This is a genomic window from Mycobacterium sp. NGS24, from assembly GCF_059813065.1.
Window position 1 is genome coordinate 1 of sequence record NZ_JCALDW010000002.1, and the last position, 230,686, is coordinate 230,686.

At 66.1% G+C, this 230,686-nt stretch carries 180 protein-coding genes, 2 tRNA genes and 4 pseudogenes (1 of these 186 cut by a window edge); 77 read left to right on the plus strand and 109 right to left on the minus strand.

Annotation, left to right across the window (positions count from 1 at the left end; all coding sequences use genetic code 11):
* Positions 1–591, plus strand: a 591-nt coding sequence (locus AC5Y6Y_RS03100) for a M24 family metallopeptidase (protein ID WP_499929362.1), incomplete at its 5' end; no start/stop codon positions are given.
* 176 nt (positions 592–767) lie between these two features.
* Here AC5Y6Y_RS03100 and AC5Y6Y_RS03105 read toward each other — a convergent pair.
* The 8 genes from AC5Y6Y_RS03105 to AC5Y6Y_RS03140 form a co-directional block, all read right to left on the minus strand.
* Positions 768–2,048, minus strand: coding sequence for a hypothetical protein (locus tag AC5Y6Y_RS03105; protein WP_499929481.1), 1,281 nt, complete (start codon positions 2,046–2,048; stop codon positions 768–770).
* Positions 2,049–2,074: 26 nt separating this feature from the next.
* Positions 2,075–2,839, minus strand: coding sequence for an SDR family NAD(P)-dependent oxidoreductase (locus AC5Y6Y_RS03110; protein WP_463825364.1), 765 nt, complete (start codon positions 2,837–2,839; stop codon positions 2,075–2,077).
* Positions 2,836–5,136: a CaiB/BaiF CoA-transferase family protein gene (locus AC5Y6Y_RS03115; RefSeq protein WP_499918654.1), complete on the minus strand. Its 2,301-nt coding sequence runs from the start codon at positions 5,134–5,136 to the stop codon at positions 2,836–2,838. Before AC5Y6Y_RS03115 ends, AC5Y6Y_RS03110 begins: the two co-directional genes overlap by 4 nt.
* A gap of 19 nt (positions 5,137–5,155) precedes the next feature.
* Positions 5,156–6,124, minus strand: coding sequence for an enoyl-CoA hydratase/isomerase family protein (locus AC5Y6Y_RS03120; RefSeq protein ID WP_463825362.1), 969 nt, complete (start codon positions 6,122–6,124; stop codon positions 5,156–5,158).
* Between the two features lie 36 nt (positions 6,125–6,160).
* The gene (locus tag AC5Y6Y_RS03125; RefSeq protein WP_463825361.1) at positions 6,161–6,997 is read right to left on the minus strand and encodes a mycofactocin-coupled SDR family oxidoreductase; all 837 of its coding nucleotides are present in this window, start codon (positions 6,995–6,997) and stop codon (positions 6,161–6,163) included.
* A 280-nt stretch (positions 6,998–7,277) separates the two neighbouring features.
* Positions 7,278–7,964 (minus strand): TetR/AcrR family transcriptional regulator, encoded by a 687-nt coding sequence (locus tag AC5Y6Y_RS03130; protein ID WP_499918652.1) that lies wholly within the window; start codon positions 7,962–7,964, stop codon positions 7,278–7,280.
* An 83-nt stretch (positions 7,965–8,047) separates the two neighbouring features.
* Positions 8,048–8,293: a hypothetical protein gene (locus AC5Y6Y_RS03135; RefSeq protein WP_463825359.1), complete on the minus strand. Its 246-nt coding sequence runs from the start codon at positions 8,291–8,293 to the stop codon at positions 8,048–8,050.
* A 99-nt stretch (positions 8,294–8,392) separates the two neighbouring features.
* Positions 8,393–9,610 carry an FAD-dependent oxidoreductase gene (locus AC5Y6Y_RS03140; protein ID WP_463825358.1) on the minus strand — a complete coding sequence of 406 codons (1,218 nt, stop codon included), beginning with the start codon at positions 9,608–9,610 and terminating at the stop codon, positions 8,393–8,395.
* Positions 9,611–9,712: 102 nt separating this feature from the next.
* On the opposite strand from AC5Y6Y_RS03140, the gene AC5Y6Y_RS03145 reads away from it, so the two are divergent.
* Genes AC5Y6Y_RS03145 through AC5Y6Y_RS03155 form a run of 3 tightly spaced genes read left to right on the plus strand, consistent with a single transcriptional unit; the run spans position 9,713 to position 12,827 of the window.
* Positions 9,713–10,339, plus strand: a complete 627-nt coding sequence (locus AC5Y6Y_RS03145) for a TetR/AcrR family transcriptional regulator (RefSeq protein WP_463825357.1) — start codon at positions 9,713–9,715, stop codon at positions 10,337–10,339.
* A gap of 17 nt (positions 10,340–10,356) precedes the next feature.
* Positions 10,357–11,940, plus strand: a complete 1,584-nt coding sequence (gene fadD1 / locus AC5Y6Y_RS03150) for a fatty-acid--CoA ligase FadD1 (RefSeq protein WP_499918650.1) — start codon at positions 10,357–10,359, stop codon at positions 11,938–11,940.
* Positions 11,941–11,957: 17 nt separating this feature from the next.
* Positions 11,958–12,827, plus strand: a complete 870-nt coding sequence (locus AC5Y6Y_RS03155) for an NYN domain-containing protein (protein WP_499918648.1) — start codon at positions 11,958–11,960, stop codon at positions 12,825–12,827.
* Here AC5Y6Y_RS03155 and AC5Y6Y_RS03160 read toward each other — a convergent pair.
* Both AC5Y6Y_RS03160 and AC5Y6Y_RS03165 read right to left on the minus strand, forming a co-directional pair.
* Positions 12,824–13,489 (minus strand): hypothetical protein, encoded by a 666-nt coding sequence (locus AC5Y6Y_RS03160; RefSeq protein ID WP_499918647.1) that lies wholly within the window; start codon positions 13,487–13,489, stop codon positions 12,824–12,826. The two genes, AC5Y6Y_RS03155 and AC5Y6Y_RS03160, sit on opposite strands and share 4 nt — an antisense overlap.
* A 20-nt stretch (positions 13,490–13,509) precedes the next feature.
* Positions 13,510–14,307 (minus strand): SDR family NAD(P)-dependent oxidoreductase, encoded by a 798-nt coding sequence (locus tag AC5Y6Y_RS03165; protein WP_499918645.1) that lies wholly within the window; start codon positions 14,305–14,307, stop codon positions 13,510–13,512.
* Positions 14,308–14,462: 155 nt separating this feature from the next.
* Here AC5Y6Y_RS03165 and AC5Y6Y_RS03170 point away from each other — a divergent pair, with 155 nt between their 5' ends.
* Positions 14,463–15,245, plus strand: coding sequence for an SDR family oxidoreductase (locus tag AC5Y6Y_RS03170; RefSeq protein ID WP_463825351.1), 783 nt, complete (start codon positions 14,463–14,465; stop codon positions 15,243–15,245).
* Positions 15,246–15,333: 88 nt separating this feature from the next.
* Complete coding sequence (locus AC5Y6Y_RS03175; RefSeq protein ID WP_499918643.1) at positions 15,334–16,911, plus strand: PE family protein; 1,578 nt, start codon at positions 15,334–15,336, stop codon at positions 16,909–16,911.
* 64 nt (positions 16,912–16,975) lie between these two features.
* On the opposite strand, the gene AC5Y6Y_RS03180 is transcribed toward AC5Y6Y_RS03175, so the two are convergent.
* From AC5Y6Y_RS03180 to AC5Y6Y_RS03190, 3 genes are read right to left on the minus strand one after another with little or no spacing between them, the layout of a single operon-like run.
* Positions 16,976–18,244: an amidohydrolase family protein gene (locus AC5Y6Y_RS03180; protein ID WP_499918641.1), complete on the minus strand. Its 1,269-nt coding sequence runs from the start codon at positions 18,242–18,244 to the stop codon at positions 16,976–16,978.
* A 33-nt stretch (positions 18,245–18,277) separates the two neighbouring features.
* A complete protein-coding gene (locus AC5Y6Y_RS03185; protein ID WP_463825348.1) occupies positions 18,278–19,051 on the minus strand; it encodes a class II aldolase/adducin family protein in 774 nt (257 codons plus the stop codon).
* Positions 19,044–20,672, minus strand: coding sequence for a class I adenylate-forming enzyme family protein (locus AC5Y6Y_RS03190; protein ID WP_499918638.1), 1,629 nt, complete (start codon positions 20,670–20,672; stop codon positions 19,044–19,046). Before AC5Y6Y_RS03190 ends, AC5Y6Y_RS03185 begins: the two co-directional genes overlap by 8 nt.
* 173 nt (positions 20,673–20,845) lie before the next feature.
* Here AC5Y6Y_RS03190 and AC5Y6Y_RS03195 point away from each other — a divergent pair, with 173 nt between their 5' ends.
* Together AC5Y6Y_RS03195 and AC5Y6Y_RS03200 are read left to right on the plus strand one after the other, a co-directional pair.
* A complete protein-coding gene (locus AC5Y6Y_RS03195; RefSeq protein WP_463825346.1) occupies positions 20,846–21,772 on the plus strand; it encodes a M48 family metallopeptidase in 927 nt (308 codons plus the stop codon).
* Between the two features lie 119 nt (positions 21,773–21,891).
* Entirely contained in the window at positions 21,892–22,584 is a 693-nt protein-coding gene (locus tag AC5Y6Y_RS03200) for a GAF and ANTAR domain-containing protein (RefSeq protein ID WP_463825345.1), read from the plus strand.
* Here the strand turns inward: AC5Y6Y_RS03200 and AC5Y6Y_RS03205 are convergent, their stop codons facing one another.
* Positions 22,585–25,155: an FHA domain-containing protein gene (locus AC5Y6Y_RS03205; protein ID WP_463825344.1), complete on the minus strand. Its 2,571-nt coding sequence runs from the start codon at positions 25,153–25,155 to the stop codon at positions 22,585–22,587.
* Positions 25,156–25,320: 165 nt separating this feature from the next.
* On the minus strand, positions 25,321–26,703 hold the full coding sequence (locus AC5Y6Y_RS03210; protein WP_499918636.1) for a serine/threonine-protein kinase: 1,383 nt from the start codon (positions 26,701–26,703) through the stop codon (positions 25,321–25,323).
* Between the two features lie 365 nt (positions 26,704–27,068).
* Between AC5Y6Y_RS03210 and AC5Y6Y_RS03215 the strand changes: the two genes are divergently transcribed.
* From AC5Y6Y_RS03215 to AC5Y6Y_RS03225, 3 genes are read left to right on the plus strand one after another with little or no spacing between them, the layout of a single operon-like run.
* Entirely contained in the window at positions 27,069–28,166 is a 1,098-nt protein-coding gene (locus tag AC5Y6Y_RS03215) for a ferredoxin reductase (RefSeq protein ID WP_463825342.1), read from the plus strand.
* Positions 28,167–28,194: 28 nt separating this feature from the next.
* Complete coding sequence (locus tag AC5Y6Y_RS03220; RefSeq protein ID WP_463825467.1) at positions 28,195–29,586, plus strand: fatty acid desaturase family protein; 1,392 nt, start codon at positions 28,195–28,197, stop codon at positions 29,584–29,586.
* Positions 29,587–29,631: 45 nt separating this feature from the next.
* Positions 29,632–30,462 carry an SDR family NAD(P)-dependent oxidoreductase gene (locus AC5Y6Y_RS03225; protein WP_499918635.1) on the plus strand — a complete coding sequence of 277 codons (831 nt, stop codon included), beginning with the start codon at positions 29,632–29,634 and terminating at the stop codon, positions 30,460–30,462.
* A gap of 5 nt (positions 30,463–30,467) precedes the next feature.
* Here AC5Y6Y_RS03225 and AC5Y6Y_RS03230 read toward each other — a convergent pair whose 3' ends face one another.
* Positions 30,468–31,973: a glycoside hydrolase family 183 protein gene (locus tag AC5Y6Y_RS03230; RefSeq protein ID WP_463825340.1), complete on the minus strand. Its 1,506-nt coding sequence runs from the start codon at positions 31,971–31,973 to the stop codon at positions 30,468–30,470.
* A gap of 319 nt (positions 31,974–32,292) precedes the next feature.
* On the opposite strand from AC5Y6Y_RS03230, the gene glgX reads away from it, so the two are divergent.
* From glgX to AC5Y6Y_RS03260, 6 genes are all read left to right on the plus strand, one after another.
* The gene (gene glgX / locus AC5Y6Y_RS03235) at positions 32,293–34,458 is read left to right on the plus strand and encodes a glycogen debranching protein GlgX (RefSeq protein ID WP_499918633.1); all 2,166 of its coding nucleotides are present in this window, start codon (positions 32,293–32,295) and stop codon (positions 34,456–34,458) included.
* Between the two features lie 73 nt (positions 34,459–34,531).
* Positions 34,532–35,686 carry an NAD(P)/FAD-dependent oxidoreductase gene (locus AC5Y6Y_RS03240; protein ID WP_499918631.1) on the plus strand — a complete coding sequence of 385 codons (1,155 nt, stop codon included), beginning with the start codon at positions 34,532–34,534 and terminating at the stop codon, positions 35,684–35,686.
* Positions 35,687–35,759: 73 nt separating this feature from the next.
* Positions 35,760–36,035, plus strand: coding sequence for a DUF4235 domain-containing protein (locus AC5Y6Y_RS03245; protein WP_463825337.1), 276 nt, complete (start codon positions 35,760–35,762; stop codon positions 36,033–36,035).
* A gap of 104 nt (positions 36,036–36,139) precedes the next feature.
* Complete coding sequence (locus tag AC5Y6Y_RS03250; protein WP_499918661.1) at positions 36,140–37,048, plus strand: DUF1295 domain-containing protein; 909 nt, start codon at positions 36,140–36,142, stop codon at positions 37,046–37,048.
* Entirely contained in the window at positions 37,045–38,169 is a 1,125-nt protein-coding gene (locus tag AC5Y6Y_RS03255; RefSeq protein WP_499918629.1) for an FAD-dependent oxidoreductase, read from the plus strand. Before AC5Y6Y_RS03250 ends, AC5Y6Y_RS03255 begins: the two co-directional genes overlap by 4 nt.
* Positions 38,170–38,181: 12 nt before the next feature.
* Positions 38,182–38,652, plus strand: coding sequence for a nuclear transport factor 2 family protein (locus AC5Y6Y_RS03260; RefSeq protein ID WP_463825335.1), 471 nt, complete (start codon positions 38,182–38,184; stop codon positions 38,650–38,652).
* Here the strand turns inward: AC5Y6Y_RS03260 and AC5Y6Y_RS03265 are convergent.
* Both AC5Y6Y_RS03265 and AC5Y6Y_RS03270 read right to left on the minus strand, forming a co-directional pair.
* Complete coding sequence (locus tag AC5Y6Y_RS03265) at positions 38,634–39,119, minus strand: SRPBCC family protein (RefSeq protein WP_463825334.1); 486 nt, start codon at positions 39,117–39,119, stop codon at positions 38,634–38,636. The genes AC5Y6Y_RS03260 and AC5Y6Y_RS03265 overlap by 19 nt on opposite strands.
* Positions 39,120–39,184: 65 nt before the next feature.
* Positions 39,185–41,002, minus strand: coding sequence for a serine/threonine protein kinase PknE (locus tag AC5Y6Y_RS03270; RefSeq protein WP_499918628.1), 1,818 nt, complete (start codon positions 41,000–41,002; stop codon positions 39,185–39,187).
* A gap of 369 nt (positions 41,003–41,371) precedes the next feature.
* On the opposite strand from AC5Y6Y_RS03270, the gene AC5Y6Y_RS03275 reads away from it, so the two are divergent.
* On the plus strand, positions 41,372–42,826 hold the full coding sequence (locus AC5Y6Y_RS03275) for a PPE family protein (protein ID WP_499918660.1): 1,455 nt from the start codon (positions 41,372–41,374) through the stop codon (positions 42,824–42,826).
* Positions 42,827–42,907: 81 nt separating this feature from the next.
* Here the strand turns inward: AC5Y6Y_RS03275 and AC5Y6Y_RS03280 are convergent, their stop codons facing one another.
* Positions 42,908–45,085, minus strand: a complete 2,178-nt coding sequence (locus AC5Y6Y_RS03280; RefSeq protein ID WP_499918626.1) for a glutamine synthetase III family protein — start codon at positions 45,083–45,085, stop codon at positions 42,908–42,910.
* Positions 45,086–45,276: 191 nt separating this feature from the next.
* Here AC5Y6Y_RS03280 and AC5Y6Y_RS03285 point away from each other — a divergent pair, with 191 nt between their 5' ends.
* The 3 genes and pseudogenes from AC5Y6Y_RS03285 to AC5Y6Y_RS03295 all read left to right on the plus strand — a co-directional run bounded on the left by AC5Y6Y_RS03285 (position 45,277) and on the right by AC5Y6Y_RS03295 (position 48,481).
* Positions 45,277–46,704 (plus strand): WS/DGAT/MGAT family O-acyltransferase, encoded by a 1,428-nt coding sequence (locus AC5Y6Y_RS03285; RefSeq protein WP_463825331.1) that lies wholly within the window; start codon positions 45,277–45,279, stop codon positions 46,702–46,704.
* Between the two features lie 7 nt (positions 46,705–46,711).
* Positions 46,712–47,962: pseudogene (locus AC5Y6Y_RS03290) on the plus strand (APC family permease); the annotation flags it as partial.
* Between the two features lie 96 nt (positions 47,963–48,058).
* Complete coding sequence (locus AC5Y6Y_RS03295) at positions 48,059–48,481, plus strand: pyridoxamine 5'-phosphate oxidase family protein (protein ID WP_463825330.1); 423 nt, start codon at positions 48,059–48,061, stop codon at positions 48,479–48,481.
* Positions 48,482–48,538: 57 nt separating this feature from the next.
* Here the strand turns inward: AC5Y6Y_RS03295 and ngg are convergent, their stop codons facing one another.
* Entirely contained in the window at positions 48,539–50,338 is a 1,800-nt protein-coding gene (ngg, locus tag AC5Y6Y_RS03300; protein ID WP_463825329.1) for an N-acetylglutaminylglutamine synthetase, read from the minus strand.
* Positions 50,335–52,140 (minus strand): N-acetylglutaminylglutamine amidotransferase, encoded by a 1,806-nt coding sequence (locus AC5Y6Y_RS03305; protein ID WP_499918625.1) that lies wholly within the window; start codon positions 52,138–52,140, stop codon positions 50,335–50,337. The genes ngg and AC5Y6Y_RS03305 overlap by 4 nt, the downstream gene beginning before the upstream one ends.
* 82 nt (positions 52,141–52,222) lie before the next feature.
* On the opposite strand from AC5Y6Y_RS03305, the gene AC5Y6Y_RS03310 reads away from it, so the two are divergent.
* The 7 genes from AC5Y6Y_RS03310 to AC5Y6Y_RS03340 all read left to right on the plus strand — a co-directional run bounded on the left by AC5Y6Y_RS03310 (position 52,223) and on the right by AC5Y6Y_RS03340 (position 58,153).
* Positions 52,223–53,239 (plus strand): TIGR03617 family F420-dependent LLM class oxidoreductase, encoded by a 1,017-nt coding sequence (locus tag AC5Y6Y_RS03310; protein ID WP_499918623.1) that lies wholly within the window; start codon positions 52,223–52,225, stop codon positions 53,237–53,239.
* A 105-nt stretch (positions 53,240–53,344) separates the two neighbouring features.
* The gene (locus tag AC5Y6Y_RS03315) at positions 53,345–54,901 is read left to right on the plus strand and encodes a succinic semialdehyde dehydrogenase (RefSeq protein WP_463825326.1); all 1,557 of its coding nucleotides are present in this window, start codon (positions 53,345–53,347) and stop codon (positions 54,899–54,901) included.
* Between the two features lie 44 nt (positions 54,902–54,945).
* Positions 54,946–55,641 (plus strand): VldE C-terminal domain-containing protein, encoded by a 696-nt coding sequence (locus AC5Y6Y_RS03320; RefSeq protein ID WP_463825325.1) that lies wholly within the window; start codon positions 54,946–54,948, stop codon positions 55,639–55,641.
* A gap of 83 nt (positions 55,642–55,724) precedes the next feature.
* On the plus strand, positions 55,725–56,324 hold the full coding sequence (locus AC5Y6Y_RS03325) for a cyclic nucleotide-binding domain-containing protein (RefSeq protein ID WP_463825324.1): 600 nt from the start codon (positions 55,725–55,727) through the stop codon (positions 56,322–56,324).
* A gap of 40 nt (positions 56,325–56,364) precedes the next feature.
* Positions 56,365–57,255: an SGNH/GDSL hydrolase family protein gene (locus AC5Y6Y_RS03330; RefSeq protein WP_499918622.1), complete on the plus strand. Its 891-nt coding sequence runs from the start codon at positions 56,365–56,367 to the stop codon at positions 57,253–57,255.
* Positions 57,252–57,509: a DUF3253 domain-containing protein gene (locus tag AC5Y6Y_RS03335; protein WP_499918620.1), complete on the plus strand. Its 258-nt coding sequence runs from the start codon at positions 57,252–57,254 to the stop codon at positions 57,507–57,509. Before AC5Y6Y_RS03330 ends, AC5Y6Y_RS03335 begins: the two co-directional genes overlap by 4 nt.
* A 95-nt stretch (positions 57,510–57,604) precedes the next feature.
* Positions 57,605–58,153 (plus strand): thioredoxin family protein, encoded by a 549-nt coding sequence (locus tag AC5Y6Y_RS03340; protein WP_463825321.1) that lies wholly within the window; start codon positions 57,605–57,607, stop codon positions 58,151–58,153.
* 3 nt (positions 58,154–58,156) lie between these two features.
* Here AC5Y6Y_RS03340 and AC5Y6Y_RS03345 read toward each other — a convergent pair whose 3' ends face one another.
* Entirely contained in the window at positions 58,157–58,705 is a 549-nt protein-coding gene (locus AC5Y6Y_RS03345; protein WP_499918619.1) for a dihydrofolate reductase family protein, read from the minus strand.
* A 75-nt stretch (positions 58,706–58,780) separates the two neighbouring features.
* Between AC5Y6Y_RS03345 and AC5Y6Y_RS03350 the strand changes: the two genes are divergently transcribed.
* Positions 58,781–58,924, plus strand: coding sequence for a hypothetical protein (locus AC5Y6Y_RS03350; RefSeq protein WP_499918617.1), 144 nt, complete (start codon positions 58,781–58,783; stop codon positions 58,922–58,924).
* Positions 58,925–58,985: 61 nt separating this feature from the next.
* Here AC5Y6Y_RS03350 and AC5Y6Y_RS03355 read toward each other — a convergent pair whose 3' ends face one another.
* The 13 genes from AC5Y6Y_RS03355 to AC5Y6Y_RS03415 all read right to left on the minus strand — a co-directional run bounded on the left by AC5Y6Y_RS03355 (position 58,986) and on the right by AC5Y6Y_RS03415 (position 78,860).
* The gene (locus AC5Y6Y_RS03355; RefSeq protein WP_499918616.1) at positions 58,986–60,137 is read right to left on the minus strand and encodes an iron-containing alcohol dehydrogenase; all 1,152 of its coding nucleotides are present in this window, start codon (positions 60,135–60,137) and stop codon (positions 58,986–58,988) included.
* Between the two features lie 70 nt (positions 60,138–60,207).
* Positions 60,208–61,359: an LLM class flavin-dependent oxidoreductase gene (locus tag AC5Y6Y_RS03360; protein ID WP_499918614.1), complete on the minus strand. Its 1,152-nt coding sequence runs from the start codon at positions 61,357–61,359 to the stop codon at positions 60,208–60,210.
* 133 nt (positions 61,360–61,492) lie between these two features.
* On the minus strand, positions 61,493–64,438 hold the full coding sequence (locus AC5Y6Y_RS03365) for an aminotransferase class III-fold pyridoxal phosphate-dependent enzyme (protein ID WP_499918612.1): 2,946 nt from the start codon (positions 64,436–64,438) through the stop codon (positions 61,493–61,495).
* Complete coding sequence (locus tag AC5Y6Y_RS03370) at positions 64,435–66,012, minus strand: sulfotransferase (protein ID WP_499918611.1); 1,578 nt, start codon at positions 66,010–66,012, stop codon at positions 64,435–64,437. Before AC5Y6Y_RS03370 ends, AC5Y6Y_RS03365 begins: the two co-directional genes overlap by 4 nt.
* Before the next feature lie 91 nt (positions 66,013–66,103).
* Entirely contained in the window at positions 66,104–67,441 is a 1,338-nt protein-coding gene (locus tag AC5Y6Y_RS03375) for a cytochrome P450 (protein ID WP_499918609.1), read from the minus strand.
* A gap of 95 nt (positions 67,442–67,536) precedes the next feature.
* Entirely contained in the window at positions 67,537–68,226 is a 690-nt protein-coding gene (locus tag AC5Y6Y_RS03380; protein ID WP_463825312.1) for a type 1 glutamine amidotransferase domain-containing protein, read from the minus strand.
* A gap of 59 nt (positions 68,227–68,285) precedes the next feature.
* Positions 68,286–68,783, minus strand: a complete 498-nt coding sequence (locus AC5Y6Y_RS03385) for a nitroreductase/quinone reductase family protein (RefSeq protein ID WP_499918608.1) — start codon at positions 68,781–68,783, stop codon at positions 68,286–68,288.
* Positions 68,784–69,025: 242 nt separating this feature from the next.
* Positions 69,026–69,325, minus strand: a complete 300-nt coding sequence (locus AC5Y6Y_RS03390) for a hypothetical protein (protein ID WP_499918607.1) — start codon at positions 69,323–69,325, stop codon at positions 69,026–69,028.
* Positions 69,326–69,403: 78 nt separating this feature from the next.
* Complete coding sequence (locus tag AC5Y6Y_RS03395; RefSeq protein ID WP_463825309.1) at positions 69,404–69,679, minus strand: hypothetical protein; 276 nt, start codon at positions 69,677–69,679, stop codon at positions 69,404–69,406.
* A gap of 82 nt (positions 69,680–69,761) precedes the next feature.
* Positions 69,762–70,619, minus strand: a complete 858-nt coding sequence (locus AC5Y6Y_RS03400) for an ABC transporter permease (protein WP_463825308.1) — start codon at positions 70,617–70,619, stop codon at positions 69,762–69,764.
* Complete coding sequence (locus AC5Y6Y_RS03405) at positions 70,616–71,470, minus strand: ABC transporter ATP-binding protein (protein ID WP_499918605.1); 855 nt, start codon at positions 71,468–71,470, stop codon at positions 70,616–70,618. Before AC5Y6Y_RS03405 ends, AC5Y6Y_RS03400 begins: the two co-directional genes overlap by 4 nt.
* A 14-nt stretch (positions 71,471–71,484) precedes the next feature.
* Positions 71,485–77,016 carry a type I polyketide synthase gene (locus tag AC5Y6Y_RS03410; RefSeq protein WP_499918603.1) on the minus strand — a complete coding sequence of 1,844 codons (5,532 nt, stop codon included), beginning with the start codon at positions 77,014–77,016 and terminating at the stop codon, positions 71,485–71,487.
* A 74-nt stretch (positions 77,017–77,090) separates the two neighbouring features.
* Entirely contained in the window at positions 77,091–78,860 is a 1,770-nt protein-coding gene (locus AC5Y6Y_RS03415) for an NAD(P)/FAD-dependent oxidoreductase (protein WP_499918602.1), read from the minus strand.
* Positions 78,861–79,044: 184 nt separating this feature from the next.
* Between AC5Y6Y_RS03415 and AC5Y6Y_RS03420 the strand changes: the two genes are divergently transcribed.
* Both AC5Y6Y_RS03420 and AC5Y6Y_RS03425 read left to right on the plus strand, forming a co-directional pair.
* The gene (locus AC5Y6Y_RS03420) at positions 79,045–80,463 is read left to right on the plus strand and encodes a cation:proton antiporter (RefSeq protein WP_499918601.1); all 1,419 of its coding nucleotides are present in this window, start codon (positions 79,045–79,047) and stop codon (positions 80,461–80,463) included.
* A 375-nt stretch (positions 80,464–80,838) separates the two neighbouring features.
* On the plus strand, positions 80,839–82,095 hold the full coding sequence (locus AC5Y6Y_RS03425) for a plasmid pRiA4b ORF-3 family protein (RefSeq protein WP_499918599.1): 1,257 nt from the start codon (positions 80,839–80,841) through the stop codon (positions 82,093–82,095).
* Positions 82,096–82,634: 539 nt separating this feature from the next.
* Here the strand turns inward: AC5Y6Y_RS03425 and AC5Y6Y_RS03430 are convergent.
* A complete protein-coding gene (locus AC5Y6Y_RS03430) occupies positions 82,635–82,925 on the minus strand; it encodes a hypothetical protein (protein WP_499918598.1) in 291 nt (96 codons plus the stop codon).
* A 133-nt stretch (positions 82,926–83,058) separates the two neighbouring features.
* Between AC5Y6Y_RS03430 and AC5Y6Y_RS03435 the strand changes: the two genes are divergently transcribed.
* Complete coding sequence (locus tag AC5Y6Y_RS03435; RefSeq protein WP_499918597.1) at positions 83,059–83,919, plus strand: TIGR02391 family protein; 861 nt, start codon at positions 83,059–83,061, stop codon at positions 83,917–83,919.
* A gap of 410 nt (positions 83,920–84,329) precedes the next feature.
* On the opposite strand, the gene AC5Y6Y_RS03440 is transcribed toward AC5Y6Y_RS03435, so the two are convergent.
* Positions 84,330–85,328: an HNH endonuclease gene (locus AC5Y6Y_RS03440; RefSeq protein WP_499918595.1), complete on the minus strand. Its 999-nt coding sequence runs from the start codon at positions 85,326–85,328 to the stop codon at positions 84,330–84,332.
* A 173-nt stretch (positions 85,329–85,501) separates the two neighbouring features.
* Here AC5Y6Y_RS03440 and AC5Y6Y_RS03445 point away from each other — a divergent pair, with 173 nt between their 5' ends.
* Positions 85,502–86,440 carry a hypothetical protein gene (locus AC5Y6Y_RS03445; protein WP_499918594.1) on the plus strand — a complete coding sequence of 313 codons (939 nt, stop codon included), beginning with the start codon at positions 85,502–85,504 and terminating at the stop codon, positions 86,438–86,440.
* A gap of 486 nt (positions 86,441–86,926) precedes the next feature.
* Here the strand turns inward: AC5Y6Y_RS03445 and AC5Y6Y_RS03450 are convergent, their stop codons facing one another.
* Both AC5Y6Y_RS03450 and AC5Y6Y_RS03455 read right to left on the minus strand, forming a co-directional pair.
* Positions 86,927–89,173 (minus strand): hypothetical protein, encoded by a 2,247-nt coding sequence (locus AC5Y6Y_RS03450; protein WP_499918592.1) that lies wholly within the window; start codon positions 89,171–89,173, stop codon positions 86,927–86,929.
* Position 89,174: 1 nt separating this feature from the next.
* Positions 89,175–89,753 carry a hypothetical protein gene (locus AC5Y6Y_RS03455; protein ID WP_499918590.1) on the minus strand — a complete coding sequence of 193 codons (579 nt, stop codon included), beginning with the start codon at positions 89,751–89,753 and terminating at the stop codon, positions 89,175–89,177.
* A gap of 1,305 nt (positions 89,754–91,058) precedes the next feature.
* Here AC5Y6Y_RS03455 and AC5Y6Y_RS03460 point away from each other — a divergent pair.
* Positions 91,059–91,703 carry a hypothetical protein gene (locus AC5Y6Y_RS03460; RefSeq protein WP_499918589.1) on the plus strand — a complete coding sequence of 215 codons (645 nt, stop codon included), beginning with the start codon at positions 91,059–91,061 and terminating at the stop codon, positions 91,701–91,703.
* A gap of 148 nt (positions 91,704–91,851) precedes the next feature.
* Positions 91,852–92,907, plus strand: a complete 1,056-nt coding sequence (locus AC5Y6Y_RS03465; RefSeq protein ID WP_499918587.1) for a tyrosine-type recombinase/integrase — start codon at positions 91,852–91,854, stop codon at positions 92,905–92,907.
* A gap of 241 nt (positions 92,908–93,148) precedes the next feature.
* On the opposite strand, the gene AC5Y6Y_RS03470 is transcribed toward AC5Y6Y_RS03465, so the two are convergent.
* The 8 genes from AC5Y6Y_RS03470 to AC5Y6Y_RS03505 form a co-directional block, all read right to left on the minus strand.
* Positions 93,149–93,222: transfer RNA gene (locus AC5Y6Y_RS03470), tRNA-Pro, on the minus strand.
* A 76-nt stretch (positions 93,223–93,298) separates the two neighbouring features.
* Entirely contained in the window at positions 93,299–93,871 is a 573-nt protein-coding gene (locus AC5Y6Y_RS03475; RefSeq protein WP_499918585.1) for a hypothetical protein, read from the minus strand.
* An 84-nt stretch (positions 93,872–93,955) separates the two neighbouring features.
* Complete coding sequence (gene der, locus AC5Y6Y_RS03480) at positions 93,956–95,356, minus strand: ribosome biogenesis GTPase Der (protein WP_499918583.1); 1,401 nt, start codon at positions 95,354–95,356, stop codon at positions 93,956–93,958.
* Positions 95,353–96,030, minus strand: a complete 678-nt coding sequence (gene cmk, locus AC5Y6Y_RS03485) for a (d)CMP kinase (protein ID WP_499918582.1) — start codon at positions 96,028–96,030, stop codon at positions 95,353–95,355. Before cmk ends, der begins: the two co-directional genes overlap by 4 nt.
* Entirely contained in the window at positions 96,027–96,779 is a 753-nt protein-coding gene (locus AC5Y6Y_RS03490) for a pseudouridine synthase (protein WP_463825300.1), read from the minus strand. Before AC5Y6Y_RS03490 ends, cmk begins: the two co-directional genes overlap by 4 nt.
* Positions 96,779–97,468: an SMC-Scp complex subunit ScpB gene (scpB, locus tag AC5Y6Y_RS03495; protein ID WP_499918580.1), complete on the minus strand. Its 690-nt coding sequence runs from the start codon at positions 97,466–97,468 to the stop codon at positions 96,779–96,781. The genes AC5Y6Y_RS03490 and scpB overlap by 1 nt, the downstream gene beginning before the upstream one ends.
* On the minus strand, positions 97,461–98,273 hold the full coding sequence (locus AC5Y6Y_RS03500) for a segregation/condensation protein A (protein WP_463825298.1): 813 nt from the start codon (positions 98,271–98,273) through the stop codon (positions 97,461–97,463). The genes scpB and AC5Y6Y_RS03500 overlap by 8 nt, the downstream gene beginning before the upstream one ends.
* Entirely contained in the window at positions 98,270–99,133 is an 864-nt protein-coding gene (locus AC5Y6Y_RS03505) for a ParA family protein (protein ID WP_463825297.1), read from the minus strand. The genes AC5Y6Y_RS03500 and AC5Y6Y_RS03505 overlap by 4 nt, the downstream gene beginning before the upstream one ends.
* A 210-nt stretch (positions 99,134–99,343) precedes the next feature.
* On the opposite strand from AC5Y6Y_RS03505, the gene AC5Y6Y_RS03510 reads away from it, so the two are divergent.
* The gene (locus tag AC5Y6Y_RS03510; protein ID WP_499918577.1) at positions 99,344–100,096 is read left to right on the plus strand and encodes an O-methyltransferase; all 753 of its coding nucleotides are present in this window, start codon (positions 99,344–99,346) and stop codon (positions 100,094–100,096) included.
* An 81-nt stretch (positions 100,097–100,177) separates the two neighbouring features.
* On the opposite strand, the gene xerD is transcribed toward AC5Y6Y_RS03510, so the two are convergent.
* The 12 genes from xerD to AC5Y6Y_RS03570 form a co-directional block, all read right to left on the minus strand.
* On the minus strand, positions 100,178–101,092 hold the full coding sequence (gene xerD / locus AC5Y6Y_RS03515; RefSeq protein WP_499918658.1) for a site-specific tyrosine recombinase XerD: 915 nt from the start codon (positions 101,090–101,092) through the stop codon (positions 100,178–100,180).
* 23 nt (positions 101,093–101,115) lie between these two features.
* Positions 101,116–101,739 carry an NUDIX domain-containing protein gene (locus AC5Y6Y_RS03520; RefSeq protein WP_499918576.1) on the minus strand — a complete coding sequence of 208 codons (624 nt, stop codon included), beginning with the start codon at positions 101,737–101,739 and terminating at the stop codon, positions 101,116–101,118.
* Positions 101,732–103,495 carry a CTP synthase gene (gene pyrG, locus AC5Y6Y_RS03525; protein WP_463825294.1) on the minus strand — a complete coding sequence of 588 codons (1,764 nt, stop codon included), beginning with the start codon at positions 103,493–103,495 and terminating at the stop codon, positions 101,732–101,734. Before pyrG ends, AC5Y6Y_RS03520 begins: the two co-directional genes overlap by 8 nt.
* Before the next feature lie 116 nt (positions 103,496–103,611).
* A complete protein-coding gene (locus tag AC5Y6Y_RS03530; protein ID WP_463825293.1) occupies positions 103,612–104,556 on the minus strand; it encodes a copper transporter in 945 nt (314 codons plus the stop codon).
* A 12-nt stretch (positions 104,557–104,568) separates the two neighbouring features.
* A complete protein-coding gene (gene steA, locus AC5Y6Y_RS03535; RefSeq protein ID WP_463825292.1) occupies positions 104,569–105,750 on the minus strand; it encodes a putative cytokinetic ring protein SteA in 1,182 nt (393 codons plus the stop codon).
* 210 nt (positions 105,751–105,960) lie between these two features.
* Positions 105,961–107,700, minus strand: a complete 1,740-nt coding sequence (gene recN, locus AC5Y6Y_RS03540) for a DNA repair protein RecN (protein WP_499918573.1) — start codon at positions 107,698–107,700, stop codon at positions 105,961–105,963.
* 3 nt (positions 107,701–107,703) lie between these two features.
* Positions 107,704–108,627 (minus strand): NAD kinase, encoded by a 924-nt coding sequence (locus tag AC5Y6Y_RS03545; RefSeq protein WP_463825290.1) that lies wholly within the window; start codon positions 108,625–108,627, stop codon positions 107,704–107,706.
* Positions 108,624–109,433 carry a TlyA family RNA methyltransferase gene (locus AC5Y6Y_RS03550; protein WP_499918571.1) on the minus strand — a complete coding sequence of 270 codons (810 nt, stop codon included), beginning with the start codon at positions 109,431–109,433 and terminating at the stop codon, positions 108,624–108,626. Before AC5Y6Y_RS03550 ends, AC5Y6Y_RS03545 begins: the two co-directional genes overlap by 4 nt.
* Before the next feature lie 8 nt (positions 109,434–109,441).
* The gene (locus AC5Y6Y_RS03555; protein WP_463825288.1) at positions 109,442–109,618 is read right to left on the minus strand and encodes a hypothetical protein; all 177 of its coding nucleotides are present in this window, start codon (positions 109,616–109,618) and stop codon (positions 109,442–109,444) included.
* Between the two features lie 12 nt (positions 109,619–109,630).
* Positions 109,631–110,641, minus strand: a complete 1,011-nt coding sequence (locus AC5Y6Y_RS03560) for an HAD-IIA family hydrolase (RefSeq protein WP_499918569.1) — start codon at positions 110,639–110,641, stop codon at positions 109,631–109,633.
* Positions 110,634–111,455 carry a tetratricopeptide repeat protein gene (locus AC5Y6Y_RS03565; RefSeq protein WP_463825286.1) on the minus strand — a complete coding sequence of 274 codons (822 nt, stop codon included), beginning with the start codon at positions 111,453–111,455 and terminating at the stop codon, positions 110,634–110,636. Before AC5Y6Y_RS03565 ends, AC5Y6Y_RS03560 begins: the two co-directional genes overlap by 8 nt.
* Before the next feature lie 74 nt (positions 111,456–111,529).
* Positions 111,530–111,880, minus strand: a complete 351-nt coding sequence (locus AC5Y6Y_RS03570; protein ID WP_463825285.1) for a DUF732 domain-containing protein — start codon at positions 111,878–111,880, stop codon at positions 111,530–111,532.
* Between the two features lie 204 nt (positions 111,881–112,084).
* Here AC5Y6Y_RS03570 and AC5Y6Y_RS03575 point away from each other — a divergent pair, with 204 nt between their 5' ends.
* The 3 genes from AC5Y6Y_RS03575 to AC5Y6Y_RS03585 all read left to right on the plus strand — a co-directional run bounded on the left by AC5Y6Y_RS03575 (position 112,085) and on the right by AC5Y6Y_RS03585 (position 115,254).
* Positions 112,085–112,237, plus strand: coding sequence for a hypothetical protein (locus AC5Y6Y_RS03575; RefSeq protein ID WP_463825284.1), 153 nt, complete (start codon positions 112,085–112,087; stop codon positions 112,235–112,237).
* 321 nt (positions 112,238–112,558) lie between these two features.
* On the plus strand, positions 112,559–113,821 hold the full coding sequence (locus AC5Y6Y_RS03580; protein ID WP_463825283.1) for a YcaO-like family protein: 1,263 nt from the start codon (positions 112,559–112,561) through the stop codon (positions 113,819–113,821).
* On the plus strand, positions 113,818–115,254 hold the full coding sequence (locus AC5Y6Y_RS03585; protein WP_499918567.1) for a TfuA-like protein: 1,437 nt from the start codon (positions 113,818–113,820) through the stop codon (positions 115,252–115,254). The genes AC5Y6Y_RS03580 and AC5Y6Y_RS03585 overlap by 4 nt, the downstream gene beginning before the upstream one ends.
* Here AC5Y6Y_RS03585 and tyrS read toward each other — a convergent pair.
* Positions 115,251–116,531, minus strand: coding sequence for a tyrosine--tRNA ligase (tyrS, locus tag AC5Y6Y_RS03590; protein WP_463825281.1), 1,281 nt, complete (start codon positions 116,529–116,531; stop codon positions 115,251–115,253). The two genes, AC5Y6Y_RS03585 and tyrS, sit on opposite strands and share 4 nt — an antisense overlap.
* Positions 116,532–116,681: 150 nt before the next feature.
* Here tyrS and AC5Y6Y_RS03595 point away from each other — a divergent pair, with 150 nt between their 5' ends.
* A complete protein-coding gene (locus tag AC5Y6Y_RS03595; protein ID WP_499918565.1) occupies positions 116,682–117,584 on the plus strand; it encodes a bile acid:sodium symporter family protein in 903 nt (300 codons plus the stop codon).
* Positions 117,585–117,592: 8 nt separating this feature from the next.
* On the opposite strand, the gene AC5Y6Y_RS03600 is transcribed toward AC5Y6Y_RS03595, so the two are convergent.
* Positions 117,593–118,204: a DNA-3-methyladenine glycosylase gene (locus AC5Y6Y_RS03600; RefSeq protein WP_463825279.1), complete on the minus strand. Its 612-nt coding sequence runs from the start codon at positions 118,202–118,204 to the stop codon at positions 117,593–117,595.
* A gap of 61 nt (positions 118,205–118,265) precedes the next feature.
* Here AC5Y6Y_RS03600 and AC5Y6Y_RS03605 point away from each other — a divergent pair, with 61 nt between their 5' ends.
* The 3 genes from AC5Y6Y_RS03605 to AC5Y6Y_RS03615 are packed head-to-tail and all read left to right on the plus strand — an operon-like array spanning position 118,266 to position 120,416.
* Positions 118,266–119,045, plus strand: a complete 780-nt coding sequence (locus AC5Y6Y_RS03605; RefSeq protein WP_499918562.1) for an ABC transporter ATP-binding protein — start codon at positions 118,266–118,268, stop codon at positions 119,043–119,045.
* Entirely contained in the window at positions 118,973–119,797 is an 825-nt protein-coding gene (locus AC5Y6Y_RS03610) for an ABC transporter permease (protein ID WP_463825277.1), read from the plus strand. The genes AC5Y6Y_RS03605 and AC5Y6Y_RS03610 overlap by 73 nt, the downstream gene beginning before the upstream one ends.
* Before the next feature lies 1 nt (position 119,798).
* A complete protein-coding gene (locus AC5Y6Y_RS03615; RefSeq protein WP_463825276.1) occupies positions 119,799–120,416 on the plus strand; it encodes a TetR/AcrR family transcriptional regulator in 618 nt (205 codons plus the stop codon).
* Here AC5Y6Y_RS03615 and AC5Y6Y_RS03620 read toward each other — a convergent pair.
* Together AC5Y6Y_RS03620 and AC5Y6Y_RS03625 are read right to left on the minus strand one after the other, a co-directional pair.
* Positions 120,382–120,600, minus strand: coding sequence for a Trm112 family protein (locus AC5Y6Y_RS03620; protein WP_463825275.1), 219 nt, complete (start codon positions 120,598–120,600; stop codon positions 120,382–120,384). The two genes, AC5Y6Y_RS03615 and AC5Y6Y_RS03620, sit on opposite strands and share 35 nt — an antisense overlap.
* Positions 120,593–123,559, minus strand: coding sequence for an acyl-CoA synthetase (locus AC5Y6Y_RS03625; RefSeq protein ID WP_499927100.1), 2,967 nt, complete (start codon positions 123,557–123,559; stop codon positions 120,593–120,595). Before AC5Y6Y_RS03625 ends, AC5Y6Y_RS03620 begins: the two co-directional genes overlap by 8 nt.
* Before the next feature lie 265 nt (positions 123,560–123,824).
* Between AC5Y6Y_RS03625 and AC5Y6Y_RS03630 the strand changes: the two genes are divergently transcribed.
* Positions 123,825–125,597 carry an ABC-F family ATP-binding cassette domain-containing protein gene (locus AC5Y6Y_RS03630; protein WP_499918558.1) on the plus strand — a complete coding sequence of 591 codons (1,773 nt, stop codon included), beginning with the start codon at positions 123,825–123,827 and terminating at the stop codon, positions 125,595–125,597.
* Positions 125,598–125,778: 181 nt separating this feature from the next.
* Here AC5Y6Y_RS03630 and AC5Y6Y_RS03635 read toward each other — a convergent pair whose 3' ends face one another.
* From AC5Y6Y_RS03635 to argC, 13 genes are all read right to left on the minus strand, one after another.
* A complete protein-coding gene (locus AC5Y6Y_RS03635; protein ID WP_463825272.1) occupies positions 125,779–126,840 on the minus strand; it encodes a type III polyketide synthase in 1,062 nt (353 codons plus the stop codon).
* Positions 126,841–127,014: 174 nt separating this feature from the next.
* Positions 127,015–130,032, minus strand: a complete 3,018-nt coding sequence (locus tag AC5Y6Y_RS03640; protein WP_499918557.1) for a type I polyketide synthase — start codon at positions 130,030–130,032, stop codon at positions 127,015–127,017.
* Positions 130,032–136,337, minus strand: coding sequence for an SDR family NAD(P)-dependent oxidoreductase (locus AC5Y6Y_RS03645; protein WP_499918656.1), 6,306 nt, complete (start codon positions 136,335–136,337; stop codon positions 130,032–130,034). The genes AC5Y6Y_RS03640 and AC5Y6Y_RS03645 overlap by 1 nt, the downstream gene beginning before the upstream one ends.
* A gap of 15 nt (positions 136,338–136,352) precedes the next feature.
* The gene (locus AC5Y6Y_RS03650; RefSeq protein ID WP_499918556.1) at positions 136,353–142,631 is read right to left on the minus strand and encodes an SDR family NAD(P)-dependent oxidoreductase; all 6,279 of its coding nucleotides are present in this window, start codon (positions 142,629–142,631) and stop codon (positions 136,353–136,355) included.
* Positions 142,632–142,655: 24 nt separating this feature from the next.
* On the minus strand, positions 142,656–143,717 hold the full coding sequence (locus AC5Y6Y_RS03655; protein ID WP_499918554.1) for a type III polyketide synthase: 1,062 nt from the start codon (positions 143,715–143,717) through the stop codon (positions 142,656–142,658).
* A 122-nt stretch (positions 143,718–143,839) separates the two neighbouring features.
* Positions 143,840–145,252: an argininosuccinate lyase gene (gene argH, locus AC5Y6Y_RS03660; protein ID WP_499918552.1), complete on the minus strand. Its 1,413-nt coding sequence runs from the start codon at positions 145,250–145,252 to the stop codon at positions 143,840–143,842.
* Between the two features lie 79 nt (positions 145,253–145,331).
* Positions 145,332–146,528: an argininosuccinate synthase gene (locus tag AC5Y6Y_RS03665; protein WP_463825266.1), complete on the minus strand. Its 1,197-nt coding sequence runs from the start codon at positions 146,526–146,528 to the stop codon at positions 145,332–145,334.
* Positions 146,529–146,565: 37 nt separating this feature from the next.
* Complete coding sequence (locus AC5Y6Y_RS03670) at positions 146,566–147,072, minus strand: arginine repressor (protein WP_499918550.1); 507 nt, start codon at positions 147,070–147,072, stop codon at positions 146,566–146,568.
* On the minus strand, positions 147,069–147,995 hold the full coding sequence (gene argF / locus AC5Y6Y_RS03675; RefSeq protein WP_463825264.1) for an ornithine carbamoyltransferase: 927 nt from the start codon (positions 147,993–147,995) through the stop codon (positions 147,069–147,071). The genes AC5Y6Y_RS03670 and argF overlap by 4 nt, the downstream gene beginning before the upstream one ends.
* The gene (locus tag AC5Y6Y_RS03680; protein WP_499918549.1) at positions 147,988–149,181 is read right to left on the minus strand and encodes an acetylornithine transaminase; all 1,194 of its coding nucleotides are present in this window, start codon (positions 149,179–149,181) and stop codon (positions 147,988–147,990) included. The genes argF and AC5Y6Y_RS03680 overlap by 8 nt, the downstream gene beginning before the upstream one ends.
* Entirely contained in the window at positions 149,178–150,065 is an 888-nt protein-coding gene (argB, locus tag AC5Y6Y_RS03685; protein WP_499918547.1) for an acetylglutamate kinase, read from the minus strand. The genes AC5Y6Y_RS03680 and argB overlap by 4 nt, the downstream gene beginning before the upstream one ends.
* Positions 150,062–151,276, minus strand: coding sequence for a bifunctional glutamate N-acetyltransferase/amino-acid acetyltransferase ArgJ (gene argJ / locus AC5Y6Y_RS03690; protein ID WP_499918546.1), 1,215 nt, complete (start codon positions 151,274–151,276; stop codon positions 150,062–150,064). The genes argB and argJ overlap by 4 nt, the downstream gene beginning before the upstream one ends.
* Entirely contained in the window at positions 151,273–152,316 is a 1,044-nt protein-coding gene (gene argC, locus AC5Y6Y_RS03695; RefSeq protein WP_499918544.1) for an N-acetyl-gamma-glutamyl-phosphate reductase, read from the minus strand. The genes argJ and argC overlap by 4 nt, the downstream gene beginning before the upstream one ends.
* A 368-nt stretch (positions 152,317–152,684) precedes the next feature.
* Between argC and AC5Y6Y_RS03700 the strand changes: the two genes are divergently transcribed.
* On the plus strand, positions 152,685–154,298 hold the full coding sequence (locus AC5Y6Y_RS03700) for a PE family protein (protein WP_499929484.1): 1,614 nt from the start codon (positions 152,685–152,687) through the stop codon (positions 154,296–154,298).
* 101 nt (positions 154,299–154,399) lie between these two features.
* Here the strand turns inward: AC5Y6Y_RS03700 and AC5Y6Y_RS03705 are convergent, their stop codons facing one another.
* The 5 genes from AC5Y6Y_RS03705 to AC5Y6Y_RS03725 all read right to left on the minus strand — a co-directional run bounded on the left by AC5Y6Y_RS03705 (position 154,400) and on the right by AC5Y6Y_RS03725 (position 162,707).
* Positions 154,400–156,976, minus strand: coding sequence for a PE family protein (locus tag AC5Y6Y_RS03705; protein WP_499919160.1), 2,577 nt, complete (start codon positions 156,974–156,976; stop codon positions 154,400–154,402).
* 299 nt (positions 156,977–157,275) lie between these two features.
* Positions 157,276–159,765 (minus strand): phenylalanine--tRNA ligase subunit beta, encoded by a 2,490-nt coding sequence (gene pheT, locus AC5Y6Y_RS03710; RefSeq protein WP_499929390.1) that lies wholly within the window; start codon positions 159,763–159,765, stop codon positions 157,276–157,278.
* Complete coding sequence (gene pheS / locus AC5Y6Y_RS03715) at positions 159,765–160,808, minus strand: phenylalanine--tRNA ligase subunit alpha (protein WP_499929392.1); 1,044 nt, start codon at positions 160,806–160,808, stop codon at positions 159,765–159,767. The genes pheT and pheS overlap by 1 nt, the downstream gene beginning before the upstream one ends.
* A gap of 168 nt (positions 160,809–160,976) precedes the next feature.
* The gene (locus tag AC5Y6Y_RS03720) at positions 160,977–161,789 is read right to left on the minus strand and encodes a rhomboid-like protein (RefSeq protein ID WP_499929394.1); all 813 of its coding nucleotides are present in this window, start codon (positions 161,787–161,789) and stop codon (positions 160,977–160,979) included.
* Between the two features lie 9 nt (positions 161,790–161,798).
* Positions 161,799–162,707, minus strand: a complete 909-nt coding sequence (locus AC5Y6Y_RS03725; protein ID WP_499919157.1) for an adenylate/guanylate cyclase domain-containing protein — start codon at positions 162,705–162,707, stop codon at positions 161,799–161,801.
* A 204-nt stretch (positions 162,708–162,911) separates the two neighbouring features.
* Here AC5Y6Y_RS03725 and AC5Y6Y_RS03730 point away from each other — a divergent pair, with 204 nt between their 5' ends.
* Complete coding sequence (locus AC5Y6Y_RS03730; RefSeq protein ID WP_463825253.1) at positions 162,912–163,967, plus strand: oxygenase MpaB family protein; 1,056 nt, start codon at positions 162,912–162,914, stop codon at positions 163,965–163,967.
* On the opposite strand, the gene AC5Y6Y_RS03735 is transcribed toward AC5Y6Y_RS03730, so the two are convergent.
* The 4 genes from AC5Y6Y_RS03735 to infC form a co-directional block, all read right to left on the minus strand.
* Positions 163,920–164,735, minus strand: coding sequence for a TrmH family RNA methyltransferase (locus tag AC5Y6Y_RS03735; protein ID WP_499929396.1), 816 nt, complete (start codon positions 164,733–164,735; stop codon positions 163,920–163,922). The genes AC5Y6Y_RS03730 and AC5Y6Y_RS03735 overlap by 48 nt on opposite strands.
* A gap of 10 nt (positions 164,736–164,745) precedes the next feature.
* Positions 164,746–165,135 carry a 50S ribosomal protein L20 gene (rplT, locus tag AC5Y6Y_RS03740; protein ID WP_463825251.1) on the minus strand — a complete coding sequence of 130 codons (390 nt, stop codon included), beginning with the start codon at positions 165,133–165,135 and terminating at the stop codon, positions 164,746–164,748.
* A 79-nt stretch (positions 165,136–165,214) separates the two neighbouring features.
* Positions 165,215–165,409, minus strand: a complete 195-nt coding sequence (gene rpmI / locus AC5Y6Y_RS03745) for a 50S ribosomal protein L35 (protein WP_463825250.1) — start codon at positions 165,407–165,409, stop codon at positions 165,215–165,217.
* Positions 165,410–165,451: 42 nt separating this feature from the next.
* The gene (infC, locus tag AC5Y6Y_RS03750; RefSeq protein ID WP_463825461.1) at positions 165,452–166,042 is read right to left on the minus strand and encodes a translation initiation factor IF-3; all 591 of its coding nucleotides are present in this window, start codon (positions 166,040–166,042) and stop codon (positions 165,452–165,454) included.
* 349 nt (positions 166,043–166,391) lie between these two features.
* Between infC and lysX the strand changes: the two genes are divergently transcribed.
* From lysX to AC5Y6Y_RS03770, 4 genes are all read left to right on the plus strand, one after another.
* On the plus strand, positions 166,392–169,772 hold the full coding sequence (lysX, locus tag AC5Y6Y_RS03755) for a bifunctional lysylphosphatidylglycerol synthetase/lysine--tRNA ligase LysX (protein ID WP_499929398.1): 3,381 nt from the start codon (positions 166,392–166,394) through the stop codon (positions 169,770–169,772).
* Positions 169,773–169,818: 46 nt separating this feature from the next.
* Positions 169,819–170,067, plus strand: coding sequence for a hypothetical protein (locus AC5Y6Y_RS03760; protein ID WP_499929400.1), 249 nt, complete (start codon positions 169,819–169,821; stop codon positions 170,065–170,067).
* Complete coding sequence (locus tag AC5Y6Y_RS03765; RefSeq protein WP_499929402.1) at positions 170,060–171,769, plus strand: serine/threonine-protein kinase PknH/PknJ; 1,710 nt, start codon at positions 170,060–170,062, stop codon at positions 171,767–171,769. The genes AC5Y6Y_RS03760 and AC5Y6Y_RS03765 overlap by 8 nt, the downstream gene beginning before the upstream one ends.
* 71 nt (positions 171,770–171,840) lie before the next feature.
* Entirely contained in the window at positions 171,841–172,713 is an 873-nt protein-coding gene (locus AC5Y6Y_RS03770; RefSeq protein ID WP_463825246.1) for a DMT family transporter, read from the plus strand.
* Positions 172,714–172,769: 56 nt separating this feature from the next.
* On the opposite strand, the gene uvrA is transcribed toward AC5Y6Y_RS03770, so the two are convergent.
* Positions 172,770–175,679 carry an excinuclease ABC subunit UvrA gene (gene uvrA / locus AC5Y6Y_RS03775; protein ID WP_463825245.1) on the minus strand — a complete coding sequence of 970 codons (2,910 nt, stop codon included), beginning with the start codon at positions 175,677–175,679 and terminating at the stop codon, positions 172,770–172,772.
* Between the two features lie 136 nt (positions 175,680–175,815).
* Between uvrA and AC5Y6Y_RS03780 the strand changes: the two genes are divergently transcribed.
* The gene (locus AC5Y6Y_RS03780; RefSeq protein WP_499929405.1) at positions 175,816–176,493 is read left to right on the plus strand and encodes an MBL fold metallo-hydrolase; all 678 of its coding nucleotides are present in this window, start codon (positions 175,816–175,818) and stop codon (positions 176,491–176,493) included.
* A 6-nt stretch (positions 176,494–176,499) separates the two neighbouring features.
* Here AC5Y6Y_RS03780 and AC5Y6Y_RS03785 read toward each other — a convergent pair whose 3' ends face one another.
* Positions 176,500–176,940: a universal stress protein gene (locus tag AC5Y6Y_RS03785; RefSeq protein WP_463825243.1), complete on the minus strand. Its 441-nt coding sequence runs from the start codon at positions 176,938–176,940 to the stop codon at positions 176,500–176,502.
* A gap of 190 nt (positions 176,941–177,130) precedes the next feature.
* Here AC5Y6Y_RS03785 and AC5Y6Y_RS03790 point away from each other — a divergent pair, with 190 nt between their 5' ends.
* A complete protein-coding gene (locus AC5Y6Y_RS03790; RefSeq protein ID WP_499929407.1) occupies positions 177,131–178,702 on the plus strand; it encodes a mannosyltransferase in 1,572 nt (523 codons plus the stop codon).
* On the opposite strand, the gene AC5Y6Y_RS03795 is transcribed toward AC5Y6Y_RS03790, so the two are convergent.
* From AC5Y6Y_RS03795 to AC5Y6Y_RS03805, 3 genes are read right to left on the minus strand one after another with little or no spacing between them, the layout of a single operon-like run.
* Entirely contained in the window at positions 178,672–180,093 is a 1,422-nt protein-coding gene (locus AC5Y6Y_RS03795; RefSeq protein WP_499929409.1) for an MFS transporter, read from the minus strand. The two genes, AC5Y6Y_RS03790 and AC5Y6Y_RS03795, sit on opposite strands and share 31 nt — an antisense overlap.
* Complete coding sequence (gene uvrB, locus AC5Y6Y_RS03800) at positions 180,090–182,246, minus strand: excinuclease ABC subunit UvrB (RefSeq protein WP_463825239.1); 2,157 nt, start codon at positions 182,244–182,246, stop codon at positions 180,090–180,092. The genes AC5Y6Y_RS03795 and uvrB overlap by 4 nt, the downstream gene beginning before the upstream one ends.
* A 48-nt stretch (positions 182,247–182,294) precedes the next feature.
* A complete protein-coding gene (locus AC5Y6Y_RS03805) occupies positions 182,295–184,316 on the minus strand; it encodes a serine/threonine-protein kinase (protein ID WP_499919147.1) in 2,022 nt (673 codons plus the stop codon).
* A 267-nt stretch (positions 184,317–184,583) separates the two neighbouring features.
* Between AC5Y6Y_RS03805 and AC5Y6Y_RS03810 the strand changes: the two are divergent.
* The 3 pseudogenes from AC5Y6Y_RS03810 to AC5Y6Y_RS03820 all read left to right on the plus strand — a co-directional run.
* Positions 184,584–185,372, plus strand: a pseudogene (locus AC5Y6Y_RS03810) (FHA domain-containing protein); the annotation flags it as partial.
* A 126-nt stretch (positions 185,373–185,498) separates the two neighbouring features.
* Positions 185,499–185,996 (plus strand): annotated as a pseudogene (locus tag AC5Y6Y_RS03815) (ATP-binding cassette domain-containing protein); the annotation flags it as partial.
* A gap of 285 nt (positions 185,997–186,281) precedes the next feature.
* Positions 186,282–187,091 (plus strand): annotated as a pseudogene (locus AC5Y6Y_RS03820) (ABC transporter permease); the annotation flags it as partial.
* Here the strand turns inward: AC5Y6Y_RS03820 and AC5Y6Y_RS03825 are convergent.
* Positions 187,081–187,551 carry an Rv1443c family protein gene (locus AC5Y6Y_RS03825; protein WP_499919146.1) on the minus strand — a complete coding sequence of 157 codons (471 nt, stop codon included), beginning with the start codon at positions 187,549–187,551 and terminating at the stop codon, positions 187,081–187,083. The pseudogene AC5Y6Y_RS03820 and the gene AC5Y6Y_RS03825 sit on opposite strands and share 11 nt — an antisense overlap.
* Before the next feature lie 118 nt (positions 187,552–187,669).
* Between AC5Y6Y_RS03825 and AC5Y6Y_RS03830 the strand changes: the two genes are divergently transcribed.
* Both AC5Y6Y_RS03830 and AC5Y6Y_RS03835 read left to right on the plus strand, forming a co-directional pair.
* A complete protein-coding gene (locus AC5Y6Y_RS03830; RefSeq protein WP_499919145.1) occupies positions 187,670–188,335 on the plus strand; it encodes a TetR/AcrR family transcriptional regulator in 666 nt (221 codons plus the stop codon).
* A gap of 8 nt (positions 188,336–188,343) precedes the next feature.
* Positions 188,344–188,850, plus strand: a complete 507-nt coding sequence (locus AC5Y6Y_RS03835) for a ribonuclease FAU-1 family protein (RefSeq protein WP_499919144.1) — start codon at positions 188,344–188,346, stop codon at positions 188,848–188,850.
* Between the two features lie 26 nt (positions 188,851–188,876).
* Here the strand turns inward: AC5Y6Y_RS03835 and AC5Y6Y_RS03840 are convergent, their stop codons facing one another.
* From AC5Y6Y_RS03840 to AC5Y6Y_RS03850, 3 genes are all read right to left on the minus strand, one after another.
* A complete protein-coding gene (locus AC5Y6Y_RS03840) occupies positions 188,877–189,461 on the minus strand; it encodes a hypothetical protein (RefSeq protein ID WP_499919142.1) in 585 nt (194 codons plus the stop codon).
* On the minus strand, positions 189,458–190,018 hold the full coding sequence (locus AC5Y6Y_RS03845) for a hypothetical protein (protein WP_499919141.1): 561 nt from the start codon (positions 190,016–190,018) through the stop codon (positions 189,458–189,460). The genes AC5Y6Y_RS03840 and AC5Y6Y_RS03845 overlap by 4 nt, the downstream gene beginning before the upstream one ends.
* A gap of 88 nt (positions 190,019–190,106) precedes the next feature.
* Positions 190,107–190,262: a DUF6131 family protein gene (locus AC5Y6Y_RS03850; protein WP_463825233.1), complete on the minus strand. Its 156-nt coding sequence runs from the start codon at positions 190,260–190,262 to the stop codon at positions 190,107–190,109.
* Positions 190,263–190,375: 113 nt separating this feature from the next.
* Here AC5Y6Y_RS03850 and AC5Y6Y_RS03855 point away from each other — a divergent pair, with 113 nt between their 5' ends.
* Positions 190,376–191,044, plus strand: a complete 669-nt coding sequence (locus AC5Y6Y_RS03855) for a LuxR C-terminal-related transcriptional regulator (RefSeq protein ID WP_499919140.1) — start codon at positions 190,376–190,378, stop codon at positions 191,042–191,044.
* A gap of 3 nt (positions 191,045–191,047) precedes the next feature.
* On the opposite strand, the gene AC5Y6Y_RS03860 is transcribed toward AC5Y6Y_RS03855, so the two are convergent.
* The 4 genes from AC5Y6Y_RS03860 to AC5Y6Y_RS03875 all read right to left on the minus strand — a co-directional run bounded on the left by AC5Y6Y_RS03860 (position 191,048) and on the right by AC5Y6Y_RS03875 (position 195,795).
* A complete protein-coding gene (locus AC5Y6Y_RS03860) occupies positions 191,048–192,016 on the minus strand; it encodes a DUF2889 domain-containing protein (protein WP_499919138.1) in 969 nt (322 codons plus the stop codon).
* A gap of 7 nt (positions 192,017–192,023) precedes the next feature.
* Complete coding sequence (gene coaE / locus AC5Y6Y_RS03865) at positions 192,024–193,238, minus strand: dephospho-CoA kinase (RefSeq protein ID WP_499919137.1); 1,215 nt, start codon at positions 193,236–193,238, stop codon at positions 192,024–192,026.
* Positions 193,239–193,250: 12 nt separating this feature from the next.
* Positions 193,251–194,696: a 30S ribosomal protein S1 gene (gene rpsA / locus AC5Y6Y_RS03870; RefSeq protein ID WP_463825229.1), complete on the minus strand. Its 1,446-nt coding sequence runs from the start codon at positions 194,694–194,696 to the stop codon at positions 193,251–193,253.
* Positions 194,697–194,838: 142 nt separating this feature from the next.
* Positions 194,839–195,795, minus strand: coding sequence for a lysophospholipid acyltransferase family protein (locus AC5Y6Y_RS03875; RefSeq protein ID WP_499919136.1), 957 nt, complete (start codon positions 195,793–195,795; stop codon positions 194,839–194,841).
* Between the two features lie 84 nt (positions 195,796–195,879).
* Between AC5Y6Y_RS03875 and AC5Y6Y_RS03880 the strand changes: the two genes are divergently transcribed.
* Positions 195,880–197,847: a serine/threonine-protein kinase gene (locus tag AC5Y6Y_RS03880; RefSeq protein ID WP_499929414.1), complete on the plus strand. Its 1,968-nt coding sequence runs from the start codon at positions 195,880–195,882 to the stop codon at positions 197,845–197,847.
* 468 nt (positions 197,848–198,315) lie between these two features.
* On the opposite strand, the gene polA is transcribed toward AC5Y6Y_RS03880, so the two are convergent.
* The gene (gene polA, locus AC5Y6Y_RS03885; RefSeq protein WP_499919133.1) at positions 198,316–201,054 is read right to left on the minus strand and encodes a DNA polymerase I; all 2,739 of its coding nucleotides are present in this window, start codon (positions 201,052–201,054) and stop codon (positions 198,316–198,318) included.
* Positions 201,055–201,105: 51 nt separating this feature from the next.
* On the opposite strand from polA, the gene AC5Y6Y_RS03890 reads away from it, so the two are divergent.
* Positions 201,106–201,549 carry a Zn-ribbon domain-containing OB-fold protein gene (locus tag AC5Y6Y_RS03890; RefSeq protein ID WP_499919132.1) on the plus strand — a complete coding sequence of 148 codons (444 nt, stop codon included), beginning with the start codon at positions 201,106–201,108 and terminating at the stop codon, positions 201,547–201,549.
* Positions 201,546–202,748 carry a lipid-transfer protein gene (locus AC5Y6Y_RS03895; protein WP_499919131.1) on the plus strand — a complete coding sequence of 401 codons (1,203 nt, stop codon included), beginning with the start codon at positions 201,546–201,548 and terminating at the stop codon, positions 202,746–202,748. The genes AC5Y6Y_RS03890 and AC5Y6Y_RS03895 overlap by 4 nt, the downstream gene beginning before the upstream one ends.
* A 102-nt stretch (positions 202,749–202,850) precedes the next feature.
* Here AC5Y6Y_RS03895 and AC5Y6Y_RS03900 read toward each other — a convergent pair whose 3' ends face one another.
* Positions 202,851–203,468 carry an ANTAR domain-containing response regulator gene (locus AC5Y6Y_RS03900; RefSeq protein WP_463825224.1) on the minus strand — a complete coding sequence of 206 codons (618 nt, stop codon included), beginning with the start codon at positions 203,466–203,468 and terminating at the stop codon, positions 202,851–202,853.
* Between the two features lie 75 nt (positions 203,469–203,543).
* On the opposite strand from AC5Y6Y_RS03900, the gene AC5Y6Y_RS03905 reads away from it, so the two are divergent.
* The 3 genes from AC5Y6Y_RS03905 to AC5Y6Y_RS03915 all read left to right on the plus strand — a co-directional run bounded on the left by AC5Y6Y_RS03905 (position 203,544) and on the right by AC5Y6Y_RS03915 (position 205,374).
* Positions 203,544–203,617 (plus strand) — tRNA-Leu (locus tag AC5Y6Y_RS03905).
* A 98-nt stretch (positions 203,618–203,715) separates the two neighbouring features.
* On the plus strand, positions 203,716–205,044 hold the full coding sequence (locus AC5Y6Y_RS03910) for a tyrosine-type recombinase/integrase (protein ID WP_499919128.1): 1,329 nt from the start codon (positions 203,716–203,718) through the stop codon (positions 205,042–205,044).
* 132 nt (positions 205,045–205,176) lie between these two features.
* Positions 205,177–205,374, plus strand: a complete 198-nt coding sequence (locus AC5Y6Y_RS03915) for a helix-turn-helix transcriptional regulator (RefSeq protein WP_499919127.1) — start codon at positions 205,177–205,179, stop codon at positions 205,372–205,374.
* Positions 205,375–207,863: 2,489 nt separating this feature from the next.
* Here AC5Y6Y_RS03915 and AC5Y6Y_RS03920 read toward each other — a convergent pair.
* Entirely contained in the window at positions 207,864–208,280 is a 417-nt protein-coding gene (locus AC5Y6Y_RS03920) for a hypothetical protein (protein ID WP_499919125.1), read from the minus strand.
* Positions 208,281–208,296: 16 nt separating this feature from the next.
* Between AC5Y6Y_RS03920 and AC5Y6Y_RS03925 the strand changes: the two genes are divergently transcribed.
* From AC5Y6Y_RS03925 to AC5Y6Y_RS03950, 6 genes are all read left to right on the plus strand, one after another.
* Positions 208,297–209,775 carry a terminase large subunit domain-containing protein gene (locus tag AC5Y6Y_RS03925; protein WP_499919123.1) on the plus strand — a complete coding sequence of 493 codons (1,479 nt, stop codon included), beginning with the start codon at positions 208,297–208,299 and terminating at the stop codon, positions 209,773–209,775.
* Between the two features lie 11 nt (positions 209,776–209,786).
* Positions 209,787–211,160 carry a phage portal protein gene (locus AC5Y6Y_RS03930; protein WP_499919122.1) on the plus strand — a complete coding sequence of 458 codons (1,374 nt, stop codon included), beginning with the start codon at positions 209,787–209,789 and terminating at the stop codon, positions 211,158–211,160.
* Complete coding sequence (locus AC5Y6Y_RS03935; protein WP_499919120.1) at positions 211,157–211,750, plus strand: hypothetical protein; 594 nt, start codon at positions 211,157–211,159, stop codon at positions 211,748–211,750. Before AC5Y6Y_RS03930 ends, AC5Y6Y_RS03935 begins: the two co-directional genes overlap by 4 nt.
* Positions 211,743–212,153: a hypothetical protein gene (locus AC5Y6Y_RS03940; RefSeq protein WP_499919119.1), complete on the plus strand. Its 411-nt coding sequence runs from the start codon at positions 211,743–211,745 to the stop codon at positions 212,151–212,153. The genes AC5Y6Y_RS03935 and AC5Y6Y_RS03940 overlap by 8 nt, the downstream gene beginning before the upstream one ends.
* A gap of 84 nt (positions 212,154–212,237) precedes the next feature.
* Positions 212,238–213,116 (plus strand): phage major capsid protein, encoded by an 879-nt coding sequence (locus AC5Y6Y_RS03945; RefSeq protein ID WP_499919117.1) that lies wholly within the window; start codon positions 212,238–212,240, stop codon positions 213,114–213,116.
* 313 nt (positions 213,117–213,429) lie between these two features.
* Positions 213,430–213,777, plus strand: a complete 348-nt coding sequence (locus tag AC5Y6Y_RS03950; RefSeq protein WP_499919116.1) for a hypothetical protein — start codon at positions 213,430–213,432, stop codon at positions 213,775–213,777.
* Positions 213,778–214,135: 358 nt separating this feature from the next.
* On the opposite strand, the gene AC5Y6Y_RS03955 is transcribed toward AC5Y6Y_RS03950, so the two are convergent.
* The gene (locus AC5Y6Y_RS03955) at positions 214,136–214,852 is read right to left on the minus strand and encodes a hypothetical protein (protein ID WP_499919114.1); all 717 of its coding nucleotides are present in this window, start codon (positions 214,850–214,852) and stop codon (positions 214,136–214,138) included.
* A 431-nt stretch (positions 214,853–215,283) separates the two neighbouring features.
* On the opposite strand from AC5Y6Y_RS03955, the gene AC5Y6Y_RS03960 reads away from it, so the two are divergent.
* From AC5Y6Y_RS03960 to cydC, 7 genes are all read left to right on the plus strand, one after another.
* A complete protein-coding gene (locus tag AC5Y6Y_RS03960; RefSeq protein WP_499919113.1) occupies positions 215,284–215,859 on the plus strand; it encodes a hypothetical protein in 576 nt (191 codons plus the stop codon).
* A 123-nt stretch (positions 215,860–215,982) separates the two neighbouring features.
* Entirely contained in the window at positions 215,983–217,308 is a 1,326-nt protein-coding gene (locus AC5Y6Y_RS03965; protein ID WP_463825222.1) for an adenylate/guanylate cyclase domain-containing protein, read from the plus strand.
* 30 nt (positions 217,309–217,338) lie between these two features.
* On the plus strand, positions 217,339–217,944 hold the full coding sequence (locus AC5Y6Y_RS03970) for an HdeD family acid-resistance protein (protein ID WP_463825458.1): 606 nt from the start codon (positions 217,339–217,341) through the stop codon (positions 217,942–217,944).
* A 77-nt stretch (positions 217,945–218,021) separates the two neighbouring features.
* Entirely contained in the window at positions 218,022–219,476 is a 1,455-nt protein-coding gene (locus AC5Y6Y_RS03975) for a cytochrome ubiquinol oxidase subunit I (RefSeq protein ID WP_463825221.1), read from the plus strand.
* 9 nt (positions 219,477–219,485) lie between these two features.
* Positions 219,486–220,526 carry a cytochrome d ubiquinol oxidase subunit II gene (gene cydB / locus AC5Y6Y_RS03980; protein ID WP_499919111.1) on the plus strand — a complete coding sequence of 347 codons (1,041 nt, stop codon included), beginning with the start codon at positions 219,486–219,488 and terminating at the stop codon, positions 220,524–220,526.
* Positions 220,527–220,582: 56 nt separating this feature from the next.
* Positions 220,583–222,184, plus strand: coding sequence for a thiol reductant ABC exporter subunit CydD (gene cydD, locus AC5Y6Y_RS03985; protein ID WP_499919164.1), 1,602 nt, complete (start codon positions 220,583–220,585; stop codon positions 222,182–222,184).
* On the plus strand, positions 222,171–223,850 hold the full coding sequence (cydC, locus tag AC5Y6Y_RS03990) for a thiol reductant ABC exporter subunit CydC (RefSeq protein WP_499919110.1): 1,680 nt from the start codon (positions 222,171–222,173) through the stop codon (positions 223,848–223,850). Before cydD ends, cydC begins: the two co-directional genes overlap by 14 nt.
* Before the next feature lie 29 nt (positions 223,851–223,879).
* Here cydC and AC5Y6Y_RS03995 read toward each other — a convergent pair whose 3' ends face one another.
* The 7 genes from AC5Y6Y_RS03995 to trpB form a co-directional block, all read right to left on the minus strand.
* On the minus strand, positions 223,880–224,737 hold the full coding sequence (locus tag AC5Y6Y_RS03995; RefSeq protein WP_499919109.1) for an acyl-CoA thioesterase II: 858 nt from the start codon (positions 224,735–224,737) through the stop codon (positions 223,880–223,882).
* A 20-nt stretch (positions 224,738–224,757) separates the two neighbouring features.
* Positions 224,758–226,176, minus strand: a complete 1,419-nt coding sequence (pyk, locus tag AC5Y6Y_RS04000; protein WP_463825217.1) for a pyruvate kinase — start codon at positions 226,174–226,176, stop codon at positions 224,758–224,760.
* Between the two features lie 61 nt (positions 226,177–226,237).
* Positions 226,238–226,672 carry a DUF2752 domain-containing protein gene (locus tag AC5Y6Y_RS04005; RefSeq protein ID WP_463825216.1) on the minus strand — a complete coding sequence of 145 codons (435 nt, stop codon included), beginning with the start codon at positions 226,670–226,672 and terminating at the stop codon, positions 226,238–226,240.
* Positions 226,662–227,048 carry an NINE protein gene (locus tag AC5Y6Y_RS04010; protein WP_499919107.1) on the minus strand — a complete coding sequence of 129 codons (387 nt, stop codon included), beginning with the start codon at positions 227,046–227,048 and terminating at the stop codon, positions 226,662–226,664. Before AC5Y6Y_RS04010 ends, AC5Y6Y_RS04005 begins: the two co-directional genes overlap by 11 nt.
* 89 nt (positions 227,049–227,137) lie before the next feature.
* Positions 227,138–229,222, minus strand: coding sequence for a prolipoprotein diacylglyceryl transferase (locus tag AC5Y6Y_RS04015; protein WP_499929486.1), 2,085 nt, complete (start codon positions 229,220–229,222; stop codon positions 227,138–227,140).
* Positions 229,223–229,230: 8 nt separating this feature from the next.
* Positions 229,231–230,043, minus strand: a complete 813-nt coding sequence (gene trpA / locus AC5Y6Y_RS04020) for a tryptophan synthase subunit alpha (protein ID WP_499919105.1) — start codon at positions 230,041–230,043, stop codon at positions 229,231–229,233.
* Positions 230,040–230,686, minus strand: the 3' portion of a protein-coding gene (gene trpB / locus AC5Y6Y_RS04025; protein ID WP_463825212.1) for a tryptophan synthase subunit beta. It continues 607 nt past the right edge of the window; only the last 647 of its 1,254 coding nucleotides appear in the window; the start codon falls outside the window, past its right edge — the gene reads right to left on this strand; the stop codon is at positions 230,040–230,042. The genes trpA and trpB overlap by 4 nt, the downstream gene beginning before the upstream one ends.

Consider the following 230,686-nt stretch of genomic DNA (forward strand, 5'->3'; position numbering starts at 1 on the left):
CGACCGGGGGTTGCCGAGCAGACTTTGACCGGCGCGATGCTCGAGGCGATGGCCGCCGGTGGCGTCAGCACGCCGGCCACCCAGGACTGCACCTGGGTGACGTCGCACGAAGACCCGTGGCGTCGCGCCGGGACCGAGATACGCGCGGGAGACTTGGTCGCGTTCTCCGCCGGTGCGCTGGCCGACGGTTACGTGGCCGAGATCGCCCGGACCTGGCCGGCCGGCCAGGCTGCCGGTGAGCCCGTTCGCGATCTCTACCGACGCTCAAATGCCCTGCACGACAAGCTCATTGCAGGCTGTCGTGCCGGCGCTCCGGTGCAGGGGTTGCTCGCGGCTTATCCGGCCGTCGGCGAGCCGCTGCCGCCGATGCCCGTCGCGCACGGACTCGGGCTGGGTTTCGATCCGCCCGTGGTAACCGAAAAACTCTGTCTCGCAACGGACGACGAGTGCCTGGCGACCGGAATGGTGCTGGCGATCACCGGGTACGTGTGGCAGCGGGGGTTGGGCGGGGTATTGCGTCGCGACACCGTGCTGATCACTGACGGTGCCGCAGCGGTACTGTCCGACAGCCCGTCCTGGGCTGCGACGTAGGCCCTCCAGCTTGGCGTCCTGCGCCGAAAGAGATAAATCAGCAGGTATGCCGGCTTGGGGTCGGCCGAGCACGTCACCAGCGGCAGCTTCGGATCGTCGTTGCCGGACCTTCGGCACCGCGCCTGCTCACCGCGACGTCGGCGCGATCGTCGACTCGTCGAGGGGCTTGAATCGAGTCAGCGCTGAGCGTCTTCGGCGAGAAGTTCGTCCAGCAACCCGCCGACGCGGTGCTGCTCCCACAGGTTCAGCAGGTTCGACAACATCTGCAGCGGTGCGCGCACGCTTTCGTCGTCCCGGATGCGCGGATCCTTGCGGTTCTCCGGCACATCAGCACCGAAGCGGCGGAGGATCAACGCAGGCACGTCCAACAACCAGGCAACACCCATCACCGCCGCGTACAGCAGCAGGTGCCGGCGCAGCCGGTCCGGGTCCAGCCGTGGGCCTCCGCTGCCGACGAACTCCGCGACGAAGATGTCCAGCAGTTCGCCGAGATGACAGTTCCACACACCGATTTCGGCACCCGACATGGCTCCCCACAGGGCCATGCCCAGATTCATCTGACCGACGCAACCCCAATCCAGCAGACCACAGTTGAGGACACCGTCCGCACCCGTCCAGAACCAGGCGTTGTCCACGTTGGCATTCCAGTGACACAGTGCGATGTAGTCGGCGTCGCCGGCCAGTGCACGCAGCACGACCGCCTCATGTGCGGCGACCCGCGGCACGTCGTGGTCCAGGCGAGCCAGGAATTGCCGATCGCGGACGTTCGCGGGAAGCAACCCGGGATGGGTCCCGACGAATTCACGCAGTTGGACCAACCGTCGCTCCAGCTGTCCGGCGCGGTGGTCCGCACGCTCCCCCACGGTGGCCGACTGCACGTCCAGCGGGAAGCGTGCGGTCAGTCGGTCCGGTAACCGCCCGGAGCGGTGCGTGCCGGCCAGTCGGGCCAGCGCGGTGACCAGCGCCCGGTAGTGCTCGACGGGTGCCACCATGTCGTAGTCCAGGCATTTGTGGTAATGGCGTTCGATTCCATTGGCGCCGAACGGGATTCGTTCGGTGATCAGTATTCCCGTGCCGGTGGCCTGCTGGTAGTCGGCAAACAGCACGTCCGGCACGGCGATGGGGAAACCGGGTGTTCGCGATAGTGCGGCGAACCGAACTTCAGGCTCCATCTGGGTTCTGCCGCGGTCGCGAACGGGATTGTCGAGGTCGCGGGAGAACTTCACGAACAACTCGGTGTGCGCGCCCGGTTCGGGCCGGCGGTATTCGACTGAGAGCGCCGCCTTACGCCCGGTGCTGCCGCCGCCGATCTCGTTGCAGGCGACGATGCGGGTCACGCAGTTGTCCGGCGACAACGCACCCGAGGCCCGGAAGGCGTCGGTCAGAAAGCGCTGCCCGCCGGCACGCAACGCATCCGGGTGCACGGGGATCGGCAACGCCGAGCCGTCGCCAACCACCCACCGGTCGGCTGGCAGGCGGGGGGTCACCACGTCTGCTCGGCGGCCCGCACCAGCATGTGGTTGACGGCCACCCGCCGGTCGCGACTGACCATGTACAGCACCGCGTCAGCGATGTCCTCCGGCACCAGTTTGACCATATCGGCGGTCTGGCGTTCGAATGCGGCACGCGAGGGCTCAGTGAGGTGGGTGAAGATCTCGGTGTCGACGGTGCCGGGGCCCACCACTCCGACGCGGACCCGTTTGGCGATCATCTCCTGGCGGATGCCTTCGCTGAACGCGTTGATTCCGAACTTGGTCAGTGAGTAGACCGCCGTCCCGGGCCGGGCCACCCAGCCCGCGGTGGAGCTGATGGTAACCAGATCGGCGACTCCGCGCGGTGAATCCGCAGCGGCGGCAACAAGATACGGCAGGACCGTGCGGGCGACGTAGAGCACGCCCTGAATATTGACGGCCACCATGTCGTCCCAGTCCTGCAGCGCCGCCTCGGTCGCGGGTCCGGACTGCATCAGACCGGCATTGTTCACCACGATGTCCAGCCGCCCCAGTTCAACGACGGCCCGCTCGACGGCTGCCGCCACCTGCGCCGAGTCGGTGACATCGGCGGGTACCGCCAGCGCCGTGCCCCCGGCGGATTCGATCTCGGTCTGCAGGGCGCGCAGGCGATCGGCTCGCCGGGCCAGCAATGCGACTGCGACCCCTTGCGAGGCAAGGAGTTTGGCTGTCGCGGCGCCGATACCGCTGCTGGCGCCGGTCACCAGCGCCGCGGTGCCGGCCAGTGTCGCCGTCATGATCCGATCAGCTCGGTCAGCACGTCATCGGTGTCCTGCCCCAGACACGGCGCCCCGCGGGTGATGTCCGCCGGGCATCGGGCCAATCGCCACGACGGACCGACGATCGGCCGTTGACCTTCGCGGTGATCGCTGACGAACCGGTACAGCCCGCGATCCCAGAGTCGTTGGTCGCCGATCACGTCCGAGGACGTGGCACACTTGCACGCTGCGATGCCGGCTTCCCGCAATCGCTCGCCCAGGACGGCGGCGTCGTGATCGCGGGTGCGGCAGGCGAGTTCGTCGTCGAGGGCCCCGGCGTTCGCGAGCCGATCAGGCAATGTCGCGTATCGCACGTCGGTGGCCAGCAGGGGCACCTCGAGTACCCGGCAAAGTCGTTGCCACTCCGCCTCGTTGGCGACGGCGATGCTGATCCAGGCACCGTCTGCGCACGGATAGCAGCCGTGCGGGCACAGGTCGGGATGGTTGTTGCCGACGGGGCCGAGCCGTCTTCCGGTCAGGCTCTGTTCGAGCAGACTGTCCCCGATCATCGACGACAAGGTTTCCACGGCGGATACGTCGACGAACTGCCCGACGCCGGTTACCGTGCGATGCACCAACGCCACCACGGCTGCAAAGGCCGCTGCCGCACCGACGGTGGAATCCCCGTAGCGCATGCTGGCGCCGCGTGGTGGCCCGCCGGGATACCCGACCAGCGCGGCCAGGCCAGCCAGTGCTGCGAAACACGGCGCGTAACCGGTCTGGTGGCCCAGTGGGCCGTCATTGCCCCACATCTTGATCGACACCGAGATGATGTCCGGTTTGATCGCCACGAGTTGCTGATAGCCGAGACCTTGGCGCTCCATTGCGCCGGGACGCAGGTTGTTGAGCACGATGTCGCTGTGCGCGATCAGCTCGCGCAGTCGCCTCATGCCGCCGGGAGACTTGATATCGAGGTCGACGCTGCGGATCTCCGGGTTGATGCTGAGGAAATACGGCGCGTGGTCGATGTCGGTGCCGCCGTAGGCGCGCATCTCCTCCGGGTTGGTTGCGGTCTCGACCTTGATCACCTCGGCGCCCAGCAGTGCCAGCAATTTGCCCGCGTAGGGCCCGGCCCACACTTTGGTGAGCTCGACGACGCGCACCCCTTCCAGGGGGCCACCGCGCGGGTGCCTCGGTGACCTGAGTGGGGCGAGCGCCGGCCGAACTGCGCGCTGCGGGTCACGACCGGTGATCTGCTGTGTGTGTTGTCCGAGAGTTGGTGCAGCAGCGGCGATCTCGGCCGGAGAAGCGCTCAGCGTGTACGGGACGGTGGGATAGGAGCCGGTGCCCAATACCGGATGGCGCAGCTTTGTGAAATAGCGGCGGTGCCGGTACTGAGCGGATCGGTGCAGATCGCCGGCCTCGTTGACCGGGACCAGCGGCACGCCCAGGCGCTGAGCGCGGTCGGTGGCGACGTCTTTGTCCAGGACACGGACCCACTCGGCGAAGCCGCGCTGAAAGGCGGCGACCTTCTGCGCGGTCACCGAGAATTCCAGCCAGTCGTCGTCGAACGCGTCCAGCCAGCTCGGATGATCCAGCAGCGCCTTGACACCCAGCCAATGGGCTCGGCTGGTCACGTACAGGTAGACGTAACCGTCCGCGCACCGGAAGAACGATGCCGGACCGCGCTGGTCGTAGGCACTGCGGTCAGCGCCGGCCGCGTCCTCGCCCGCGACGAACCGCCCGACGATGCAGTCGGCGCGGGAGACCAGCACTGCCTGTGTGGAGATGTCGATCGATTCGCCCTGGCCGCCGTGCAGCCGCCGGAACAGTGCGGAGCCGATGCACAACGCTGCATCGAGTGCGGCTTCGTAGTCGGGGAGAAAGTGTCCGGGACCCTGCAGTGGCGGCTCGGCGGGGCCGGCGTGGCTGGGTGTGTGGTAACCCCAGCCACTGGCCTGAAATACGTTGATGCTCTTGGCATTGTCGAAGTCACCGGGGCCGAACGGGCTGATCGTGCAGAACACGGCCTCAGGGTGGCGTTCCGCCAGGTGCGCGGCCCCGAGGACGACATCGGCTCCGCGGAGCAGCTGGTGCAGCTGCGCGTCGTCGACATCGAGCGCGACCGAGTATTTGTTGGTGTTCAGATAGCCGAATAAGGCGCTGCCGTCGCACCCCTCGGCAAGTATCGGTCCCATCGCGCGGGTGCGGCTGCCACTGCCCGGCGCCTCGACCTTGATGACTTCTGCGCCGAAGTCGGACAGCAACTTGCCGCAGTACTCGGCAGCCACCGAGTCGTCGAGCTCGACGACCCGGAAGCCGCTCAGTGCCGACATGCCCTCGCCACCGACACGATCAGGGCTTCTTGCGTCCCGATCGACTGAGCCGCCACTCCGGCGGGAAGTTCAGGTCGTTGTCCTTGACTACGTTGTTGAGGCCCTTCTCGAAAGTGCCCGCGGTCAGGTCGACCTCCTGCGCGTCGTTGGCGATCATCGGCAGCATGCCCTCCACCATGCCGGTGAGCAGGCTGCCGAAGTACTCACCTTTGTGCTGTTTGTAGAGCTCCAGGAACGTCTTCTGCACCGCGACGGTGTCGGTCGGGCGGGAACGCGAACACGCCAGCGCGTACTTCTCGGTCTCGGCTTCCAGCTTGTCGCGGGGCACGACGCTGTTGACGAACCCGCACTCGTACATTTCCTTGGCGCTGAACGGCCTTCCGGTGAAAAGCATTTCGGAGAACTTACGCAGGCCCATCGTCTCGGCCCACCACCACAACCGCGGGCCCCAGCCGACGTAGCGGAACGCGGGGTGACCGAACAGTGCATCGTCGGAGGAGATCACCAGGTCGGCATCGCCGGCCTGATAGAAGTGCCAGCCGTAGCAGTAACCCTTGGCCTCGATGATGCTGATCTTGCGAAGTTCCTGCAGCGGACGGTTGCCGGCCTTCGCCTTGGCGTAGAAGTCGGTGACGGTGGACAGGTAGCGGTACGACCCGCCCGGTGGGTACTTCACGTCGTCGTCGTTGATCGCGAGTTCGTGCAGCAGCGGCATGCCCGGGTTCTCCAGCATGCCGCGCTGTTCGGGCAGGTCCCCGCCGCTGCCGAAATCCTCGCCCTCACCGCGGATCACCACCACCTTGACTTCGTCGTCCACGTTGCATTTGTGGATGATGTCGGCGTAGTTCTGCCGCATCCCCAGTGTGGTGGAGTTCTGTGCCTCGGGCCGGTCGAATGTGATGTACGCGATCCGGTTCTTGACGTCCTTTTCGAACCTGATGTACTGCTCGGCTTCTTTTTTCAGCTCTTCGTAGTCGTACTCGGGCATCAGTTCTCCAGTTCTGTTACTTGGTTGAGTCGGGGATCACTTGAGGAGCGCGCCGGCATCGACGGGCAGCGAAACGCCGGTGATATAACGAGATTCGTCCGAAGCGAGAAACAGCACCGCGTTGCTGATGTCGACGGCCTCCACCCACGGGACCGGCAACGTGTGCGTCATCTGCGAAAACGGGGCAAAGTCTTCGGGGCCGGGGTTCTCCAGATCCGGCCGGAACAGCCGAAACGTCACCTCGTTCATCGTCATCGGTGTGTTGACCTGGCTGGGGTGCACCGAATTGACGCGAATCATGTGCTGCCCCAGTTCGACGGCGAAGCTGCGCATCAATCCCATGACGCCGTGCTTGGCCGCGATGTAGTGGCCGGTGTAGGCAAGCGCCTTGTGTGATCCGACTGAGCCGGTCAGCACGATTGAACCGCCCCGTTTTCCGGCAATCACATGTGGCACACCGGCTTTCACAGTTTTCCAGACGCCGGAGAGGTTGACGTCGATCATGTCCTGCCAGATCTGCTCCGGGATCTTGTGCAGTTTGTTGCCGAAAGTGCCGATGCCGGCATTGGCGACGACGATGTCGAGTCGGCCGAGTTGCGCGACCCCGCCGTCCACCGCGGACTTCAGCGCGTCGTAGTCACGCACGTCGACCTGTACGGCCACGATGCGCCGACCCAGAGCCGTGACCAGGTCGACGGTTTCGTCCAGATCTGCCGGCGTGGAATGCGGGTAGGCCATGTTTTCGACCGGTCCGCAGATGTCGACCGCGATGATGTCGGCACCTTCCTGGGCCAGTCGCACCGCGTGGGAGCGGCCCTGGCCCCGCGCGGCCCCGCTGATCAGCGCGACCTTACCCGCGACCCGGCCGGTCATCGCCGCGCGAACATCGGGTACGGGTCGGCGATCAGACCGACCTGGTGGGGATCGAAGTGGACCTGAGTGTCGGTGCTTGCCGTCACGAAAACCCTCCTGCCGCCGACCCTTTCACCTGCCGGAGACGCCCGGAAGGTTGCGTGGCGCACTGCTTTGACAGGCAATCGGTCCGGGCTCTCACCGAGGCCGCCATAGGAATATTCTCTATACTCGTAGAGAACCACACGGCGGGTTCCGAGGCAAGACCCCGACACGGCGTGCCGCGCCGAAGCCGGGGCGCCTAGGTCTCGCGCCGGCCAGCCGGGGCCGGGTTGCCGGTGCCCGTCAGTCGTCCCTTCGCCGGGCTCTTGAGAATGCCGGTGGCTAGGGCCGCCAGGATTGTGTCGAGTTGTTCGGCGCTGTCGACGATCCGGTCGCCGTGGGCAAAACGCACCAACAGACCGTTGATGAAGGTCAAGGTTATGTTGCTCAGGTCTTCGATGACGGCGGATTCCATTTCGGCGCCGCGCGGCATCAGTTGCACCAGAATCTCCCGATGCAGTTTGGTGAAGGCGTCCGTCCCCTGCGCCAGGGTGGCTGCCAATTCCGGATCGCGGGCCGCCTGCATCGTCAGCTCGTACCTGGCCCGGGTCCGGGACAACTCCGGTTCGTGGCCGGACCGGATCACCACCTGCGCCAGCAGCGACGGCGAGCGCTGCGCCCGGCCGGTGTCGGACTCGTCCGCCACCGCCTGCAGGTTGGCGAGGTCCAACTCGGTCAGCCGCTCGGCCACCGCAAGCAACAGGGCTGATCGGGTGCGGAAGTAGAACGACGTGGTACCCGCGGGGACATTGGCCTTGCGGTCCACCTTCAGGTGGCTCAAACCTTTGGCACCGTCGTCGGCCAACAGCTGAATCGCCGCGTCGCACAGGTCGCGGCGGCGCTCGCCGGAGTTCGGCTTACGGCGCTTATCCCTGACTGGGGGCACGAACGAACTCTACATTGATAGAGAACCCACCCCGGGTCGACCCGCGCTATACCGCGGAAATGCCCCTAGCGGTGTTCGGCTGATCAGGTGCAGGGGATGCCGTGCGGGCCACCGATCCAGTGGCCAGGAGGCGATTGCCACGGGCAGAACTGCTTGACTTGCCCAGGCGGCAGTTGCTGCCACCCGTCCACCTGTCCGGGCGGAATCGGCGGCGGGCCCGGGATGTGCGGGCCTGGTTTTGCCTGCGCGGTACCGATGCCCAGGCCGAGCGATCCGGCGCCCAGGGCGGCCGCGATCAGTGCTGTTCCTGCCGTCTTTTTGATATTCACGTTGCGTCCCCTCTCGGCTCGTGGAGCCATGTCACTGTTGATGGCTACCCATACCGGCGGGAATCGAATCGCGACCCGATAGTGGGCCGGAGCACAGCGTCACGGGCGACGGGCATATGCCGGCGCATGCTCGGGCAGCACTCCGACCCCGATGAAGTACGCCGGAATCACCGTCAACCAGGGCAACCGCCGCACGACGGTGAGCAAAGCCGCCGGCGGAGCCGGGTCAGCCCCACGCAGCAGCGGGCCCAGCAGCCCGCGGTGCAGAATCCGCTGCACGAACTGGGTGACCGCGGTGGGAAGGATGCGGCGTCGGCGCACCGCTGCCAGCTCACGGCCGGTGACCCGCCGCGCCAGTAACGGTTCGGCCAGGATCGTCGCGGTCGCCACCGCGTCCTGCACCGCCAGGTTGATCCCGACGCCCCCCAACGGTGACATCGCGTGTGCGGCGTCCCCGATGCACAGCAACCCGTCGCAGTGCCAGCGGCGCAGTCGGTTCACCCGGACGTCGAGGTGCTTGACGTCGTCCATCGAGGCCAGCGCGTCCACCGACTCCGCCGCCTCGGGCACCAACGCGGCCACGTCGCGGCGGAATGCCGCCACGCCCCGGGCGCGCAACTGTGCGTCCGTGCCTTTGATGCCGATGTAGGCGATCTGGAAGTACCCCTCGCGTGGGATGACTCCCAGCGCCTTGCCCGGCGCGGTACGCGGCAGGAAAGAGAATTCGGTGTCGTCGTCGCGCGGCAACTTGAACCACCACACATCGAATTTCACCGGATAATCGCGCGCACGCAGTCCTGCTTCGTGACGCGCGATCGACCAGCGGCCGTCGCAGGCGACGGTCAGGTGAGCCCGCAGTTCACCGGGCCCGTCCGGACCCCGGTACTGCACGCCGACGACCCGGTCGCCCTCGCGCATCAGCCCGGTGACTTCGGTGTTCATCCGCAGTGAAAACGCCGGTTCGGCACGGGCGGCACGGGCAAGGAGGTTCAACAGATCCCACTGCGGCACCATCGCGATGAAAGGGTGCGGCTGGCGCAGTCGCTCGAAGTCGATGTAGGTCACCGATCGGCCATTCGAATTGAACGCCGCTTTACGGACTTCGGTAAATGGCAAGGCCGAGAACGACTCCCACAACCCGAGCTCGTCGAGCAGCCGCATCGTCGAGCAGTGCACCGTGTCACCGCGGAAGTCGCGCAGAAAGTCGCCGTGCTTCTCCAGCAGCGTGACGTCCACGCCCGCGCGGGCCAGTAGGAGACCCAGCACCATGCCCGCCGGGCCGCCCCCGATGATTGCGCACGTCGTCTGCTCGGCCATTGGGGCAAGCATAGGACTCGCCGGACCGGATCCGCCGTGCAGCGAGGCGCACGGCTGGAATAACCTGACGGGTGCAATGTTCTGCATCCAGGTCTTCGCACAGTGACGTCGCGACGAATCGCCCCGACTCGGCCCGCGCACGGCAACCAGATCCGGGCGCACCGCACTCGCGCCACGGTGATCGACACCACGGTCCAGATCGTGCTCGACGAGGGAATCGCCGCCGCCAGCGGCAGACACATCGCCGACACCGCGGGCGTCACCTGGGGAGTGATCCAGTATCACTTCGGTGACCGCGACGGACTGCTGATGGCGGTGGTCGACCGCGGGTTCAGCGAGTTGCTCGACGCCCTGCAGTCGTTGCCGCCCGCCACGCCGGACACCCCGACCCGCGAACGGGTGAGTTCGGTGGTGAGCGCGGCGTGGCAGGCGATGTCGAGCCCCGCCGCGCGCGCGGCCACCGAGATCCTGATCGGCACCCGCGCCAGCCGCGGCACCACCGCCACCGGCCATCTGAAACGACTGGGGAAGACATTCGACGCCTTGGGCGCCGCCCTCGACCGTGACCTGGACCCCACCCAGAGCGCCGCCATCGGCGGACATCTACTGACCACATTGCGCGGCATGGTCGCCGGCCAACTGGTCATGCCCGGACCGGTGGACACCAGCAAGGAGCGCCGGGCCCTCGTGGAGATCCTGAGCAACTACCTCGATGCGCACCACCGATGACGGATGGACCCGAACCCATGACCGAGACAATCCAATCGCTGCTGCGGCAGCGACTCGACGATCCGGCAATCGCGGTGAAATACGGTGACCTGCAATGGACTTGGCGTGAATACCTGGCCAAGTCCGCAGCCCAGGCCGCCGCCCTGCTGGCTGTTGCCGACCCGGACCGGCCGCTGCACATCGGCTCGTTGCTCGGCAACACGCCGGACATGCTGACGCAGATGGCGGCGGCCGGACTCGGCGGCTATGTGCTGTGCGGACTGAACACCACCCGCCGGGGCGCGGCGCTGGCCGCCGACATCCGGCGCTCGGACTGTCAGATCGTCGTCACCGATGCCGAGCAGCGGTCGCTGCTGGATGGCCTGGATCTGGGCGACACCTTGGTCCTCGACACCTCGACCCCGGAGTGGACGGAGATGATCGCCGGTGCGGGCGCACTGGTCCCCCACCGCCAGGTCGAGATGATGGACGCATTCATGATGATCTTCACATCGGGTACCAGCGGCAATCCGAAAGCTGTGCAATTCCCGCACCTGATGCCGGTGTTCGCCGGGCGCAATCTCGCCGACCGCTTCGCCTTGACCGCGGCGGACACCTGCTATGTGTCCATGCCGCTGTTCCATTCCAACGCCGTGGTCGCCGGCTGGGCGCCGGCTGTGGTCTCCGGTGCCGCCATGGTGCCGGCGAAATTTTCAGCAACCCGGTTCCTCAGCGACATCCGCCGCCACAACGTCACCTACATGAACTACGTCGGCAAACCGCTCGCCTACATCCTGGCCACTCCCGAACGGGACGACGACGCCGACAACCCGCTGCGGGTGGCCTTCGGCAACGAGGCCAACGAGAAGGACATCAAGGAGTTCGCACGGCGCTTCGACACCAGGGTCGAGGACGGTTTCGGTTCCACCGAGAACGCGGTCATCGTGGTACGCGAACCCGGCACTCCGCCCGGTTCGATCGGAAAGGGGATGACCGGCGTCGCGGTCTACGACAGCGACACCGTCACCGAGTGTCCGGCGGCCCGCTTCGACGAACACGGCGCCCTGCTCAACGCCGACGAAGCCGTGGGTGAATTGGTCAACACGACGGGTTCGGGACTGTTCGCCGGCTACTACAACGACCCCGAAGCCAACGCCGAACGGATGCGGCACGGCATGTACTGGTCCGGTGACCTCGCCTACCGCGACGCCGAGGGCTGGATCTATCTGGCCGGGCGCACCGCCGACTGGATGCGGGTGGACGGGGAAAATCTGGCGGCCGCACCTATCGAGCGAGTTCTGTTGCGGCACACCGCAATAAACCGGGTGGCGGTGTACGCGGTTCCGGACGGACGGGTGGGCGACCAGGTAATGGCCGCGATCGTGCTGCACGAAGCTCGCGCCTTCGACCCCGACTCTTTCGAAGCGTTCCTCGACGCGCAGCCGGACCTGTCGCGCAAGGCGTGGCCACGGTACCTCCGGATCGCCGCCGAGCTGCCCAGCACCGCCACCCACAAGGTGCTTAAACGCCAGTTGATCGCCGAAGGGACCGCCATCGGTGCGGCCGAGTCGTTGTGGGTGCGCGAGGAACGGGGCACCGCGTATTCGTGTGTGGGCCGCTGATGACGGACGATGGCCGGATGACCGACTCCAGCGCAACCCGCGTCGCCGTCTACTTCGACTTCGACAACATCGTCATCTCGCGTTATGACCAGGTGCACGGCCGCAACACCTTCCAGCGGGACAAGGCCAAGGGCCTGGACAAAGACAAACTGCGGGTGGCCACCGTCGACCTGGGCGCGATCATGGATTTCGCGTCCTCGTTCGGCACGCTGGTGCTCACCCGCGCATACGCTGACTGGTCCGCGGAGGTCAACGCCAACTACCACGGCCAATTGGTCGGGCGCGCCGTCGACCTCGTTCAGCTGTTCCCGGCGGCCTCCTACGGCAAGAACGGCGCCGACATCCGGTTGGCGGTCGACGCCGTCGAGGACATGTTCCGGCTGCCGGACCTGACGCACGTGGTGATCGTCGGTGGCGACTCGGACTACATCGCGCTGGCGCAACGCTGCAAACGACTGGGCCGCTACGTGGTCGGGATCGGCGTGGCCGGCGCCAGCAGCGGATCGCTGGCGGCCGCCTGCGACGAGTTCGTCACCTATGACGCACTGCCCGGGATTTCCACCACCGCCGCCGCGCCCCCGCCGCGCAAGCGCGGACGCCACGCCAGCGCCGCCGAACCCGAAGACGAGGCGCCGGCGCCCGACCCGCAGGCCGCCGCGACCGGGCTGCTCGAGCGCGCCCTTCGCATCAGCCAGGAAAAAGACGATGCCGACTGGCTGCACAATTCCATCGTCAAAGCACAAATGAAACGGATGAACCCGTCATTCAGCGAAAAGTCCCTGGGATTCAAGTCTTTCAGCGACTTCCTGCGGTCCCGCAGCGATCTGGTCGACCTCGACGAGAGCACCACCACCCGGATGGTGCGCCTGAAGAACGACAGCTCCTAACGATCGATCTCGCCGGCGATACCACGCTCGATGCCCGCCCGGGTGGTTGCCGGCAACACGATCAGACCGTCGAGTTCGGTACGCGCCAACGCGTAGGCGCGCTGGCGTTCCTGGGCGGTGGCGCCGTCGTCCGCGGCGACCCGGAACAGGCTCCGCGCCCGCACCAGACGCTGCTGTTCCTCGGTGGAGAAGTCGCTGGTGCGCCGGCGCATCGCTTCGGCTTCGGCGGCGTCGAACGCGGTGACGTAGTCCTCGACAGCATCGAGGTAGCGCCCCGCGGCGTCCCGGTCGTCGAAGAGATCTTCCGCACGCACCGGCTTGTGCAGGTCTGCCCGCAGTTTCGCCTTGTGGAACTTCATGGTGAGCGGATTGCGCATATCGGTCATCACCGGGAAGTCCAGCAGCCGCGATAGGTCCAATTCGTACTCCAGCCAACGGGCATCGGTCTGCTCGTGTGCGTCCAGTGCGCGTCTGACGGCCCGCCAGTGCGCCGCCGGCGTTGCGGTCGGTTGGCTGCGCACGGCAGGGGTTTCGGACGCGGCGGAGCCCTGCGCGCGGCCGGGCCGCTGGAAGGACGACAGCGCTTTGATACCGGCTGCAATCAACCCCACCAGCGGTAACACCAGCAGCAGCAACTCGATCAGCCGAAACAGCACTCCCACCAAGCCAGGATGCCACTACCTCACCGTTTGTCGGTTTGCCCGGCGGCGATCTGGTCAGCCGCCTTAGCCGCGATATCGCCACCCAGACGGGACGCCAGCTCGGGGGCGTTGGCCGCGAACCGCGCCAGTACCTGCTGGCGCAGTGGGGCGACGGTGATCTCGCCGCGATTCTGCCGGATCGCCTTGACCACCGCGTCGCCCACCTGCTCGGGCTTTCCGGTGCCGATCAGCGGCGGCGCGGCGGCACCGGAATCGGCGAACATCCCGGCGCCGCCGATCGCACCGGGGCTAACGACCGACACACCGATTCCGGCCGAGCGCAGGTCGTCGCGCAGGCACAGCGCGAAACCGCGCAGCCCGAACTTGGTTGCCGCGTACAACGATGCGCGGGCGGTGGCTGCCTTGCCCGAAATCGACGAGATGTAGACGAAGTGCCCCGATCCGCGCCTGGTGAACGCCGGGATCAGTTCGCGGGTGAGCTGCACCGGCACTTCCAGATTGACTCGCAACGCCCGGCCGACCTGCTCGGCGCTGTAAGTGTCCAACCTGCCCGACGCCGGCAGCGCGGCGTTGGCGACCAATACGTCGATCTCGCCCGCATCGGCCAGCAGTGCCGGTGCGGCGCCGGGCTCCGCGAGGTCACTGACGACCGTCCGGTGCCCTTGGCCGGCAAGCGAAGCCGAGAGTTCGTCGAGTTCGTCCTGCTTGCGTGAACTCAGGATCAGCCGGGCGCCGCTGTCGGCGAGTGCCTTGGCGATCGCGCGGCCGAGGCCGCCGGTCGCGCCGGTGAGCAGGACAGTCTTGCCGGTGAGTTCCATAGCAAAGACGCTAGTCGACTTCGTCGAACACCCGGTACGTCTGGGTGTTGGGCACCCGGGCACTCCACACTGGCTCCCCGGTAGGCGGACACCGCTGATTTCACCGTGTGCCACGATTACCGGCACACCCAACGTCTCGATTCCGAGGAGAGTCCATGCCGAATCGATTGGCCGACAAGGTTGCCCTCATCAGCGGTGGCGCCCGCGGCATGGGCGCTGCCCACGTCCGGACGCTGGTCGCCGAAGGAGCCAAAGTGGTGTTCGGCGACATCCTCGACGACGAGGGCGCCGCCGTCGCAGCAGAAGTCGGCGACGCCGCCCGTTACCTGCACCTCGACGTCACCCAGCCCGAACAATGGGACGCTGCCGTCGAAACCGCGCTCGGCGAGTTCGGCCGCCTCGACATCCTGGTCAACAACGCCGGCATCATCAACATCGGAACCTTCGAGGACTACGCGCTGTCCGAATGGCAGCGCATTCTCGACATCAACCTGACCGGCGTCTTCCTGGGCATCCGGGCGGTGGTCAAACCGATGAAGGCGGCGGGCCGCGGGTCCATCATCAACATCTCCTCCATCGAGGGCCTGGCCGGCACCATCGCCTGCCACGGCTACACGGCCACCAAATTCGCGGTTCGGGGCCTGACCAAATCCGCCGCACTCGAGTTGGGGCCCAGTGGAATCCGGGTGAACTCCATCCATCCCGGCCTGATCAAGACGCCGATGACCGAATGGGTGCCCGAAGACATCTTCCAGACCGCCCTGGGCCGGGCCGCCGAACCCGAGGAGGTCTCCAGCCTGGTGGTTTACCTGGCCAGCGACGAATCCAGCTACTCCACCGGTTCGGAGTTCGTGGTCGACGGCGGCTGTGTCGCCGGCCTGGGACATAAGGATTTCTCCGCCGTCGAGACCGACGCGCAGCCCGAGTGGGTCACCTGATCCTCGAATGGTCGAAAAACGCCTGGACCGAGTCGAGTTCACCTACAGTTAGCCAACGCGGAACTGGGCATCGAGCCAGGAGGAGACCATGTCGTTCCTAACCACCGTACCCGAGCAAATCGGTTATGCCGCAACAGATCTTGCCGGCGTCGGCGCCAACCTGAGCGCCGCCGGGAACACGGTGACGGGACCTACGACGACGCTGCTCGCGGCCGGCGCCGACGAGATCTCGGGCGCCGTGGCAGCACTGTTCAACAGCTATGGCCAGACGTATCAGACGGTGAGCACCCAATTGGGGCGCTATCACGACCAGTTCGTGCGGGCCCTGGCCACTTCGAGCACCGCCTACGCCAGCGCCGAGGCAGCCGCGGCAGCACCCCTGCAGAGTGTGTTCGACCTGATCAACGCGCCGAGCCAGGCCCTGCTGGGACGCCCGCTGATCGGCAACGGAGCGAATGCCGCCCCCGGATCGGGTGCCGACGGCGGCGCCGGTGGATTGTTGTACGGCAACGGCGGGGCCGGCGGGTCGGGGTCGGCCCTGGGACAACGGGGTGGCAACGGCGGAGCAGCCGGCCTGATCGGCAACGGTGGGGCGGGCGGGGCCGGCACGCTGGGTGGTCTCGGCGACAGCGGTATCGGTGGCAACGGTGGGCGGGGCGGGCTGCTGGTCGGCAACGGCGGGGCGGGCGGCGCCGGCGGGTTCCTCCTGGCGGGCGGCAACGGCGGGGCCGCCGGACTGCTGTTCGGACATGGCGGTGCCGGGGGCAGCGGTGGTCTCGGCTTCGGCGGTCTCGGAGGCAACGGCGGGGCCGGCGGAGCAGGAGGGTCGCTGTTCGGCAGCGGCGGGGCCGGTGGCTCCGGCGGCCAGGGCGGCACCGGTGGCACCGGCGGCACCGGTGGCGTCGGCGGAGCCGGCGGACTGCTGTTCGGCGCCGGCGGGCACGGCGGCGACGGCGGCCAAGGTGACGTGCGGGGAGGCACCGGCGGCACCGGCGGCGTCGGTGGGGCCGGCTTCTTCGGCACCGGAGGGGACGGCGGAGCCGGCGGTGCCAGCCTCAACACCGGCGGCAGCGGCGGCACCGGCGGGGCCGGCGGGCTGCTGATCGGCGGTGGCGGCGCCGGCGGAAACGGTGGGGCTGGGCTGTCGGCCACCGGCAACGGCGGAGCGGGAGCGGACGGCGGCGGGTCCGGCATGCTCTACGGCGATGGCGGCAGCGGTGGGACCGGCGGCGACGGGCAACTTGCCGGGGGTGCCGGTGGTGCCGGTGGAAACGCCGCGGGACTGGTCGGCAGCGGTGGCGGGGGCGGACGCGGCGGGACCGGCAACGCCGGCGGTGGAGCGGGTGGCGCAGGCGGTACCGCCGCAGCACTGATCGGCGATGGTGGCGACGGCGGCGCAGGCGGGTCGTCGGGCTCGGCAGCTGGCGGGAAGGGCGGCGCCGGCGGCGACGCCGCACTCATCGGCGGGGGCGGAGCCGGTGGGGCCGGCGGAGACGGCACCGGCTTCGTGGCCGGCGACGGCGGCAACGGCGGCGACGCCGAGCTGTTCGGCAACGGCGGAAACGGCGGCAACGCCGGATTCGGCGTCAACCCGGGCGCCACGGCCGGGACCGGGGGCACCGGCGGACTCCTGTTCGGCGCCGACGGTGTGAACGGACTGATATAGCCACCACGGACGGGTCGTCGTGCAGCGGTACGCTTCGGCGCCCACCCGGGCCCGGCGATCCCGCTCAGAATGCGTCGGGGTTGCGCTGCATCTCGGCCGGCACCGGGTGCTGGTAGAGCCGGGATGCGTTCTGCCAGGTGATCTTCCGGATCACTTCGGGCGGCAGCCCGCCGATCTCTTCGTGAACGGTCCGCTGGGTGTGCGGCCACGTCGAGTCGCAGTGTGGATAGTCGGCCTCCAGCATGATGTTGTCCATGCCGATCCGGTTGTGCTGGACGAACGAGGACTTGTCCTCCACCGCGCAGAACCAGAAGTTGCGGGTGAAAACCTCTGCGGGAGTGAGTTTTTCCTTCAACGCCTGCCAGGTGCCGTACATCTCGTGGTAGCTCAGCATATGGTCCAGCCGGTCCAATAACCCGGCCACCCAGCCGATTCCGCCTTCGGACAGGCATATCCTGAGATCCGGGAACCTGCTGGGCAGCCCGGAGTACAGCCAGTCCACCGCAGCGGATATCGCGTAGGCGAAGAACAGCACACCCTGCACGTCGGGCGGGGCGTCCTCGGTGGTCGACGGGGACGAACCGGACGAGCCGATGTGCAGGTTGACCACCGTGCCGGTCTCGGCGCAGGCCGCCATCACCGGATCCCAGTGTCCCGAGTGAATGCTCGGCAACCCGAGCAGCGCAGGGTTCTCGCTGAACGTCACCGCGTGGAAACCCCGTTCGGCGTTCGCGCGGATCATGGCCGCGCCGAGTTCGGGATCCAGCAGCCAGGGCAGTTGGCAGGGAATGATCCGGTCGGGGTAGGGCCCGGCCCAGGCTTCCAGATGCCAGTCGTTCCAGGCCCGCACCGCGGCCAAGGCCAGGTCGCGATCCTTGGTCACCTGTTGCAGCCGCTGCCCGGCGAACCCCGGCAGGAACGACGGAAAGTTCAGCGACGCGTAGATGCCGTTGAGGTCCATGTCCGCGACCCTCGCATGGATATCCCAAGCGCCCCTGCGCATTTCGTCGAACCGGACCGGTTCGAACCCGTACTCGGATACCGGCCGCCCCACCACCGCGTTGAAGCCGACGTTGGGCAGTATCTGGTCGTCATACACCCAGGTCTGTCCGCCCTGCGGGGTGTCGACGACTTTCGGGGCGCGGTCGGCGAACTTGCGCGGCAACCGACCGGTGAAGGTGTCCGGCGGTTCCACGATGTGATCGTCCACCGAGATCAGGGTGTAGTGCCGTCGCGCTCGGGGCGGATCCGGCAGCAATGTGACCGAGCGGTCCTCCCCCGTCTTGGCGGTGGTGAAGTTCAGGTCGCCGGCCAGGTCGTCAATCGATTTCACGTCGCGGGCCTCCTCAGTTGGGGCGAGCCGGAATCAGCTGAGCACATCGGGGTCGGCTTTGATCGTCATGCGGGCCGCACCCGCCCAGTAGACATCGGCGGCACGTTCGATCAGCGAGGCCTGCATGCCGGCCATGTCCGACCACCGCATCTGTGCCGGTTCGCGGCCGGTCAGCAGCACGTCGTAGGCCAGTCGGCACACCCGTTCAATGGATGCCGCCCGATAGACGGCTTCCGGCAGGGTGCGCCCGGTGGCGATGACACCGTGATTCGCCAGAATCGTCAGGTTGGCGCCACCGATGTGTGCCGCGAGATCTGCTGCGCGAGTGGGGCTGTCCACTTCCCCGCCGTAGGACTCGACCAGGCACAGGTCGTCGGTGAACAGGGCCCCGGTCTGGTGCAGGAGTTCGGGCAACCTGCCCAGTGCGGCCAGCACGCACACGTAGTACGGGTGATTGTGGATGACCACCCGCGCGTCGTCGCGGACCCGGTGCAGCTCGGTGTGGATGTGGATCGCCGGGGTGACGTCCCACCGGCCCCGGATCACCCGCGCGTCCGAGTCCACCGCACAGATATCGGAGGCGGTGAGTTCCTGCCACCACAACCCCCACGGGTTGACCAACATGTCGGTCCGACCGTCGAGTTGCCAGGTGATGTGCCCGGCCATGTTCTCGGCGAACCCGATGGACGCCAGATGACGGAACGCCACCGCGAGCGCCTGTTCATCGGACAGGTCGACTCCGATCGGGGGCAGCACCGCCGGCGCCCATACCTGCAACCCGCCTTGTCGCGCTTGCGGTTCACTCATCGCCTGTCTCCATTCTGCGCCGAATATCCTCACGGAGTTGACCTTTGGCCACTTTTCCCCCGGACGAACGGGGCAGCTCGTCGAGCACGATGAGCCGTTCGGGCAGCAGCTCTTTCGAAACGCCAAGTGCCAGCAGGTGTTCGACGAGTGCGGGCAACTCGATACGCCGCTCATCGACGAGTTCGGCGTAGAGGCACACCTTCTCGCCGAACACCGGGTCGGGCATCGCGACGGCAGCGGTCACCGCGAGTGCGGGATGCGTCATCGCCGCATCCTCGACTTGGGCGGCGCTGATGTTCTTGCCGCCCCGCAGGATGAAGTCCGAGGTTCGGCCGGTGACGGTCAGGTATCCGTCAGAGTCGATCTGGCAGATGTCGCCCATCCGCATCCACCCGTCGCGGGTGAACAGTGCGTCATGGTCGGCGTCGCCGGCCAAACCGCTCAGATACCCCAGGCTGGTCGCCGGACCGCGGCAGGCCGGCTGACCGCGCCCGGTCTCGGTGACATCGCGGTCGCCGTCGAAAAGCCGGACCGACATCTCCGGGATGATCCGACCGCCGGTGCGGAGCCGTTGACGCGGCGGGTCGTCCAGCGTGGTCCCACTGAGCACGCCGGTTTCGTTGGAGCCATAGAACTGCAGAATTGTCGCGCCAGTCAGTTCTTCGAATTCCGCCGCCGGGCGGTACGGCAGCGCTTCCCCACCGGTGAACACCACCCGCAGCGAACTCAAGTCGTACCCGCGGGTGTCGGGGTCAGCCATCAACATCGTCAATTGCGTACTGACACAGCACAATACAGTGACCCGGTGCCGCGCGACGGCTTCGCACACCGCCGCGGTGGTGAACCGCCGCAGAATCACCGCCATGGCACCCAGATAGATCGGGGTGGTGTGACTGGTCCAGATGCCGAACCCGAAAGGCATCGGTATCACCGGAAGGAACACGTCCTCGGGCGTCAGCTGCCCATTGCCGACGGCCTTCTGGTGAAAGTAGTGCCAACGGTTCTGCGTGTGAACCACGCACTTCGGCAGACCGGTGGTCCCTGAGGTGGAGTTGATCAGGAACACGTCGTCGGGTCCCAGCTGCGATCTGACGCCCACCGCGCCGGGCCGGCCGCCGCGATCATCCAACCGCAGGTCGTCCCGCAACACCAGCACTGTCCTACCGCCCACCACCCCCGCCGCGGCGACGCCGCGCTGGTGATCGCAGATCACCAACTTCGGCTCGGTGGCCACCAACAACTGGGCGACTTCTCGTGCGCCGGCGCGCGCGCCGATGCCGACCACGACGGCGCCGCATCGTTCGACGCCGACGAACAGCACGTGCAGGGCCGCCGAATCGCCGTGCCAGACTCCGATCCGGTCACCGCGCCGCACACCGTGCTCGGCGAGCTGCCGGGCCAGCGCGGTCGCCGCAGCATCAAATTCGGGCCAGGTCAGCGTGGTCGTGGCCAGGTCGTCCCGCTGGTCGCAGTAGGCCGTGCGACCGGGCCGGCGTTCGGCGTTGCGCCGCACCGCGTCGGACAAGGTGGATTCCGACCACCAGCCCGCGGCGCGGTAGCGGGCCACTTCCTCGGCGGTGAACGCGGGCGATCGCGCGATCGTCAGCGCGCCGGCGTGCATAGCCAATGATAGGAAACGACGGGCGCCGCAGAGCAGACGGTCCGGGGCCCGCACGCCAAGGATTTAGCGCGCTCCAAGGATTTATAGAGAATCCTGTAAGGGCGGGCCCGGAGGCTGATGGTCGCCCGTGCACAACCGGAGCAACGACTTCACACAGGAGCCCAGGGACCGTCATGGCCATCGTCGATTCGCCGATACATCATCATCCGCCCGGATCGCATCACGGGGCACCGCCCGGTGCAGTGGGTTATCGGGAACTGCCCAGCCGCCACCCGTGGGAGATCGGCCTGCTGGTCCTGGTCATCCTGTCCAGCGTCGTGCTCTACCTGATCGCCACCGTCGTGGTACTGACCGGTCACGGCAGCCTGCTGTGGCTCTCGGTGCTGGCCACACCACTGGTGCTGTTCCTGGCCAGGGGCTTGAACTACGGCCGGCAACGCACGAACGGCGTCAAGATGTCGCCCACCCAGTTTCCGGATGGCTACTGGTTGGTGGCGCAGGCCGCGCAGCGGTTCGGGCTCACCGAAATCCCCGACGCGTACGTGGTGTTGGGCAACGGCCAGATCAACGCCTTCGCCAGCGGTCACGGCTTCCGCCGTTACGTGGTGGTCTACAGCGATCTGTTCGAGGTCGGTGGCCAGGCGCGCGACCCGGAGGCACTCGCCTTCGTCATCGGTCACGAAGTGGGACACATCGCGGCCGGACACGCCTCCTACTGGCGGCAGCTGAGCCAGCTGGCCATGAAGATCCCGTTCTTGGGCCAGGCGCTGTCCCGGTCGATGGAGTACACCGCGGACAACTACGGGTACGCGTTCCATCCGGAAGGCGCCCGGCGGGCCATCGGGGTCTTGAGCGCCGGCAAGTACCTGCTGCGCTGGGTTGACTTCGACGGGATGGCGGACCGGGCCGAGTCGGAGACCGGATTCTTCGTCTGGCTGTCCAACATGGTGGCGTCGCATCCGGTCAACACCTGGCGGGCGTCGGCGCTGCGCAACCGCGCCGTCGCGGGCGCCCTGTTCTTCCGTCCGAAACAACCGCACGCGGTGGCGCCCCTGCCGACCCACTGGGCACCACCCCACGCCGGCGGCTGGGGGCAGTAGCTGCTCTCCAAGACCGGGTCGGGTCCGGGCTGTGGAGCGGCGCCGTACCAGGCGCCGCTCCGACAGTCGTCGGGTACTCGCCGACAGCGCGCGATCACCCGCCGGGTAGACATGACCGCATGATCCTGGACAAACACGAACTGGCCGTGCGGATGGCCGAGTTGGCCCGGACCCTGGCCACCCCGAGCTCCGTCGAGCAGATCCTGGCGAACGTCACCGCCACCGCGGTCGAGTTGATACCCGGGGCAGATACCGCCGGAATTCTGCTGGTCCATGGCAGCGGCAAGTTCGAGTCGCTCGGCGATTTCAGCGATCTGCCCGGGAAGCTCGACGATCTCCAACACCGATTCCAAGAAGGCCCCTGCTATCAGGCCGCGCTGCAGGACACCATCGTGCGGACCGATGATTTCCAGACCGAACAGCGCTGGCCGAAATACTCGCCGGCCGCGCTGGAACTCGGCGTGCGCAGCGGACTCTCGTTCAAGCTCTACACCGCGGAGCGCACGGCGGGCGCGCTGAACCTGTTCGGGTTTGCGCCCGGGGTATGGGATGCCGAAGCGGAGACCGTCGGCACCGTGCTGGCGGCGCACGCTGCCGCGGCGATCCTGGCCGGCCGCCACGACGAGAACATGCAGACCGCGTTATCCAGCCGCGACCGCATCGGGCAGGCCAAAGGCATCATCATGGAGCGCTACAACGTCGACGACGTGCGTGCCTTCGAGATGCTGCGCGCGTTGTCGCAGGAGAGCAATTCCAAGCTCATTGACATCGCGCAGCGCGTCATCGACACCCGCGCGCAGACGGCGGGGTGATCAGCCGCTCTTCAGCCGGATCTTCCAGCGCACGAAGCCGAGGTAGAAGACGCTGAGCAGCACCAACATGCCCATATCCAACGACCAGGCACCCACCGTGTGCTTCCAGTGTGAATCCCTGGGGATCTGCGGAAGGTGCGACAGTTCTGTCAAATTGACCGTTGACGCCGAAGCCGCGAAACCCCACCGGGCCGGGGTGACCCAGGACATCTGATCGAGCCCGATGCGGCCGGTGACCGGGATCATGCCGCCCGAGAACACCAGCTGCGACATCACCGCGACGACGAGCAGCGGCATGATCTGCTCGCTGGTCTTGGCCAGCGAGGACAACACCAACCCCAGCATCGCCGACGCGACGGTGGTCGCCGCGATGTCGACGTAGAGTTCGAAAGCCGGCGGACTCAGCAGGACAGCGCCCTTGGTCGGGCCGCCCTTGCCGATGAGCGCGATCACCGTGACGATCGCCGACTGGACCAGCGCGAATATCGTGTAGACGCACACCTTGGCCAGCAGATATGCGGTGGTGGACAGACCTACTGCCTGTTCACGCAGGAAGATCGCCCGCTCACCGATCAGGTCGCGAATGGTCAGTGCCGTGCCCATGAAGACCGCGCCGACGTTCAGCAGCACCAGGATCTGGGCCGGCTCGGTCGGTGCATCGCCGGTCGGGTTCGGTGTACCGAAACCGACATCACCGGGCACCGACATGGACAGCGAACCCATGATGAACGGCAGTATCGCCAGGAAGATGAAGTAGCCGCGGTCGGAGATGATCAACCGCAGTTGCCGTCGGGCAATCGTGGAGAACTGTCGAAGCAGGCTGGTATGCGCCGCCTCGCCCAACTCCGCGGGTTTTTCCACCGGTGGCGCCGGGGGCGGCGGGCCGTTCCGTTCCAGGTACCGGGCCTTGGCGCCGTCCGGGTCCTCGGCGACGGTGCTGAAGATGTCGGCCCAGTTCGTCGTGCCCATGGCCGGACCGATCTGGCTGGGCGGCCCGCAGAATGCGGTCTTGCCGCCCGGCGCCAGCAGCAACACCTGGTCACACACGTCCAGATAGGTCAGCGAGTGAGTGACGACCAGCACCACACGCCCGGCGTCGGCCAACTGCCGCAGCATGGTCATGACCTGGCGGTCCAGCGCCGGGTCCAGGCCCGAGGTCGGTTCGTCGAGGATCAGCAGCGACGGGCCGGTGAGCAGTTCCAGCGCCACCGAGGCGCGTTTGCGCTGACCGCCGGACAGCTTGTCTACCCGCGTCTCGAGGTGCTTGGTCATCTCGAGTTCCTCGAGGACCCGGGCGACCACCTGTTCGCGGTCCTCTTTGGTGGTGTCCGGCGGCAGCCGCAGCTCGGCGGCATACATCAGCGCCTGCCGTACGGTCAGCTGACCGTGCACCACGTCGTCCTGCGGCACCATGCCGATCCTGCTGCGCAGCGAGGCGTATTCGGAGTGCACGTTGTGGCCCTCGAAGGCGACCGTGCCGCTGGTCGGGTGGGTATACCCGGCCACCAGCTTGGCGAAGGTCGACTTGCCGGCACCCGAGGGTCCGATGACGGCGGTGAGCATTCCCGGCCGTGCGGTGAGCGAGATATTGTCCAGCAGCGTCTTGTTGCCCTCGATGGTCCACGTCACCCCGCGCACATCGAGGCCGCCGGTACGGGTCTCCAGCAGGCTCTCTTCGCGACGTGAGAGAGCGCCGTTGGCGAAGACGAGGTCGATGTTTCCGATGGTGACGACGTCGCCGTCGCGCAAGATCGCGGATTCGACCCGGGTGCCGTTGACGAATGTCCCGTTGATACTGCGGTTGTCACGGATCTCAACGCCATTGGCGGACGGGATCAGCGTCGCGTGGTGGCGCGATGCCAGCACCTCGGGAATGACGATGTCGTTGTCGTCGGCGCGACCGATCTTGATCGCGTTCGGCGGCAGGTCGCCCCCGGCCTTGCCCGGCCGCAGGATCTTCATCATCGACGTCCGGCCGCCCACGTCGGCCGTGCGGCCGATCACCGGCGGCGGCTGCTGCGCCGCCGCGGGACGATAGATCTGCGGCCCGCTCTGTTGCGGCGGCATCGGTTGCGGCCCCGACGGGTAACGGGGCTGTCCCGACGGCGGCGCAGACGGAATCCGCTGGGTCGACGGGGCCTGTTGTTGCCCCCAGTTGGCTCCGGACGGTGGCGGGCCCTGCGCGGGGATGGGCCCGCTGGGCCGGGACGGTATCGCCATCGCCGTCGTCGGGGGTGGGCGACCCACCGAACCCTGGCTACGGCGGCCGACTTCGAACTCCAGCGCCGGGCCATCGGGGTTGCCGATGTTGATGCGCTGTCCGTCCTGGACGTCGACCACCGGCACGCGGCGGTTGTTGACGTACAGCCCGTTGAGGCTGCCATTGTCGATGGCGACCCATCGACCCTGGTCAAAGCGCAACAACAGGTGCACGCGGGAGATGAGGGGGTGCGCCACGCGGACGTCCGCGCGTAGATCACGCCCAATGACTACATCGTGGCCTGCGGCGAAGGTGCGTTCGGCTCCGTCATAACGCACGGTCAGCACAGGTGGGGCAGCTGTCTGGGTCATCGCACCCAACTGTATCGGCACGGTGGTCATTTAAAGAAGGAAGGCGTCAAATATGTGTTACCGACCGACTCGGCGTGAGTTGGGCGCCGCCGCGGGCGTTCCGCGACCGTTTATCCCTGCTGAATATCCGGGGCGCAGGTGGTCCGCCGCGGTAGGCGCATTCGGTTAGCGGCGCGGTGGGACGCTGCCGCGGCGAATGTCCTCCAGGCATTGCAATCGGGTCTGCCCGGTCTGCTGTACGCACACCTGGACCGGTGTCTCCTGCTCACTGGGTAGCGCTGTTTCGCCCGGTCCCGGCGCAGAGGTGGCGGTGGGACTGGCCACCGGGCCTTCGGTCAGCGACCAGATGCCGGTTTCTTTGTTGCTGCCCTGCAACGGGGAGCAGTACGCCTTGACCCGGGCGGTGGTCTGACCCTCGCCGCCGAGCAGGGCGCATTCGGCACCGATGGCGACGAAGGGCAACTCGGGCGGGGCAGCTGCCGACGGCGTCGGCGTGGCGTTGGCACTGGTGGTGGTCGTGGTTTGCGCGGCCGTCGCCGCCCGCTCTTCTTCGTCGGCACGCAGAAACTCCTGCAACGCGAAGACGACGGCGATGACCAACAGAATCGCCAACACCCCCGGGATGACAACGGCGGGCCGCAACAGCGACCGGCGCGGTGGCGCCGTCACTGCGGGCAGCGACACGTTGGTTTCGTCGGCGTCGCCGGTGTCACCGAGATGGTGGCCGAGCGCCCGTGCGAAATCGATGCAACGTAGGTAGCGGTCCTTGGGATCCTTGGACAGCGCCTTGCTGAAGACCGGATCCAGATCGGCCAGGGAGGGACGGCGCTCCCCTATCGGCGGAGGTGCCGCGGTGAGATGCTGGCTGATCACCACGGCGGGGTTCGAATGCTGAAACGGCGGTGTCCCGGTGAGCAGCTGATAGGCCGACGCCGCCAGGGCATACTGATCGGCCCGGCCGTCGAGGTCGTTGCCCATGAGTTGTTCCGGCGCCGCGTAGGCGACGGTCCCCACCGTCATGTTGGTCGCAGTCAGACCGGTCGACTCGCCCACCAGTCCGGCGATCCCGAAATCGGCCAGCAATATCCGTCGGTCCGGTGAGTCGGGCTGCGCGATAAGCATGTTGGCCGGCTTGACGTCGCGGTGAATCATCCTGTGCTCGTGGGCGTAATCGAGCGCCTCAGCCACCGCGGTGATGATCTCGACCACCTCGGGACCTGGCATACCGTTCGGATACCGCTCGTCGAGCAGCGCACCGGCATCGGTCCCGTCGACGTAGTCCATGTCGATCCACAGCTGACCGTCGGTTTCGCCGCGGTCGTGCACGGCGACGATGTGGGGGTGCCACAGGGCGGCGGCTGTTTCAGCCTCCCGGTGAAACCGCTCCCGGTATTCCCGGTCGGCCGAAACATCGGCCTTGACCACCTTCAGGGCGTCCTGGCGCGGCAGTCGGGGGTGTTTCGCCAGGTAAACCTCGCCCATACCGCCGGACCCGAGTTGCCGGACAATGGTGTATCCAGCAAAGGTCGAGCCTTCGTCGAGCGGCATGGCGGCATAGTAGCCTGCCCCAGGGCTCGGCAAACCCGGCATTGTGACCGTCACGGACGTGGGGCGCGGCTGCCGGCGAGGTCCATTCGACCGCCCAACCGGGGCGCAGGGCCGACGGCCCGTCGTCGCATCAGGCGCGTATCGGTGCAGAAAGTTTGACTCCGGAGGTTTGAGCCGCGCGCGGACGGGGCATGGCGGTTGCGGTCATGCAGCCGCAGACGCCAGGCGCATCCTGCTCAGCCCCAGCAGGTAGTCGGTGAACGCCTGCGATTTTTCGCGTCCAGTTCTTGTATGCATTCATGTTGTGCCCCAACAGTTTTGAGGGCCTACTGGTTTTCAGTGAACAACTGTGTACTATTGGACCAATGGCAGAACGTGGAGCTCAGCCTCAAGTACCCCGCGGCCGTCGTCTGTTCCTCAAAGCTGTGCGGAATCTGTTCAAGCCGCTACAGCCCGACGATTACATCGAGATGATCAACCCGCTTTGGACGACGAAGGAGCTGCGCGGAAAGGTCGAGCGGGTCGAGAAACAGGGTTCGGAAGCGGCGAGCATCCTGATCCGGCCGGGCTACGAATGGCCGGGTCACAAGCCCGGGCAGTACGTACGACTCGGCCTGGTGATCGACGGCGTCTACCACTGGCGAGCATATTCGCTGACCTCGGATCCCGAGCCTGCCGACGGGTTGATCAGTGTCACCCCGAAGAAAGTGGACAGCGGCGTCGTGTCGCCCTACCTGGTGGAAAAAATTCAACCCGGCGAACTGGTACGGCTCAGCGAGATCGAGGGCGTGTTTACGCTGCCCGACCCGTTGCCCGAGAAGATGCTGTTCATCAGCGCCGGCAGCGGCATCACCCCGATCATGAGCATGCTGCGCAGCCTCGACCGGCGCGACCAACTGGGCGACGTGGTGCACATCCATTCCGCACGTACCCGCGAGCAGGTGATGTTCCTGTCGGTCCTGGAGGAGCTCGACGACCGACACGAGCAGATGCGCCTGGACATCCGCCTGACCGGGGACCGTGGCCGACTCGAACCCGGCGACCTGGACGAGGAGGTTCCCGACTGGCGTGAGCGTGAGGCTTTCTGCTCCGGACCGGAGGAGATGCTCGACGCGCTCATCGAACACTGGGAGGAGAACGGCGATCCTGATCGCCTCCACTACGAACGGTTCCAGCCGAAGATCGGGGGCGACGCCGGTGACGGCGAGGGCGGCGAGGTCTGCTTCCTCAAGAGCGACAAGAAGGTCGAATGTGACGGCGGCACATCGATTTTGGAAGCCGGGGAGAACGCCGGACTGGAACTCGACCACGGGTGCCGAATCGGCATCTGCCACACCTGCGTCGGGACGCTGAAATCGGGCAAGCTACGCGACCTGCGCTCCGGCGAGGTCAGCGAACCCACCGGACAGGACGTCAGGATCTGCATCAACAGCGCCGAGGGCGACGTCGAACTCGAACTGTGATCGAAAGGAACTCGAAGTGACCTCAACTATGGAACGCTCGCAAAGCCCGTTCGCCCATCTGAGCGAACAAGAACGGGAAAAGCTCGGCAAAGAACTCGATGCCATTCACGACGAGGTGTTCGCCGACCTCGGCGAGCGCGATCGCCGCTACATCAAGTCCGTCATCACCGCGCAACGCCAGATCGTCGTCGTCGGCCGGGTGCTGCTGTTGGCTTCGCGGTCACGGACCGCGTGGGTGCTGGGCACCGCCTGCCTCGGTATGGCCAAGATCCTGGAGAACATGGAAATCGGTCACAATGTCATGCACGGGCAGTGGGACTGGATGAACGACCCCGATATCCACTCTTCCAAATGGGACTGGGACACCGCCTCCACCGCGGAATCGTGGAAGCACTCGCACAACTACATTCACCACACCTTCACCAACATCCGCGGCAAGGACAAGGATCTCGGCTACGAGATCATGCGGATCGATCCCCACCAGGAATGGCGGCCCTATTTCCTGGGACAACCGCTCTACAACTTGTTGCTCACGCTGTTGTTCGAGTGGGGCGTGGCGGTGCACGACATGGACATCGAAGCGATCCGGGCCCGGGAGAAGCCATGGTCAGAGGTACGTAAAGACCTCAAAGGCATTGGGGTCAAAGTGCGTTCGCAGGTCATCAAGGACTACATCGGCTGGCCTTTGATCAGCGCCGGCGCCTTTGCGCTGGTGCAACTCGCCTCCGGTGGGCGCCTGGATCAGCCCGCGCAGTCCCGCCTCGGCCGCCGCCTGCGCAAGCTCCCCGGCACCAGCCGCCTGGGCGGCACGGCGACGTTCCTGGACAAAGTACTGCCCGGGGCAGAGAGCACCTATCTGCGTACCCTGGCCGCCGACGCGCTGGCCAATATCATCCGCAATGTCTGGGCGCACGCCATCATCTTCTGCGGGCATTTCCCCGACCAGACTTATACATTCAGCGAAGAAGAAGTCGAGGACGAAACCCGTGGCGAGTGGTACCTACGCCAACTCGTCGGCGCCGCCAACATTGACGGCAGCCCGCTGTTCCACGTGATCAGCGGCAACCTCGGCTACCAGGTGGAGCACCATCTCTACCCGGACATGCCGGCCAGCCGGTACTCCGAGATCGCACCGAAGATCAAGGACATCTGCGAACGCTACGAACTGCCCTACAACACCGGGCGGTTCTCCAAGCAGTGGTTTACGGTGCACCGCACTATCTTTCGGCTGGCTCTGCCCGGCGGTAAGCCGCGGCCGAAGCCCGGCCCGTACCGCAGCGAGAACCGATCCACCCCGGATCAGCAAGCCAGCGAGGCCGGCCGGTTCCGGGACCGGGTACCCGCCGAGCACCCCGACGCCGGACCCGAAGACAAGAAGAGCGGCGTCGAGGTACAGCCACCGCCCCGCGGCAAGGACTGACCAACACCGCGCATCACCCCCGCCGCCGTGACCCAGGATGTACCCATGGATCAGGCAGCGCAGAGCGGCCGGTTGCTCGCCGGCCGGGTAGCCCTGATCACCGGCGGCGGCAGTGGCATCGGCGCGGCCACCTCGCGGCTGTTCGCCGCCCACGGCGCGCAGGTGGTGATCGCTGACATCGACCCCGATCGCAGTGAGCAGGTCGCCGCCGACATCGACGCCCACGCGGTGACGGCCGACGTGCGAGAAGCCGATCAGGTCAGCGCGCTGGCGGCAACCGTGCTCCAGCACTACGGCCGGTTGGATGTGCTGGTCAACAATGTCGGGCACTGGGTACGGCACCCGGGCAGCTTCGCGGGCACCGACCCGCAACTGTGGGACGAGCTCTACCGGGTGAACCTGCACCACGTCTTCCTGGTCACCCGCGCGTTCCTGCCGGCGATGATCGACCAGCAGGCCGGTGCGATCGTCAACGTATCGTCGGTCGAGGGTCTGCGCGGTTACCCCGAGGATCCGGTGTACGCCGCCTTCAAAGCCGCAGTCGTCCAATTCACCCGCAGTCTGGCGGTACAGGTAGGCCGCGACGGCATCCGGGTCAACGCCATCGGCCCTGACGTCACCGAGTCACTGCAGGTGCCCTACTCGCAGTGGCTGTCCGCCGCCGAGCAGACCCAGTGGCCGCAGTGGGTTCCGGTCGGGCGGATGGGTGTGCCCGACGATCAGGCGCGGGTGATCCTGTTCCTGGCCTCAGACCTCTCCGCGTTCGTCACCGGCCACACCATCCCCACCGACGGCGGCACCGGCGCGGCCGGCGGCTGGTTCCGGTCCTCGCGGCGGGCGGGCCGGGAATGGACGAATCGACCGCTCGCGCCCTGACTCGCTCAGCCCAGCGTGGTGTGCATCAGCATCACGTCGTATGCCGACCACAGCGAGAGGTTGAAGTAGACATCCTTGCCGGTCGACCACGGATGCATCATCGGTGCGTAGACCCCACCGGGCATCTGAAAGCTCGACACCAGCAGATGCTCGGGACTGTAGGGGCCCTGCGGTGTCGGCGCGGTCCGCGCCACCACGTCGTTGGCGCCATTGGTGTACATCACCAGGTACTGCTTGAGATAGGTGTTGTACTGCGCCGACATTTCGGCCACCGGCCCTGGGATCACCGGTGTGGCCGCCGACGGCTTGTTCGGTACCCAGGAGTTCGAATCACCGTTCCAGTACTCATATTTGGTGAGATCGGGGATGAAACGTGGTTGCACCCGCGACAGGTGCGCCGCGCCGCCGCGCCCGTTGGGCGTGCCGAACGAATACAGATAGCCGTCCCCGCCCTTGACGTACGCCCCCATCTGGAAGTTCTCGTTGCCCTCCACGTAGGGCACCCGCGCGGCGTCGGGCCCGTTGGCCCGGATGGTGCCGGGGTACACCGACCAGGTCTGGCCGTTGTCGGTGGACATGGCGATGCCGGAATAGTTCGTCCACCACTCCCCGTCGCGGCCCCAGTCCCTGATGGACATGAAGTTGATGTACTGGGTTTTGCCGACCGAGATGGCGGCGGTCGGGATGATGCCGGTCTCTTCCTTGGCGTACTTGATGCTGTTGATGACCTGTCGGGAGAAGCCGGGCTGCTGGGTCGGTGAACCGGCGTACCGATTGGACGGGTCGCCGGTGCTCACATGCAGCCCGTGGGACAGGTCCTGGTCGTTACTGCGGAACAGCACGTTGTAGCGCCACTGGTCGCCCTTGACGGCGCAGTAGCCGAAGGTGTCGCCGAAGGCCATCAGCACCTGATGGTTGGCGGGATCGCCGTTGTCCCAGAGGATTCCGAGGTCGGTCCCGGAAATGCCGAAGCGCTCGAGAGTCTTGTTGGGGCCTTCCGGACCGGTCACCCACTCGACGAGCGAGGTGTTGGACCCGCCGAGCGCGCCCATCGCATCCGGCGCTCCCGGCGCTGGAGCGGCTTCCGGGGCCGGTGCCGGATTCGGCGGCGGTGCGGCTTCGGGGGCGATCTCCCCGGCCGGGGGCTGCTGGGCCGCGGCCGGCGGGGCCGGGGCGGGCGGCGCCGGAGCGGCGTTCGGCACCCGCGCCTGCTGCTGGAGTGGCGCGGAGTATCGCTGCCCCGGTTGCTGGGTCCGCTGCAGCGGTCCCACCCTGGGCAGCGGCGCACGGTCGTTCGCGCCCCGGGGTCGCTTGTTGAGCGGGCCGAGCACCTTGCCACCGGGGTTGGTCACCACCGCGTTGGCCGGCGGCGGGACGTTTGCCTCCGGTGCGCTGCACGGCAACGCGTGCGCCGTGGGAGCCAGGCCGGGCGCGAGGCTGATCGGCAGGATCAGCCCGACAGCGGCCGTGGCCGCCAGCGATACCGAGACAAAGCGAGGAATCGCCGACATGTCACACCTTTCAGGGGTCGGACGCTGAATTGACGTCCGCACGGGATGATGTGACGATAGTGAGCGATGTGACCCTTGTGACCAATGAGCAGGCAATAGGTATACGTCCGTGATCGTGTCGCAACCCCGCCGTTGACCGTTCGGTCCGCGAAACCGGTTGTGCCCAGGCAAGTTCGACCGCAGGACCCGGCTGTCCCCGACGTCGCTGCCCCGCCGGCGGAACTGAGAGACATCTCATGCTTAAGCCGCCCCGACAGGGGGAAAACAGGCGCAGGTCGCGGTTCGGATCGGGCCCCCGACAATCCCAGGAGGCACGATAGTGAGTAATGGCAGTCCGCAGGGATCGGCAACCGACGGTGACCGGCCCGAAGTCTGGCCGGGCAAGGCCTACCCACTGGGTGCCACCTACGACGGGTCCGGCACCAACTTCGCCGTCTTCAGCGAGGTAGCCGAGCGGGTCGAACTCTGCCTGTTCGACGACGACGGCGCCGAAACCAGGATCGCGCTCCCCGAAGTCGACGGATTCATCTGGCACGGCTTTCTACCCAGCGTGCAGCCCGGTCAGCGGTACGGCTACCGGGTCCACGGTCCCTACGATCCGGGCAACGGCCAGCGCTGCAACCCGAACAAGCTGCTGGTCGACCCGTATTCGAAGGCCATCGACGGCTCATTCCAGTGGGACCAGTCGCTGTTCAGCTACAACTTCGGTGATCCGGACAGCCGCAACGACGACGACTCGGCGGCCAACATGCCCAAATCGGTGGTGATCAACCCGTACTTCGACTGGGGGGTGGACCGTCCGCCCGGCCATGAGTACGCCGACTCCGTCATCTACGAGGCGCATGTCAAAGGCCTGACGCAGACGCACCCCGCCATTCCGGAGCGCATTCGCGGCACCTATTCGGCGATCGCGCATCCCGCGATCATCGAGCACCTGACCAATCTCGGCGTCAACGCCATCGAACTGATGCCGGTGCACCATTTCGCCAACGACTCGACACTGATCGACAAGGGCCTGTCGAATTACTGGGGCTACAACACAATTGGATTCTTCGCCCCCGACTTCAAATACACCGCGAGCAACACACCCGGCGGTCAGGTTCAGGAGTTCAAGGCGATGGTCCGCGCGTTGCACGAGGCCAACATCGAGGTGATCCTCGATGTCGTCTACAACCACACCGCTGAGGGCAACCACCTCGGTCCCACGCTGTCCATGCGCGGCATCGACAACGCCGCCTACTACCGTCTGGTCGACGACGACAAGCAGTACTACATGGACTACACCGGCACCGGCAACAGCCTGAACGTCGGCCACCCGCACACCCTGCAACTGATCATGGATTCGTTGCGGTACTGGGTCACCGAGATGCATGTCGACGGATTCCGCTTCGATCTGGCGTCCACACTGGCTCGTGAGTTCTACGACGTCGACCGCCTGTCGGCGTTCTTCGAACTGGTGCAGCAGGACCCGATCGTCAGCCAGGTCAAGCTGATCGCCGAACCGTGGGATGTCGGTCCGGGGGGTTACCAAGTGGGCAACTTCCCGCCGCAGTGGACCGAATGGAACGGCAAGTACCGCGACACCATTCGCGACTTCTGGCGCGGCGAGGACGCCATCCTCAGCGAGTTCGCATCCCGGATCACCGGTTCGGCCGACCTCTATGAGCACACCGCGCGCCGCCCGGTCGCATCGATCAACTTCGTCACCGCTCATGACGGGTTCACCCTGCGAGACCTGGTGTCCTACAACGAAAAACACAACGAGGCCAACGGCGAGGACAACAACGACGGCGAATCGCACAATCGGTCGTGGAACTGCGGCGCCGAGGGACCCACCGAGGATCCGGAAATCAACGCGCTGCGCGCCCGGCAACAACGCAACTTCCTGGCGACAACCATTCTGTCGCAAGGTGTGCCGATGATCTGCCACGGTGATGAACTCGGCCGTACGCAGCATGGGAACAACAACGGCTTCTGCCAGGATTCCGAATTGACCTGGATCAACTGGGACAATGCCGACCAGGATCTGATCGAGTTCACCGGGATGGTGACCGCCCTGCGGGCCGAGCACCCGGTGTTCCGCAGGCGGCGTTTCTTCACCGGCGCCCCGGTGCGCCACCGCGGTTCCGCCGGCATACCTGACATTTCGTGGTTCCGTCCCGACGGTTCGGAGATGAGCGACGAGGACTGGGACTCCGGATTCGGCAAGTCGGTGGCGGTGTACCTGAACGGCCTCGGCATTCCGGGCACCGACTCGCGCGGCCAGCGAATCACCGACGACTCTTTCGTGCTGTGCTTCAACGCACACCACGAGCCGATCGAATTCGTCCTTCCCCCGGACGATTTCGGGCCGAGTTGGCTGCCGGTGCTCGATACGGCGGTCGACACCGGCCGGGTGGAGTCGCCGGACGCGCTCCCGCCCAAGGGCAAGATCACCGTCGAAGGCCGAGCGGTGGTGTTGCTGCAGTTGCAGCAGCCCGAATAGGCGCGACCTGCGGCCAGGCGCTCGGTTGCCGCCACCCCCGGTTGAGCTCACCGGGTGCGGGTATCTCTGCGAGGTGACCGACCTCGGATTGATCGTCGTAGGCAGCGGACCGGCGGGAGTCGCGGCGGCAGCGTCGTTTCGCGAACACCGTCCCGACACACCCGTGCGAATTCTCAGCGCTGACGTCGATGTGCCCTACCTCCGTCCGCCGTTGAGCAAGGAATACCTGCGCGGGGAGACCGATGACGTCGTGCTGCACCCCGTGCAGTGGTTCCGTGACCGGGCGATCGACCTCACCCTCGATGCGCGAGTCGACCGCCTCGACCTCGCCGAGCGGGCCGTCCATGTCGGTCAGCAGCGCTATCCGTTCGAGTCGCTGGTGCTGGCGTGCGGAGCCGCCCCGGTGACCCCGCCCTTTCCCGGCGCCGAGTATGCGCTGCCGCTGCGGTCACTGGCCGACGCAACTGCGCTGCGCACCGCCGCGGAAGGCGCCGACTCCGCCGTCGTGATCGGGTCGGGGTTCATCGGCTGTGAGGCCGCCGCTTCCCTGGCGCTGCGCAACGTGGCGGTCACTCTTGTTGCGCCGGAACCGCTTCCGCAGGAACGCCGACTCGGCAAGGAGGCCGCCGAACGCCTGGCCGGGCTGGTCGCCGAGACCGGTGCCCGGCACGTCGGCGGGGTCAGCGTCGAAGAAGTCACCCGCACCGGGGTGCGGTTGGACAACGGCGTCACCATCGACTGCGATCTGGTCTTGGCGGCCACCGGCGTGGCTCCGCAGAGCGGTATCGCCGCCGAAGCCGGCCTGGACGTGCGCGACGACCGCATCGTCGTCGGCACCGACCTGGCCACCTCGGTCCGCGGCGTGTTCGCCGCCGGCGACGTCGCTCTGGCACGCCACGCCCTGGCCGAACGCCACCTGGCCGTCGAACACTGGCAGGACGCGGATGACCAGGGTGCCGCAGCCGGTGCCGCCGCGGCCGGCAACGATGCGAAATGGGATGCGGTGCCCGGTTTTTGGACGTCGATCGGCGATGCGACGGTCAAGTATCACGCGTGGGGTGACGGCTTCGAACGCTGCCGCCTCGTCGAGCATTCCGACGGTTTCACCGTCTGGTACGAAGCCGGCGGTGCCACGGTCGGCGTGTTGACCTACAACGCCGACGACGACTACGACCTCGGCGAGCGGTTCATCGCCGAGTCCCGTCCGGCACCGGTGCCGATGCAGTGACGACCCGCGCCGCCGATTTACCGGCGTCGTCGCGGGGTATGTGACCCCTACCAGTCCAGAACGAAGGATCGTCATGAGCGCAAAGTCCAAGACGCTGTACATGCCGTTGTCGATCGTCACCAGCGTGACGGGAGGGCTTCTCGCCGGCGCTGTTTTCAGCCAGGTGTGGAAGCGCTTCAGCAACGACGACCAGGCACCGCCGGATCCCAAGGACCTCAGCAACTCCACGCGCGCCGCCCTGCTCGGCGCCGGACTGCAGGGGCTGATCTTCGGCGTGGTGAAAGCCGCCGTCGACCGGGCCGGCGCCCGCGGCTACCAGGCCGTGACGAACGAGTCCCCCGTCCCCTAGCGAACCCCGGCAGCAACACTAGAACGTGTTACAGTTCTGCCGATCGGGACCACCCGGGCCCCGTGTGCGAGGAGACCGGATGGCTTCGGATCAGCACCACCGAGATGCGCAGCCGCAGCGGTGATTCGGCGGTGAGCAAGACGCGCTCACTGGCGCTGATCGCCGTCGCGTACTTGGTCGCCGTCGCCGCGGCCGCCGCCTGGCTGGCGTGGGGTCCGACGACCGGCCGACTCTGGCTGGACACCTTCGTCGCCGACGTGCTGGCCACCCTGGTGGTGTTCGCCTTCAGTCGCGCCTTCGGCAATTCCAGCTTCTACGACGCGTACTGGAGCGTCATCCCGCCGCTGCTGACGTTCTACTGGTGGAGTCAGGCCGGTCCCGGCGTCGACCAGTTGCGCTGCTGGTTGGTCGCCGTGGTCATGACCTGGTGGGGCGTGCGATTGACGGCGAACTGGGTCTACGGATTCCCCGGGCTGCACCACGAGGACTGGCGCTACCCGATGTTCCGCGAGCGCGCCGGACGTTGGGAGTTCGTCGTGGACCTGGTCGCGATCCACCTCATCCCGACCGTGCAGGTGTTCGCGGCCACCGTGCCGGTCTATGTCTGCGTGACCCATCCCGGCACCGGCATCCGGTGGCTGACGGTCCTTGCGTTCGTCGTCGGAATGTCGGCGGTAACCCTCGAACTCGTCGCCGACGTGCAGTTGCATCGTTTCGCGCGCGACCGGCGTCCCGGCGAGGCGATGACCCGCGGGTTGTGGAGCTGGTCGAGGCATCCAAACTACTTCGGGGAGTTCAGTTTCTGGTTCTCCCTTGCGCTGTTCGGGGTTGCCGCGTCGCCGTCGGACGCGTGGTGGTTGTTCCTCGGCGCGATGGCGATCCTGGCCATGTTCCTGGGCGCCAGCATCCCGATGATGGAGCAGCGCAGCCTGCAACGCCGCCCGGACTATCAGGACGTCATCGACCGGGTGCCGCGGTTCGTGCCCCGACCGGTTCCGAAAGCCCGGGCGTGAGCCGCAACCGTGTCGTTGTCGCGGGGCTGGGCGATGTCGGCGTGTTGACCGCGATCCGGCTGGCCCCGCACGCCGATGTGGTCGGCATCTCGGTCAAGCCCGGGTTGGTCAGCGGTCAGGAACTCGGGGTTCGACTGGCCCGCCCCGGGGACTGGGCGCGGGACTACTGGATTCCGTTCGACCGGTTCCGCCGACTCGACAGAGTGCGGACGGTGCAAGCGGAACTGACCGGAGTGGACCTGGACGCCCGGGCGGTTTTCGCCCGGCGCGCGGATGGCAGCACCGTCACCGAGAAGTACGACGCACTGGTGATCTCGACCGGGGTCAGCAACGGATTCTGGCGGCAACCCACATTGCAGTCACCTGCCGAGGTCGCCGCACACCTCGACGCGGCGCACCGGCAGCTGGCGGACGCCGAGTCGGTGATCGTCGTCGGCGGCGGTGCCGCCGCGGTCAGCAGTGCCGTCAATCTGGCCACCACCTGGCCGGACAAGAAAGTCGACCTGTACTTTCCCGGCGACCGCCCGCTGGGCGAGTATCACCCGCGGATCTGGAAACGCGTCCGTGCCCGGTTGTTCGAACTCGGGGTGGGGTTGCATCCCGGCCACCGCGCCGTGGTTCCCGACGGCTTCGCCGGGGAGGTGATCACCGATGAGCCGGTCCGGTGGAGCACCGGGCAGGCCCCGTCCGTCGCCGCGGCCGTGCTCTGGGCGATCGGGCGGGCACGACCCAATACCGGCTGGCTGCCGTCCGAACTGCTCGACGAGCACGGCTTCGTCCGGGTGACCCCCCAGCTGCAGGTCCCCGGGCATGCCGACGTATTCGCGATCGGGGACGTGGCGGCCACCGATCCGCTGCGCAGTTCAGCCCGCAATCGCGGGGATGCATTGCTAAGCCGCAATATTCGCGCCTGGTTGGCCGGACGCCCGTTACGTGACTTCCGGGCGCCCACCCGGCGGTGGGGTTCGTTGGTGGGGCCGCAACCCGACGGGCTGGAGGTGTTCTTCCCCACCGGCCGTGCCTTTCGCTTCCCGGCCTGGGCGGTCGAGCACGTCGTGATGCCCTGGATCGTCCGGTGGGGCATCTACCGCGGCGTGCGCGAGAACAGCCCCGCCGACTGAGAGGAGTGCGCCGTGGAAGTGTGGGAACTCGTTGCGCGCGAACAGATTCGCGACACGCTGGCCAACTACAACTGGTCAGGTGACGCCGGACGGGTCGAGGCGCTGGCCCAAACGTTCTGCACCGACGGCGTGCTCGAGATTCGTGGCATGGAACCGCTGTGCGGGCGCGCGGAAATCAGCGCGTTTCTCGGCGGTGTCGCCGGCGGCGTCGGCAGCTCCGGCGCCGACGTCAAACCCGTCGTCCGGCACATCCTGACCAACGTGTTGTTCATCGACTTGGCGGCCCAGCGAGCCGAGGTCGCGTCGTACTTCACCGTGGTGACCCACATCGGTCTCGACCATTTCGGCCGCTATCGCGACATCCTGATCCCCCGGGACGGCACGTGGCTGATCAAACACCGGAAGGTGTCGACCGATTGGGCAGCCTCCGATTCGGTGATGGCCCGGCCATCGACTGCGGCAGATCAGTTACGGCCCGGGTAACCGCGGCGCACGGTTCGGTCCAGAATGCCCAGCGTGGCTCGCAGCGCACCCTCGGAGATGACCGGGAAGATGCCCGCCTCGCGCCACTGCTGCCCGATGTTGGACCAGTCGTAGAACGACGTGACCACGGTGCCCCCGGAGTCGGCCGGCGCCAGCCGGTAACCGTAGACGTGGCCGATCTGCGGTTTGATCTGGCCGAGCACCGTCCAGGCGATCAGCCGGTCCGGTTCGAATTCGGTGATCTCGACTGTGACGTCGTATTTACCGAGCTGGGGGAAATCGTTCAGCGACTCGCGGTCCATGTGGATCACGAAGCTGTCGCCGACAGCCTGCACCGGGGCGCCGTCGGCGTCCTGCAGCATTCCTGACGAGTCGATCGCGACGTGTCCCTGCGGGTCGCAGAGCACCGCGAAGATGTCCGCCGCCGGAGCCGCGATGGTGCGATTGGTTTCAATCCGGTCAGTCATCGGTCCTCGCAGTGGTGGGCGACGCATCGAGCGCAAGACTTCACTCTACGACCGCGGCGGGGCGGTCAACCGATCAGCTTCGTCAGCCAATTCGGGTTCTGCAGGTCCACACCGCCGTTGCCGTCCCACACGAATGGGGTGCCGGTGGCATGGAAGCCCGCCAGGCTGGTGGCGGCGTTGTCGGCCTTGGTCTGGCCGGTCGTCAAGTTCGAGCGGGACCGGATGCAACCGGTGGTGGTCGTGTTGGCACCTCCGGTTTGCGCCAGATTCGCCAACTCGATGTCGGTGCGGTCGGACAACGCGCCTTCCTGCGGCTGGAAGTCACTGCCGAAGATGGCGGTGTAGAAGTTGGTGTAAACCTTCGGATCATTCTGCGCCGCAACACAATACGAGGCTGCGATCGCACGGGTCGAATAGTTCTTGGTATGCGACTGCTGGTCGAGGAAGTTGAGCAGGTGGTACCGCACCGCGAGCTTCTTATCGGCGACCGCGCTGTCGATGTCCGCGGCATAGGACCGGATGAACGCGCCGCACGGCGGGCAGATCGGTTCGTTGAAAATGTCGATCGTCGTGGTTGCGGTTGAGCTGCCGATGAACACGCCGTCGTTGAGCACGTTGAGCTGAACACTGCTCGGATCCACCGCCGGAGTGGGCGGTTCGGCGCTCGGTGCCAAGGACCGCTTCGACCCGCTGAACCCGATGATCACGCCACCCACGATCGCCACGATCACAGCGATGGCAAGCCCCGCCCACAACCAGGGTTTGCGCAGCAACCCCTTCGGTCGCGCCGGTGGTGGGCCCCACGGTGGTCCGCCGCCGGTTCCCGCGGGAGCACCTCCCCAGCTGTGGGTGCCCCACTGTCCCGGCACCGGTCCGCTCGGCGCCGGGGGCGAACCGAAACCCTGCGGTGGGGGCCACATCGTTTGCGGCGGATGCCCGGCCGGTATCGCCGGGGGCGGGAAGCCGCTGTGCGGTGGCCCGGTGAACGCGGGCGGCACCTGGGCCACCTGACTGCGTTGCAAAATGGTGGCCGCCCGGTCCTGGTCGGTGGTGGCGAGCGCGGCGTACGCGGCAGCCGACAAGTCGCCGCAGGTGGGGTAACGATCTGCCGGGTCCTTGGCCATGCCTCGGGCGATCACCGGGTCGAAGCCGGCCGGCACGCCGGGCCGGGCGACGCTGGGTCGCGGGACAGGCTGGTTGAGGTGGGCGCCCATCACACTGAGCTGGTCACCCCGGTAGGGCGGGGACCCGACCAGGCACTCGTGCAGTACACAGGCCAGCGCGTAGATGTCGGCGCGGTACGTCACTTCGGTCTCGCCGAACCGCTCCGGAGCCATGTAGTAGAGGGTTCCCACGGTGCTACCCAGCTGAGTCAGCCTCTCGTCCGTGGTCGCACTGGCGATACCGAAATCGACGAGGTACGCGAAATCGTCGCCGCTGATGAGAATGTTCTCCGGCTTCACGTCGCGGTGGGTGATCCCTGCCGCGTGCGCGGCGTCGAGCGCCGAACCGATCTGGCGCACCACGGCGACCGCGCGCGGCGGCGTCAGTGGGCCGTACCGCTTGAGGATGGCGGCCAGGTCAGCGCCGTCGATGAGGCGCATGTCGACGTAAAGCTGACCGTCGATCTCGCCGTAGTCGTGAATCGGCACCACGTGGGGTTCCTGTAAACGTCCCGCGGTGCGCGCCTCGCGCTGCATGCGCTGCCGGAAGACGGGGTCCTTCGACAGCGTCTGGGACATTAGCTTGAGCGCCACGATCCGTTCCTTGACGGTGTCCTCGGCCTCATAGACATCGCCCATGCCGCCGCGACCCACCAACCGCCGCAACAGATACGGCCCGAACCGGGTGCCCTCCCGCGAACCCTCGGTCGCGTCGTCCATTGCCGACTCCTCACCCGACTCCCGCGCAACGATCCGGAAGCGCGCTTGCACCTGCGGCGATTACCGCTGGCGGATACGGCTACACGGCGGTCTGCCAGGGCTAAGGCTAATGGTTGCGGCGTGCGGTGGGCGCAGTTGACCGTCGCTGCGGCCTTACGAGTTGCCGACGTGGCGAAGACAACATAAGAACGCGCCCAGAACTGACCTCGGTGTGCGCAGGGTATGCAATACTCACGTGCAATAAGCTAAGGGTAGCCAAACTTAAGTTGAGGAGCTCAGGACGCTGCTTCCTGGATACGTACCGATGACGCACCATTTCGCCACTTCCGTAGCAGAACCGCTCCGAGGCGGGGCGCGGTGATCGCCTGGATGGGTGCGCCCCCCGAAGTTCACTCGACCCTGTTGAGTAGCGGCCCGGGTCCCGCAACGCTGCTGGCGGCGGCCGCGGCATTGAATTCCCTCAGCGCCGAGTACGCCGGGGTGGCCGCAGAATTGTCCGCAGTGCTGAGTGCGGTGCAGGGCGGCGCCTGGGCAGGTCCGACCGCCGCGCAGTACGCCGCCGCCCACGTGCCCTATCTGGCCTGGCTGACCCAGATGAGCGCCAACAGCGCCGGTGCCGCCGCGCAGCACGAGGTGGTTGCGGCGGCCTACTCCGGAGCGCTGGCGGCGATGCCGACGCTTACCGAACTGGCAGCTAACCATGTGCTGCACGGGGTCCTGGTCGCGACGAACTTCTTCGGCATCAACACGATCCCGATCGCGGTGAACGAAGCGGACTACGTGCGGATGTGGATTCAGGCCGCCACCACCATGAGTGTGTACGAGGCGGTGTCGTCATCCGCGCTCACAGCGGTGGCTCCGACGGAGCAGGCCCCGCAGATCCTCGCCGCCGAAGCGGCACCCGCCGAACCGGCGACCACGCCCCCCACCGACCCCATCGAAGAGTTGCTGGCCGGGTCAGAGCACTTCACCAGCATGTACCGGGCACTGAAAGGGCTGGTCTCCGACCCGTTCGGCACCGTAGTACAGCTGATCACCGATTTCGCCGCCAACCCGGCCGAAGCGGCCGTCACCTGGCTACCGCTCTTCTACGTCTTCGCCTACGCGGCAACTTTCGGGGTGCTGGGGACACCCATGTATGCTGCCGCAGCGGCGCCGTTCGGGGTGATTCCGCTGGCGCTGGCGCTGTCCACGATCTCGGTGGTCGCCGAGGCCCCCGCCGCCCTGATCGCCGAGGCGCCCGCGGTGCCTGTCGAAGAACGCGTGTTGCCCGTCGCCAGCATCGCACCGACCGTCACCACCGCGGGTGCGGTTCCGGCACCGAGCAGCCTGCCGGCACAGACCCCGGCGGCCAGCACCGCTCCCGCTCCCCCGGCGGCGGGCTTGCAGAGCTTCGCTTACCTGGTCGGTGGCCCCGGGCCTGGTCCCACGCTGGGCCCCGCCCTGCACAACAAGGCCACCGCCGGGGCACCGGCGTCAGGCATCTCGGCGGCCAGTGCCGCATCGGCGGCCGCGGCCGCGCAAGCCAAAGCTCGCCGCCGACGCCGCGCCGACGTCAAGAACCGCGGTTATCGCGACGAGTACCTGACGCTGGACGACACCCCGGACTGGTCACCGGACCAACCCCCGCTCGACGAGTTCCCGGCATCCACCAGCGGCGCCGGCCCGCTCGGATTCACCGGTACCGCAACGAAATCCAGAATTCGCGACGCTGCCGGGCTGACCACCATCGCAGGCGACCCGTTCAGCGATGCCCCGACCGTGCCGATGATGCCGAGTACGTGGACCACCGAACTCGGCGACGGGGAACCGCGCGCGGACTGAGCCCGCCCGGGTCGCCGGGCGTGGGGGACGCGAATCACCAGGTCCGCGGTTGCGGGCGGCCCCCACACCCGACGACGTTCATCACAGGATGTACAGCATCTCCTGGTAGGTGGGCAGGGGCCACAAGTCGTCGGCCACAACGCTTTCCAGGGTGTCGGCAGCGGTCCGCACCGCCTCCATGGCCGGCAGCAGTTCTCTCTGGGCGTGCGCGGCCTCGTCGAGTGCTGACGTGGCCGAGTGGTCGGACAGCGCCGACTTCAGCGTCGCCAGCGCCGCGGTGAGATCCACAATTGGAGCCGAAACATCCTGCAGTGCAGCCATACTGGGCTCCATACCGGCCGCCTTCAAGGTCGCGACGTTCTGCGCGAGTTCGGTCTGGTAGCGCACCGCGGCCGGCAGGATGACCGTGGTGCCCATCTCCAGCGCCAGCTTCGCCTCGACGCCGATGGTCAGCGCGTACTGCTCCAACCGCACCTCGTACCGGCTGTGCAGTTCGCGCTCGGTGAACACGCCGTACTTCTCGAAGACCGCCACCGCTTCCGGCTTGATCAGCTCCGGGATGGCGTCCAGCGTGGTCTTGAGGTTGGGTAGACCGCGCTCGGCCGCCTCGATCTGCCAGTTCTCCGAGTAGCCGTCGCCGTTGAACACCACCGCACCGTGTTCGGTGATGACGTCGGTGAGCAGCTTCTGCACTGCCGTATCGAAGTCCTCCCCGGCGGCGACAGCCTCTTCCAGGATGGTGGCCAGGTAGTCGAACGAGTCGGCCATGATCGTGTTGAGGATGATCATGGGCACCGCGACGGTCTGCCCGGAACCGGGCGCCCGGAATTCGAACCGGTTGCCCGTGAACGCGAACGGGCTGGTGCGGTTGCGGTCACCGGCATCCGTCGGCAACGGGGGCAGCGTGTCGACACCGATGATCATGGTGCCCTTGCCTTTCGACGAGGTGGCCGCGCCCTTGGCGATCTGCTCGAAGACGTCGGCGAGCTGCTCACCGAGGAAGATCGAAATGATCGCCGGCGGCGCCTCGTTGGCACCCAACCGGTGGTCGTTGGTGGCCGAGGCCACCGACACCCGAAGCAGTCCGGCGAATTTGTGGACGGCGCGGATCACCGCGGCACAGAACACCAGGAACTGCGCGTTCTCGTGCGGAGTGTCACCGGGAACCAGCAGCGAGCCCAACTCGGAGTTGCCCACCGAGAAATTGACGTGCTTGCCGGAGCCGTTGACACCGGCGAACGGCTTCTCGTGGAACAGACATTCCATGCCGTGCTTCTTGGCGATGGTCTTGAAGATCGTCATCAGCAGTTGCTGGTGGTCGGAAGCGATGTTGGCCCGCTCGAACATCGGCGCCACCTCGAACTGACCGGGAGCGACTTCGTTGTGCCGGGTCTTGGCCGGGATGCCGAGTTTGAACAGCTCCCGCTCGGTGTCCATCATGAAGCCCAGCACCCGCTCGGGCACCGCACCGAAGTAGTGGTCGTCGAACTCCTGACCCTTGGGCGGCTTGGCGCCGAACACCGTACGGCCGGCATTGATCAGGTCCGGCCTGGCCAGGAAGAAGTGCCGATCGATCAGGAAATACTCCTGTTCGGGCCCGCAGAACGAGACGACCTTGTTGTGGCCCTGGTGGCCGAACAACGCCAGGATGCGCTCGGCGTGCACCCCCATCGCCTGCTGGCTGCGCAGCAGTGGCGTCTTATAGTCCAGCGCCTCCCCCGTCATCGATACGAAAACCGTTGGGATACACAGCGTATTGCCGTTCGGGTTCTCCAGGATGTACGCCGGGCTGGTGACGTCCCAGCCGGTGTAGCCGCGGGCCTCGAAGGTGCTGCGCAGCCCGCCGGACGGGAAGCTCGAAGCATCCGGTTCGCCCTGGATGAGGGTCTTCCCGGCGAACTCGGCAAGGGTCTGCCCATCGGAGATCGGCTCGAGAAAACTGTCGTGTTTTTCGGCCGTCAACCCGGTCATCGGGTAGAACACGTGCGCGTAGTGGGTGGCGCCCTTCTCCAGTGCCCAGTCCTTCATGGCTACCGCGACCGCATCGGCCACGGCCGGGTCGAGCTTGGCACCCTTCTCGATGGTTGCGACGATGGACTTGTACACCGACTTGGGCAGTCGCGCCTGCATCTCCGCCTTGGTGAAGACATTGGCGCCGAATATCTCACCAGGGGCCTCACCTGCTACGAAGCTGATCGCCGGAGGGATATAGGCCTCGACGTTGTTGATCGCCTGCAGGCGGACCGCGTTTCCGCTCAATGGAGTTCCTTTGTCACGAAGGGGTCCGCGAGGATTCGACGGACGCTAGACCGACCCACCGTAGGAACCTTCGATGGCAATCCTGTTACGCCCGAGTCAACGCTGAGGCAGCGTTGATTGCGAACGTGAGACGTCACACTGCGGCGGTCGCGAGGGTCAGGGCCTACGCTGTGCCCTGAAGGGGGATCTCTATGCAGCAGTTGAGTTGGAGCGACGACATGATGTTGCGGGCCGAGGGGCCGGCGACACCGCTGCAGATTCAGATGCTGCTGATCTACGACCCGTCCACGGCCCCCGGCGGCAAAGTCACCTTCAAAGGGATTCTGGAGGAACTCGACGCCCGCCTGCATCTGGCCGATGTCTTCCGACGTCGGCTGACCGAACTCCCGGGCGGCCTGCACATGCCGTACTGGGTCGACGACCCGAACTTCGACCTGGAATACCACGTCCGCCACATCGGTCTGCCGCAGCCCGGCGACTGGCGACAGCTCTGCATCCAGGTGGCCAGACTGCACGCCCGGCAGATCGATCTACGCCGCCCGCCGTGGGAGATCACCGTCATCGAAGGACTCAATGCCGTGCCGGGGGTGCCGAAGGGCTCCTTCGCCATGGCGCTGAAATTGCACCACTGCGCGGTCGACGGCATGGCCAGTGTGCAGATGATCGCGGCGTTGCACGACCTGGCCGCCGACGCCGCCCGTCCCCCGGCCCCGGAACGCCCCTGGCGGCCGGCGTCGCTGCCGTCGACCGCCGACCTCGTCTCGCGCACCGCGCTCAACGGGGCGTTGTACCCGGCGCGGGCCGGCAGAGTGTTGGTGTCGAATGCGCCGAAGTTGGTGCGGGGTCTGATCGGCTTGCCCGGCAAGGTGTTCGGCGGACTGGTTTCTGACGGCAGCAGGCCGACGTTTCCCCCCAAAACCCGCTTCAATCAAGCGGTTTCGCCGCATCGGGTGTTCGAGGCGCGGTTCCATGAGCTGGCTGATTTCAAGCGGATCAAAGCGCGCGTGCCCGGTGCCACGGTCAACGACGTGGCGCTGGCGTACGTCGGTGGTGCGCTGCGGGAGTATCTGGACGGGCATGGCGAGCTTCCCGAGGCATCGCTGGTCGCGGCGTGCCCGATCTCGCTGCGCGACGCGGCTGACAGCGGCAGCAACGGAAACATGTTGTTCGGCCGGCTGCAGACACTCGGGACCGACATCGCCGATCCGCTGGAACGACTCGCGAGCATCGCCGAGGCTACCGCGCAGAGTCGTACGGAGTCCGAGCAGTCGACCCGGACACAGGTGCTCGAGCTGGTGGCGACCCTGCCGACAGCACTGCTCGGAGTGACCGCGAAAGCCGCCAGCGTGCTGCCCTTCTCCGGTCCGACCGTCGCCAACACGACCGTCACCAACGTGCCGGGACCCACCGTGCCGATCTTCTTCCACGGTGCCCGGCTGCTGCGCGCCGCAGGCCTTGGCCCACTGATCGGGGGTTTGAACCTGTGTCACGTGGTGGCTAGCTATGACGGCACGCTGTCCATCAGCGCCACCGCCGATCGTGACGCGCTGCCCGACCCGGCCCGGTACGCCGAATGCATGGAACAGGCTTTCCAGGACCTGCTTGCCGCGGTGGACTGACCCGACGGTGAAGGCCAACGACGGCGCTTTACGCCGGAGTCTGGGTGTCGGCGACGCAGCGATGATCGGTCTCGGTTCGATGATCGGGGCCGGGATCTTCGCCGCACTGGCGCCGGCAGCGCGGGCTGCCGGAAAGGGGTTGTTGATCGGTTTGGCGGTTGCCGGGGTGGTGGCGTACTGCAACGCGACCTCGTCGGCGCGGCTGGCAGCGGTACACCCCGCTTCGGGTGGCACCTATGTCTACGGCCGCGAACAGTTGGGCGAGTTCTGGGGCTTCCTGGCGGGATGGGGTTTCGTGGTCGGCAAGACCGCGTCCTGCGCGGCCATGGCTCTCACCGTCGGCTGGTATGGGTGGCCGGAGCACGCGCACGCGGTCGCAGTTCTGGCGGTGACGGGTGCGACCGTGGCCAACTATCTCGGCGTGCAGAAGTCCATGTGGCTGACCCGCGGCATCGTGGTGGCGATCTTGCTGGTGCTCACCGTGGTAGTCGTTTCGGCGACCGTCACCGAAGCGGGTGATGTCACCAATTTCGGTGTAACAGAAGACATTTCACCGAGTGGTGTCCTGCAGTCCGCCGGACTGTTGTTCTTCGCGTTCGCCGGCTACGCGCGCATCGCGACGCTGGGTGAGGAGGTGCGCGACCCGGCTCGCACCATCCCACGTGCGATCCGGATCGCACTCGCGCTGGCGCTGGCAGTCTATGCCGGGGTCGCCGTCGCTGTACTGAAGGTGTTGGGGCCCAACAGGCTTGCCGCCACGTCGAGACCGTTGACCGCGGCAGTGCAGACGGCGGGTCATCCGGGGTTGGCGCCGATCGTGGAAACCGGCGCGGTGGTAGGTGCATTCGGTGCCCTGCTGACGCTGCTGATGGGGGTCTCCCGCACGATGCTGGCGATGGCGCGGGACAGTCACGTGCCACCACAACTGGCGGCGGTGCATCCGCGCTTCGGGGTCCCCAATCGGGCGGCGGTCGCGGTGGGAATAGTGGCGGCAACACTGGCGGCAACGACTGACCTGCGCGGTGCTATCGGGTTCTCCTCGTTCGCCGTCCTGGTCTACTACGCGATAGCCAACGCGTCGGCGATGACCTTGCGGCCTGACCAAGGACGGCCGCCGAGGATCATTCCGGTGGCGGGATTGATCGGCTGTGTGCTCGTCGCCTTCGCGCTGCCCGTCACCTCGGTGGCCGCGGGTGTGGCCATTCTCGTGGGGGGCACACTGCTGTTCTGGTCACGGCGCGGACGTCACCGGGGCAGGGATGCAGCGGTCAGTTGGCCGACACGGCTTAGGTCCCGGCAGAAAAGGACTTTCGGCACCCGCGCCGATGCGGTCACGCTGAGTAACCTCGTCGGTATGACACGTCTGGACGAACACACCGGTGCCACCATCCTGTCGGCAGGAGAATGCTGGGATCTGTTGGCGGGCTTGACATTAGGCCGTCTGGTCACGGTCGTGGACGGCCGGGCCGAGATCTTCCCGGTGAACTATGCGGTGCAACGCAAGACGATTCTGTTCCGGACCGCAGGCGGTACCAAGCTGGTCAGTACCGCAATGAACAATCAGGTGGTGTTCGAGGTCGACGACCATGACGTCGCACAGGGTTGGAGCGTGATCGTCCGGGGCGTCGCCCGCTCGGTGCGCGGCGACGAACAGATCGAGGAAGCGGACCGGGCGCAGGTACTACCGTGGACGGGATCGGACAAGTCGCACTATGTCCGGGTGATCCCGGAGGTCGTCACCGGCCGCCGCTTCCAGTTCGGTCCTGCCGCCGGCTGACCCCCCGCTGTCGACGAACGTCCGCTCGACAACACCGCCGGGGCCACCCGCCCGGGCTCACTCGTTGGAGACCGCCGGTGATTCCTCCGGAGTCCAGGCCGGCGGCTGGCCCGGTCGACCCGGGAACAGGAAGTCGACGAATGCCGCGGCCGTTGGCTGCGGTTCGTGGTTGGCCAGCCCCGGACGCTCGTTGGCCTCGATGAAGTAATAGTCCTCGCCGGCGACGTCCGGCACCAGCAGGTCGATGCCGGTCACCGGGATGCCGATCGCCTCGGCCGCGGCTATCGCCACGCGGCACAATTCCGGGTTCACCTGTGCCGTCACATCGTGGATCGTCCCGCCCTGGTGCAGGTTCGCCGTGTGCCGGACCCGCAGTCGGGTGCCTTCGGGCAACACATCGTCGAGCGACCAGCCGTATTCGGCGACGGTGGCCTCGGTCACGTCGTCGAGCGGGATGCGCGACTCCCCGCCGGTGGACGCCGAGCGACGCCGACTCTCGGCCCCGATCAGGTCCCGGATGGTGTGATCGCCGGTGCCGATCACTTCGGGCGGCATACGCAGCGCCGCCGCCACGACCCGGCCGTCGATCACGACCAGCCGAAGGTCATTGCCCTCCACCCGCCGCTCGATCAACACCTCTGGGCACTGCTCGCGGGCGCGCGCCAGCGCGGCGGCGAGCTCGCCCGGTCCGTGTTCGGCGGTGATGCCGACGGTGATGCCTTTGCCCTGCTCGCCACGGGTGGGTTTGACGACGACTTCGCCCACCTCGGTCAGGAACGCGTAGTCGGCGTCGTCGAAGGTCGCTAGGCGTGCGCGTGGCACCGTGATGCCGACATCGGCCACCAGGCGGCGGGTCAGCCGCTTGTCGTCGCACCGGCACATCGCGACCGCCGAGGTGAATTCGGACAGTGATTCCCTGGTGACGATGCTGCGGCCGCCGTGGGTGAGCCGGATCTCGCCGGTCTCGGCGTCGAGCACCTCGACCCAGATACCGCGGCGCATGGCCTCGTCGGCGATGATCCGGGCATACGGATTGAGATCGTCGATCGTTTCCGGGGGCGGCGTGAACAGCGGTTCGTTGATCGCGTTCTTGCGCTTGATCGCCAGCACCGGGACCCGGCGGAAACCCAGTTTCTCGTACAGCGCGGTGGCGGCGGAATTGTCGTGTGCGACAGACAGATCCATGTAGGCGCGACCCTTGGTGCGGAAGTGCTCGGCCAGCGCCCGGGTGAGTGCCCCGCCCAGCCCCGGTAGCCCGGCGGCGGGATCCACCGCCAGGCACCACAGGCTCGATCCGCGTTCGGGGTCAGCGAACAGCACTTCGTGGTCGACGCCGGTGACGGTGCCTACCACGGCACCGTCCTCGTTGCGCACGGCGAGCAGATAGGTCACCGCTTCCACTTCCAGGTGGTTCTGCCAGATCGTTTCGACCGGCGCCGAGACCATTCCGCACCGCACGTAGACGCGATTCATCGCGTCGGCGTCCCCCACGTCCTGCAGGGTGCGCACCGTGACGTAGGTGGGCGGCGTCGGTGGTTCTTCGGGTGCTGCCCGTCCCGCAAAACGCAGGCGGTAGGTGTGGCTGGGGTCGATGAACAGTTCGGCCGGTGCTTTGGCGACCACCACGTGGGACTCGCGCGCATAGATGCAGATGTCGCGCCGGCCGGGCGCTTCCCGTCGCAGAGTTTCGGCCAGGGTGTCGGCGTCGCTGAAGGTCTGACCGAAAATCAGTCGGCCCCAACCTAATTCGAGCTCCACATTATGAGCCATCACTTCGGCGAACTCGGGTGGTGACGCATTGTGCAGCGCGAGCGTGATCGCCTCGGGGTGGTTTTCCGACGGGTCGATGACCGTCATGCCGCGGTCCCCGTCACACCGTGCTTCTGTAGCCACATCTCCAGCAGGGCGATCTGCCAGAGCTCGTTGCCGCGCAGCGGGGTGAGCCTGCGGTTGGGGTCGGCCAGCAGCGCCTCGACCGCTTCGGAACGGAACAACCCGCGCTCCTTGGCGACCGGCGCGTAGAGCGCGTCGCGGACCATGTCCAGGTACGGGCCCTCCAGATGGGTCAGGGCGGGCACCGGGAAATATCCCTTGGGTCGGTCGATGACCTCGGCGGGGATCACCCGGCGGGCGGCTTGTTTGAGCACGCCTTTGCCTTCGTGGGCAATCTTGAGTTCCGGGGGGCAGGTCGCGGCGAGCTCGACCAGTTCGTGGTCCAGGAAGGGCACCCGCCCTTCCAACCCCCAGGCCATCGTCATGTTGTCCACCCGCTTGACCGGGTCGTCGACCAGCATGACGGTCGTGTCGAGCCGTAGCGCACGGTCGATTCCGGTTTCGGCGTTGGCGCGCGCGAAATGCTCGGTGACGAACCGTTCGCTGGGATCGTCGGCCGCGACATTCTCCGGGGCCACCAGAGCCTGGAGACCGGCCACGTCGCGGTCGAAGAAGGCGGTCCGGTAGGCCGCGACCGACCCGGCCAGGCTGGCGGCGGACTGCGTACCCATCGGCGGATACCAGTGATAGCCGGCGAACACCTCGTCGGCGCCCTGCCCGGACTGGACGACTTTGACGTGTCGCGACACTTCCTGACTGAGCAGGTAGAAAGCGACACAGTCGTGGCTGACCATCGGTTCGCTCATCGCACCGATCGCGTCGTCGAGTGCGGGCAGCATCCGGTCGGTTCCGATGCGGATCTGGTGATGATCGGTGCCGAAACGCTCGGCGATGATGTCGGAGTACCGGAACTCGTCGCCCTCGACACCACCCACCGACTCGAACCCGATGGAGAACGTCGCGAGCCCATGCTGGCCCGCCTCGGCGAGCAGCCCCACGATCAGGCTGGAGTCGACCCCGCCGGAGAGCAGGCAGCCGACCGCGACGTCGGCGACGAGTCGTCGTTTGACCGCGGTGCGCAGCGCCGACAGCACGGCGTCCTCCCAGTCGGTTTCCGACCAGTCGGAGTGCTCGTCCTGCCGGGTGAAGTCAGGGGTCCAGTAGGTGGTAGCCGTGCGCCTGCCGTCCGGTTCGATCGCCAGCAGCGAACCCGGCGGGATCTTGCGCACCCCCCGCAGGATCGTGAGCGGCGCGGGCACCACCGAGTGAAACGTCATGTAGTGATGCAGTGCGACCTGGTCGATGCGGGTGTCCACACCGCCCCCGGCCAGCAGCGCGGGCAGCGCCGAAGCAAACCGGATGCGGTGACTGTCCTCGGTCAGGTACAGCGGTTTGATGCCGAGCCGGTCGCGGCCCAGCAGCACTCGGCCGCTGTCACGTTCGGCGATCGCGAAGGCGAACATCCCGTGCAGGTGCGTGACGAAGTCGTCGCCCCAGCGGTGGTAGGCCTTGATCAGAACCTCGGTGTCGCTGTGCGAGAAGAACCGGTAACCGTGGCCCTCGAGCTCGTGGCGCAGTTCTTTGTAGTTGTAGATGCAGCCGTTCCAGGCGATGGTCAGGCCCAGCTCGGCGTCCACCATCGGCTGGGCGCCGGCTTCGGTCAGGTCGATGATCTTGAGGCGACGATGGCCCAGCGCGACTCGGCCCTGGGACCAGACGCCCGCCCCGTCCGGCCCGCGCGGTGCCATCACGTCGGCCATTCGCGCAACCGCGGCTACATCGGGCACCCGGCCGTCGAGTCGCACCTCTCCGGTGGCTCCACACACCTTTTCGACCTTAACGGGCCAATTCAACGCGCGCAGAGCGGGCACGATCCTGCGTGTCCGGCGACCGATGTACGGTTCGACCGTGCAGGTGGATGCGATGACGATTCCGCGGCCGCTGAATGACATCGGTGAGGTGGCCCGGCGCACCGCGGCGGCGGGATTCAGCGGGCTGCTGTTCACCGAAACCGGACGCACCGCCTATCTCAACGCCGCGGTCGCGGCCCAGGCCGCCCCCGGCCTGGACTTGTCGACGGGTGTCGCAGTCGCCTTCCCACGCAGCCCGTTCGTCACTGCGGCGACGGCGTGGGAACTGCAAGAGGCGACCGGCGGGAGGTTCCGGCTCGGTTTGGGCACCCAGGTGCGCACGCACGTGGTCCGGCGCTACGGCGCCGAGTTCGAACGGCCCGGCCCCCGGTTGCGGGACTACGTGCGAGCGGTGCAGGCGTGTTTCGCCGCGTTCCGGACCGGCACGCTGGACTACCACGGCGAGTTCTACGACCTCGACTTCATCACCCCGCAGTGGAGTGCGGGTCCTATCGACGCCCCCGACCCCAAGGTCGACGTGGCCGCGGTGAACCCCTGGATGCTGCGGATGGCCGGCGAGGTGGCCGACGGCGTTCATGCGCACCCGCTCGGCGAACCCGGGTATCTCGCGCGCCATCTGGTGCCGAACGTCGCCGCAGGGGCCGCGCGGGCGGGCCGCTCCTCGTCGGACGTGGCGGTGATCGTCCCGGTGATGACGATCGTCGGCGACACTGAGGAGGAGCGTCGCCGGGAGCGCGAACTCGTCCGCACCAGCATCAGCTTCTACGCCAGCACACCGAACTACGCGTTCATCCTGGACGAGGCCGGATTCGAAGGCACCACCGCGCGGTTGCGGGCCAGGCAGAAGGCCGGTGACTTCCAGGGGATGGCGTCGGAGATCACCGACGAACACATCGCGGTCTTCGCCACCGAGTCGACCTGGGACGGGTTGGCCGAGGCCCTGGTTGCGAAGTACGACGGCATCGCCACGCGGATCGTGCTGTACAACGCCCTCAGCGACACCGAACGGTTCGAACGCTACGGCGAGATCGCGCGGCAGCTGTCCGCTCGCTGAGCCTGTGTTGTGACGTCCGCAAATGCGCGGATTGCGACGCATAACGGTCGGCAAAGCGGCTATAGGGTTTACAGACAACTGCCTGTGTTCCTGAGAGGTCACGCCATGCCTGCACCATCAGCTGAGGTCTTCGACCGGCTGCGTCAGCTCGCCGCAATCAAAGACGTCGACGACCGTCCGACCAAGACGATCGACGAGGTCTTCACCGGCAAGGCGCTGACCACCATCCCGATCGGCACGGCTGACGACGTCGAGTCGGCGTTCGAGCAAGCACGCGCGGCTCAGTCGCAGTGGGCGAAACGTCCGGTCGACGAGCGCATCGAGATCATCCGCCGCTACCGCGACCTGGTGATCGAGAACCGCGAGTTCCTGATGGACCTGCTGCAGGCTGAGGCGGGCAAGGCGCGGTGGGCGGCGCAGGAGGAGATCGTCGACCTGATGGCCAACGCCAACTACTACGTGCGGGTCGCCGCGGACCTGCTCAAGCCGCGGAAGGTGCAACCGCTGCTGCCGGCGATCGGCAAGACGACGGTCAGCTATCAGCCCAAGGGCGTGGTCGGGGTGATCTCGCCGTGGAACTACCCGATGACGCTGACCGCGTCGGACTCGGTGCCGGCGTTGCTGGCGGGTAACGCGGTGGTCCTCAAGCCGGACAGCCAAACCCCGTACTGCGCCCTGGCGTGCGCCGAGTTGCTGTACAAGGCGGGGCTGCCCCGGGCGTTGTACGCGATCGTGCCCGGCCCGGGTTCGGTGGTGGGCACCGCGATCACCGAGAACTGCGACTACCTGATGTTCACCGGCTCCTCGCAGACGGGCAGTCATCTCGCCGAGCAGGCCGGCCGTCGCCTGATCGGGTTCTCGGCCGAACTGGGTGGCAAGAACGCGATGATCGTGACCCGCGGCGCCAACCTGGACAAGGCCGCCAAGGCCGCTATCCGGGCGTGTTTCTCCAATGCTGGCCAGCTGTGCATCTCCATCGAGCGGATCTACGTCGAGAAGGACATCGCCGACGAGTTCACCCGCAAGTTCGGTGACGCCGTGCGCAAGATGAAGCTGGGCACCGACTACGACTTCTCCGTCGAAATGGGCAGCCTGATCTCCGAGGGTCAACTCAAGACCGTCTCCGACCACGTCGAGGACGCGACGAGTAAGGGCGCCACCGTGATTGCGGGCGGTAAGGCCCGCCCCGACATCGGGCCGCTGTTCTACGAGCCCACCGTGCTGACAGACGTGACACCTGAGATGGAGTGCGCGGCCAACGAGACGTTCGGGCCGTTGGTCTCCATCTATCCGGTTGCCGACGTGGACGAAGCCGTGGAGAAAGCCAACGACACCGAGTACGGGCTGAACGCCAGCGTGTGGGCCGCGTCGTCGGCCGAAGGCGAACAGATCGCCACCCGGTTGCGCTCGGGGACGGTGAACGTCAATGAGGGTTACGCGTTCGCGTGGGGCAGTCTGAGCGCGCCGATGGGCGGGATGGGTATATCCGGCGTCGGCCGCCGGCACGCCGCCGAAGGCCTGCTGAAGTACACCGAATCGCAGACCGTTGCGACCGCGCGGGTGTTCAACCTCGATCCGCCGTTCGGGCTGCCGTCGCCGCTGTGGCAGAAAGCGCTGTTGCCGGTGGTGCGCCTGGTGATGAAATTGCCCGGCCGGACATAACAAGATCACCAAGATCTGTCCCATGCGTCCCATCCGACACTAAAGTGCACTGGGTGGGGACGCGCAGGTCAGGCAACGGCTGGGGTCGAGGGCTGGCCATTGTGGCCTCGCTCATCGTCGCCGCCGGCATGATCTACGCCCAGCAGACCACACCGAAGTCGCCGTGTTGCGCCGACGCGCAGCAGACCTCGGCCGCCGCCCCGACCAGCAAACCCACCGCGCCCGCCCAGGGTGCGCCACAGACCGCCAGTGCCGAAGAAGCGGCCCTGCTGGCCGGCAACGCGCCCGCCGTCGCCCAGGACTTCCAGGTCGCACTGCCGCCCAGTGTCGCCCCCGAGGGCGGCCTGCAGATCAAGACCATCTGGGCAGCGCGCGCCATCGGCGTGCTGTTCCCCGAGATCACCACCATCGGCGGGTACCGACAGGACGCGCTGCGGTGGCATCCCAGTGGGCTGGCGATCGACGTGATGATCCCCGACCACGGCAGTCCCGATGGCATCGCGCTGGGCAACCAGATAGCCGGCTTGGCGCTGGCCAACGCCAAGCGGTGGGGCATCGACCACGTGATCTGGCGGCAGAAGATCTACATGGGCATCCGCACCGGCAGCTGGACGGCCGACCTCGGCAACGAAACCGCCAACCACTACGACCACGTGCACATCGCCACCAACGGCGGCGGGTACCCGACCGGGCACGAGACCTACTTCATCGGGTCGATGACCCCGACCCCGCCGGACTGAGCCCACTGACCCCTGCCGAACCACGGCATCTTCGACGTAGGCTCCTCGATGTCAGGGTTCATATCGCGGATCAGGAGTCCCCCATGAAGGTGGATGCGAAAGAGCACGAGGAAGAAGCCCGTCGGATCAAGCAGGACGCCCGCCGGCTGCGCGAGTTCCCCGCGTTCGAGAAATTCTCGGACGACGAGTTGGAGCGCCTGGTGGGGACCGCCCACCACACGTCGCAGTCCGTGCCGTGGCCCCTGATCCGGGAGCAGACCCCGTCGGACGCGTGCTTCATCCTGCTCAGCGGCGAGGTGGGCGTGTATGTCGGCCAGGACCGGGTCGCCGTGGTGGGTCCGGGCGAGGTCATCGGCGAATCTGCGCTGCGCCGGGGAAAGCTGCGTTCTGCGACGGTGACGACGATCGGCCCCGCCGAAGTGCTGCGCATCGAGCGGGATGACCTCGACCGCCTGCTGCGCGAAATCCCGGCGCTCCGCGAAACGATGGACGCGACAGCCGCCAAACACGTACAGGTCGACCAGCCGGCGAAGCCGAAGTCGGAACGCTCCAAGGTGAGCGCCACGGTCCCGACCGATCTGGTCGAGCGCTTCGAACAGGCCGCGAAGGCCGCCGGCGTCAGTGCCTCCTCAGCGCTCGAGGATGCGCTCAGCCAGTGGGTGGAACGCAACAGCAAGTCGTAATCAGCAGCGCTTTTCCGGCCTCGCTACCCTGATTGGGGAGATGAGGGGTAACAAGCGCTGGACGGGTGGCGGTGCGGCCGTGCTGGCCTTGACGGTGGCGGCGGTGTGTGCGACGGCGCCGCACCGCGGCTCTAGGCCTGCCAGCGCGAGCTTGCAGGTCAACAACGTCAAATACCTCGCGCTCGGCGACTCGGCGGCCGCGGCGCCGCTGGTCCCCGATCCCGCCGGTCCGCCCGGCTGCTTCAAATCGACCAACAACTATCCGGCGGTGTTGGCCCGGCACCTGGGCGCGACCCATTTCACCGACGTCACCTGCAGCGGGGCCACCACCGCCGACATCACCGTCCGGGCGCAGCACACCAGCGGGGGCGCCGTACCGGCGCAGATCGACGCCGTGACCGGCGACACCGAGCTGATCACCATCACCATCGGCGGCAACGACGTCGGCCTGGCGAGCAGCGCAGCGCAGTGCCGCCGGAGTTCGCTGACCGAGCCGCCCTGTTTCGACGCCCTGGCCGGCGGCGGGTCGGATCGATTCAGTGCGGCGATCCGGCGCCAGGTTCCGTTGTGGGAAGCCATGATCGACGCGGTGCGGGCCCGAGCCCCGCGGGCGCGGATCGTTCTCGTCGGGTATGGAACCTACATCCGGCCGGGCGGTTGCTTTGCCCAGCAGCCGATCAATCCGACGGACGCCAACTATTTTCAGGCCAAAGTCGACGAAATCGACGACCAGCAGCAGTCGTTGGCCACCAGGAAGGGGATCGAGTTCTTCGACACGCGGCCGGTGTCGGTCGGCCACGACATGTGCGCCGCGCCCGACGATCGGTATTTCGAAGGGTTCGTGCTCACGCACCTGGCGGCTCCCCTGCACCCCAACGCGATGGGCGCCGTGGCGGTCGGCGACGCCCTTGCCGACCGGATCGGCCGATGACGAGCGACGGGCCACGACTGAGATCGGCGATCCTCGACTTGGCGGCGGCGCGCGGTCCGGACAGCAGCATCTGCCCGTCCGATGCCGCCCGGGCCGTCGGCGGCGAGAACTGGCGCGACTTGATGGACGATGCCCGCGAACTGGCTCGGGAGTTGGCGAAATCGGGCGTCGTGCAGATCACCCAGCGCGGTGCGGTGCTCGATCCCGGCGGAACGTGGCGCGGTCCGATCCGCATCCGGATCGTGCGCCGATAGCCCGAGCCGTTCACTCTGTGCGTGGGGCGCAGAAGTGCTCGTGGACAACGCCCTGCGCGCAGAGTCAACACCGTCTTCGCTATAGCCTGGCCGTCATGGCCATCGAATCGGCAATGCTTGCCCTCGGCACTCCCGCCCCTGGTTTCTCGCTGCCCGAGCCGGCGACGGGCGCGACGGTCAGCCTGGACGATTTGACCGGCCCGGCGTTGGTCGTCACGTTCATCTGCAATCACTGCCCGTACGTGCAGCATGTCGCGGCGGGGCTGGCGGAGTTGGGTCGCGACCTGGCTGAGCAAGGTGTCGCGATGGCCGCGATCTCCAGCAACGACGTCGTCAGCTATCCCCAGGATGGTCCCGAGCAGATGGTCGAGGAGGCCCGCCGTCACGGTTGGACGTTTCGGTACCTCTATGACGAGACCCAGGACGTTGCCCGCGCCTTCTCGGCCGCGTGCACGCCGGACACCTTCGTCTTCGACGGAGAGCGTCGCCTGGTCTATCGGGGTCAGCTCGACGACTCCCGGCCGAAGAACGGGCTGCCGGTGACGGCGGCCGATGTGCGCGCTGCGGTCGACGCGGTGCTGGCCGGGCGGGCCGTCGAGGCCCACCAGCGTCCCTCGATCGGCTGCGGCATCAAGTGGCGCTGAGCGTCACGCCTTCCAGCTGACCAGCGTGACGCCCTTGGGAAACGTCATCGGCGCCGCGGCCGGGCGAAGGCCGGAAAGCGTTGTGCCGTCGGGAAACAATCGACGTCCGGAGCCCTGCACGAACGGGTAGACGAACATGCGGTACTCGTCGACGAGATCCGCGGCGATCAACGCGTGGCACAGGGTTATGCTGCCGGTGGCGACGATATCGCCGCCGGGTGCCGCTTTGAGGGTCTGCACCTCCTGCACCGGATCGCCAGCCACAATCACCGAGTTGTCCCAGCCCGGTTCGGTGATCGTCGAGGACACCACGTACTTGGTGACGCTGTTGACGTACTCGGCCACGCCGGTGGCGTCGTCGGCCTGGTGTGGCCAATAGCTGCGGAAGTCCTCGAAGGTCTGCCGACCCAGCAACAGGGCATCGGCGGTCTCGTCCTGACGGCGCATCTCGGCGGTCAGTTCGTCGTCCAGCAGCTGCGGATCGAACCAATCCCCCAGCATCTCCACCGAGCCGTCTATGGTCACGTTCTGCGTGATGATCAATGAGCGCATACCAAGATGGACTCGGGAACACAACGAAACTCATCGGGCAGCGCTGGCACAGGTGGCTCGGAGATAGGAGTGGGCATGGGCAGGGACTCGGACGCCAGCGGGCACGACCGGCCCAGGGACGAGCCGCCCGGCCCGGCCGATCATGGTCGTGAGGGCGGGATGGCGACGCGGGAAAATGCTTCCGAGCTGACCGAACCTTCCGACGACGAGGGTGAGTGATGCAAACAAACCGCTTTTCCACCCGCGTCGGCCCCTGGACCGACGGCGTCCGGTTGACGCATCAGCCGTACACGCGCGCGTAGATTTCCTCGATCTGCTCGGCGGTCGGGACAATCGGGTTGTTGGCCGGTGAACCCGAGGCCAGGGCTTCGTCGACCATCAATGGCGTCAACGACATCCAGGCCTCGCGGTCGATGCCGTAGGACCGTGGTGTCGGGACTTCCAGCTCGGCGCACAACTCGGCCAGCGCCGTGACCAGGGCCCGGGCCGCTTCCCCGTCGCCGGCGTCGGCAGCTGCCGCACCGTAGGCCCGCGCGCACTCGGCGTACCGCGCCTCGGCGCCGCCGACCGAGAACTCGGTGACAGCCGGGAACAGCATCGCATTCGACAACCCGTGGGCCACCTGGAAGTGCGCGCCGATCGGACGGCTCATCCCATGCACCAGCGCGACGCTGGAGTTGGAGAAGGCCATCCCGGCCTGGGTGGACGCGAGCATCATGGCTTCGCGGGCCCGGGTATCGGCACCGTCGCGGTAGACCCGCTCGAGGTTGCCGGCGATGAGCCGGATCGCGGACAGGGCCAGGCCATCGCTGATCGGATTGGCCTTGCGGCTGACGTACGCCTCCACCGCGTGAGTGAGCGCATCGATGCCGGTGTCAGCGGTCAGCCGCGGGGGCATCGACAGCGTCAGTTCGAAGTCGACGATCGCGGCCACCGGGAGAAACGACACACCCGGACACAGCATCTTCTCGTGCGTGTCGCTGTCACTGATCACCGTGAATTGCGTTGCTTCCGAACCACTTCCGGCTGTGGTCGGAATAGCTATGACGGGCAGGGCCGGTCCCGCGTAGTTGTTCGGTGCCTTGAATCTGCGCATCGGACCGTCCTGGTACGCCAGCACCGCGAGCGCCTTCGCGGAATCCATCGGACTGCCGCCACCGAAACCTATGACGCAATCGGCATGGTGTTCACGCAACGCGGCAAGACCATCCTGCAGCGAGGCGGTCGTGGGATCCGGGACGGTGCGATCGAAGAGCGCGGCCGACATTCCGGCCCGCCGCAGCGAGTCGAGCACTCGTTGCGCGGCCCCGGTGCCCGTCAGGAAGGAGTCGGTCACCAACAGCGGGCGATGCAGGTCGAGAGCGCCCAACACGTCGGCAACATCGTCGATAGCGCCGGCCCCGACGTGTAGCTGACGGGGAAAGGAGATCACATCGACTCAAATTACTCGCGGCTCAGGTCGATCGTTCCGGCGGAACCGGCAACGGCAGTTCGGGCGGTCGCTAGAGCTTTCGCAGCTGTCGCAGGATCCGCACGAAGGGGACGCTGGCGGCCATGCCGCGCTTCAAACTCGGTTGCGCAGCGCTCATGTTGACCACCACGGCATAGCGCAGTCCAGCATCGCGTAGCTCAGCGGCCTGTTCGAGCACCTCATCGGGGGTGCCGTTGAGAATGCTGCCGGTCAGCAGTGCCTGTGGGACATTCTTGGTCGCTGCCAGTACGGCCTGCTCGTCGAGGGTCTGCGGAATGAGATCCTGCATGCCGGTGAAGTCGTCTCCGAATGGATGCCGCGACCCGTGCCGGGACCATTCGGAGGCCGGGATGTTGAGGGCAAAGGCGCGGAGGACCTGGGAGCCGAGCGCTTCGTCGACCTCATCGCGGCTGCGGCCCGTCACCACCATGACGAGGCTGGCCGGCACGATTGACATCGGGTCACGACCTGCGTCGCAGGCCGCCGCCCGGACGACATCGAGAGCAGCGGCATAGTCGTCGGGATGGACGAGCGCAGCAGGAAACCAGGCGTCGGCGTAGCGACCGGTGGCTTTGAGCATGCGCGGGCCGTGGGACGCCACCCAGATCTCTGGCCATTTACCGCGATATGGCGGTAGGTCGAAGATCGCGTTGTGCAGGGGAAAGAATTCCGAATCGCGGCTGACGAGTTCACCGTTGGAGTTCCACAACGCCCGGATCGTGGCAAGGGCCTCGATCAACCGCCCGACCGGCTTGGACCATTCCACGCCATAGGGTTCGTTGGTTACGCGTTCGCCGGTGCCGATGCCCAGGATCGCCCTGCCCTTGGTCAGCAGATGCAGCGTGGCGGCGGCTTGTGCAGTCACCGCAGGGTTGCGCCGGCCGGCGTCGGTGACGCTGGTTCCGAGTCGCAGCCGTGCGAGTCGATTCTTGGCGGCCAGGTATCCCAGTGCCGTCCAGGGCTCGCTGACGGCGTCGGGTCGGGGCATCAACTTCGCGGTCGTCGAGCCGAGATACTTTGCCGTCATGATCGACCGGGGTGTCAGAGCGTTGACGTGATCAGCCACCCAGAACGAATCGACACCTGCTGCGACGGCGGTGAGGTAGTTCGCGCGAGTGATGGCCAGCGGGCCGATGCTCGAGTAGGCGAGCACGTCGACGAGGCCGACCCGGAATCCTGACATGTCATTCCTCGGGTGCGAAGGTAACCATTGGCTTTTCGATTCAAAGCCGCCAGCAATGCGCCGGGTAGCGTAGCGGACTACCTACAATGGTCGAGCCCAACTCGCGCCGAGTTGGGCTCGGGATGCTCGTCAGTCAGCGCCGATACCGATGGGCCAGCGTCTCGGCCTGACGGTGTGCCAATGCCATCGCGGTGAGCATGGGATTGGCCATCGGGCTCGACGGGAACAGCCCGGTGTCACACACGTACACGTCGTCGAGGCCGTACACGGCTCCCCACGAGTCCGTCACGTGCCGACTCGGATCTGCCCCCATCGCCGTCGTGCCGAAGACGTGGTTGGCCACCACGCGAAAGTCGTTGGGAGACAATGCCGCAGTCCGGATCGCGGGTGCCGCCTGGGGCGCATCGTAACGGGGCGCCAAGCCACGGATTCCCGGTACCACGCTGCGGGCGCCCGCGGCGGCGAACATCTCGGCCAGCCGGGCCGCGCCCTCTTGGATGCGACGCACGTCGGCGGCCCCGACGTCGTAGCGCAGGCTGGTCATGCCACCCGGCCGGGCCCGCACCCGTCCGACCGAGTCCTGCCCACTCACCCACACCGTCCAGGTCGCCACGTTCCGGTAGCCGGCCAGCGAGCGTACGTACTCGTCACCGGTTCCCGGGTGCAGCATGCCGAGTACTGACGGGGTGGCCCAGATCGACTCCAGTTTGATGCCTTCCTCAAGAAAGCCGGTTACGTGGTAGCCCTGGGTCGCACCGGTCCACGGCGCGATCTCGTCGTCGAACTCGCCCAGCACAATCATGCCGGGGTGCATGCGAACGTTTCGCCCGACGGCCTCCTCGTGGTGGCCGCTGCGCTGCAGGATCTGCGGCGAAGCGAACGCACCCGCGGCCAGCACCGTGCATTTGGCCTTGACCCGCACCCGATGGGTCCGCCGTCCGGAGCTGGGATCGACCACCGTGCCCGTCAATCCGTACACCCGATTGCCCTGCCGCAGCAGCGAATCGACGTGCACGGAGGTGTAGACGCGGCCGCCGGCGGCCAACAGCTCCGGCACCCCGCGACGATCCATCGATTGCTTTGCCCCCGAAGGGCATCCGGTGATGCACTGACCGGAGCCACGGCAGTCGTGCTCGTTTCGCCGTAGCGATTCCACTTGGTAGCCCAGCGCTTCTGCCCCGCTGCGGAACAGGTCGTTGCGCCGGCCCTGCACGTGCGACTGGACCGGTCGCACCCCCAGGAACCGTTCGACCGCCTCGTAATGACGGGCCATCTGCTCCGGTGCAGCCCCTTCGACGCCGTGCTCGCTCGCCCACTTCTCGAACACGAAGTCCGGGGCCCGCATACAGATGCCGGAGTTGATCACCGATCCGCCGCCCAGACATCGCGCTTGCAACGTGGGTATCACCACATTGCCCCGCGTGGTGCGCATGCCACCTTCCCAGAACCAGCGGGCGAACGTCTCGCCGGCCTCCGCTCCCCGATCGCGCTGGCGCATGGCCGCGCCGGCCTCCAGGACGACGACATCGAGGCCTTCGCCGGCCAGTCGGTGCGCGAGCACGGTGCCCGCGGGGCCGGAGCCGACCACACACACGTCACAGTCCAGGGCCAGTGCACGGTGGTAGTCGGAATGTTCCTGTATGCGGTTGGCCGCGTTGTGTTTTGGCACATCCAGCGCCGGCCGGCGCGCGTCGAGGCGGGCCCGGGTTTCGTTGAGCACATGGCGGGTGACACCGCCGACCATGCCGACGACCGGGCCGGATGCGGGTCGGCGGTAACCGGCGAGCACTTCTTCGAACGCGGTCAGGAACCAGGCCACGTCGGCGTCGTCCAGAGTCACCGGCGGCAGCAGCTTGATCATGTTGAGGTTGAATCCCGGTATCTGCACCAGGATTCCGCGCTTGTGCAGGTCGATGTGAACCGCGGCCGCGAACGCACCCGGATCGCCGATTCCCATCAGAGTCTGCTGCACCCGCAGCCCGAGCTGGGCCGAATTCTTGAACACCACGCCGATGATCAGGCCCTGCCCCGTGATCCGGTCGATCACGTCGTAGCGGTCGGCCAGTTCCTGCAGCCCGCTGCGGAACTTCTCCGAGAGGGCACGCGCCCGCCGGGGCGCGTCCAGGTCTTCGAGCACATCGAGAGTGGCCAGCCCGGCGGCCATGGCGAGGTTGTTCTCGGCGAAGGTCGACAGATAGATGGGCCCGGACTTGAAGGCGGCGTAGACGCGGTCGTAGATGTCCTGGGTCAGCAGCACCGCACTCACCGGCGCCTGGCCACCGGAGAGCGCCTTGCTGACAGTGAGCATGTCAGGTTTGACGCCGGCACCGTGGCAACCGAACCAGTTGCCCAATCGTCCGAGGCCGGTCTGCACCTCGTCCATCACCAGTGCGGTCCCGTGTTGCGCGCAGAGTTGCTGGGCCGCACGCAGATACTCGGCCGAGACGACTTCGCAGGTCATGCCCTGCACGGCTTCGACCACGAAGGCGGCGACGTCGCCGTAGGAAAGTTCGCGCCGGAGCGTCTCAATATCGTTGCGTGGCAACGGAGTACAGGTCGGCATCAACGGATCGGCGGTGATCTTCATCTCGTCGAAACCACACATCGAGATCGCGGCGTAGGTGCGGCCGTGAAATGCCCCCTCCAGATACAGATAACGACGACGACCGGTGGCCTGACGGGTGAAGCGCACGCAGATCTCGGTGGCCTCGGTCCCGGAGTTGGCGAACACCACCTTGGCGAACTGCGGGCCGGCCAACGAGATGAGCCGCTCGGCCAGCAGGCCGCCCAGCACCGACGCGTTGGCGACCGACAGGTTGGGCAGGTCCATGTCGAGGACGTCACGCAGTGCCGCACGGACCTGGGGATGGTTGCGTCCGATGAAGTGCACTCCCCCGCCGCTGAGCAGGTCCAGGTAGCGGGTGCCGTTCTCGGTCCACAGGTAGGCACCCTGCGCCCGGGTGAACACCGCGTCCATGCCGGCGAGTTCGAACATGTACAGCAGCTTGGGATGCACGTGGCGCTTGGCCAGGTGCGTGCTGGAGTGCAGATGCTCCTCGACGAAGTCGTGGAACGTCATGATCGATGGTCCAGCGAGTAGCCGTATTCGTCGAATACGAACTTCCAGTGCTCGCGCACCAGGTCGGCGAGTTCGTCGTCGATGTTCAGCGTGTTGGTCCGGTATCCGCGCAGACCGTCCAGGTAGCCGCCGATGGTGGCGTCGTAGCGGTCACCCTGCGGGATGTCGAGGTGGCGGTAGATGCCGTCGAGCACCTCGCGCGGGCGCGCGCACAAATCTGGATAGGCCACCTCGATGTAGTTCTGCGGCGGAATGAGGGCCCGGTCCTCGAAGAAGCGCTCGAAGAGCTTCTGCCCGACGACCGCCACCTGCGTCGGCAGGTTCTTGACGAAAGCCACTTCGGGCACCTGCAGGAAGTTCTCCCAGTCGGTCTGGTTGCGCATGTGGATCGTGGAGGCGGCGACAGTGAACGGGTTGCGGTGTATATGAACGAATTTCGCGTCCGGGAACACATCGAGCAGCATCCGGACCCGGGCCATGTGGGCGCAGCTCTTGATCACGGGGCGCCGCCCACCGGAGTGCAGCCGGATCTTGTTGACGAACCAGCGCAGCGCCGCCTTCCACTCGTCGCGCTCGTCTTCGCGGGCCTGCAGGAAATCGAAGTAGCGTTCGTAGCGGGGCAACAGGTCGGGCAGCATGAACGCCAGGTACGGCGACAAGCCGGTCAGCTTGGCCAGCGCGATCTCGTCCTCGGCCGCCTCACCCCAGCCCTGGGCGACGTTGTCATAGCCGCGGGTGTCGGGCAGCAGGCGCGCGGTCAGCGGCGGGATGACGCTGCCGGTGGTGATGAACGCGGTGGGGAACACCACCTGGTAGACGGTGGGATAGGTGTGGTCCGGGTCGCGGCCCAGCAGGTTGTGCAGGTGGGTGGTGCCACTGCGCCAGTGCCCGAGGATAAAGATCGGTGGCGGGTCGAGGGGCGTCGAGGCGATCCGCCGGTCGTAGCGGCGGCGTTCCACCGTGCCTACTGCGGTGGCCACACCGCTCCAGCCGGTAATCCAGGCGATCCGATGCAGATAACGGAGGCTCACCCGGAATCGGGCGCCGGCCAGTACGCCGAACCACTTCGGGATCTCGATGCCGGTGATGAGCTGATCGGTGTTGAAGCGGCGCTCGAGGCGGACGACCCGCGCACCGCGAGCTAGCCGCGGTGCCCTGCCGGGCCGTCGCAGCGGGACGGTCGGTTGAATTTCGTTGTGCGGCAGCCCGATTCGTAGCTGCACTGCGGGTTCGGCCAGATAGGCGAGCGTGAAAAGCCAACGCAGGGCGGAGAACAACGCGCGTTGGACGTATCGGTCGGCGTCTTCCCATGCCTGCAGTCGGGCGATGCGTTCGTCAAGCGGCGCGGCGGAGAACAGGCCGCCGCGACTGGTGATGGCGGTGCCTACCTCGAACGCCACCAGCAGACCCCGCAGTTGGACGCGCTTGGCGAACGGGAGTCGGGCCAGCATCGTGTCGACATAGGGCACCACGCCCGCGGCGCTACCGCCCACCCCGATCGGTCCGCGAGCCGGGAAGAAGGCCTCGGCGATCGCGTCGACAACCGCACCCTCTCTGCTGGTCAGTACCTGCAAAAGCCCCCCTCTACGCTTGCGTAGGCCACTGTATCGCTGATCAGGCGGCCCGCAGGCGCGAATGCACCGTCTCCCCCTGCCGTTGAGCCGCTCACGGAGTCGAGCCGAAACCTGCCCGCCTTCGCCGGTAGACGACGGCGCGGGCACCGTGTTCCGGCGCGAAGATCACGCCGTGGTCGCGCGGCCGCTCCCCTTCCGCATCGGTGGGAACCAGCCGGAATTCCCGCAGCAAGGTGCGCAGCGTGGTGTCCATCGTCATGTTCGCGTAGGCCGCGCCGATGCAGCGCTGGAATCCGCCACCATAGGGAATCCAGCCCACCGGCTTGGGCTGCCCACAGAGGAAGCGCTCCGGGCTGAACGAGTCCGCGTCCGGGAAGCTGTCCGGGGACCCGTGGGCCAGCGCGACATTGATCATCAACGTGGTGTCCTCCGGAATCACCCACTCCCCCAGGCGGATTCGTGCTGTGGTCCGTCGCTGGGCTACGTCGGACACCGGACGTGCGCGCTGCACCTCCCAGATCGTGGCCTGCAGGAGTTCCGATCCGCCGGCATCGACTTCGGCGGTCAGCCGGTCGAGGAGTTGCGGATGCCGACGCAACCGTTCCACCGCCCAGGCCAGCGTCGCCGCCGTCGTCTCATACCCGGCCGTGAGCACGCTGAGCACTTCGTCGGCGATATGGTCATCCGACATCGGCTCCCCGGTGTCGTAGCGGGCCCGCAACAGGATCGCCAGTACGTCATGTCGTTCGGCAAGACGTGGATCGGTGCGCGCCTGGCCCATCAACGCGTCGATGGCGGTGTTGAACTTGCCGCGACTGCGCACCAGGCGCGCACCCGGGCTCCAGCTCCCGAAGTCCTTGCGCAGGATCGGCGGCAACAACCCGATGCGGGCCCCGAGCGCGACCGCGGGCGGCATCAACGCTGCCAGGTCGTCGAGGTCGGCCCCTTCGGCACCGACTACGACGCGCAGCAACCCGCGCAGCACGATGCGCGTCATCGCCGGCCAGGCCGCGAATTCTTGCCCGTCTGGCCAGGTCGCGGCTTCGTGCAGCAATTCTTCGGTGACGATCTGCCGGTACTTCGCGACGTGCACGGAATGAAAGGGCGGGGAGAGCAGCCGGCGCCGCAGCAGGTGTTCGTCGCCCGACAGGTTGAACATCGAACCGGGGCCGAAGACCTTGCCGAGATTCAGCCGGGAGCGGCCCAGCAGCTCCCGGCTGGTGCCGAACAGATCCTTGATCTGATCCGGGTCGCCGACCACCACCGTGCGACCAAAGCCGGGCAGGTCGAGGGTGAACACGTTTCCGTAGCGCCGGCCGAGCGCGGCGACCATTCTGCGCCGGGCGAACAGGAACGCCAGCCCCTGGACCGGTTTCGGCGCGCGCAGAGCCGGCGGTAGACGCACCGCCTCGTCTGTTGCTGTCGCCATGGTGCCTGCCTCGGAACGGCTCGTGAGGCAAACATAACTCCGGCTCGGCTACACGTGAGCGGTCTTGCGTAAACGAACGCCCTCAGCGGCCTTGCTCACCCCTGCAGCGCCGCCACGACCTTCTTCGCTGTCTCCTTGGCTGATCCCGGGTTCTGGCCTGTCACCAGCCGCCCGTCCACTACGGCGTAGGAGGTGAACGGGATCAAACCCTTCTCGTAGCGGGCGCCGCGTTGCTTCATCTCCTGTTCGGCGTTATAGGGCACCAGCTTGTTCACCCGGGCCACCACCTCCTCCAACCAGGCGAACCCGGTGAGTTTGCGGCCGGCAACCAACAACGATCCGTCGGACAGCTTGGTGTTGAGCAGGCCGCAGTAGCCGTGACACACCGAGGACACGATGCCGCCGCGCTCATAGATCTCTCGGGTAATGCGTTGCAGCCCTTCGCTATCGGGGAAGTCGAACATCACCGCGTGACCGCCGGTGAAGTAGATCGCGTCATAGTCGGCCGAGTCGATTTCGTTGGGTGCGGCAGTGCTTTCCAGCAGCGCCATCTTCGACTCGTCGGCCCGCCACGCCTTGGCGCTCTTGTCGTAGAACGGAAATTTGAGCGCGCGCGGCTCCAGCGGCGACGGACCGCCGCTGGGACTGACGATCGTCTGCTCGTACCCGGCTTCGTCGAAGATGTCATAGGCATGGGTGAGCTCCGAGAGCCAAAGGCCGGTCGGCTCCGACGGGTCCGCGTAGTGCGAAACATTGCTGACGACATTCAGGATGCGCTTGGTCATGTCGTCGGCATTCCCGTTACCGCACGCGTTAATACCAACTGTTGGCGGTTCGCAGGGGATCAACCGACTTTCGACGTGAAGACGTCGATCGGCTGTCCCAGCTTCAGCATGAGCAGCGGGATGTGGCGGCTCGTGGAGCGCTGATAGGAGACGTACGGCGGGTACAGGTGGCACATGTACTCCCACACGTCGTGACGTTCGCCACCCTCCGGTTCGCGCCACGTGGCCTCGAAGGCCTGCGTCGCAATCTGCACCCCGATGGTTTCGCTGGCAATGACGTTGAGATACCACTCGGGGTGCGAATCGGCCCCGCCCTTAGAGGCCACGATCACGATCTCCCCTGCGACGTTGCCGTAGATGAGCGGCTTGACGTACGTCTTGCCGGACTTGCGGCCGGTGTACCTGATCAGGCAGTGGGTCGTGATTTCGCGGCCACCGACGGCGCTGACGTCGAAAATGTGGCCTCGGGCTCCGCCCGAGTCGAGGTACATCGCAAGGTGTTCTTGGATCCAGTCACGGCGTTCGGAGCCAATCGCGGCCGCGTCGACGTCGCCCATGAATTCTTCCTTTCGTCGGCGGTCGAGACGACCTCGCGGATCGGACTCGGTTCCAGCCAGGCTATTACAGCGCCGAGACGCACCACGCCCACGGGCACGGCTCGAATCCGTTCGACGTGTACAGCCCGGTCACCGGGGTGACTTACCCGATGACGTGCACGCAAGCCGGATCAGTGTGCAGGTCGGTAACAACGCTTTGATCTATCTGCGCTAGGCATCGCCCAAGAGTGAACTCGCCGTAACTAATTCGTCTCGCTGAACATTTCCAGGCGCCGGGTCACCCGGGCCAGTGCCTCGTCGAAGATCTCGACTTTCTCGCCGCGTTTCTCGTTGGCCGGTTGAGCGGCGCCCCGGGCACCTTCGGCCTCTACCCGCGCCGCACCTTGGCGCCGTAGCAGACTGAAATTCTTCTCGCGGGCCTGCCGGAGCCGGCTCTGCAGTTCCTTGAGCGACTTCTCGTCCATGCGCGCCAGCGCATCGGGATGACTCTGGCCGATCAACGAATTTTCCTGCGGGGTCAGATTCACATGATGGGTGCTCACCGTTGATTCATACCCGCACCGGACATGCCCGTGGTGACGAACACCGAACCGTCACGCCCGTGCCATTGCGCGTTCACGTCAACCGAACACCGACCAGTAGGGCTCACCTTGGATGACCCGCATCAGAAATTCCAGCGCTTGCTCGGTCTCTTTGTCGGCGTTGTTGCCGTGCGCCAGCCGACATGATTGCGGGTCGACGGCCACGATCCACACGCCTTCCAACCCTTGCTCACGCTCACCGGCGGTCGGTGAAATCACGTCGGCCGCATAGGCAAGTGCACCGGGCTCGGTCAGCCCGTCGCTGTAATCCAGGCAACTCTCGTCACACAAGGTGACGACATGGTAGTGCGGCATCGAGGCCAATCGATCTGAAAGTGTCTGTGCCCTGCCAGGTTCCGCGTCCACACCACGATCTAACACCCTTGCCGCGGGAACGTCAGTGCTTGTCCGACCAGCGGAAGACGGCGAGGCAGGCGATCAGCCCTCCGACGCTCCACGCCGCAAGCACCAGAAATATGCGCCAGTACTCCCAGTTGCCGGCCGGTTCGAAGATCACCATGTCCGCAGGCAGCAACACCGACCGGAAGCCTTGCGCCATCCACTTGACCGGGAAGATGGAGCCCACCGCCAGCATCCACGTCGGCAGTGCCATGAGCGGCACGTAGGTGCCGGACACGAATTGCAGGCCCACCGCCGGACCGTTGGTCAATACCGCCGCCGAGACCGCGTTGCTGGCGAAGTTGCTGACGAATATGCCGAGCAGGGAACAACTTACGATCCCCAGGACGAACACCCAGGACAGGGTGAACCAGCCGAAGACATCTGCCGGGAGCCGAAGTCCGAAGCCGAGCACCCCCACCGCCAGCAGCACGACCGCCTCCGCCAGACTGGCGACCGTCACCAGCAGAATCTTGCCGACGAAGTATGAAGCCGCCGTCGTCGGTGTGCCGCGAAGTCGCCGCAGGGCACCGGTGTCGCGGTCGGCAGCAATGCTGATGCCGAGATTGATGAACGAAGTCGACAGGATTCCGTAGGCGAGCATGCTCGCCGCGATCACTGCGCCGGTGCTGGTATCGCTGTTGGGCAGTTTCGCCGAGAAGATCGAACCCAACAGGATGCAGATCACTGCCGGCATCGAAAAGGTCAACACCACTTGCTCGGGCCGGCGGTAAAACATCTTCAACTCGGGGACGGCCCGCGACAACCCGATCCGAAGCGGCGACGGCAGCGTCGAGGCGTGCCCGGTCGCGCGGTATGGCACCGGTGAGGTTTTCCGGACGTCGTCGACACTCATCGACCCGAACCGATCAATTGCAGGTAGGCGTCCTCCAGGGTGGGCCGGGAGACGGTCAGCTGGGCCAGCTCGGCGCCGTCCGTCGACCGCTGTCTGATCAACTCAGTGGGGTGATCCGTCTTCTCCACATGCACTTGACCGCCCTCCACCCACTGGACAGTCGCAGCCGTATCGACGTGTTCGGTCAGCTTGGCCGGTGAATCGACTGCGACCACCCGGCCGCCGGCGATGACGGCGACGCGGTCTGCCAGGGTGGCGGCTTCGTCGAGGTAATGGGTGGTGAGCAGGATGGTGGTGCCGTCGCGCGCCAGCAGCCGGATCAGTTCCCAGAAGCGCCTCCTGGCTTCTGGATCGAACCCGGTCGTCGGCTCATCCAGGAAAAGGAGTTCGGGCATCCCGACGATCCCGAGTGCCACATCGAGCCGGCGGCGCTGCCCCCCGGACAGATTTCGCACCTTCGATTCGGACGCCGACGCGAGTCCGACGAGCTCGAGGACCTCGCCGGGAACCCGGCTCCGCGCATAGCATTTGGCGAACATGTCCACCGTTTCAGACACTTTGAGCATCCCGAAGTCGCTGGCTTCCTGCAGCACTATGCCGATCTTGGCGCGCCAGCTCCGGCCTGAGGCGTCGGGATCTTCGCCCAGGACCCGCACCGATCCGCGGTCCCGGCGCCGATGGCCCTCCAGTATTTCGATGGTCGTCGACTTGCCGGCGCCGTTGGGGCCGAGGATCGCAAAGATCTCCCCGTACCCGACGTCGAGGTCCAGATCCTGCACGGCCTGCAACGTTCCATAGGCCTTCGACAGACCCCGCACCTGCACTGCGGACGACTTATCTGATTGACGCACTGTGGAATTCACCACTACGAACGTCCCGGCTCGGGATCGTCAGGTGATTGCTCAAGTTCAGCCAGCAATGCCCGCAGGTCGGCGTCGGACAGGCTTTCCAGGAGATGCTCCACGTCGTCCGCAGCGCGCGGCTCCGGTTGCGTTTCGGTGTCCGGCAATGAGCTGGCGCCGTCCAGATGCAGGTCGGCCAGTATCCGCGCGGCCAGCGAGTTGACGCTGACACCTCTGAGCAGTTCCAGCACCGGAAGTTCGATACCGAACATCGCACTGATCCGGGCCCGGAAATCCATGGCCATCATCGAGTCCAAGCCGATGTCGTTGAGGATGTCGTCGGGGCCGATATCGCCGGCCGCGACTTCGAAGACGGCGGCCACCACCTGCCGAACGTGGTCTGCCACCGCCTCGAGTCTCTCGGCTTCGGGGCGGCCGGTCAGCGAGTCGATCATCGTGGTGTCGGGGTCCTGATCGACCGTCGCTTCGGTCGTTCCCAGATCGGCGAACATTGCGGGAAGCCGGCCGCCGAAGCCGGCGCGACGGGCTCGCATCCAGTCGGCGCTGATCGCGACCACGTTGGGGGTCCTCTGCGTGATGAGCCGATCGAGGATCCGGGCGCCGGCGGCGGGCGTGATGAGCTCGATGCCGCGCTGGGCGTAGACCTTTTCCAGCTTCAGCTCTTCGACCATTCCCACTGACCACGGACCCCACCCGATGGTGAGAGCGGGCAGCCCCTCGGCCTGCCGCAGGTGCGCGAATGCGTCGAGGAAAGCGTTGGCGGCAGCGTAGTTTCCTTGACCGGGTGCGGCGATAACCGAGCCGGCGGACCCGAACAGGACGAAGAACTCCAGGTCGTGACCGCGAAAAGCGTTGTGCAGCACCCGGGTACCGGTGACCTTCGGAGCCATGACCCGCGTGAAGTCCGGTTCGGTCATGTTCACCAGGAGCTGATCGTTGACACATCCCGCGGCGTGCACGATTCCACGCACCGGCCGGCCGCCTTGCCGGACGTGGTCACTGAGCCACGATTGCACCTGATCGGCGTCGGTGATGTCGACCCGGGCAGTGCTCACCTGGGCACCGAGGCGCTCGATTTGTGCCAGGTTGCTGACGGTGTCGTGATGCCGGTGCCCAGGAAGTATCGACGACCATTGGTTTCTCGGCGGGATCTCACTGCGGCTGAGCAGCACGATGTGACGGGCTCCGCGTTCGGCGAGATACCTCGCGACCATGCGCCCGAGAGCTCCGAGCCCACCGGTGACCACATAGGTCGCGTCGGGCGTGAGTTGGGTGGGGAATGGCTCGGTCAGGCTCTGGCTCGGGCGCAGCCGCGGCACATACGTCACGTCTCCGCGGATGACGATCTGATCCTCGGCCTGGTCATCAAGGTTGTCGGCCAGAATGTGTTGGCAGACACGCAACGCCGTCTGCTCGCGATCACCGGCATCGTCGATGTCGATGAGTCCTCCCCACTGGCCGGCCAATTCTTGGTGACCGACGACCCGTCCGAGTCCCCAGATGGCGGCCTGGTCAACGGCGATCGCATCGGTGTCCGGCGCCGGTTGCGCTTTGCCGGTGATCACGTAGAGGCGGGGCTGGATGGCGTCGTGTGCGGCGAAGGACTGGATGAGGTGCAGAATCGTGAAAACACCGATCCGGTAATGTGTTTCGGTGGATCCGGTGTCCGCGCAGATGTCCAGCGGCCACAGGTTGATGACGCCGGCGAGGCTGCCTTCTTTCTCCAGATGTCTATCGAGCAGTTGCTGAAATTGTTCCGGATGCCGCGGGTCCAGCGCATAGCCGCCGTCGATCTCGGTCAGTCCGCTGACGGGCTGGTAGATGACCGTCTGGACCCGTTGACCACTGCGGTGCAGTTGTTCGACCAGGGCGGTTCCTATGCCGTCGAGGTCGAGCAAGACGAGCCAGGACGAGCTGTCGGGCACCGACGCGTTGGCGGCGGGCCTCGTTTCGGTCTGCGCGACCCATTGAATCTCGTAGAGTCCCTTGTCCACCCGTTCGGGCGACATCCGCGATGACGCGCTCAGCGATTGCACAGTGAAGCCGTGGATCGCGGCCAGGGGTTCGCCGTCGTCGCCGGTGATCGTGAGGTCGCATTCGATCTCGTCGGTGGTTGCCGAGGTGACACGTGCGTGTACGGCCATGACTTTCTCGGGGGGACCGTAGATGGCGCTGCGCCGGATTCGGGTCGGCAGGTAGGGACTGCCATCGTTGTTCTGGCTGTACAGCGGTGTGCCGAGCAATGTCTGGAAGGCGCCGTCGATGAGTGCCGGGTGGAAGCGGTAGGCATCCACGTCCTGAATGATCGTGGCGGGCAAGGTGATCTGGGCGATGGCCCACCCGTCTCCGGAGGTGATGCCGGTAACGGTCTGAAACGCCTCGCCGTAGTCGAACCCCGCGGCGCGGGCTCGGGTGTAGAACTCGTCGCCGTCGATCGTTGTCGCCTGCTCGGTGCTGCTCGCGTTGTCGTCGCGGCCAGGGGCGCGCGACAGCGTATTCAGCGCTGCTGTCGCGGTGATCGTCCAGCTCATTTCTCCGCCGGCGGTGGCTGTGAACGCGGCGAACTCGATAGCGCCGGTGTCCCGGTTGAGGGTGGTCCGCAGGATTGGATCGCAGGTTGCGTCCAGGATCAGGGCACGGTGCAGCGAGAGGTCGACAACGCTGTAGCCGCTCGATCCATACGCTTCTTTTCCTGCCGCCAGGGCGATCTCGATATATACCGCCGCGGGCACCACGACACTTCCCTGCACCTGATGATCGGCGAGGAAGGGCGCGATGGTGGTGTTCAGCTCGGCCTCCCAGGTCGGGTGCACGGCGCTGACCGGTTGCCCCAGCAGCGGGTGCACCGGATGGTAGTGCAGGTCCTCGGCCGCTTCCTGAGTTTCGTTCCAGTACCGCTTGTTCTGCCACGGGTAGGACGGCAGCTTCAGCAGCCGCGCACCCGTCTGGGGATAGAGCACGTCCCAGGCGACCGAGTGACCGTGACAATGCAGAGCGCCAACGCAGTTCAACAGGGTACGGCTGTCGTCCTCGTTGCGTCGTTGGCTGGCCAGGACGTTCACGTCGAGCTGCCGGCTTCGGCCGATCTCGGCGATCGATGCCGCGAGGACGGGATGTGGGCCAAGTTCGACGAAGTGGGTGTAGCCGTCCTCGAGCATGCGACGCAGCGCGGGTTCGAAAAGGACGGTGGCGCGGGTGTTCTGCCACCAGTAACCGGCGCCAAAAGGGTAGTGGTCCAGTCGTTCCCCGGTGACGGTGGAGTACAGCGGGATGGCCGCGGCCTGTGGCGACAACGTGTCCAGCGCGGTGCACAGGTCGTCTTTGACCCTGTCCATGTAGTGCGTGTGATAGGGCACCTTGCCGGTGAGCAATCGGTTGAAGATCCCGAGTTCGTCCAAGTGGCGGGCGATGTCGTCCAGCACGTCGCGATCGCCGGCGACGGTGACCGCGGACGGGCTGTTGATCGCGGCGATGGATACCCGCTCGTCAAATGTTGCGATATCGATGGTCTGGGTGAGCGACTCGGCACTGAGTCCGACGGCGAGCATCCGGCCCATCCCGCTGGTGCGTTGCTGAAGCCTGCTGCGGTGGAAGATCACCTGGACCGCCTGCTCGAAGGTGAGGACACCGGCAAGGTAGTGGGCGGCGACTTCCCCGGCGCTGTGTCCGATCACCGCGTCGGGGGTGACGCCGAACTCGCGAAGTTGTTCGGCCAGTGCGACCTGGATGGCGAAGTTGGCAGGTTGCGCGACCTCGGTTTCGCTCATCCGCGAATGACCTTCATCGGATCGAAGCTCGTCCAGCAGAGACCAGTTGGTGTGCTGGGCGAGTTCGCGATCGGTGCGCAACAAACTCTCGGTGAAGGCCGGATAGGAGTCCAGCAGGTCGCGGCACATCCGCCACCACTGAGGGCCCATCCCGGTGCAGACGTAGGCCAGCTTCGGCGCGATCGGGGTGCGGCCGACGGGGACAGCGTCGGAGAGGGCCTGGAGTTGTTCCCGCGCTTCGGCGATGCTGCCCGCGACCAGGGTGCGGCGATAGTTCAGGTGAGAGCGCCGCCGGCTCAACGTGTAGCCGAGATCGTGCAGGGTGGTATCCGGGTGGGCGTTCAGGTGCGCCGCCAACTGGTGGGCCTGCGCTGCCAGGGCCTCCTCGGCGCGTGCCGAGATCGGCAGTATGGCCGGCCGGTTCCGCCGAGGTGGGGCTTGGATACCGGCCGGGGCGGGCGGCTCGGCGAGCACGACGTGGGCGTTGCTGCCCCCGAAGCCGAAGGAGTTGACGCCGGCCACCCGCCGCTTGCCGACGGGAAACGCGCGCCCGGTGCGCGGTATCTCGACGCCGAATTCCGCCAAATGTATGTGACTGCTGGGGTTTTCCAGATGCAGGTTGGCGGGGATGTAACTGCGTTTGAGCACCAGCGCGGCCTTGATCAGGCCGGCCACCCCGGCGCCGGCCTCCAGGTGTCCGATGTTGGTCTTCACCGATCCGATCAGCAGCGGATCTGCGGGGGGCCGGTCGGACGCGAGCGCGTTGGCCAGGGCACGGACCTCGACAGGATCGCCGACCGGAGTACCGGTGCCGTGCGCCTCCACGTACCCGACGTCGTTAGGCTCGACGCCGGCTCGTTGCAGCGCTGTGGTGATCGCCGCCTGCTGTGCGTCAGCGCTGGGTACGGTGATGCCGTCGGTGTGGCCGTCCTGTGACACGGCGGTGCCGAGGACTTGCGCATAGATGTCATCGCTGTCGCGCAGAGCGTGCTCGAGGAGTTTGAGCACCACCACCGCGCCGCCTTCGCCGCGCGCGTAGCCGTCAGCGGATTGGTCGAATGCTTTGCAGCGCCCGTCCGGGCTGAGGAACCCACTCTTCGATTCCGCGATCGCCGTGTTGGGCCCGATCATGATGTTGACGCCGCCGGCCAGGGCGAGATCGCATTCACCGTTCCAGATGCTTTGGGCCGCAAGGTGTACGGCGACCAGCGAACTCGAGCAGGCCGTGTCGATCGTCATGCTCGGGCCGCGGAAGTCGAATGCGTAGGAGATGCGGTTGGCGAGCATCGTCATCATCATGCCGGTGGCGGAATGGGTCTTGAATCGGAAGCGACTGGTACGACCCTGGTTTTGCAGGAGTTGGTAGTCGAGAGTGAAACCACCCATGAAGACACCGACATTGCTGCCGGCCAACGCCTCCGCGGGTATCCCCCCGTCCTCCAATGCTTCCCAGGTGGTCTGCAGCAGCAGACGCTGCTGCGGATCGAGCAAGTTCGCCTCGCGGGGCGAGATGCCGAAGAACTGGGGATCGAATTGGTCTATCTCATCGAGAAACCCGCCTCGGCGGGTGACCATCTTGCCGACTTTCGCCGGGTTTGGATCGTAGTATTTGGCTGCGTTCCACCGGGTCTGCGGGACCGTGCGGGTGGCGTCGGTCTCGTTGCACAGCAGGCGCCAGAAAGTGTCCGGTGTGTGCGCGTCGCCCGGGAAACGACACCCGATCCCCACAATCGCCAAGGGCTTTCGAGTGACGTGTTCGGCAGACATGTTCACCTCTCCCCTGTCGGGCCGCCGCGATACCCGACCGGCACGGCGCAACCGGATCTCGTGTTTGTTCTGGGTCAACTGAATTCGAGTGCGGGTGTGGTGCCGAGAATCCAGTCCTGACTGACCGGGTTGCCCGGTTGCTCACGGCGGTAGATGGCGCGCAGCTCCTGCAGAAAGGAATCCCGTTGCCACGCCTGCACCTGTCGCATGACATCGTCGTCGGCAAACCTGTCGCGATGTTGTGCGATCACGGTTTCGGCCAACTGGCCCGCCAGCTGGCGCAATAATTGGGCATTGGCGTCGAATTGCGCGCGGAAGTCAGAGGCAACGCCCATCATGGCGGTGTGCAGCGTGACCATGAATTGCAGCGGTGCGAACAAGTCAACGAAACCTGATGCGGGAGAAGACTTTTCCACTGCTGCCCACTCCCGGAAGAACCGTTGCACGCGATTGCTGAGGTCGATCAGCCCCTGCAGCTGCGGTACGACTTCGGGATCATCGGCGACACTGACGAAACGGCCATTGCTGTACAGCAACCCCAGGAAGCCCCAGTAGAACGCGATGTCCCAGATCACCTTGGCCGACATCACAGCGGGTGAACCCATCAGCGGGTACTGGTTGCAGTACACGGCAAGCCACATGTCGGTCAGCGAACGGAACAGCGAGTCGCTGATTCCGGAACGTGCGACCACGTCTTCGCCGTCGAGGTCCCGGGTGATCATGTCGGTGATCAGGCCATTGCCGATGGCGACCAGGTCCAGTCCCGACGAATACAGCGGGTCCAGGAACACTCCTGAATCGCCGGTGAGACACCAACGGTCACGTCCGTCGAAGATCTTGTTCGCGCCGTGGCTGTAGTGCTTCATCACCCTGAAGTCCTTGATCAGGTGCTCGTGCTCGGCCAGCACCGCGGCGCATTGCGGTTCGTGCTCGCTCAGCCACGCCCGAGCTTTCGCGAGCGTGTTGAAAGTGTGGAACGGGTGCGCCACCGGGTCGGCGACGATGCCCACGCTGGTCGCTCCGGAAGCGAGTCGGATGAGCCAGACCCAATACCCCTCACCCATCAAGTGATTGGTCGACAAGGCCCGGTCGCCCTCGACCAAGCGGGCGTGCCAGTTTTGGTCGTCGCTCCACTGGCCGATGTTGATCTCCATGCCGATGCGTAGCCATACCGCGTTGCAGTTGTGTTCGTTGGCCCGGCGCAGATCCAGTTGTCGCGGCAACGCCCGATTCCGGCCCGACGCATCGACCACCCAGCGAGCCGTCGTCTCAGTGGTCGCGTCGCCGTGCTGAAATGTCACGGTGTGGGAACCGGTGCCGTGGCCGAAATTCACGGATCGAACTCGGCCACAGACGATTTCGACGCCTTGGGCCAGGCACCGACGGTTCAGCTCGTTCTCCAACCTGCCGCGGTCGATTTGATAGGTCACCTGGGGTGTGAAGGTGGAGCTGCCGAGCTCGACCCGTTGGGCGATGTCGGTGTTCCCCGCGTTCGAGAAGAACATTCGCAAGCCCATCTTGCGGAGCTGGGAATCCCGCAGATGGTCGGCCAGGCCCAGCCGGTCCCTGAGGTAGTGGGCGGCGATCTCGACTGTGGACTCGCCGACCGTGTGGGTGATCTCCGGTACCGGATGCGGGTTCGGTTCGATGATGAGGATCCGCGTTTGTGGGCGGACGATCTTCATTTCCAGTGCCAGAGTGAGGGCTGCGACCCCGCCGCCGATGACGGCGACCTCGTGGTCAGGGGCAGCGGCGTCCGTATGGGAAAGGCGCGCTCTGATCCGGTGGGCCAGAGCTTCTCGTGCTTCGGGGCTGAGTTGCGAAAGCTCTGTTCGTACATCCATACGGCCCCCTCACACACGCGGGTTCAGTCAGTTACTTAATATTTAAGAAGTTACACCAAGCCGCATTCATTCACCCGGTGAAGGCAAGCCGTCGTCGACAGGGGTTCTACTGCCGCATCCGACAGATCGCTGGACATGGTCCCGAACTGTTGCCACCCGCATTTTGAACCAGGAGACGTGACCTGTGCCTGCAGCAACTGCCATACATTTCTTTCTGGAACTGGCGGTGATTCTGGGGACCTGTCGAATTGTCGGAATGCTGGCGCAGCGACTCGGTCAACCACAAGTCGTGGGCGAGATGCTTGCCGGCGTGCTGCTCGGCCCCTCGCTGCTGGGACGCATTGCCCCCGGGGTGCAACACGACCTGTTTCCTCCGGGTCAGGCCAACGTCGTGCTCTACACGGCGGCGCAGATCGGGCTGGTGCTCTACATGTTCCTGATCGGGCTGAACTTCGACGTCAACCTGATCAAACATCGCGCCGGCACCGCCGCGGCCGTCTCCGCGGCCGGCATCCTCACCCCGCTCGCGCTGGGGGCGCTGGTCGCTGGGCCGCTGCTGGCGAGCGGAACATTCTTCGAAAAAGGCGTCACCCCGGTGATGGCGATGATGTTTCTCGGCGCGTCGATCGCGACCACCGCGTTTCCCATGCTCGCCCGGATCATCTTCGAACAACGACTTTCCGGCACCCGGTTGGGCACCCTCGCCCTGGCGTGCGGCGCCGCCGACGATGCGCTGTCCTGGTGCATCTTGGCGACGGTACTGGCCATTCACCGGGGCAATCCCACGCTGGCTGTGGTGGCGATAGTCGGTGGCATTGTGTACACGTTGCTGGTGCTGACGGTCGGACGGCGCATGCTGTCCAGGCTGGGCACCATCTCTGAACGCCAGAACACCATCAGCGCGCCCACGCTCAGCGCGGTATTGATTCTTCTGATGGCATGTGCGTGGTTCACCGACACCATTGGGATCTACGCCATTTTCGGCGCCTTCATTCTTGGTGTCGCCATGCCCTCCGGATTTTTCGCGCGACATCTCACGGCCAGCCTCGAACCGCTTGTAACCACCTTCCTGCTGCCTCTGTTCTTCGTGTATTCGGGGCTGAACACCCAGATCGGACTGGTCAACAATCCAACGCTGTGGGCGGTGACCCTGGGAATCCTGGTGATCTCCATTGCGGGGAAAGGGATTGCCTGCACACTGGCTGCGCGCCTGAACAAGGTGCCGTTGCGCGAGTCCGTCGCGCTGGGTTCATTGATGAATGCCCGCGGGCTGATCGAGCTCATCCTGCTCAATATCGGGCTGGAAGCAGGCATCATCACGCCCACGCTGTTCACCATGTTGGTGCTGGTGGCGATCATCACCACGCTGATGGCCACGCCGATATTCGAGTTGGTCTATGGGCGATACCGGGTGAGCGAGCTTACCCGTCGAGAGACAATCGAACTCATGCCTGCCGAATCCTCCACCCCACCACCCTCTGCGCCAAATCAGCCACGGCCGCGGGTCACGCCGGAGGACTTCGAGCGGTTCAGTGATGAGGAGCAGATGCGGGAGGCATCCGACGAAGGCAGGCTGTGGGACGAGCGGCCGCCGCATCACTGACCGGGCCGTACAGTCAAACCTCGCATCAACCGGGTTCCGCCGCTGCCGCGTTCAGCATCCGCGCCGAACTGGCACCGGTAGACATGAGCAGAGAAATCATTTCTTTCCTGCGGCAGCACCAGAAGATCACCCTGCCAAGCAATCCTGCCCGACGGCCGATGTGCTGACCCGTGACCCGAAGAAAGGCGCCTGCGTAGTCGGCTACGTGATGTGGGGAAAACTGCTACGCGGCCAACCGATCACGGCATACCCAACGGGTGTCCTGATCGGCGCGGCACCGGCACTAAGGTGGGTCGCATGGGGCGTCCGTACCTTCGCCTGATTCCGCAGCAGTCGTCACGCCCTGATCTGCGTCGCGCTCGGCGACGAGATGACGTGGTCTACCGGATCCGGGTGCACCTCGACGACAGCGATCCAACGATCTGGCGGCGCCTAGATCTGCGCTCGAATCTGACGCTGGACCTGGTGCACCAAGTCCTTCAGGTGGCGTTCGACTGGACCGACTCGCACCTGCACCGCTTCTCACTCGGCGGTGGCGCCTTCGACCATCACAGCCAGCTGTTCCTGTGCCCGTACGACGTGGACAACAAGGAGTGGCCCGACGAAGACGATGACGGTCTGCCCGCCGCCGACACTCGGCTCGACGAAACCCTCAGCGAGCCAGGTGATGTCCTGCACTACCTCTACGATTACGGCGACAACTGGGAGCTGACGCTGCGCCTGGAAGAGGTCTGCGCTGCCGAAACCGGCTGTCCCGCAGCGGTTGTCGTAGACGGTGGGCGCGCGGCACCGCCAGAGGACTGCGGGCATCTGGTCGACTCCGACAGCCTTTCCCAGGTGCTGGCCCACCCTGCGTTCTTTGATCTGGGAAGGGTCAACGGGGGCTTCGACAGCGCGTACTTTGTGCTGCGTGAAGCCGGCATCGATGAGCGTCTGGTCGAGCTGGTTCACCGGCTCACCTACACCCCTCACGGTGACGACCTGACAGTGGCGGCGCTCACGCTGGTCGGCCCGCAGTCGCTGGATACGGTTGATTTGCCCGATAATCTGCGGCCGTACAACTGGTTCCTGGACCGCGCGAAGGACGGCGGCATTGCGCTGACGTGCGCTGGGTATCTCAAGCCGGCTGATGTCGGGGAATCCTCCAAAGTCGTTCCTGCAATGCATGATTGGATCGGCAAACGCTATCGCGAGATCGACTGCGACCCGCTGCTGCGATTCCGCCAGGGCGTGCAGTCTTTGGGGTTGTTGCGCAAGCACAAGGGAACGTTGCTATTGACCAAGGCTGGGACAGCGGCCCAGCGTGACCCCGACAGACTGTGGGACCATTTGGCCGGTCGGCTGATCCCCAAGTCCGACATGACGTTTGAAACGCAAGCCACCCTGCTCATGCTGGCCTTTGCGGCGGCTTCGACCGACTCCGCATTGCCGTTCGAGAAGGTGGCGGCGTTGCTGACCGAACTCGATTGGCGCCACGCCGACGGTCGGCCTGTTTCTGCAGCCGCCCTGCGCCAACTCCCCGTCTTTGATGTCCTGATCAACGTGACCGATCAGCCCGTCACCTGGATGCGTGGGGACATCGTGAGTCCCGCGGCAGCGGCGCTGGCGCGTCGGGCGCTCGGCGGGAGTTGACCGTATCCACCGAAGCACGTCTACGAGCCTGATGCGCACCACTTCGGCGTCATCGTGTTGACCCTGCCCGGTGTCAGGGTTGGAGTGAGGTTCTGCGGGGTGTTAGACGCCAAGAGTAACTGGGGAACGGGTGCCGAAACCGTCCTGACGTGCGCTGGCAACAGTGCACGGATCTACGGGTCACCCCGCCGATGCCTCAAAAGGTGTCGTTGATCTGCGCACAGATGGGGCTCCCCGGCAGGATTGTTGCCACCGCCACGCAAAAACACACGGGTCAGGACCAGCGACGGCCCTTAGCGACGCTCAAAGTCGGGGCATGACCGGGGCATGCCACTGAACCGGCTGATCAAAATGCTCTGACCTGCGTCGGGCTGACAGGATTTGAACCTGCGACCACTTGACCCCCAGGTAGCCGAACGGTGTTAGCGGGCGTTCACCCGAGTACGGTCTGCGCGGGTCAACGCAATTTGCTTACAGGAGCAAACACCCGTGAACCGGCCCGAAATCGGGCCGGTTGGGGTAAGGGTTGGGGTACGCAGTCACCCAAGGCCGTCCCGCGCATTGCGCAATTCGATGGGAGAAACCTGCGCGGCTTTGGCCAAGTCAACGTCGCTCACTCCCAGCTGTGCAGCGTCTGCGAACAGCTGCATCAGCTTCGCGCTGTTGATGCCTTGGACGGTCTGCGCATTGTTGTGCTGTTTCTCCGCGTCGCCCCCGGGTGCTCCGAAGTCGGCTGTGAGCTCCACTCGTCGGCTGCTGTCCGACCACTGGCCGTACGTTGTCCCGAAGGCGCGCAGAAAATCCTTCAAGTCCACATCGCTGGATTCCATACCGAGCATTCTCGTCGGTCCACCGGCGGTACGCGAATAGCGAAGTACCAGCGGACCGAGTTCGCCCACCGCGAACGGCCAACCGGTATGTCGCACCAAGGCACTGGTCCGATCGCAAGTAGGGTCGGTGGTCATGGCGGACGCCGACCGCAACCCCACCTACCTGCGCGACCTCGCCGGTCATGTTGCAGAATTCCGCGACGCATTCAAATCATTCCTCGAGATGCACACCCCTACTTACACCGGTCCGGGAATCGGCACCATGCCCGCCGTCCTTCCGCTCGAAGGTGTCGATCAGACGGAATTGCACGCGCGCCGCGAGCGGGTATCGAGAGCGGCAGGCCGTGCCCGAAACGCAACGGTCTTGACCGGCTGCCAGTTTGGGGTCATCGACCACCTCCGCGGCCAGCGAAATGTGGTCGACCCGATCGCGGCGTGGAACACCGTCACCCAGCCCAAACCCATGCTCGAACCGGCGAACATCACCGACGCGTGCGACCAGATGATCGGATCACTCGAGGACATGGCTGCACGTGCCGAGGCCGAGTTGCCGCCGACAGCCGACGTCGCGCAGATGCACGCGGCGGTGTGGGGCCAAGCGGCCCGGCTATGGCGCGACGGACACTATCGGCAGGCGGTGTCGGCCGCGGCAGATGGCGTTGTGCAATTAGTGAAGTCGCGCACCGGCCGCACCGATATCGAGGACACGCCGCTATGGCAGCAGGTGTTCTCGAAGGACGATCCCGAACGAGGCAAGCCACGGCTGAGGTGGCCGGGCGATCAAGCCGACAAGTCGGTGATCTCGATGAACAATGGCCTCCGCCAGTTTGCGCCCGGTGCTCAAATGACGATCCGCAATCCGGCTACACACGGGCCGGGCGAGATGACTCGACAGGAGGCCGTCGAACGTTTAGCGGTACTCAGTCTGCTCGCTCGGTGGGTCGACCAATGCGACCTCATCGCGGCACCTGACCCGCCCGCGGGCGCGCCATGACAGTCGCCGCGGTTGTCCTCGCCGTCCTCGGCTTCGGACACGGCGTCTCATCGCTGACGTGGCAGGCGTTTACACGTTCCTCATGCAAGGGGCACGGCCGAAGCTGACTCCAATAATCCGCTTACCACTACGGCGGCGGCCTCCTGACCATCGACGCGACACGCAACGTGCGGGCGTGGCTGCGGTCTGCCATGGAGCAACCCCATCCGGCGGTCAGCTCGCGATCGGCGCGAAGGTTACGAACGCCGGTCGCGCTCCCTTCCGCGTAGCGGGGCAGGCAACGCGGGTGACCCCGTCTAACACCTAGTTCGTACCTGTCGACAGTCCACTCGGATGCCCGCCGGTCCCGCACGACATTGCACCCGGTGCCGAACTTTCGACGCGCCATGTGAATGAACCATAAGCCCGCTTTAGCCGCAGGCGTCTATCAATTCGCGTAGCTGGTCCGGCGTCAACCAGGGATTTCGTCTGTGGATCATTCGGTGGCAGTTCGCGCAGATGAGGATGAGGTCGTCGAGCTGTGTTTTGACCTCGCCGGAAGCATGCAGCGGAACAACATGGTGGCACTCGATGTAGCCGTCGCCGTGCGATCCGTAAGCGGCTTTGAAGTCGAATCCGCATGTCGAGCACGATAGGGATGGGTGCGACTTTAGATGCTTCTTGATCTTTTTGGCGCGCAGTCCCCGGTCACGTTCGCGGGCGAAGTGCTTTCGCTCCAGTAGTCGCCCCTCTGGCGCTTCGTCGTCGTCCAACTCGTCGACGTCGATCACAACTTCGTTCGCCTCGACGAGATCGCCCGAACTCATCCCATCGCGGATCAACTGTGCGGCCTGACGCATATCGGCTTCACGGTCAAGAAAGTCGTTGAGTACCTCCAAATCGGTGGCACCTGCGTTAGTGGGCGCGCCTTTATAGTCGGGGTGATGCGTAGCAATGTCCCACGTCTTGCGGGCGACGCCGTTCGGATTCCTGAACTTCGGGCCGCGAAGCTCCATCGGGTGAATCGGCAACTGTTGGAGCAGGTCGGATAGCGCTTGGACCCGCGAATCGTTCGCGCCAATACCCTTCCAGCCGTTCTCGAGAACGAGATCGCAAGCCAGGATCAGTTCGTCTCGCGTCCATGTGGGTTCGCGGGCGGGGGGCACGACGAACCCCAGACGGCGGAGATATTTGACGGCATCGCTCTCGCCGCCGTAGAACTCGTCTGATGTAAGAGGTTCGAGGCCTGGATGGTGCCCGTGGGCCGCAGCCAGGATCGCCTTCGAGTCGTACTCCTTTCCGCCGTAGTGCAGCAGGTACCCGGTCGCCTTTCCCATGCCGTACTTGTCTAGAAACGCCTCCCGGCCGAGACCGTCGAACTCGGCGAGCGCCGCCAGTACGTCATCACGGTTCACATCTTGTTTCGCCACGGGATCGAACATACTTCGGGATGCCAAGCGGGCCGCAGATAATTCGGTTCACGACCGGCGGCCCGTGCAATACGTTGGGTGGCATGGCGACTGTTACGCCCCCGCTATGGCCCGGTATTGGGCGACCTATGCCCCACTCGGACCTGCCTAACCACCTATTCCAAGCGGCTTCGATGCATGCGCGACGCGCACTTGCAAACGCCACGGACGACTTGGCGCTCCTTGACCGTGCAACTTCCATCGGTACGTCGGTCGAACTACTTGCTAAGTCTGCATTGGCCCACCTCAACCCGGTCCTGATAGCGGAAGATAGGCAGTCGAAGCATCTACTGTTGTTCTCGGGCGTCAGCACCATCGCCCCGGAGAAGGCGAAGACCCGAACCGCTGCGGATTGCATGACGGTGCTCAATCAAGCCAAGCCGTTCGATTACAAGTCCGACCGTGATTCCGGTGTTTTCGACGTCAGGAATCTAGCTGCCCACCTCGGCTTGGTAGATCCCACGAAATTTGATAGCGCCTTGAACACGATGGTTGCACTGTCGGAGCAGATCGTCGAAATCATCTCGGCCACCGACCCTGCACTCGATCGGACAGCGTACTGGGGAATCGACTTTCTGCCGCAGGTCGACGAGCGATTGAAGGCGCAAGCGGAAGCCAAACTACTGATGCTGGAGCAGCTGAAGGCTGCAGCTCTCTACGAAATCGAAAGGCTCCGAGGCCGCGGTCTAGACGACGACGTGCTGTCGGAATGGGCGGATCGCGAACCACCCGGCTATTTCGACGAGCCGCAACACGACCGCGATGACAGGTTTGTACGCCACCCGTGCCCTGTCTGCAGATTCGATGGATGGTTGGAGTACACAATTTCGCGTGGTCCGATCGAATACGAATACGACGACGATGGAACGCCGGGCCTTCCCTTTGTCGAGGTCGTTTCCGAACCGAAAGAATTTTCATGCGCCGTGTGCAATCTGCGCCTGGGCAACGACTTGCTTGATCTGGAGGACATGGGCGAAACGATTTATGACCACGACGATGCAACGGATGCTGAAGTTCAAGAGGCGGAGGATGCCGCCGTCGATTGGTACTGGGAATCTAAGCGGAAGGACTAGCGATGCGAGGGTCTGTCGCGTCGGCGGTCAATGACTAGCCGATCCCGCAGGCACAGGCTCTCTAGCGCTCGGGGTGCAAGATGACAGGCGGTGGGTTCGTTCGATGCACAACCTGCCGGGTCGTGGTTCGCAGAATGGGGTGACGCATCAAACGAAGTGTTTCGCGTCGGCGATATTCGTTTACCCCACCGCCTGCTCCAAACGAGTCATCACTGGACCAGCTACATACGGCAGCTGTGCTGCTATGGGTGAAAATTGCTGCCCGCAAGAAAAATTCGCGACTACCCCTGGGGAGTCATGCCAGGGGGTGGGTCCAACAATTTTTGGGAGGGGTTACTTCTCTAGGCGAGCGTCCTGACCAAGGGCATCGGACATTGCAATTGCCTCAGACGTCCTCGCGGTTGACGTCCGCTTCGACATGATTGGCACCTCGCTTGCGTACGTTGGACCGAGGTGGCTAGTGCATTAAGACCGCAACGCCGGGAGCTACCCGATGGTGTTGAGTTCTTGTCCTGCGGCTCTGCGAACTAGGAGGGAGCGATCAGCAGAAGCTAGCCGAAGCAGGTCTGCGCGCAACCTCTCAATTGACTTCTCGGTGTACCGCTGCCTCGCGGCCATACCTGCCGCCGCCATACGTACGCGACGGTGCGCCGCGTCCCACACGCTGACCAAACGCGCCCACGCTATCTCGCAAACCAAAAGGTCTGAGATAGATGCGATCCCACGAATCGCGGCCGTTTGAACCCGGAAATCGGGGTCATAAATCGCTCCCAAGATCGCCGCATCTACTGAGGTTTCGAGGCCGCTGACTACTAGGTTGCCGTCGCAGAACTGTTCAACCGCGAGCCGTCTAACCTGCGCATCAGGATCGCGCGAGGCAGCGACCAATAGAGCTATCGCCTCGCGACGGCTTGTCGATAACCGTGCGTGCAAGCCTGCAATAACAGCATTGATGGCGCGAATGTCGTCACGGCCCGTCCACATCCGGTCGACTGGTGAGACATCGACGCGGTACGGCAACCGAGATTCAACCGTGCCGATCGGAGTCAGCAGACCCTCGTCTGCTAGCCAGCTCAGCGCGCTAACCGCATCGATCACATCATTCGCCGCGGACGCAGATGCGGTCGCAAAGTCGACAATCGTGTCGATCGACCGTTCGTCGGACGACTTGAGCGCCACAAGGCAACGCGCCACCTCGAACGCCAGGCTGGTCCCGAAGGTGGTCCACTGCCCTCGCTGGTTCTGCGCCAGTTGCTGCCGAATCTTTTGAACCGTCATCTCCATGTCCTCGCGGATCCGGTCGGCAGTCACAAGCTGCGGATAGCGCACCCCTATCTCGGCTGAGTACTCAGCTGGCAATAGATCCTTGAATCTGCTCCGTTCCGGCGCATCATCTGCAAGCTCGGACACCAATGCCGCGAGGGTTTCGATGACGTCCGGATCGACAGATTGCCGTTCGTCGTTGCAGTAGTCCAACAGTATGCTGCGAATTTCATCGTGTAAGCGATCGGGCAGGTCCCTGGCCTGCGCTGCCGACAACGCGAGACAAACGGTCAAGCGTTGCGCTGGCTGCAACGACTCATATCGCTCAACCCACTTCTCTCGTTCAACAGCACTGAGCGAACAGAAAAGGATGACTGATCTATTTTCTCTCGCGAGCGCACTATATTCGTATGCCCAAGCCGGAATCTCGAGCGTTGAAATAAGTCTAGTCGAGATCTCTGATGGTAATTCATCCCAAAGCGCAAGGCATAGTTCCACCCAATCATCGGCGGCGACCCGCGTACCATTTTTTAGGTCATCGACGAGGATCTTCGCAACAAGTTCGCGACTCAAGCCGTTCTCGTTCTCGGTAACGAGCTCGCGGACACGAGATCCACCACTTAGGACCCAATAGGTCATGCCGTCCGCACGCTCGGCAGGGTCCCTACTGCTGACAAGAATTATGGATGCTTTGACGCGCCAGATCCGCTCGAGAATCCAATATGCCCCCGCCCAGCCACCTTGAAGTTCTGCCGCACGAATCGGCATCGGAACCGCCCGTGGGTCACCGCCGAAAGTACGAGTGAAGGGTGAAATCTGCTTTCTTGCCATCTGGATGAGTTCATCAGCCGATGCGCTGGAAACTGAGTCAAGTATCCAAGAATAGGTATTTTGCGGGTCACGAGCGGGCGGGAAGAATAGCCTCGTTTCACGCCCGAATGCTTCACCCACGCCGTATAGAGCCTGTTGAAGTCCAACGGCGGATGCGTTCGCGATGGCGAGGTCGTAATAAGCGGCAGCGTGTGGACCCTTGCCGCGAGCTTCTAGCTCCCAAGTCATGAGTTTCATGTAGACACGCGATTTCAGGTCAGGATCAACAACTGCATCTCGGAGGTACTCGTCTATCCGCGCAAGGGAGGTTGTCCCCCCGGGAAGCCAAGCCTGAACCAGCATCACCAGGATGTGTTCAACCGTCTCGGAATATCGCAGATTTGCAAGAATCGTTCGTGCCTCATCGTCCCTTCCGACGAGTACCTGGCGAATACTCTCCGCGACCATGAACAACAATGACGAAAAATCGACCTCAATTTCATTCGCGATGCGACCGGGCGGATCAGTGTTGTCACTAAGATGACGTGGATCGAGTCGGAGCACGCCGATGAAATGGTTAGCACCGGGATCGCCTGAGTCGACTAACGCCCTTTCGTCGAGCTTGATTGCTGCCTCAACAAGATCAGCTTGTCGCGCCATCTCACCTCACCTCGGTGTACTCGGCCGCTGTCGGCTGATCAATCGGTGCCGAAAGATCTATGACGAGACGCGCTAGGATCGAAACCATTGCAATAGTCACCGACACGTTTCCCGGAGCTTCGGTCTCGAACCAGCGGACGTCATCCTTTATATGACTCAATTTTGCAATGAGATATCGCTCGGTTTCGACCTCAGAAAGCTTGTCCGGCGGGTCCATTAGTATTATCGCGACCTGAACATTTTCGGCTTCTAGGGCCATGTCTAGTTCTTCTTCGGTACCTTTTCGTATCTCCCGGTGAAGAAGAACGATTACCAAGTTAGCGTTCGCCGCGTCATAGCGAAACTCGCGATTCCCGTCGCCGTAAGTCCGGCGTGTGACGGCATCTTCCCATGCGCGGACAGTGAGTAAGAAGCCTGCCCTCGCGTCGATCGCCTGCTTGTTGAAGGCGTCAACAAGCTCCCGGAGAAGGCTTCGCTCAGCGTCTAAGTCGCTGCCAGACGATATAAAGACTTCGCACAGCTTCACCGTCCGGAATTCGCCGCCCGCGTATCTTGGCGTCCGCAGTGCAGGTCGGGTCACTGCATGTACCCCTCCCCGTTCCCTCAGTCGACGCTCCGACCGGCAATTTACCTGCCGCGCTCTTCCAAGCGCAGCCGAACCACTGGGTGTCGGTGCCAGGAGAAGAACCTTCCAGGCACAGTTGGAAAGCGACGGATGCCGAGCATTCCGCGCCGATGCCCTATACATGCCGGTCACAACTACTCCGGTTACCGGTGATTGCACCGCCGAGCAGGGTCAACCGGTTTGCCATCCGGGCCGAGAAGCCAACCTTCGTCGCATAGCGTGCACCCTTCGGCAGACGCCTGCCGTTCTGTCCGGCGAGCATCGTCGCGTTCGGCCTTCGCGTGTTCATTGGCCCCTCTGGCGCGTCCGCAGGCACCGCACGGCGTGTCGGTGCCGCCTGGATGACGGCTACACCAGGGTTGCGGTAATTCGCCTTCCGCAGGATTGCGGGGGGGACTGTGCAGGATCGGGTTGGCGTCGTCTAGTGCCGTACCCGGCCCACATACCCCCCCTCCTTGGATCTTGGACTCTGGACTCTGGAACGGCAGAAGCCGGGATGTTTCCGACGTAGATTGCATACCTGGTTCCGCGGTGGAATCCGTTCCGGATTCCGTACCGTACTCTCTCGTCGATCTCACCAAGGAAAAGTCGTGGCCCGGTTTGCGTTTCCGCTTGTCATCCCGCCATTTCCGCTTGCGCTCCTCATGCGCGGCCCGCGTAAGTGCTTCGGGGAAGTCCACGAACTGGTAGCCATTCACACCTCCGTCCCCCGCCCGACGCTTGAACAGCCCTTCCGCGATCAGTATTCGAACGGTGCGTGAACCGTTTGCGAATTGGCGGACGAACCAGTCGGGCACGAAACCGTCTGTCAGTTGGTCGGCGCAGTACGCACCAGCCATCACATAGAGGCCGACTGCGGCGAGTCCAGCGCGGCGAAACCGATCGTCGGAGTGCGCCTTATCGTCGAAAGGGAACCACGACATCAGACCGTGGCGGCCTTTGTGATTCGATCTACGTACCCCGCGATGGATCCCGCGGTGATAAATCCGCGGGTTCCGATGTTTACCTTGACGAGTTCGCCGCGGTTGATGAGCTCGTAAACCGTTGTGCGGCTGATTCCGCCGAGGCGGGTGCAGGTGTCAGGGATTGGTACTAGCAGCTGGTCGTCAGGTGTGTTGTCCATGCGGACTCTCCTTAAGGGTTCGTTGGTCGGTCGATATCCGCACGTGCGCGAGCGGGTAGTTGCCATCATGGGCCAACAATGGCACTGTTGTCGTTGCCATTAGCGTCCCACTTTTTGGCAATGACGAAAGGCCGGGTATGGACGAATCGAACGCCATAGTTGCCGCCGTTGGTGATAAAGAGGTGCCTATCGGCGGGGTGAGCTGGGCGTTCGGCACCCGCCTGGTCCCGGTTCGGGACATCTTCATGCCGGAACGAGTTGAAGCCTTCGGGCACTTTCCCGGCAAGCCAGATCAGCCAATTCTGCGAATGACCATTGAAGTGCGGCAAGGTATTCCGTCGTTCACTCGTGTCGAGGTTGCAGCTTCCGCGGGCGGTGTCGACATCACCGGCGCGCACCTAGGGCAGGTCCGCGACAACCTGGACTGGTGGCTCGACATGATCGTGCGGCATTCCGCGCAGACGACCGCCACACGTGTGCGACGGGGTGTGGACGAGTGGGAAACCGTCACAGCGCCGAATTGGGCCGACGGCGATGTGGCGAGCAAAACAGTCCGGGAGGCGAGGCGCGGCCGACCGCGAAAAGCAACCGACGCACGGCACGAACGCGTCGCGATGATCTATAAAGCGCACATATCCGGTAAGCCTCGCGAAGCGATCCAAGATGCGTTCCGCCTCGAGGACGGCAGCAACATCAGCCCCCGAACCGCGGCGCGCTACATCGAGGAGGCCAGGAAGGCCGGGTACCTCCCTGCCACATCGCAGGGCAAAAGGAAGGCATAGCAACATGGGCAAACGGGCTAACGGTGAGGGCAGCGTTCGGCAGCGGGCTAATGGGCGGTGGGAGGCGCGATTGACGTACATAGACGAGACGGGCCAAACCAAGCGGGTCTCGTTCTACGCCGCAACCGCCAGGGCAGCGCGCGCAGAGATGAAGAAAGCGCGCAATCGGCTCGATGCTGGTGCTCCCGTAAAGGATGCGAACACCGCCGTCGGCGACTGGTTAGCGCACTGGCGCGCAACGACTCTCGCCGCATCGGATCGGAAGGAATCGACCCGCGAGCTCTACTCCTTGCTGTCGCGACGGCACCTGGAACCCGCGCCGTTCGGTGCTACTCCGCTAGACAAGCTGCGCGCGTCCGACGTCGAGGCGCTCATCCTCCGATTGCGCGCCAAGACTAGGCCGAGCCGCCCCGACCCGGACAGCGACACCGAACCGGTACCGGTGCGTGCGTTGTCTGACTCGACGATCCGACAGACGTACACCGTGCTGCGGACGGGGCTTGATGGCGCGGTGCGTGATGGGTGGCTCGCTAGGAATCCGGCGGCCCAGGTTCGTCGGCCGGGCGTGGAACGCACCGAGGCTAGGCACTTGGACGCCGCGGCGGTGACTACCGTTCTACGGTCCGCGGAATCGTCGCGGTATCACCCAGCGCTGGTCTTGATCGCAGCCACTGGGATGCGAAAGGGCGAAGCGCTGGCGTTGTCATGGGATCAGGTCGACCTCGACGCCGGGGCGCTCCGCGTCGCAGCGACAATCAGCCGGATTGGTAGGCGGTTGGTCATTACAGAACCGAAGACGACGCGATCGCGTCGCACGGTGCCACTCAACGCAGCAGTGGTGGCGATGCTGCGAAAGCATAAAGCGGGCCAGTCGGCCGAACGGTTGCGCGCGGCGAGCCAGTGGCAGAACTCAGGCCTGGTGTTCACGACCGAACTCGGCGGTCCGGTTGATCCGCGAAACCTACTCCGCGTAATCAAGGTAGCTTCAAAAGCCGCGAAGGTTGACGGGGTTGGTGTGCACACGTTGCGACACTCCGCCGCGGTGACGTGGTTGGAGGCGGGTGTGCACATCAAGGCGGTAGCTGATCTGCTTGGGCACTCGTCGATCGCGATCACCGGCGATGTTTACGGGCACACATCCGACGACACCGCGCGCGCTGCGATTGATGGGTTGGCAGAACGACTCGGCCTGGTCGTCGTCTGAAAGTGATAACCGAAGGGGCTTCAGCTCGGCCTCTGTAGCCGGGCACGAGTGGCAGACGCCCCTCCGAAAGCCACTAACGAAAACGGGAGCATGTCACCACCTCCTTCCTAGTAGAAGGACTCATCCCTTTACCTACCCGAAGGGCGGCGGACGGCAGTGGACATGACCCGTTGGGGTATCGATTGGGGTAATACACGAAAGCGCCACTTTCCGATCTTTCGAAAAGCACCTCTGACCTGCGTCGGGCTGACAGGATTTGAACCTGCGACCACTTGACCCCCAGTCAAGTGCGCTACCAAACTGCGCCACAGCCCGCCACTGCCGGCGTCAACCGGCAGCAGGTCGAAATCCTACCGCAGCATCAACGCGAGACCGCCAGGCCCTGCGACGGTCACAAACTGCTGAGGTCTGAGAGGATCGACTGCGCCGCCGAGACCAGCACCAGCGTTATAAAACCCGCGGCGATCGAGAACAAGCCGACATCAGCGGCAATCGGATTGCCGATTGCGTTGATCAGCCCAACCGGGTCGCCGGCGAGGGCTTGTCCCAACCCGTCGGCGAACAGCGAGACATCGTAGGCGGGCAGGGAGAGCAGCGTCGTCGTCGCGAAGTCGGCAGTGGGCAGCACGACCGAATAGCCGCTGGCGACCGCGCTGGCGACGGTGTTGACGGCGCCGGTCGGTGAGGCGAGGATGCGCTCGATCACCCCGAGTGACGGCTGCGGAAGCGAATCCAGCAGGCTCGACAGTAACGCGTTGGACACCAGCGCCTGGACTTCCCGGGCGAAATCGCCAACGCCCTGCTGCGCACCGCCCACCAGCGCGCCGGTGACCTCCCCCGGGGCGAGCGGCGGGAGCAGCCCGAACGGAGGCACACTGGGCGGTCCGGTCGACCACCCCTGGTGCGGGCTGCCGTAGCCCAGGTTGACCAACACCCGCACGTCCGGCTCGATCAAGCTCGCCAATGGCCGAACCGGCCTCGCTGAGCGCCGAACCGAACCCAATAAGATCCGGTGGCGGCGGAGCCAACGTCGGCGGTTTCCCAGCTTTCAGCGGCGCCGCGCACCCCGCTTCTCCCGCACCCGCACATTGATCCGGATCGGGCTCCCCTCGAACCCGAACGTCTCACGCAGCCGCCGCTCCAGGAATCGCCGGTAGCCCGCCTCCAGGAAGCCCGAGGTGAACAGCACGAACGTCGGCGGCCGCGCAGCGGCCTGAGTGGCGAACAGGATGCGCGGTTGCTTGCCGCCCCGGACCGGGGGCGGAGTAGCCGCGACGATCTCCTTGATCCAGCTGTTCAGCGGACCGGTGGCAATCCTGGTGTCCCACGATGCCAAAGCGTTCTCCATCGCCGGCACCAGTTTCTGCACCGCCCGGCCCGTCTTGGCGGAGATGTTGACCCGCTGCGCCCAACGCACCTGCACCAGCTCGCGGTCGATCTCCCGGTCCAGCAGATCCCGGCGGTCCTCGTCGACCAGGTCCCATTTGTTGTAGGCCAGCACCAGCGCCCGCCCGGCCTCGATCACCATCGACAGCACCCGCAGGTCTTGCTCGGTCAGCGGCTGGGAGGCGTCGATCAGCACGATCACCACCTCGGCGGCATCGATGGCCCCGTGGGTGCGCACCGAGGCATAGAACTCGTGGCCGCTGGCCTGCCCGACCTTGCGCCGCAGCCCGGCCGTGTCCACGAAGCGAAACACCTTGCCGTCCAGCTCGATCAGCGAGTCCACCGGGTCGACGGTGGTGCCGGCGGCGTCGTGCACTACCGAACGCTGATCGCCGGCCAGCTTGTTCAACAGCGAGCTCTTGCCGACGTTGGGCTTGCCGACCAGGGCGACCCGTCGCGGTCCGCCGCTCTGCGACCCCGCCTCGGCCACCTCGGGCAGCGCCGCCAGCACCGCGTCCAGCAGGTCGGCGACCCCGCGACCATGCATGGCACTGATCGCGTGGGGCTCGCCGAGTCCCAACGACCACAGCGCGGCGGCGTCGGATTCGCTTCTGTCGCTGTCAACCTTGTTGGCGGCCACGAAAATCGGCTTTCCGGCACGTTGCAGGATGCGCGCGGCGGCCTCGTCCGCGGCGGTAGCGCCCACGGTGGCGTCGACGACGAGGATCACTGCGTCGGCAGTGCGCATGGCGACCGAGGCCTGCTCAGCGACCAACTGCTGCAGGCCTTTGGCGTCGGGCTCCCATCCCCCGGTGTCCTGGACGACGAACCGGCGACCGGTCCACAACGCGTCGTAGGACACCCGGTCCCGAGTCACCCCGGGCACGTCCTGCACCACCGCCTCACGTCGCCCGATGATGCGGTTTACCAACGTCGACTTGCCGACGTTAGGTCGCCCGACGATCGCAACGACGGGTGCAGGTCCCGATTCGGCGAACTCGTCCAGCTCGGAATCGCTTAATTCCCAGTCGCTTTCGTCAGACCAGATGCCGTCCTCGGTCATCGCGTGGCCTCGCTTCGCTGAGTCACCAGATCCTGCAGGTGCGCGATCACCTGATCCTCGGTCATGTCGCTGGTGTCGACGATGATCGCATCCGAGGCCGCACGCAGCGGGGACACCGTTCGGGTGGAATCGAGGTGGTCGCGGCGGCGTACATCGGCCAGCACCGCCTCGTAGTCGTCGGGCAGGCCCGCCTTGACGTTCTGCGCATTGCGTCGCTCCGCGCGGGTTTCCGCCGAGGCGGTCAGGAAGATCTTGACCGACGCGTCGGGGAACACCACGGTGCCGATGTCGCGCCCCTCGACCACGATGGTGTCCGGTGCTTGCGCCAGCTGGCGCTGCAGATCGACCAGTCGGGTACGCACAGCGGGCACCGCCGACACCGCCGACACCGCGCGGGTGACGTCGTCACCGCGGATCTGCGACGACACATCCTCTCCGGCGAGTCGAAAGCTGCTGGCACCCGGGTCATATCCCACCGACAACTGCACCTTTGAGGCGCATTCACCGACTGCCTGAGCATCAGCGGGATCGATGCCCTGGCGCAGCACGGCCAGCGTCACGATCCGGTACATCGCCCCGGTGTCGAGGAAGCGGGCATCCAAACCACGCGCCAATCCCCTTGCGACGGAGGACTTTCCGGTACCGGCAGGACCGTCGATGGCGACAACCGTCACAATCCCACCGCCTTATACAGTTGCCCGATCTCGTCCTGTCGTAACGCCCGCACCGAACCGGGACGCTGCTTGCCCAACGTCACCGCGCCGATGTCGGTGCGCACCAACGCTTCCACCGGATAACCCACTGCGGCCAGCATGCGTCGCACGATGCGGTTGCGTCCTTCGTGCAGCGTCACCCGCACCAGCGACTTGCCGGGTATCGCGTCGACCACCGCGAAATCGTCGACCCGGACCGGACCATCGTCCAAGTCGATTCCGGCGCGCAGCTGCTTGCCCAGTCCCCGCGGCACCGAACCCGTCACGGTGGCAAGGTAAGTCTTCGGGACCTCGTGCGAGGGGTGCATCAACCGGTGCGCCAGTTCGCCGTCATTGGTCAACAGAATCAGGCCTTCGGTGTCGGCGTCCAGCCGACCCACATGGAAAAGATTCTTGTTGCCGCGGACCTTTCGCTCGATCAGGTCGCCGATGCAGGCCCGGCCGCGGTCGTCGGACATGGTGGAATGCATGCCGCGGGGCTTGTTCAAGGCCAGATAGACCAGTGAGTCGTCGAGCACGACCCTGGCTCCGTCGACGCGGATCACCGATGCGTCCGGATCGACCCGGGTGCCCAGCTCGGTCACCACCTGACCATCCACCTCGACGCGACCCTCCATGATCAGCTTCTCGGCTGCACGCCGCGACGCAATTCCCGCCTGCGACAACACCTTTTGCAGGCGGGTGCCCTGCGGCTCCTCGAATTCGACCATCAGTCGTGATCCACGTCGAAGCTCAATGCCTGATCGGCCGACGGGCCGCCGCCGAGTTTGATGAACCGGGGTTCGCTGTCCAGCGAGTCGCTGATGTCCTCGATGGTGTCGACATCGGGAAGCAGCGGCGCAATATCCGGCAATTCCGTCAATGAGGTCAATCCCAAACGCTCCAAGAACAATTCGGTGGTGGCGAAGGTCATCGCACCGGTGTCTTCGTCGCTGCCGACCTCGGTGATCAGCCCGCGCGCCAACAACGTACGCATCACCGCATCGACGTTCACCCCGCGCACCGCGCTGACGCGCGCGCGCGTCACCGGCTGGCGGTAGGCCACCACTGCCAGCGTCTCCAGGGCGGCGCGGGTCAGCTTGGTCCGCGCACCGTCGAGCAACAGCTTCTCGACGTAGGGCGCGAACCGGGCGCGGGTGTACAGCCGCCAGCCCTCGCTGTTGTGCCGCAGATCGATGCCGCTGTCACGCGTGGTGAGTTCGTCGGCCAGCTGTTCCAATCTAGCGGTGATCCGGTAGACCGGTTGCTCAGTCGCCGACGCCAGGGCCTCCGCGGTCACCGGCGTGTCTACCACCAACAGCAGCGACTCCAGCACTCGGCCGAGTTCATCCTGATCAAGTTCCACCGGCTCGGCGATGTCCGGGATGCCAGCGTCCAGATCGGGCGTCTGGTCAGTCATGGTCTCGCGTTTCTAATAAAACTTCGCTGCTGGGCCGCTCCCCGGTCCACGACACGTGTAGCACGCCGAGGGGCTCGGACTGGTCGAATGCTACCGCCCGAGAGCGATACAGTTCGAGCAGCGCCAGGAAGCGCCCGACGATCTCGACCGGCACCGTGCAGTCGGCGACCAACTCGGAGAACGACGCCCACTGCCCATTACCCCGGCTCTCCAACATCGCCAGAATGTGCCGGGCCTGTTCGGGCACCGACACCGTTTGCACGTGCAGATGCCCGACGCCCACCGTCGGAACCGGGCGCGGCGTGAACGCGATGGCCGCGATCTCGGCGAACTTCGCGGCGTCGACGCCGAGCATCACCTCTGGTAGCAGGCTCGCGAAGCGATCCTCCAGCGACACCGCTCGGGGGTAGCTGCGCAGCGCGGTCGCCTCCAATTCGGCGAACATCTCCGCGACGTGCTTGAACGCGCGGTACTGCAGCAGCCGCGCGAACAGCAGGTCGCGCACCTCCAGCAGAGCAAGGTCTTCTTCGTCGTCGACCTGACCTGTGGGCAGCAGTCGGGCTGCCTTGAGATCCAGCAGTGTCGCCGCGACCACCAGGAAAGCGGTGGTCTCCTCGAGGTCGAGCTGGGCGCCGATGGCCTTCGTGTAGCCGATGAAGTCGTCGGTGACCTGGTGCAACGCCACCTCGGTGACATCGAGCCGGTGCGCGAAGATGAGCTGCAACAGCAGGTCGAACGGCCCTTCGAAGTTGTTCAGCCGGACTCGAAAGCCATCCGAGTAGCCGCTCTCGGGTGCGGCGTTCACACGCCGAATCGGTCGATGAACTCGCGCGCCAAGGCCCGATATGCGACGGCGCCGCCGGACCGGGGGGCCCAGGTCGTGATGGGTTCGCCGGCGACACTGGTCTCCGGGAAGCGCACGGTGCGGGTGATCACGGTGTCGAACACTAAATCACCGAACCGCTCGACGACACGGGCCATCACTTCGCGGGAGTTGACGGTCCGCGGGTCATAGCGGGTGATCAGGATGCCGCTGATGTCCAATTTGGGGTTCAGCCGGTCACGCACCTTGTCCACGGTGTCGGTGAGCAACGCCAGCCCGCGCAGCGAGAAGAACTCACACTCGGTCGGGATCACCACGCCTTCCGAGCAGGCCAATCCGTTGACAGTGAGCAGCCCCAGCGAGGGCTGGCAGTCGATGAGGACGTAGTCGTAGCGGTCCAGCACCGGGTACAGTGCCCGGTTCAGCGTTTGCTCCCGGCCCACTTCGTTGACCAGCTGGATTTCGGCGGCGGACAGATCGATGTTGCTGGGCACCAGGTCCAGGTTCTTGACCCGGGTGTTGATCAGCACGTTGTCGATCGACGTCCGCGGCTCGACCAGCAGGTTGTAGACCGTCTTGTCCAACTCCCAGTGCGGCACACCGAGACCCGCCGACAGTGCGCCCTGCGGGTCCATATCCACCAGCAACACCCGTCGGCCGTATTCGGCCAGGGCGGCACCCAGATTGATGGTCGAGGTGGTCTTGCCGACGCCGCCCTTTTGGTTGCACATCGCGACGACTTTGGCCGGGCCGTGGGCGGTGAGCGGTTGGGGGTCCGGGATCGCCCGCGGCGGCCGGCCAGTAAGGCCGATCTCCGGGCCGCTGTCGGGTCGGTCGGTCATACCCGGTCGTGACTGGTGGTGGCGGGCGCCTGGTTGGACATCGCTGGAAAGTCTAACGGCTGCCCCCGCCGGTACCGGCCGACCCGCAGGCGACGCGACCAGCAATTATCGTCGTATTGGTGATGGAGTCACGACAGTCACATCCGTCACATTTGTACCGCGGCAGCGACGCCGATCGTGCTGCACGGTGTGGGCCTATGGTGGGTCACTATGGACCTGAAGCGACGTATACCTCTGCTCCGGTGGTCGGTCTGGCGGATGGCCACCGGTGCGCGCAACATCACCAAAACCGGCCAGATCGGCGACGGGCGCGAGGCTGCGGCCGTGGAATATGTGCTGAACAACGCCCGCGCCGGTGATCTTGACGGTGTGCTGGCCGCTATCGATAAGTTCGCCTACGAGAAGTCCATCTTGATCAACGTCGGCGACGAGAAGGGCCAGCTGCTCGACGCGGCGGTCAAGCGCGCCAATCCGGCGCTGGCCCTGGAACTGGGCACCTACCTGGGATACGGCGCGCTGCGAATTGCGCGGGCCGCCCCCAATGCCGCGGTGTACTCCGTCGAGCTCGCCGAAGCCAACGCCGCCAACGCCCGCCGGATCTGGAGTCATGCCGGCGTGGCCGATCGGGTGACGTGTGTGGTCGGGACCATCGGCGATGGCGGACGCACCTTGGACGTGTTGGCCAACGAGCATCAATTCGCCTCTGGGGCAATCGATTTTCTCTTTCTCGATCACGACAAAGATGCGTACCTCGATGACCTGCAGAGCATTGTGGACCGCGGCTGGCTGCATCCCGGCTCGATCGCCGTCGCCGACAATGTCCGGGTACCGGGTGCGCCGCAGTATCGCGCCTACATGCGCGAACACGAAGGCAAGTCGTGGCGAACGGTCGAGCACAAGACCCATCTGGAATACCAGTCCATGGTGTCCGACCTGGTGCTCGAGTCCAAGTTCCTGGGGTAGGTTCCCTCGCGAGCAGACGCAAAAGCCCCTTATTTGCGGTGTCAGAGGGGGCTTTTGCGTCTGCTCGCGAGAGTAAGGGAGCTACTGGGCGCGCGGGTGCGCGCCGGCCCATACCTCGCGCAGCGCATGCACCGTGACCAGCGTGTAGATCTGCGTCGTGGTCACCGACGCGTGGCCCAGCAACTCCTGCACCACGCGGACATCCGCACCGCCCTCGAGCAGGTGGGTGGCGAACGAGTGCCGCAGCATGTGCGGCGACACCCCTGAGGTGATGCCGGCACGCTCGGCGGAATCCTGCAGGACCTGCCACGCGCTCTGCCGGGACAACCGCCCGCCCCGGGCGTTGAGAAAGATCGCCGGGGTGCCGCGGCCGCGTCGGGCCAGGTCGGGACGTCCCCGCACCAGGTAGGCGTCCAACGCCTGCACGGCCGGACGTCCGATCGGCACCAGCCGCTGCTTGCCGCCCTTGCCCCGCAGCAACACCGACCGGGCGTGCGTGTCGACGTCGTCGACGTCCAGGCCGACTGCCTCGGAGATCCGTGATCCGGTGGAGTACAACAATTCCAGCAGCGCGCGGTTACGCAACGTCAACGGCCCGTCCGAGGCGTCCTCGCCGCCGGCGGCTTCCAGCAGCGCCAGCACCTGGTCGATGGTCAGGCTCTTGGGCAACCGGCGGCCCGGCGTCGGCGGTCGCACCGCCCGCGCCACATCCAGTTCCGCCAAACCCTCCGCGGCGGCGAAGCGGTGCAGCCCGCGCACCGCGATCAACGCCCGCGCCGCCGACACCGCGGACAGCGCTACCGATCCGGACTCCGGGTCGCCGCGTCGCAGCGCCACCAGGAATTCGCTGACGTCGCTTTCACCGACCTTGGCCAGATCGTGAATTCCACGCTCTTCCAGATGCTTTGAGTAACGACGCAGGTCGCGTCGGTACGAGCTCAGGGTGTTCGCCGCAACGCCTCGCTCGATCGTCAGATGGTCGAGATAACCCTGCATCTGATCATCGAGGGTCAGCGTCGTCACTGCCCTGCCTTGCGCTTGGCGAAAGCGCCGGGCTTGTCCAGCCACGGGCTGTCCAGCGGGCGCGGCTGGGCCAACCCCTCATGCACGGCGTGGGCCGCCAGAATCCCCGCGATGGCAATCGAATTGACGATCTCCCCGCTCAGCACCCGCTGCACCGCGTCGTCGACGGCATACCAGCACATGGTCATGTCGGCTTCCTCGTCCTGCGCCTCGGGCCGCCCGATGTCGCGCAACCCGGTGGCCAGATAGACACGCACCGATTCGTCGCTGTAACCCGGAGCGGTGTTGACGTCGAGCAGCACCTGCCAGGTGTCGGCGTGCAGGCCGACCTCCTCTTCGAGTTCGCGCTCCGCCGTCCGGTGCGGCGCCTCGCCGGGCGCGTCGAGCAGCCCGGCCGGCAACTCCCATATCCGGCGACCATAGGTGTGGCGGTACTGATAGACCATCGCGATTTCGTTGTCGTCGTTCATCGCGACGATCGCGACGGCGCCGTAGTGCTCCAGCACTTCCCGTTTTGCGGTGTTGCCGCCGGGCATCCGGACTTCGTCGCGCCGCAACGCGAAAATTGCACCCTGATAGAGGGTTTCGGACGCTACGGTCTCGAAAGCGTGCTCAGCCACGGGTGACGGGTTCGGGTAACGGTTGGCCGACACTGCCACGATGCTCGTTGCCGTTGGGCGCGTGCTGATCGGGATATTCCGGGATTTCGACAGGCAGCAGTTCGCCGGCCTTATAGTCGATGGCCGCTTTGACGAATGCGACGAACAACGGGTGCGGACGGGTGGGCCGGCTCTTCAGCTCCGGATGTGCCTGAGTGCCGACGACGAACGGATGCTGATCGGGGGGGTACTCGACGAATTCCACCAGGTGCCCGTCCGGTGAGGTCCCGCAGAATCGTAGGCCGCTCTCCGCGATCTTCTCCCGGTAGGCGTTGTTCACCTCGTAGCGATGCCGGTGCCGCTCGGACACCGAGGTAGCACCATACGCTTCGGCGACAATCGAATCTTCCTGCAGCACAGCGGGATAGGCACCTAGCCGCATGGTGCCGCCCAGATCTGCCTCGCCGGCCACGATGTGTTCCTGGTCGGCCATCGTGGAGATCACCGGATCCGGTGTGTCCGGCTCGAACTCGGCCGAGTTCGCCTCGGTGAGCCCCACCGAGCGGGCGGCTTCGATCACGATGCACTGCAGACCGAGGCACAACCCGAACACCGGCAACCCGCGGGCCCGCGCATGCCGGATGGCGCCGATCTTGCCTTCGATACCGCGGATGCCGAACCCGCCGGGGATCAGCACCCCGTGCACGTCGGCCAGCGCGTGCGCGGCGCCGCTGGGAGTCTCGCAGTCATCGGAAGCCACCCAATGGATTTCGACCTTCGCGCGATGCTTGAAGCCACCGGCGCGCAGCGCCTCGCTGACCGAGAGGTAGGCATCGGAGAGTTCGACGTATTTGCCCACCAGAGCAATTCGCACGGTGTCGTGGGGTTCGTGCACCCGGCGCAGCAGGTCGTCCCATTCGGTCCAGTCGACGTCGCGGAAGGGCAGGTTGAGCCGGCGGACCACGAAGGCATCGAGTTCCTCGCGGTGCAACACCTTGGGGATGTCGTAGATGGAGGGCGCGTCCGGGGTGGAGATGACGCCGTCGATGTCGACGTCACACATCAACGCGATCTTGTTCTTCAGCGCCTCGGGAACGACCCGATCGCAGCGCAGGATCAACGCGTCCGGACTGATACCGATGCTGCGCAGCGCGGCCACCGAGTGCTGGGTGGGTTTGGTCTTGAGTTCCCCGGACGGCGCCAGATAGGGCACCAGCGACACGTGCAGGAAGAACACGTCCTCGCGGCCCAGGTAGTGACGGACCTGGCGGGCGGCCTCCAGGAACGGTTGCGACTCGATGTCACCGACGGTGCCGCCGATCTCGGTGATGACGACGTCGGGACGGTTGCCTTCGGCGTCCGGTTCGGCCATGGCCAGGATGCGCCGTTTGATCTCGTCGGTGATGTGCGGGATGACCTGAACGGTGTCACCGAGGTATTCACCGCGGCGCTCCTTGGCGATCACCGTCGAATACACCTGTCCGGTAGTGACATTCGCCGAACCTGACAGGTCGCGGTCGAGGAAGCGTTCGTAGTGTCCGACGTCGAGGTCGGTTTCGGCGCCGTCCTCGGTGACAAAGACCTCGCCGTGCTGAAACGGATTCATGGTGCCCGGATCGACATTGAGATACGGGTCGAGTTTCTGCATGGTCACGGCCAGTCCGCGGGCGGTGAGCAACTGTCCGAGGCTGCTGGCGGTCAAGCCTTTGCCCAGTGACGACGCGACCCCACCGCTGACGAAGAGGTGCTTGGTGGCAGTCTGCGGATGCTTGCGCAACTGGGCGACCTCCGTGAAGACGGGCAGGGCGATGCATGGAATTCAACGAACTGGGCCTGCCGACCCACGGAAACCCACCCTAACATCCACCGCGTCGCGCCGCGGGTAACACGCCCTTACTCGGGAACGGTCACCGACGTCGCGCCGTGTCCGGTGCCGAAGTGCGCCGGATGCGCGCCACCGAGCAACTCGTGCAGCGCCAGAATCGTGGTGATCCGCCCGGACTCGGCGTTGACGTCGTCAACAGTGCTTACCGCACCCGCCATGGCGGCATCGGCACGGGCCACGGCCACCGCTGCACTGCCGCCCGCCGAGCCGTCGCGCCCGGCCAGCACCGTGCCGGAGCCGTGTGGGGCCAGGGCGGCGGCGAACCGCGCCACCGTGACCCCTTGATTGCCGGCGTCGGCCGGTAGCCCTCCGCCGGTGACGACGATCGCCGCGTTCGCCACGCCGACGTGTTGGCTGGGCTGATAGGTGATGAAGCCGGTCTCGCGCAGGGCGGCCAGGACGGTGTCGCGCTGGGCCTCGTCGACGGGCGGCACATCTGGCTTGGACGTGGTCAGCAGTGCGATACCGAGCAGGTCGCCCGCCTGCGAGCCCTGGTCGACCAGCTTGGTGCTCAGTTGTGAGCCGGCCGGCAATGCCGTCGAGTTGACCACCGAGCGCAACTTCTCCCCCGAGTTGGCTTCGACGAACTCGTGGGTCAGCGACACGGTTCCGGTGATCGAGCCGCCGGCCTGCCCGACGATCTTCGACACCCGGGCGACGTCGTCATCCTTGGCGTCGGGGGTTCGGAAAACGACCACCGCCTTGCCGGTCAGCGCGTCGTGCACGATCCGGCCGAGCACTTGGGCATCGAAATTGTTTGCCGCACTCAGCTTTTCGTTGAGCGCGTTGCGCTGGTCGTTGAGTCCGCTCACCTGTGCGGCCAGATCGCGCTTCTCGTTACGCAGGCTGGACAGCACGGTGTCGGAGAAGAACCCCGAGCCCAGCACAACTCCGATGGCCAAGGCCAGGAAGACCGCGGCCAGCGAGATCGCATGTTGGCGTAACGAGATCATGACGAGTCCGATCTAGGAGATTAAGTGCTGGATCCAGAGCGTGAAGCGGTTCCAGTAGTCGGCAACCCAGTGCAGCACCACAGCGTCGGTGCGCGACACCCACAGCACCACGATGATCGCGATGAGCATCGTCAGCGCCAGGAGCGCGATGGCACCCCCGGAGATGTGGTTGCGGTACAGGGTGGCGACCGCCCTGGCGTCCACCAACTTCTCCCCCACCCGCAACCGGGTGAGGAACGTCGAGGGGTTGCTCTGCGAGCGGGTGCGGTCGAAGAACGTCTCGATGTTGGCGGTGTGGCCGGCGGTGACCAGCAGCGCAGCGCCGTGGTGATCGGCCAGCAGCAGCGCCAGATCGGTCGCGGACCCGGCGGCCGGGAACGTCATGGCCCCGACACCGAGATCCTGGATGCGCTCCAGACCCGGGGCGTGCCCGTCGGCGTCGGCGGGCAGCACCACCTGCGCGCCGCACTTGAGGACTTCGGTGCTGATCTGGTCGGGATCGCCCACGATGAGTTGCGGACGGTAGCCCGCTTTGCGCAGCACGTCGGCGCCCTGCCCGACGCCGACCAGCACCGGCTGGTACTCCTTGATGAACGGCTTGAGGGACTTCAGATCGTCTGCGGCGCTGGGCTCCTCGGAGACGATCACCACATGCCGGCGCCGCATGTCGACGTCGATGTCGGGGATGCCGATTCCGTCGATCAGCAGCGGACTCTCGCTGCGGATGAACTCGATGGTGTTGCCGGCGAACGCTTCCAGGTGCGCGGCCAGTCCGCTCTTGGCCTCACGCATGAGGTCGGCGATGTCGTGATCGGTGCGTTCGGTGCCCCGGATCAGTCGGCGGTCACCGGAGTACACCCCGCCCTCGTGCAGGCGGATCTTCGCGCCGTCCTTGACCTTCTTGAAGATTTCCGGCCCGGTCTCGTCGATCAGGGTGACCCCGTTGTTGACCAGCACCTCGGGCCCGAGGTTGGGGTAGCGACCCGACACCGAGGGCGAGGCGTTGACGACGGCGGCGATGTCAGCTTCGACCAGGGCATCGGCGGTGATGCGGTCCAGGTCCAGGATGTCGAGGACCACGATGTCGCCGGGGCACACCCGGCGCAGCAGTCGGTCGATATTGCGGTCCACGCGAGCAGTGCCGGTCAGACCCGGTCGGTCAGTGTTGCGAGATAGAAGTGCTGACATCTTCATGGGGGCTGATTCTGTCCGCGCGGACCGCTCGCTGCGGGGAGGCGCGCCGTAACATCTGCCTCATTAGTTTAAAAGCGTCACATCTGTAACACCTTGATGGCGGTGCGGCATCAAGGTCTTGGAGCGCGGGACCAGAGTCCCCATATGTACGGTCCGCATCGGCGTGTCGGCGCACCTATGAGTCGCTCGCGCACCCCGCGGGCGCCGGGGTCACTGCTCGCTCTGCGCGGTGTCGAGCAGTTCGCGGGCGTGCGCCCGCGCGCTGTCGGACTCGCCCAGACCGGCCAGCATGCGCGCCAGTTCGGCCACCCGGTCGTCGCTGTCCAATCGGCGCACGCCACTGGCCCCCTTGGGTCCGTGGCTGTGTACCACCAGATGCACGTCGGCGTAGGCGGCGACCTGCGGTAGATGCGTGACGACAATGACCTGGTGGGTACGTGCCAGCTTGGCCAACCGCCGGCCGATCTGCACCGCCGCCCAACCACCCACACCCGCGTCCACCTCGTCGAAGACCATGGTGGTCCCGGTCGCCGACGCTGCCAGCACCACCTCCAGGGCGAGCATGACGCGGGAAAGCTCCCCGCCGGAGGCGCTCTTGGCCAGCGGCAGCAGCGACATGCCGCGGTGCGCGGCGAAGCCGAACTCGACGACGTCGATGCCGTCGACACCGGCCCTGACCGTCTCGCCGGAGGGCAGCAACAGCGCGGCCGCGTCGGTCGACTCGGCGAGGTCCGATGCGACGCCGATGCTGAACTCGGCGTCGGCCATCGCCAGCGCGGACAGCTCGGCGGTGACCTCCTTGGCCAGTTTCTTGGCTGCCCGGCGCCGGATCTTGCTGAGATCGATTGCTAAGTCAGCTAATTGGTGTCCGAGATCGTCGACGCGGCGCTGCAGCGCGGCCAGCCCTTCTTCGGACACATCCAGGTGCGCAAGCCGCGCGCGGGAGTCCTGCGCCCACTGCAGCACGCCGTCGATGTCGGCGGCGTACTTGCGGGTCAGCGTGCGCAACTGAGCCTGCCGGGCCAGCTTGGCATCCAACGCGCTGGCGTCGACCGGCAGCCCGTCCAGGTAGTCGCCGAGTTCGCCGACCGCGTCGACGACCACCGTCAGCGCACCAGAGATCTGGTCGGCCAGCGCCCGCAGCCGGGTGTCTCCGGTCGATTCCAGCGCCGCCCGGGCCCGCGCCAGCCCGTCAGCGGCGCCCACGGCCTCCTCCGACGAACTCGACAGCGACTCGCGCGCTGAGACCGCGGCCTCGCGCAGCGTGTCCAGTTCAGAGAGCCGCAGAATATCGGCGACCAGCGCCTCGTCCTCACCGGGTTGGGGGGCGACCGCGTCGATCTCCTGCAGCGCGAACTTCAACCGGTCGGCCTCCTGGACGAGTTCGCGGGTCCGGTCGCGGCGATCGGCGAGATCGCGTCGCGCCGTCAGCCAGGCATCGCGCAGCTTGCGGTAACGCTCAGCCGCGGCCCCCACCGCCGCGAAGCGGTCCAACGCTCCGCGCTGCTCGTCCGGACGCATCAACCGCAACTGGTCGTTCTGGCCGTGCAACGCGAGCAAGTGCGTGGTGAATTCACTCAGCGACTTCGCGGGCACACTGCGACCGCCGAGGTAGGCGCGCGACGGTCCGTCCCGATTGACGGTGCGCAGCGCGATCACGCTGGCGTCTTCATCGCGCTCGGCACCGCAGGCGTCCAGGATGCCGTCGAGGTCCGCGGTCACCGCATCGTCGACATCGGTTGTGGTGAAACGACCTTCGACCACGGCACGGTCGGAGCCCGACCGCACCCGGGTCGGGTCGGCGCGCGCGCCGCCGAGCAGATGCAGACCGGTGACCACCATCGTCTTGCCGGTTCCGGTTTCACCGGTCAGCACCGTCAGGCCACGGCCGAATTCGGCGGTCGCGACGCTGATGGCGCCCAGCGACTCGATGCGGATCTCGGTGAGCACCGGCTACTTCCCGCGCCAACCTGTGACGGGTAGCCGGAACTTGGTCACCAGCCGGTCGGTGAACGGTGCGCTGTCCAGTCGCGCCCACTTCACCGGTGTGACAGCGCGGGTCACCTCGAGCCGGCTGCCCGCCGGGACCAACATTTCCCGACGGCCGTCGCAGAACACCAGCGCGTCGTGTCCGTCGGCTTCGATCTCGACCGCGATCGCCGCGTCCGGGCTGGTGACCATCGGCCGGCCGAACAAGGCATGAGCATTGTTGGGCAGCACCAGGATTGCCTCGAGGTCGGGCCACAACACCGGGCCACCGGCGGAGAATGCGTAGGCGGTGGACCCGGTGGGAGTCGACACCAGCACCCCGTCGCAGCCGAACGTCGACACCGGCCGGCCGTCGACCTCGACCACCACACCGAGCACACCCAGGCGGGGACCCTTCTCCAAGCTGGCCTCGTTGAGCGCCCAACCCTGCCCGATCACCTCGCCACCTTGGCGCACAACGACATCCAGCGTCAGGCGGTCTTCCACCCGATAGCTCTTCGCACAGATGTGATCGAGCACGACATCGATATTCTCGGCCTCAGCCTCGGCCAGGAAACCGATCCGGCCCAGGTTCACCCCCAGCACCGGAATGCCGGCGTTGCGGGCCAATTCGGCCGCGCGCAGGAACGTGCCGTCGCCGCCGAGGACCAAGACCAGTTCGCAGCCTTCGGCGGCCCGTGGGTCCGCATCGACGACCTCGATGTCGACGCCCATGGCCCGCATATCGCCGGGAGCCATCCGCAACGATCCCCGGTCCACCGCCTCGGCCGACAACGCGCGCAGCTCAATGTTGTTCTCGTTGAGGACCTTTTCCACCCGCCGGGCGGTCTCGGTCGCTTCGTCCCGGCCCGTGTGGACGACCAGCAGTACGGTTCGTGGTGACGTCACTGCGGCCCCTCCGAGACTGCGCGCTGAACCGCGCCGGCTAACTCATCGCCGCTCAGCGCACCCTCGGTCTGGGCGCGCAACCACAGGAAGTACTCGACATTGCCCGACGGGCCCGGCAACGGACTGGCCGTCACTCCGACCGGGTGCCAGCCCAGCTCGCCGGCACGACGCGCGACCGCAAGCACCGACTCCGCGCGCAATCGGGGATCCTGTACCACCCCACCGGGCCCGACCTGGCCCTTGCCCACCTCGAATTGCGGTTTCACCATGGGAACGATATCCGCGCCGGGCGAAGCGCAACCAACCAGCGCAGGCAACACCGTGGCCAACGAGATGAATGACAGGTCGGCCACCACCAGCTCGACCGGCCCGCCGACCGCTGCGGGCGCGAGGTCGCGGACGTTGGTGCGTTCGATCACCAGCACCCGCGGGTCGCTGCGCAGCGACCACGCCAGCTGGCCGTACCCGACGTCGGCAGCGACGACTTCGGTGGCGCCCCGGTCCAGCAGCACCTCGGTGAATCCCCCGGTCGATGCGCCCGCGTCCAGGCAACGGCGGCCCGCCACGGGGATGGCGAACGCGTCCAGCGCTCCGATCAGCTTGTGCGCCCCGCGCGACACCCAACTGCGTTCGCCGTCGTCGGCGACCGTCAAAGCGGCGGTGACAGCTACCGCGGTGGCCGGCTTGTGCGCCGGGAGTCCGTCGATGCGCACCCGGCCGGCACCGATCAACTCGGCGGCCTGCTGCCGGGATCGCGCCAGACCCCGCCGGACCAGCTCGGCGTCGACGCGAGCACGCCGTGCCATGCGCGCACTCAGCCCTTCTCCGCCGACTCCAGCGCCCGCATCAGCACGTCGTGCGCCTCGGATAGTCGTCTGGCGATGTCCTCGAGCTCTTCGAGCGACGGTCCGCCTGTCGCGTCGGCCGGGTCGGGCAGCTGGGCCATCAACCCTTCGATTTCCGCGCGAATCTGTTCGGGATCGATAGTCATTGCGCTCCTACGCTACTCGTCGGACAGCAGCGACCAGCGCTCCAGCGCGTCGCGGGCCTGATCGTCACCGGCCTCGATGCGCGGTGTCTCGTCCATGTCCCAAACTGCACCGGCGACGGCACGCACGATGGCCAGCTCGTCCTTCTGGCCGTTGCCGCTCGCGGTGACGGTGACCGTCCGGTCCCGGCTGTCGATTTGCCAGCCTGGCTGATCGCCGACTTTGAGCTCGTCGGGTTCGCGCAGCAGCGACCGCAGATCCGCGCCGATGTAGCTGGGCCGGCGGGCCGCGTCGGCGAAGACCGCGTCGCGCGCGGAGTTCACGCCGGTGAGCACCATGAGGCTGGGCAGTCCGGCGGCATTGGCGCCCTCGATGTCGGTGTCCAGCCGGTCACCGACCACCAGCGGCGCGCGAAAATCGCCCCGCCCCACCGCATCCTTCATCAGCTGCGGGCCCGGTTTGCCCGCTACCTGCGGTTCCTCGCCGGTGGCCGCACGCAGCGCGGCGACCAGAGACCCGTTGCCCGGCAACAGGCCTCGCTCGGTGGGCAGGGTTGCGTCGACGTTGGCGGCGACCCACAGTGCGCCCGCCCGGATCGCCAGCGCGGCCTCGGCCAGCTCAGGCCAACCGAGGGTCTTCGAGAGACCCTGGACGACGGCGTCCGGGTCGTCATCGAAGGAGCGGACCGGCCGCAGGCCGGCCGCCGAGATCTCACCGGCCAGCGCGTCGGTGCCGACGACCAGGACTTTCGAGCCCGACGGAAGTTGCCCGGCCAGCAGGTGCGCCGCGCTCTGGGCGCTGGTGACGACGTCGTCGGCCGCTGCGGTGAAACCCAGCTCACACAGGTGCGCGGCGACCTCGTCCGCAGCCCGGGAGGCGTTGTTGGTGACGAACAGTGTGCGGCTTGCTATCTCGCTCAGCGTCTGCACCGCACCTTCGGTGGGCTGATGGCCGCGGAAGACTGTCCCGTCCAGGTCGAGGAGCAGGCAATCATGTTCCTGCGCAAGCGTTTTGGTGTCAGCCAAGGCTGCTGACCCGGTCTTCGGCGTCGGTGACACCTTCGACATCGGCTGCCGCCGAGCGCAGGAACCATTGCAGCGCTTCGTCGTTACGCCCGAGCGCCAGCAGCGTCTCGGCGTAGGCGTAGAACAACCGTGCCGCGGTGGAGCCGGTCCGTGCCGGGTCCAACTGCGGGGTGGACAATACGGTCAACGCCTGCTCGAGCTGACCCAGGTCAGCGCGGGCGCCGGCGGCGACGATGCGCAACTCGTCGGCGTCGTCACCGGTGAGCTCCGCCGCCTCGGGCCCGCGCGTGAGGTCGATGGCCCGCTGCGGACGACCCAGGCCGCGTTCGCAATCAGCGATCAGTGCCAGCAACGCGGATTTACTGCCCATCCGGCGGGCCGCGCGGAATTCGGCGAGCGCCTGCGCCCAGTCGCCGCAGTGGTACGCGGCAATGCCGACCGCCTCGCGGACCGCAGCGATTCTGCTGGCGCGGGCCCGCGCCGCCCGAGCGTGACTCAGCGCGGATTCCGGGTCGTCGTCGAGCAGCCCGCCCGCGGCCACCAGATGGCGCGCAACGGCGTCGGCGGTGGCACGGTCCAGGGTGCTCAGCTCGCGCCGGACCTCGGGGGCCAGCTGTCGGGCGTCGACGTCCGCCGGTATCCGGGGCCCGTCGTGCGTGGCGCGATCGGCGTTGGGCCTGGGTTGGGCCGGGCGGGCTCGGCCGGGACCCGACCATGACGCGTCGCCCTCCCGGCGCGGATCGCGCCCGCGGGCGCCGCCGGACGCAGGTCGCGGACGCCTCGCCCCGCTGCGCCCCTGCCTGTCGTCGACCACCCGCTAGAGGTTACGGGCACTCGGGACAACCACACAATTTGCCGACAGCAGGCACGGCCGGACAGCAGCGGCGGCTACGCCTGCAGCCGGGTGGGGAACAGCGGCGACAGCAACGACGGGCAGTACGTTGCGATCGCCACAACGGTGAATCCCGCCGCCCGCTCCCGCGACAGCCCGTTGATCTCCGCCATTTCGGCGGCGACGGCGTCGAACGTGCCCCCGGGCGCCAACACCTTCGGACACACCGTCCGGCCCAGCGCGATCGCGGTCGCCGGCTGCCCATAGGAGATGCCGGCGGCGGTCAACGCGTTCAGAAAGGAATTGCCCAGCATGTCCGCGTGAATTGGTGCTGCCACCCCGGCCGACACCCCGAAGGCACCGAGTGTCAGCGCCAGAACTCTGAGCGCGAGCACGGGTGCGGTCATCGTGACAACAGTGCGCAACGCGGGTCACGTCCGCAACACAGTGCGATAAAGATTTGCGCACTACCGCGTTTTGCAGGGGGACGCGGCTCGGGTAGTGGTCGTCCCCCGATCGGTGGACGGCCCGACTCGTGCCGTCAGCGGACCGAGTTTTCCGCTGCGCAGCAGCCGGTAAGGGGATACCGGGCCGGTGCCCGGCGCCGAAGAATGGGTTTCGACACGGAGACAAGACACCACGAATCCAGGTCAGCTCAACCGCCCAGCTCCCGAAAGAAGGAAACCATGTCCTACGAGAACCTGTTCTGCGAGTACGAGACCGCTTACACCGCTCCGGCTTTCCACGCCGGCGACGCCGAGTGATCTGACCTTCCCCGACACCATCTCGTCGACCGGAAAGGCAGATCTGCATGTCTATCCCGTTCTGACCCGCTTGCCCGAATCCGACGAAACAACTTCCCCGAAAGGTAGTACCCATGTCCCACGAAATCCTGTTCTCCGAGACCGAGTCCGCCTACTCGATGCCGTTCTTCACGGTCGCTGACGCTGCCGAGTAGTCAGACCATCCAGCGGGATCTCATCGCAGCCCTCCCCCCTCTCTCCGCGATGAGATCCCGCTGGAACATTTTTCGCCGACTCGCTGATTTCCCACCCGTCGATCACCGAACTAAGTAGCGTGAAGCCATGTCGGAACTGCCGGGCTTGAGCACTAGTGCAGGCACCGTGGTACGCACCGGCCCTGACTGGTCGCACTGGCCGTCCCGAGTTCTCGGTCACGCCGATCCGCTGACCATCGGCCACCATGCGGGCACCCACCGCATCATCTCTCCCGAGCAGACCTGGGCGGCGATTCAGCCGCTGCTCAGCGCAGCGGGAATCACTCGCGTCGCCGACCTCACCTGGCTCGACGACCTCGGCATCCCCACCGTGCAGGCAGTACGACCGGCCTCGCTGACCCTGTCGGTCAGTCAGGGCAAAGCCACCACTTACCGCGCCGCGCAGGTATCGGCCGCGATGGAGTCTCTGGAGAACTGGCACGTCGAGAACATCACCCCCGATCTGACCTCGACCTCCACCGACGAACTCGCTGAAACCCTCACCTACGATCCCGCCGAGCTGAACCGTCCGGCGGGCAGCTTCTATCACCGCGGCGCCAAGCTCGACTGGATGATCGCCACGACATTGTTGACCGGACGCAAGACCTGGGTGCCCTGGCTGGCCACCGTGGTGAACATCGCGGTCGGCGATTCCTGGGGTCCGCCGATATTCGGAATGGACACAACGGGTTTGGCGTCGGGCAACAGCTACCACGAAGCCGCCCTGCACGGTCTCTACGAGATCATGGAGCGTCACGGCATGGCCGCCGCCCGACCCGGCTCGACGTTGTTCGGGGTCCCGCTGGACGACGTCGCCCGCTCGGAGTGCGCCGAGCTCATCGAGATGATTCATCGGGCGGGCAGCGAACTGCAGGTCGCCCGGATGGACACCTGGGACGGCTACTACCTGTTCGCCGCCGAGATCAGCTCGCCGATGATGGAGGTCCCGTTCAGCGGCAGCGGACTTCACCACAACCCCAATGTTGCGCTGTCGCGGGCGATTACCGAAGCCGCGCAGTCCCGGCTGACGGCCATCAGCGGAGCCCGCGAAGATCTGCCGTCGGCGATCTACCAACGATTCGCCCGGGTGCACACCTATGCCCCGGCCCGAAAGTCCATGCAGGACATGCCCGATGCCGAACCGACACCGTGGCATGTCACGTCCAGTGACTCGCTGCACGACCTGCTGGCGTCGGCGGCGACCGCGGTGGCGGCTCAGGCCGGCGCCGAACCGCTGGCCGTGGTGTGCGATTTCGCCGACGCGTGCGTGCCGGTCGTCAAAGTCATCGCCCCCGGCTTGTCGGCGACCATCCAGTCACCCCTGCGCACCCCGCTGGAGGAGCACTCATGACCCGGATCGTGGTGACGGCCGGCCCCACGATCAGCGCGGCGGACATTCATGCGATCATCTCCGATGCCGAAGTGGTAGCACCGATTTCATTCGGTGACGCCTTTCGCTACGGATTGCGGTCCGGTGACACCCTGCTCATCGTCGACGGGCTGTTCTTCCAGAGCGCTGCGGTGCGGCACAAGGAACTACTGACGCTGATCGACGACGGCGTGCGGGTGGTCGGCTCATCGAGCATGGGCGCGTTGCGGGCGGCCGAATTGCACCCGTTCGGCATGGAGGGCTACGGCTGGGTCTTCGAAGGTTACCGAGACGGAGTCATCGAGGCAGACGACGAAGTCGGCATGGTGCACGGCGACCCCGAAGACGGTTATCCGGTGTTTGTGGACGCGTTGGTGAACATTCGCCAAACCGTCGCCCACGCAGTGCGTTCCGGTGTGCTGTCCGCGGCGGCCGGTGCACGAATCGTCGAGACCGCGCGCCGCACCACCTTCACCCAGCGCACCTGGGATCGATTGCTGGAAGCGGTAGGGATACCGGAAAGTCGTGAGCTGGCAAAGCAATTGAAGTCGATGCGGGTCGACGTCAAACATGCCGACGCGGTGCTGGCGTTGCAGGAGATCGTGCGCGGGCCACGGGATGTCGCGGTACGGCCCGGCCCGCCACCGACCATCTGGTCGCAACGGTGGCGGCAGCGCTGGGCCCCGCCGACCCCCGTCGCCCTGCCGGATGACTCCAGCGTCGACATTCTCGACCTCGACGTGCTGTCGCTACTCAGCCTGTGCGCCACCGACCGTTGGGCCTACCTGCCCGCCCTCGAGCAGGTCGCCGCCTGGCACTGGAACCTGACCCATCCCGGTGACCGGAGCAGCGTCCGAGAGCGCGCCGCCAAGGCCGTCGCCGCGGTAGGCATCGCCGACTACGAGCGCGCGCTGGAGACCGTTGCGCACCACTACGCGCTGGCGACGGGGATCGTCAACGAGTCCGGTTTCCCCGCGCAGGTCCGGGCGTACTGGTTGACCGACGAGGAGAACGCCACTCTGCACGACGATCCGATCTCGGTCGCGGCGCGACTGACCACCCGCACGCTGTTCTTCGCCCGCTCACTGCCCGCGATCCAGCATTTCCTCGACCTGCTGCGCACCGACCCGCGGCTGCCGCAGTGGCGGATGCTGGTGGCACAGGCCCTGGCCAGGCGAGACGAGTTGGCCAGGCAGAAGCCGCAATTGAACCTGCACCGCCCCGACCCCACCCAACTCAACAGGCTGTTCAGCAACCGCTGGGGCACGGCAGCCGACCGCGTCGAACTGGCCAGCCGCGGGCTGATGACCACCGATGCCTTCTACACCGCCGCAACCATGTTCGCGGTAGCCGCCGCCGACGACGAACTGCCGTCCTTCGAAGTCGGCCGGCTGGGTTGCCCCCAGCCCGCTTAACCCCGGTGCACCCCGGCGATGTTGCGCTTGCCGCGGCGCAGCACCAGCCACTGTCCGTGCAGGAAATCCGTTGAGTGTGGGGCCCATTCGTCGCTGTCGATGCGAATGTTGTTGACGGACACGCCCCCTTCGCCGATCGTGCGACGCGCCGCCTTACGGCTGTCGGACAGCCCGGTGGCCACCAACAAGTCGATGATCCCGTCCGCCTCACCGGGTTTCAATTCGGCGACCGTCGTCTCGCGCAGGGCCGCGGACAGCGTCGCCTCGTCAAGACGGGCCAGCTCACCCTGCCCGAACAGCGCCCGGCTGGCGTGCTCGACGGCGGCGGTGGCCGCCTCACCATGCACCAGCGTGGTGAGCTCACCGGCCAGCTTGCGCTGCGCTGCGCGTTGCTGCGGGCGTTCGGCGGTGGCCTGCGCCAGCTCGGCCAATTCGTCGCTGCTCAGGAAGGTGAACCAGCGCAGGTAGCGGATCACGTCCGCGTCGGCGGTGTTGACGAAATACTGGTACCACGCGTACGGGCTGGTGAGCTGCGGGTCCAGCCACAGACTGCCGCCACCGGTGGACTTGCCGAATTTGGTGCCGTCGGCTGCGGTCACCAGCGGCACGGTGAGCGCGTGCACGGCAGCACTGAGCTTCTGGCGCACCAATCGCACCCCGGCGATGATGTTGCCCCACTGATCCGATCCACCGAGCTGCAGTGTGCAGCCGTGCCGCCGGTGCAGTTCCACATAATCGTTGGCCTGCAGCAACATGTAGCTGAACTCGGTGTAGGAGATCCCCTCGCCCTCCAGGCGGCGCCGGACGGTGTCCCGGTCCAGCATCACGTTGACCGAGAAGTGCTTGCCGATGTCGCGCAAAAACTCGATCGCCGACATCGGCCGGGTCCAGTCGAGATTGTTCTCGACGATCGCTCCGGTCGGCGAATTGTCGAAGTCGACGAAGCGCTCCAGCTGGCCCCGGATTCGTTCGGTCCATTCGGCGACGGTGTCGACCTCGTGCATGCTGCGCTCGCCGACCTCGCGTGGGTCGCCGATCAGCCCGGTGGCGCCGCCGGCCAGCACGATCGGGCGGTGCCCAGCCCGCTGGAATCGACGCAGCGCCAGCAACGGCACCAGGTGTCCGGCGTGCAGGCTGGCCGCGGTGGGGTCGAATCCCGCATAGACGGTCAGGGGTCCGCGTTGCGCCTCGGCGGCCAGCGCGTCGAGGTCGGTGGACTGCGCGATCAGTTCGCGCCAGCTCAACTCGTCGAGGATCCCGGAAGGCTCGCTACCCATGGCACAGAGTCTTGCAGGACGGTTACCGCGGCCGGTACGTGGCCGCGATCCGCTCTACCTGATTCCAGCTGAGGGCGCTGCCCACCACCGGCCGTAGAGTGACTTGCTGCCACTGAAGGCGAAATCAGCCCCACGTCCCGCGGAAGCGATATGCAGAGCCAGTTGTTCCCCTTGGTCATCGGTGCGGTCATGCTCGCGCTCGGGCTGACGCTGACGGTGGACGACTTCCGCCGGGCCGCCACGCTGCGCCGTCCGCTGCTGGTGGCGTTGCTCTGTCAGGCGGTGCTGCTGCCAGCGGTGTGCTTGGCAATTGCCGAAGCCTTGGACCTGTCCCCCAATCTGGCGGTCGGGCTGATGCTGATGGCGGCTACTCCCGGCGGCATGTTCGCCAACGTGCTCAGCCATCTGGCCAATGGTGACCTGGCGCTCAACCTCACCCTCACCGCGATCAACGCGGTGCTGTCGATCTTCGCCATCCCCGCGATCCTGGCGGTCTCGATGACGTGGTTCCTGGGCAACGGACGCTTCATCCCCCTGCAGTTCGACAAGTTTCTCACCGTGTTCGCCCTCGTCCTGATCCCTACCGCGGTCGGTGTCGCGATCCGGCACCGGTTCCCGGATCTGGCTCGACGGCTGGGGTTTCCGGTCAAGATCGCCGCGGCGGTGCTGCTGGTGATCGCCGTCGTCGCGGGGGTGGCCGGTGGCCAGGCGACGCTGTGGAACAACTTCGGGGTGCTCAGCGCCGCGGTGGTGTTGTTCTGCGCGATCAGCCTCACCATCGGCTACCTCGCGCCGCGCTTCCTCAAGCTGGCTCCGCGCCAGGCGATCGCGGTCAGTCTGGAGATCGGACTGCACAATGCCGTGGTGGCCATCGGGATCGCGTTGAGCCCGCAGCTGTTGAACAACGCCGAAATGGCCACTCCGGCTGCGATCTACGGCATCCTCGCGCCGTTCATCGCGCTGCCGTTCATCTTTGCGGTCCGGCGTCTGGACCCGGCGTACCGCTCGGCCCCCGACGCCGACGACACCCTGGCGCGGAAACCTCCGGCGTAGCCACCGCACTAGTCACTGGCGCCGGGTGCCGGCGCTCGGGGACTCCGGCGGTACGCGGATACCTCGGGCCGACCGGGCAGCCACAATCGCCACGGCCGGTCGGCGGCGTGACTCACTCCGACCCGGGGTCCCGTCGTTGCGGTCAGCGGGCCGCACAGTTCGAGCCGCACCGGGCTGTCCGGGTCGAACACATCAATACCGTTGTCCGCCATGGTGATTCCCAGAGCTGAGCAGAGGTTACCCGGCCCGCGCGCCAGCGCGGCGGTGCGCACGAGTTCGCCGCGCCGCGACCGTGCCGTGTCGAAGCCGTCGGCCACGGCGCAGGCCCGCAGTAGCACCGCGGCGGCGGTCCCGTCGGGTCCGCAGGCCACGTTGGCACAGACGTGGATTCCGTGGCTGCGGTAGGTGTAGAGCCGCCCGGGTGGCCCGAACATGACGGCGTTGCGCGCGCTGCGTCCGCGGTAGGAATGCGCAGCGGCATCCGGCCACGGGCCGTCGGGAACCCCGCCGTAGGCCTCCACCTCGACGATCACTGCGCTGACACCACGGCCGGTCAGGGTGGCACCGAGCAGCCGGTGGGCGGCCGCGACCGGGTCTACCAGCAGTTGCTCAGCGCTCACCGAACCGATTCTGCCCGAGCGCCTCTTGACATCCACGCAGCACCGGCGAATTATTCATCTAATGATGACTTCATCGCATGATGAATTTTCTGGAAGCAGTTCGCCCCCCGCCGTCAGCATCAGACACCTGCGAGCGGTTCGGGGAAAACGCACCGCGCTGCACGACATCTCGGTGGATATCGCCGAAGGCACCATCACCGGATTGCTCGGCCCGTCCGGCTGCGGAAAGACGACCTTGATGCGCAGCATCGTCGGCACGCAGATCCTGCCCAGCCATTCCAAAGGGGCCGTCACCGTGCTGGGCCACCCCGCCGGATCGGCGGCGCTGCGTCGGCAGGTCGCCTACCTGCCGCAGAACCCGGCCATCTACGACGATCTGCGCATCATCGACAACGTCCGCTACATCGCCGCGCTGCACGGCTACCACGGCGAGGCCGCCGCGCAAGCCATCGACCGGGTCGGTCTGGCCGATCATCGAACGGCATACTGCGGCAACTTGTCCGGCGGTCAGCGCACCAGGGTGTCGCTGGCGTGCGCGTTGGTCTGTCACCCCGCCCTACTGGTCCTCGACGAACCCACGGTGGGCCTGGATCCGGTGCTGCGCGTCGATCTCTGGGAACAGTTCACCGAACTCGCCCGCGGCGGAACCACGCTGCTGGTCTCCAGCCACGTGATGGACGAAGCCGACCATTGCGACGACCTACTGCTCATGCGGGAAGGGCGTCTGGTCGCCCACACCACCCCGGCCCAGCTACGAGAGGACACCTCATGCACGTCCCTGGAGCAAGCGTTTCTGTCCATCATTCGGCGCAGCACCGAGCAGGAATCCAAGGCCGGATAGGACTTCAGGCGTACCCGGCGAGCACCGGACGGATCCTGCGTCAGTTGGTCGCCGACCGCCGCAGCGTGGCGATGATTCTGGTGGTGCCCAGCGCGATCATCACGCTGATGTACTTCATGTTTCAGAACGCCCCGCACCGGCCCGGCGCACCGACACCGTTCGACAACGCGTGCCTGATCCTGCTGGGCCTGTTCCCGCTGTTGCTGATGTTCCTGATCACCTCGATCACCATGCAACGCGAGCGGGCGTCGGGAACTTTGGAGCGCATCCTGACCACGCCATTGCGACGACTGGACCTGCTGGCGGCCTACGGGACCGCGTTCTCGGTCGCCGCGGCGGCTCAGGCGAGCCTGGCGTGCGTGGTGTCGTTTTGGTTGCTGGGTCTCGACACGGCGGGAAACCCGTTGTGGGTGTTCGTGATTGCCATCATCAATGCGGTGCTGGGTGTCGGGCTGGGCCTGTTGTGCAGTGCATTTGCGCGCAGCGAGTTTCAAGCTGTGCAGTTCATGCCGGTGGTGATCGTCCCGCAGTTTCTGCTGGCTGGTGTGATCGTGCCGCGGGCCGCGATGCCAGACTGGCTCGAGTGGATCAGCAATGTGATGCCGGCCAGCTATGCGCTGGAGGCCCTGCAACAGGTGGGCGCCCACCCGGACCTGACGTTTCTCGCCGTACGCGACATCGTCGTGGTGATGGCGTTCGCGGTCGCGGCGCTGGGCCTGGCCGCTGCCACACTGCGCAGGCGGACGCCCTAGCGTGACGACCACCGGCCGTAACCGGCCCGGCCGGCCCGCCGGGAATTCCGACACCCGCGAGCGAATTCTGGCCAGCGCGCGAGAATTGTTCGCGCGCAACGGAATCGACCGCACCTCGATACGGGCAATCGCCGCCAGGGCCGGCGTCGATTCCGCGTTGGTGCATCACTATTACGGCACCAAACAGCAGTTGTTCACTGCCGCCGTCGAGTTACCGATCGACCCCATGGTGGTGATCGAACAGATGCGACGCGTTCCGGTCGAGGAACTCGGGGTCCGACTGCCGTCGATATTGCTGCCGCTGTGGGATTCGGAACTGGGCACCAGCCTGATTGCGACCCTGCGATCGTTGATCTCCGGAGACGAGGTGGGTTTGGCACGCACTTTCCTGCAGGAGATCATCGGTGGGGAACTCGGCGCGCGCGTGGACAATCCACCGGGAACGGGCAAGATCCGCACGCAATTCGTCGCGTCGCAGCTGATGGGCGTGGTGATGGCTCGCCACATCGTCAAGGTGGAGCCTTTCGCATCCCTGCCGACCGATCAGATCGTGCAGATCATTGCGCCCAACCTGCAGCGTTACCTCACTGGGGATCTTCCGGAAGGCCTTGCGCCGTGAAGGCGGTGTGCTGCTGTTCGTCGACGTCGCGGGCCTCGTCGACCAGCAGCACCGGGATTCCGTCGTCGATGCGGTAGGCGCGCCGCAACCGGGGGTTGTAGAGGGTCTTGCCGCCCTCGACGAGCAGCAGCGGCCCCCGATCGGCCGGGCACACCAGGATCTGCAGCAGAGTGTCGTCAAGCATTGGCAGGTGCTCGCTTCCCACTGATCTCGGTCCGCGCGGCCGGTGTCAGGCGGCGGAACTCGCCGCTGCCCGCATCCAGGTACCAGGCCTGGCGACCCGACTTGGGGATGCCGGCGGCCCGCAGCGCACTCACCGTCGGGCGGTAGGTCGCACTGAGGTCGAACTTCGGCACCACGTGCACGATGTCGGGCCCCAGGCCCACCGGCATACCCGCGATCGCCTCGGTGAGATCGGCGGCGGTGATGGTCGCCCCCGGACGCAACGTCACCGCCGATACCGCCAGATGTCGATCTCCCACTGGGACACCGTAAGTCACCGCAAGGTCGACTGCACTGATGCAACCCAGCGCATCGGTGACCGGTTCGGCGTACACCATGCCGCGGGCTGTACGCACCACCGATCCGCGCCGGCCGGCCAGCCAATAATCACCGTCCTCATCGCGCCGGAACAGATACTCGGTGGAGATCCAGGTATCGGCAGGCGCAAAAACGCCGCGCTTGACCGACGCGGTGGGATCTATAGGCCCGCGGGACTGGGCGAGCAGCACCCCGATCTGGTTGGTCTCGGCGACTTGGACGAACCCGTCGTCGTTCTCCAGGATCAGATCCTGCTCGGCGTCATAGGCACCGAGTTCGACCCGCCCGGCACCCGGCAGCGGCCGGCCCTTGCTGCCCACCTTGGCCCCGGAGACGTTGGCCAGCACCGCCTGGCCGTCGGTGGTGGCGAAGAACTCGACGACATGGGCAGGGGCAAACGCGTCTTCGACCCGCTGCCACAACCCGGTGGGCATGCCGGACCCGATGAACAGCCGCACCGGATGGTTGCCGTGCAGCGCGAACTCCGGGTCGTCCACGACGTCGCGCAGCATGGCCCAGGTGTAGGACACCACGGTGACGCCGTACTGCCGGACCTCGGAGACGAACCGGTCCGGCCGGATGCCACGGGACAATGCGATGCGGGTACCCCCGACCACCGCGCCACCCAGGCTGACCAGCAGCGCGGACTCGTGATGCAACGGCGTCAGGCAGTACACGGTGTCCTTGCGGTCCAGCGCCGCCGTCGACGCCGTTCCGAATGCCGAGAGGGCCCATCGGAAATTCGTGATCTGCTTGGCGACCAGTTCGCCGCCGGCCGCGTTGAACGCGATGAACGCCTGGTCCCGCGCGAATCCCGGGTTGGGCCGGTACCAGGCCGGCAACTGCACCGCGTCGGGATCGATCTGCTCCATGTCGATCACGTCGGCGTCTTCAGCCAAGTGCAGATCCCGCGACTCACCGCCGCCCAGGACCAGGATCTGGCCCGGCAGTTGCCGGGCGGCCTCGAGGTTGCTGGGGTCGGTCAGGATCTCGCTGACTCCCCCGAGCCGCACCTGCGCGGCCAGATCGACATCCTGGCGCATCATGACGGCCACGGCACCCAGCCGGGACAGCGCGGCGATTGCGACCAGCGCGCTGGGCCGGGTCTCCATCAGCAGACCCACCCGGTCGCCCTGCCGCACCCCGACTTCGATCAACCCGCGGACGACGTTGTTGATGCGGCGGTTGACGGCCTCGTAGGTGTGCACCCGCCCGTCGAACAACAGGAATTCGCCCTGCGGGGCGTCCTGTGCTTGTTCATCGATGATGCGGCCCAACGAGATTCGGGTGTGATCGTTGAGCTGCCCCAGCCGCGCCAGCCGGGGCAGCGTCCGGACGGTCTCGACGGCCAAGGTGCGCATCGACCGGTTCGCCGCGACGACCGCGTCCGCCGCGCCGCGCGCCATCGCCAGCGCAGCCTCAGAGACCTCGCCCACCCCGTGGGCAAGACGCGAACTGAAGGCCACGCCACTGTCGGTGTGCTCGGCCGACTGTTCGACCATCAGGCTGATGCTGCCCGGTTTGTCGCCACCACCGGACACCCAGCGCACCCATTCGGCAACGGTGGGCCAGCTCTGCTGAGCCGCCCGGGATCCCACCACCAGACCGAAATGTCCTGTCCTGATCAAACATTCGTAAACCTCGGTGTTGGGCGCGGCACGTCGGATGCCGCGCACCGAGGCCGGCTGGCCGATGTCGTCGACTTCACCGACGAACGCCAGAATCGGGACGGTGATGTCGGTGAGGGTCACCAGCTGACCGTTGATCGCAAACCCGCCGGTCATCATGCGGTTGTGCGCGATGAACTGCTTGAGCAGTTCGGAGATGGCCGGCCCCGACCAGGCGATCCAACCCTCGCGCTCGAGGAACCTGCGCTGTTGCTCCCGCGGCAGCAGAGCCTCACGGTCATGCAGCTGCCGGACGAAGTCCACCCGGGCCTTGGCGGTCTTGAGCGGATCCATCATCTGAAAACCGGTGCGCGCCATCCAACTTGGGATATTCAGACGGTTGAACACGTGATCGGCCATGAAATCGGCGACGCCGGGGGCCAGGTTCGCCGGAATCCCCATCGGCAGCGCGGCCAACGTGTCCACCGGCGACCCGAACGCAACGATGCTGGCCAGATCCTTCGAGCGCCGGTAGGCGGCGACCTGGTAGCACCACATGCCGCCCTGCGAGTATCCGACCAGGTGCACGTCCTGCCCGGTGGCCTCCTTCACCGTGTCGATGGCCTGGCTGAGCGCAACGATGTGGTCGGCCAGATTGCGGCGCATGCCGCCCTCGACCTTGTCGGGGGATCCGAAATCGATGACCCAGCAATCCAGGCCACCGGCGTGCAGGATCCCGACGGCGCCGTCCTCGCGGGTGACGTCCCACATGTCCGCGGACATCATCATCGGGTGCACCATCAGGACCGGGGGGCCCACCTGCGGCTGACCGGGCCGATTGTCCGGCGGAAAGTACCGGCGGAGCTTGTACATCGGCACGCTCTCGACGACCTGCGACGGCGACGGGATGCTGCCTGTTTCCAGGCCGCCCAGTCGCAGAACCTCCAGACCGTTCTGCGCTGTGGCCACCAGACGCTCGACCGGTCGGGTGACCATCGACAAGTTGAGATCCACCGCTACTCCTGAATGCTCGCTGAGTTGGCCTTGACCAGCGTGGTCATCATGGCACATCGACCCGACAGTGTGGCCTGGGTCACTGCGCCGGTGCGCACGAGCCGGGCGCGCACCTCTCCGAAGCGCGCCCGTTCCGTCACGTGCAGGGCCGCGACGTGCTATCAGATCGCGGATCTGTCGCGGGTGGCCGTCGGCAGCAGCGCTCGAATGGCGATGCCGGCGCGTTCCACCCACTACCGTCGTGCGGGTGGCGCACCTACTCGGAGCTGAGGCCGTGCACCTGGCGTATCCGACTCAGGTGATCTTCGACTCGCTCACCCTGGGGGTCAACGACGGGGCCCGCATCGGCATCGTCGGCCGCAACGGGGACGGGAAATCCAGTCTGCTGGGCCTGCTCACCGGCCAGATCCAACCCGACACCGGCCGGGTCACCCGCCGCAGCGGGCTACGGGTCAACGCGCTGAGCCAGGCCGACACCCTGGACCCGGCCAGCACCGTGGCCGCGACGCTTGTCGGCGACCAGCCCGAACACCAGTGGGCCGGTAACGCCCGCATCCGCGACGTGATGTCCGGGTTGGTATCCGACATCGATTGGGCAACAACGGTTTCCACCCTCAGCGGTGGTCAGCGCCGACGGGTGCAGCTGGCTCAGCTGCTGATCGGCGATTGGGATGTGATCGCGCTCGACGAGCCCACCAACCACCTCGATATCCAGGGCATCGCCTGGCTGGCCAACCATCTCGGACAACGCTGGGCACGGAACAGCGGCGGACTGTTACTGGTCACCCACGACCGCTGGTTCCTCGACGAAGTCGCCACCACCACGTGGGAAGTGCACGACGGGACCGTCGAGCCGTTCGAAGGCGGCTACGCGGCGTATGTGTTGCAGCGCGTCGAGCGCGATCGGGTCGCGGCAACCGCGGAAGCCAAGCGGCAGAATCTGATGCGCAAGGAATTGGCCTGGCTGCGCCGGGGCGCCCCCGCGCGCAGCTCGAAGCCGAAGTTCCGCATCGAAGCCGCCAATCAACTGATCGCCGACGTACCGCCGTTGCGCAACACCGTCGAATTGGCCAAGGTGGCGACAGCCCGGTTGGGCAAGGACGTCGTCGACCTGCTGGACGTGTCGGTCACCTTCGAGGGCCGGACGGTGTTGCGGGATGTCGAGTGGCGGATCGCGCCAGGCGAACGCACCGGCATCGTCGGGGCCAACGGCGCCGGAAAGTCGACGCTGCTGGGTTTGATCGCCGGGACTGTGCAACCGGATTCCGGACGCGTCAAACGCGGCAAGACGGTGCAGCTGGCGGTGCTGGATCAACGTGGTGACGAGCTCAAAGCGCTGGCCGAGGACCGGATCGCCGACGTGCTGGGTCGCCTGCAGACCGAATACCGGGTGGAGGGCCGTGACATGACTCCCACCCAACTGCTGGAGCGCCTCGGCTTCGGCCGCGGGCAACTGTCGGCGCGGGTCGGCGAGCTCTCCGGCGGCCAGCGACGCCGGCTGCAGCTGATGCTCACCTTGCTGTCGGAGCCGAATGTGCTGCTGCTGGACGAGCCCACCAACGACGTCGACACCGACATGCTGACCGCCACCGAGGACCTGCTCGACTCGTGGGCGGGCACTTTGATCGTCGTATCGCACGACCGCTACCTGCTCGAGCGCATCACCGACCAGCAATACGCCATCCTGGACGGCCGGTTGCGGCATCTGCCCGGCGGCATCGACGAATACCTACGGCTGGCCGAGGCGGCGCCGACCGGGCCCACCACGCCCGCGCCCGCACCGGCGGCCCAGGCCATGTCGGGCGCGCAACGCCGGACCGCGGAAAAAGAGCTGGCGTCCATCGACCGCCAACTCGCCCGTCTCGCCGACCGGATCGCCGCCAAGCACACCGAACTTGCCGAGCACGATCAGTCCGACCACGTCGCGATCGCGGCGCTGACCCACGAGTTGCGCAATCTCGAAGCCGAGGTGGCCTCCTTGGAGGGGCACTGGCTGGAGCTGTCGGAAGCACTGGAATGACGCTGATCTCCCATCCGCCCGGCGAAGCACTGCGCACGCTGTAGCGGCGCCGGGGTCCGGTGACCAACGGGATAGGGCCTGCAACCGTTGCCGGACCTGACCCATCGCCCGCCGCACATGATGCGTCTGCAGTGCCGGACTACCGCAAACACGCTGCGCACCAATTCATTGCGCGTCAGCGTCAGCGCCAGCGCAGTAGGACGAGTTCGGAGCAGAATCCAGGACCCATCGCAAGCATCAATCCGGGGCTGCCGCTGGGCGGTCGCTTCTCGATGGTGTCGCGCAGGATGTGCAGGACCGAGGACGAGGACAGATTGCCGATTTCGCCAAGCGATCGCCATGTCAGCTCAAGCGCCTCAGGCGGCAGCTGCAAGGTGTCGGTGATCGCGTTAATGACCTTCGGCCCGCCCGGATGGCTGACCCAGGCACCGATGTCGTTCTTGGTCAGGTCGTGATCGGTGAGGAAACCGTCGACATCTGCGGCCAGGTACTGCTCGATCAGGTCGGTCAGATCCGGCGACAACCGCAGCTGCAGACCAGCCGAACTCACGTCCCAGCCCATGATGTGCAGCGACTCCGGGTACATCCGGCTGCGGGAGTCGACGATGTCGGGGCCGGCGGGGTTCAGCTGTTCGGCGCGTCGGTCGCCGACGGCAACGACGGCGGCCGCCCCGTCGCCGAACAACGCCGTCCCGACCAGGCCGGATACCGTCGGCTTGATGGCAGGGTAAGTGAGCGAACACAATTCGACCGAAATCAGCACGGCCACGTCGTCGGGCGCGCCCCGCAGATAGTCGTGCAGCCGGCCCACCCCTGCTGCCCCGGCCACACAACCCAGGCCGAACAGCGGCATCCGACGCACGTCAGGACGCAGACCCAGCCGCCCGGCGATGCGGGCATCCAGCGACGGGACAGCAACCCCGGTCACCGTGGTGGTGATGATCAGGTCGATGTCCTGCGGTTGTAACCCGGCCTCGTCGAGCGCGCCCATCAGCGCCTCGATACCGAGATCCACTGCCTTTTCGATGAAGATCTCGTTGGCGTCACCGAAGTCGGTCAGTGCCGGGTACTGGTCGAGCGGCAGCACGAAATGCCGGCCGTTGACCTTGGCCGCCGTGTGCAGACGCCGGACGATCTCCTCGTGCTCCTTGAGACCGGGGAACTCGACGAACAAATCGGTGGTCTCAGCCTGGGTGTATCGGTGTGGCGGTAATGCGCCGTACACGCCTGCGATGACGCTCATGCACCTGCCTCAATCAGTCTCAGTCAATCGATTGCCGGGTAGCCCGCCCCCGTAGCGTCCCGAAATGCCCAGTTTAGTGGGCCCTACCACGACTCCGCAAAGTATTGCGGTATTCGACACCTGTATTATTTGATCGCCGGATTACAGCCGTCCCGCATTATCTCACCGGGATTATCAATGACCTGCGTCAGAAATGAACCGGGTCATCTCGATTAATGCGTCCGGACTCAACGAGTCGATGTCTTTTTCGGCAGCCATCAGGTCTGAACTGGTTATTTGAGGATTACCGGAGAGAAGTAGGAGTTTGTCAAGCAACCCGGTTCGACGTAATTCCGAGATTGGAATATTTCGTAGCAGCGACCAGATCTTTTCGTCATCGGATTGTTTCTCCTGGTTTCCGAGTTCATGCAGGAGGTGGTCAGCAAGGGCAACTGGGGACGGATAGTCGAAAATGAGGGTCCGCGATAGCGGCAATCCCGCCAAGCTGGCCTCTGTTTTGAGGCGATTGCGCAGTTCGACACCGCTCATCGAGGTGAACCCCAGGTCCTGGAAAGCGCGTTGCGGATCGATGGCGTGCCGGTCGTGCAGTCCCAGCACGACGGCGGCGTGCAGGCACACCACGTCGACCAGGAGGCGACGCTGCTCGGCGGGATCCTCGGTCGACAACTGTGCGACGACCGGCGCGGCCACGTCGAGCGCTACGTTGCCACCGAGCCAGTGCCGTTGCCGCGCGAACGCGTAGGTGGGTAGGTCCACCGGCCGCGCGCCGAGCCCGTCGAAGACACGAACCCAGTCCACCGGCAACCCTGCGGCGAACAGCCGGCCCACCCCGGTGAGCAACGTGAGCACCTCGGAATGGCCCCGGATCAACGTCGCTGCCGAAACGTCGTGGTCCGCGGCCAAACCGGCGCCCGGACCGACCTCGATGAACACCTCGGCACCCAGAGCCACCGCCGTCTGCATCCCGTCGGCGAACCGCACCGGTTTACGTACGTGCTCGACCCAATACGACGCCGACCCGTATCCGGTGTCAGCCAACTGACCGGTTACGTTCGACACCAACTGAATTCGCGGCGGATGCGCCGACAGGCCGGTGAGCACCTGCGCGAAGTCCTCGATCATCGGTTCCATCAGGGCCGAATGGAACGCATGCGACACCGCCAAGCGGCGCACCCGTCGCCCTGCACCGGTCAAGCGCTCCACCGCCGCACCCACGGCGGCCTCGGACCCGGACAGCACCACCGAATCCGGTGCGTTCACAGCCGCCAGGCTGACCTGCGCGCCCAACAAGGGCAGCACCTCCCCCTCGCCGGCGGCAACCGCGACCATCACCCCTCCGGTCGGAAGCCCCGCCATCAACCGGCCCCGGGCCGCCACCACCCGCGCCGCATCCGGCAACGACAGCACCCCGGCCTCGCAGGCCGCGGCGAGTTCCCCCACCGAGTGGCCCAGCACGGCATCGGCTGTGATGCCCCAACTGCGCAGGAGCGCGGTCAGCGCCAGCTGAACCGCGAACAGTCCCGGCTGAGCAAACTCGGTACCGTCCGTTAGATGCGCATCGTCACCCCAAAGCACCTGCCGCAGCGGCAAACTCAAGTGCGGTTCCAATGCGTCGACGGCACGGTCGAAGGCCGCGGCAAACGCCGGAAATCGTTGGTACAGTTCGCGGCCCATGCCCGGGTACTGCGCTCCCTGCCCCGGAAACACGAATACGACGCCGCCCAGTGAACGCGCGTGGCCGGTCACCGCGCCGCCGCCCGGCCCGCCGGCGACCAAACCCGCCAGCCCGGCCGCCAACTGGGCACGGTCATCGCCCACCAGCACTGCCCGATGTTCGAACACCGATCGCGTCGCCACCAACGACCAACCCACGTCGACGATGTCGGCCGCGTCGGTAAGTCCGCCCAATCGGGCGGCCTGACCTGCCAATGACTGCGCCGACCGCGCAGACAGCACCCAGGGAACGGTCACCCGCCCGCCCCGCTGGGCAGCGGGGTCCGGCACGGTGGGGGCCTGCTCGACAATGACGTGCGCGTTGGTGCCGCCCATTCCGAAGGATGACACGCCGGCCCGCCGGCACTCACCCTGCGGCCAGGGGGTCAGCGCGGTATTGACCTGAAGACCCAGCCGGTGCAGATCGGTGCCGGCGCTCTTGAAGTTGAGACTTGCTGGGAGACACGCCTTTTCAACTGCGAGGATCGTCTTGACCAGACCTGCTACGCCGGCCGCCGCACCGGTGTGGCCGATGTTGGTCTTGACCGAGCCGATGGGCAGCGGATGGTTCCGGCGCGCACCGAACACCTCACCAAGGGCTCGAGCCTCCACGGGATCCCCGACCGCGGTGCCGGTGCCGTGGGCTTCGACGTAGTCGAGATGGTCGGGCCGCAGGCCCGCGCCGGCCAGGGCGCGACGCATCACCTCGGCTTGTGCAGCGGCCGAAGGCACGGTCAGTCCGGAGGTGTCGCGGCCCGCGTTACCGACCGCGCTCCCCGCTATGATCGCGTGGATGCGGTTTCCGTCCGCGAGCGCGGCCGGCAACGGCTTCAGCAACACCAGTGCACCACCTTCGCCACGCACGTAACCGTCCGCCCGTTCGTCGAATGCGTAGGTGTGGCCGGATGGCGAGACAGCACCGAATTCGGTTTCCAGTCTTGCGATTTCGCCTGCCGTGTTCAGATGGACGCCGCCGGCGACCGCCATCGGGACCGCGCCGGCACGTAGATTTTCACAAGCCAGATGCACCGCCACCAACGACGACGACTGACCGCAGTCGACCGTCAGGCTGGGGCCGCACCACCCGTAGAAGTACGAGAGCCGGTTGGCGATCATCCCCCGGCTGATGCCGGCGAACGTGTGGTGGTCGACAGCGTCGGCGCGCAGCGTCAGCAATGCGTAGTCGTCGTTCATCGCGCCGAGATAAACCGCGATCGGGCCGCCCCGCAGGTGTTCCGGCACCAGGAACGCATCCTCGAACAGTTCCCAGCTCAGTTCCAGGGCCAGTCGCTGGCGCGGATCCATTGCAGCCGCTTCGCGGGGCGAAATGCTGAAAAATGCCGCGTCGAAATCGGCCACGGCATCGAGCGGGCGGCACACCTCCTGCGCGGTACTGACCAACCGCCAGAATTCACTCGGCCCGGCCGCGGCGGGGAATCGGCATGCCAGCCCGATGACGGCGATCGCGGTTGGCGCCATCAGAGGCCGAAGTCATCGTCGAAGATGGCGAACAACTCGCCGTCCCTGGCGATGTCGTTGTCCCGGCCGGGCTTCGGCTCGGCTGCCGGTGCTGCGGTCAGCTCAGCGATCATCGCATGCAAGCGGCTGGTGACGTGGGTCTTTTCCGCCTCAGTCCACTCGGGCCGGTGGATCAGGGCATCGAGTTCGCGGGTGACGTCGTCGAAACGGCCCATCAGGTCGGGCTTCGCTGCGACAAGTGGCGCGCTGCCAACCAATTCACCGGCGAGATGTTCAGCCAGCGCGGCCGGCGTCGGGTAGTCGAAGATCAGGGTGGGCGACAGCGTCAACCCGGTGGCGGTTTTGAGGCGGTTGCGCAATTCGACGGCGGTCAGGGAGTCGAAGCCGAGTTCCTGGAACGCCTTGTGGGCATCGATGTCAACTGTGCTGGAATGACCCAACACCGTTGCGGCATTGCTCGATATGAAATCGGTGAGCTCGCGCTGCCGTTGCTCTGGTGCCAGGTCATGGAGGCGGGCGAGCAAACCCGTTGCGGCTGCGGCGGTATCGGCCGCATCGACAACGCGCCGGGCACGGCGGGTGACCAAATCCTGCCAGAGAGGCGGCAGTTCGGCCGCACCTACCAGTGCGGCGGTGTCCACCCGGGCAGCGATCACCAGTGCCCGATCGGTGAGCAGCGCCGCATCCAGCAGCGCCAGCGCCTGTTCGGTGGGCAGCGGCGACAATCCAGCCTGCCGCATCCGGGCCAGGTCTCGATCACCGAGGTGCCGGGTCATCGCGCTGGCCTGTTCCCAGAGCCCCCACGCGATGGACAGGCCGGGCAGACCCTGGTGGCGCCGGTAACCGGCCAGCGCGTCCAGGTAAGCGTTCGCGGCTGCATAGTTGCCCTGACCCGGACTGCCCGCGATTCCCGCCAGCGATGAAAACATCACGAACGCAGCAACGTTCGCGTCGCGGGTCAGCTCGTGCAGATTCCAGGCGCCGTCTACCTTGACCCGCAACACCGCGTCCAGCCGGTCCGCACTCAGTGACGTGATCACGGTGTCGTCGAGCACCCCGGCGGCATGGAAGACCCCTTTGAGTGGAAACTCGGCGGGAATCCGCGCCAGCAGACCGGCCAGTGCGGCCCGGTCGGTCACATCGCACTCGGCGGCCGCCACCCGCGTGCCGGCCCGCTGAAGTTCGCTGACCAGATCACTGACACCGTCGGCCGCCGCGCCGGAGCGACTCACCAACACCAGGTTGGCGACGCCGTACCGGTCGACCAGATGACGAGCCACCGCTGCGCCGGCCATCCCGGTGCCGCCGGTGATGAGCACGGTGCCCCCCGCCAGGGGCGACTGCGCTCCGGCCGGTCCGTCGGGTCTGGACGGAATGGTCAGCACCACCTTGCCGATATGGCGGGCCTGACTGACGAATCGGTACGCCTGCCGAGCACAGCGAACGTCGAAAGCTCTCACGGGCAGCGGTTTCACCCCTCCCGCCTGCAGCATTGCCAACACCTCGGCCAGCATTTCCGCGATGCGATCCGGACCGGCCTCCATCAGGTCGAACGACCGGTAGCTGACCACCCCGTAGTGTTCGGCGACTGCTTCCGGGGAGCGCAGGTCGGTCTTACCCATCTCGATGAACCGCCCGCCCGGGGCCAGCAACCGCAACGAGGCGTCGGTGAAGTCACCGGCCAGGGAGTTGAGCACCACGTCGACCCCGGCGCCGTCGGTGGCTTTCAGGAATTGTGTCTCGAACTCCAGGCTGCGGGAATCGCCGATGTGGTCATTGTCGAACCCCATGGCCCGCAACGTCTCCCACTTGCCCCGGCTGGCGGTGGCGAACACCTCACAACCCCAGTGCCGGGCCAACTGCACCGCTGCCATCCCCACCCCACCGGTGGCGGCGTGCACCAGGACCCGTTCGCCGGCTTTGAGTCCGGCAAGCACCGACAAGCCGTACAGCGCGGTCAGGAACACCACCGGTACACCGGCGGCCGTGTCCAACGACCAGCCGGCCGGAACGGCTGCCACCAAGCGCCGGTCAACCACCGCTTCGGGCGCCACCACGCCCAGCAGACCCAGCACCGCGTCGCCTTCGGATACGTCGGTCACCCCAGGCCCAACCTCGACGACGACCCCGGCGCCTTCGGCACCCAGCTGCCCGCCGCCCGGATACATGCCCAACGCCACCAACACATCCCGGAAGTTCACCCCCACCGCACCCACCGCGACACGCACCTGACCGGGACCCAGCTCCAGCGGCGCGCTGCGGCGCGCGACAACGTCATCCAGCGTGCCGCCGTCACCAACACTCAACTGCCACAACCCATCCGGCAACTGCACGTTGCCCGACGACTCGACCCGGGCCAGCCGCGCGCCGTACACCACGCCCGACCGCACCAGCAGTTGCGGCTCCCCGTACCGCACCACGTCTTGCACGGGTATCGAGTCATCGGAATCCACCAGCACCACGCGGCCCGGATGCTCGGCCTGCGCAGCACGCACCAGGCCCCATACCGCCGCACCCGCCAGGTCGGTCACGGCCTCATTCGGCAACCCCACCGCACCGCGGGTCGACACGACGAGAAGACCGGATCCCGCGCGCAAGTGCGCCTGCACCGCTTCCAGCGCCCGATGCGTGGCCCCCGACACCGCGCCGGGCTCGGACTGCCACACCATCACATCGCCGCGGAACTCGACGGCGTCGCTCTGCACGGGTGACCACCTGAGGTCCAGCAGGCCGGTGCCCGGAGCCAGACCCGACGAGATCGCCGCGGACAACGCGTCGGCAGACACCGGGCGGACCACCAACTCCCGCACCGACAACACCGGCAACCCCCCGGAGTCGGCCAGTTCCACCGACACCGACCCGGCCCCGGTCGGCGCGACGCGGACCCGCAACCTCGACGCACCCGCGGCGTGCAGCGACACGTTCTGCCAGGAGAACGGCAACGCCAACCGCTCGCCGCCCTCGACCACTCCCCAGGCCTGCAGCGCGGCGTCCAGCAGGGCCGGGTGGAGTCCGAAACCGCCCACACTCAGGCCTCTGGGGGCGACGACCTCGGCGAAGATCTCGCGTCCGCGCCGCCATACCCGGCGAAGACCCTGGAACGCCGGGCCGTAGGCGTAGCCGCGCACGGCCAACTGCTCGTACACCCCGGACACGTCCACCGCCGCGGCACCGACCGGCGGCCACGCCGACAGGTCAGCACCCCCGCGGATACCACCCGGACCCAGCACCCCCTCGGCATGCAGGATCCACGAATCAGAGTCGGGCGCAGCGGAATACACCCATACGCTCGGCCGCCGCGCATCGTCGGCGGGTCCGACCACCACTTGGATCCGCACCCCGCCGGTGGCCGGCAACCCCAACGGCGACAGCAGCGTCAACTCCTCCACCACCGGGGCGCCGGCCTGCTCTCCGGCCCGCAGGACAAGTTCCACGAAGCCGGCGCCCGGGAACAGCGGCACGCCACTGACGACATGGTCGGCCAGCCACCCCTGCACAGCTGGTGACAGCCAACCCGTCAGCACCACCCCGCCGACATCCGGTCGCGCCACCGCCGCGCCCAGCAGCGGATGACCCAGTCCGTCCAGCCCGGCGGCACCCAACTGGGCGGGCCCGGTTCCCAGGTCGGTCAACCAAAAGTGGCGTCGGTCAAAGCCGTAGGTGGGCAACGGCGTGCTGCGCGCCCCTAGACCGGTGAACGTTTCCCGCCAATCCACGCCGGCACCCGCGGTGAACAGTTGTCCCAGTGCGGTGAACAACGAGTCGATCTCCGGCCGGTTCTTGGCCAGCGTCACAGCCGACAAGGCCGGATTGTCGAGGCACTGTTCGACCAGTCCGGCCAATCCCCCGCTGGGACCGACCTCGACGAACACCCCGGCGCCCAGCGTCTGCGCCAGCCGCACGCTGTCGGCGAACCGGACGGGTTTGCGCACGTGCTCGGCCCAATAGGCCGCCGTGCCGTACCCGGTAGCGGCGAGCCGGCCGGTCACGTTGGATATCAGCCTGATTCGCGGCTCACCGGCGGCCACGTCGGCCAGCGATGCCGAGAATTCCGGAATCATCGGCTCCATCAGTGCCGAGTGGAATGCATGCGACACGGCCAAGGGGCGCGCGCGGCCCGTCAATCGACCCACCGCCGCACCGACTGCCGCCTGCCCACCCGAAAGCACCACCGATTCCGGGGCATTGACGGCGGCGATGCTGACCTCGTCGCCGAGTTGCTCCGCCGCTTCGGCCTCGCTGACCGTCACTGCCACCATCACCCCGCCGGCGGGCAGGCCGGCCATCAATCGGCCACGGACCGCGACCAGACGCGCTGCGTCCCCGAGCGACAGCACCCCCGCCACGTACGCGGCAGCCAGCTCGCCCACCGAATGACCCAGCACCAGGTCGGGCAGGACGCCCCAGGATTGCAGCAGGGCGGCCAGGGCCACTTCGACGGCGAACAAGGCCGGCTGCGCAAACTCGGTGCTTTCCAGCAGCGCCTCATCGGTACCCCAGACCACCTGGCGCAGCGGCACCCGCACATGATCATCCAACGCTGCGGCGACGTCGTCGAACACTCTGGCGTACAACGGGAACCGTTGATAGAGGTCGCGTCCCATGCCCAAATATTGGGCGCCCTGACCGGGAAACACGAACGCCGTCTGGCCCACCGCGTGCGCGCGGCCCATCAGCACGCCCGGTGCCGGCTCCGCCGCGGCAACCCGTTCCAGGCCGGTCAGCAATTGAGCCCGGTCCGCGCCCACCACCACGGCACGATGCTCGAACAGCGATCGCGTACTGACCAACGACCAACCGACATCCAGCGCACTGTGGTCAGCACTGACATGCGCCAGCAACCGGCGGGCCTGGTTCGCCAGTGCCGCTGCCGAGCGGGCCGACAACACCCACGGCAGTACCCCGCTGAACGGCGGTGCCGCAACGTTTTCGGGTGTGTTCACCTCTTCGAGAATCACGTGCGCGTTGGTACCGCTGATACCGAACGACGAGACCCCGGCCCGCCGCGGGCGACCCGGGTCCGGCCACGGCCGCGCGTCGGTGAGCAGCGACACCGCACCCGCCGACCAATCCACATGCGGCGTCGGCACATCCACGTGCAACGTCTTGGGCATCACCCGGTGCTGAATGGCTAACATCATTTTGATCAGCCCGGCCACCCCCGCCGCAGCCGAGGTGTGACCGATGTTGGACTTGATCGAACCAAGCCACAGCGGCTCGCTGCGGTCCTGGCCGTAGGCCGCCAGAATCGCCTGCGCCTCAATCGGATCACCCAACGTGGTGCCGGTCCCGTGCCCCTCGACAATGTCCACCTCGGCTGCCGTCAGACCGGCGCCGGCCAGCGCCGCGCGAATGACGCGTTGCTGCGCGGGACCGTTCGGCGCCGTCAACCCGTTGGAGGCGCCGTCCTGATTGACCGCCGAGCCGCGCACCACCGCCAGTACCCGGTGCCCCGACTTCTGCGCGTCGGCCAACCGCTCGACCACGAGCACCCCGGCACCTTCGGACCACGACGTGCCGTCCGCCGCACCCGCGTAGGCCTTGCACCGGCCGTCGGCGGCAAGCGCCCGCTGCCGGCTGAACTCGACGAATGCCGCCGGGGTGGCCATCACCGTCACCCCGCCCACCAGCGCCAGATCACACTCCCCCGCGCGCAACGACTGCACCGCCAGGTGCAGCGCCACCAGCGACGAGGAACACGCCGTGTCCACTGAGACCGCGGGACCCTCGAGGCCCAGTACGTACGCCACCCGCCCCGATGTCACGCTCAACGTCGAACCGGTCAGGCCGTAGCCTTCCAACTCGCCCTTGACCTCGCCGCCGTACCCGGCGTGGATCACCCCGGCGAACACTCCGGTCGACGTGCCGCGCAACGTGGCCGGGTCGATTCCGCTGCGTTCCAACGCTTCCCAGGACACCTCCAACATCAGTCGCTGCTGAGGGTCCATGGCCAGCGCTTCGTTGGGTCCGATGCCGAAGAAACCGGCGTCGAAGTCACCGGCATCGTGCAGGAAGCTGCCCCGGCGGGTGTAGGTCTTGCCGGGCTTGTCCGGATCCGGATCATAGCGGTCGTCGATGTTCCAGCCCCGATCCCCGGGGAAGTCCGAGACGCCGTCGCGCCCGGCGATCAGCATGTCCCACAACGCTTCCGGCGAATCCACGCCGCCCGGATACCGGCACGCCATGCCCACCACAGCGACCGGTTCGGACAGCTTGCCCTCCAGTTCGGACAGCCGGCGCCGGGTACGTCGCAGATCGGCGGTGAGCCGCTTGAGGTAGTCCACGTGCTTGGAGGTGTCCTGCATCGCTGGGTCCATCGTCTAGGAGCCCAGCTCTTCGTCCAGGATGGCGAACAGTTCGTCCTCGCTGGCCGCGGCCAGGTCGTCATCGGTGGTCAGGTCGGCCAGGATCGCGTGCAGTCGGTGTGACAGCTGCGCCTTCTCGGTCGGCGCCCAGTCCCCCCGATTGACCAAGGCGTCCAATTCCCGGGTGATGTCGTTGAAGCGGCTCATCGGCTGAGCGTGCTCGGCGGGGGTCGTCAACCGCAGGTCGAGGTGCTCGGCTAGCGCACTGGGGCTGGGATAGTCGAAGATCAATGTGGGCGAAAGTGCAAGGCCGGTAGCCTTTTTCAGTCGATTGCGCAGTTCCACGGCGGTGAGCGAGTCGAACCCCAGGTCCTGGAATGCGCGCTGGGCGCTGATGTCGGCGATACTCGAACGGCCCAACACGGTGGCGGCGTTGCTACAGACCACATCGACGAGTTCGCGATGACGCTGATCGGCGTCGAGGCCACGCAGACGGGCAGCCAGACCCGTTGACGCTGAGCTGACTTCGGTGTCATCGACGACACGTCGGGTGGGGCGGCGGGCCAGATCGCGCAGCAACACCGGAGCCTCGTCGCCGAGTGCGGCGGCATCCAGGCGGGTGGCGACCAGGGTGCCGGCGGCACCGAGAGTCCTAGCGACCGCCATGTCGAACAACGCGAGCGCCTGCTCGGTGGACAGCGCGGCCAAACCTGCCCGGCTCATCCGGGTCCTGTCGCGGTCCCCCAGATGTCGCGTCATGGCGCTGGGCTGCTCCCAGAGCCCCCACGCGAGGGACAGACCCGGCAGTCCCTGCGCGCGCCGGTGTGCGATCAATCCGTCCAGGAAGCTGTTTGCCGCCGCGTAATTGGCCTGCCCCGGGGTGCCCAGGATACCGGCCATCGAGGAGAACACCGCAAAGACAGCCAGGCCGTGATCGCGGGTCAGTTCGTGCAGGTTCCATGCCCCGTCGACCTTGGCGCGCAGTACCGCGTCCAGCCGGTCCGGCGTCAACGCGGCGATCAACCCGTCGTCGAGAACTCCGGCGGCGTGAATCACGGCCGTGAGCGGAAACTTCTCGGGTACCTCGCCCAGCAAGGCGGCAACACTGTCACGGTCCGCCACGTCAACGGCCGCCACCGACACCTGGGCGCCGGCGTCCTGCAGCTGGCGCACCAACTCCGGAACACCGTGCGCCTCCAGTCCGGAACGGCTCGTGAGCAGCACGTGCGGCACCCGGTAGCGGGACACCACATGCCGCGCCAGCGCGGCGCCGGCCATCCCGGTACCACCGGTGATCAGCACGGTGCCGTTGGCTACCGCGTCGGCGGTCGCGCTGGTCATGGTGAGCACCACCTTGCCGGTGTGCCGGGCCTGGCTCACATAGCGGTACGCCTGCCGCGCCGACCGCACATCAAAGACCTTGACCGGCAACGGTGTCAAGGCTCCGGCGTCGAACAGCACCATCAGTTCGCTCAACATGTGCGCGGTGCGGTCCGGTCCCGCCTCGATCAAGTCGAACGCCCGGTAGCGAACCCCACGGTGGGCCAGTGCCTGCGCATCGCGAACATCGGTTTTGCCCATCTCCACGAAACGCCCGCCCTCGTTCAACAGCCGCAACGAGGCGTCGACGAACTCCCCGGCCAGCCAGTTGAGCACCAGATCGACGCCGGCACCGGCGGTGGCCTTCCGGAAATGTGTCTCGAACTCCAGGGTCCGGGAGTCGCCGATATGATCGTCGTCAAAACCCATCGCGCGCAACGTGTCCCACTTGCCGCGGCTGGCGGTCGCGAACACCTCCAGCCCCCACCACCGCGCCAACTGCACCGCGGCCATACCGACCCCACCGGTGGCCGCGTGCACCAGCACCCGCTCACCGGCCTGAGCCGAGCCCAACACCGACAATCCGTACCACGCAGTCAAAAACACCACCGGAACACCGGCCGCGGTCGCCATGGACCAGCCGTCCGGAACCGGCGTCACCAGCCGACGATCGACCACGGCTTCGGGACCCACCACGCCCAACAGGCCCGTCACCGCCTCACCGACAGCGAGATCGGAAACTCCCGCACCCACCTCGGTGACTGTTCCGGCACCCTCCACACCCAGCTCGCCACCGCCGGGATACATGCCCAGGGCCACCAGAACATCCCGGAAGTTCACTCCTACGGCATGCACCGCGACACGCACCTGCCCGGCACCGAGCGGTGCCGGCGCACACTGCGCAACCCGTACATCCTCGATCGTCCCCGCCGCACCGGTGACCAGGCGCCAGGAGGCCTCCGGCAACACCAGAGTCGACGGTGGACCGGCCGGCCTCAGCCGCGCGCGGTGGGCGGCTCCGCGGCGGATCACCAATTGCGTTTCGCCGCAACCGATCACCTTGTGCACATCGACCGTTCCGTCCGAGTCCACCAGCAGCAGCCGGCCGGGATGTTCGGCCTGCGCGGAACGGACCAAGCCCCACACCGCAGCGCCGGCCAGATCCGAGACGTCCTCGTCGTCCAACGCCACCGCCCCGTCGGTGAGCACGACGAGCACCCCGGGCTGGTCACCGGCCAACCACGCCTGCACCGCCGCCAGTGCGGCGTGCGTGGCCGCATACACCGCCTCCGGCAGCCCAGCAGCTCCGGATGGCAGCTGCCACAACGTCACCGGCGTATCGCACCCAGCGGCGGCGACCGGCGACCACTCGACCTGGAACAACCCGGCATCACCGGTCGCCGGCGACGGGTGTGCCGACAGCGGGCGGAAGACCAGATTTTCGACGGTCATGACGGCAAGCCCGGCCTGATCGGCCAGCTCCAGCGAGACCGAGTCGGTCTCGGTGCGGCTGATCCGGACCCGCAGCACCGTGGCCCCCGCGGCGTGCAACGCCACCCCTTGCCAGACGAACGGCACCACCGTGCCGGCGTGCGCGTCGATGAGTCCGAGGGCATGCAGCGTCGCATCCAGGAGTGCCGGATGGATACCGAAACCCGTCGCGGTCAGCCCGGCATCGTCGGCGAGCGCGACTTCAGCGTAGAGATCGTCACCGGAGCGCCACACCGCCCGCAAGCCGCGAAACGCCGGACCATAGTCGTATCCCCGGGCAGCCAACCGCTGGTAGGCGTCACCCAGATCAATCGGCTGCGCGGCCGCGGGCGGCCACACCGCCATGCCTGCTTGCGGCACCGGCACACCGGCGCTCAGGATGCCCTCGGCGTGCAACGTCCACCCCGAATCCGACTGGGCGGACGAATAGATCGCGATCGAGCAGCGGCCCGAATGGTCCGGCGGACCGAGCACCACTTGGATCCGGGTGTCGCCGCGCAACCACAACGGCGCCGTCAGCGTGAGCTCTTCGACGACCGGACACCCGACCTGATCCCCGGCGCGGATGGCGAATTCGACGAGACCCGCGCCGGGAAACAGTGCCGAGCCGCTGACCGCGTGGTCGGCCAACCACGGTTGTGCAGTCAACGACAACAGGCCGGTGAGCGCCACGCCGGCGGAATCGGGCCTTTCCACCACCGCACCAAGCAGCCCGTGCCCGGCGCCGAGCAAACCGTCGCGACGCACATCCCGGGTAGCGGACTCAGCCAGCCAGAACCGTCGTCGCGCAAACCCATATGTCGGCAATGCCACCGGACGGGCTCCCGCGAACGCCTGCCGCCAATCCACCGCCACACCCGACACGTGGGCTTGGGCGGCCGACAGCCAGAACCGAAGCAGCCCACCATCGTCGCGACCCAACGTCGGAACCACCACCGGATGGTGCGCCTGCACCGTGTCCTCGACGGCGCCGAGAAGTGCCGGGTGCGGGCTGCATTCGATGAACACCTGGTAGCCGGCATCGGCTGCGGCGCTCACGGCACGCTCGAATTGCACTGGCTGCCTGATACTTCGATACCAGTAATCGGCGTCCAACTCGGCGGTGTCGGTAAGTTCGCCGGACGCCGTGGAGAAGAAAGCCACCGGACTGGACCGGGGCTGGATTGATCTGAGTCCCGCAGTGAGATCGGCGCGGATCGCCTCGACCTGGGCAGAGTGCGAGGCGTAGTCGACGTCGATTCGCCGGGCCCGAATGCCGGCGGCATCGCACTGGCGAAGCAGTTCCTCGATGCAGGCCACCTCGCCGGAAACGACCACCGCCGAAACTCCGTTCACCGCGGCAATACTCATCCGCCCGGCCCACCGAGCCACCAGCCACTCAGCTTCAGCCGGCCCGACGGCGACCGATGCCATGGCACCGGACCCGGCCAGCCGCACCAGCAAACGACTGCGCAGCGCCACCACCAGCGCCGCATCCGGCAGCGAAAGCGCCCCCGTTACACAGGCCGCGGCGATCTCGCCCTGCGAATGTCCGATCACCGCGTCGGGTTTCACCCCCAGCGAACGCCACAGTTCGGCCAGCGACACCATCACCGCCCACAGCGCGGGCTGCACCACATCCACCCGATCCAACCCGGGCGCCCCGGGCGCGGCCCGGATCACGTCGAGCAGGGACCACTCGACATGCTTTCGCAGCGCCTGCTCACACCGCTGTAGCTGTGCGGCGAAAGCCGCCGAGCTGTCGAGCAATTCGGCACCCATGCCGACCCACTGCGACCCCTGGCCGGGAAACACGAACACCGTCTTGCCCACCGGGCGGGCCTGGCCGACCACCACGCCGGAACCGGGGTCACCGGCAGCCAACCCGGCCAACCCGTCCATCAGCTGCCTACGGTCGGCACCGACCACGACCGCCCGGTGCTCGAACAGCGATCGCGTGGTGACCAACGACCAACCCACGTCGGGCGCACTCACATCGTCGTCGCCGCCCACCCAGGCCAGCAATCGTGCCGCCTGGTTGCGCAAGGCCTGAGCGGAGCGCGCCGACAGCAGCCATGGAGCCGAACCACGAGATGGCACAGAGCTTTCCACGTCTCGGTTCGTGTCAGGAACTGATTCCAGGATCACGTGGGCGTTGGTCCCGCTGATCCCGAACGACGACACCGCGGACCGGCGTGGCCGCCCGGACTCGGGCCATGCCCGCGCCTCGGTCAACAGTGACACCGCGCCCGCAGACCAATCCACATGCGGCGTCGGCACATCCACATGCAATGTCTTGGGCAGCACGCCGTTCCGCATCGCCATCGTCATCTTGATGACGCCGGCCACCCCGGCCGCCGCCGACGTGTGGCCCATGTTCGATTTGATAGAACCCAGCCACAGCGGCTCGGCACGACCCTTTCCGTAAGTAGCCAGAATCGCCTGTGCCTCAATGGGATCCCCGAGCGTGGTGCCGGTCCCGTGGCCTTCGACAACATCCACGTCAGCCGGGGACAGGCGGGCGCTGGCCAATGCCGCCCGAATGACCCGCTGCTGGGAGGGACCGTTCGGGGTGGCCAGACCGTTGGAAGCGCCGTCCTGATTGACCGCCGAGCCCCGCACCACCGACAACACCCGGTGTCCCAACCGCCGCGCATCCGCGAGCCGCTCCACGACCAGGGCGCCGGCGCCCTCGGCGAACGCCGTCCCGTCCGCAGCACCGGCGTACGCCTTGCATCGACCGTCCGGCGAAAGCGCCCGCTGCCGACTGAATTCGATGAACATGGCGGGCGTAGCCATCACGGTGACCCCGCCGACCAGCGCCAGGTCACACTCCCCCGAGCGCAACGACTGCACCGCCAGATGCAGCGCCACCAACGACGACGAGCACGCAGTATCCACCGACACCGCCGGACCTTCCAGCCCCAGCACGTAGGCGACCCGGCCGGAGGCCACGCTCAAGGTCGAACCACGCAACCCGTAACGCTCCAACTCTGCGGGCACCCGGCCCTGACCACCGTAGGAACCGTGGAACACGCCGGCGAACACCCCGGTCGACGAACCCCGTAGCGAGAGCGGGTCAATCTCCGCTCGCTCCAACGCTTCCCAGCACACCTCCAGCAACAACCGCTGCTGCGGGTCCATCGCGAGCACCTCGCTGGGCGCGATCCCGAAGAACTCGGCGTCGAATCCCGCGACGTCGGCCAGGAAACCGCCGGATCGGGTGTAGGACTTGCCGGCAGCGTCCGGATCGGAATCGAACAATCCCGTCGTATCCCAGCCGCGGTCGGTCGGAAACGCTGAGATCACGTCGCGCCCGTCGGCCACCAGCTGCCACAGCGCCTCGGCTGAATCGACCCCGCCGGGATAGCGACAACCCATGCCCACCAACGCAATTGGTTCGGTGGCTCGAGCCAGGTAGTCGCGGTTCTCCCGCTTGAGTCGCTCGTTCTCCTTGAGGGACCGGCGGAGGGCCTCGATGAGCTCGTCTTGGGTACTGGTCATAAAACCGGCCGGTTGGGCGCCAATTCAGTGCCAGCGCAGGAGCACCAGTTCGGAACAGAACCCGGGACCCATCGCGATCATCAGGCCCGGACTGCCGCTGGGCGGTGGTTTGGCGATGGTGTCGCGCAGCACATGCAGCACCGAGGCCGAGGAAAGGTTGCCGATCTCGCCCAGCGACCGCCAGGTCAGCTCCAGTGCCTCCGACGGCAACCCGAGCGTTTCGGTGATCGCGTTGATGATCTTGGGCCCACCCGGGTGGGTCACCCAGGCACCGATGTCGGTGATCTGTAGACCGTGTTCGCCGAGGAACGCAGAAACATCCTGGCCGACGTACTGCTCGACGACAGCGGCCAGATCCTTCGACAGCACCAGTTCAAAACCCGCGGAGCCGACGTCATAACCCATGGTTCGCAGCGAGTCCGGGTAGAGGTGGCTGCGCGAAGCGAGGATGGCTGGACCATTGGCCCCGATCTGTTCGGCGCGACGGTCTCCGACCCCCACCACCGCGGCAGCGCCGTCGGCGAACAGCGCACTGCCCACCAGTCCCGCCACCGACGGCTTATATCCCGGGAAGGTGAGCGAACACAACTCGACCGACACCAGCGCCGCGATGCCGTCGGGAGCGCCCCGCAGATAGTCGTGCAGCCGGGCCACGCCGGCCGCGCCGGCCACACAACCCAGCCCGAACAACGGCACCCGGCGCACATCGGGGCGCAACCCCAGTCGCCCCGCGATCCGGGCGTCCAGCGACGGTACTGCCAGGCCGGTCACCGTGGTGGTGATGAGCACGTCGAGATCCTGCGGCGCCAGCCCGGCTTCCTCGAGGGCGCCCACCAGGGCCTCGACGCCCAGATCGACGGCCTTCTCCAGAAAGAGCTCGTTGGCCTCGCCGAAATCGTTGAGGTGAGGGTATTTCTCCAGCGGCAACACCAGGTGGCGGCTGTTGACCTTTGCGCTGGCGTGCAGCTGCCGAACGATGTCTTCATATCCCGCGAAGTCGGGGATGTTGACGAAGGTCTCGGTCAGTTCGTCCTGCGAGTAGCGATGCGGGGGCAGCGCGCCGAAAACACCTGCGATGACGCTCATTGGTCCCACCCCTTTGATACGAACATCAAGGTCGCTTTGTTCACCAGGATCGGTCAACGGAATCGCTCAAAGGTCAAAGTTTAGTCGGCCTCAATCTGACCGGCAAAGGAGCAGGCCGCGGCTCAGCGCTGCAACTGCTCGCGCAACCGGTCGGCGGCCGACCGCAGGGCGTCCAGTTGCGCGGCCACTTGAACCGGGGCGGTGCCGCCCCGCGCATCCCGGGACGACACCGAACCCTCGATGGTCAGCACGTCACGGACGGTCGGGCTCAACTCGGGGCTGATCGCGGCCAGCTCGTCGTCGGTCAGGTCCTGCAGCCCGACGCCACGCTGTTCGGCCGTGCGTACCGCCGCACCCGCCGCCTCATGCGCGGAGCGAAACGGAACACCTTGCCGCACAAGCCATTCCGCGATATCGGTGGCCAGCGTGTAACCCGCCGGCGCCAAGGCCGCCATCCGTTCGACGTCGAACGTCAGGCTGCCCACCAGACCCGCCATCGCGGGCAGCAGCAACTCCAACTGCGCGACCGAGTCGAAGACCGGCTCCTTGTCTTCCTGCAGGTCACGGTTGTAGGCCAGCGGTTGGGCCTTCAGGGTGGCCAGCAAGCCGGCCAGGTTGCCGATCATTCGACCGGACTTGCCGCGGGCCAGTTCGGCGATATCGGGGTTCTTCTTCTGCGGCATGATCGAACTGCCGGTGGACCAGGAGTCGTGCAGCGTCACGTAACCGAATTCGGTCGAACTCCAGATGATGATGTCTTCGGCGAGGCGGGACAGGTCGACGCCGATCATCGCGAAGACGAACGCGGCCTCCGCCGCGAAATCCCGGGCCGCGGTGGCGTCCACCGAGTTGTCGGCGGCTGCGGAAAAGCCCAGGTCCGCAGCGATCGCGTCGGGATCCAGACCCAGCGACGAGCCGGCCAGCGCACCTGATCCGTACGGCGAGATCGCCGCACGCTTGTCGAAGTCGAGGATCCGGTCCACGTCCCGCAGCAACGGCTGGGCGTGCGCAAGCAGATGGTGTGCCAGCAGGATCGGCTGCGCGGACTGCAGATGGGTCTTGCCCGGCATGATGGCCGTCGGGTGGGCGCCGGCCTGGTCAGCCAGCGCGGCGACCACATCGAGCACCCCGTCGGCGACCCGGCGCACTGCGTCGCGCAACCACATCCGGAACAGGGTGGCCACCTGGTCGTTGCGGGAGCGTCCGGCCCGCAAGCGGCCACCGAGGTCCGCTCCGACCCGGTCGATCAGGCCACGTTCCAGGGCGGCGTGCACGTCCTCGTCGGTGACCAGGGGCCCGAAACTGCCGTCGGCCACGTCTTCGGCCAGGCTGTCCAGGCCGGTCAGCAGGCCGTCGCGCTGGTCCTCGGTCAATAGCCCGGCCGCGTACAGCACCACGGTGTGCGCGCGGGACGCGATGATGTCGTAAGGGGCCAGCACCCAGTCGAAATGGGTGGACTTGCTCAGCGCGGCCAACGCGTCCGAGGGTCCGCCGGCGAACCGGCCGCCCCACAGCGACCCCTCATTGGTGCTCACTTTTCTCCCGCGAGCAGACACAGAATCGCACTCAATCGCGCAGTTCGGTGCGATTCTGTGTCTGCTCGCCGGCCTGCCGTCACCGTAGGTCCCGGCGGGCGGACAGCTTCGACGACAGCCCGTGCACATAGACGAAGCCCTTGGACATGGACTGGTCGAAGGTGTCGCCCTCGTCGTAGGTGGCCAGGTTGAAGTCGTACAGCGATTCAGGACTGCGCCGGCCGTTGACCGCGATGTGACCGCCGTGCAGCACCAGGCGGATCTCGCCGGTGACGTGCTCCTGGGTCTTGGCGACGAAGCTCTCCAACGCAATCTTCAACGGCGAGTACCACAGGCCGTCATAGACCAACTCGGCCCAGCGCTGGTCGGTCTGGCGCTTGAACCGGCCGAGCTCGCGCTCGAGGGTGACGTGCTCGAGTTCGCTATGTGCGGTGATCAGCACCATCGCACCGGGCGCCTCGTAAATTTCGCGGCTCTTGATGCCCACCAACCGGTCCTCGACGACGTCGAGGCGCCCTACACCCTGGGCGCCGGCGCGGCGGTTGAGCTCCTCGATAGCTTGCAGGACGCTCACCCGGGTGCCGTCGATCGAGACCGGCACGCCCTGTTCGAAGCCGACGATGACCTCGTCGGGGGTGTTCCAGTTGACAGTGGGGTCTTCGGTGTAGTCGTAGACGTCCTTGGTGGGCGCGTTCCAGAGGTGCTCGAGGAACCCGGTTTCCACCGCGCGGCCCCACACGTTCTGGTCGATGGAGAACGGTGAACGCTTGGTGACGCTGATCGGGATACCGTTCTCCTCGGCGAACGCGATGGCCTTCTCCCGCGTCCACGCGTAGTCGCGGACCGGCGCCAGCACCTCGAGATCTGGTGCCAGCGAAGCGAATCCGACTTCGAACCGGACCTGGTCGTTGCCTTTGCCGGTGCAGCCGTGCGAGACGATGCTGCCGCCGTACTCGCGTGCCGCGGCAACCAGGTGTTTGACGATCAGCGGTCGGCTGATCGCCGACACCAGCGGGTAACGATCCATGTAGAGCGCATTGTTGAGGATCGTCGGCAGGCAGTAGCCTTCGGCGAATTCGTCGCGGGCGTCGACGACGACGGCCTCGACGGCGCCGCAGTCCAGTGCCCGCTGCCGCACGACTTCCATGTCCTCGCCGCCCTGGCCGAGGTCGATTGCCACCGCAACGACCTCGCGGCCGGTCTCCTTGCCGATCCAGCTGATGGCCACCGAGGTGTCCAGGCCGCCGGAGTAGGCCAGGATGACGCGCTCTGACATGAACAGTTCTCCTTTAGGGTCGCGAGTCTGCAGCAGTTTATTTGAGGTCTTCCAGTGCGTTCGCCAGCTCGGTGCCGGTCATCGGCTCGCGGGCCGCCACGAACACGGTGTCGTCGCCGGCAATGGTGCCGACCACGTACGGTAACGCCGCGCGGTCGATCGCGCTGGCCAGGTACGGCGCCCCACCGGGTGGAGTGCGCAGCACCGCGAGGTTGGCGCTGGCGTCGGTGGACACCAGCAACTCGCCGAGCAACCTCGAAAGTCGTGACGTACCGCCGGCGACGCCGCGCACCGGGCTGCCGTCCTCGGGGACGACGTAGACGCCCACGCCGCCGTCCGCGCCGCGCAACTTCACTGCACCCAGCTCCTCGAGGTCACGGGACAAGGTGGCCTGGGTGGCCTCGACACCTTCGGCGGCCAGCAGGGCCGCCAGTTCGCCTTGGCTACGCACCTCGTGGGTGGACAGGATGGCCACGATGCGGGCCTGCCGGCCGGCCCGGTTGGCGCTGACCTCGGGTGCGGCCTTGGTGCCGCCGGTGGTCATGAGCGCTGCTCCAGCAACCACACCAGCAGCGCCTTCTGGGCGTGCAACCGGTTCTCGGCCTCATCCCATACCGCGCTGGCCGGCCCGTCGATCACCTCGTCGGTAATCTCGTCACTGCGGTGCGCCGGAAGACAGTGCAGCACAATGGCTTCCGGGTCAGCGATGCTCAGCAGGCGCTGGTTGACCTGGAACGGTCGGAAAGGTTCGACCCGGTCCAGTCCGTCGTCCTCCTGCCCCATCGACGTCCAGGTGTCGGTCACCAGGACGTCGGCGCCGCCGGACGCGCCCTCCGGGTCGGCGGTGACGGTGACTGTCGCGCCGGTCTGCTGGGCGCGCCGCTCGGCCGCGGCGACCACCTCGGGATCGGGGGTAAAACCCTCGGGCGCAGCAACGGTGACGTGCATGCCGGCGGTCACACCGCCCAGCATCAGCGAGTGAGCCATGTTGTTGCCGCCGTCGCCCAGATAGGTCATCTTCAGGCCGTTCAACGTCCCCTTGCGCTCGGCGACGGTCTGAAGGTCGGCCAGCACCTGACAGGGGTGAAATTCGTCGGACAGCGCGTTGACGACGGGCACCGATGCGGCCGATGCCATGGCGGTCAGGCGTTCCTGGCCGAACGTCCGCCACACGATGCCATCGACGAAGCGGGACAACACCCTGGCGGTGTCCTCGAGGGTCTCGTCACGGCCCAGTTGGGTGCTGCGCCCATCCACGACGACGGCGTGCCCGCCCAGCTGGGTGATGCCCATCTCGAACGAGAACCGGGTACGGGTGGAGTTCTTGTCGAAGATCACCGCGATTCCGCGCGGCCCCTCGAGGGGACGACGGCTGAACGGAGACTTCTTGAGTTCGGCTGCCAGGGTCAGGATCTCGGCCTGTTCCGCTGGCGTGAGGTCGTCGTCGCGCAGGAAGTGTCTAAGCATTGCGTGTTCCTGCCGTGTCGAGGATGCCGGTGAGATCGGCGACGAAGCCCTCGAGCTGAGCCTCGCTGACGACCAACGGCGGTGCCAGCCGAATAACGTTGGGAGCGGCCGCGTTCACCAGATACCCGGCGTCCCGGGCCGCCGCTTCGGCGTCTTTGGCGTGCGGCGCCCTCAGCACGATGCCCTGCAACAGTCCCCGTCCCCGCACCTGCTCGATCAGCGGGTGGCCCAGCGATTCGATACCGTGTCGCAGTGCCTTGCCTTTGACGTCCGCGCTGCGCACCAGATCGTCGGCCTGGAGAACCTGGAGCACAGCCAGCGCCGCCGCGGTGCACACCGGGTTGCCGCCGAAAGTGCTGCCGTGCAGGCCGGGGGTCAACAAGTCGGCGGCGGGTCCGATCGCGATACACGCCCCGATCGGCAGACCCCCGCCCAGGCCCTTGGCCAAGGTCACCACGTCAGGAGTGATGCCGTCGTGCTGATGGGCGTAAAACGTTCCGGTGCGCCCCATTCCGGTCTGCACTTCGTCGAGCACCAGCAGCGCGCCGTGGCGTGCGGTGACCTCGCGGGCAGCCGTCAGGTAACTCTCGGGTGGGACGACGACACCACTTTCACCCATGATCGGCTCCAGAAAGACCGCGGCCGTGTCGTCGTCGACCGCAGCGGTGAGGGCCTCAGCGTCGCCGTACGGGATGTGAGTGACGTTGCCCGGCAACGGCTCGAACGGTGCCTGCTTGGCAGGTTGTCCGGTGAGGGCGAGGGAACCCATCGTCCGGCCGTGGAAGGCTTCTTGTGCGGCAACGATTTTCGTGCGGCCGGTGAGTCTGGTGACTTTGAACGCCACCTCGTTGGCCTCGGTTCCGGAGTTGCAGAAGAATACTCGCGCTGGAGCGTCGGCGCCGAGCAGTTCGACCAGCTGCTCGGCCAGGGCGATCCCGGGCTCGGTGGCGTACAGGTTGGAGGTGTGGCCGAGTGTCGACATCTGTTGGGTGACAGCGTCGATGATGGCGGGATGGCGATGTCCGAGAACATTGACCGCGATCCCGCCCAGTAGGTCGATATAGGTCTTACCGTCCACATCGGTGACGACGGCCCCGTCGCCGCTGGCCAATGCCATCGACGGCGTGCCGTAGTTGTTCATCATGACTGCTTGCCAACGTTGTTGAAGCGCCCTTGTTTTCGTCATGCCGACACCACTTTGGTGCCGGTCCCGGCGTTGGTGAACAACTCCACAAGTACACAATGCTGAACACGTCCGTCGATGACATGCGCGCTGGGTACTCCACCGGTGACGGCCCGCAGGCATGCCTCGACTTTGGGGATCATGCCCGACTCCAGTCTGGGGAGCAGTTGAGACAGTGTGGCCGTGTCGATTTCGCTGACCAACGAGGTGCGGTCCGGCCAGCTGGTGTAGAGACCTTCGACATCGGTCAGCATCAACAACTTCTCGGCACCCAGGGCTTCGGCCAGTGCAGCGGCCGCAGTGTCGGCGTTGATGTTGTGCACCACGCCTTCGGCATCCGGTGCCAGCGTGGAAACCACCGGAATGCGCCGTGCCGCAATGAGATCCAAAACTGCTGCGGTATTCACCAATTCGACATCGCCGACCAGGCCGATGTCCGTGTCGATGCCGTCGACAGTCACGCTGCGCCGCACCGCGGTGAACAACTGCGCATCCTCGCCGGTGATCCCGACCGCGTACGGCCCGTGCGCATTGATGAGGTTGACCAGCTCGCGGCCCACTTGGCCGAACAGCACCATCCGGGCGACGTCGAGCACTTCCGGTGTGGTGACGCGGAATCCGCCTTTGAAGTCACCTTCGATGCCCAGCCGCCGCAGCATAGCGGTGATCTGCGGCCCGCCACCGTGGACCACCACGGGGTGCACGCCGCAATTACGCAGGAACGCCATGTCGGCGGCGAATGCCCGGCGCAGCGATTCGTCGATCATCGCGTGGCCGCCGTACTTGATGACCACGATCTTGCCGTGCAGCTGTTTGAGCCACGGCAGTGCCTCAGCCAATACCTGCGCCTTGACCTGGGTGGATAACATGTCGGTGCCGTCGGTCATGAGCTGTAGGCCGAGTTCTCTTCGACATACCCGTGCGAGAGGTCGGTGGTGCGGATGGTGGCCGCACCGTCACCGAGCGCAAGGTCCACCACGATGTTGATGTCGGCACCCGATAGATCGACGTCGCGGGCGCCCGGCGCCCCTGCCCCGTCGCGATAGACGACAAAGTCGTTGAATGACACGGTGATCAGCTCGGGCTCGAGTGCGACCGGTGCCATCCCCACGGCTGCGAGCACTCGGCCCCAGTTCGGGTCGGATCCGAATAGAGCGGTTTTCACCAGACTGTCGCGGGCGATGACCCGCGCCGCGACCAGCGCGTCCTGCTCTGAGGCGGCGCCTTTCACCGTCACGTTTACCCGCTTGGTGACGCCCTCGGCGTCGGCCTGCAACTGGGCACACAGGTCGTCACAGACCTGCAGCACCGCCTCATCGAGATCTGCTTGGGAGGGGATGATTTCGCTGGCGCCCGAGGCCAACAGCAAGACGGTGTCGTTGGTGGAACAGCTGCCGTCGACGTCGAGCCGGTCGAACGTGTGGGCGGTGGCGCGGCGCAATGCATGTTCGAGCGCCGGGGTCTGGGCCACCGCGTCGGTGGTGATCACGCAGAGCATGGTGGCCAGCGACGGCGCCAGCATCCCGGCGCCCTTGGCCATCCCGCCCACCGTCCAGTTGTCTTTGTGGTGCAGCGCAACCTGTTTCGGAAACGTGTCGGTGGTCATGATGGCGTGTGCGGCATCGTCGCCTCCGGTCAGTCCGCCGTGCATGTCGTGAACGATGTCGCGAACTCCGGCGAGGACCTTGTCCATCGGAAGCCGGTCGCCGATCAACCCGGTGGAGCACACGGCGACCTCGATGGCCCCGGTCTCGGTTCCCCAGTCCGACAATGCGGCAGCCACCGCTTCGGCCGTCGCGTGGGTGTCCTGGAAACCGCCCGCACCGGTGCACGCGTTAGCGCCACCGGAATTGAGAATGACTGCCCGCAGGCGACCGGTGGTCAACACCTGCTGGGTCCACAGCACGGGGGCGGCCTTGACCTTGTTGCGGGTCAAGACGCCGGCCGCCGCATAATCGGGCCCCTCATTGAAGACCAATGCCAGATCCAGAGCACCGGACACCTTGATGCCGGCGGCGATTCCGGCGGCGCGGAAGCCGGCCGGGGCGGTGACCCCTTGGGCCCGCAGCAGTCGCGTGGCGTTGACAGTTTCAGTCACGGCGCGACTCCGACGACCGAAAGCCCCTCGGTTTCAGGCCATCCCAGTGCCAGATTCATCGACTGCACCGCGCCGCCGCCGGTGCCCTTGACGAGATTGTCGATGGCTGCGATTGCCACGAATGTCTGCGCCCGCTCATCCACTGCTATCGCGATATGCGCGGCGTTGCTACCGATCACAGACCCGGTGCGCGGCAATTGACCCTCCGGCAACAGGTAAACAAAGGGCTCGGCGTCGTAGGCCTTCTCGTAAGCGGTTCGGAACTGGTCGATGGAGGCTCGGGTACGTGCCGTGCAGGTGGCCAGGATGCCGCGCGACGTCGGAATCAACACGGGAGTGAATGACACGGTGACGTCACCGGCGCCGACTGCACCTAATCCTTGGGCAATCTCGGGAGTATGGCGGTGGACGCCACCGATGCTGTATGCCCGCGCCGACCCGATCACCTCTGCGCCGAGCAATTCGGTCTTGGCGCCGCGACCGGCGCCCGAGGTCCCGCTGACAGCCACCACGGTGACCGCTGGATCGACGAGTTCGTCAGCGATTGCAGGCAGCAGGGCCAGCAGTGCCGCCGTCGGGTAGCAGCCAGGCACGGCAATGCGTCGGGCTTTTTTGAGCTGCTCTCGCGCGCCGGGCAACTCGGGCAGCCCATAGGGCCAGCTCCCGGCGTGCGCGGAGCCGTAGAAGCGTTCCCAGGCTGCGGCATCGGTGAGCCGAAAGTCCGCACCGCAGTCGACGATGAGGGTCTCGGGGCCGAGCTGTTCGGCAAGGGCGGCCGAATGCCCGTGGGGGAGAGCGAGAAAGACCACGTCGTGGCCACGGAGGATGTCGAGATCAGTAGGTTGGACTACCCGGTGTGCCAGTGGGACCAAGTGCGGGTGATGTTCGCCGAGGGTGCTGCCGGCGCTGGATGCCGCGGTGACTGCTCCAATGGTAAGCCGACCGTCGGCCAGTGCGGGATGCCCGAGGAGCAGACGAAGGATCTCACCACCCGCATAGCCACTCGCCCCGGCAACGGCCACCTTCATCCCGTCGATCATCCGGCGATAGTTGCATGGTTATTCATTAGATTGCAAATTCATTCCGTACACCGCGGGATAGCACCTTGCCCATTGACTCCTCGTCGGTTGGCGCTAAAGTCAACTCGACACGCCGGTGAGGACCTCACCCGATCCCCATCTGAGCCCTGCTACGCAGGAGCAGTTGCTCTCTCGCGCAGTTGATTTCGGCCCAAAGGTAGGACTGCTGGGGTGATCGCAGACCCTAAGATTCCGGCCGGAAACTCTCAGAAATATTTGGTTTAGCGCCATCCTGGCGTGGGGATCTATTGCGCACGTGTTGCCTTCGCGGCGTTCGGGCGTCTGAGGCTCATGGTTTATGTCTGTTTGGGTCATCTGGGGAGATGGACATGTCTGTATTGATCGTGCCTGAATTCGTGGAAGCGGCTGCCGAGCAATTGGCCGGGCTTCGTTCCACATTGGTCGACGTCAGTTCTGCAGCAGTGGGAGCGACGGCTGAGGTGGCGCCGGCGGCCGCAGATGAGGTGTCAGCTGCAATCGCGAGGCTGTTCGGCACCTTTGGTAGCGACTACCAGGCCGCCAGCGCCCAAGCCGCGGCGTATCACCAGGAGTTCGTCAATGCACTGACCCGTGGCGCGACGTCCTACGCTGCCGCGGAAGCGTTGAACGTGTCGGCCCTGTTCAATCTGGGTCAGCTCGCCACCAATATTGAGATCGGTCTCGGCAATCTGGCCGCCGGGCTCAACGGTGCCCTCAACGCATCGTTGGGTGGCTTCGGCCTCTCGCTCGGCGGATCCGGGTCCCTCGGCCTCAACGCCGCGAACGCCTTCCGCGCCTTCGCAGCACTGCCCAGCCTCGGCGCGGGTCTGGCGCTGCAGACTGGCGGGGCGCTTGCCTCTGGCTTCGGCGCGGGGCTTGCCCAAACCGGTCAGATCATCACCAACCTCGGCGTGGGGCTGGGCGGCGCTGGTGCGTCTATCTCGGCCTTGGGCGCGGGACTTACCGGCGAGGCCAACGCTGCGCTTGCGGCGTTCTTGAGCGGAACACTGGGCGCCAACATCTCCGCGAACCTCACCGCAAACTTCACCGGGGCGCTGCCGTCGCTGGCTGCGCTTGCACAAACCGGCGGCGCGTTGATCGGCAACATTTCCGCCGCGCTGAGCGGCGGATTGCCAGCCTTGAACGCTGCATTCAACAGCGGCATCAACGCAATACTCAACCTGGGCGCCAACCTCACCCTGCCCGCCCTGCCCGGCTTCCCCGGCTTCGCCTTCCCCGGCCTGGACCTGGACTTCGGCCTGCCCGGCATCACCATCCCCGGCATCCCCGGACTGTCGCTGCCCAACTTCGGCGCCGCCCTGACCGGCGGGCTGAACACCCTGGTCAACCTGGCCGGCAACCTCACCCTGCCCGCCCTGCCCGGCTTCCCCGGCTTCACCTTCCCGCCATTCGACTTCGACTTCACCCTCCCGACCTTCAACTTCCCAGCTCTGCCGATGCTGAGCGCGTCGCTCAACGTCAGTGCACAGGTCGCGGCGAACCTCGGCGCGGCGCTGTCGGGTGCCTTCAACGCCGGACTCGAAGGTGTGGTCAATTCTGGTCAGGTTCTGGCGGCAAGCTTGAGCGCTGGTCTGACGGGGCTTACGCAGACCGGGGCGAATCTGACGGCCAATCTCCTCGGCGCTCTGAGCGGTAGTACCGGAACCGGTTTCGCCCTGGCTGACATCTGGCTGGATGCCGCCAACGAGGTCGCCTCCGTCTTCGGTGGAGCCCTCAACAGCAGCATCAATGCTGGTCTTGCCGGGTTTGGCCAGACCGGCGGGGCGTTGACAGCAGGCCTGCAGGGTGCGCTCAACGGCTTGACTCAGACTGGCGGTGCGTTCTTGGGTTCGCTCGATGACGTCGCCCTCAGCTTGGCCCTGGCCGGTAATGCCGCACTGACTAACTTGCAGTTGGCTCTTCAGGCCGCGATCAACGCCAGCTTCGGCCTGAACGTGGGTTAGGCGACAGGCCCGGCCGCCATTTGTGGGTTTGGCCGGGCCTCAAGCCACTGGCAGCTCAACGGAATCCTGCAGCTCGAACTCGTCGCTCAACTGCAGATCTACTACGCGATAGCTCGCGCGAGTTGTGCGGGCGCGTAGTTCAGCAGCGCCGGAACGATGCCACCAGCGGTAGTACCACCGAGCACGATGGTGATCGGCGGCAACGGGGAAACCGTCACTGTCGCGGTGAACGGTCGTAGCGGCGAAAGAATGCCGCCGATCGGAACACCGACTGTTGCCGGGGGCAATCCGGGTAGCGCCAAGGCCAGCGGCAGCGTCGCCTCGCCGTTGAGGAAGGCGTCGGTGATGATTGCCGGCGATTCGACAAGTGTGGTCAAAGCCGCCGCGAAATTGCCCGCCTGAACGGCATTGACGAAAGTTGTCGCGCTATTGACCGTGGCTATCGTGCTGGTGAGAGGTGCTCCTAGGGCATCGACGGCCAGCGCCAGCGGCAAGCCGAACGTGATGCTGCCGCTCAGCGTCGTGGTGTTGATCGCCGCGGCGATATTGGTGTCCAGCACGGTGTCGATCACGTTGGTGACGTTCTGCGCGAACTCACCCGGGATGCTCAAGATGGGCAACAGGTCACCGAGCGTCCCGACCAGCATGATGTTCGACAGGTCCGCAGTGTCGAGGCCACTGATCAGGGTGTTGAGCAGTGCACCTCCGACGACGCGCACCGCGCCACCGGTGTCACCCGCCAGAAGGTCCTGGAAGGCCACTTGCAGGCTGGAGGGTATGCCCGCCACCCCAATCGAGAAGTCGCGCGTCGCATTGGTGAGCGACGTCAGCGTCAGCCGCCCATAGTCGTACTGGTTAGCCAGGATCTGCTGCAGGAACGGCGAAGGGTCGGCCAGGTAACTGCTGCCGATGCTTCGCAAGTTGGCAACGGTGTTGTTGAACAAATTCTCGTACGGTTCAAGGATCGGAATGCTGTCGCCCAAGCCGGCAGCTACCGCTGCGGCCCCGGGAGCGCCGCTCTGCCCAAAGAGCAGACCGGCGGAACCTGCGTTGCCGCCGCCTCCCTTGGCGCCGGCCCCGGCAGCACCCGCGCCACCACCGCCGCCCGGGCCGCCGTCTCCACCATTCCCGGCAATCGCGGCGTCACCGCCGTTACCACCGGCGCCGCCAGTACCGCCAGTGCCTGCCTGAGAACCAGTCCCGGTGTGAGATCCCCCGGTCCCACCCTCCCCACCGGTTCCGCCACCACCAACCAGGAAGCTGGCTCCGCCGGAACCACCCGCACCGCCGGTGCCACCGGGTTGGCTGCCTCTGGCGGTAGTCCCACCAATGCCGCCGTCGCCGCCACTACCGCCGGTGCCATAGAGCAACCCGCTGGCACCTCCCTGGCCGCCGGCCCCGCCGGTCCCGCCGGACAGGGCGCCCAAGAGGCTGGAGGTGCTGGGTCCGCCTGTGCCGCCGAACCCCCCGGCGCCGCCGTTGCCGATGAGGCCGGCGCTGCCACCAGCACCGCCGATGCCGCCATTACCACCTGTCAGTGCCAGTCCGGACGTGGTGCCACCGTTTCCGCCAGCTCCACCGGCACCCCCGTCGCCGTACAGCAGTCCGGCGTTTCCACCCCGTCCGCCGGCGCCACCGGGTCCACCGATTCCCAAGGTGGCGCCGCTGGCGGCACCGCCACCTCCGCTGCCACCAGATCCCAAAATCCCGACATTGCCGCCAGCACCACCGGCCGCACCGCCGGTACCCCCGGACGATCCCCCGGCACCCCCATTGCCGACCAACGTGTCTCCGCCGCTGCCGCCGGCCCCGGCGGTACTCGTTCCACCCTCGCCGCCGTTGCCGAAGAAGGCGTTTCCGCCGTTGCCAGCCGGACCCGTCGTACTGGATCCGCCGGCGCCACCGCTACCGATGAACCCGCCGTCCGCCCCGGCGGCTCCGGTCCCAGCCCCGCCGCTGCCGCCGTCGCCGACGAACAGGCCGGCCTGACCGGCTGCGCCGCCGGACGGCCCGGCGCCACCACCGCCGCCGTTGCCGAAGAACAGGGCGCTGCCGCCGGCGCCGGCCGCACCCGTGCCACTGCCCCCGCCAGCGCCTCCGTTGCCGTAGAACAATCCACCGGTGCCGCCTCGGCCTCCGGCGCCGGCACCGACCCCGGTGCCCCCAGCACCACCATTGCCGAACAACCCCGCCGCACCGCCGTTGCCGCCGGCGCCATCCGTGGGACCGCCCGCCCCGCCCTTGCCGCCATTACCGAACAGCAGCCCACCCGGCGCGCCGTCGCCGCCCGCGCCTGACCCGGTTCCCGCAGCCCCGTCCGCGCCGTTGCCGATCAGCGGGCGGCCCAACAGTGTCTCGGCGGGTGAGTTGATGGCTGCGGCCAGGGCCTGCGACGCGTTGGCCGCCTCAGCGGCCGCGTACGAGGCCGCACCCGCGTTCAAGGTCTGCACGAACTGGGCGTGAAACGCCGAGGCCTGCGCGTTGAGCGACTGGAATTGTTGGCCGTAGACCCCGAACAGCTGGGAAACCGCCGCCGACACCTCGTCAGCCGCGGCAGCCGCTAACGTCGTCGTCGGGGCCGCCGCGGCGGCAGCGGCGTCGCCGAGCGCCGTGCGAATTCCGGCCAGATTGTCAGCGACCGCGGTGAACAGATCTGGCGTTGCAACCAAGTACGACATTGTTGGCTTCCTCGCTTCGTTGCAGAGTTCGCCTGATCTGTCTCAGGGTGTATCGCAGCCTAAATCGACTCCCGACAATGCGCGGGAATTTACTTGGATTGGCACCTCGCGAATTGCTGCATACCAACTGCGTGCTGCGCCACTGCGCGGACCTGAGGGGATCAACTAGGGAAGGCAGCAGGCTCGTCGGCTCGAAAGGGAGCCCAGCGGAGATCCGTCAAGTTCGCGACTGGATCATTGCAGTTCGGACGAAGAACAATTTATTTCGCAGCATCGGCCTCAACCCAGCAACCATGTAATCAACCGCGCAGAACGGCGCCGACCCGCTCGGCCGCTACCCGCACCGCCGCGTCCCGCGCCGCGCTCGCGTCGTCTTCGGTCAGCGTGCGGTCGGGCGCGCGGAACCGCAGCGCGAACGTCAGCGATTTGCGGTCGTCGCCGAGTTGCGCACCGACGTAGACGTCGAACAGTTGAATGTGTTCGAGCAGTTCGCCCGCACCTGCACGGACGGCGTCCTGCACCGCCTGCGCGGGCACGCCGGCGGACACCACCAGGCTCAGATCCTGGAACACAGCCGGGAACGGTGACACCCGGGGGGCCGGCAGCACCCCAGCGGTGGGGATCGCGTCCAGGTTCAACTCCAGCGCGCAGGCGCCACGCGGGAGGCCCCCGCGCTCGATGACGGCGGGATGCAACTGCCCGGCGTGACCGATCAGGGTGTCGCCGATAAGCACTTCAGCGCATCGACCCGGATGCCACGGCAGGTACTGCGTCGCCCGCAGCGTGACCTCGATTCCGCTGGCGCGCGCAATGATCCGCACCGCCTCGAACGCGTCGGAGGCTTCGACGGCACGACCCGGCCCCCACGGGCCGCGCGGCTCGCGCAGCCCCGCCAGTACCGCGGCGACATGCTGGGGTTGCCGCGGCAGCGACGCGTCCAGTGCGGCGATCTCGGCTGTCGTGGGCCGGCGATCGACCGGGATCAACCCGACGCCGCGGGTGTGCTCGGTGGGTTGCACCACCTGCGCGATCGCGAACAGCGCCAGATCGCCGATACCGCGGGATACGTTGCGGCTCAATGCTTCCAGTAACGCCGGCAACAGCGTGGTGGCCAGCTGCGGTCGGTCGGCTTCCAGCGGGTTGAGCACGTTGGTGGTGTTGCGGCGGGGGTCGTCGGCCGCCAACCCCCACACGTCGAATGCCCCGGCCGGCAGAAACGGCGTCGGCAGGATCTCGACGTAGCCGGACAGGGCCAGCGACTTGCCGACCGCACGGCGCCGCTGCTGTTTGGCCGTGAGCCCGCGACCCGCGGGCGCCGCCGGGAGCACCGACGGAATGCCCTCCAGGCCCTCCAGCCGCAGCACCTCCTCAACCAGGTCGGCGGGCTGCTGCAGGTCCGGACGCCAGCTGGGCGGCGTGACGGTCAGGGCGTCGCCTGCTGCGTCCACCCGGGCCCCGATCTGGGTCAGACGCCGCGCGGTGGTCCCTGGCGGGGAGCTCACCCCGGCGAAACGGTCGGGCAGGTTGGCGGGGATCGTGATCGGCGGACCGGCCCAATCCGCGACGGGTGGGTTGCCTCGCCAATCGGTCAGTGTGGGTTCGGCCGTTCCGCCGGCGATCTCCACCAGCAGTTGGGCGCAGCGATCCAATACGGCCACCGAGATGGCCGGGTCGACGACGCGCTCGTACCGGCGGGCGGCCTCACTGGGCAGATGGAGTCGACGCTGGGTGCGCGAAATCGCCGCCGGATCCCAGACGGCGGCCTCGAGCAGCACCTCGGTGGAGTCGGCACGGACCTCGGTGCTGGCCGCCCCCATGACGCCGCCGATCGCGGTGGTCGCGACGTCGTCGACGATCAGGACGTCGGCGGGTTCGAGCTTGCGCTCGATGTCGTCGAGGGTGACGACGGTTTCACCGGGCCGCGCGAAACGGACGGCGAAGCCACCGGTAATCCGGCTCCGGTCGTGCGCGTGCATCGGGTGGCCGAGTTCGAGCATGACGTAGTTGGTGACGTCGACGGCCGGTGACGTGGCCCGGATGCCGCACAGCAGCAGTCGTCGTTGCAGCCACCACGGTGACACCGCGACGGGGTCGATGCCGGTGACCGGACGCAGCGCGAAGCGGCGCACCCCGGTGGCGGGGTCCACCGTCAGCGGCCAGGCCTGCCCGTCGACCGGCAACGGCGCGACCTGCGCGGCGGGATCCACGAAGTCCAGGTCGTAGGCGCAGGCGATCTCGCGAGCCAGGCCGCGCACCGACATGGCGTACCCACGGTCGGGGGTGATGGCCAGATCGAAGACGACGTCGTCGAGACCGAGCACCGCCGCACCGTCGGCTCCGGGTTCGGCGGTTCCTGGAGGCAACACCAGGATCCCGGAATGATCTGTGCCCAAACCGAGTTCGGCGGCTGAACAGATCATGCCGTGGGAATTACGCCCGTAGGTCTTGCGCGCGGCGATGGTGAAGTCCCCGGGCAGGGTGGCCCCGGGTAGTGCCACGACAACCAGCTCGCCGACCGCGAAATTCGTTGCACCGCAGACAATTTCCTGATGTGCATCGGCGCCGACATCCACCAGACATGCCCGGATGGGTTTCTTGAATCCGGTCAGCTCCTCGATCTCGGCCACCCGGCCCACCCGCAGCGGCCCGTCGACCGGGCCGAGCGTGTACACCTCTTCGACCTCGTGACCCACCCGGACCAGCGCCTGCTCCAATTCAGCGGAGCTGACCTCCCAATCCGGGGCACCGGCGCGGACCACCTCGCGCAACCAGCTGTACGGAACCCGCATCAGGCACCTACCCCGAACGGCAGCGAGAACCGAACGTCGCCTTCGACCATGTCGCGCATGTCGGGAATACCGTTGCGGAACTGCAGGGTTCGCTCCAGACCCATCCCGAAAGCGAACCCGGAGTAGACCTGCGGGTCGATTCCTGCGGCGCGCAACACATGTGGATGCACCATGCCGCAGCCGCCCCACTCCACCCAGTCCGCGCCGCCCTTCTTGCCCTCGAACCACACGTCGACCTCGGCGGAGGGTTCGGTGAACGGAAAGAAGTGCGGGCGCATCCGGGTCCGGGCCAGCGACCCGAATTCGGCGCGCGCGAACGCGTCCAGAGTGCCGCGCAGGTGCGCCATGGTCAGCCCGCGGTCCACCGCCAGACCTTCCACCTGGTGGAAGACCGGCGTGTGGGTGGCATCGAGTTCGTCGGTGCGGAAGGTGCGCCCGATCGAAATGATGTACACCGGTAATTCCCGCTCCAACAGCGTGCGCACCTGAACCGGGGAGGTGTGGGTGCGCAGCAGTTGCCGCGAATCCTCCGGCGCGATGTAGAAGGTGTCCTGTTCGCTGCGGGCGGGGTGGTCCGGCGGGAAGTTCAGCGCGTCGAAGTTGAACTGCTCGGTCTCGACCTCCGGCCCCTCAGCCAGCTCCCAGCCCATCGCGACGAAGGTGTCGGCGATGTGCTCGGCCAGAATTGTGATCGGGTGCCGCGCACCGGTCGGCTGCCGCGTCGACGGCAGCGTGACGTCGATACGCTCGGCGACCAGCACGGCCGCGTCCCGCTCGGCGCGCAAAGCAACCAGGCGCTCGTCGTAGGCGCGCTGCGCCTCCCCGCGCGCGATGTTGACGCGTTTGCCGGCGTCGGCGCGTTCATCCTTGGGCAGTGCGCCCAGCGCTTGCCGGGCGAGCGCGAGCGGTGACCGATCGCCGAGGTGTTCGGTCTTGGCGTGCGCGAGCGCATCCAGGCTGGCGGCGGCGGCGATGGCTGATCGCGCGGCCTCAAGCGCCCGCGTCAACGCATCCGGCGACAGATCGACGGGTTGGTCACCCACGCGACGGCACTCTCCTTGCTGACGGGGCTGGTTGGCCACTACCCCGTGCGGTGGGCCCAAACGCGGCCCGCATCAGCGGCGATGAGGTTTGCGACACGGGTATGACGCAACTGCCGATCATAAGTCATGCGACGTTGTGTCAGAGATCACCACAGCGCGCGCCGATCGTCAGGCGCTGACCCCCGGCAGTGGCTGGTCCAGGGCGCCCGCGGCCACGGGCTGCGGCGGTGTCCCGGGGCTGAACCGACGAGCCAGGAGGTGGGCCGCCACTGCACCGATCACTCCCAGCACTGCGCTGATGGCCATCCCGACCATGCTGTGCGCCAGGACCAGGAAGCCGAAGCCCGCAGAATTGAGCAGCATCAGGCAACGCACCGGCGTCCAGCGGGCGGGCACCCGGAATCGCAGGCCGATCGACATGCCCAGGATCAGGGCGATGGCGTGGCCCGCGTTGGTGAACTCCCCGCCCACGACGGCCGCGGACAGGCCGACCGCCAGCCACCAGACGATCCACGCCGGCCGCCGGGAACGCGGGATTGTCGCGGTCAACCCGCCGAGCACCGCCAGCGCGCCGTAACTCATGCCGACGTCGCTGGCTCGGGTGATCGACCACGGCATCCAACCCTCTTTGACCGCCGCCGCCAGCGCTGCGGCGACCAGCAGCGTCGCACCGATGTGGCCGATCAGGAAGGTGGTTACCAACCGGAGGGAGTGCAGCTGCAATTCGGCCAGGACAAGCAAACAGGTCAGGAACGGCAGCCAGAAATACAGTGGACCGGCCTCCACGACGAACGCGCTGCCCAGCAGGGTTCCCAACCGCCCGTGCGCGAGGTTGTGCAGGTTGGTGCTGGCGTGACGGATGATCCGGTCGTGCGCCTGCGGGCTGATGACCAGCATTATGGTGCTCACCGCGAACAGGATCGCCACATAGCCCGCGCTGATACGTACGCGGGACAGTCGGGCGAAGATTTGGGCAAACATCAGCTCCCACTATGCCCGGGCGTTTGTCTCATCCGTGTTATCACCGGCTGACAAGTCCCTGCCAGTCTTGAGGCGATAGATCGCCAAGTCCGGCGGGATACCGGTGAGTTTGCTGGAAAACATCGGTCGGCGCGCTCGCCGCGCGGTGACACCGAGTTCGTCGAGCTCGCTTTGCGGGATCAGATCCAGAGTCGGGCTGGAGATCATGACGCCGCCCTTGGTCGCGCGTTCCATCACCCGCGCGGCGATGTTGACGTCGACGCCCAGCCAGTCCGAGCCCAGCCGCTGCGGCCTGCCGGTATGGATCCCGACCCGCATACGTGGCGAATAACCTTGAACCTCAACGTCTTTGATGGCCTCCTGAGCGGCCATCACCGCCCTGACCGCGGTGCCGGGACGCCGGAACACGGCCATGATGCCGTCGCCCATCCGCTTGACGATGTGGCCGCCCGCGTCGAGCAGCGGGGATTCCACCGCGCGGGCCACCTGCCGCAGCAACGTGAGGGCCGCGTCGTCCCCGGCTTCCAGCGACCAGGTGGAGTATCCGACCAGGTCGGTGAACACCAGCGTCACTTCGGGGTTTGCCGGACGTCGCGAGACGGCCTCGGTCATCGCCTGCCAGACCTGCAGCACGCCCAGACTGACTTCGCGGGACGCGGCGTCGCGGTCCCCCAGCAGCCGGTCGGCGGCCCGCGCGGCGGCACTGGGCCCGCCCTCGCCGGCGGTGGACAGCGGATCGCCGAACTCGGGGTCGCCGGGCAGCAACCGCCGGGCGCGCTTGACGAACCCGACCACACCGGGGCTGCGGTTGGTGCTGCTCAGCCATTTCGCCGGGGACCGTCGCCGGGGGGCGTCTTTGACCGCTGTCGCGGTGTCGCCGGAACCGCGGGACTGCGGTTCGTCTGGCCCGTCCTCCACTCGGCCAGGTTAGGTGCTCGCGGCTCACCCCGGCAACGAGGTCCGTGCCACACGTGTTGAAGAATGAGGCAAATGCGCTGATCACGCGGTTGCGGCGGGGCTATGGAGAGTCCATAACACAGATGCGACACATATGTTCAAATCGTGGACAACGCGTGTTGTCAACGCTTATCGTGAGGCCACATTGGCGCTTTGGAGGCCGTGATGACTGCCACATCGACGACAGCGGCTGACCCTCTCGGGCCCGACTCGCTGACCTGGAAATACTTCGGAGACCTACGCACCGGAATGATGGGCGTCTGGATCGGAGCGATCCAGAACATGTACCCGGGGCTGGGTGCGGGGGTCGAGGAGCATTCGATCCTGTTGCGCGAACCGCTGCAACGGGTGGCTCGGTCGGTCTATCCGATCATGGGAGTGGTCTATGACGGCGACCGGGCGTCGCAGACCGGCAGCCAGATCAGGGGCTACCACGCGACCATCAAAGGCGTCGACAACGCGGGCCGGCGCTATCACGCGCTCAATCCGGAAACGTTCTACTGGGCGCACGCCACGTTCTTCATGCTGGTGGTCAAGGTCGCCGAGTACTTCTGCGGCGGGCTGACCGAGGCTGAGAAGCGTCAGCTGTTCGATGAGCACGTGCAGTGGTATCAGCTGTACGGGATGAGCATGCGTCCAGTGCCCAAGTCATGGGAGGAGTTCCAGGAGTACTGGGAGCGGGTTGGCCGCGAGGAGCTGGAAATCAACCAGGCCACCTTGGACATCTTCAACATCCGGATTCCGAAACCGAAGTTCGTGCTCATGCCCACGCCCGTATGGGACCAGATCTTCCGACCGCTGGTGGCGGGTCAGCGCTGGATCGCCGCGGGCCTGTTCGAGCCAGCCGTCCGGGAGAAGGCGGGCATGCATTGGACGCCCGGCGACGAAATTCTGCTGCGGGTGTTCGGCAAGGTCGTCGAGTTGGCGTTTCTGGCCGTGCCCGACGAGATCCGGCTGCACCCGCGCGCGCTGGCCGCCTACCGTCGCTCGGCAGGACAGATCCGCAGCGACGCGCCGCTGGTCGAGGCACCCCGGTTTGTGGCGCCGCCGCGCGACCGGCGCGGCCTACCGATGCATTACTTCCCGCCGCGGCCCAGCACCCGGCTCCCCTCGCCGCTGGACCCGGCCCGCGCGCTGATGGAACGCGCGGGATCGCTGATGCACAGCACGCTGTCAATCGCGGGCTTGCGGCCCTCCCGGGGACGCACCCGCGCCGCGTAACGCACGCGAGCTCTGATACAGGCAGATCGCTGCCGAAGCTGCGACGTTGAGGCTCTCCGCTCCCCCGGACATCGGGATATGCACCCGGTGGTCGGCCCGTCGGGCAATGTCGGTCGGCAAGCCGTGGGATTCCGGGCCGAACAACCACGCCGTCGGCTCGCCCAACAGTGCACCGGCGTCGTCGAGCGAGGTCTCGCCGTCGATCGTCGTCGCCAACACCTGCAGACCGGCCGCCCGCAATCGGGTCAGTACCCCGGCCGCGTCCGGGTCGACGGCGACGGGGACCGCGAAGATGCTGCCGGTGGAGGCGCGCAAGCACTTGCCGTTATAGGGGTCGACGCTGTGGCCGGTGAAAATCACCGCAGCCGCGCCCATCGCGTCAGCGATCCGGATGAGCGTGCCCGCGTTGCCGGGTTCGCCGAGGTCCACGGCGACCGCCACCAGCCGAGCGGACGTGCCCAACACCTCGTCCAGCCCGGTGTCCGGGATCCGGCAGACCGCGACCAACCCGGACGGGGTGACGGTCTCGGACAACGCCTTGGCGGCCCGCTCGGTCACCAGGTGCACCGGCACCTGCGGCCCGTTGAGCAAGCCTTCGTGGCGCCGTGCGGCGTCTTCGGTAACGAAGATCTCCCGGATCAGACGGCGCGCGAGCGCCGCCTCGACCAGGTTCGGGCCTTCGGCCAGGAAAAGTCCCGCCCGGCGGCGGCCGACCTGGCGGTGCAACTTCACCGCGGCGACCACCCGCGCCGAGCGTTCCGTGAGCACGGCCGGCAGGTTAGGCAGCTTCTCCCGACGGGGCGTTGACGTCCCCGGGCAGCGCGGCGCGGGCCACCTCGACGAGCGCGGTGAACGCGGCCGGATCGGTGATCGCGATATCGGCGAGGTTCTTGCGGTCCACCTCGACACCCGCTGCCTTCAGACCCTGAATCAGCCGGTTGTAGGTGATGTCGTTGGCACGTGCTGCGGCGTTGATCCGCGAGATCCACAACTTGCGGAACTCGCCCTTGCGGGCGCGGCGGTCACGGTAGGCGTAGTTCAGCGAATGCAGCTGCTGCTCTTTGGCCTTGCGGTAGAGCCGGGATCGCTGACCGCGATAGCCCTTCGATGCCTTCAGGACGCTGCGCCGCTTCTTGTGGGCGTTGACCGCCCGCTTTACGCGTGCCATGGGGGTTCCTACTCTCGTTCAAACGTGATCGGTCGGGGGCTGACGCCAGCCCGAGGTCGGTGGATGGGACGACGCGCGGTCAGCCGTTGAGCAGCGAGTTGATCCGCTTGGCGTCGTTGGGCGACACGACGGTGCGACCGTCCAGTCGCCGGGTGCGCTTGCTCGCCTTGTGCTCGAGCAGGTGCCGGCGGTTGGCTTTCTGGCGGACGATCTTCCCGGTGCCGGTGCGCCGGAACCGCTTCGAGGCCCCGCTGTGGGTCTTGGCCTTGGGCATGATTCTTCGGTTCCTTCTGGTTCTTCGAGGTTGTACTGGCAGTTAGTTGGCCGACGGCGTGTCGTCGTCGGCGGGCACGGCGCCCGGCTCGCCGTCGTGGCGCGCCTTGGCGCGGGTCTTCGCGCCGCGGTGCGGTGCCAGCACCATCGTCATGTTGCGGCCGTCCTGCTTGGCCGACGTTTCGACGAATCCGTATTCGGCGACGTCGGCTCCCAGACGCTGCAGCAGTCGGTAACCCAACTCGGGCCTGGACTGCTCGCGTCCGCGGAACATGATGGTCACCTTGACCTTCGAGCCGGCTTCGAGGAAGCGGACCACGTGGCCCTTCTTCGTCTCGTAGTCGTGGTCGTCGATCTTGGGTCGCAGCTTCTGTTCCTTGACGACGGTCTGCTGCTGGTTCCTGCGCGATTCGCGCGCCTTCTGCGCCGCCTCGTACTTGTACTTGCCGTAGTCCATGATCTTGCAGACCGGTGGTCTGGCGTTCGGAGCAACTTCGACAAGGTCGAGATCGGCGTCCGCGGCGACGCGAAGTGCGTCTTCGATACGCACGATGCCTACCTGCTCTCCGCCAGGGCCGATCAATCGAACTTCAGGCACGCGAATGCGCTCGTTGACGCGGGTCTCAGTGCTGATGGGGCCTCCCTCGTTGGCTGCTATTCCACGCGGCCCAGGCCGGTACCGGGCCGGGAACAGCGGAGGGGACACCAACCATCAGCAAAAAAGCCCTGCAGCAGCAGGGCCCAATGCCGACCGGTCACGGCCTGAAATCACTCAAACCGCCCGCGCCGAAACGCAGAACAGACATCTCGGAAAATGCCTGTGACCGGACCGGATAACCTGCAAACTGGCTCAGACGCCTGCTCGTGGTCACCGGTGGGAGTGGGACTCCACTTAACGTTCCCTGGCCGTGGCCGGGATGGTCGCAGCAGTCAGTCTAACAGCAGTAATGCGTGGGCTCGGCAACGCGCCACTTAGCGAGGGGATGGCATGCTCAGGATTTTCCCGGTCTCAACGAATATCCTCGCCGTCTGTGACACTCACTAAGGCTCATTCGGCGCGCCGGGCGCGTTCCCGGTACCACTGGCTGCCCGCCGCAGCCGGCTGGACGGTCGGCGTGATCGCGACCGTATCGCTGCTGGCCAGCGTCTCGCCGCTGATCCGCTACCTGATCCACGCGCCGCGGGTGTTCATCAACAGCTACCTGTTCAACTTCCCCGACACCAGCTTCGCCTGGTCGTTCGTGCTGGCCCTGCTGGCCGCGGCGCTGGCCGCACGCAAGCGCATCGCCTGGCTGGTGCTGCTCGGCAACATGGCGGTCCACGCCGTGCTGAACGCCGCCGACATCGCCGCAGGTGGAAACACCCCGGCTGAGGCGTTCGGCGAGAACCTCGGCTTTGCCTTCCACGTGGTGACGATCGTCCTGCTGGTCTTGGGCTACCGGGAGTTCTGGGCCAAAGTGCGCCGCGGCGCGCTGCTGCGGGCGGCCGCGGTGCTGGTGACCGGTGGTGCGATCGGCATCCTCGCGTCGTGGGGCCTGGTCGAGATGTTCCCCGGCAGCCTCGCGCCCGGCGACCGGCTCCCTTATGTCGTCAACCGCGTGATCGGCTTCGGCGTGGCCGATCCCGAACTGTTCACCGGGCGCCCGCACGTCTTCCTCAACGCGATCTTCGGGCTCTTCGGCGCCTTCGCGTTGATTGCGGCGACGATCGTGCTGTTCATGTCCCAGCGCGCCGACAATGCCCTGACCGGCGAGGACGAGTCGGCGATCCGCGGGCTGGTCGAGTTGTGGGGCAAGAACGACTCCCTGGCGTACTTCGCCACCCGCCGTGATAAATCAGTGGTTTTCGCCCCCAGCGGGCGCGCCGCCATCACTTATCGGGTCGAGATCGGTGTCTGCCTTGCCAGCGGCGACCCGGTGGGCGACCCGCGGGCGTGGCCGCAGGCCGTCGAGGCCTGGCTGCAGCTGTGCCAGACCTACGGCTGGTCCCCGGGCGTCATGGGTGCCAGCTCGGCGGGGGCGCAGATCTACCGTGAGGCGGGACTCAACGCGCTCGAGCTGGGCGACGAGGCGATTCTGCGCCCCGCTGATTTCAAGTTGTCCGGACCCGACATGCGGGGGGTGCGTCAGGCGGTGACGCGGGCGCGCCGGGCCGGGCTCAGCGTTCGCATCCGGCGCCACCGCGACATCTCCGAAGAGGAGATGGCGCAGACGATCGCCCGGGCAGATGCCTGGCGCGACACCGAAACCGAGCGTGGTTTCTCCATGGCACTGGGCCGGCTCGGTGATCCGGCGGACGCCGACTGCCTGCTGGTGGAGGCCATCGACCCCAACCACCAGGTGGTGGCAATGCTGTCGATGGTGCCGTGGGGCAGCACCGGCGTCTCCCTGGACTTGATGCGGCGTTCTCGCCAGTCCCCCAACGGCACCATCGAGCTGATGGTCAGCGAGTTGGCTCTGCGTGCCGAAACCCTTGGTATCAACCGCATTTCGCTGAACTTCGCCATGTTCCGGGCGGCGTTCGAACAGGGCGCGCAACTCGGCGCCGGACCGGTCGCCCGGTTGTGGCGCGGGCTGTTGGTCTTCTTCTCGCGGTGGTGGCAACTCGAGACGCTCTACCGCTCCAACATGAAGTACCAGCCCGACTGGGTGCCCCGTTACGCCTGCTATGACGATGCCCGGTTGATGCCGAAGGTCGGTGTCGCTTCAGCGCTGGCCGAGGGTTTCCTCTCGCTGCCGTTCACCCGACGCGACAAGGTGCACACCGGCCACCATCCCGCCGTGCCGCAGCGACTGGCGGAGTCCGGGCTGTTGCACCCCGATGGCACCGCGCCGGACATCAGCGGCCTGCAAGTCGACGACCTACCCGAGACCGAGGACGGCCGGCGGCGCCAGCCCGAGCAGGTGCGGGTACGCCTGGCGAAGCTGAAGAAACTGCGCGACAACGGCATTGACGCCTACCCCGTAGGTGAGCCGCCGACCCACACCGTCGTCGCGGCGCTCGATGCCGACGACGAGACCAGTATTTCGGTGTCGGGCCGGATCTTGCGAGTGCGCAATTACGGTGGCGTGCTGTTTGCGCAGCTGCGCGACTGGACCGGTGAAATTCAAGTGCTGCTGGACAATTCCCGTCTGCAACAGGGTCGTGCGGCTGATTTCAACGCCGCGATCGATCTCGGTGACCTGGTGGAGATGTCCGGCCACATGGGTTTCAGCGACAAGGGCACCCGGTCCCTGATCGTGACCAGTTGGCGTCTGATCGGGAAATGCCTGCGACCGCTGCCGGATAAGTGGAAGGGACTGACCGACCCCGAGGCCCGCGTGCGGACCCGCTATGTGGACCTGGCCGTCAATGTCGAATCGCGCGACCTGATCACCTCGCGCAGCGCCGTGCTGCGTTCGATCCGCGAGACGCTGTTCGCCAAGGGTTTCATCGAGGTCGAGACACCGATCCTGCAGCAGGTGCACGGTGGAGCCACCGCCCGCCCGTTCGTCACCCACATCAACGCCTACATGATGGACCTGTTTCTGCGCATCGCCCCGGAGCTCTACCTCAAACGGCTCTGCGTGGGCGGCGTGGAACGGGTCTTCGAACTCGGCCGGGCGTTCCGCAACGAAGGCGTCGACTTCAGCCACAACCCGGAATTCACCCTGCTGGAGGCGTATCAGGCGCACGCCGACTACATGGTCTGGGTCGACGGGTGCCGTGAGCTGATCCAGAACGCCGCCGAGGCCGCCAACGGCGCCCAGACCGCGATGCGGCCCCGAAGCCAGGATGACTCGGTCAGCTCGGGCGGGCTCGAGCCGGTCGACATCTCGGGAGTCTGGCCGGTCAAGACGGTGCACGACGCGGTTTCCGAAGCCCTCGGCGAGCACATCGACGCCGACACCAGTCTGGCCAAGCTGCGCAAGCTGTCCGACGCCGCCCGCATCCCGTATCGGGGGTACTGGGACGCCGGCGCGGTGGTGCTGGAGCTCTACGAGCACCTCGTTGAGGACCGCACCGAGAAACCCACGTTCTACACCGACTTCCCCACCTCCGTGTCCCCGCTGACCAGACCGCATCGCAGCAAACGCGGTGTCGCCGAACGCTGGGACCTGGTGGCGTGGGGGGTCGAGCTCGGCACGGCCTACAGCGAACTCACCGATCCGGTGGAACAGCGGCGACGCCTCGAGGAGCAGTCCCTGCTCGCCGCCGGCGGCGACCCCGAGGCGATGGAGCTCGACGAGGACTTCCTGCAGGCGATGGAATACGCGATGCCGCCCACCGGCGGGCTGGGCATGGGCGTGGACCGGGTGGTGATGCTGATCACCGGGCGCAGCATCCGCGAGACGCTGCCCTTCCCGCTGGCCAAGCCGCATTAGCTCGTGATCCGGATCGCCGACAACCGGGGCAAGTAACCTATCGGGCATGCCCGAGCAACCGTCTGCTCCCGACGCCGAGCCACCGTCCGACGTCGGCTACGACAAGTCCGGCGTGCCGACCTTCGACTCGGTGCGGGAGAAGATCGAAAACCGCTACGGCGCCGCCCTGGGCGCCGAGGAACTCGCAGCCGAGACGGCCGAGGGCCGCTCCGTCGCAGACGAGTACGAGCAGCGCCAGCGGGCCGCCGCCCAGCGCCTGGCGCAGATCCGGGAGTCGATGCGCACCGATGAGTGACACCGTCCCGACCTCGCGCGCGGGTCTGCAGTTCGGACCCTACCGACTCGGACGACTATTGGGACGCGGTGGCATGGGCGAGGTCTACGAGGCCCATGACACGGTCAAAGACCGCACTGTCGCGCTCAAATTGATGTCCCGGGAGTTGAACTCCGATGCAGTATTCCGCAGGCGCATGCAACGCGAAGCCCATACCGCGGGGCGTCTGCAGGAACCACATATCGTGCCGATCCACGACTACGGCGAAATCGACGGCCAGCTGTTCATCGACATGCGCTTCATCGAGGGCGAGGACCTCGGATCGCTGCTGAAGCGCACCGGCGCACTGCCGCCGCCGCGTGCAGTGGCGATCATCACCCAGGTGGCGGCCGCGCTGGACGCTGCGCACCGCGCCGCGGTCATCCACCGCGACATCAAACCGGAGAACATCCTGATCACCGGCGACGACTTCGCCTACCTGGTCGACTTCGGAATCGCCGCCGCCGCAACGGATCAGCAGCTCACCAGGACAGGGACCGCGGTCGGCAGCTGGCGTTATATGGCACCCGAACGGTTCTCCGACGACGAGACCACCTACCGCTCCGACATCTACGGCCTGGCCTGCGTGCTCTACGAGTGCCTCACCGGTGTGCCGCCGTACCAGACGCAGAACCTCAGCGCCCTGATGGCCGCGCATTTGATGCAACCGATCCCGCAGCCGAGCCGGGTGGGCCGCGGCGTGCCGAGGGCTTTCGACGACGTGATCGCGCGCGGCATGGCCAAGGAACCCGAGGCCCGCTACCCGACCGCCGGAGACCTCGCCCGCGCCGCCAACCACGCGCTCAGCGCGCCGGACCAGGACCGCGCAGCCACCATGATCGCCCACAGCCAGCACTACGGTCCGCCGCCCAGCGGTCCGGTGCCCCAGCACTGGCCGGCGCCACCGCCTCCACCATGGCAACCGGCCCCGCAGCGCCGACGCTGGCTCATACCCGCCGCCGCGCTGGTGGTCGTGCTGACCCTGATCGGTGCCGGCAGCTGGGTCGCCGTGAACCGCAACGACAGTAGCGGCGGGCCACCGGTAAGCCGTGAGACCACCACCGCCACCAGCACCGCCACAATTGCCACCACAACCTCGGCGGCACCGACAGTTACTGCTGCACAACTAGATTCGTTGCTGCTCAGCCCAACGGAGATCGACGCGCTGGTATTCACGACGGGCATCGTCGTCGACCACAACGTGACGGAGATGAAGGACCCGGGACCGGAGAACTCGTTGTCCGATGAACGATGCCTCGGGCCGCTCATCGGTTATCAGACGCGGACCTACAAGAGCAGTGGTTACACCGGGATGCTTGCGCAACTCTTGAAGAAGCCGAATTCCGATCCGGGCTACGTGGTGGTGCAGGGCGGGGTCATCTTCGCCTCGGCCGACCAGGCGCTCGCATTTGTCGCTGGTCAGGCGGAGTCGTGGCGCTACTGCGCCGGCAAGACCGTGACTCAGGTCAACCAGGGTAAGACCTCGCAGTGGACGTTCCGGGACGTCAGCGGCACCCCACCGTCTATCGCGATGCAGCGCACGCTGGCCGGCAGTTCGGTGATCTGCCAGCACGTGCTGAACGCGGCGTCCAATGTGGTCTTCGATGTCAACGTCTGCGCACCCGCAACCGTCAACCAGGCCAGGCTGATCGCCAATCAAATGGCCGCCAAACTACCCCAGTGATCCTGAGCTCTCGCTGACCGGGCTGAGTCACCTATTGACGTAAGGGGTATGTCCCGGACATGGATTGGCTGATGTCGCACGCTGCTGCGATCGGCTCGGCGCTGCTGGCGTCGTTGGTCGCGGCGGTGGGCATCGTGGTGCGACAAGCAGCCCTGCAACGACCCGGGGAGGATCACGCGAGCGCGGCGGCCGTGCTCCGCGACCGGTTGTGGTGGGCCGGGACAGCCGCCGCCGGTGCCGGTTACGCATTTCAGGCCATGGCACTGGCGCACGGCTCCCTGCTGCTGGTGCAGCCGCTGCTGGTGTCGTCGCTGCTGTTCGTGCTGCCGCTGAGCGCCCGGCGGTCCGGCGACCGGGTGACCGGGGCCGAGTGGGCGTGGGCGACACTGCTGACGGCCGCCCTGGCGGTCTTCGTGCTGGTAGGTCAACCGCGGGAAGGGCACTACCGGCCGCCGGTGCCGGCGTGGACGATGGCGCTCGCTGTCGCGGTACCGGCCGTCGTGGTCTGCGTGCTTGTGGCCCGCCGCACCACCGGCCGGACCCGTGCAGCGGCGCTGGGCGTTGCGGTGGCGGTCGGCCTCGGCATGATCGCGGTGTTGACCAAGACCTGCACCCATCGGTTCGGGGCGGGCGGCTGGCATGCCCTGCTCACCGTCCCGGCGCCGTATCTGCTTGTGGCGCTGGCGATCCTGGTGACCGTGTTGCAGCAGTGGGCCTTCAAGGCCGGCGCGCTCCAGGCCTCGGTACCGATCATGCTGGTCGGTGAACCCGTGGTCGCGGTGCTGCTCGGCGTGATCGTGCTGGGCGAAGTGCTGACCGTGCATGGCGTCGGCGTCGTCGCGCTGCCGGCCGCGGTGGCGGCGATGTTGGCGGCCACCGTCGCGCTGGGCCGCGGCGAGGGCGCTCAGACCGAGGAAGCGGCTCGGCAACCGCTGGTTCGGTGAGATCCGGCCCACTGTCGGTGCGTGCGGCAGCAGGCACCTGGCGGCGCTGGTGCCGCCTACGCGCTGACCTTGCGGCGCTTGGTGCTGCGCCGGCTGGCCACGGGCGCCGCGCCGAGTAACTCGGCGAGGAACTTGCCGGTATAGCTTTCCGGCACGGCTGCGATGTCCTCCGGAGTGCCTTGCGCGACAACGGTTCCGCCGCCGGCGCCACCTTCCGGGCCCATGTCGACGATCCAGTCCGAGGTCTTGATCACGTCCAGGTTGTGTTCGATGACGATCACCGTGTTGCCCTTGTCGACCAGGCCGCTGATCACGGTGAGCAGCTTGCGGATGTCGTCGAAGTGCAGGCCGGTGGTCGGCTCGTCGAGCACGTAGATGGTGCGCCCGGTGGAACGCTTCTGCAGTTCGGAGGCCAGTTTCACGCGCTGCGCCTCGCCACCGGACAGGGTGGGCGCGGGCTGACCGAGCCGCACGTAGCCCAGCCCGACGTCGACCAGGGTGCGCAGGTAGCGGTGGATGCCGGAGATCGGCTCGAAGAACTCCGCCGCCTCCTCGATCGACATGTCCAGCACCTCGGAGATGGTCTTGCCCTTGTAGTGCACCTCGAGGGTCTCCCGGTTGTAGCGGGCGCCCTGGCAGACCTCGCACGGCACGTACACGTCGGGCAGGAAGTTCATCTCGATCTTGATGGTGCCGTCACCCGTGCACGCCTCACACCGGCCGCCCTTGACGTTGAACGAGAACCGGCCCGGCTGATAGCCGCGCACCTTGGCCTCGGTGGTGGCGGCGAACAGGGTGCGGATCTTGTCGAACACTCCGGTGTAGGTGGCCGGGTTGGAGCGCGGGGTGCGCCCGATCGGCGACTGGTCGACCCGCACCAGTTTGTCCAGGTGATCCAGACCGGTGACCCGGGTGTGCCGGCCCGGCACCTGGCGGGCGCCGTTGAGCCGGTTGGCGAGCACCGCGGCCAGGATGTCGTTGACCAGTGTGGACTTGCCCGAGCCCGACACTCCCGTCACCGACGTCAGGACGCCCAGCGGGAACGAGACGTCGATGCCGCGCAGATTGTGCTCGCGGGCGCCGACGACGGTGAGGCGGCGCTTGGGGTCGACAGGCCGCCGCAGCGCGGGCATCTGGATGCTCTCCCGGCCGGACAGGTAGGCGCCGGTGATCGATCGTGTGTTGCGCAGCAACTCGTCATACGGCCCGCTGTGCACGATGTGCCCGCCGTGCTCGCCGGCGCCGGGGCCGATGTCGACGATCCAGTCGGCGTGTTCGATGGTGTCCTCGTCGTGCTCGACGACGATCAGGGTGTTGCCCAGATCCCGCAGCCGGGTGAGGGTTTCGATGAGCCGCCGGTTGTCTCGCTGGTGCAACCCGATGGACGGCTCGTCCAGCACATACAGCACACCCACCAGCCCGGAGCCGATCTGGGTGGCCAGCCGGATGCGTTGGGCCTCACCGCCGGACAGGGTGGCCGCCGCCCGCGACAGTGACAGGTATTCCAGCCCGACGTCGAGGAGGAAGCCCAGCCGCGACTGGATCTCCTTGAGCACCTGACCGGCGATCGCCTGTTCCCGGGTGCCCAGGGTGAGGGCGTTGAGGAAGTCCGAGCAGTCGGCGATGGACAGCTCGCACACCTCGGCGATGGACTTCGGGCCGAGATTTCCCGCCGTCAGGGACACTGCCAGGATCTCCGGCTTGAGCCGGGTGCCCTCACAGACCGGGCACGGGATGTCCCGCATGAAGCCCTCGTAGCGTTCCTTCATCTGTTCGGACTCGGTCTGGGCCATCTTGCGCTGCAGGAACGCCAGCACGCCCTCGAACTCCGCGTAGTAGGACCGGGTGCGGCCGTAGCGGTTGCGGTAGCGCACGTGCACCTGCTCATCGGCACCGTCCAGGATCGCCTTGCGCGCCTTGGCCGGCAGCTTGCGCCACGGGGTGTTGACGTCGAAGCCCAGCGCGTCACCCAGGCCCGCCATCATCCGGACGAAGTACTCCGCGGTGTGCCCGGTCGACCACGGCGCCACCGCGCCCTGCGCCAGGGTGAGTTCCGGGTCCGGCACCACGAGGTCGGGGTCGACCTCTTTGCGGATGCCCAGACCGACGCATTCCGGACAGGCGCCGTAGGGCGAGTTGAACGAGAACGAGCGGGGTTCGAGGTCGTCCACAGCCAGGGCGTGCGCGTTGGGGCAGGCGAGCTTCTCCGAAAACCGCTGCTCGCGCGGCCGGTCGTGCTCGTCGCGGTCGTCGGGGAATTCCAGTACGACGATTCCGTCGGCCAGGCCCAGCGCGGTCTCCACCGAGTCGGTCAGTCGCTGCTTGGCGGCGGCCTTGACGGTCAGCCGGTCCACCACGACCTCGATGTCGTGTTTTTCCTGCTTCTTCAGCTTGGGCGGCTCGGTCAGCGGGTGCACCACCCCGTCCACCCGCACGCGGCTGTAGCCCTGCGCGTTGAGCTTGTCGAACAGGTCCGCGAACTCGCCTTTGCGGGTGCGGACCACGGGGGCCAGCACCAGGAAGCGGATGCCCTCCTCCATGGCCAGCACCTGGTCGACGATCTGCTGCGGCGTCTGGCGTGCGATGCGCTCACCGCAGATCGGGCAATGCGGCGTGCCCGCGCGGGCGTACAGCAGTCGCAGGTAGTCGTACACCTCGGTGATGGTGCCGACGGTGGACCGCGGGTTGCGGTTCGTCGATTTCTGGTCGATGGACACCGCCGGCGACAAGCCCTCGATGAAGTCGACGTCCGGTTTGTCCATCTGACCCAGGAACTGGCGGGCATAGGCCGACAGCGACTCGACGTAGCGGCGCTGCCCTTCGGCGAAGATCGTGTCGAACGCCAGAGAGGACTTCCCCGACCCGGACAACCCGGTGAAGACGATCAGCGCGTCCCGGGGTAGGTCGAGGTCGACGCTGCGCAGGTTGTGCTCGCGCGCGCCCTTGACAATGAGGCGGTCGGCCACGCTGCCCCTTTCAAATTCTGTGCTGCCCGGCCATGACGGGATAACCATGGCGCAGGCCGTATTCCATGCTAGGTGTCGCCCCCGACAAGCCCCTGCCAGGTAACGCCCCTGCTTTCGCCAAGTAGCGTGACCGGGTATGACAGCCCCGAACGACGACTACACCGGACACGTGGAACCGGGCACCGCGGCCCGGCGCTCGCTGCCCGGCGCGACGATCCTGAAGGCCTCGGTAGGCCCTATGGACAACAACGCCTACCTGGTGACCTGTTCCGCAACCGGAGAAACATTGTTGATCGACGCCGCCAACGACGCCGACGTACTCATCGACCTGATCCGACGCTACGCGCCCACGGTGTCGCTGATCGTCACCAGCCACCAGCACTTCGACCACTGGCAGGCGCTGGAAGCGGTCGCCGAAGCCACCGGCGCCCCGACCGCCGCACACGAGATCGACGCCGAGCCGCTACCGATCAAGCCCGATCGTTTGCTGGCCAACGGCGACACCGTACAGATCGGCGAATTGACGTTCGATGTCATCCACTTGCGCGGGCACACACCGGGATCGGTGGCGCTGGCGCTCGGCGGGCCCGCGACGGGCGGGGTCACCCAGCTGTTCACCGGAGACTGCCTGTTCCCGGGCGGCGTCGGCAAGACCTGGCAGGAAGGCGACTTCGAGCGGTTGCTCGACGACGTCTCCACCCGGGTGTTCGACGTCTACGCCGATGACACCGTCATCTACCCCGGCCACGGCGACGACACGGTGCTGGGTGCCGAGCGCCCGCACCTGGCCGAATGTCGCGAACGCGGCTGGTAGCCAACGCTACGTGGTGTGCACGATCAGGACGTCGACCTTGGCCTTGCGGGAGACGTTGGCCGGCACCGACCCCAGCAACCGCCCCGCAATAGTGCTCAGGCCGACGTTGCCGACCACCAGCAGATCTGCCTTCTCCGACTCGGCGAGTTGCACGAGGGCGTCGACCGGGGCGCCCTCGATCGCGCGCTCGTCGACGTTCTTCGCGCCCGCGATGTGCGCCCGCTCCTTGGCGGTGTGCAGGATCTCGTAGATCGGGGCGGTACCGGTCACTTTGTAGCTCTCGCCCTTGAGCGCGTCGACCGCGCGCGCGTCGTCGTTCTGGGGCAGATAGGCCGAGGCGATGATCAGCTTGGCGTCCTCTCCGGCGATCCGGGCCGCCCTTTCTACCGCGCGCAGCGACGAATCCGAGCCGTCGGTCCCTACGACCACGGTTTGATAGGCGCTCATTTACCCTCCCAGGTGTCGGTTTCCGCCAACCCAAGACAGTATCGCGTTGCTGGACATAGTTGGGAGAGATTCGCGGCGTGGCAGCCCTCACGGTGGGGCCCCGGAAGCCGCGCCGGTCACTATCGGCAGATCCGCAACAGTCGGGCATGCGAGCCGGTGCGCGGCTGGGCACATAAAGTTGAACATCACCATGTCTGCGACCATCGTCGAGAATCCGCTGGCTGACGACGCCGAACCGGCGCCGTCCGTCCGCGTGCGGGGCGGGCGCCTCGACCCGTGGGCGATGGCTGCGGTCGCGGCCGCCATCAGCGCCGCCGGGGCCGCCCGGCCGTCACTGTGGTTCGACGAGGGGGCGACCATCTCGGCTGCGGCGAGTCGCACCCTGCCCGAGTTGTGGAAGTTGCTGGGCCACATCGACGCCGTCCACGGTCTGTACTACCTGTTGATGCACGGCTGGTTCACCCTCTTCCCGCCGACGGAGTTCTGGTCGCGACTGCCCAGCGCGCTGGCGGTGGGCGGCGCCGCCGCCGGCGTGGTGGTGTTCGCCAAAATGTTCTCCGGACGGACGACGGCGCTGTGTGCGGGCACCGTATTCGCCATCCTGCCGCGGGTGACCTGGGCCGGCATCGAGGCCCGGTCCTCAGCGCTGGTGGTGGCGGTGGCCGCCTGGCTGACCGTGCTGCTGGTCGCCGCGGTGCGACGCAAACGGGCGCGCCTGTGGGTCGGTTACGCACTGCTGCTGATGGTGGCGATCCTGTTCAGCATCAACACCGGGCTGATGGTGCTGGTCTACGCCGCGATGCTGCCGCTGATCGCGCCGCGCACGCAACGCAAGTGGCCCGCCCTCTGGCTGGCGGTGGCGTCAGTCGCCGCGCTCGGGGCGATGACGCCGTTCATCTTGTTCGCCCACAAGCAGATGTTTCAGATCGGCTGGATCGGTGGCCTGCACCGGAACCTGTTCCTGGACGTGGTGCACCGGCAGTACTTCGACTACAGCGTCCCGTTCGCCATCCTGGCCGGCACCCTGGTGCTGGTCGCAGGTGTCCTGCGGCTCCTCGGGAAGGCGCGGGCCGACACCGGCACCGGCCGGTTACTGCTGATCAGCGTGCTGTGGGTGGTGATTCCGACGGCCGCGGTGCTGATTTATTCGGCCGTGGGTGAGCCGGTCTACTTCCCGCGCTACCTGATCTTCACCGCGCCCGCCGCCGCTGTCGTTCTCGCGGTATGCATCGTGGCGATCGCCCGTAAGCCGTGGCAGGTGGTCGCCCTGGTGCTGGTGATGGCCGCCGCGGCCGTCCCGAATTATCTGTTCACCCAGCGCGGGCCGTACGCCAAAGAGGGCTGGGACTACAGCCAGGTCGCCGATGTCATCAGCACGCACGCGGCACCGGGCGACTGTCTGCTGGTCGACAACACCGTGCCGTGGCGCCCCGGACCGATCCGGGCGCTACTGGCCACCCGGCCGGCCGCCTACCGGTCGCTGATCGACGTCGAGCGCGGCGTGTACGGGCCCAAGGTCGGCTCGCTGTGGGACGGTCACGTCGCCGTCTGGCTGACCACCGCCAAGATCAACAAGTGCACCACCCTGTGGACGATCACCAATCACGACAGCTCGTTCCCCGATCATGAAGTGGGACAGTCGCTTTCACCGGGTAAGGCGTTCGGCCGGGCTCCGGTCTACCAGTTTCCGGGCTATCTGGGTTTCCGCATCGTCGAACGTTGGCAGTTCCACTACTCGCAGGTGGTCAAGTCGACCCGCTGACGTCGGTCGGGGCGGGTCGCCTGGTAGGAGGCGATGAAGCCCGCTGCGGCCAGCACGGTGAAAACCGCGTACAGCCAGCGGGCCTGCAACGCGTCACCGCCCGGGGCGGTATTGACGACGACGCCGGCCAGTCCGGCACCGAAAGCCCCGGCGATCAACTGCACGGTGTTGATCGCGGCCGCGGCCGCGCCGCTTTCGGCTGGGTCGTCGACGGAATCCATGGCGCGCACCGACAGATGCGGCCAGGCCATCCCGATGCCGGTGCCGGCGATCAGCAGCCCGAGCGCCCACCACCCCACCAGCCCGCGCGACGCATCGGCCCGCTGAGTGACGGCGCCGATCGCCAGTCCGGCGCCCATCAGCAGTGGCGCGACCAGCACGACCCGCCCGATGAGTCGGGGACTGCGCAGCGACGCGCTGACGATCTCACTCACCGTCCAGCCGACCGCCAACGAAGCACCCAGGAAGCCGGCCAGCACCGGACTCAGGTGCCCCAATCGCTGACCGAACAACGGCACGTAGGTGTCGATCAGCACCGCCATCATCAGCACGCCCATGGTCAGGTAGACCCACCGCAACGGCCCAGCGCCGAACACGCTGGGCGGCAGCACCGCTGCACGGCTACGCCGATCGACGGCCACGAACACCACGACCAGCAATATCCCGAGCGCCAGCAGGCCGGCGATTGCAACGCCGTCGCGCGGTAGCTGGGCGAGGATCACCGCCAGCGCGGCGGTCCCGATCACCAGCAGCGACCACACCGGCACCTCGAGCTTGGCGTTCTCGCCGTCGGTGCCGCTGCGGCCCGACAGCGCTACCGGCACCAGCGCGGCCATTAACGCCGTCAGTATCGCCATCGCTCCGAAGGCCCACCGCCACAACCCGAATTGCGCGAACAATCCGCCCATCGCCGGCCCGATGATCGTCGCCACCCCCCACATCGCCGACACCAGCGCAGAACCACGCGTCCACAGCGTGCGCGGCAGCGTGGCGTTGATCAGGGCGTAGCCCAGTCCCGCCAGCGTGCCACCGGCGACACCCTGCAGGGTGCGACCCGCGATCAGCACCTGCATGCTCGGGGCGGCGGCGCACACCACACTGGCCACCCCGAACACCGCCAGACCCGCCAGAAACGACAGCCGCGCACCGAAGCGCCGCAGTAACGCATTGACGGTGGTCGCAGCCACCACGGATCCGACCAGATACAACGTGACCACCCAGGCGTACAACCGGGCGCCGCCGATCTCGGCGATAGCGCTCGGCAGCAGGCTCACGGTCAGGAACTCGTTGGTGGCGTACATCGCGACGCCGCCCGCCAACACCGTGGAGGTGCCCAGGTGCCGGGTGAGCAGCTCGCGCCAGGTCCCCGTCCCGCTCGTCGGCTCGGTCACTTCAGGCCGGCGGCGTCCATCCCGCGCAGTTCTTTCTTGAGGTCGGCGATCTCGTCGCGGAACCGGGCAGCCAGCTCGAACTGCAGATCGCGCGCGGCTGCCATCATCTGCGCGGTGAGGTCCTTGATCAGGTCGGCGAGCTCGGCTCGCGGCATCGACGAGGTGTCCCGCCCCTCGAACACCCCTGCGCTGACCGCGCGGCCCGGCTCACCCGGCGCGCGTCGGCCCCGGGACGCGTTGCGACCGGAGCCGCCGATCCCGACGTCGGTGTCGTCGGCTTCGCGGTACACCTGGTCGAGGATGTCGGCGATCTTCTTGCGCAACGGTTGCGGGTCGATGCCGTGGGCCTCGTTGTAGGCGACCTGCTTGGCCCGGCGCCGTTCGGTCTCGTCGATGGCCTCTTTCATCGAGTCGGTGATCTTGTCGGCGTACATGTGCACTTCGCCGGACACGTTGCGGGCGGCACGCCCGATGGTCTGGATCAGGCTGCGGGTCGAGCGCAGGAAGCCCTCCTTGTCGGCGTCCAGGATCGCCACCAGCGACACTTCCGGCAGGTCCAGGCCCTCCCGCAACAGGTTGATACCGACCAGCACGTCGTACTCACCCAGCCGCAGTTGCCGCAGCAACTCGACGCGGCGCAGGGTGTCGACCTCGGAATGCAGATAGCGCACCCGGATGCCCATCTCCAGCAGGTAGTCGGTGAGGTCCTCGGCCATCTTCTTCGTCAGGGTCGTCACCAGCACCCGTTCGTCGGCGTCGGTGCGTTTGCGGATCTCTCCGATCAGGTCGTCGATCTGCCCCTTGGTGGGTTTGACCACAACCTTCGGGTCGACCAGCCCGGTCGGGCGGATCACCTGTTCGACGAACTCGCCACCGGTCTGGCTGAGTTCGTAGGGGCCCGGGGTGGCCGACAGGTAGACCGTCTGCCCGATCCGGTCGGCGAACTCCTCCCAGGTCAAGGGGCGGTTGTCGACCGCGGACGGCAGCCGGAAGCCGTACTCGACCAGGTTGCGCTTGCGGGACATGTCCCCTTCGTACATGCCGCCGATCTGCGGCACGGTGACGTGCGACTCGTCGATGACCAGCAGGAAATCCTCCGGGAAGTAATCCAGCAGGGTCGCCGGGGCGGAACCCGCGGGCCGGCCGTCGATGTGGCGCGAATAGTTCTCGATGCCCGAGCAGAATCCGACCTGACGCATCATCTCGATGTCGTAGTTGGTGCGCATCCGCAATCGTTGCGCCTCCAGCAGCTTGCCCTGGCCTTCCAGCTCGGACAGTCGCGCGGCCAACTCCTGTTCGATGGTGGAGATCGCGACCGCCATCCGCTCCGGACCCGCCACATAGTGGGTGGCCGGGAAGATGCGCAGCGAGTCGACCTGGCGCACCACATCCCCGGTCAGCGGATGCAGGTAGTACAGCGCCTCGATCTCGTCGCCGAAGAACTCGATGCGGACCGCCAGCTCCTCGTAGGACGGGATGATTTCGACGGTGTCACCCCGGACCCGGAAGGAGCCGCGGGTGAACGACAGGTCGTTGCGGGTGTACTGCACGTCGACCAGCAGGCGCAGCAACCCGTCCCGCGGCACCTCGTTGCCGACCTGCAGTTCCACCGAGCGGTCCAGGTAAGACTGCGGTGTGCCCAGGCCGTAGATGCAGGACACCGAGGCGACCACCACCACGTCCCGCCGGGACAGCAGCGACGACGTGGCGGAGTGCCGCAACCGCTCCACGTCGTCGTTGATGGAGCTGTCCTTCTCGATGTAGGTGTCGGTCTGCGCGATGTACGCCTCCGGCTGGTAGTAGTCGTAGTACGAGACGAAGTACTCGACGGCGTTGTGCGGCAACATCTCTCGCAGTTCGTTGGCCAGCTGGGCGGCCAGCGTCTTGTTCGGCGCCATCACCAGGGTGGGTCGCTGCAGCCGCTCGATCAGCCACGCGGTGGTGGCCGATTTGCCGGTGCCGGTGGCGCCGAGCAGCACCACGTCGTGCTCCCCCGCTCTGATCCGGCGTTCCAGCTCCTCGATGGCCGCCGGCTGGTCACCCGCCGGCTGGTGCGGGCTGACCACTTCGAAGCGGGCACCGGTACGGACGACCTCGTCGACGGCGCGGTATTCCGAGTGGGCGACTACTGGGTGTTCGGTGGCGAAAGCCATGGCCGCCAGGGTAGTCGGAGACTCCGACAAGTCGTCCGGCTCGCGAGGTCAGCTGTGCCGGGCCCAGATCCGGGTCACCGGGTTGCATTCGATCAGATAGCCGTCATTGGAGGCCGACATCGCGAACACCGGAATGTCCGGCCGGTCGCATGAGCTGCCGGCGGCATGGACACCGGTGGTGATGGGCGCCTTGCTCCAACTCCCGCCCTCGCATACCACCTGTTCGTTGCTGGTCTGGTCGTAGCCCAGCCTGTCGACGTCGGCGCACGCCCCGCCCAGTACCGGCGGCGACGGCCGGCCTGCCCGGGTCGGAGCGCTGAGCACCTGCGCGGGATCGGCCCACGTCAAACCCGCAGGCACGGCACCGTCCCGGGTGGCCACCACGGGTACCCGCAGCACCGCGCCCTGGGCGCCGCACTCGTTGGTCAGGACGGTCTCCGTCTCCACGCCGCGCAGCGTCCCGTCCGATTGCGGCGCCAACGACCACGCGACGGTCTCCTGCTGGGTGCCGGCCACGCCGTTCTGCTGCCGGCACGCGACCTGCTCCTGCTGGGGTGCGCCCTGCCAGTAGCCGGCGACGAAACGCAGCACATCGGTCTGCGCGGCGTCGGCGGTGCCGGCCACCTCGTGATTGGTCTTGTCCAGTTGGATGCCGGTGGCCGCGCAACCGTTGGCCGTACACGTCGAATGAAAAGCCCACCAGTCGGTGGTCGCGCCGTCGTGGCGGATACCGAGGCCGTTGGACGTTTTCTTGGAGCGGTTGTAGTCCAGCCGGTAGGTGCCGTCCAGGACGCGAGCGCCCGCGGCGGTCACCGGGGCGGGTGCCGCGTCGGGCACGCCGGGCCGGGCCGCCAGCGCCGGGATGGGCGGCGGGGAGCTGTCGGGCTGGAACGAGTACAGCAGGGACCAGGTTGCGGCCACCGCGATCAGCACCGCACCCACCAGCGCGGCCGCGACCCGGGTTCTGGCCGACAATCTGCGCGCGGCTGCTCTGATCGCACCGGACTTCTCGGGGACGGCAGGCGGATCGGTCTCGACGTCGAGGGCTGGCCCGGCGAGCTGGGAGCCAAACGCCGCGGCGAATGTCCGGCACCGCTCGAACCGCGCGTCGGGGTCTTTGGCCAGTGCCCGGACGAACACCTCGTCCAGGTGCGGCAGGTCCGGACGGTAGTCGCTGAGGCGTGGCGGCTCGTCGTGCAGGTGCTGACTGATCACCGCAACCGCATTGGGGTGCCGGTACGGAGGCACACCGGTCAGCAGGTGAAAAGCGGTGGCGGCCAGGGCATATTGGTCCGCCCGTCCGTCGATTTTGGCACCCGTCAGCTGTTCGGGCGCCGCATAGGCGACGGTGCCGACCGCGACGTTGGTCTGGGTGATGCCACTGATGTCACCGAGGTGACGGGCAACACCGAAGTCCGCCAACAGGATTCGCCGTTCGCCATGCTCGGGATGGGTGAGCAGGATGTTGGCCGGTTTGACGTCACGATGCAACAGTCCGCGATCGTGCGCATAGTCCAACGCGCCCGCGACGGCGCTGAGGATTTCACACACTTCATCGGCCGGCATCCCGTCAGGATGGGTCTCTCTCACCAGCCGGGACGCATCGGTGCCGTCGACGTAGTCCATCGAAATCCACAGCCGGCCACGGAATTCGCCGCGATCGTGCACACCGACGATGTGCGGATGCCACAGGGTCGCGGCCAGATCCGCCTCGCGGTTGAACCGCTCGCGAAACTCGCTGTCCGCCGTAATCGCTTCAGCGAGAACTTTAATCACGTCACGGCGCGGCAAGCGCGGATGCAGAGCCAGGTACACCTCAGCCATTCCGCCGGCGCCCAGCCGACGCAGAATCGTGTACCCGGCGAACGAGGCGCCGCGGGACAACTCGTGTGGTGAATTGCTTTCGTCCGCAACGAGATCCGCCCCGACCGGCGGCGGCACCTCACGACGGAAATGGGCGACGGTCGTCGACGGCAGAGACTGCAACCCCGCACGGAATCCCGCCAGGTGCGGATTTCGCAACAGATGCCGGCCGGGAAGCCGCCGGGTGGGGCCATCTCGCTCGGCCATCTGTACATTTCCTCCTTTCCGGCACGAACCATCACCGTTCCCCTCCCGTCAGATGATGCCCGAATTAGCCAGCCACCGGGCCGCTGCGGGCTGTGTAACAGCTATGAGTGCACTAAAATCAACACATAGCTTCTGCACAGCTGCGTCACACAGAGCACACTCAGGAACCGTGCCAATACTGTTGTGGTGACTCGATCCGCCCCGCCTGCGCCCGCGCTGACCATCCGGCATGACAGTGCTCAGCTCTCGTTCGCCCCCGGGTATGAGGTGATCATCGGCAGAGACCTGCACGCCGACCTGCGCATTCCGGACCCCCGCATCTCCCGCGCACACCTGATCCTGCGGTTCGACCAGGGCCGCTGGGTGGCCATCGACAACGGCTCGCTGAACGGGACCTACGTCAACGGCTACCGGATGCCTGTTGTCGACATTCACGACGGGCAGAGCATCCATGTCGGCAACCCGGCCGGACCGCGGCTGACCTTCGAGATCGGGCAGCGGCATGGGCCGGCCACCCGAGGGCCCATCGCGAAACCGCGGTCGATACCCGACGGCGGGCCGCCCACCCTGGCATGGACGGCGACGCCGCCGACCCGGCCGCCCACCGGTCCCCCACGCCCGCCGGCCCCCCGGGGACGGGTGCATCAGGTGCCCGCCCCGCGTGGTCCGAGGCGTCCCGAGCGCCGGCCGCTGCCGCCGGAGCCGGTCACCTCGGTCACCATCAAGCCGGCGCCGGCGGAGAACACCGTCGTCGACGTGAAATCGGCCGACGTCGCCAGCCTGGCGACCCGGATGGTGAAAATTCTCGCGCCGCGGGCCGGCGGCCCCTCGGCAGCGCCGAAGACGACGGGCGCGTTGTCGATCGGTCGCGCCAACGACAACGACATCGTCGTCTCCGACGTGCTGGCCTCCCGTCAGCACGCGACCCTGCGACAGACTCCGCTGGGCACCGAAATCCAGGATCGCAGCATCAACGGGACGTTCGTCAACGGCACCCGGGTGGGTTCGGCGATCCTGTCCGAGGGTGACGTGGTCACGATCGGCAACGTCGACCTGGTATTCGGCGACGACACCCTCGTGCCGCAGACCGAAACTGCCCGTCGCACCCGCGGTTTGGAAGTACGCAAGGTCAACTACACCGTCGACAGCGGCAAGCAACTGCTGGACGGCATCTCCCTGACCGCCCGGCCCGGCACCCTGACCGCGGTGATCGGCGGGTCGGGTGCCGGCAAGAGCACCCTGGCCCGGCTGATCGCGGGCTACGCGCGGCCGACGACCGGATCAGTCAGTTTCGAAGGCCACGACATCCACGCCGAGTACGCGTCGTTGCGCAGCAGGATCGGCATCGTTCCGCAAGACGACGTGGTGCACCGCCAGCTGACCATCAACCAGGCACTCGGTTACGCCGCGGAACTGCGCCTGCCACCCGATACCAGCAAAGCCGACCGCGCCCGCGTGGTCACGCAGGTGCTCAAGGAGCTGGACCTGACCAAGCACGCCGACACCCGGGTGGACAAGCTGTCCGGCGGGCAGCGCAAACGGGCCTCGGTGGCACTCGAACTGCTCACCGGGCCCTCGCTGCTGATCCTCGACGAGCCGACCTCCGGCCTGGACCCGGCCCTCGACCATCAGGTCATGACGATGCTGCGCCAACTGGCCGATGCCGGCCGCGTGGTGATCGTGGTGACGCACATGTTGTCCTACCTCGATCTCTGCGACCAGTTGCTGCTGGTGGCGCCGGGCGGCAAGACGGCCTACTGCGGCCCGCCGGACCAGATCGGCGATGCGATGGGTACCACCAACTGGGCCAAGATCTTCAGCCAGGTGGGTGCGGATCCGGACGAGGCGAACCGGCGCTTCCTGGCGCAGCACGAGGCGAGGAACCTGCGCACACCGCCGGTCGGGGACGCCGAGCCCGCCGACCTCGGCGCGCCGGTGCACACCAGCGTGCGACGCCAGATTTCCACGGTGGCACGGCGGCAGGTCCGGTTGGTGGTCGCCGATCGCGCCTACTTCGTGTTCCTGGCGGTGTTGCCGTTCATCCTGGGCGCATTGTCGCTGACCGTTCCCGGCTCCAATGGATTCCGGGCGGTCTTCGAGCACGCCGGCACGCCGGACGAGGCCGCGCAGATCCTGAACCTGCTGCTGCTGTCCGCGGCGTTCATGGGCACCGCGCTGACCATCCGCGATCTGGTCGGCGAACGGCCGATCTTTCAGCGCGAGCAGGCCGTGGGTTTGTCGACATCGGCCTATCTGGCCGCCAAGACTGCGGTGTTCTGCGTCTTCGCGGTGCTGCAGGCCGCGATCGCCACCACCATCGTGATGGTCGGGAAGAGCGCGCCGTCCCGGGGCGGGTTGGTGTTCGGCCACGGAAACGTCGCCGCCACCGTGGAGTTGTTCCTGACGGTGGCCGGCACCTGCGTGGCATCGGCGATCCTGGGCCTGGCCATCTCGGCCCTGGTGCGTTCCAACGAGCAGATCATGCCGTTGTTCGTGGTGTCGATCATGGCGCAGCTGGTGTTGTGCGGCGGGATGGTCCCGGTGACCAATCGGCTTGTGCTGGAACAGGTTTCCACCGTGGTGCCGGCCCGCTGGGGGTACGCCGCCGCCGCTTCCACGGTGGACGTGCGCAACCTGGTGCCCGGTTCGCTGGTGCCGGGCGACCGGTTCTGGCAGCACACGTCGAAGATCTGGCTGCTGGACATGGGCATGCTGGCCGCGCTGTCGGTGTGCTACGGCGGTTTCGTGCGGTGGAAGATCCGGCTCAAGCGGTAGCCGGACGCTGCGCAGCTATCTGCCGGCGGACGAGTCTGCGCCACCGGCGCTGCCGGTAGCGGTAGATCCCCACCGCCACCGTTGCCACCAGGGCGGTCGCCGCGCCGGCATCGATGTCGACGGTGTCGCTGTACCGGCAGGAGTGCCCGTCGACGGGTTCGGCGTGCAGCGTGTGGTTCCAAACCTTGAGCAGCCCGCCGTGCTCACGGGTCCGGATGGTGTGAGTGGCCTCGTCCACCTCGACGACCTCGATGGTGTGCCGATAGGCCGGTATCAGGTGAAACGCCATCAGCCAGCCGGTGCCACGCTCGTCGAGATGCAACGCCTCGGTCCGCCCGGCCAGTGCGGGAAAGCCGAACAGGCCTTTGCAGACGTAGAGGAAAGTCGCCGGCGACAACATCGCCGGCCACACCCGGTCGGCATCGGCGGCCAAAAGTGTTTCGATATGGACGGTGCGCACAATCAACTCCTTTTCGCCGAGCAGACGCAAAAGCCCCTGTTTTCGTGCCGAAATGGGGGCTTTTGCGTCTGCTCGGCAGCTTGTTAGGGTAACCTAATTCTGCTGGTCACGGCACCGGATGGCTACTCGCTTTAACCAGGAGATCACGATCGCCCCCACCGACCGGTTCCGGCAGCGCAAGCAGCCCAAACAGGAACGCGCCGCCCAGACCCGGCAGCGGGTCCTGGACGCGGCGGCTCACATTTTCGCCGAGCACGGCTACGCGGCGGGGACCACCAACCGCATCGCCGAACGCGCCGGAGTGTCGATCGGCTCGCTCTACCAGTACTTCCCGAACAAGGACGCCATCCTGCGTGCCCTGATGGACGCTCACGTCGACGCCGGTGCGCGGCTGTTCAGCGAACGGTTGTCCGACGGGCTGCCGGCCCGGCTCGATGACACGCTGCGGCTCTTCGTCCGCGCGGCCATCGACAACCACCGTGACGATCCCCGTCTGCACCGGGTGTTGTTCGAACAGGCGCCGCGGGCGCCGGCGTTCCTGGACCGGCTGCACGACATGGAGCGGCTCAGCGTCGAGGCGGTCACCTGGGTGCTCGAACAGCATCCCGAGGTGCGCAACACCGGCAGACTGCGCGCGCAGGTTGTCGTGGCGACCATCGATTCGCTGGTGCACCGGCTGGTCACTTCGCCGGATCCCGTCGACTTCCAGGCTGTCGAGGACGAGATCGTCGCACTGCTCGCCGGATATCTCTGTCCTGATGTCCACGCCGGCGTCGATCGGTAGGTGGTCATATGCACCCACCCAAACGGGAGACGTTCGATCTGACCGCCCGCACCAACACCGACCCCAAAGGGATTGTTCGCGCCGTCGACGAATACCGGGTGCGACCCTGGGGGTTGTACCTGGCCCGGCCCACGCCCGGCCGGGCGCAGTTCCACTACCTGGAGTCGTGGTTGTTGCCGTCGTTCGGGTTGCGCGCCAGCGTGTTTCATTTCAATGCCGGTCACGAACGGGATCACGACTATTACCTCGACGTGGGTGAGTACACGCCCGGACCGACGGTGTGGCGTTCGGAAGACCACTATCTGGACATCGAGGTCTTCACCGGGCAGCGTGCCAAACTCGCCGATGTCGACGAGCTGTTCGAGGCGGTGCTAGAAGGCCTGCTGCCCGCGGCGGTCGCGGAGTCCGCCGTACGGCGCGCAATCACCGCGATCAAAGGCCTGGCCGCCAATGGCTATGACCTGACGCGCTGGCTCTCCGCCGCCGGTGTGGAACTCACCTGGCGGCGGAGATAGTCAAAGCCGTTGCGTTACCGCATAACTCAGACTGCCAGCAGTCGCTCGAAGAACTCGCGGTAGTGCATCAGGGCCAACCGAAGGTCTTCGGTCGAGGCCTCCTGGCCGCGGGCCCACTGTTCTTCCAGCCGCGAGCGGGCCTGGGCGAATCCTGACGTCAGCTGATCGACCAGGTCCGAGACCAGCACGTCGGCCTTCTGCACGCAGTCTTTCGGATCGTCGACGAACGCCGCCTGTACGGCCGCCCAGCGTCCGCGCAGTTCGGTGAGATCGTCATCGGCGAACAGCGTTTCCGCCGTGGCGGATTCGTGAGACACGTGCGACTCACCGGCCGCCGGCGCGTCGACCGGAGGTTGCCACTGTTCCTGGCTGGGCGCCGCCGGCGCATCCCGATATTGCTCTTGGCCGTACTGCTCTTGCCCGGCAACCGGCGCCGGCGTGTCCCGGAATTGCTCCTGGCCTGCATCCGGCGCCGGCGCGCTGGACAGCACAGACGGTTCACCGGCTTGCGTCGGTGCCGTGTGCTCAGTGACGGGCCTGGTTGCCGCAGTGGGGGTTTGGCCCTCGTCATAGCTATTGGGGACCCGTGCTTGCTGCTCGTGGGTGGTCATGCGCTTGCCTCCTTTGGCGTGGTTTCGAGCAACTTCTCGAACAGTGCGCGGTAGTGCACGAACGCTTCCCGTTGTTGCTCGGTATCGACGTCGCCGCGTTGCTGAGCCAGGTGAATGCTGTGCGCAGCGCGGTAATTCTCGACGATCTGCGGATGGTCGACGGAGATGTCGGCCGCTCGCTGATCGAAATCGTCGACGGGATAACCCCGTTCCCGCATCACGTCGGTGACCAGCCGATCAGCAACGCCGACCGCGGCGGCCGGGTTGTCGACGAAGCCGGTCTGCACCTGATGCCAGCGGTTGCTGAAATCCGATAGTGCAGAAGGGGATAACGCGACGATGTCGAGTTTCTTACGATTGTTTTCCCGGGTGGTGAGTTCGTGCTCGGCCGCCTTCGCGTCCCCGGTCTCGGTGACCAGACGCTCGTACTCACTGCCGTAGTGCTGCTTGAGCCGCTGAGATTTTCTGCGACCGCTCGCCAGACTTGCTGTGACGATGATCGCGGCGATCACCAGAATGACGAGGGCCGCAATCAAAATCTGTTGCCAGAGAGCCATTTTCTGCTCCTCTCGTACTCATGTCGAATAACCGCCGCGGCACCAACGCAAACGTCAGTTTGTGAGCTGCCGCACAACGGGGCAGGGCTCAGTAGTAGTGCCGGCGGCCTCCGACTGCGCGGCCCATCCCACCCAGGACGGCCAGAATGGCGCCGATGACGAGCAGCACAATGCCGATGGTCCACAGGATGGAAATCTTGAAGACGAATCCGACAATCAATAGGACGAGACCGAGAATGATCACGATGAGCCCTCCTTCGGGCGATGGTCCAGCGAACGGTCGATGTTCCCGATGTTGCTCAGTCGAACACCCTTTAGGGGGGTAGCAATACACCCCTAGGGAGGTAATGTGCCGGTATGCCGCCCGCTTCTCGCGCGCCGATCACGGTCGCGCTGGTCGACGACTACGACGTCGTCGTCAAGGGTGTCGCCAACATGCTGGACCCGTATCGCGACCGGATTGTGATCGCGGAACTCGACTCCACCATGCCCGTCTCGGACGCGGTGGACATCGTCCTCTATGACTCATTCGCCCAGCCAGAATCCGACCACGACGAAATCGCGGTCCTGGTCGCCAATCCACAGGCACGTCGAGTTGTGGTGTACACCTGGAACTTTCATCCCGACCTGGTGGAGAGCGCCCGCCGGCACGGGGCCCACGGCTACCTCTCCAAGACCCTGCCGGCGCGCGAGCTGGTGGCCGCGTTGGAGGCCGTGCACTCCGGTGAACTCGTCATCAGCGATGTGGCGGCCCGGGCGCGTAGCGCACCAGGACTGGACTGGCCGGGCCGCGGCGAGGGGCTCAGCGACCGGGAGGCGGAAATCCTGGCCCTGATCACGCAGGGCAAGAGCAACGCCGACGTCGCGCGGCTGACCTACCTCAGTCCCAACACGGTCAAGTCCTACATCCGCACGATCTATCGCAAGATCGGCGTCGCCAGCCGCACCCAAGCCGTGCTGTGGGGTGTCGATCACGGCTTCACGCCCGACCATCACCGCATCGAGCACTGGCGCGGCGGACCGTAAGGGTTACCGGCTCAGCAGAGCGTTCAGATCGGCGATCGCCCGCAAGGTGTCGTTGAGATGGGTGCACGTGCTGGTGCCCACGAATTCACCGCGGACCCGGTCGCGCAGTTCGTCAATCGTCATTCCGCGGATACGGGCTGCACTGGCGATGGCGCCCGGACATTCCTGCCAGGGCAGCACCCGTACCTCGGCACTGACCGTCGTGACGGTCCGCGTCGGTTCGTCGATCGTGCCGGCCACCGTGTACTCGTGCACAATCGTCTCGACCAGTTCGTCGTCCATGTGGGAGTCCCGGAAGTGGGCATCGAACTGCCACGAATCGGCACCCGACGGCCAGAGGTCGAGCCGACGGAACCTGCGCATGCCGCCCGCCCGCAACGGCTCGACCTCGTGCAGTCCGTCCAGCGCCGGGGCCAGCGGCCCGCGGCCGGTCGGAATGACATCGTGCTGCCGGGTATAGCCGATCAACGACGCGTCCGGCGCGAATCCGGCACAGATGCCGGCCATCCGGTCGGCCACCCCCGGCGGCATGTGCTGCTCGACCCCTAGGACGATCGCCGCATGCTGGGTCGCGTATCCCGACACCAGCGCCGCGCCCACCCAGTCGTCGAGCAGCAGATGAAGCAGACTGGCCCGTTGCACCTCGTCGGGGAACAGCCTGGCGATGACCGACCGGAAACCCCGTCCGACCCGGCATCCGTGCAGCTCAGGGAGCTGTCCGACGAACGGTGTGGAGGAGATCCGGTCGATGACGCCGTCGACGAGATGTGCATCGATGCGGATTTCTCCCAGCACGTCGACGGCGCCGTCCCCGGCCGCGGTCGCGTCGCGCGCCCGAAGGTCGACCGCCGCGCCGCCGCCGTCGGCCGGATGGGTGTCGATGGTGCTGGTTCGGCGCCGACCGCCCGCCCGTAGCACTGACCGGCCGGCTACCGGCCGCCGCGGTCCGAGGATGTCGGTGACGAACGGCATGGCCGGGCTAGGGCTTCCAGCCAGTGCTGTCGGCCCACTCCCAGGCCCGCCGGTAGGCGTCGCGGAACCAGGGTTCCTTGGCGGTGACGTAACGGATCGTGTCGCCGCCACCGGTGGCGTCCGCTTCGCGCTTGACCGCCAGATAATCCTCGCGCACAGCGGCGTTGGCCTTCAGCCAGTCGACGAACAGCAGCGCGAACTGCTGATTGGGCCGGCCCGTCACCCTGATGTGCACGTTGGTCGGCCGACCAGGATCGGCCGATGCGTGGATTCGCTTGTGCCACAAGGCCGGATCGTCGCTGTGGTCAAAACCCGGGACGGTGCTGCGGGCGTCGGCCTTGGCGGCGTCCTGAGTGATGTGCTCCAGGCGCGGGTACCCCGCGGCCAGCAACGGTTCGGCGAGTTCGTCTGCGACGTCCAGTGATTCGACGGTGATCTGAATATCGATAACGTTTTTGGCGTCCAGGTCTGGAACGGCCGTCGAGCCGATGTGGTCGACGCGCAGGGCCCGGTGCCCGCAGTTGGTCTTCAGCCGGTTGACGATGCGCCGGCCCTGTTCCGGCCAGGTCGGGTCCGCCGGGACCAGCCGTGCCGCGGCCCGCGCCGGCTGACGCTCGGTCAGGTTGTGCGCGAACGGCAGGATCCGGTGCTGCCACACGTCTCGGGCCTGCGCCACCAAGTCGTCGGGACCGCCCGAGTTGTCGAGCCAGACATCGGCGACCTCGCGGCGCTGCTCGTCGGTGGCCTGCGCGTTGATCCGGGCGCGGGCGTCCTCCTCGCTCATGCCGCGCTGTTCGACCAGCCGTCGCAGCCGCAGTTCTTCGTCCGCGTGCACGATGACGACCAGCGGGAACAGTGGGGCCATCCCCGATTCGACCAGCAGCGGAATGTCTTCCACCACAACGGCATCCTTGGACACCGACTCGATGATCTCGGCGCGGCGCTTGCCCACCAACGGGTGCACGATGCCGTTGAGCTTCTTGCGCTCCTCGTCGTTGGCAAAAGCCTTCGCCGCCAACGCCGGCCGGTCCAGTGCGCCGTCGGGCAACAGGATGTCCTCGCCGAATGCTTCGACCAGCGACGCCAAACCTTCGGTGCCCGGTTCGACGACCTCGCGGGCGATGACATCACCGTCGACGATGATGCCACCGCACTGCGAGAACGTCTTGGACAGAGCTGATTTCCCGGCGCCGATGCCGCCCGTCAGCCCGATGCGCAGCATCCTCGCGCCGGATTAAGCGCTGCCGGCTAGCTTTTCGCGCAGCGCCGCCAGCTGCGCGTCGCTGGCCAGCGATCCGCCGGCGGCTTTCTCCGAGGAGCTGCTGCTCGACGACGACTGACCACCGCTGCCGTGGTCGGCAGCCTCCGCCGCGGCGAACTTCTCCATCTGGGTGGTGTGCATCTTGTGCCGACGCTCGGCCTCGGCGTACCGGGCCTCCCATTCGTTGCGCTGGGCGTCGAAACCTTCGATCCACTCGTTGGTCTCGGCGTCGAAGCCCTCGGGGAAGATGTAGTTGCCCTGGTCGTCGTAGCTGTCGGCCATGCCGTACTTGGCCGGGTCGAACTCGTCGGTGTAGTCCTCGTTGGCCTGCTTGAGCGACAACGAGATCCGGCGACGCTCCAGGTCAATGTCGATGACCTTGACCATCGCGTCGTCGCCGACGGCGACCACCTGGTCGGGCACCTCGACGTGACGCTCGGCCAGCTCCGAGATGTGCACCAGACCTTCGATGCCCTCTTCGACACGGACGAACGCACCGAACGGCACCAACTTGGTGACCTTGCCCGGCACGATCTGGCCGATGGCGTGGGTGCGGGCGAAGTGCCGCCACGGGTCTTCCTGAGTTGCCTTCAGCGACAACGAAACCCGCTCGCGGTCCATGTCGACGTCGAGCACCTCGACGGTGACCTCGTCGCCCACCGTGACCACCTCGGACGGGTGGTCGATGTGCTTCCAGGACAGCTCGGAGACGTGCACCAGACCGTCCACCCCACCCAGGTCGACGAAGGCGCCGAAGTTGACGATGGAGGAGACCACACCCTTGCGGATGGTGCCCTTCTGCAGCTGGTTGAGGAATTCGCTGCGCACCTCGGACTGGGTCTGCTCCAGCCAGGCGCGGCGGGACAGCACCACGTTGTTGCGGTTCTTGTCCAGCTCGATGATCTTGGCTTCGATCTCCTTGCCGATGTACGGCTGCAGGTCGCGCACCCGGCGCATCTCGACCAGCGAGGCGGGCAGGAAGCCGCGCAGCCCGATGTCCAGGATCAGGCCGCCCTTGACGACCTCGATGACGGTGCCCTTGACGGCCTCGTCCTTCTCCTTGAGCTCTTCGATGGTGCCCCAGGCGCGCTCGTACTGTGCGCGCTTCTTGGACAGGATGAGGCGGCCTTCTTTGTCCTCTTTGGTGAGAACCAGGGCTTCGACCTCATCGCCGACGGAAACGACCTCGTTGGGGTCGACGTCGTGCTTGATCGAGAGTTCGCGGGCGGGGATGACCCCTTCGGTCTTGTAGCCGATGTCGAGGAGCACCTCGTCCCGGTCCACTTTGACGATGGTGCCTTCGACGATGTCGCCATCGTTGAAGTACTTGATCGTTTTGTCTATTGCGGCGAGAAAGTCCTCGCTGGTGCCAATGTCGTTGACGGCTACTTGCGGCGAGGTGACGGTGGGACTCGGCATATTGTTGGGTTGCTCCGGACAGGGTTCATCGTAGGGACTTGGGACTTGAGTTATTGGTGTGACCCGCGATCGAGCACACGGATACCCGTCGAGGCTACTCGACTGGCTGCACGCTGGCCAAACCGGGCCAGGGTAGGTACCGCTAGCGCTGACGGCCGATCGAGTCCGACACCAATCCGCCGGGCATCAACCACTGGTCCGGCTCGCGTCTGATGAATTCGGCCAGCGCATCGGCCACTTGCTGCGAGGTCGCCTGCACCGCATCCCTCATGTTCTGGTCGCTGCCGTCCAACGGGACTTCGGCGGCGATCGGTTGTCCGAAGACCGGTTCGCGCTGGTGACGGCGCTGAAAGACGGCGCCGGGGACGATCAGCGCACCCGTGCGCAGCGCCAGCAGCGCCGGTCCCGGACCAACCGACCGTTTGATACCGGCGAGGTCGACCTCGATGCCGTTGGTGCCGCCGCCTTCGCGGGCCCGGAAATAGTCGCCTGCGATCGCGACGATGCGCCCACGGCGCAGGGCGTCGGCCATGGCCGCGGTGATACTGGTCCCGCCGGTGCGGTCGACGACGATGAGTTCCAGCCCGGCCTTCTGCGCACCACGCGAAATGACCCACTGCATGAGGGCACGCTGCCGGTTGGCGACCACGGTGGTCGGCAGGTTATTCAGGGCGAGCACGATCGGCAGCGCCGCGTAGGAGCCGAGGTGCGGGAAGGCCACGATGACGCCGACTCCGGCCGGGCGGCCGGCCTCGAGGGCGGCGTGGATCGGCGACGGGTCGGCGATGTGAAACCGCCGCAGCGCCACCTTGTGCGGTGCGGCCAGGAACCAGATGGCGTCGTTCGCGTTGCGGACGATTGCCCGGTACATCGCCTGCACCGGCCGCCACTTGCGCGACGAGAACTGTGCGGTCGGGTCCACGTTGTCGCGGAAGTCCTGCAGCACGTTCATGTGTTGGGCGCGCCCGCGCCAGTACACCAGCCGGGCCAGCACCGCCAGGAACGCATCCGCCACCGGGGCGGGCAACATTCCGAACAGCTTGGAGAAGACCATCACCGGGTAACGCACGAGCGGCTTGCGCTCAGCGAGTTCCGACATTCGGCTAGTTTAGGTACGCGCAGCGTGCATAGGGGCTCACGGTGGCCCGTTGCCCGGCGCGCGTGTGCAACCACGCGCAGGCCGATGCAGCGGCGGAAGGGCTGGGGTGTGGACGAAGTATTCGGCCGCTACCGGCTGCGCGGGCTGCTCGGCGCGGGCGGCATGGGACAGGTATACCGCGCCTTTGATACCGAGCTGCACCGTCAGGTAGCGATCAAGGTGCTGCCACAGCAGGCCAGCACCGACCCCACCTTCGAACAACGGTTCCGCCGTGAAGCCCGCATTGCCGCCGGGCTCGGCGAACCGCATGTGGTGCCCATCTACGACTCGGGCCAGATCGAGGGCCAGCTATTCATCGCGATGCAATTGATCGACGGCACTGACGTGGCCACCCTGCTGGCCCGTCAAGGACGGTTGTCTCCGGAACGGGCGGTCAGCATTGTCGAGCAGGCCGCCGCCGGCCTCGATGCGGCCCACGATGCCGGGTTGGTGCACCGCGACGTCAAACCCGCCAATTTGCTGCTCACCGCGAAGAATTTTACCTATCTCATCGACTTCGGCATCGCGCGCGGCCCAGGCGAAACCCAGTTCACCCAACCCGGCGCTGTGGTCGGCACCCTGCCCTACATGGCCCCGGAACGCTTCACCACCGGCACCGTCGACCACCGCGCTGACATCTACGCCCTGGCCTGCGTGTTGCATGAATGCCTGACCGGAGCTAAGCCGTTTCCCGACATCAGTCTCGAGCAACAGATGTTCGCCCATGTCCAGGCGCCACGCCCGCAACCCAGCAATGCCGCACCGGACATTCCGGCGGCGTTCGATGCGGTCATCGGTACTGGAATGGCCATCGACCCCGAACAACGTTTCTCGACCGCCGGGGCACTGGCAGCGGCCGCCCGCGCGGCACTCACCCCACCAGCAACGGCCGCACCGCGCACCGCCTCCGTGGCCGCGTCCACGCGTCCCTGGGACTCCCCCGCCACCGTCGACCCGGAAACTCACCGTTCCCCCACCGCCGGCGCGCACTTGCCAACATCCAGGACCTCGCGGCGGCCATTGATCATCGCGCTCACCATCACAGTGGCGCTCGGTCTGGGCGCGATCGCCTGGTTCACGTGGAATGCCAGTGGACGCGACACTCGCCCGACCGCCACCGCTGCCAAACCATCGACGGTTACTCCCACCATCCCGGTCGGCAGGAACCCGAACAAAGTCGCGGTGGACCCATCGACGCAGAGCGCCTACGCCACCAACTACGGCGACGGGACCGTGTCGGTGATCGATACCACGAATAACACGGTCAAGACCACCGTCCACGTCGGCAAACACCCGAGCGGCGTCGCCGTCGACCCCACCACGCACACCGCCTACATCACTGACGGCGAGGACGACACGGTGCTGGTGCTCAACACCACCACCAACACTGTCGTCAGGACGATCCCGGTCGGCAGACAACCGACCGGTATTGCGCTGGACCCCTCGACCCACATCGTGTACACCGCGAACAGCGCGAGCGAAACCGTCTCGGTGATCGACACCACCACCGACACCGTCACCGCTACCATCCCCGTCAGCAACCACCCGACCGGTGTTGCAGTCGACCCCACCACTCATTTCGCCTACGTCGCGAACTACTTTTCGGTCGTCATGTCGGTGATAAACACCACCACCAACACGGTCGCCACCACCATCCGCGGCACCAACTTCGCATACGACGTCGCGGTCGACCCCACCACCGACATCGTCTACGTGGCCAACGGCAACGACGGCAACGTCTTAGTCATCAGCAGCACCACCAACACCGTCACCGCCACCATCGCTGTCGGGAAGGTCCCGAAAGGTGTCGCGGTAGACCCCGCCACCCACACCGCCTACGCCACCAACTTCAGTGATGACACCGTGTCGGTGGTCGACACCAGCAACAACACCGTCAAGACCACCGTCCACGTCGGCAAAGGCCCGAGCGGCGTCGCCGTCGACCCCACCACGCACACCGCCTACATCACCAACAGCGGCGACAACACCATGTCGGTGATCACTCGGCGGTAGCACGCGGGGTCGCACACTCGGAACGTCGAGTTGTTGGGCGCGATCGGCACGAAATTCCTTGACACCCCCACATTCGGCCAGGGTCGTGGGCCGTTCAGCAGGGGTGAGAGATACCTGAGGGATCTACGTTCTGAACAACCACTCCGGCCGGTACCTGCTCGCCGTAATGCATGCAGTGCGGAACGCCGTTCATGAGGACTTGTCAGCCGTTGGTGTTGCTGCCGCTGGGATACTGCTGGGTTGGCAGGCCAGGCGCACCCGGCGCACCCGGCGCAGGCAAGCCGGGCGACCCGGGGTCGCCCCCATCGTCGGGGTCGGCGCCGGCGCACGGGGCCCAAATCAGCAGTGCGGCGACCGCCAACAACAAGGCCTTGGGATGGGGCGATGATTTGGCACGCGGTACACCTCGCTCTCTGGACAGTCACAACGGATGCGTGGTGCCCGTTCAAACGAGATACCCGAACGAGCTCAATGGGCTGCAGCGTCCCAGCTGCGGCCGTAGCCCACCGACACCTCGAGCGGGACATCCAGCGGGTAGGCGCCGCCCATCTTGTCCCGGACCAATTTTTCCACCTGCTCCCGCTCTCCGGGGGCGATCTCGATGAGCAGCTCGTCGTGAACTTGCAGCAGCATGCGCGACGTCAGCTCGGCCTCTTTGATCGCTTTGTCGACTTCGATCATCGCGACCTTGATGATGTCGGCCGCGCTGCCCTGGATCGGTGCGTTGAGCGCCGCCCGCTCGGCGGCTTCCCGGACCTGGCGGTTGCTGCTGTCCAGCTCGGGCAGGTAACGCCGCCGACCCAGCACAGTCGAGGTGTAACCGTCCTTGCGGGCCTGCTCGACGACCGCGAACAGGTAGTCCCGGATTCCGCCGAACCGGGCGAAATACTGGTCCATCTGCTCCTTGGCTTCTTCGGTGGAGATCTTGAGCTGCGCGGCCAGCCCGTAGGCGCTCAGCCCGTAGGCCAGGCCGTAGGACATGGCCTTGACCCGGCGGCGCAGCTCGGCGGTGACCTCGTCGATCGGGACCCCGAACGCGCGGGAGGCGACGAAGGAGTGCAGGTCCTCACCGGTGTTGAACGCTTCGATCAGGCCGTCATCGCGGGACAAGTGCGCCATGATCCGCATCTCGATCTGGCTGTAGTCGGCGGTCATCAGCTCGGCGTAACCGGACCCGACGATGAAGGCGTCGCGGATCTGCCGCCCGGCGTCGGTGCGGATCGGGATGTTCTGCAGGTTCGGTTCGGTGGACGAGAGCCGGCCGGTCGCGGCGATGGTCTGGTTGAACGTGGTGTGGATGCGGCCGTCGGCAGCCACCGAGTTGAGTAGTCCGTCGACGGTGACCTTCAGTCGGGTGACGTCGCGATGGGTCAGCAGATGTTGCAGGAACGGGTGGCCGGTCTTGTCGAACAACGACTGCAGCGCGTCGGCATCCGTGGTGTAGCCGGTCTTGGTGCGTTTGGTTTTGGGCATGCCCAGCTCGTCGAACAACACCACCTGCAGCTGCTTGGGCGAGCCCAGGTTGATCTGCTTGCCGATCACGGCGTAGGCGGCCTCGGCGGCGTCGCGGATCTGGTCGGCGAAGTGGCTCTGCAGTTCGGTCAACTTGTCGAGGTCGACGGCGATGCCGACGCTTTCCATGCCAGCCAGCACCTGCTGCACCGGCAGCTCCATCTCACCCAACAGTGCGGTGGAGTCGATGCGGTCCAGCTCGGTGTCCAACGCGTCGGCCAGGTCGATGACCGCTCGGGCCCGCAGAATAGTGGTCTGAACGGACTGCTCGTCGGTGCCCTCGACATCGTCGAGCAACGAAAGTTGTTGTTGCTCAGTGGTTTCCGCGCGCAGCTCGCGGCGCAGGTAGCGCAGCGAGAGATCGTCGAGAGTGAAGCTGCGCTGCCCGGGCCGCACCAGGTAGGCGGCCAGCGCGGTGTCGGAGGTGACGCCGCTCAGCGTCCAGCCGCGCCCGGTCAGGTCGTGAATGGCCAACTTCGCCTCATGCAGGGCTTTGGGCTTGTCCGCATCGGCCAACCACGCGGACAGCGCCGCGTCGTCCTCCGGGGTGACCGTGGCGGTGTCGATATAGGCGCCGTCGCCGTCGGCGGCGGCGATGGCCAGCGCGGTGGCATCACCCCCGTGCGGCAGGTGGGTGCCCACGACCGTCAGGCCGGACCGGCGCCCGTCGCTGACGTGGTCGCTGAGCCACCGGGCGATGGTCCCGGGCTCTAGCGCACCGCCGCGCACGTCGAACCCCTCGTCGACCTCTGGTTCGACGGCGGCCAGCGTGTCGAACAACCGATCGCGCAGGACCCGGAACTCCAGGTCGTCGAAGATCCGGTGGATCTGGTCGCGGTCCCAGGGTTGCAGTCGCAGCGTGTCCGGGGTTTGTGCGAGCGGCACGTCGCGGACCAGTTCGGTGAGTTCCCGGTTCAGGACGACGTTTGCGACATGCGCCCGCAGCGCGTCGCCGACCTTGCCGCGCACGGTATCGACCTTGTCAACCAGCGATTGCAGCGAGCCGTACTCGATGATCCATTTCGACGCGGTCTTCTCCCCCACTCCGGGTATGCCGGGCAGGTTGTCGCTGGGATCGCCGCGCAGGGCGGCGAAGTCCGGGTACTGCGTGGGAGTGAGGCCGTATTTCTCGACGACGGCGTCCGGGGTGAAGCGGGTCAGTTCGCTCACGCCTTTGCGCGGGTAGAGCACGGTCACGTCGGGACTGACCAGTTGCAGCGAGTCCCGGTCGCCGGTAACCACCAGCACCCGGTAACCCTCACCCTCGGCCTGGGTGGCCAGCGTGGCGATGATGTCATCGGCTTCGAACCCGGGTTCGGCCAGCACCGTGATCCCGAGTGCGCCCAACACCTCCTTGGTGATGTCGATCTGACCGTGGAACTCGTCGGGGGTCGAGGACCGGTTGGCCTTGTATTCCGGGTAGCGCTCGGAACGGAAGGTCTGCCTCGACACGTCAAACGCGGCGGCAATGTGCGTGGGCGCTTCATCGCGCAGCAGGTTGATCAGCATGGCGGTGAAGCCATAGACCGCATTGGTGGTCAGCCCACCGCGGGTCTTGAAGTTCTCCGCCGGCAGCGCGTAGAACGCGCGGAACGCCAGCGAGTTGCCGTCGAGCAGCATCAGGGTCGGCTTGACTTGTTCTATCGGCTTGGCTGCTTGCTTGGTCGCGACGGGCACGGGTCTCACTCTAGGCATCGGGTCTGACGCACCTGGCGCTCCCAAACAAGCGCTTGGTAGTCTTGGCGGGTGCCCGAGGTCACCAGCCAAGAACCGGCGATCGATGGATGGTTCGCCACCGACGACGCCGACCGCCCGTACCTGACCGGCAGCAAATGCCCCGACTGCGGCACTTACGTGTTCCCGCCGCGGGAGAACAACTGCCCCAATCCGGCGTGTGATAGCGACAGCCTGGAGTCCGTCGCCCTGTCGCGGCGCGGAAAACTGTGGAGTTACACCGAGAACCGGTACCCGCCGCCGGCGCCCTACCCGGCGCCGCCCGAGTTCGAGCCATTTGCGATCGCCGCGGTCGAACTGGCCGACGAGGGGTTGATCGTGCTGGGCAAGGTCGTCGAGGGCACGCTCGCCGCCGACCTGAAGGTCGGCATGGACATGGAGCTGGCCACCATGACGCTGTTCACCGATGCCGACGGCGTCGAACGGATCGTGCACGCCTGGAGGATTGCGCCATGAGCACCCCGGAACCGCTCTACATCCTCGGCGCCGGCATGCACCCGTGGGGCAAATGGGGCCGCGATTTCACCGAGTACGGCGTGGTCGCCGCTAGGGCGGCGCTGGCTGAAGCGGGGCTGGACTGGCGGCAGATCCAGTTGGTGGCCGGCGCGGACACCATCCGCAACGGGTACCCAGGCTTCATCGCCGGGTCGACGTTCGCGCAGAAGCTGGGCTGGAACGGTGTGCCGGTGTCGTCGTCGTATGCGGCCTGCGCGTCCGGTTCCCAAGCGCTGCAGAGCGCCCGCGCCCACATCCTGGCCGGGTTCTGCGACGTCGCGCTGGTGATCGGCGCCGACACCACCCCCAAAGGCGCGTTCGCACCCGTCGGCGGTGAGCGCAAGAACGACCCCGACTGGCAGCGCTTCCACCTGATCGGCGCGATGAACCCGGTGTACTTCGCGCTGCTCGCGCGACGCCGAATGGACCTCTACGGCGCGACGTCCGAGGACTTCGCCCAGGTGAAAGTCAAAAACTCTCGACACGGCCTGCAGAACCCGAACGCCCGCTACCGCAAGGAGTCGTCGGTGGAGGACGTGCTGGCCAGCCCGGTGGTGTCAGATCCGTTGCGGCAGTTGGACATCTGTGCCACCTCCGACGGCGCGGCAGCGCTGATCGTGGCGAGTGCAGACTTCGCCCGCAAGCATCTGGGCTCGCTGGACGGCGTCCCGTCGGTGCGCGCGGTCAGCACGGTGACCCCGCAGTACCCGCAGCATCTACCCGAATTACCCGACATCGCAACAGATTCCACCGCGGTGGTGGCCGCACCCGAGCGGGTGTTCAAGGACCAGATCCTGGACGCCGCCTACGCCGAAGCCGGCATCGGGCCCGAGGACGTGAGCATGGCCGAGGTCTACGACCTGTCCACCGCGCTGGAACTCGACTGGTACGAGCACTTGGGGTTGTGCGGTCGAGGCGAGGCCGAGGCGCTGCTGCGGTCCGGGGCGACAGCGCTAGGCGGCCGGGTACCGGTGAACCCCTCAGGCGGGCTGGCGTGCTTCGGCGAGGCCATCCCCGCGCAGGCGATCGCCCAGGTCTGCGAGCTCACCTGGCAGCTGCGGGGTCAGGCGACCGGCCGGCAGGTGGAGAACGCGCGGGTGGGCGTCACCGCGAACCAGGGGCTGTTCGGCCACGGCTCGTCGGTGATCGTCGCGCTCTAACTCGCGCGGGCACAGCCTTTTGGCCGCGAGCGGCCCCAAAAGCGCACTCCCAGAGCCCTTTTAGCGCACATCTGAGGACGCTCGACCCTCGCGCGGTGAGAATCAGGCGTCTTTCGGGGTGTCCAGGGTTTCCAGCACCACTTCGGCGACCCGTTTCATCGACGTCCGACGGTCCATGGCGGCACGCTGAATCCACTTGAAGGCTTCCGGCTCCGTCATCCCCTGCTTGACCTGCAGCAGACCCTTGGCGCGCTCGATCAGCTTGCGGGTCTCGAGACGATCGGACAGCGTGGCCACTTCACGTTCCAGTGCGGTGAGTTCGCTGTACCGGCTCATCGCCAGCTCGATCGCCGGAATCAGGTCGCTGGCGGTGAACGGCTTCACCAGGTAGGCCATCGCGCCGGCGTCGCGTGCGCGTTCGACCAGATCACGCTGGCTGAAAGCGGTCAGCACCACGATCGGCGCGATGCGTTTGCTGGCGATCTCCGTGGCCGCGTCGATCCCGTCGCGGCGAGGCATCTTGACGTCCATGATCACCAGGTCGGGCTTGTGCTGCTCGGCCAGCTCGACGGCCTCCTGACCGTCACCGGCCTCGCCGACAATGTCGTACCCCTCCTCTCGCAGCATCTCAGCCAGGTCCATGCGGATGAGCGCTTCGTCTTCCGCGATCAGGACCCGACGCGGCGGAGCGGCGGCGGCGTCGGTGGTGGGGCCCGTCATGACGAACATTGTGTCGTGGGCGGCTGCGAACAGGAACTCGGGGTGCCTCATTTAAGGTAGGAGGCCGGACGCCAAGCCCTCGTATCCCAACTGGCAGAGGAAACGGATTCAAAACCCGTACAGTGTGAGTTCGAATCTCACCGAGGGCACAGAAAACACCAGTTCAAAGCAGTTTTTGTGGAGTGCACCACGCAAGATTTTGGTTACAGTCCGCAGACAGTCCGCAGGATTCCGCTACGATCCGCATATGAGCACCCCGAAACGCAGCATTCGTGCAGGTGTAGAGGACCGCTGGCACCGGCCAGCAAGACGCGGTGAGCAAGTTCACTGGCCTGCTGACAAGTCCGCTGGACCGACGTGGTGCGTTGACCCGAAGCACGCCAAGATGCCCGGAACGATGGTGTGCACACTGCGGCACGGGCAAGGCAAGCGGTGGCTCGCGCGATGGGTTGACCACAACGGCCAGGAGAGAACCAACGCATTCCACAGGCGGAACGACGCTCAACGCCATATCGACGGCACCACGACGGCGCTCAACACCGGCACCTACACCGATCCGCGACGTTCATCAATCACCTTCGGGACCGTCGCTGAAGCGTGGATACGGACCAAAGAAGCCGCCCGAGCACCAAAAACTGTGGCCGGGTACCGAGGCTTACTTGATGTCGTGATCTTGCCAAAATGGGAAGGCGAGAAGCTTCGCGACATTGATCACGAACGGTTGCAAGACTGGGTTACGTGGCTGGGCACCGACCCGGCAGCACGCAAGCACGCCAAGCGCGATAGAGACGGCGAAGCGATACAGACCGGCCTGTCCCCCGCGCGTGTGATCCAAACCCATCAAGTTGTGCACCAAGTCTTTGCCTACGCCATCCGTTCCGGATACCTCGCCACGAATCCCGCCGACGACATCGGGTTACCGAGCAAACCGCAAAGCAAAGAGTTGGCCTTAACGCATGATCAGGTTCGGCAGCTTGCGGATGAGACGGCCAGCGCACCGGTTCGGCAACGCAGCGATACCCGGCCTTCGCTGACATCCCTGGCCGCAATGGTTAGGTTTCTGGCCTATTCCGGCCTCAGGTTTGGTGAAGCCGCCGCGCTCCGGGTAGCTGACGTAGACCTGAAGAAGCGCCGTGTAGCAGTCTCTAAGGGGATTACGGGCGTTCGGGGCAAGGGGCGCGTTGAAGGTGATACCAAAACCCACCAGCGCCGGTCGGTGCCCATCTTGACGGCGGCATGTCTAGATGAACTTCGCGAGGCTGTGCGGGGACGCGATCAATCAGAGCACCTGTTTCCCGGCCCTGACGGTGGCGCTATGACGGTTGGGTGGTTTCGCGTGCGGTTTGATAAGGCGGTAGCGAAGCTGGGCTTAGACGGCGTTACACCGCAGACGTTGAGGCATACGGCGGGTTCTCTGGCTTTGAGCGAAGGTGCGTCGGTGGTCACCGTGCAGAAGCTGCTGGGGCACCGGAACGCCACAACGACGATGAACGTCTACAGCCACATGTTGCCCGACGATTTCGACAACCTCGCCGCAGCGATGGATAAGGCTATTTCCGCAGGTCAAGACAAATAAGTCTTAGTGCCACGCGTGCTAAAATCAGTGGACACGCCGTTTACAAGCCTTGGAGGTTTAGCGAATGACTAGGGGCTAAATTGCCCCCAGGCGTAGCGTCTCGCCGCACTGCGAGATATCAAGGCAGGCAAAGTGTCTCACGATTATGTTGACACTACCGAAGCGTCAGAGTTGACCGGCGTCCCCATTGCGACCCTGACCTGGTACCGCGCAATGGACCAGGGTCCTCGCTCCGTGAAAATCGGTCGTAGGGTTCGTTATCACCGTTCCGATGTTATGGCGTGGTTGGAAGCTGAAGAGGCTAAGAGCGCGCGCGGCGGTGTCCGATAAATGCGAAACCGCAATTCTATCAAATTAAGAATTCCAAAACCGAGGCCCAAACAATAGGAATTCTTATCAAATCCTTAACAAATAAGCAGCCGAAAAGCATAGTTAAAGCAGATTTACGTGAGACAATTATTATAGAGGGAAAAGAAAATGATCGACAAGAATTTGACCAAACGCCCACTTTGGGCCGACGTTGATGTTCCCTCAATTCAAACCGAACTTCTCGCCCGTGCCAGGTACACACGCACGGGTCGCTACCCGCGTAAGCGTCGATAGCACAAAGCAGTAAAACTCGCAGTCACACATGGGTGTAGGAGCATCGTCGCGATGACCGAAGCCAACCGCACCGCTGGCCGCGTTAAAGGCCTCCGCGCCCTTCCCAAGAGCCGCTGACCGGAAACCTCGAAGCTAATTCGCATGGGCCGGTTGGGGATCGGATACAACACTCTGGCGTCAGCGCGGCGTCGTGGTATTCCTGCCATGACAGAGGTATATCCAAAATCGGGAAGCTGCATGAGCCGTCAGGCGAAATCCGATTGCTCATCCGAACTCAGGGACTACCCGTCCCCGAACCCCTGATCGGCTGACCTGCAAGCAGTTCACCCTCAACCAATCCTCTCCTTGCGTTCTTCCTCACCGGTAACAAGGTGCCGTCCCCGACCTGAGAAACAGAAATCAATCCATAACAATCCTTTCCAGAAAATGAACCGGATCAGCAAAGGCACTCACAGAAGCGCGCAGGTAGTCGCCAAAACAAAAGGCCAGGACAAGGGAATCAGGAGCAACAGTTGAGCGTCAGCCTGAAGGATCTACCGGCACCCGGAATCTACGTCAACGGCGTCGAACGATACGAAGTCAGGAACTCGAAACGCAATCACTGGTATGCGATGCGGCATGAGCCTAACGGCGCTCTCACTTACGTAGCTCAGAATGTGGACCTGGCTGCCCTCACGAGCGAGCGTCAGTCGAGCGGTTGTTGGGGGTGTGAGCACTTAGGTTTTGACGGCTGCGGTGTGCACTCCGACCACACGCGGAAGCTCCGAACGATGACTGTCGCTGAAATCTCTTCTACTCCTGGCATTCGCTTTCGTAAGCCGTCCGCACCGCAGGCCCGTAGAAGTCAGCCACAGAAGCAACCAGCAACTATCACGGCATCTTGCCTGCGCTGCCCGTCACCAGCAATCTTCAACTCAGGTCTGTGCGGAACACACGAGCGTCAACGATGCGAAGAAAGCTGGAACATGAAGCCCGTCAGGGCGTAGGAGCAACTATGACCGTCTACATCTGCGAAACGTGCCTAACGCCCGTTAGCCCAGGTACGGGTTACATCCATACCACCCGCGAGAACGGCAAGCATTGGGCGATCCACCATCGCGGCTGCGCTGACTTCACTGGTGACTACTGCGTTGCAGTGCCAAATGATTGGCGTGATCTGCTATTCGCACACCGTGACTTGAGTGAACGTCGGAAGGTTTCGGCGTGAGCGCCTTTGAACCGAACCCTGTCCGCCGTGTGCGCTCTACCCCGCCGACTGTCGAAGTGAACCCCCACAGCCTGCACGTGTTAGGCGCAGAGGGATCGGCCATCTATGACCTGGTCTTGGACTGCGGATCCGCCGAACCGGTGACCATCATCAAACTACCGACCGACCTAGCGCACATTCTGCGCAACCGTCTTGACACGAAACTTACAGGGGCACAGCATGACTGAAGTTGCAGGTCGTATCGAAACCGAACGGCGTGGAAACGACTCGTATAGCACGATGGTCGACTGGACTGTGCCCGCCGACCCGTCCGACGATGAGGCGTTCATTCGAGATGCGACCAAGCGGTTTGGCGAAGAACTACGTCGCACCGTTCAGGCGCACCACAACGGGGCATGACTGCCGGTGTCCTCAAGCCCTGTCTCGGTGTTCTAAACGACGGCTCCCTATGCGGTGAACTGACACCCGACAGCCGATGCCCTGAGCACAGGATCAAGCGTCACCGTCCCTCAGCCACCCAACGCGGCTATAACGCGTCCTGGCAGCGTCTCTCGCGCACCGGCAGGGCAAGGCAGAGGTTCTGCACCGACTGCGGCACAACGGACGCTGAGGCACCGCTAGAACTTGATCACCTATCCAGCGCGTGGGAACGCAAGGCGCAGGGCTTGCCTATCCGTCCAGGTATCGACGCTGAAGTGGTCTGCCATCTGTGCAACGTCAAGCGCGGACCCGCACGTGGACACGCCGTCACCCGCACTGACTGAGGTTTGCTGAGATCACCTGCGACGTTTGCGTTCCCGCGACCCGACACTAGCCGCGACCAGCACATATCGCCACGCCACCCGCGCAATCACCATTAGCGCAGGTCAGAGCCGGTGCCGTGCGGTGAAAAGCCGAGGTCAGGCGGTTTGCTGTTGTCGCATAACTGCAGGCCAGGGGGGTAGGGGTCTTAGCCGACACGCTGGACGCCGTCGCTAAGGCGCAGGGACAAACTAATTCGTATGACTGGTCAGACAACCTTGTGCCATGCGCCTCCCAATGGCGGTGACTGACTGGCGGATGACACGAATAGCTGTTCGGCATACCGGTAGTGATCGCCAGGCGGGACAGTTCCTGAATACCCATTGATCAACGGATGGGTGATGCTGAATGGCTTGCTCCCATCATTGGGTATGACCATGGGCGGATTGCCTTTTCGGTCCACGTGAACGTGCCCGTGCTCCAGGTCTAGCTGCCATGTTGACGAGCGTTGCAGATGCTGCTCAAACAGCCGAAGCTGCTCAGCGTTGGTGAAGTAACGCGCCCAGACGGAGTCGTCAAGACGATTAACCACATAGCCGATCCGCAATTGGTCCATCTGATAACCCATCTGACTAAATCGTTGCTGGAGGTCGGCGAACTCTTTTTCATCGAGCGGATTTGTCATGGATTGAGGATAGATCGTGCAGCGTGGTCCGAAAAAGGAAGCAGACCTATCAGTCTTGCCGCTTCAGAGTGCTGTCACACCGACCAAACAATTTGCTTGGTTTTGTGCTGAGTATCTGGTGGTGCCGAAGGGTAAGGGTGTCGGTCAGCCGCTTTACCTGCGTCCGTGGCAGTCGGATCTGATGTCGTCGGTGATGGACCCGGTAGTGCGCCCGTCGATTGCGGGTTTCATGCTCCCTCGTGGTTCCGGCAAGACGGCGTTGATGGCCGGTTGGATGCTGTATGAGTTGTTCTGCGGGCCTGAGGGAAACCAGCTTGTGTGCGTGGCCGTCGATGAGCGTCAGGCTCATCTGCTGTTTGAGACTGCTGCAACCATGGTTGCGTTGTCGCCTGAGTTGTCCTCTCGCTGTGTGGTTTTCAGGGATCGCCTTGAGGTACCGGGACGCAGGTCTACGTTTACCGCTCTCCCGGCTGAGGCGAAGAGGCTTGAGGGATTGGGAAACTTCTCGCTCGCTGTAGCGGATGAGATTGGCGTCATTTCACGGGATACGTGGACGACACTTCTGTTGGGTCTCGGCAAGGTGGATAACGCCACTGTGGTGGGCATCGGCACGCCGAGTGCTACGGATGATTCGGTGCTGCTGGACTTGCGGCAGTACGGTCAGGATCACCCTGAGGACGAGACGTTTGTATGGCGTGAGTTCTCGGCTGATGAGTTCAGGGACCATCCCGTTGATTGCCGTCACTGTTGGGCGCTGGCGAATCCGGCTCTCGGGGATTTCTTGAATGAGTCGGCAATGGTGGCCCTGTTGCCTCCCAAGACCACCGAAGGCGCATTTCGTAGGGCACGGCTGTGCCAGTTCATCCCCGAGAATGAGAACCCGTTCATCCCGGCTGATGTGTGGCGTGATCTGTCCACAGGTGAACAGATTCCTGATGGTACCGAAGTGGTTCTGGCGCTTGATGGTTCGTTCGGTGGTGCGAGCGCGGATGCTACGGCGTTGCTGTTGGCGACGGTGTCACCCTGCCCGCACTTTATGCCGCTTCGGGTTTGGGTATCGGATGGCACGCCGGGTTACCGGGTGAATGTGGTTGAAGTAGAGGACGAGATTCGGCTTGCTCAGTCGCGGTGGGCTGTAAAGGAATTGGTGATGGATCCGTTCAGATGGAACAGGACCGCGCAGATTCTCGCCGCTGAGGGTCTTACGGTGAGTGAATTCCCCTGGTCGCCAGCGCGTGTAACCAAGGCGACGACTGACCTCTATTCGGCTGCCACCAACGGGAAGATGACCCACAACGGAAATGAAACACTTAGCCGTCACGTCCTGGCCGCGACCGTGGTGGAAACCCCTGATGGTGGTCTGAAGATCGGTAAGACTTCCCGCCGTCGTAATGCCCCGAAGATTGACCTTTGCTCGTGCATGGTGATGGCTCATTCTCGCGCCACGTGGTTGGCGACTCATCGGAAGCGTTCTCGCACTTACAGTTTCAAATAGGGACACCAAATATGGATAATGACTTGCTTCAGAGCCTCTTGGCTGAGGTTGATAAGCCCATCGCGCGGTATGCGTTTTTGGAGTCGTACTATTCGGGGAATCAGCAGAATGGCTTTTTGAGTCAGGAGCAGCGGGAACTGTTGGGTAACCGTTTGTCCCGTTTGGCAGTGAATATTCCCCGGCTATGCGTAGGTTCGATTGCCGAGAGGCTGTCGGTACGCGGCTTCAAAGGCGTTGACGTTTGGGATGATTGGATCCGTAACGATTTCGATATGTTGCAGGACGTGGTACACCGTGAGGTTCTCACTCTCGGTGAAGCCTGGGTTATCGTGTGGCAGCGCAATGGCAAACCGTTCCTGACCGTGGAATCCAGTTGGTCGATGGCTTGTGTGCGCGATTTTGGCACGAGGGAAATTACTGCCGCGATCAAAAGGTACGAAACCGACACGTCGACCGAAGCCGTTGTTTTCACTCCGGACAAGATTTTTAAGTTGCGTGCCCTTCACGCCGGGGCGAAGGTTGCGCAGGACTTCCGGGTGTATGAGACGTTGGACAACCCGTTGCAGACTGTGCCCGTGGTGTGTTTTCAGAACATGGACCGCTTCGAAAGCCATTCTGAGCTTGACGATTTGGTTGATTTGGTCGATGGGCTGTCTTTGGCTCTGGCAGACCTGGCGATTGCTCAGGCATACTCGGCACGCCAGACTCAGTACGCGACCGGCGTAGCACTGACGGAGAAGCCGGTTTTGAATGACGACGGTAGCCCGGTGTTGGATGGCAACGGCGCTCCGGTGATGTCTGTCGAAAATCCATTTCCGCCGACGAATCGTATGCACATTGCGGAATCGAGTGAAGCGGAGTTTGGGCAGTTGACCGCCAGTGACCTTAGCGGTTTTGAGGCTGCGGTACGGATCTGGCTTTCCGCCATTCAGGCAGTTTCAAGTCTTCCAGCTTCGGCCCTTGGAATCCTCAGTGATCAGCCAGTTTCGGCGGATAGCCTGCGTGCTGCTTCTCAGAGTCTTGAGGCGAAGGCGCAGAGTCGCGGAGCGGTCTTTGGTCGATCCTGGGAACAGGTAGCTAAATTGACCTGGGCTATCAAGAATCCCGGTGTCAGCGTGTCTGATGTCGATGTCCGCGTGGTGTGGCGTGACTTCGGGGTCAATTCGTTCGGTGTCGAGGCAGATGGAATTACGAAGTTGTACGCAGCCAAGTTGATCAGTCGTAGTTCTGCTCTGTCGATGCTGGGTTGGGATGAGTCGGAAATCTTGGCGGATCGGGCTGCAATGCGTGCTGAGAGCCTTGATTCTCAGGGGGTAGCCCTTCGCCCTACCATTACTCCGAACGTGCCGCAGAGTGGCCCTGAGCCTCAGGAATCGGCAGCGTGAGCGCAGTAGAGGACTTCCAGGCCAGCACCGAGGATTTAGCGTCCAGCACCGAGCGTGACATGGCCGGTATCTACGCCGGAATCGTCGCGGGAACACTGTCTACCGCTGACGCCATCACCGCGATTGCCTTGGTGGTGAACCGGGCCAACGCGAGGGCTACCGGCTTGGGTGATCTGTACGTGTCTCAGGCCATCGAAGAAGCCATCGGAGAAGCGACACCGTCTATCGGGATTTTGCCGGTGGATCACTCCGAGCGGTTGTTGAAGGCCGCTGAGACGATCTTGGTTGAGCCGCCGACTGATGCCACGCCTGAGGATGTGCGCCTGGCACGTTTGGCCCGCTGTGAGCCGCTAGAGGTCGCGCAAAAGACTGTCACCGAAGCGATGATCGCTCACCCTTTGGTTGAGGGTTGGGTGCGCCAGATGGACGCTGACCCTTGCCAGTTGTGCCAGTGGTGGAGTCGCGGCGGCAGGGTTTGGCCGAAACAGCATCCATTTCAGTCTCATAAGGGCTGTAATTGTCAGCCGCGAATTGTGTTGGTGAAGAACATTCAGAGTACCGGATTTACTAGGAGATTGCGCCGTGGGTAAGAAGAAAGACGAGAAGCCCGAAGAGGCGATGGAAGAGATTGACCCGGAAGAGTCCGGCGAGCACGACGAGACCACCGACGAACCCGACACCTTTGATCGCCCCTACGTTGAATCCTTGCGCGCTGACATCGCCAAGTACCGCACTCGCGCGAAGAAAGCTGAGGACTACGCCCAGCGCCTACACACTGAGTTGGTAAGGGCTACAGGTCGTTTGGCTGACCCCGCTGACCTTGTGTTCGCCGAGGAACACCTTGAGGACCCTGAGGCGTTGGCGGCTTCCATTGATTCCCTGCTTGAGCAGCGACCGCACCTGAAGTCACGCGCTGTTCGCGGTGATGTGAATCAGGGTAACCGTGCTGAGAATTCGGTACCGGCTGACTTTTCGGCGCTGCTACGCGCATAATCAGAGTACAAACTATAGATATAGCGCAATTGGTCTGGTACCAACGCTATTCACCCTTTTGAGCCTGGCGCTCACTTTAGACTCATGTCCTGGTGGCAGAGTGAAAAATTCTGTCATTTAAGGACATTCATCATGGCTGTACTTAACAGCAATTTGGCTGCCGCTTTTACCCCTGAGGATTACGGCAAGCTCATTGATCTGGTTATCGCCGCTAAGTCGGTCGCTTTCCAGGCCGGAACCGTCATTCAGACCGCGAACGAGTCGATTCGATTCCCGAAGTGGACGGCAGATCCGGCAGTCGGCTGGTATGCGGAGAATAGTCAGATCAGTTTGACTGACCCGTCTACTGACGAGTTGGTTATTACCCCTAAGAAGGTCGCCGGTCTGACTCAGATTTCGAATGAGGCTGCGGCGGACTCTAACCCGGCTGTCGCTAACCAGGTGGGTCAGGCTCTAGGGCGTTCGGTGGCGAAGAAGATCGACGCCGCATTTTTTGGTAACACTGTGACTAACGGTCCTTCAGGTCTGCTGTCCCTGTCGGGTATTAACGTGATCGACACCGGCACAGTGACTTTGACCTCGCTTGACCCGTTCCATGAGGCGAAGGCTGCATCTCTTGCCGATGGTGCGACCATCACTCATTTCCTGTTGGCTCCCGATGTGGCGTTGACTTTGTCGAAGGCTAAGCAGGCCAGCGGCTCGAATATGGGTTTGTTGGATAATGTGGGCGACGGGGTGACTTTGGCCGGGGTCAAGGTGCTTGTGTCCACCGACGTGGCCGCAGGCAACGCCTGGGGGATTGACGCTTCGCAGACCCTTATCATTCAGCGAACTGGAACTACGGTGACCACTTCCAGCGAGAATGCGTTTGACTATGATGCTGTCCGCGTGAGGGCTACCTCAAGGGTTGGATTCGGCTTCGCTAACCCTGCCGGTGTCGTTCGCTTGTATGACGCTGCCTAATGGTTCCGACTGTTTCTGACTTGTCCGCTCTGCTCAATCGTCCGGTGTCGGCTGAGCAGGGTGAGGCAGTGCTGTCAATCGCCACGATGGCCGTCAGGGCGTATGTGCGTGGCGGTCCAGGTTGGGAACCGAACTCGGAGCAGGCTTCGGTAATCCTGACTGCGGCAGCGCGTTTGATCGCACATCCACGGCAGATTGACATGTCTGAGGCTGTTGGTCCTCAGTCGGCTGCGTGGCGTGGTGGTTGGAACGGTTTTTCGCTGGGCGAACGCCTAACTCTTGATCGTTACCGCGTAACAGCAAGGTAGGCAACATGATTGCAGCGGTTTACCGCCCTGAGCTTGACTGGAAAGGTCAGCCCGTCGATTTGGACGGCTCCCATATCGGGGATGTCGTGGGTGTGATTGTCGGCGGGCAGAGCGCCGGTTTGTCGGGTCCGTCCGTCCAGCCTGTCCGTGACTTTCCCGCCCTGGTGTCGACTGAGGGGCTGTTGGGTGTCCCATGGTCGCAGGATTCCGGCGTGGTTGTGCAGCAGCATGACCGACTGGCGGTTGACGGCACCTGGTACGCGGTGACTTCTGATCGTTTATGGACCGGTGAGAACATTTTCACCGGAACCCAGCCCAGCTACTATTTTGTTGAGATTCGTTCTACCACATAAGGATTCGATTATGACTGAGCAGCACACTGACGATAGGTATTACGCTACCGCTGCGTTGAGCAGGGCGGCACGCGAAAAGTTTGAGGTTCGCGAAGCCGAGAAGAAGGAAAGCAAGTAAAGACGTGGCGTACGGGTCCACAGGGGTTGTGAGAAGGCACCTGCCATTTCCCGTACGTCCCTTAACACGCATGCCCCCCGTTCCCCGGTACCCTCTCCAGGCCGGGTTGTAGCGGGGGGTTTTAAGAGAGCAACCCGGTACTTACAGTAGGCCGGGGGCACGGCCTAGACATAGAGGTTGGTGCCAAGTGCCCTCGTATCGGCTTAGTCACCCGGTGCGGGGGCATCACCATGTCTGGCCTCAGGACGTTCTGACGCTGGCACGCCCGTCGTCGTGTATCGACCACACCCACTCGTTCGACTCAGCGGAATACAATCCCAGACGGGCCATTTCGTCGGCAATCGGCTCGCAGGCCCGCAGGGTGCAGCGGGCAATTTCAAAGATCATGGCAGCGGGCATCGTACGTCCACACCACGTCGCCCCTCCATTCTCCATGTACTGACGAAGTTCCTCAGCGTGCCTGTCGCGGTTGGGTTTTCCGTCATTATGAACCCCTCCGAGAGAGTTCGCCGCGACACGCAGCATGCTCTCCACGGAGTACGCAAAGTCGTTCAGCACGAAGCCGACATCGGCTTTAAGAAAGTCTTCCCGCGAAAGCTCGACCACCTGGTCGCCCGGATTACCTATCTCGCTGAGTTGGCCGGTCATAAGGTCATAGCGAAAGGCCACGGCGCAATCCACACGCTTGATCTCAGGACGTGTCTGGTGGAGTTTCGCCCACGCCTCGTCCATCTGCTTTTTGATCTCGGGAGGGATCGCAGTTGGTCCCGGCTTGACGACTCGGAACTTCGGCACAACGGAGGCGGCGGCGCTCGCGGTGTCCAGAAGCGGCGGCTTGTCCAGCAGGATGGACCGCAGCAGACCAGAGACCTTCAACAGGTCGTATTCGCTGGGGTTGTTCCTCAGCTTCCGATCCATGTCGATCAGCGTGTGAACGAATAGGTGTTCAACCTTCATTGCGGGATCTTCCTGGTACTCCACCGGATGATCGGCACCAGGCGAAGATGCCCAGAGTACGCCGGAATCACTCTGATGTCATTCTCAATTCGAACTGGCGAAGCTATGCCGCTCCGCACCGTGTCGCCAGTCCGCACACAGTCCGCAGGGCGCTACACCGCGTTCCACGGCTACCCATAGTTACACAACCTATATTGGCTGATCAGCGGCTATTTTTCCCGCAAATTTCCATGAGTGCCCATTTTGCCCAAAATCGGCAAAAGCCCAGGTCAGCACATATAGGACCATTTCAAAACCCGTACAGTGTGAGTTCGAATCTCACCGAGGGCACCGCAAATCACCAGGTCAAGCCATCCCTGCCACGACGTCCGTGTTGCTACGACACGGCGCTGTCCCGGCGGTGGCCCGGTGCCGGAGCGGCGCGGTGGGCCGTGACCACTGCTTTCCCCGGTGCTGAAATCACAGCTTTCGCCGCACGCGCCACCGACCGGGAGAAGGCGCTTTTCGCGATCGGCAGCGCGCAACGCGCCGTCATCGTCGCGGTGAATGCACTGGGAACATTGACCGTCGAAGACCACGACGTACTACTCGACGCGTTGCACACCGCGTGGGCCGCGACGCCCGATGACGACGGAGCGACGCTGTCGAAGCTGATGGGTCGCCTGGTCGACGAAGACGATCCGGCTTACTCCTTCTACCACTCGGCAGTGAATGACGCGCTGACGGCAACTATTTATGCCGTGCGAGCCGGGCACCCGAATGCCGGTGGCGCCAACGTGTTTCACGCAGCCCAGACGTTCTTCAACATCGCAGATCTGATCGCGCAGCGCGGAATGGACAGCTACCCGTCCGATCCGTCAGCGCAACCCGTGCTGGGTTATGCGGCCAAGTGCCTCAGGGAGGACCTTGTTCGCGTCCCACGAATTGCCGCCGACAACGGCATGCAGGCCTACCGCGACATCTGCATCTCCGAAGCGCAGCACCTCACCCGCCTCGGCGACAGCTGAAACGACCAGGCACGACTACCGCAATGCCTGCGGAATTTTTGTGGCGAACTTGCATGTTGTGGTGAGGAACACTCACGACGGCAGGATCGCCCGTCATCCGAGCTCAACCGTTAGGCTAACTACGTGGCCGCGAAGAAGTGCGGTGTCCTCTCAGCCGGCAAAGACGCCCGCCGGCCGGACTGCGTCGCGGCTGCCCGCTCGCAAACCCGCGACATACGTCAGCATTACGCCGACACCGCCGCGCGCCGAGCCAGGGTGCTCAGCATCACCTCCTGGATGGCGGTCCTGGTCAGCGTCAGTTTCATCGCCGTGCAGCTGTTCATCGGCTCCTGGCTGTGGCAGGTCATCGCGATCAACATCGTCGCCGCGCTGATCTTTGCGGCCATCCCGATGTTGCATCGCTTCGGCGAATTGGTGGCGCCCCTGACGTTCATCACCACCGCCTACGCGACAGTTCTGGCGAGTTGCTGGGATGTCGGCACCGGTTCGGGCGCCCAACTGTTTTTCATCGTCGGGTCCTGCCTGGTGGTGCTGCTGCTGGGCATCGAGCACATCGTGCTGGCAAGTTTCCTGGCTGCGGTCGGTGCGGGGCTGGTCATCTTGACCGAGTTCGTCATCCCGCGGAACACCGGCCTGCAGCCGCCGTGGGCGCAGTCCACCGGATTCGTCGTCACCACGGTGTCGGCATGCGTGATGGTCGTCGCGACGGTCTTCTTCGCGCTACGCGACACCGCCCGGGCCGAGGCCGTCATGGAGGAACAGTACGAACGTTCCGAAGCGCTGCTGGCCAACATGCTGCCGGCCAGCATCGCCGAACGGCTCAAGGAGCCCGAGCGCCGGGTCATCGCGGACAAGTACGACGAGGCGTCGGTGCTGTTCGCCGACATCGTCGGGTTCACCGAGCGGGCCAGCAGCACGGCGCCGGCCGACCTGGTGCGGTTCCTGGACCGTCTCTACAGTGCCTTCGACCTGTTGGTGGACAAGTACGAGCTGGAGAAGATCAAAGTCAGCGGGGACTCGTACATGGTGGTCAGCGGCGTTCCGCGACCCCGGCCCGACCATGTGCACGCGCTGGCCGACTTCGCACTGGACATGGCCGACGTCGCCGCCGCCCTGAAGGATCCGCACGGCCGCTCGGTGCCGCTGCGGGTCGGCCTGGCCACCGGTCCGGTGGTGGCCGGCGTGGTGGGTTCCCGCCGGTTCTTCTACGACGTGTGGGGCGACGCGGTCAATGTCGCGTCGCGGATGGAGTCCACCGATTCGGTGGGCCAGATCCAGGTTCCCGACGAGGTCTACGAACGACTGAAGGACGATTTCATCCTGCGCGAGCGCGGCTATATCGACGTCAAGGGCAAAGGCGTGATGCGCACCTGGTACCTCGTCGGCCGCAAGCCGGTTGATGAAGCCGCCGACGTGCCGGCCGAGGATCCGCGCGCCGCTCACGTCTGAGGCCGGAAGACTCTGTACCCGCACAGCCCCATACGCCACACTGGTTGCATGGAAACACACCCCGCCCCGCTGCCTGCCCCGAGTTTGTTGCCGCACCTGTGGAAGTCGACGCTCCTGTCGGGCATCTTGTCGCTCGCGCTGGGCGCTGCCGTGGCCGCCTGGCCGGGGCAAACCGTCCTGGTGGCCGCGATCTTCTTCGGCGCGTACCTGCTCATCACCGGTATCGCTCAGGTGGTGTTCGCCTTCAGCCTGCACGTGACGGCGGGCAGTCGGATCCTGCTCTTCATCAGCGGCGCGGCCTCGGTGATTCTTGCGGTGCTGGCGTTTCGCCATTTCGGCAACGCGGTGCTGCTGCTGGCCATCTGGGTCGGCGTCGGTTTCATCTTCCGCGGGGTCGCCACCACCGTCTCGGCGATCAGCGACCCGGGCCTCCCTGGGCGCGCCTGGTCGATCTTCGTCGGCATCGTCAGCCTGCTCGCCGGCCTCATCGTGATGGCGTCGCCGTTCGACTCGATCATCACCCTGGCGTACGTCGTGGGCATCTGCCTGATCGTCATCGGCATTTTCGAAGTGGTGTCGGCGTTCGGCATCCGCAAGGCCTCACAGACCAACACCGGGTTCCACCAGCCGATGTGACGCTGGCGTTGGCCCACGCTAACTACTACAGTTTGTCGTAGTTATTCGATTGTCCCCGCAGCCCCGGGAGATGACAGATGAATGTCGTCGACATATCGCGCTGGCAGTTCGGTATCACCACCGTCTACCACTTCATCTTCGTGCCGCTGACGATCGGACTGGCTCCACTGCTGGCCGTCATGCAGACGGCGTGGGTGGTCACCGACAACGTCGCCTGGTACCGGCTGACCAAGTTCTTCGGCAAGTTGTTCCTGATCAACTTCGCCATCGGCGTGGCCACCGGCATCGTGCAGGAATTCCAGTTCGGCATGAACTGGAGCGAATATTCCAAGTTTGTCGGCGATGTGTTCGGCGCGCCGCTGGCGATGGAAGGACTGCTCGCTTTCTTCTTCGAGTCCACCTTCATCGGGTTGTGGATCTTCGGCTGGTCCCGGCTGCCCAGACTGGTGCATCTGGCGTGCATCTGGATTGTCGCGATCGGCGTCAACGTCTCGGCGTTCTTCATCATCACCGCGAACTCGTTCATGCAGCACCCGGTGGGTGTGCACTACAACCCGACGACGCACCGCGCCGAGCTCAACGACATCGGGGCGTTGCTCACCAATAACACCGGGCTGGTCGCGTTCGGCCACACGGTCGCCGGCGCCCTGCTCACCGCGGGCACCTTCGTCGCCGCCGTCAGCGCGTGGTGGTTGGTCCGGTCGCAGACCAGCACGGTCGACCCGGGCACCCGGGCCATGTACCGGCCCGCGACCGTGCTGGGGTGCTGGGTCGTGCTGCTGGCCACCGCCGCCCTGTTCTTCAGCGGAGACCACCAGGGCAAGCTCATGTTCCAGCAGCAGCCGATGAAGATGGCGTCCGCCGAATCGTTGTGCGACACCGAGGTCGACCCGGACTTCTCCATCCTGACCGTCGGTCGACAGAACAACTGCGACGCCCTGACGCGGGTCATCGAGGTGCCCTACGTGCTGCCGTTCCTGGCCGAGGGCAAGTTCGAGGGCGTCAAGCTGCAGGGCGTGCGCGACATCCAGCAGGACTACCAGCAACGGTTCGGGCCCAATGACTACCGGCCGAACCTGTTCGTCACCTACTGGTCGTTTCGCATGATGATCGGGCTGTTGGTGGTCCCGGTGCTGTTCGCCCTGCTCGCGTTGTGGTTGACCCGCGGCGGACGAATCCCGAGTCAGCGCTGGTTCGCCTGGTTCGCCCTACTGACGATCCCTACCCCGTTCCTGGCCAACAGCGCCGGCTGGGTCTTCACCGAGATGGGTCGCCAGCCCTGGCTGGTTGTGCCCAACCCCACCGGCGACCCGAACGTCCACCTCACCGTGGCCAGCGGGGTGTCTCACCACGGGCCCGGCATGGTCATCGCCTCGTTGACGACATTCACGTTGATCTACGCCGTGCTCGCGGTCGTCTGGTTCTGGTTGCTGAAGCGCTACATCGTCGAAGGGCCGCTGGAACACGACGCCGAACCCGCGGCGCCCGCTGTTGAGGAAGACGACGTCAAGCCGCTGTCGTTCGCCTACTAGGAGCTGACGATGAATCTGCAAGAAGTGTGGTTCGGCCTGATCGCGGTGCTGTTCCTGGGCTTCTTCATCCTCGAGGGTTTCGACTTCGGCGTCGGCATGCTGATGGCCCCGTTCGCGCGGGTCGGCAAGGGCGATCGGGAGGCGCACCGACGTGCGGCGCTGAACACCATCGGCCCGGTGTGGGACGCCAACGAGGTGTGGCTGATCACCGCCGGCGCGGCGATGTTCGCTGCCTTTCCGGGCTGGTATGCCACGGTCTTCTCCACCCTCTATCTGCCGTTGTTGGCGATTCTGTTCGGCATGATCGTTCGGGTAGTGGCCATCGAGTGGCGCGGCAAGGTCGACGACCCGAGATGGCGGGGTTGGGCCGACTTCGCCATCGCGGTCGGCTCCTGGCTGCCTGCGGTCTTGTGGGGTACCGCCTTCGCGATCCTGGTGCGCGGCCTGCCGGTGGACGCCGACGGCCGGGTCAATGTCTCGGTGGGTGACGTGCTCAACCCATACACCCTGCTGGGCGGGCTCGCCACAGCCGGACTCTTCATGTTCTACGGTTCGGTGTTCGTCTCGCTGAAGACCTCCGGTGACATCCGCGACGATGCCCTGCGATTCGGGCGGTGGTTGGCGTTGCCGGTGACGATACTGGTTGCGGCATTTGGCGTTTGGACGCAGTTGGCGCACGGCAAGCAATGGACGTGGGCGGTGCTGGCAGTGGCGGTCGTCGCTCAGTTGGCAGCAGTGCTGCTGGTGTGGCGGCGCATCTCCGACGGCTGGGCATTCGTCAGCACGCTGCTGGTGGTAGCCGCGGTGGTGGTGCTGCTGTTCGGCTCGCTGTACCCGAACCTGGTGCCCTCGACGCTGAACAGCCAGTGGGACCTCACTATCTACAACGCGTCCTCCACCGACTACACCCTCAAGATCATGACCTGGGTCACAGTGATCATGACCCCGCTGACCATCGTCTACCAGGCCTGGACGTATTGGGTTTTCCGGCAACGGATATCGGTGGACCGGATACCTCCGTCGATCGGCCTGACGAGGCGAACGTCCTGACCACGAGGAGTTCGCGGGGACCACTGGACCCACGTCTGTGGCGGGTATCGACCGCGCTGCGCCGGTATCTGATCGCCAGCGTCGCCTGCGGTGTGGTGATTTCCGGGTGTGCAATCGGTTCGGCGATTGTGCTCGCGGACGTCGTCGCGCGGGCAGTGACCGACCATTCGCCACACTCCCACTGGGTGATTCCGCTGTCGATCATGGCGGGTCTCTGGACTGTTCGCGCGGTGACTCAGTGGCTGCAGGCCCGCCTCAGCCAGCGGGGTGCCAGCGCGGTGATCGCCGACCTGAGTGGTCAGGTGTTGACCGCGGTGAGTTACCGGCAACCTAGTGAGATTGCAGCGCAGCATAATTCGGCTGCAGCAGTGGTGACCCGCGGGCTGGATGGCCTGCGGCCGTACTTCGCCAACTACCTGCCGACGTTGTTGTTGGCTGCGATCCTGACACCGGCCACCGTCGCGGTGATCGCCCTCTACGACGTGAAATCCATGGTGATCGTGCTGATCACACTGCCGCTCATTCCCGTCTTCATGGTGTTGATCGGATTGGCCACCGCCGAACGATCGGCGGCCGCCCTGGTGTCCATGACCACCCTGCAGGCTCGATTGTTGGATCTGATCGCCGGCATCCCGACGCTGCGCGCACTGGGCCGGGCATCGGGTCCGGAGCAGCGCATCGCTGAACTCGGTGCAGCTCACCGCCGTTCCACCATGTCCACGTTGCGGATCGCGTTCCTGTCCGCCTTGGTCCTCGAATTGCTGGCGACGCTGGGTGTCGCACTGGTCGCGGTGAGCATCGGCCTGCGACTGGTCTTCGGCGAGATGAGCCTGGGTGCCGGGTTGACCGTGCTGTTACTGGCACCTGACGTGTACTGGCCGCTGCGCCGCATCGGGGTGGAATTCCATGCCGCGCAGGATGGCCGGGCCGCGGCCGACGCGGCGTTCGCGCTCATCGGCGAACCGCACCCGTCGCCGCCGGGTCAGCAGACCGTCACCGCGCGCGGGGCGCAGATCCGGCTGGAACAGCTCTGCGTCGCGTCCCGCGACGGTCATGCGCCCGACAACCTGACCGCCGTCATCGAACCAGCCGCCGTCACCGTGCTGACCGGTCCGAACGGCGCCGGGAAAAGCACCGTCCTGCAGGTGATCGCCGGGCTCACGATGCCCACGTCTGGTCGAGTGACGGTGGCCGGCGTCGACCTCGCCGAACTGGCACCCGAGTCGTGGTGGCGCCAACTGTCCTGGCTGCCGCAACGTCCGGTGCTCATCCCCGGAACAGTGCGGGACAATCTGTCGTTGTTCGGCGAGCTTGACGATCTGGAAAGCGCCTGCAGGGAAGCAGGTTTCGACGAAGTTCTGCGTGAGCTGCCCGATGGTATGGACACTACGCTGGGCCGCGGCGGCGAAGGCTTGTCCCTCGGGCAGCGCCAACGGTTGGGACTGGCGCGCACGTTGGGATCTGCCGCCCCGGTGCTGTTGCTCGACGAGCCCACCGCCCACCTGGACGTGGCCACCGAAGCGCGGGTGCTGCGGGCCATCGTCGCTCGCGCACGCGTCGGCACCACCGTGGTACTGGTCGGACATCGCGAAAGTGTGTTGAGCATCGGTGACCGGGTCGTCGAACTATCCCGCGAGGCGCACCGTGTGCGAGTCTGATCCACTCGCCCAAGCGGCAACATTGTTGCGCCCGAGACTGTCCCGCATCCTGGCCGCCATCGCGCTCGGCGTGCTGTCGCTGGGCAGCGCGCTGGCGTTGGCGGGAGTGTCGGCGTGGCTGATCACCCGCGCCTGGCAGATGCCCCCGGTGCTGGACCTGTCCGTCGCGGTCGTGGCGGTCCGGACGTTCGCCATCTCGCGTGGCGTGCTGCGCTACTGCGAGCGGCTGGCTACCCACGATGCGGCACTCCGGGCGGCGAACACGGCCCGCACCCGGATCTACCGCCGACTGTCGTCCGGGCCTGCTGCGCAAGCAGTTCGGTTGTCCAGCGGCGAACTGGTGTCGCGGGTGGGTGCCGACGTCGACGCGCTCGCCGACGTGCTGGTGCGCGCCGTGGTCCCGATGGCAGTCGCGGCGGTGCTGGCGGTGTCCGCCGTCGTGGTGGTGGGACTCATTTCGCTGCCGGCGGCCGCGGTGTTGGCGATCTGTCTGGTGGCGGCCGGGGTCATCGCGCCGGCGTTTGCCGGGCGGACCGCTACCGAGCAGGAAACCATTGCCCGTCAGCATCATTCGGAACGCGACGCGACGGCGATGCTCACCCTGGAACATGCGCCCGAACTTCGGGTCGCGGGGGTGCTTCCGCGGTTCGTCGCGACGGCAGAGCAACAGCAGCGCAGTTGGGGTACGGCGCTGGATGCCGCCGCGCGGCCGGCCGCCGTCGCCGAGGCCCTGCCCACCGCGGCCATCGGCGTCAGCGTGCTCGGTGCGGTAGTGGCCGGGATCGGCATGGCCTCGGCGGTCGCGCCGACCACCCTGGCTGTACTGATGTTGTTGCCGCTGTCGGCATTTGAAGCCACAACCGCCCTCCCCGGCGCTGCGGTGCAGTTGACGCGGTCACGGATCGCGGCGCGTCGCCTGCTGGACCTGGCGCCATGCGACACTGCCGCTGCGGCGGGCACGGCATCGCTGCCCCGACCGTCGGGCCGGTTGTCCGCGGATGTGTATTCCGGTCATGCCGGCGGCCGATCCCAGCACAGCGTGCTCGACCTCGCGCCGGGCAGCAGGCTGGCGGTCACCGGCCCCAGCGGTTGCGGAAAAACGACGCTGCTGATGACGCTGGCCGGCCTGCTGCCACCGTTGCGCGGCGAGGTGCGGCTGGACGGCATCGACCTGGGTGACCTGGCTGAGGACGAATTGCGTTCCGCGATTTGCTTTTTCGCCGAAGATGCGCACCTTTTCGCCACCACTGTCCGGGACAATCTGCTGGTCGTCCGCGGCGACTGCACCGACGAGGAGATCACCGCGGCGCTGCAGGCCGCCGGCCTGGGCGCCTGGGTGGCCGGTCTGCCCGACGGGTTGTCGACCGTGCTGATCGGTGGTGCGCAAGCGGTTTCGGCCGGTCAGCGTCGACGGCTGCTGCTGGCGCGGGCGTTGCTGTGCCCCGCGCGGATCCTGTTGCTCGACGAGCCGACCGAGCACCTCGACAGGTGCGACGCCGACCGCGTGCTGCGTGAGCTGTTGGATCCCGATTCCGCGGTGCTCGGCGACGGCAAGACGGTGGTAGTCGCCACCCACCACCTGCCCGCCGATCTCCGCTGCGCCCGCCTGCCGCTCCCCGGTCCCCCGCGAGCAGACGCAGAATCGCACGACACGCTGAACAGCTAGGCGATTCTGTGTCTGCTCGGCCACCAAAGTCAGTGGCGGGGGAAGTATTTCAGTACGCCTTCCTGCACCACCGTGGCGACGACCTGCCCGGTGCGATCGAAGAAATGCCCGGTACCCAGCCCACGCGAATCGGCGGCCACCGGCGACGACGTCGAATACAGCACCCAGTCGTTGTAGTCGACCTGGCGGTGAAACCACACCGAGTGGTTGGCCGAGGCCGCGAAGATCCGGTCGAAACCCCAGGACAATCCGTGCCTGGTGATCACCGAATCCAGCACGGTGGTGTCCGAGGAGTACAGCATGGTCGCGGTGTGCAGCACCGGATCATCGGGCAGCACGCCTTTCGCCTTGAGCCAGACGCGGTTGTAGTCCAGCCGCCCGCCCTTGTCCCGCATCACCCAGGACGGGTCGTTGGTGTAACGCCATTCCACCGGCTGCAACGCGTTGACGAAAAGTGGAACGGTCTCTTCGTAGCCGCGCAACAGCTCACCCAGAGGTGGCACCGACTCCGGATCGGCGACCTGCGGCGGATCTACGGCATGCTCGAGTCCGGCGCCACCGGACATGTACGAGAGCATTGCCGAGGACAGCAACACTCCGTCCTGCACCGCGTCCACCCGCCGGTTGGCGAAGCGGCGCTCGTCGCGCAGCCGCACCACGTGGAATTCGATGTCCCTGGCGGTGTCGCCGCCGTTGACGAAGTGCACCGACAGGGCGCTGGGCGGCAGGTCGCGGGTCAGTGTCCGGGTGCCGGCGATGAATGACTGCGCCATGAGCAACCCGCCGAAGGTCCGCATCGGATTCTTACTGGGGTGGCGCCCGGTGAAACTGTCGTCGGTGACGTGGTCGAGGTCCAGGACCGCCAGTAGTTCGTCGAAATCTGACACCGCGTCAGCCTATGGCGCCGCTAGACGTCGTCCTCACCGATCCGGTGCACATGGATCAGGTTGGTGGAACCCACCGTGCCGGGCGGCGCGCCCGCCACGATGACCACCAGGTCACCGCGCTTGTAGCGGCCCAGCTCGAGCAGCGACTTGTCGACCTGGCGGATCATCCCGTCCGTCGACTTCATGTGCGGGACGATGAACGTCTCGGTGCCCCACGTCATGGCCAGCTGACTGCGCACCTCAGGCAGATCGGTGAAAGCCAGCAGCGGCAGCGGTGTGTGCAGGCGGGCCAGGCGCCGCACGGTATCGCCGGACTGGGTGAAGGCGACCAGCGCTTTGGCGTCCAGCCGCTCCCCGATGTCGCGGGCCGCGTAAGAGATCACCCCGCGCTTGGTGCGCGGCACGTGCGTCAGCGGTGGCGCGGCCGTTGAGTTCTCCTCGACCGCGCACACGATCCGCGACATCGTCTTGACCGCCTGCAACGGGTGCTTGCCCACCGAGGTCTCGCCGGAGAGCATCAGCGCGTCGGCCCCGTCGAGGACGGCGTTGGCGACGTCGGAGGCCTCGGCCCGGGTAGGCCGGGAATTCTCGATCATCGAGTCGAGCATCTGGGTAGCCACGATCACCGGCTTGGCGTTCTCCCGCGCCATCTGAATGGCCCGCTTCTGCACCAACGGCACCTCTTCGAGCGGCAACTCCACCCCGAGGTCACCGCGGGCCACCATGACGGCATCGAAGGCCAGGACGATGGCCTCCAGATTGTCGATCGCTTCCGGCTTCTCCAGCTTGGCGATGACCGGCACCCGTCGCCCGACCCGATCCATGACCTCGTGGACCAGTTCGACGTCCGACGGCGATCGGACAAACGATAGCGCCACCATGTCGACGCCGAGTTCCATCGCGAACGTCAGGTCCTCGATGTCCTTCTCCGACAGAGCGGGGGCGGAGACGTTCATTCCGGGCAGCGAGATGCCCTTGTTGTTGCTGACTGGGCCGCCCTCGACCACTTTGCAGACCACGTCGTTGCCGTCGACGCTTTCGACCTGCAGTCCGACTTTGCCGTCGTCGACCAGAACGCGGTCGCCCACGGTCGCGTCCTCGGCCAGCCTTTTGTAGGTGGTCGACACCCTGTCGTGGGTGCCCTCGCAGTCGTCGACGGTGATCCGGACCGTCTCACCGTCTTCCCAATGGGTGGGTCCGTCGGCGAACCGGCCCAGCCGGATCTTCGGGCCTTGCAGGTCGCAGAGCACGCCGACGGCGCGGCCGGTGGCATCTGAGGCCGCCCGAACCCGCTTGTAGGCGGCTTCGTGATCGCTGTAGTCGCCGTGGCTGAAATTCATTCTGGCGACGTCCATACCTGCTTCGACGAGCGCCTTGACCAACTCGTCTTTTTGAGTTGCCGGTCCGAGAGTGCAGACGATCTTTCCGCGTCTAGTCACGACGCCAAAGCATAGTCGCGCTTGCTGGCATCTGGGGATCCCAGAGCCGCGAGGCGCGTAACTATCCGGTGAGCACCGTGGGTACCAGAGGAAAACCCGGGAGATTGCGGACCACCGTCCACGCAGTCATGGCGACGACGAACAGGGCCGTCGTCCTGATCGGAAGGTAGGACTGCCGACGCGTGCGCCGCAGCACAATCCACACCGCCAGCAGCGGGAGCGCGACCAGGAAGAAGACATTGTCGTTGATGCCGGCCACCAGATCGCCGTGCAGCAGGTCATGGGTCATCCGCAGGCCGCCGCAGGCCGGGCAGTTCCACCCGGTGATCAACTTGAACGGGCACTGCGGGTAAACCGAACCCGGCTGGTGGGGGTCGGCCAGACCGATGTAGGTCAGGGCGCCGCCGAGCAGGACCGCCGATCCGACGGCCGCGTAACGGCCGGGACGCCGACGGTCCTGTTCGTCGGTGGCTGGTGTCGGCCCGTTAGGTTCCATCGCGTAGTGGTCGACCCATCGGATCGGTGACCTTGTCGGTCAGGATCAGCACCGCGTCGATGATCCCCCAGATGACGGCACCGACTCCGCAGGTGACCCAGCCGACGAGCAGTTGAGCGACGCCGAGTCCGGTGTGTCCGGCATAGATGCGGCCGATCCCGGCGATGCCGAACAGCCCCAGCAGTTGCAGCAGTCCTGCGACCGTCTTCGACTTGTCCGAATACGGTTGACCGGTGACGGGGTGGCGACCGAACGGCGCCGAGGGGTCGTAGGGGCCGCCGTAATGCGGTGCAGGCGGATAGGGCGGCGGCGGGTATCCCGGTTGCTGGTGCGGCGGATACGGTTGCTCTTCAGCGGCCCACGGCTGGTCAGTCACGGTCTCAGCATGCCAGATCCGGCGCGTTGCCGGTGAGGTCGCGGAGACGCTCTGAGAAGCCGCAGCCTGCGACGAGCGTCAGGTGACCGCTAGGACCGGCGCCTTCTGAACCGATCTCGCCATCGCTGCCGCGCTGGGCCGGCCACCGGCGGTGTGCTCGCTGCGCTCGAGGCCGGCTTGTCATCTTCGGTGGGTTCAGCCGGGTCGCTGTCGGACGGCTCTGGGCTTTGCGTGCTGACGGTCTCGATGTCGGTTGCGTCGGTCTCGGGTTCAGCCTGGGCGGGCTCGGCATCCTCCGAGGGCGCCTCGTCGTGGGTGTCATCCGCCGACTCGGCGTCCGGCTCAGGGGATTCAGCGACCTCAGGCTCGGACGCCAGTTCCTCACCACCCGCCTCAACTGATTCAGCATCAGGGTCGGTGGACTCAGCGACCTCAGGCTCAGACGCCAGTTCCTCCGCCGCAGGCTCCTCAGCAACCGCCTCCTCCGCGGCGGCGTCAACCGACTCAGCATCAGACTCAGTGGATTCAGCGACCTCGGCCTCGGGCGCCAGTTCCTCCGCCGCAGGCTCCTCAGCAACCGCCTCCTCCGCGGCGGCGTCAACCGACCCAGCATCAGGCTCCGTGGCCTCAGCGACCGCAAGCTCAGGCGCCAACTCCTCAGCACCCACCTCAACCGACTCAGCATCAGCCTCAGTGGATTCAGCGACCTCAGCCTCGGGCGCCAGTTCCTCCGCCGCAGGCTCCTCAGCAACCGCCTTCTCCGCGACAGCATCGGCGGACTCCGCATCAGACACAATCTGTGGGACTAACGGGTCGGCTTCAGCGATAGCAGACTCGAGATCCTCGTCCAACGCCTCATCCGCGACAGCATCGGCGGACTCCGCATCAGACTCAACCTGTGGGACTAACGGGTCGGCTTCAGCGATAGCAGACTCGAGATCCTCGTCCAACGCCTCATCCGCGACAGCATCAACCGACTCCGCATCCGGCTCAGCTGATTCGTCAGCCTCGCCATCGGGTGCCCCGGCTACCGACTCATCCGCGGCGGCGTCCATCGTCTCGTCGCCAACCTCCCCCTCGGCGACCAGTGGATCGGCTTCAGCGATAGCAGACTCGAGATCCTCGTCCAGCGCCTCGTCGCCGACAGCATCGACCGACTCGGTTGCCTCAGGCTCAGCAGTCTCGACCTTCTCCGCACCAGCGCTTCCACCCTTACCGGCCGCGCCCTTGACCATCACCACCGATCCCGTACCTACCGCCGCAAGCTCCTCGGCCGGTTCCGGTGTCGACGACTCCTCCTCGTCACCGAAGCCGCGCAGCAAGGACGGATCTTCGCGATCCTTGGGCGCCACGATCAGGTAAACCACCGCACCGATGAATACGAAAGTGGAGGTGAACGTGTTGATCCGGATGCCGGCGATCAGCGTCGCCGTGTCGTCGCGCAACAACTCCACGCCGAACCGCCCGACGCAGTACAGCGCGACGTAGCTGGCGAACAACCGCCCGTGGCTGAGCGTGAAGCGACGATCCAGGTAGAGCAGCGCAGCGAATACCAGGACGTTCCAGATCAATTCGTAGAGGAACGTGGGTTGTACGACGGCGAAGACCTCACCCGTGGAGACGCCGTCGAGAGAATGCGGGTCCTGGAACCCGGCGGGGTCCTTGCGGTAAAAAATCTCCAAACCCCACGGCAGCGTGGTCTTGCGCCCGTAGAGCTCCTGGTTGAAGTAGTTGCCGAGTCTGCCGATGGCCTGCGCCAACACAATTCCGGGCGCGACCGCGTCGAGGAAGGCCGGCAACGGAATTCCGTTGCGCCGGCACCCGAGCCAGGCACCGAACACACCGAGTGCGACCGCACCCCAGATTCCCAACCCACCGTCCCAGATACGCAGCGCCGCACTCAACCCGGCGCCGCCCGGACCCCAGTACGTCCGCCAGTCCGTCGCAAGGTGGTACAACCGTCCGCCGATCAGGCCGAAAGGCACCACCCACAAAGCGATGTCGTAAACCAGGCCGCGTTCACCGCCGCGGGCCACCCAGCGCCGGTCCCCGATCAACAGCGCCACCAAGATCCCGACGATGATGAAAAACGCGTAGGCGCGAATTGGCAACGGGCCGAGGTGCCACACCCCGCGCGGCGGGCTGGGGAAGTAGGCCAGCAGCTTCTCGGACATAGCAGTCGTCATCTCCGTGCCACGCTGCGCACGCCGGCGGCGAGTTCCTCGGTCAGCCCGCGCAATGTCGGCAGACCTTCGGCCAGTGCAGAAACCAGCGCTGAACCGACGATGACGCCGTCGGCGTAGCTGCCGATCTGTGCGGCCTGCTCGCCCGAGCGCACACCCAGACCGACTCCAACCGGTATGTCCGACACCGCCTTCACCCTCCCCACCAGTTCAGGTGCGGCGTTCGATACCGCATCACGTGCGCCGGTCACGCCCATCGTCGACGCCGCGTAGACGAACCCCCGCGAGAGCTCGACGGTGTTCGCCAACCGTTCGGGCATCGACGACGGCGCGACCAGAAAGATGCGGTCCAGTCCGTGCTCGTCAGACGCCGCGAGCCAGGATTGCGCCTCGTCGGGAATCAGATCCGGGGTGATCAGGCCATGGCCGCCGGCTGCCGCCAGGTCTCGCGCAAACGCATCAACGCCGTAGCGCAACACCGGATTCCAGTAGGTCATCACCACCGCGTGACCGCCCGCTCCGCTGATCGCCTCGACTGCGGCCAACGTGTCCCTGATCCGCACTCCCCCGCTGAGCGCCACCTCGGTAGCCCGCTGGATGGTGGGCCCGTCCATCCCCGGATCCGAATAGGGCACCCCGACTTCGATGATGTCGCAACCGGATTCGACCAACGCGGTCATGGCCCGCACCGACGTCGGCACGTCGGGATAGCCGGTGGGCAGGTAGCCGATCAGCGCCGCCCGGGCGTCCGCGCGGCACGCCTCGAACAGCGGACCCAGTCTGCTTGCTTCGCTCTGTTCCACCGTCATCACGTGTCCAGTAGGCCGAACCACTTCGCGGCGGTCTCCACGTCCTTGTCGCCGCGACCGGACAGGTTGACCACTATGACCGCGCCCCTTCCCAATTCGGCACCCAGCTTGAGGGCACCAGCTACCGCGTGCGCGGATTCGATGGCCGGGATGATGCCTTCGGTGCGGCACAACAGGCCGAACGCCTCCATGGCCTCGGTGTCGGTGATCGGGTCGTAGCGCACACGGCCGATCTCCTTGAGCCATGCATGTTCCGGGCCGACGCCCGGGTAGTCCAATCCTGCTGAGATGGAGTGCGATTCGATGGTTTGGCCGTCCTCGTCCTGCAGCAGATACGAGTAGGAGCCCTGGAACGCGCCGGGTGAACCGCCCGTGAATGTCGCCGCGTGCCGTCCGGTCTCCACGCCGTCACCGGCCGCTTCGTATCCCACCAGCTGCACGCCCGGATCGTCGAGGAAAGCGTGGAAAATGCCGATCGCATTGGATCCCCCGCCGACGCAGGCCACCACCGCATCGGGCAGCCTGCCGATCTGCTGCTGGATCTGGACGCGCGCCTCCAACCCGATGATGCGCTGGAAATCGCGCACCATGGTGGGGAACGGGTGCGGTCCAGCGGCGGTGCCGAAGCAGTAATAAGTGTTGTCGG

Coding starts and splice junctions, on each gene's coding strand:
- AC5Y6Y_RS03110 (WP_463825364.1), bottom strand. CDS start 2,839: ATGACGGCGACACTGGCCGGCACCGCGGCGCTGGTGACCGGCGCCAGC.
- AC5Y6Y_RS03115 (WP_499918654.1), bottom strand. CDS start 5,136: ATGTCGGCACTGAGCGGCTTCCGGGTCGTCGAGCTCGACGACTCGGTG.
- AC5Y6Y_RS03120 (WP_463825362.1), bottom strand. CDS start 6,124: ATGCCCGAGTACGACTACGAAGAGCTGAAAAAAGAAGCCGAGCAGTAC.
- AC5Y6Y_RS03125 (WP_463825361.1), bottom strand. CDS start 6,997: ATGACCGGCCGGGTCGCGGGTAAGGTCGCGCTGATCAGCGGGGCCGCG.
- AC5Y6Y_RS03140 (WP_463825358.1), bottom strand. CDS start 9,610: ATGGCCGAGCAGACGACGTGCGCAATCATCGGGGGCGGCCCGGCGGGC.
- fadD1 (WP_499918650.1), top strand. CDS start 10,357: ATGACCGAGACAATCCAATCGCTGCTGCGGCAGCGACTCGACGATCCG.
- AC5Y6Y_RS03155 (WP_499918648.1), top strand. CDS start 11,958: ATGACCGACTCCAGCGCAACCCGCGTCGCCGTCTACTTCGACTTCGAC.
- AC5Y6Y_RS03165 (WP_499918645.1), bottom strand. CDS start 14,307: ATGGAACTCACCGGCAAGACTGTCCTGCTCACCGGCGCGACCGGCGGC.
- AC5Y6Y_RS03170 (WP_463825351.1), top strand. CDS start 14,463: ATGCCGAATCGATTGGCCGACAAGGTTGCCCTCATCAGCGGTGGCGCC.
- AC5Y6Y_RS03175 (WP_499918643.1), top strand. CDS start 15,334: ATGTCGTTCCTAACCACCGTACCCGAGCAAATCGGTTATGCCGCAACA.
- AC5Y6Y_RS03185 (WP_463825348.1), bottom strand. CDS start 19,051: ATGAGTGAACCGCAAGCGCGACAAGGCGGGTTGCAGGTATGGGCGCCG.
- AC5Y6Y_RS03190 (WP_499918638.1), bottom strand. CDS start 20,672: ATGCACGCCGGCGCGCTGACGATCGCGCGATCGCCCGCGTTCACCGCC.
- AC5Y6Y_RS03195 (WP_463825346.1), top strand. CDS start 20,846: ATGGCCATCGTCGATTCGCCGATACATCATCATCCGCCCGGATCGCAT.
- AC5Y6Y_RS03200 (WP_463825345.1), top strand. CDS start 21,892: ATGATCCTGGACAAACACGAACTGGCCGTGCGGATGGCCGAGTTGGCC.
- AC5Y6Y_RS03205 (WP_463825344.1), bottom strand. CDS start 25,155: ATGACCCAGACAGCTGCCCCACCTGTGCTGACCGTGCGTTATGACGGA.
- AC5Y6Y_RS03210 (WP_499918636.1), bottom strand. CDS start 26,703: ATGCCGCTCGACGAAGGCTCGACCTTTGCTGGATACACCATTGTCCGG.
- AC5Y6Y_RS03215 (WP_463825342.1), top strand. CDS start 27,069: ATGGCAGAACGTGGAGCTCAGCCTCAAGTACCCCGCGGCCGTCGTCTG.
- AC5Y6Y_RS03220 (WP_463825467.1), top strand. CDS start 28,195: ATGGAACGCTCGCAAAGCCCGTTCGCCCATCTGAGCGAACAAGAACGG.
- AC5Y6Y_RS03225 (WP_499918635.1), top strand. CDS start 29,632: ATGGATCAGGCAGCGCAGAGCGGCCGGTTGCTCGCCGGCCGGGTAGCC.
- AC5Y6Y_RS03230 (WP_463825340.1), bottom strand. CDS start 31,973: ATGTCGGCGATTCCTCGCTTTGTCTCGGTATCGCTGGCGGCCACGGCC.
- AC5Y6Y_RS03245 (WP_463825337.1), top strand. CDS start 35,760: ATGAGCGCAAAGTCCAAGACGCTGTACATGCCGTTGTCGATCGTCACC.
- AC5Y6Y_RS03250 (WP_499918661.1), top strand. CDS start 36,140: ATGCGCAGCCGCAGCGGTGATTCGGCGGTGAGCAAGACGCGCTCACTG.
- AC5Y6Y_RS03265 (WP_463825334.1), bottom strand. CDS start 39,119: ATGACTGACCGGATTGAAACCAATCGCACCATCGCGGCTCCGGCGGCG.
- AC5Y6Y_RS03270 (WP_499918628.1), bottom strand. CDS start 41,002: ATGGACGACGCGACCGAGGGTTCGCGGGAGGGCACCCGGTTCGGGCCG.
- AC5Y6Y_RS03275 (WP_499918660.1), top strand. CDS start 41,372: ATGGGTGCGCCCCCCGAAGTTCACTCGACCCTGTTGAGTAGCGGCCCG.
- AC5Y6Y_RS03285 (WP_463825331.1), top strand. CDS start 45,277: ATGCAGCAGTTGAGTTGGAGCGACGACATGATGTTGCGGGCCGAGGGG.
- AC5Y6Y_RS03295 (WP_463825330.1), top strand. CDS start 48,059: ATGACACGTCTGGACGAACACACCGGTGCCACCATCCTGTCGGCAGGA.
- ngg (WP_463825329.1), bottom strand. CDS start 50,338: ATGACGGTCATCGACCCGTCGGAAAACCACCCCGAGGCGATCACGCTC.
- AC5Y6Y_RS03315 (WP_463825326.1), top strand. CDS start 53,345: ATGCCTGCACCATCAGCTGAGGTCTTCGACCGGCTGCGTCAGCTCGCC.
- AC5Y6Y_RS03325 (WP_463825324.1), top strand. CDS start 55,725: ATGAAGGTGGATGCGAAAGAGCACGAGGAAGAAGCCCGTCGGATCAAG.
- AC5Y6Y_RS03330 (WP_499918622.1), top strand. CDS start 56,365: ATGAGGGGTAACAAGCGCTGGACGGGTGGCGGTGCGGCCGTGCTGGCC.
- AC5Y6Y_RS03335 (WP_499918620.1), top strand. CDS start 57,252: ATGACGAGCGACGGGCCACGACTGAGATCGGCGATCCTCGACTTGGCG.
- AC5Y6Y_RS03340 (WP_463825321.1), top strand. CDS start 57,605: ATGGCCATCGAATCGGCAATGCTTGCCCTCGGCACTCCCGCCCCTGGT.
- AC5Y6Y_RS03345 (WP_499918619.1), bottom strand. CDS start 58,705: ATGCGCTCATTGATCATCACGCAGAACGTGACCATAGACGGCTCGGTG.
- AC5Y6Y_RS03350 (WP_499918617.1), top strand. CDS start 58,781: ATGGGCAGGGACTCGGACGCCAGCGGGCACGACCGGCCCAGGGACGAG.
- AC5Y6Y_RS03360 (WP_499918614.1), bottom strand. CDS start 61,359: ATGTCAGGATTCCGGGTCGGCCTCGTCGACGTGCTCGCCTACTCGAGC.
- AC5Y6Y_RS03365 (WP_499918612.1), bottom strand. CDS start 64,438: ATGACGTTCCACGACTTCGTCGAGGAGCATCTGCACTCCAGCACGCAC.
- AC5Y6Y_RS03375 (WP_499918609.1), bottom strand. CDS start 67,441: ATGGCGACAGCAACAGACGAGGCGGTGCGTCTACCGCCGGCTCTGCGC.
- AC5Y6Y_RS03380 (WP_463825312.1), bottom strand. CDS start 68,226: ATGACCAAGCGCATCCTGAATGTCGTCAGCAATGTTTCGCACTACGCG.
- AC5Y6Y_RS03385 (WP_499918608.1), bottom strand. CDS start 68,783: ATGGGCGACGTCGACGCGGCCGCGATTGGCTCCGAACGCCGTGACTGG.
- AC5Y6Y_RS03395 (WP_463825309.1), bottom strand. CDS start 69,679: ATGCCGCACTACCATGTCGTCACCTTGTGTGACGAGAGTTGCCTGGAT.
- AC5Y6Y_RS03400 (WP_463825308.1), bottom strand. CDS start 70,619: ATGAGTGTCGACGACGTCCGGAAAACCTCACCGGTGCCATACCGCGCG.
- AC5Y6Y_RS03410 (WP_499918603.1), bottom strand. CDS start 77,016: ATGTCTGCCGAACACGTCACTCGAAAGCCCTTGGCGATTGTGGGGATC.
- AC5Y6Y_RS03415 (WP_499918602.1), bottom strand. CDS start 78,860: ATGGATGTACGAACAGAGCTTTCGCAACTCAGCCCCGAAGCACGAGAA.
- AC5Y6Y_RS03430 (WP_499918598.1), bottom strand. CDS start 82,925: ATGGAATCCAGCGATGTGGACTTGAAGGATTTTCTGCGCGCCTTCGGG.
- AC5Y6Y_RS03435 (WP_499918597.1), top strand. CDS start 83,059: ATGGCGGACGCCGACCGCAACCCCACCTACCTGCGCGACCTCGCCGGT.
- AC5Y6Y_RS03445 (WP_499918594.1), top strand. CDS start 85,502: ATGCATGCGCGACGCGCACTTGCAAACGCCACGGACGACTTGGCGCTC.
- AC5Y6Y_RS03450 (WP_499918592.1), bottom strand. CDS start 89,173: ATGGCGCGACAAGCTGATCTTGTTGAGGCAGCAATCAAGCTCGACGAA.
- AC5Y6Y_RS03460 (WP_499918589.1), top strand. CDS start 91,059: ATGGACGAATCGAACGCCATAGTTGCCGCCGTTGGTGATAAAGAGGTG.
- AC5Y6Y_RS03465 (WP_499918587.1), top strand. CDS start 91,852: ATGAAGAAAGCGCGCAATCGGCTCGATGCTGGTGCTCCCGTAAAGGAT.
- der (WP_499918583.1), bottom strand. CDS start 95,356: ATGACCGAGGACGGCATCTGGTCTGACGAAAGCGACTGGGAATTAAGC.
- AC5Y6Y_RS03490 (WP_463825300.1), bottom strand. CDS start 96,779: ATGGTCGAATTCGAGGAGCCGCAGGGCACCCGCCTGCAAAAGGTGTTG.
- scpB (WP_499918580.1), bottom strand. CDS start 97,468: ATGACTGACCAGACGCCCGATCTGGACGCTGGCATCCCGGACATCGCC.
- AC5Y6Y_RS03505 (WP_463825297.1), bottom strand. CDS start 99,133: ATGACCGACCGACCCGACAGCGGCCCGGAGATCGGCCTTACTGGCCGG.
- AC5Y6Y_RS03510 (WP_499918577.1), top strand. CDS start 99,344: ATGGACCTGAAGCGACGTATACCTCTGCTCCGGTGGTCGGTCTGGCGG.
- xerD (WP_499918658.1), bottom strand. CDS start 101,092: ATGCAGGGTTATCTCGACCATCTGACGATCGAGCGAGGCGTTGCGGCG.
- AC5Y6Y_RS03530 (WP_463825293.1), bottom strand. CDS start 104,556: ATGATCTCGTTACGCCAACATGCGATCTCGCTGGCCGCGGTCTTCCTG.
- steA (WP_463825292.1), bottom strand. CDS start 105,750: ATGAAGATGTCAGCACTTCTATCTCGCAACACTGACCGACCGGGTCTG.
- AC5Y6Y_RS03550 (WP_499918571.1), bottom strand. CDS start 109,433: ATGGCACGGCGTGCTCGCGTCGACGCCGAGCTGGTCCGGCGGGGTCTG.
- AC5Y6Y_RS03555 (WP_463825288.1), bottom strand. CDS start 109,618: ATGACTATCGATCCCGAACAGATTCGCGCGGAAATCGAAGGGTTGATG.
- AC5Y6Y_RS03570 (WP_463825285.1), bottom strand. CDS start 111,880: ATGACCGCACCCGTGCTCGCGCTCAGAGTTCTGGCGCTGACACTCGGT.
- AC5Y6Y_RS03575 (WP_463825284.1), top strand. CDS start 112,085: ATGGGTTTCGACACGGAGACAAGACACCACGAATCCAGGTCAGCTCAA.
- AC5Y6Y_RS03580 (WP_463825283.1), top strand. CDS start 112,559: ATGTCGGAACTGCCGGGCTTGAGCACTAGTGCAGGCACCGTGGTACGC.
- AC5Y6Y_RS03585 (WP_499918567.1), top strand. CDS start 113,818: ATGACCCGGATCGTGGTGACGGCCGGCCCCACGATCAGCGCGGCGGAC.
- tyrS (WP_463825281.1), bottom strand. CDS start 116,531: ATGGGTAGCGAGCCTTCCGGGATCCTCGACGAGTTGAGCTGGCGCGAA.
- AC5Y6Y_RS03595 (WP_499918565.1), top strand. CDS start 116,682: ATGCAGAGCCAGTTGTTCCCCTTGGTCATCGGTGCGGTCATGCTCGCG.
- AC5Y6Y_RS03605 (WP_499918562.1), top strand. CDS start 118,266: ATGATGACTTCATCGCATGATGAATTTTCTGGAAGCAGTTCGCCCCCC.
- AC5Y6Y_RS03610 (WP_463825277.1), top strand. CDS start 118,973: ATGCACGTCCCTGGAGCAAGCGTTTCTGTCCATCATTCGGCGCAGCAC.
- AC5Y6Y_RS03620 (WP_463825275.1), bottom strand. CDS start 120,600: ATGCTTGACGACACTCTGCTGCAGATCCTGGTGTGCCCGGCCGATCGG.
- AC5Y6Y_RS03625 (WP_499927100.1), bottom strand. CDS start 123,559: ATGGTCACCCGACCGGTCGAGCGTCTGGTGGCCACAGCGCAGAACGGT.
- AC5Y6Y_RS03635 (WP_463825272.1), bottom strand. CDS start 126,840: ATGAGCGTCATCGCAGGCGTGTACGGCGCATTACCGCCACACCGATAC.
- AC5Y6Y_RS03640 (WP_499918557.1), bottom strand. CDS start 130,032: ATGGCGCCAACCGCGATCGCCGTCATCGGGCTGGCATGCCGATTCCCC.
- AC5Y6Y_RS03645 (WP_499918656.1), bottom strand. CDS start 136,337: ATGCAGGACACCTCCAAGCACGTGGACTACCTCAAGCGGCTCACCGCC.
- AC5Y6Y_RS03650 (WP_499918556.1), bottom strand. CDS start 142,631: ATGACCAGTACCCAAGACGAGCTCATCGAGGCCCTCCGCCGGTCCCTC.
- AC5Y6Y_RS03655 (WP_499918554.1), bottom strand. CDS start 143,717: ATGAGCGTCATCGCAGGTGTTTTCGGCGCGCTGCCCCCGCATCGCTAC.
- AC5Y6Y_RS03665 (WP_463825266.1), bottom strand. CDS start 146,528: ATGTCAGAGCGCGTCATCCTGGCCTACTCCGGCGGCCTGGACACCTCG.
- AC5Y6Y_RS03670 (WP_499918550.1), bottom strand. CDS start 147,072: ATGACCACCGGCGGCACCAAGGCCGCACCCGAGGTCAGCGCCAACCGG.
- argF (WP_463825264.1), bottom strand. CDS start 147,995: ATGCTTAGACACTTCCTGCGCGACGACGACCTCACGCCAGCGGAACAG.
- AC5Y6Y_RS03680 (WP_499918549.1), bottom strand. CDS start 149,181: ATGACGAAAACAAGGGCGCTTCAACAACGTTGGCAAGCAGTCATGATG.
- argB (WP_499918547.1), bottom strand. CDS start 150,065: ATGACCGACGGCACCGACATGTTATCCACCCAGGTCAAGGCGCAGGTA.
- argC (WP_499918544.1), bottom strand. CDS start 152,316: ATGATCGACGGGATGAAGGTGGCCGTTGCCGGGGCGAGTGGCTATGCG.
- AC5Y6Y_RS03700 (WP_499929484.1), top strand. CDS start 152,685: ATGTCTGTATTGATCGTGCCTGAATTCGTGGAAGCGGCTGCCGAGCAA.
- AC5Y6Y_RS03705 (WP_499919160.1), bottom strand. CDS start 156,976: ATGTCGTACTTGGTTGCAACGCCAGATCTGTTCACCGCGGTCGCTGAC.
- pheT (WP_499929390.1), bottom strand. CDS start 159,765: ATGCGGGTTCCGTACAGCTGGTTGCGCGAGGTGGTCCGCGCCGGTGCC.
- AC5Y6Y_RS03720 (WP_499929394.1), bottom strand. CDS start 161,789: ATGTTTGCCCAAATCTTCGCCCGACTGTCCCGCGTACGTATCAGCGCG.
- AC5Y6Y_RS03730 (WP_463825253.1), top strand. CDS start 162,912: ATGACTGCCACATCGACGACAGCGGCTGACCCTCTCGGGCCCGACTCG.
- rplT (WP_463825251.1), bottom strand. CDS start 165,135: ATGGCACGCGTAAAGCGGGCGGTCAACGCCCACAAGAAGCGGCGCAGC.
- rpmI (WP_463825250.1), bottom strand. CDS start 165,409: ATGCCCAAGGCCAAGACCCACAGCGGGGCCTCGAAGCGGTTCCGGCGC.
- lysX (WP_499929398.1), top strand. CDS start 166,392: ATGGCATGCTCAGGATTTTCCCGGTCTCAACGAATATCCTCGCCGTCT.
- AC5Y6Y_RS03760 (WP_499929400.1), top strand. CDS start 169,819: ATGCCCGAGCAACCGTCTGCTCCCGACGCCGAGCCACCGTCCGACGTC.
- AC5Y6Y_RS03765 (WP_499929402.1), top strand. CDS start 170,060: ATGAGTGACACCGTCCCGACCTCGCGCGCGGGTCTGCAGTTCGGACCC.
- AC5Y6Y_RS03770 (WP_463825246.1), top strand. CDS start 171,841: ATGTCGCACGCTGCTGCGATCGGCTCGGCGCTGCTGGCGTCGTTGGTC.
- AC5Y6Y_RS03780 (WP_499929405.1), top strand. CDS start 175,816: ATGACAGCCCCGAACGACGACTACACCGGACACGTGGAACCGGGCACC.
- AC5Y6Y_RS03785 (WP_463825243.1), bottom strand. CDS start 176,940: ATGAGCGCCTATCAAACCGTGGTCGTAGGGACCGACGGCTCGGATTCG.
- AC5Y6Y_RS03790 (WP_499929407.1), top strand. CDS start 177,131: ATGTCTGCGACCATCGTCGAGAATCCGCTGGCTGACGACGCCGAACCG.
- uvrB (WP_463825239.1), bottom strand. CDS start 182,246: ATGGCTTTCGCCACCGAACACCCAGTAGTCGCCCACTCGGAATACCGC.
- AC5Y6Y_RS03805 (WP_499919147.1), bottom strand. CDS start 184,316: ATGGCCGAGCGAGATGGCCCCACCCGGCGGCTTCCCGGCCGGCATCTG.
- AC5Y6Y_RS03830 (WP_499919145.1), top strand. CDS start 187,670: ATGGCTACTCGCTTTAACCAGGAGATCACGATCGCCCCCACCGACCGG.
- AC5Y6Y_RS03835 (WP_499919144.1), top strand. CDS start 188,344: ATGCACCCACCCAAACGGGAGACGTTCGATCTGACCGCCCGCACCAAC.
- AC5Y6Y_RS03840 (WP_499919142.1), bottom strand. CDS start 189,461: ATGACCACCCACGAGCAGCAAGCACGGGTCCCCAATAGCTATGACGAG.
- AC5Y6Y_RS03845 (WP_499919141.1), bottom strand. CDS start 190,018: ATGGCTCTCTGGCAACAGATTTTGATTGCGGCCCTCGTCATTCTGGTG.
- AC5Y6Y_RS03855 (WP_499919140.1), top strand. CDS start 190,376: ATGCCGCCCGCTTCTCGCGCGCCGATCACGGTCGCGCTGGTCGACGAC.
- AC5Y6Y_RS03860 (WP_499919138.1), bottom strand. CDS start 192,016: ATGCCGTTCGTCACCGACATCCTCGGACCGCGGCGGCCGGTAGCCGGC.
- coaE (WP_499919137.1), bottom strand. CDS start 193,238: ATGCTGCGCATCGGGCTGACGGGCGGCATCGGCGCCGGGAAATCAGCT.
- rpsA (WP_463825229.1), bottom strand. CDS start 194,696: ATGCCGAGTCCCACCGTCACCTCGCCGCAAGTAGCCGTCAACGACATT.
- AC5Y6Y_RS03875 (WP_499919136.1), bottom strand. CDS start 195,795: ATGTCGGAACTCGCTGAGCGCAAGCCGCTCGTGCGTTACCCGGTGATG.
- AC5Y6Y_RS03880 (WP_499929414.1), top strand. CDS start 195,880: ATGCAGCGGCGGAAGGGCTGGGGTGTGGACGAAGTATTCGGCCGCTAC.
- polA (WP_499919133.1), bottom strand. CDS start 201,054: ATGCCTAGAGTGAGACCCGTGCCCGTCGCGACCAAGCAAGCAGCCAAG.
- AC5Y6Y_RS03895 (WP_499919131.1), top strand. CDS start 201,546: ATGAGCACCCCGGAACCGCTCTACATCCTCGGCGCCGGCATGCACCCG.
- AC5Y6Y_RS03900 (WP_463825224.1), bottom strand. CDS start 203,468: ATGACGGGCCCCACCACCGACGCCGCCGCCGCTCCGCCGCGTCGGGTC.
- AC5Y6Y_RS03910 (WP_499919128.1), top strand. CDS start 203,716: ATGAGCACCCCGAAACGCAGCATTCGTGCAGGTGTAGAGGACCGCTGG.
- AC5Y6Y_RS03920 (WP_499919125.1), bottom strand. CDS start 208,280: ATGACAAATCCGCTCGATGAAAAAGAGTTCGCCGACCTCCAGCAACGA.
- AC5Y6Y_RS03930 (WP_499919122.1), top strand. CDS start 209,787: ATGGATAATGACTTGCTTCAGAGCCTCTTGGCTGAGGTTGATAAGCCC.
- AC5Y6Y_RS03945 (WP_499919117.1), top strand. CDS start 212,238: ATGTCCTGGTGGCAGAGTGAAAAATTCTGTCATTTAAGGACATTCATC.
- AC5Y6Y_RS03950 (WP_499919116.1), top strand. CDS start 213,430: ATGATTGCAGCGGTTTACCGCCCTGAGCTTGACTGGAAAGGTCAGCCC.
- AC5Y6Y_RS03955 (WP_499919114.1), bottom strand. CDS start 214,852: ATGAAGGTTGAACACCTATTCGTTCACACGCTGATCGACATGGATCGG.
- AC5Y6Y_RS03975 (WP_463825221.1), top strand. CDS start 218,022: ATGAATGTCGTCGACATATCGCGCTGGCAGTTCGGTATCACCACCGTC.
- cydB (WP_499919111.1), top strand. CDS start 219,486: ATGAATCTGCAAGAAGTGTGGTTCGGCCTGATCGCGGTGCTGTTCCTG.
- AC5Y6Y_RS04005 (WP_463825216.1), bottom strand. CDS start 226,672: ATGGAACCTAACGGGCCGACACCAGCCACCGACGAACAGGACCGTCGG.
- AC5Y6Y_RS04015 (WP_499929486.1), bottom strand. CDS start 229,222: ATGTCCGAGAAGCTGCTGGCCTACTTCCCCAGCCCGCCGCGCGGGGTG.